Raw genomic sequence first — 227,558 nt, 5'->3', positions numbered from 1 at the left:
TTGAGCTGACCCATGGCATTCCTTTCCCTTCCTTCGAAGTGTCGCCCTGATGTAGACAGCCCGGCGAGCCTCGTCCACCATTGTCCGAACTTCGGGAGGAAATGCGCGGCCGAGGCCGCTGGCCATGTTTCCAAAAGGATTGGGCGGCCGAGGCCGCCGGCTTGGTCAAAAAAGGAATGGGCGGCCGAGGCCGCCCACGGCAAAGTCCGAAAGACCGTAGCTATTTCTTCATCGCATTCATGACCGCGCCGACGATGCCGGTCAGGATCGCGCCACCGCCAACGCCGCCGAGGAGGTTCTTCAGGTCGAGCGCGCTGCCGATGCCGCCCGCCGCCGCTGCCGCGTCAACGCCGCCGCCGCCGAGCAGGCTGCCGAGAATGGCCGCGCCGCCGACGCCGCCGATCGCACCGCTGAGGATTTTGGTAAGTTGGCCCATCGCCGCCTGCTTGAACGCCGCGCCAACCGCCTGGCCACCGACAACGCCGGCAATTACCTGTACAACGATCTGAATAATCGTGTTGCTGTCCATGTAACTAGTCCCTCCATAGCCGCCAGCCTCCTCGGGCCGACGCCATCATGAGACGCCGAATTGTTCGAAAGTCAAATGCGCGCGCGCTTAAATAAAAGGGGCGGCTCGAAAACCGCCCCTATTGCACAAAAAAGCTGTGACTATCTCTATTCTGCAGCGATTGCATGCTTTGGCTGCACCGCGGCGGAATAGTCATTCATCAATGTCTTGGCGATCTCGCCGACCTCGAATCGGTATGGACCGATCTCGGAAACCGGCGTGACCTCGGCGGCGGTGCCGGTGAGGAAGCACTGCTCGAAACCTTCGAGCTCCTCCGGCATGATGGCGCGCTCGATCACCTCGAAACCGCGGTCCTTCGCCAGGCCGATCACCGTGCGGCGGGTTATGCCGTCCAGGAAGCAGTCGGGCGTCGGCGTATGGATCTTGCCGTCCGTGACGAAGAAGATGTTGGCGCCCGTCGCTTCCGCCACCTGGCCGCGCCAATCGAGCATCATGGCGTCGGCGTAGCCCTTGGCCTCGGCGGCGTGCTTGGACAGCGTGCAGATCATGTACAGGCCGGCGGCCTTCGACTTGGACGGCGCGGTGCGCGGATCGGGCCGGCGCCATTCGGCGACATCGAGCCGAATGCCCTTGAGCTTCTGCGCGGGATCGAAATAGCTCGGCCACTGCCAGATGGCGATGGCGCAGTTGATGCGGTTGTTCTGCGCCGAAACGCCCATCTGCTCGCTGCCGCGCCAGGCGATCGGACGCACATAGGCGTCCTGGAAACCCTGCTTCTTCAACAGCGTGCGGCAGGCCTCGTCGATCTCGGCGACCGGATAGGGAATCTTGAAGCCGAGCAGGCGCGCCGATTCATGCAGGCGCTCATTGTGCTCGGTCAGCTTGAAGATCTGGCCGCCATAGGCGCGCTCGCCCTCGAAGACGGCACTGGCATAGTGCAGGCCATGGGTCAGCACATGGATCTTGGCGTCGGCCCATTTGACGAACTCGCCGTTCATCCAGATGAAGCCTTCCAATTGATCGAAGGGAACGGATGCCATGGAAACCTCCCGCGGGCAGGCGCCCGCAAATCGTTGTGTTTATGACCTTTCGAACCGGCCCCGCACAGGATCCGAAACGCTGGCCAATGCTTGAAAGCGTAGGCGGATATTCAATCCGTGGCAAACTCAGGAAGTTCCGGAAAAACGGCTTCCTCTTGCCTTTTTGTTCGCAATCCGCCGAAAAGCTTGTCAAAAATTATCATTGCCCGGAAATTACGTCAATAGTACTGACGTAATTCCCGCCTCGCATGGAGAAACGATGACGAGCCCCGCAGCCGGAAAACCGATCAGGACGGCCATCGCCGATGAGGACGGCATCGACTTCGCCATCATCGAGCTGTTTTTCTTCGCCTATCGCGATTTCACCTCCGACCCGGACCAGATCCTCGCCGATTACGGCTTCGGCCGCGCCCATCATCGTGTGCTGCACTTCGTCAACCGCAGGCCGGGCCTCACCGTCGCCGAGCTGCTCGATGTGCTGAAGATCACCAAGCAGAGCCTGGCGCGGGTTTTGAAGCAGTTGATCGACACCGATCACATCGTCCAGGTGCAGGGTCCGCGCGACCGCCGGCAGCGCGAGCTTTACCCGACCGCCAAGGGTCGCGCCCTGGCCCTGGCACTGGCGCGGCCACAGTCGCGCCGCATCCGTGCGGCATTGGAGGATTCCGGAACCACCGAACGCGCCACGATCGAGCGTTTTCTGGAAGCGATGGTCAATCCGGAACTAAGAGCGCAGATTGACATTGTGCCTGCGCAAACATCGGGGAAGAACCATGGAGACCATTGAGAAGGTCGATCATCCGTCAGCGCCCGACGATGACGCGCCGCATCTTCTGGTCGTCGACGACGACACGCGTATCCGTAACCTGCTCAAGCAGTATCTGTCCGAGAACGGTTTTCGCGTCACCGTGGCCGGCAATTCCGGCGAGGCCAGGCGCAAGCTCGCCGGCCTCGACTTCGACCTTCTGGTGCTCGATGTGATGATGCCGGGCGAGACCGGCGTCGACCTCACCAAGGCGCTGCGGGCCGAGAAGAACGTGCCGATCCTGATGCTGACGGCGCTGTCCGAGACCGACAGCCGCATCACCGGCCTGGAAGCCGGCGCCGATGATTACCTGCCGAAACCGTTCGATCCGCGCGAGCTGATCCTGCGTATCAACAACATTCTGCGCCGTGGCGGCCCGGCGGCGACGCCGAAGGTGGAGCAACTGGTGTTCGGGCCCTACACATTCCAGATCGCCAAGCGTGAATTGAAGCGCGGCGGCGAGGCGCTTAAGCTGACCGACCGCGAGCAGGAGATCCTCGCGATCTTCGCCGCGCGGGCGGGCGAAACCATACCGCGCCATGAGCTGGTGGGCGATGAATCGGATGTCGGCGAGCGCACCATCGACGTGCAGATCAACCGGCTGCGCCGCAAGATAGAGCGCGATCCGTCCAATCCGGTGTGGCTGCAGACGGTGCGCGGTATTGGGTATCGGCTCAGCGTCGAATAGGTTACCGTCGAAGGCCCTTTGCTGAACGGCCATCGACGAGCGGAAGGGCGAATGGCGACCACGCAACTGGACAAGCCAAAAGGAAGCGGTCCCGGCGATCTCGCATTGCGGACGCTGAGGGCGATGCCGCGTGCCTGGAACCGGTTCTGGCGCCTGGTCGCACTCTATATGCCGAAACGGCTTTACGCCCGCTCGCTGATCATCGTGATCGCGCCGATGATCCTGCTGCAGTCGGTGGTCGCCTTCGTCTTCATGGAGCGCCATTGGCAGACTGTCACGCAGCGCCTGTCGCAGGCGACCATCTCGGACATAGCGGCCGTCATCGACATGATGGAGACCTATCCGCACGACGCTGACTACGCCAACATCATCCGCATCGCCCAGGACCGCATGCAGTTGAAGGTGGATCTGCTGCCGCCAGACCCGCTGCCGCCGCCCGGTCCCAAACCGTTCTTCTCGATCCTCGACGAGGCCTTGTCGTCGGAGATCACGAAGCAGATCAACCGTCCGTTCTGGATCGACACCGTCGGCAACTCCAACGTCGTCGAGGTTCGCGTCCAGCTTGAAGGCAAGGTGCTGCGCGTCTTCGTGAGGCGCAGCCAGGCTTATGCCTCGAACACCCATATCTTCCTGATCTGGATGGTCGGGACCTCGCTGGTGCTGTTGATGATCGCCATCCCGTTCCTGCGCAATCAGATCAGGCCGATCCTGACGCTCGCCGAGGCCGCCGAGAGTTTCGGCAAGGGTCGACCGATGCCGCGCGATTTCCGCCCGCGCGGCGCCGAGGAAGTCCGTCGCGCCGGCTTCGCCTTCATCCAGATGCGAGAGCGCATCGAGCGCCAGATCGAGCAGCGCACCGCGATGCTGACCGGCGTCAGCCACGACCTCAGGACCATTCTCACCCGCTTCAAGCTGCAGCTGGCGCTGGCCGGCGGCAAGTCCGAGACCAAGGCCGCGCTGAACCAGGACATCGACGACATGCAGTCGATGCTGGAAGGCTATCTCTCTTTTGCCCGCGGCGAGTCCGCGGAGGATACAGGCCGCTTCGACCTTGAGACCTATTTCCAGAAGCTCGGCGAGGAAGCGCAATTGCGCGGCTGCAAGCTCGCTACGACGCTGGTCGGCGATCCGACCGTGCATGTGCGGCCGAACGCCTTTGCCCGTTTGCTGTCGAACGTCATCGGCAATGCTTTCCGCTATGCCAAGACCGTCGAGGTCCACGCCAATCATGGCCGCGGCTCGCTCACCGTGACCATCGACGACGACGGACCGGGCATCGCGCCCGACAAACGAGAAGAGGTGTTCAAGCCTTTCCTGCGGCTCGACGAGGCGCGCAATCTCGATGCCAGCGGCACCGGCCTTGGCCTGTCGATCGCCCGCGACATCGCCCGCAGTCACGGCGGCGACGTCAGCCTCGAGGACAGCCCGCTCGGCGGCCTGCGCGCCGTGATCAAGGTGCCTGCGTAAGTCCAGCCGAGACAAGCTTCATCCGCCCGTCATGAAATCATGGTCAAGAGCGCGCATGAAGCGCGCGACCTCTGTTGATTCGGCCCTGCCGCATCGCTTCGATCCGGCCCCTGCCCGGGTGCGCTGGAGCGAGGCGCGAGCGGCTGCCTGGTTGCCGTTCCGGCACCGCGCCGGCGCGCTCAGGAATTATTGCGGCAAAGGATCGCCATGCGTATCGGGATCGCCATGCGTATCCTGATGGTCACCGACGCGTGGCGGCCCCAGGTCAACGGCGTGGTGCACACGCTGGAACGCCTCACCGAGGCGCTGAAACCCTTCGACGTCGAGCTCGATTTCCTGACGCCGAACCTGTTTCGCACCTTGCCGATGCCGACCTATCCCGACATTCGCTTGGCGTTGACCACGCCTGGCCGCGTCGCGCGCATGATCGAGGCCGCCAAGGCCGACCACATCCACATTGTCACCGAGGGTCCGCTCGGCATCATGGCGCGCCGCCATTGCCGAAAAGTGGGCCGCCCCTTCACCACCAGCTATCACACGCGCTTTCCCGAATATCTCAGCGCCCGCCTGCCGGTGCCGGAGAGCTGGGCTTACAATTGGCTGCGCGACTTCCACAATTCCGGACAGGGCACGCTCATCGCGACGCAATCGCTGGCGGACGATCTCGCGGCACGCGGCTTCAACAAGCTGAGGCCCTGGACGCGCGGCGTCGACACCGACCATTTCCGGCCCAACAAGCGCAAGGAAACCGGATTCCCCCGCCCGGTATTCTTGTGCGTCGGCCGGGTCGCAATCGAAAAGAACCTGACCGCCTTCCTTGATCTCGACCTGCCCGGCAGCAAGGTTATCGTCGGCGAAGGACCGGAACTGGCAAAGCTCAAGGCGCGCTATCCCAACGCGCATTTTCTCGGCCACCGCCCGAACGACGAGCTGGCCGAGATCTACGCGTCGGCCGATGTCTTCGTTTTTCCGAGCCGCACCGACACCTTCGGCAATGTCATCATCGAGGCGCTGGCCAGCGGAACGCCCGTCGCCGCCTATCCGGTGACCGGACCGATCGATATTGTCGGCGATGGCGTCGGCGGGGCCGTGTCGAACGACCTGGGCGAGGCGGCGATGAAGGCGACTCACGTCGATCGCGCCGAAGCGCGCCAGCGCGCGATGCGCTATAGTTGGCAGGCCTGCGCCGAAATGTTCCTCGACGCCGTCGACGAAGCGCTGGGCATGCCAAGCAAGCGCGCCGATCAGGACAGGGTGGCTCCAGTTCGCTCCAGGCTCGCCCTAGAATAGGCGCCCGCCGTCCGGCACCTTGCGCTCGATGGCACCGAGCACGACCGCGCCCTCTTCGTCGGGAAAGCCCAGCGTCAGCACTTCCGACATGAACGGGCCGATCTGGCGCGGCGGGAAATTGACCACCGCGAAGACCTGGCGGCCGATCAGCGTTTCCGGCGCGTAGTATTTGGTGATCTGCGCCGACGATTTCTTTACCCCGATCGCCGGGCCGAAATCGATCTTCAGCTTGATCGCCGGCTTGCGCGCCTCCGGAAACGGCTCGGCCTCGACGATCGTGCCGGCACGGATGTCGACACGGTCGAAATCGGCAAAGCTGATCTCGGGCTTGCGCTCGCTGCTGGAACTCATTGGCGGAATTGGCTTAGTTCAGGCGTTACCATGGGTCTCGAAGAGCACGCTGGAAAGCGCGTCCTTGGCCGATGTACCCGACCAGACGACGAACTGGAAGGCCTGGAAATAGCATTCGCAGGCCTCGAGCGCCGACGACAGCAGCACCTCGACCTGCTGGCTCGACGGCTCGACCCCGCCGGCAAGCAGCAGCGACTGCCGGAACATGATCGCGCCTTCCTGCTCCCACAGGTCGAAATGCCCGAACAGCATCTGCTCGTTGATCAGCGAAAGCAGCCGCATCACTTCCAGCGCGCGCGTCTCCGGCACCTTGATGTCGAAGGCGCAGGCCAGATGCAGCGCCTCGAAATCCTCCATCCAGGAAAAGGAGACGTGATAGTCTGTCCAGCTGCCGGCCACCGAAATCGAAATCTCGTCGTCGCCGGCGCGCTCGAAGGACCAGTCGTTGTTGTGGGCCACCTGCTCGATGACGTCCACCGGGTGGATTTCGCGGGAGAATTCGAGTTCGAGGAGTTCCATGAATGCTTCCTGTGTTCAGGGGAGCGCCACACGCTCCGCGGGGCACACACGACGAACAATCTTGTCTAGAACTCGGACGGTCAGGACTTTCCGACACAAAGACCCAACCGGACCCCACCGCCCGGCGCATGACCTTGCTTCGAATCATGCAACAAATTCAGTCTATTGATCGGGAGTCGCGTGAACAGCCCAATTTTTCGCACCGCGCCATCCGCATGTGGAAAGGTGGCTGTCACGAAGATTCATGCGATGCCGGTAAACGATTCACGGCAAAGCGATTTTTCGGATCGCGCTATGTGGAAAAGTTTAACGATTATTTTTTTGCGCGGGGCTTTGCAGCACCCGCTGGTGCGGCTTGTCCGGTCAGTTCGGCGAGCCTGGCCTCGAGCGCCTCGACGCGCGTCGCCAGCTGGATGTTGTCTTCCCTCGCCTTGACCGCCATCTCGCGCACGGCCTCGAATTCTTCGCGCTGCACCACATCCATGGAATTCAGCATGCGCTCGGCCTGGGCCCGGAACGCCGTCTCCACTTCGCGCCGCACGCCCTGCGCGGCACCCGCGGCATCGGTCATGATCTTTGCGAATTCATCGAGAATGCGGTTCGGTCCAGTCGCCATGGCATATCCTCGCTTTGTCATTTTGACGTAGTGGCGAGCGGCGCGGAATGCAAGCGAAGCCTTGCCTTGACCGCGCCAAAACCCTGCCGCATGGTCCGCGCCCAATCGTGACAGTCACCGGGGAACCGTTTTGAGCGAATATTTCCTGCTGCCGCTGGCCTCCCTGCCCTTCCCCAATATCGATCCGGTCATTGTCCATATCGGGCCGCTGGCGGTGCATTGGTACGGCGTCGGCTATATCGTCGGCATCCTCTTTGCCTGGTGGTACGCCAAGCGCCTGGTCACCAACCCGCGCCTGTGGCCCAACGGCAATCTGCCGATGAAGCCCGAGGATCTCGACGACTTCATCGTCTGGGCGGCGATCGGCGTCGTGCTCGGCGGGCGCACCGGCTACGTGCTCTTCTACGACCTGCCGCGCTATATCGCGCATCCGCTTGACATCTTCGCGGTCTGGCAGGGCGGCATGTCGTTCCACGGCGGCCTGCTTGGCGTCATCCTCGCCATGACGCTGTTTTCGCTCAAGCGCCGCATCCCCACCTGGACATTGTTCGATGTGGTGTCGGCGGGCGTGCCGGTTGGGCTGGGCCTGGTCCGGGTCGCCAACTTCATCAATTCGGAGCTTTGGGGCCGGCCGTCGAACGTGCCCTGGGCGATCGAATTCCCCAATGGCGGCCCGTTCACCCGCCACCCCAGCCAGCTCTACGAGGCGCTGCTCGAAGGGCTCGTGCTTTTCCTGGTGCTGCGCTTCCTCACCCATTCGCGCCTGAAGCTGAAGACGCCGCACTTCGTCGGCGGCGCCTTCATCTGCGGCTACGGCCTGTCGCGCATCTTTGTCGAGTTCTTCCGCGAGCCCGACCAGCAGCTCGGCTATCTGCTCGGCACCGGCTGGCTGACCATGGGCATGATCCTGTCCACGCCGATGGTGCTGGCCGGCATCTGGGCCATGGTCACCGCAAGACCGGCGGCCGAGCCGCGGGCGGCATGACCCGGCTGAAGGAGCGCATCATAGGCCTGATCGGCGCGGCGGGGCCGATCCCGGTCAGCGAATATATGGCGCTCTGTCTGTTCGATCCCGACGCCGGTTACTACACGACGCGCGAGCCCTTCGGCGTCGCCGGCGACTTCATCACCGCGCCAGAGATCAGCCAGATGTTCGGCGAGCTTGTCGCCGTCTGGCTCTATCAGGCCTGGCAAGGTGCCGGCCGGCCGTTGCCCGCGACCTTCGCCGAGATCGGTCCCGGCCGCGGCACCCTGATGAACGACATGCTGCGCACCTGGTCACGGCTCGACCCGGCGCTCACCGGTAAGGCTTCGTTTGCCCTCATCGAGACCAGCCCGCGCCTGGCTGAGATCCAGAAGCAGACGCTTGCCGGCGAGAGCGCGCCGCTTGCCTGGCACCAGACCATCGACACGCTGCCGCGGCAGCCGCTCTTCATCGTCGGCAACGAGCTGTTCGACGCGGTGCCGATCCGGCAGTTCGTCCATGTCGGCGAAAGCTGGCGAGAGCGCGTGGTCGGCCTCGATGGCGCCGATGAACTGCGTTTCTTCGCCGGCGCGGGGTCTGTCGATCCGGCACTGCTACCGGCCGCCGCGGCCGATGCGCCGCAAGGCGCCGTCGCCGAAATCGCGCCCGCCCGTTCGGCGCTGATGGCGGTGATCGCCGAACGCATCGCCGGCCAGGGCGGCGCCGGCCTGTTCATCGACTACGGCCACCTCCGGCCGGGGATCGGCGACACCTTCCAGGCGCTGCGCCGGCATCGGCGCGAAGACGTGCTGGCCAACCCAGGTGAAGCCGATCTCACCGCCCATGTCGATTTCACGCCCCTTGCCGATATGGCGCGCGCTCACGGTCTCGATGTGCAATTGTCGACCCAGGGCGAATTCCTGCTCGGCATGGGCCTGCTCGAGCGCGCCGGCACGCTCGGCGCCGATGCCGATGCCAAGACACGTCAAGCCATTTCGGACGCGGTCGAACGCCTGGCCGGCCGCGACGCGATGGGCGAGCTGTTCAAGGTGATGAAGATCCTGCCGGCGGCCAAAGCCGCCTGAGATCGACGAGCGGTTTCACCGGCTGGTCCGCTTCGTACTCCGAACTTCGCCTTGACGAGACCGCCCCGCACGGACGACAAACCCAACCATGCTGAATCAGACCAGACCCGATCCAGTGCGCTCGCCGCTCCTTGAAAAGGCGCAAGGCATGCGCCACGGCTATTTCACGCGCATCGGCGGCGTCTCCGACGGCATCTATCGGGGGCTCAACATCGGCACGGGCTCCAGCGACGATCAGACACTGGTCGCCGAGAACCGGCGGCGCGTTGCCGCCTGGATGGGCGTGCCGGCGGATCATCTGTTGACCGCGCACCAGGTCCATTCGCCGGATGTCGTCGTCGCCAGGGAGCCCTTCGCTGGTCCTCGCCCAAAGGCCGACGCCATCGTCACCGACCGTCCGGGCATCGCTATCGGCGCCTCGACCGCCGATTGCGGGCCGGTTCTCTTCGCCGATGCCGAGGCGCGCGTCATCGGTGCCGCCCATGCGGGCTGGAAGGGTGCCTTCACCGGCGTGCTCGAGAATACCGTCGCCGCGATGGAGAGCCTCGGCGCCAGCCGCAAGCGCATCGTCGCCGTGCTCGGTCCTTCCATCGGCCCCGACAATTACGAGGTCGGGCCGGAATTCGTCGCCCGCTTCGTCGAGGCCGACGCCGGCAATCATCGCTATTTCAGGCCATCGAGGACCGCCGGCCACTCGATGTTCGATCTCAACCGATATACGGTCGACCGGCTGCGCAAGGCCGGCGTGACCGCCGAGGGGCTTGGCCGCTGCACCTATGCGGAAGAAGACCTGTTCTATTCCTACCGGCGCACCACACACCGCAAGGAAGCGGATTACGGGCGCCAGGTTTCGGCAATCGTTCTGGAGAAAGAATAATGGCGCTGCATTTCGAACGTTCGGAATTCGACGCGCGGCGCGACCGGCTGCTGATCGAGATGGCTGAGAAGAAGCTCGACGCCGTGCTCCTGTTCGCGCAGGAGAGCATGTATTGGCTGACCGGCTACGACACGTTCGGCTTCTGCTTCTTCCAGTGCCTGGTGGTGAAGGCCGACGGCTCGATGGTGCTGCTCACCCGTTCGGCCGATCTGAGACAGGCGCGCCATACCTCGACCATCGAGAACATCGTGCTGTGGACCGATCGTCAGGGCGCCAATCCGGCGATCGACCTGCGCAACCTGCTCAACGACCTCGATCTGCTCGGCGCCCGCATCGGCGTCGAATACGACACCCATGGCTTGACCGCCTACAATGGCCGCCGCCTGGACGAGCAGTTGCAGACCTTCGGCCAGATCGCCGATGCTTCCGGCATCGTCGGCCGGCTGCGCCTGTTCAAGAGCCCGGCCGAGATCGCCAAGGCGGAAAAGGCCGCCAATCTTTCCGACGACGCGCTGGATGCCGCCCTGCCCCTGATCAAGCAAGGCGGCGACGAAGGGCTGATCCTTGCCGCCATGCAGGGCGCGGTCTTTGCCGGCGGCGGCGACTATCCCGCCAATGAGTATATCATCGGCTCCGGCGCCGATGCCTTGCTCTGCCGCTACAAGGCCGGCCGCCGCAAGCTCACCAAGAACGACCAGCTGACGCTCGAATGGGCCGGCGTCTTCCACCACTACCATGCCCCCATGATGCGTACCGTTTTGACCGGCAAGGTGTCGAAACGTCATCAGGAATTGTTCGACGCTTCCCGCGCCGCCCTGCTCGCGGTCGAAAAGGCGATGACGCCGGGCAACACTTTCGGCGATGTCTTCGACGCGCATGCCCGCACGCTCGAAACGCACAATCTGACCAAGCACCGGCTGAACGCCTGCGGCTATTCGGTCGGCGCCCGCTTCACGCCGTCCTGGATGGACATGCCGATGTTCTACCAGGGCAACACGGAACCGATCGCGCCCAACATGACGCTGTTCGCGCACATGATCATCATGGACTCTGAGACCGAGACCGCGATGACGCTTGGCCGCACCTACCTCACCACGGAATCGGCGCCGAAGCCGCTGTCGCGCCATGATCTCGACTTGATCGTGCAGTGAATCCATAATCGTTCGTTCACGCGGGGGCGTTCGCCAGCAGGGAGTTTTCAGGCAAATGAGACGATCGCAGGTGACGACCGTGTCATTGCTTGCGGCGCTGGCGCTTGGCGCCTGCACCAATGCCAAGGACGTGCTCGAACCTTCGGCGATCACCCCGCCGGCGGGCTCGGCCCAGTCCTCGGCCGCTTCGCAGGGCACATCGACGACGGCCACAACCCCGACCACGACCGCGCCCGCCCCTTCGCCCGCGCCTTCCACCACAGCGTCGCCCGCGACATCCAGGACACCGGCCCAGACCGCGGCTGTCGCCAAGACGCGGCTTCAGGTGGCGCCGATCGTCGGCGCGTCCGTGGAGGCTGCGGCGCCCTTGACGGCGGAACTGCAGGCCCGTGCGCGGCAACGCGGCCTGACGCTTGTCGGCAGCACCGACCAAACGGCCACGCATGTGCTGAAAGGCTATTTTTCGACGATGTCCGAGGGCAAGGACACGACCGTCATCTATGTCTGGGACATCTACGACCCCTCCGGCAATCGCCTGCACCGCATCAATGGCCAGCAGAAGGCGCCCGCGGCCGGCAGCGGCGAGGGCTGGCCCACGGTGGCGCCCGCGACCATGCAGGCCATTGCCGACCAGACGATCGACCAGTTCGCCGCCTGGCTCGGCAGCGGCGGCGCCGGTTGACGGGGCCAGCGCGGGCCGAACTGTTGCCGGCTTGCGATGTTTTCCGTGTTTGTTGCGGCCGCCGGAAGGATTCCGGACGACGAGGCTTGCAATACCGGCCCGGCCCGCTAAAAGCCCGCTTAAAAGGCGCATGAGAGTCTCTCCGGCCTCTCCATCCTTCACCAGGAACGGTGCATGAAGCTTTTCGCGGGCAATTCCAATCGGGTGCTGGCCGAGGCGGTCGCTCGCTATCTCAACGTCCCGCTCGGCAAGGCCAGCGTCAGGCGCTTCGCCGACCAGGAGATCTTCGTCGAGATCCAGGAAAACGTGCGCGGCGAGGATGTCTTCATCCTGCAGTCGACCTCTTATCCGACCAACGACCATCTGATGGAACTGCTCATCATGATGGACGCCTTCATGCGCTCCTCGGCGCGGCGCATCACGGCGGTCATCCCCTATTTCGGCTATGCAAGGCAGGACCGCCGCGCCTCGGGCCGCACGCCGATCTCGGCCAAGCTGGTCGCCAACATGATCACCCGCGCCGGCGCCGACCGCGTGCTGACGCTTGATCTCCATGCCGGCCAGATCCAGGGTTTCTTCGACATCCCGACCGACAATCTGTTCTCGGTGCCGGTGATGGCCCGCGATGTGAAGGCCAAGTACAAGCAGCTCGGCAATGTCGTCGTCGTGTCGCCCGACATTGGCGGCGTGGTGCGGGCGCGTGCGCTGGCCAAGCGCTTCGACGCGCAGCTCGCCATCGTCGACAAGCGCCGCGAGCGTCCCGGTGAATCGGAAGTCATGAACATCATCGGCGCGGTTGCCGGCAAGGACTGCCTCCTGATCGACGACATCGTCGATTCCGGCGGCACGCTTTGCAACGCAGCCGACGCGCTGCTGGCCAATGGCGCGACCTCCGTCACCGCCTACATCACCCATGGCGTGCTCTCCGGCGGCGCCGTTGCCCGTATCGCCGGCTCGAAGCTGCAGGAACTGGTGATCACCGATTCCATTCAGCCGACGCAGGGCGTGCTCGACGCCCCGAACATCCGTGTCATTTCGATCGCCGACCTGCTGGGCGAAGCGATCTCGCGCACCGCGACCGAAGAATCGGTTTCGAGCCTGTTCGATTGATCAGAAACTGGTTTCTGCGGGCGCATAGCGCAGCAGCGTGACCCCTTGCGCAAGGCGCCCCGTGCCGAGCGGCTTCAACGCCAGCGACAGGCCGGACTGGAAATAGGGCTTGCCGCCGCCCAGCACGACCGGATGCATGTAAAGCCGGTATTCGTCGATCAGGCCGGCACGCGCAAGGTGCCCGGCAAGGTCGGCGCCGGAGACCGTGATCTCGCCATCTGTATCCGTCTTGAGGGTCCTTGCCACCGCCTCCGCGTCAGCCTTCACCAGCCGGGCATTCGGCCCGACCTCCTGAAGCGTGGTCGAAAACACGACCTTCGGCGTCTCCCGCCACGCGCGGGCAAAATCCCGCTCGACCTCCCCAGCCGCGATATCGCGTTCCGGGTTGTCCCAGAAGCGCATGGTTTCATACATTCGGCGCCCGCAGAGCGCGATCGACGTCCGCCTCATCTCGTCGTTGAAATACCGATGCAATTCTTCCTCGGGAACCGGCAGGTCGATGTCTCCGCTCGGCCCGGCGATGTAGCCGTCCAGCGATGTCAGCATGGCATAGACGATGCGTTGCCATAGGGGCCTCCGATTTTGCGTTTCTCGGAAAAGAAACATAACTGATTGCAAATTGCAATCAGAATTGGCGCCTATGCCGAGAACCGGCACACCGGCTCAATGCCGCCGGGCGCTGTTTCACGCGGCGATCGGACCGCCTGTGCGGCGCGGGTTCTCACCGGCATCGCGCGCCCTGCGCATATAGCCGCGCGGCGATGTGCCGAGCATGCGCTTGAACATCGTGATGAAGGCCGGCACGCTGTCATAGCCGAGATCGAGCGCCACCCTGGTGATCGGCTCGCCGTCGGCGAGCCTTGGCAACGCCGCGAAAAGGCAGGCCTGCTGGCGCCAGGTCGACAGCGACAGCCCGGTCTGGCGATGGAAGGCGCGGGTGAAAGAGCGCCGGCTCATGCCCGCGGCATCCGCCCATTCGTCGATCGTCGCATGCGGCGAAGGGGCCGCCACGAAACGCCGGCAAAGCGCCGCGAGCTTCGGATCGGACGGGAAAGGCAAGCCGAGCGGCCGTTCCGGCAGGTTCGGGATCTCGTGCAGCAGCAGTCCCATGACGAGCGCCGCCCGCCCTTCGAGTTCGCCGCCCTGCGGCAGCTTCTCCGATTCGACGATCAGGCTGTGCATCAGCTCGGTAATGCCGACGACGCGCAAGCTGTCCGGCAGGCCGGCAATGGCGCCCGGCATCACATAGACCGAGCGCATCGAGACGTCGCCCAGCATCTCGACGGAATGCTCGATGCCGGCTGGTATCCACATCGCATGGTCGGGCGGAACCATCCAGCGCCCATGCCTGGTCGTCACCAAGACCACGCCGACCAGCGCGTGCAGCAGCTGGCTGCGGCTGTGGCGGTGCTGCGGCACGTGATAGCCGTCCGGGTATTCGGTCGGCAGCGCGACCGCCGGCCCGACAGCCTGTTCCAGCCATTGCCAGCGGCTTTCATGCAGCCGGCCGAGCTCGGCGGCGTCGCCCTTGAATATCTCCTTGCCATGCGGCATCGATGTGGCCCACTTGCGAAACTATTGGACCAAACCACGAAAGAAGTCGCTTGGCAACGGGCCTATAAGGCCGGCTGCGGTTCGGCCCGCCCAGAGCATGATCCCGAAAAGTGGGAACCGGTTTTCGGAAAAGACCATGCTCCAACAAGAGACTACGGAGCATTGCCTTGACTGATACGACCGCCCCCTCCGTCGCCGCACCGGCGCCGGCAAGCAACATCTCGGCGCAGGCGACGGCCTTCACCGTCATTCTTGCGGTGAGCTTCTGCCACTGCGTCAACGACATCATGCAGTCGCTGCTTTCGGCGATCTATCCGCTGCTCAAGGACAATTACGGTCTCGATTTCTGGCAGATCGGCCTTTTGACCTTCACCTTCCAGGTGACGGCCTCGCTGCTGCAGCCAGTGATCGGCATGATCACCGACAAGAAGCCGATGCCCTACTCCTTGCCTTGGGGCATGGCCTCGTCGCTGGTCGGCCTGGTGGTGCTCGCCCATGCCGGTCATTACTGGCTGCTCCTGATCGGCGCCTCGCTGATCGGCATCGGCTCGGCGATCTTCCATCCGGAATCCTCGCGTATCGCCCGCTTCGCCTCGGGCGGCCGCTTCGGCCTGGCGCAATCGCTGTTCCAGGTGGGCGGCAATTTCGGCCAGGCCATGGGCCCGCTGCTCGCCGCCTTCATCGTCGTGCCGTTCGGCCAGACCAGCATTTCCTGGTTCGCCGTCGGCTCGCTGATCGGCATCGTCGTGCTGTGGCAGGTCGGCGGCTGGTACAGCCGGCTGCGCGCCTCGCTGGCAACCCGTAAGCAGGCTGCCCATGTCTCGCCCTTCGCGCGCAAGAAGGTCATGTGGGCGTTGGCCGTGCTGACGCTGCTGGTGCTGACCAAGAACGCATATATCGCCTCGCTCTCCAGCTACTACACCTTCTACGCCATGCATAAATTCGGCGTTTCGGTGCAGATGAGCCAGGTGATGCTGTTCCTCTTCCTCGGCGCCTCGGCGCTGGGCATCCTGCTCGGCGGCCCCTTCGGCGACCGCTACGGCCAGAAGGCGATGATCTGGTTCTCGATCGTCGGTGTGCTACCCTTCACGCTGGCGCTGCCCTACGCCAATCTGGAATGGACGATGGTGCTTACCGTGCTGATCGGCCTGATCCTGTCGTCGGCCTTCTCCAACATCGTCGTCTTCGCGCAGGAGCTGGTTCCGGGCCGCGTCGGCATGATTGCCGGCATCTTCTTCGGCTTCGCCTTCGGCATGGGCGGCATCGCCGCCGCCGTGCTCGGCGTCGTTGCCGACATGAAGGGCATCGACTTCGTCTACCAGATCTGCTCGTACCTGCCCTTCCTCGGCCTGCTGACGGTGTTCCTGCCCAACATGAAGGAAGCGCGGAAGGCCTGAGCCGATCGGGTCAGCGGCCAAGCTGCCGTTCAACAAAAGATCGCCGCCGGGTTCGGAGCCTTGAACGTTCTGGAGCCGGCGGCGGCGTCCCATGGCGCGACGCTTGCTTTACCCAACAAGCAGCTTCTTCCCTCGCCGCCCTCGCGACGAGATCAGCTCCTTCCCCTCAAACCCAAGCGTTGCAAAAGGCCGTGAAGAAAGCGGCCCCGGCCATCGGCCGGGTTCGCCACCGGCTGGCGTTGCCGCCTCGGCAGCGCTGCGAACAGCTCGGGAAGCTTTCGGAGCGTCGAACTCCAAAGCAGCGTGTCGAGCTGTGCGATGTCCGCCGAATTCAGCGCTTCCGGTTCGCTTCTGAGCGCCTGCGCAAGCACATCCCGGAAGTCCTGCGGCCTGTCCGCCAGCCGGACATTCGGCCAATGCTTGAATTGCTCGTAGCCGCGCAACGCGAAAGATGTCGCCACGATCGGCTTGCGGTTGTACAGCGCTTCCGCGGTCTTGATATTCGTGCCGCCGCCCTCGACGATCGGAAGCATCACGACGTCGGCAAGCTCGATCAGCGCGCCGAGGGTCGCGCCGTCCTGCATGCCGAGCAGCTCGATCCGGGCATTGTCGGCGCCACGATGCCGCAGGAATCCGGGATCGTTGCGGATCTGGTCGGCAACGCCGCCGACCACCACAATCCGCTCCGAGGCTGAGAGAAAACCAAGGTCCGGATCCGTCATCTGGAGAAAACCGCGGGCGTTGGGTGGATGGCCCGACCCGACGAACAGCGCCGTGCGCAGGCCGGCGAACCGCGATGCCCAACGATCGAGGCCGACGGGCGTTTCCCGCGGCCAAACGCCGTTGGCGCCGACCACCACGCTTGGATTGAGCTTGCGAAAATGGGCTGCATCCTGCTCGCTGACCGCGACCACCAGGTCCGCCTTTGCGGCAAGATCGGACTCGATGTCCGCCGCACGTCGAGCGCTCCAGAGGTCCGTTCCCGCGCCGGCAATCGCGGCCTCTTGCGCCAGCAAGTGCTGTTCGACATTGTGCGAGCTGTAGACGATTGAAAAATTCGCCTCGGGCGAGCACGTTTCAACATACTCACGCAAAGCCGGCCAAAGCCAGCCTTGCTCCACGGCAATGACATCCGGCCTGAAGTCGTCGAGAAATCTTGCGATTTCAAGGCGATGGGAGCTGCTGCGCGCGATGAATTCGGCGGTGGCGACATCGGAACGCCATTTGCGCCTGGCCATCTGCTTGCGAAACCGGCGCGGCATCTCGATGAAAAGATCGCCGGCCCCCATTTCCCGCCTGGCGCCGCGGTTGGGAGTAACGAGGACATGGCGTGTTTCCCATCCACAATCCCGCAGGACCCTGTGGATGGCGTTCGCCCGCAGCTGGCCGCCCTGGACCGGCTGCCGGATCGGATACGTTCCCAGCGAAACATATCTCATCGGATCAGCGTGATGCTGCAATCGCCGGCATTAAGCAGCGATCCTACGACGGCACTCATTTTTTGCCCCCTTCTTCAGAGGCGACAGTACCATTTTTCGGTGCCGAGTCTGGAGATGATATCGGCGGCCGGGCGCTGACTTCTCGCCGATATCGAAAGGACGGCATAGGGACAATATCGAGCGTCCCCGCCCAACCGCGAAACGATGATCCGTCATCTTACAGCACCCGCCCGAGGGCGGGTGCTTTCGCGTTTTGGCGGCCAGCCTCAGGCCTTGAAGAAGGCCAGCAGGTCGGCGTTGATGACATCCGCATGGGTCGTTGCCATGCCGTGCGGAAAGCCCTTGTAAACCTTGAGCTCGCCCTTCTTGAGCAGCTTGATCGAGAGGAGCGCGGAGTCGGCGATCGGGACGATCTGGTCGTCGTCGCCATGCATGACCAGCACCGGCACGTCGATTTTCTTCAGGTCCTCGGTGAAGTCTGTTTCTGAGAAGGCCTTGATGCAGTCGTAATGCGCCTTGGCGCCGCCCATCATGCCCTGGCGCCACCAATTGTCGATGACACCTTCGGAAGCCTGGGCGCCGGGACGGTTGAAGCCGTAGAACGGGCCGGCCGGCACGTCGTGGAAGAACTGTGCCCGGTTGGCCGCCAGCGCCGCGCGGAAACCGTCGAACACCTCGATCGGCAGGCCGCCGGGATTGGCCGGCGTCTTCAACATGATCGGCGGCACCGCGCCGATCAGCACGGCCTTGGCGACGCGGCCTCCGCCGCCATGTTGCGCGACATAGCGCGCGACCTCGCCGCCGCCTGTCGAATGACCGACGTGGATGGCATCCTTGAGGTCGAGATGGTCCGCGAGCGCCGCCACATCCGCGGCATAGGTGTCCATCTCGTTGCCGGTATCGGTCTGGCTGGACCTGCCATGGCCGCGCCGGTCATGCGCGATGACGCGGTAGCCCTGTGCGAGGAAGAACAGCATCTGGGCGTCCCAGTCGTCGCTGCTCAGCGGCCAGCCATGGTGGAAGACGACCGGCTGGCCAGTCCCCCAGTCCTTGTAGAAGATCTGCGTTCCGTCCTTTGTGGTGATCGTGCCGCTGCCCGAACCCGACTTGGTCTGCGAGGTCATCTCAATCTCCTTGTATTAGCGCGATAAACAATATCGCGATAATCATCTCTCGTAATGAAGATCGAGAGCCTTGTCCACGAAAAAGTGTATCGCGATACCATTTCCCGTGGTACATAAAGGATGCTCAGTCGGCAAAGGAATGCGCCGTGCCTCTCCCGTTGGACAATCAGCTCTGCTTCACCCTCTACGCCACCAGCATGGCGATCAACCGCACCTACAAGCCAATGCTGGACGAGATGGGGATCACCTATCCACAATATCTCGTGCTCAATGCGCTGGGAGAGACGGACGGCATGTCGGTGGGCAGCATCGCGCATCGGCTGGCCCTCGAATCGAGCACCATCACGCCGCTGGTGAAACGCATGGAACAGGCAAGCCTTGTCACCCGCCAGCGCAGCCAGACGGACGAGCGCAAGGTGCAGGTCGATCTCACCGCCGCCGGACGTGCTCTGCTCGTCCGGTGCAATTGCCTGAATGAGACCCTGATCAAGCGCTCAGGCATGAAGCTGGCTGAACTCGATGCTCTGAACCGGCAAATCCAGGCCTTGCGCAACGCTTTAAGCGGCGGCCAGATGGTGGACACCGCCGAAGGCTAATTGAGATTCAAAGTCAGGCTGGCATCACCTAAATCTCACCCTAGTGCAGGCCGAACTCGCGTAACAACTCCTCGCGATAGCGCACGAAGCGGCTTTCGCTGCGCTCGCGCGGCCGCGGTAGGTTGACATCGATCAGTCGCGCCGCGCCGCCTTTCTCCCTGGGCAGGATCAGCACCCTGTCGGCAAGATAGATCGCCTCTTCAAGGTCATGGGTCACCATGACCATGGTGACATTCTCCTCGCTCCAGATGCGCGCCAGCTCCTCCTGCATGGAGATCTTGGTCATGGCGTCGAGCGCCCCGAGCGGCTCGTCGAGCAGCAGGATTTCTGGCTGCACCGTCAGTGCCCTGGCTATGCCGACGCGCTGCGCCATGCCGCCGGAGAGCTGCCTGGGATATGCATCGCTGAATTCGGCAAGGCCGACCAGGGCGATATAGAAACGCGCCCGCTTCTCGGCCTCCGCCTTGGCAATGCCGCGCACTTCGAGACCGAAGGCGACATTGCCGAGCACCGTCAGCCAGGGCAGCAGCCGCGGCTCCTGGAAAATTACCGCCCGCTCTTCGCCGACGCCCTCAATCCGCTTGCCGTCGATCGCGACGGCGCCGCCGTCGGCCCGCTCCAGCCCGGCAAGGATGCGCAGCAGCGTCGTCTTGCCGGAACCGCTTGCCCCGACAATGACCAGGCATTCGCCGGAGCGGATATCGAGATTGAGCGAGCGCAGCACGGCAAGCTGCCGCCCGCCGAGTGCGAAGGATTTCGACAGGTCGCGGATCGTGACATCGCCGCCGCGTGCCGTGGCCATGGTTTGCGTCTCCGTGCTCAATTGGTCTTGGTTTCGCCGAGACGGTAGAGAATGTCGGAAGCCTTGAGCTTGCCTTTCGGCAGCCGGCCGTCGCGCTCGAGGATATTCACCCAGAACTCGACGTCGCGGTCGGTCACCGCCGCCTTTTCGCGCAGGCCGAAGCCGGTCCAGTAGCGCGCCAGCTCGCCATTCTCGCCACGTCTGTTGAGAATGTCGGCGAGCAGCTTGCGCGTCTCGTCCGGATTTTGCCGCGACCAGTCCGACGCGCGCGCCGACTGTTCGACGAAGTTGCGGGCCGCATCCGGATTCGCCGTGATGAAATCACGACGCAGCACGACGAAGCCACCGGCGATTTCGCCGAGCACGTCGGTATCGTTGAAGACGCCGCGCACACCGCCATTGCTGACCAGTTGGCCGGCAAACGTCGCTTGCCAATAACCCAGCCCGGCAATATCGACCTGACGCGAGCGCAAGGTCTGTTCGAGCTGCGGCCCGGGCACCACCACCAGCTTGGCCGCGTCCGGCGGCAGGCCAACGCTGTGCAGCGCCTCGCGCACCGTATAGTCGAGATGGGCGCCGAGCGTGTTGACCGCGATCGTCTTGCCGGCAATGTCGGCGATCGATTTGATCGGACTGTCTTCCAGCACGTAGAAGACACTCTTCACGTCCTTGTTGATGCCGTTGCTGGGATAAGCCGCGACGAAGTCGTTGCCGCCGGCGATAGAGTTGATCACCGCCGGCGTGGCTGCCGAGCCCAGGTCGACGCTGCCGGACGCGAGCGCGAACAGCGATTCCGGGCCGCCCGCGGCATAGCCGACATTTTCGAGCTCGATGCCGAGGCCCTTGAAATAGCCGAGCGCGTCGGCCAGCTCATGCGGGGAGATGCTGCCGCGGCTGGTGAGATAGCGGATCTTGATGGATGCGGCTTGCGCCATTGCGATCGACGGCAGGCCGGCGAGAATGCCGGCAGCAAGCGGAGCGCGCAGGAGAAGCGAACGGCGGGTGATGCTCATGATCAAGCCTTTCGAAGGTTTGGCTGCTTAGCCGGCTGAAACATTCCAACGACACAGCCGCCGCTGCAGGACGACCAGCACCTGGTTGGCGATCAGGCCGAGTGCCGCCAGGATGACGATCGCCGCGAACATCAGCGGAATCTGGAAATTGTACTGCGCATTCATCACCTGGAAGCCGATGCCCTTGTTGGCACCGATCATCTCCGAGGCGATCAAAAGCAGCAGCGCGGTCGTGGCGCCGAGCCGCAACCCGACGAAGATCGACGGCACCGCGCCCGGCAGCACCACGCGGCGGAAAATCGTCAGCCGCCGGGCGCCATAGGCGCGCGCCATTTCGAGCAGCTTCGGGTCGACCTCCTTGACGCCGCTGATGGTGTTGAGCAGCAGCGGAAACAGCGTCGCCCAGAAGATGACGAACACTTTCGAAGCTTCACCCAGTCCCAGAAGCAGGATGAACACCGGGTAGAGCGCCAGCGCCGAGGTCTGACGGAACAGCTGCAGGATCGGGTCGAGCGCGGTCTCCACGGCACGCGCCTGGCCCATGACCAGGCCAAGCGGAATGGCGACGACGACGGCCGCCGCGAATGCAAGGCCGGCACGCTGCAGGCTGATGGCTATGTCGCCGAGCAGGCTGCCGCCAATGAGGCCCTTCCAGAGCGCCGCGACGATCGTGTCGACCGGCGGCAGCACGGCCGAATTGACCCAGCCGCTGCTCGCCGCCACCTGCCAGAACACCAGGAAGCCGAGCAGCACGCCATAACGCGACAGGATTCGCGCCGAAGTCCGCGTCAGGAGGCGCAGCGGCTCCATGCCGGTGCCGCTGCCACCCTCATGCCGGCCGATACCGACCGTCTTTTCGATATGCTGCAAAGTCATCGTCTTGCTCTCGCGTCGGGAATCATTCGGCGGCGAGCACGGTCGAGCGCGCGGCCGTCCACGGATTCTGCGGTCGCCTCAGGCCAAGATTTTCGCGCAGCGTCCTGCCCTCATAAGCGGTGCGGAACAGGCCGCGACGCTGCAGCTCCGGGATTACCAGGTCTACGAAGTCGTCGAGCGCGCCGGGCAGCCATGGCGGCAGGATGTTGAAGCCGTCGGCGGCCTCGCTCGTGAACCATTCCTCCAGTTGATCGGCGACCTGGGCGGCACTGCCGATCACCGTGTAATGGCCGCGCGCGGTCGCAACCCACTGATAGAGCTGGCGGATCGTGAAATTATGCTCGTCCGCGATCTGGCGGATCAGCGCCTGGCGGCTCTTCATGCCTTCGGTCTCCCTGCTCGGCGGCAGCGGGCCGTCGAGCGGATAGTCCCTGAGGTCGAGCGTCTGGCCGGCAAGCCCGTTGAGCAGCGCCACGCCGTCCTCCGGCAGGATCAGGTCGTTCAGCTGCTGGTATTTGGCACGGGCCTCTTCCTCGGTGCGGCCGACGAAGGGCGCCACGCCCGGCATGATAAGCACCTGCGCCGGATCGCGCCCGGCCTCTGCGACGCGCGCCTTGATGTCGCGATAGAACTCCTGCGCCGAGGCAAGGTTCTGATGCGCGGTGAATATCACCTCGGCCGATGCCGCCGCGAGTCCGCGACCGTCCTCCGACTGTCCCGCCTGCACGACCACCGGATGACCCTGCACCGGACGCGGCACGTTGAGCGGCCCCTTGACGCTGAAATGCGCGCCCTTGTGGTTCACGTCATGCAGCTTGTCCTTGTCGTAGAAACGGCCCGTCTTCTTGTCGCGGATGAAGGCGTCGTCTTCCCAGCTGTCCCACAGCGCCTTGACCGTTTCGACATGCTCATGCGCCCGCGCATAGCGCTCGGCATGATTGGGCTGGACGTCACGATTGAAGTTGCGCGCCGTGTCGTCGCCGGCCGACGTCACCACGTTCCAGCCGGCGCGCCCGTTCGACAAAAGATCGAGCGAGGCGAATTTGCGCGCGAGCGTGTAGGGTTCTTCATAGGTGGTCGAGGCGGTGGCGATGAAGCCGATATGCGTGGTCAACGGCGCCAGCGCGGCAAACAATGTCACCGGCTCGAAACCGGCGATCTTGGCGTTGCCGCCTTCACGGGCGCCGAGGCCGATGGTGAGATTGTCAGCCAGGAAATAGGCGTCGAACAGACCCCGCTCGGCGGTCAGTGCGAGTTGCTTGTGGAACTGGAAATTGGTCGCGCCATCGGCCGGCGCGTCCGGATGGCGCCAAGCCGCGACGTGCTGGCCGCCGCCGGGCAGAAAGGCGCCGAGCTTGATCTGTCTGGATGTGCTGGAGCTGGTCATGGGCTGATCCTTCGGGTCCAAAACGACTGCCTGAATTCAGGCGGCGAGGCCGACGCTGCGAGTTTCGCCAACGATGCGCAAAACCTCGGCAACGGCCTGGCGGGCGCGGGCTTGGGTGGCTTCCGACACCAGCACGCCGTCGGTGAAATCCTTATCGGAAGCGTAGATCGCGGTCGGGATGGTGAGCGCTTCGAAGAATCCGAACAGCGGCCGCAGCTGATGCTCGACGATCAGCGAATGGCGCTCGCCGCCGCCCGTGGCAACGAGAATGATCGGCTTGCCGCGCAGCGACGACGGATCGAGCAGATCGAACAAGTGCTTGAAAAGTCCGGTATAGCTGCCTTTGAAGGTCGGCGACCCCACCACCAGAACGTCGGCGCCGAGCAACTGCTCGACGATATTGCGCGCCGTTTGATCGAGATCGGAAATGCGCCGTGCCGACGGGAACGATAGACCGAGATCTTCAATGTCATGGACCGCCGAGGCCGCCCCAATGCGGCCAGCCGCTTCGTCCGCGATCTGCGTGACAAATGCCTTGGTCTTTGACGGACGGGTCAGATTGCCGGAAAATCCAACCACCAGCTTCTTTGTCATGTTCGGGCTCTCCTCGCAGGCGCTTCTTCATTAAGACTACAGATTTGGTAGAATTAAATGAGCGAGAAGATTTCAAAACGCGCCGCGCAAACGGATTGAGTTTGCGCGGGAGAAGCGTTGATTGGTTCAGCCCATGCGGGTCAGGCCTCGACCTTGACCGGAGCCAGTGGAGGCGCCTGAAGACCCTGGAACGGGTCGCGCCAGGCATCGATCGCCTCGAGCCGGCCATACCAGCGGCGGATAGACGGGTAGTCGTCGAGCGGCAATCGGGCGGCATCGTTGAAAGGCAGGAACGTCGCCATGCGGAAGTCGGCATAGGAGACGGAATTGCCGACCAGCCAATCGCGTCCGGCAAGCTCTGGCTCAAGGATCGCGGCGGCGGCGTGGAACTGCCTCAATCCCTCCTCGACCAGCGCTTGATCTATCGGACCGAGCCCATAGCGCTGCTTGGTCCACGCTCGAAATGCACCATGTCGCAAGCGAAAGCGAACCGTTCCTTGCCCCAGCTGATCCAGCGGATCATGTCCGGCTCGTCCTGCCCGCCGCGCCAGAAATCCGAATGCGTCTCGCGCGAAAGCCGGCAGGCGATGGCGTCGGCCTCCCACAGGCTCCATCCCGGCCCGACCAGGATCGGCAAGGTCAGATTGGGGTTGAGCGCGCGATAGCGTTCGGCCTGCCCCGGCGCCATGGGCGATGCGAACTCGAACGCGATCTCCGCCTTGAGATGGCGCGCCGTCGCGACCGCGAGGCGAGGATTGGGATTGCGGCTGAACAGAAGCTTCATATTGGTCCCCATGGATTTGGCCACATGCCCGCAGGACGGCTGAGAACTGCGCGTTCCTACATTTGCCGCAAATCGGATTTCCGGTTTATCCTTTCGGCACCGGAAACCGCCCGCAACCCGCCCGGCCAACCGCTTGCACCGTTGCCCGCCTTCCGCTATAGAGCCGCCACCCGCGTAGACACCCTTGGAGGCAACGCGGAGGAAGGCCGGCCAGGCCTGCATGATCCCCTAGACGCTTTTGGATCGCCAAACGCATCGACAGATCGTGCAAGGCCGCGACGGCTTTCGACGTTTACGGACGGGTTTGCCGGCCGCGAACGCTCCACAACACGCGAAAGGAAATGCCATGAGCCACGATGCTTATGAGCTGAAAGCCGAAGCGCGCGAACAGGTCGGTAAGGGGTCCGCCCGTGCAGTTCGTCGCGACGGTAAAGTGCCTGCAGTTATCTATGGCGACAAGCAGCCTCCCCTGGCGATTGCGCTCAACTACAAGGACATCTTCTACAAGATCCATGGCGGCGGGTTTCTGACCACGATCGCCACGATCGATGTCGACGGCAAGAAGATCCAGGTCCTGCCGAAGGATTTCCAGCTCGACCCGGTCAAGGATTTTCCTGTCCATGTCGACTTCCTGCGCATCGGCAAGGACACCGAAGTCAATGTCGACGTGCCTGTCCACTTCATCAATGAAGACAAGTCGCCAGGCATCAAGCGCGGCGGCGTGCTCAACATCGTTCGTCACGAAGTCGAGTTCCACTGCCCGGCCAACGCGATCCCGGAGTTCATCACCGTCGATCTCACCGGCACCGACATCGGCGATTCGATCCATATCTCGGCGGTCAAGCTGCCGGCCGGCGTCAAGCCGGTCATCTCCGATCGCGATTTCACCATCGCGACCGTTGCCGGCTCGTCGGCGATGAAGCCGGAGACGGAAGCGACCACGGAAGCTGTGGAAGAGACGGCGGCCCCGGAGGCCGAAGAGAAGTAATTCTCCGAGCCGGATGATTTCATCCGGCTCTAAACCAAAGAAATAGAGCATGATGTTTTCCGAAAACCGCTTCCCACTTTTCGGCATCGTGCTCTAAGTCTGGAGGCGGCGATGCTTGTCTTTGCAGGCCTCGGCAATCCGGGCGCGAAATACGAAAACAACCGGCACAATGTCGGCTTCATGGCGGCGGACGCGATTACCCGCCGCCATTCCTTTTCGCCCTGGTCGAGAAAATTCCAGGGCCTGGTCTCAGAAGGCACGCTCGGCGGCGAAAAAATCCTGCTGATCAAGCCGCAGACCTTCATGAACCTCTCCGGACAGTCGGTCGGCGAAGCGCTGCGCTTCTACAAGCTCGAGCCATCCGCCCTCACCGTCTTCTACGACGAGATCGACCTTGCCGCCGGCAAGCTCCGGGTCAAGGTGGGCGGCGGCTCCGGCGGCCATAACGGCATCCGCTCGCTCGACCAGCATGTCGGCAACGCCTTTCGCCGGGTGCGCATCGGCGTCGGCCATCCCGGCGTCAAGGAGATGGTGCACGGCCATGTACTTGGCGATTTCGCCAAGGCCGACCGCGAGTGGCTCGATGTCCTGCTGGACGCAATCGCCGACGCTGCCGGCTTGCTCGCCAAGGGCGACGACAGCTCGTTCATGAACCGGGTCACGCTTGCCTTGCGCGACAAGCTTGTGCCGACCGGCGACGACGACCGCCCGCCGCCCAAGGCGCCGAAGCAGCAAAGCCATGTCCGCCAGGCGCGCCCGCAGCAGCCAGCGGCAAAGCTCCCAGAAAGCGGCCCGATGGCTGCCATGCTGAAGAAGCTCTTTGGCAAGGACTAAAGCATGTCTCCCGAAAGTGGGAACCGGTTTCGGGGTAAAGACATGCGCAAAATCAAAAGCCTAAAGCGCAGGGAGCGAATCTAAAAGATCGCGACGCGCTTTAGGCCCTGTCACGATAGAGGCATGGGGCTTGACGTTCGTCACCCCTATCGCCCATAGCCCTCACCAAAATCGAATTTCCGACAGGATTGGACGAACATGGGTTTCAAATGTGGCATCGTTGGCTTGCCCAACGTCGGCAAGTCGACGCTGTTCAACGCGCTGACCAGGACGGCCGCCGCGCAGGCCGCCAACTATCCTTTCTGCACCATCGAGCCGAACACCGGCGAGGTGGCGGTGCCCGACCCGCGCCTGCAGAAGATCGCGGCGATCGGCAAGTCGAAGGAGATCATCCCGACCCGCATCTCCTTCGTCGATATCGCCGGCCTGGTGCGCGGCGCCTCCAAGGGCGAAGGGCTGGGCAACCAGTTCCTAGCCAACATTCGCGAGGTCGACGCCATCGTGCACGTGCTGCGCTGCTTCGAGGATGACGACATCACCCATGTCGAAGGCCGTATCGACCCTGTCGCCGACGCCGAGACGGTCGAGACCGAGCTGATGCTCGCCGACCTCGAAAGCCTCGAGCGCCGCATCGCCCAGATCCGCAAGCGCGCCGCCGGCAAGGACAAGGAGGCCATGGCCGTCCTGCCCATGATGGAGGCCGCGCTCGAGCTTCTGCAAGCCGGCAAACCGACGCGCTTCCTGCTCAACGGCATCGCGGCGGAGGACCTGCGCATCCTGCAGGGGCTGAATCTGCTCACCTCGCATCCCGTTCTCTATGTCTGCAACGTCGCCGAAGCGGACGCCGCCACCGGCAACGAGCACACCAGGGCGGTGGAGAAGATGGCGGCCGCGCAGGGCGCCGGCACGGTTGTGATCTCGGCGGCGATCGAGGCTGAAGTCGCCCAGCTTTCAGACGAGGAGGAAATGGAATTCCTTGCCTCGATCGGCCTCGATGAGCCGGGCCTCAACAAAGTGATCCGCGCCGGCTACGAGCTCCTGCATCTGATCACCTATTTCACCGTCGGGCCGAAGGAGACGCGCGCCTGGACGATCCACAAGGGCGATAAGGCGCCGCAGGCGGCTGGCGTCATCCACACCGATTTCGAGCGCGGCTTCATCCGCGCCCAGACGATCGCCTACAACGACTTCGTCACGCTGGGCGGCGAGGCGGCCGCCAAGGAAGCCGGCAAGGCGCGCGACGAAGGCAAGGAATACGTGGTTCAGGACGGCGACATCATGCTGTTCAAGTTCAACACCTGATCTCCAGGGAGACCCGGCGATGATAAAGACCTTCGTCGTGGACAATGATCGCCTGCGTCTTACCGAGGACCTTGCGGCGGATGGCGACAGGGTCGTCTGGGCCGATCTTTTCAATCCGACCAAGGAGGAAGAGGCGCGCATCGAGAGCTGGCTGGGCATTGCCATCCCGACCCGCGAGGAGATGGAAGAGATCGAGATTTCGAGCCGGCTCTATATCGAGGACGGCGGCTACTTCATGACCGCCGTGCTGCCGGCGCAGACCGAGGCCGACGATCCCTTGATGTCGCCGGTAACCTTCGCGCTCGCCGGCAAGAGGCTGATCACCATCCGCTATCATGAGCCCAAGGCCTTTAAGACTTTCCCGCAGCGCGCCGAAAAGGTGGCGACCGGCTGCACCAGCGGCGACACCATCCTGATCGGCCTCCTCGAGGCGATCGTCGATCGCCTGGCCGACATCCTCGAGCGCGCCGGCCGCGAGGTGGAAACGATCTCGCGCGACATTTTCGAAGCGCGCTCGACCAAGGCCTCGAAGCGCAACCGCGATTTCCAGGAGCTCCTCAAAGGCATCGGCCGCAAGGAGGACATCGCTTCCTCGGTCCGCGACAGCCTGATCTCGTTGCAGCGCCTGGCCGGCTTTCTCGCCCACGTCGCTGACCAGACCAAGATGAGCAAGGATGTGCGCGCCCGCATCAAGACGCTGTCGCGCGACGTGCTCTCGCTCGCCGACCATGCCACCTTCCTGTCGCAGAAGATCTCCTTCCTGCTCGACGCCACGCTCGGCATGATCTCGATCGAGCAGAACGCCATCATCAAGATTTTCTCGGTCGCCGCCGTCATCTTCCTGCCGCCGACGTTGGTCGCCTCGATCTACGGCATGAACTTCGACATCATCCCCGAGCTCAAATGGGAGTTCGGCTACCCCTTCGCCATCGCCCTGATGGTGGTCTCGGCGATCCTGCCCTTCTGGTATTTCCGCCGCCGCGGCTGGCTCTGACGGACTTGGCCGGCGACGGCTGGCTTACCAGAAATCACTTGACCAAATCGACTTGGGCCGGCATCCGGGTTTTCGATCCTTGGGGATCGCGTTCGTCAACCGGATTGCCGATCATGACCGGAAAGACCTGGGCCTATGAGGATTTCGCCGAGGGCGCCTCGCTCGACCTCGGCAGCAAGGACGTAAGCGCCGCCGAGATCATCGAATTCGCCTCGGAGTTCGATCCGCAGCCGATGCATCTCGACGAGGAAGCCGGCAAGGCAAGCATCCTCGGCGGGCTTTCGGCTTCGGGCTGGCATACCTGTGCGATGTTCATGCGCATGCTGTGCGATGCCTTCCTGCTCGATTCGACCTCGCAGGGCTCGCCCGGCATCGAGCATGTGAAATGGAAGAAGCCGGTGCTGGCCGGCGACAGGCTTACCGGCACGCTCACCATACTTTCCAAGCGCCAGTCGAAATCGAGGCCGCAGCTCGGCTTGGTCACCATGCGCAGCGAGCTCGTCAACCAGCGCGGCGAAAGCGTTTTCGAGCTCGAAAACACTGGGATGTTCCTCGCGCGTGATGCCGCAAGGGACCCGTCATGACCCTGGACGAGTATTTCCTGATCGGCGAGACCGTCACGCTCGGCTCGCATAAATTCGAAGCCGACGAGATCAGGGCGTTTGCCAACAAATACGATCCGCAGGTCTTCCACGTCGATGAAGAGGCGGCGAAGAAGAGCGTGCTTGGCGGGCTCTGCGCCTCGGGCTGGCACACTGCCGCCACCTGGATGAAATACAACCTCGAAAAGCGCATGGAGACCGAGGGCGTGCGCTGGACAGGCCCCGGCCCGCAGCCCGAGTTCGGCCCCTCGCCCGGCTTCCGCAATTTGAAATGGCTGAAGCCGGTCTATGCCGGCGAGACCGTGACTTTCACGCGCACCGCGCAGGCGCACCGCCCGCTCGCCGGGCGCCCAGGCTGGAACCTGCTGACGCTGCGTTCGGAAGGCTTCGATTCGACCGGCGACAAGGTGATTGAGTTCGACAGCGCCGTTCTGGTGAAGGTGGGATAGCGCCTCTCCTTCTCCCCTTGTGGGAGAAGGTGGATCGGCGCGCAGCGCCGAGACGGATGAGGGGTGTTCCAGCGAAGTGCGACGTTGGCGTTCCCTGGAACACCCCTCATCCGTCGCCTTCGGCGACACCTTCTCCCACAAGGGGAGAAGGGGAAGATCAATGCCCCTCGAACCCGATCAGCGTCCTCACCGGCACGCCGAGCGCTTCGAGCTTCCGGCGGCCGCCGAGGTCCGGCAGATCGATGACGAAGCAGGCGGCGACGATGTCGGCGCCGATTTGCCTCAGCAGCTTCACCGCGGCTTCCGCCGTGCCGCCGGTGGCGATCAGGTCGTCGACCACGATCACCTTCTCGCCCGGCGAGACGCCGTCCTTGTGCATCTCCATCTCGTCCAGGCCGTATTCGAGGCTGTAGGCGACGCGCACCGTCTCGTAGGGCAGCTTGCCTTTCTTGCGGATCGGCACGAACCCTGCCGAAAGCTGGTGCGCCACAGCGCCGCCGAGGATGAAGCCGCGCGCCTCGATGCCGGCGATCTTGTCGATCTTCAATCCCGCATAGGGATGGACCAGCTCGTCGATGGCGCGGCGGAAGGCGCGCGCGTCGCCAAGCAGCGTGGTGATGTCGCGAAACAGGATGCCGGGCCTGGGATAATCCGGAATGGTGCGGATGGCCGCAAGCAGCGTGTCTTCGAGGGAGGATTTCATCGAGGCTTTCCGCGTGTCCGGCTGTCGGATTTGGCGGCGTCGGCCTTTGCTGCCCGACGCGACCGACAAGGGCTACCGCGATGTCGCGCCAGAGACAAGCACATCCGGCAAAGGATCGGCACCGATCGGCCTCGGCCATAATGAAAAAGGGCGCCCGCGAAGGCGCCCTTCGAAAAGCAGGCGCTACCGAGCGGCTACATGCCGAGATCCGAGCGCAGCTCGGAGCGCGCCACTTCGTACTCGGCCTTGAAATCGGGACGGTTGAGCAGGACCTCGGCGATCACGCTGCCGGAGATCTTGCCCATCTCGATGTCGGACGGATAATGGATGCCGCCGACCACGCGGTTGTGGGCGAATTCGGCCGCGCGCGCCATGATCTCGACGCGCTTTTCGGGGACCATGTCGGCAAGGACGATGCCCATCATGGTGCCGACCGTCGCATGACCAGACGGCCAGGAACCGGAGCTCGACAGCTTCACGACCGGCTTGACCAGATCGCTGAGCTGATGCGGCCGCGGCCGCTTCCAGACATCCTTGGCGGGATCGACGACGGCGCCTTCGGTCGCCACGACGCGATCGAAGAAGGCACTGAACTTCGGCAGCTTCTCCTTGTTGAAATTCGGGCCCATGACGTCAGCGAAGCGCCAGATATTCTCCTCGGCGTCGGCGATGGCGCGCTTTTCCATTTCCGGCGTGCGCGTCACCTGCAGCGTCAGCACCTCGCCGAGCTCGGCTTTGGTTTCCGGCGAGTCATTGGCCGGTGGCGGCGGCAGGATCATCGTCAGGTCAATGTCCTTGCTGGTGACGAAAGGCTGGGCCTCATCGGCATGGGCGACATATCCGGTGACAAGCAGCAGGAAACCCGCCGCGAGCGATGCATATCTTTTCATGGTTGCGATCCTTTGGTGAGTGCGAGGCAGGATCGCCACGAGCGATGACGGTCATGTGACACGCCCCGGTTTGCGCGCGCCGAAATACAAAAGGGCGCCTTGTGGCGCCCTTTCAAAATTCTTGCGATCGACGCCGCCTCAGTGCGCCACGTCGGCCCACACCCTGCGCTTGGTCATGTAGACCAATGCGCCGAAGACCAGCAGGAATATCATGACGCGGAAGCCGGTCTTCTTGCGATCCTCGAGATGCGGCTCGGCCGCGAACATCAGGAAGGCCGAGACGTCGCGGGCATACTGGTCGACGGTCTGCGGCGAGCCGTCGTCATAGGTCACCTGACCGTCCGAGAGCGGCTTCGGCATCTTCAGCGACACGCCGGACAGGAAGTACGGGTTGTAGTGCGTGCCTTCCGGGATCACCATGCCGGCCGGCGGCGTCTGGTCGTAGCCGGTGAGCAGCGAGTGGATGTAGTCCGGGCCGCCCTGCGCATACTGGGTGAAGATGTCGAAGATGAAGCGCGGGAAGCCGCGCTCGACACCGCGCGCCTTGGCAAGCAGCGACATGTCCGGCGGGGCGGCGCCGCCATTGGCGGATGCCGCGGCCTGCTCGTTCGGGAACGGCGCCGGGAAGTGATCCGACGGCTTGCCGGGACGATCGAACATGTCGCCGGCATCGTTCGGGCCGTCATGGATGGTGTATTCGGCGGCCAAAGTCTTGATCTGCGCCTCCGAATAGCCGAGGCCTTCCAGCGTGCGGAAAGCCACCAGGTTCATCGAGTGGCAGGCCGAGCAAACTTCCTTGTAGACCTTCAGGCCGCGCTGCAGCTGCGCCTTGTCATAGGTGCCGAACGGACCGGCGAAGCTCCAGCTCATTTCCTTCGGTTCGTTGATCGGGAAATGCGTCGGAGCGGCCGCGTTGTGTTCCTCTTCGGCGGCGATGGCAGCGGTGCCCGCGACCACCAGGCCAAGCAGCGCCAGCGAGGTGAGAATCTTCTTCATACCCAAAATCCCCTCAGATTCTCAGCCCGTGGTTTCCGGCGCGGCGGCAGCGCGTGCCGGATGTCCGCTGCCGCCCTTTTTCTTTTCAAGCACGGCCTCGGTGATCGAGTTCGGCAGCCTGCGCGGCGTCTCGATCAGGCCGAGCACCGGCATGATGACCAGGAAGAAGGCGAAGTAGAACAGCGTCGCCATCTGCGCCATGAACACATAGCTGCCTTCCGCCGGCTGCGAGCCCAGCCAGCCGAGCAGGATGGCGTCGGCTACGAACAGCCAGAAGAACAGCTTGTACCATGGACGATAGACCGCCGAGCGCACCTTGGAAGTGTCGAGCCACGGCACCAGGAACAGCATGGCGATGGCGCCGAACATGCACAGCACGCCGCCGAGCTTGGAGTTGATCGGGCCGATGTTGAAGGTGATGGCGCGCAGGATCGCGTAGAACGGCAGGAAGTACCATTCCGGAACGATGTGGGCCGGCGTCTTCAGCGGATTGGCGACCGTGTAGTTGTCCGGATGGCCAAGAAAGTTCGGCAGGTAGAAGACGAAATAGGCGAAGACGAACAGGAACACGATCATGCCGAACGCGTCCTTGATGGTGGCGTAGGGCGTGAAGGCCACGGTATCGGTCTTCGACTTGACCTCGATACCGGTCGGGTTCGACTGGCCCACGACATGCAGCGCCCAGATGTGCAGCACGACCACGCCGGCGATCATGAACGGCAACAGGTAATGCAGCGCAAAGAAGCGGTTCAGCGTCGGATTGTCGACGGCGAAGCCGCCGAGCAGCAGTTCCTGGATCCAGTTCCCCACCAGCGGAATGGCGCTGAAGAAGCCGGTGATGACGGTAGCGCCCCAGAAGCTCATCTGGCCCCAAGGCAGCACGTAGCCCATGAAGCCGGTGGCCATCATCAGGAGGTAGATGATGCAGCCGAGGATCCACAAGAGCTCGCGCGGCGCCTTGTAGGAGCCGTAGAACAGGCCGCGGAAGATATGGATGTAGACGGCGACGAAGAAGAATGAGGCGCCATTGGAATGGAGATAGCGCAAGAGCCATCCCGAATTCACGTCGCGCATGATCTTCTCGACCGAATCGAAGGCGAGATTGGTGTCGGAGGTGTAGTGCATCGCCAGCACGATGCCGGTCAGGATCTGCGCGGCCAGCATGATCGACAGGATGCCGCCGAACGTCCACATGTAGTTGAGGTTGCGCGGCACTGGATAGGCGACGAAGCTGTCATGGACCAGCCGCGGCAGCGGCATGCGGGCGTCGAACCAGCGCTCGATACCGGTCTTGGGCGTATAGGTCGAGTGTCCCTCGCTCATCGAAATGTCCCCTGCCTCAACCGATAAGGATCTTGGTATCGGAAATGAACTTGAATACCGGGATCGCCATGTTCTCCGGCGCCGGGCCTTTGCGGATGCGGCCGGCGGTGTCGTATTGCGAACCGTGGCACGGGCAGAACCACCCGCCGAAATCGCCTTCCTGGCCGAGCGGGATGCAGCCGAGATGCGTGCAGACCTGCACCATCACCATCCAGGCTTCCTTGCCGGGCGTGGTGCGGTTGGCGTCGGTCGCCGGCGCGTCGGACGGCAGGTTGGCGTTGCGTGCGATCGGATCCTTGAGATCGGCGAGATTGACGGCCGCGCCGTCCTTCATTTCCTTTTCGGTGCGGTTGCGCACCACCACCGGCTTGCCGCGCCACTTGACGACCAGCGAGCTGCCGGGCTGCAGTGAAGAAACATCGACCTCGACCGAAGCCAGCGCCAGGGTCGAGGCATCGGGGCGCATCTGGTCGATGAACGGCCACGCGACGGCTCCGGCGCCGACAACGGCGGCCATGCCGGTGGCTACGTAGAGAAAATCGCGACGGTTGGGATCGTGGATGTCGGTTGCGCTCACGGGTGCCTGATCCTTTCGCCTCTTCCTAACCGGAGGCCGAGCCTTGTCCCCGCTCAATCGCACCTGCCCGACAGCGCATGGCGAACAGGCTAGCGAATTCCTCCGGCATTTGGAGTTCGGTTTATGCGTGCGGCCCGTTTTTGTCCAGCGGGGTGAGACCACAAGGGCAGATTGTCGCGGGGATGCGCGGCGGCCCAGGCCGACGCGTCCCCGCCAGGCCGCCGGACAGGGTGAAACAGCGGGAAATCCGGGGTCAATCGAGCCGGTGTTCGCCTCGACATCGGCTCCTGGCCCGGTCTATTCTGGCGTCATGGCGCATGTCATTGAACGCGACAGCTGGGCCGACGCCCCCGACTGCTGGAAAGGCGAGCTGCAATGCGGCCAGTTCGGTGCCAATTCCTGCCTGATCTTCAACTATCAGCCGACTGTCGGCGGCGGCCCACGTCTGCACAAGCATCCCTACGCGGAAATCTTCGTCATCCGCTCCGGCACCGGCCTGTTCACGATCGGCGACCAGGAGATCAAGGCCACGGCCGGCCAGATCCTGATCGTGCCGCCCGACACGCCGCACAAATTCACCAATCTCGGGCCTGGCCCGCTCGAAAGCACCGACATACACGAGAACGGCCACTTCATCACCGAATGGTTGGAATGATTCTTCCGATCGTCGGACCGGGCCTGTCCGGAGGCTGATTGCAGCCTAGTTCCATCGATCTGGCATCGATGGAGATGAAGCATGCGACAGCGCACCGTTGAGGTCGAGGGGCTGGCTATCGCGATCCGGGACGCAGGGCCGCCCGATGCGCCGGGCCTTCTGCTGCTGCATGGTTGGCCGCAAAGCTCCCATGCTTTTGAGGCAATCGTCGACGAGCTGGCCGGCGACCAGCGCGTGGTCGCGCCGGACTTGCCGGGCATCGGCGGTTCACACGGCGCGCCCGAGACCGGAGAAAAGGCATATCTGGCCAGATTGATGAAGGGGCTGATCGCCGTTTGCGGCTTGCGGCAGGTCATCGTCGCCGGTCATGACGTCGGCGGCCAGATCGTCTTCGCGCTGTTGCGCGACGAGCCCGAAAATTTGTCCGGCGCGGTGATCATGGACGTCGTCATCCCCGGCGTGGCGCCGTGGCAAAATGTCATCCGCAATCCGCGTATCTGGCATTTCGCCTTTCATGCGATCCCGGCCTTGCCCGAGATACTGGTGAGCGGCCATGAGCGCGCCTATTTCGATTTCTTCTTCGATATTCTTTCGAAGGAAAAATCGGCGGTCCCTGCGGAAGCCAGAGACATCTATGCCAAGGCCTATTCGCGGCCGGAAAGCCTCAAGGCCGGCTTCGACTGGTACCGCGCCTTTGCCGCGGACGCCAAGGTCAATTCCCACCCATCCGCGACGCCGATCGCCAAGCCGGTTCTTTATCTCAGAGGCTCGGCCGAATCCGGCGACATCGCCGACTATCTTGACGGCTTGAAGGCAGCGGGCCTATCCAATGTCGAAGGCCACATCATCCCGGGTAGCGGCCACTTCGTCGCCGACGAGAATCCCGGAGCCCTTGCTGCGCGATTGGCGCGTTTTCGCCAGGAAATCGGCGCCTAGCTGGCGCCGAGCCTGACCAGCACCGCGCGCGGGATGTCGTATTCGCGGATCACGGCGTCATGCTTGCGCAAACCGCAAAGCTCGCGCTGGATGAAATAGGCATGGACGGCCGCTGCCGCCTCCTTAAGCAGCCGGTTGCGATGCTCGCCCTCGCCGCTCTCGCGCAATCTGGCAAGGGTTTCCTCGACACGCCGGCCGGCGCGGCCGAGCGCTGCGGCCTTCTCGGCGAGGATTTCGTGGCCGAGCAGATCGAGCGCGCTTTCCTGCGCGCCTGACCGTCCGAAATTCATAGGCATGCGTACCGACATGATGCCGTTCTACTCCGCTGGCCGCGTCTCTTCCAGCGCGCTTTCCTCGTTGAACAGGAAGCCGCCGGACTGCCGCTTCCAGAGCCGCGCATAGAGCCCGTCGAGCGCCACCAGCTCGTCATGCGTGCCCTGTTCGACGATGCGGCCGCCGTCCAGCACCACGAGCCGGTCGAGCGCTGCGATGGTCGACAGCCGGTGCGCGATGGCGATCACCGTCTTGTTCTCCATCAGTCTGGTCAGGTTCTCCTGGATCGCCGCCTCGATGTCGGAATCGAGCGCCGAGGTCGCCTCGTCGAGGATCAGGATCGGCGCATCCTTGAGGAAGACGCGCGCGATGGCGACGCGCTGCCGCTGGCCGCCGGAGAGCTTCACGCCACGCTCGCCGACATAGGCCTCGTAGCCGGAGCGCTCGCGGTTGTCGCGCAGCCCAAGGATGAAGTCATGCGCCTCGGCTTTCCTGGCCGCGGCGATCACCTGCGCATCGGTCGCGTCCGGCATGCCGAGCTTGATGTTGTCGCGCAGCGAGCGGTGGAAAAGTGCGGTATCCTGGCTGACCACGCCGATATTGCCGCGCAGCGAGTTCTGCGTCACATGCGCGATGTCTTGGCCGTCGATCAGGATCTGGCCGCCCTCGAGGTCATAGAGGCGCAGGATCAGGTTGGCCAAGGTCGTCTTGCCGGCGCCCGACGGGCCGACCAGCCCGACCTTCTCGCCCGGATGCACGACGAGGTCGATGCCGTCGAGCACTCCGGTCCCCTTGCCGTAATGGAAGGTGACGTTCCTGACGTCGATGCGGCCGCCGGCGACGACCAGCTCCTTGGCGTCCGGCGCGTCGGTCAGGCCGAGCGGCTGCGAGATCAGCGCTTTGGAATTCTCCAGCACGCCGAGATTCCTCAGGATGCCGTTGAGCTGCATCATCAGCCTTCCAAGCAGCATGTTGAGCCTGAGCACCAGCGACAGCGTGAAGGCGACGGCGCCGACCGTGATCGAGCCTTCGACCCACAGATAGATGGCGAAAGCGGCGATCGCCGTGATCATGATGCCCGAGAGCATGGTCAGCGCCATGCGCACGCCGGTCAGCCGGCGTGTGAACGGCCGCAGCGCGTCGAGATAGATGCCGAAGCCGCTGCGGATATAGCGATCGTCGCCGTCGGCCGAAAACAGCTTCAACGTCTGCACGTTCGAGTAGGAATCGACGATGCGGCCGGTGATCATCGAACCCGCCTCGGCCGTCGCCTCGGCATGCTTGCGGATAGCCGGCAGATAGAGTTTCGCCAGCCAGCCGAAGGCAGCGATCCAGATCACCACCAGCACCGCCAGCCGCAGATCGAGACCGGCGACCAGCGCGAGCGTCGTCACCGTATAGACGATCATGAACCAGACCACCTCGATGAAGCTCTCCATCAGGTCGCCGGTCGCCTGCCCCGCCTGCCAGACTTTTGTCGCGATGCGGCCGGCGAAATCGTTCTGGAAGAAGGCATAGGACTGGCGCGAGACGTGCCGGTGCGCCTGCCAGCGCACCAGGTTGTAGAATCCGGGCGTGATCGTCTGCTCGTCGACCAGCGCCGACAGGCCGACCACCAGAGTGCGGATGAACAGAACCACGGCGCCCATGAACAGGAGCTCGGGACCGGCGGCCGCCCACAGCGCGTGCCAGCTGCGCTCGCCGGGCAACTGGTCGAGGATATCGACCAGCCTCCCGACGAAATAGAACAAGCCTGCCTCGACCAGCGGCGCGATGCCGCCGATGATGAGCATGGCGAAGAAAGCGAGCTTGGCCTGCCCGACATAGTGCCACAGGAAGCCGCCGACGCTGGCGGGTGGCCGAAGATTCACGGGCTCGCGGAACGGATAGACCCAGCCCTCGAACCAGCGATAGACGCCTTTCATCATTCCGCGGCTTCACCTTTCGCCGCCAGATCGTCGGCGGCCTGCTTTTCCTCGAGCAGGAAACCGCCCGACTGGCGCCGCCAGAGCTGGGCATAGAGCCCACCCTTGGCGATCAAGGTCTCATGCGAGCCGTCCTCCACGATGCGTCCCTTGTCCATCACCACCAGCCTGTCCATCGCCGCGATGGTCGACAGCCGGTGGGCGATGGCGATGACAGTCTTGCCCTGCATGAGCTTGTAGAGGTTCTCCTGAATGGCGGCTTCCACTTCCGAATCGAGCGCGGAGGTGGCCTCGTCGAGAATGAGGATCGGCGCGTCCTTCAGCATAACGCGGGCAATTGCGATGCGTTGCCGCTGGCCGCCGGACAGCTTCACGCCGCGTTCGCCGACAAGCGCCTCATAGCCGCTCTGCCCATACGGATCGGTCAGTGCCGCGATCACATCGTCGACCTGAGCGGCTTTGGCGGCGCTAAACATGGCCTCGTCGCTGGCCGACTGGCGTCCATATTTGAGGTTCTCGCGAACGGATCGATGCAAGAGCGACGTGTCCTGGTTGACGAAGCCGATCGCCGCGCGAACGCTCTCTTGCGAGACGTGGCGGATGTCCTGTCCGTCGATCAGCACCTTGCCGTCCTGGACGTCGAACAGCCGCAGCACGAGATTGACCAGCGTCGACTTGCCGGCCCCGGAGCGACCGATCAGGCCGACCCGCTCGCCCGGCACGATCTTCAGCGACAGATTGTCGATGACGCCGCCTTTGCCGTCCTTGCGCCAGTAGTTGAAATTCACCCGGTCGAACTCGATGCCGCCGGCGGTCACGGCGAGGGCCGGTGCGTCAGGCTGGTCCTGCATGGTGATGGGACGCGCGATCGTCGTCATCGAATTGCTGGCAACGCCGATCTGCCGGAAAACGTTGGCGCCGACATCGAGGATCCTGCCGGAGATATTGGCGATCTGCAGCGCGAACGGTATCGCGGTCGCCACGGCTGCCGTAGTCATGGTCCCCGCGTTCCAGCCGGCCAGCGCCAGCCAGCTTATGGCAATGAGCAGCGCCGCGTTGAGGACGAACAGGGCCGACCACATCAGCGTGAAAACGCGCATCAGCTGGTAAAACGTGTCGGCATGCTCGACCACCGCCTGCGAGACATATTTGTCCTCGTGCTCGCCGGTCGAGAACGTCTTGAGCGTCAGGATGTTGGTGTAGCTGTCGACCATGCGGCCGCTCACCTGCGACCACCGCTCCGACAGTTGGGACGAGCGCTGGGTGATCTTCGGCATCGCAGACCAGAAGATGAGGCAGTAGAATACCAGCCATACCGCCACCACAGCCAGCAGCAGCGTATCGAGCCGCGCCAGCACGACAATGGCGACCGCGACGAAGACAAGCGCGTACCAGACCGCATCGACGGTGAGGTTGACGCTCATCTCCACCGAATCGCCGCTCTGCATGACCTTGGTTCCGATGCGGCCGGCGAAGTCGTTTTGGAAGAAAGACCAGTCCTGGCGCACGACGTGCCAATGGCTCTGCCAGCGGATGAGGTCGATAAGGTTCGGCGCGATGGCGTGGTTGCGGATGAGACCATCGACAACCATCGACAGCGGACGCAGCAGCACGACGATCGCCATCATGACGAGCAACGGCATGTGCGCAGCGAAGAAATCGCCTGGCTTGGTGCTGGAGAGCAGGCCGACGATCAGGCCGACGAAAATCGGCAGCATCGCGTCCACTATCGCCGCGACGGCAACGATGATCATGCGCAGCCGATAGGCGGTACGAAACTGCCTTATGAAATACCAGTAGAACCGCCAAAGTCCCATTGGCGGCTGCCTGTCGTCGGCCAGCGCCACCGGCGAATAACGGCTTTCGAACCAGGTGAAGATGCGGTCGAACATTTTTCTCTCATCGCGCCGGAAATCCGCCGGAACCGATCTGGTCGCCAGCAGGCCTCTGGCCAGGCCGTGGTTACGCCCGGGATCGATTCCGCGCAATCGCCGTAACCTTGATGCCGGAGCGGCTCGACGGCTCACAGAACCGCCGGGCCGCTCCAAGTCTTTGTTTTGCGCAATTCCGGACGGGGTTGCTGCAATCGCGATCGCGTTACTCCGCAGCCATCTCGGATCGAAGCGACTTGGCATCGGGCTCAGCCGGCGCGTCATCGAGCAGGAAACCGCCCGACTGGCGTTGCCAGAGCTGGGCGTAGAGCCCGCCCTTGGCGACGAGCTCCTCATGCGAGCCTTCCTCGATGATGTGCCCCTTGTCCATGACGACGAGCCGGTCCATCGCCGCGATCGTCGACAGGCGGTGCGCGATGGCTATGACGGTCTTGCCCTGCATCAGCTTGTAGAGGTTCTCCTGGATGGCCGCCTCGGCTTCCGAATCGAGCGCCGACGTCGCCTCGTCGAGGATGAGGATCGGCGCGTCCTTCAGCATGACGCGGGCAATCGCGATGCGCTGCCGCTGGCCGCCGGACAGTTTGACGCCGCGGTCGCCGACATGGGCATCGAATCCCTTGCGGCCGTTATGGTCCGAGAGCCCGCCGATGAAATCGAGCGCCTCCGCCCGGCGCGCCGCCTCGATGAGCATTTCGTCGGTCGCGTCCGGCCGGCCATAGAGGATGTTCTCCTTCACCGAGCGGTGCAGCAGCGAAGTGTCCTGCGTGACCATGCCGATCTGCGCGCGCAAAGAATCCTGCGTCACCGCCGCAATCTCCTGGCCGTCGACGAGGATCCTGCCGCTTTCCAGGTCGTAGAAGCGCAACAACAGATTGACCAGTGTCGATTTGCCGGCGCCGGAACGTCCGACAATACCGACCTTCTCGCCGGGTTTCACGGTGAGCGACAGGTTCTCGATGACGCCCTTCTGCTTGCCGTAATGGAAGCGGATGTCCTCGAAGCGGATCTCGCCCCGGGCGACGGTGATGTCCTTGGCGCCCGGCCTGTCTTCGACCAGCCGCGGCAGCGAGATCGACTGGATGCCGTCCTGCACCGTGCCGATATTCTCGAACAGCACGGACATCTCCCACATGATCCATTGCGACATGCCCCACATGCGCAGCACAAGGCCGATGACCACGGCTACTGCGCCGATCGTCACCGCCTGGCCGAGCCACAGCCACAGCGAGATCGCCGTGACAGAGACCAGCAGCAGCGAGTTCAGGATGTAGAGCAGGCCGTAAAGCACCGTCACCAGCCGCATAGAACGGTAGACGGTGTCGAGGAAGCCTGCCATGCCTTCCCTGGCGAAGGTCGCCTCGCGGCGCGCGTGCGAAAACAGCTTCACCGTCTGGATGTTGGCGTAGCTGTCGACGACGCGGCCGGTCATGGTCGAGCGTGCGTCGGCTTGCTCCTCGCCGACTTTGCCCAGCCGCGGAATAAAATGCCACAGCAAGGCGACATAACCGATCAGCCACACACCCAAGGGTGCAGCCAGCCGCAAATCCGCCGAACCGACGATGAACAGCATGCCGAGGAAGTAGACGATCACGTAGTTGAGGACATCTATCAGCTTCATGACGAAGTCGCGCACGGCGAGTGCGGTCTGCATCAGTTTGGTGGCGATCCGGCCGGCGAACTCGTCCTGGTAGAAAGCCATCGACTGTTTCAGCAAATAGCGATGCACCTGCCAGCGGATGCGCATGGGATAATTGCCCATCAGCGTCTGCTGGTTGAGCAACGAACGCAGCCACACCGTACCGGGCAGCGCAAACAGCACGATGAAAGCCATGCCGGCGAGTTTCCAGCTCTCGGTCTGCAGGAACGTTTCCCGGTTCTGCGCCGACAGCCAGTCGACGATGCGGCCCATGAAACCGAACATCCACACTTCTGTGATGGCGATCGCCGCCACCAGCACCGCATCTACGGCGATGTAGGGCCAAACGCCGCGCGTATAATGAACGCAGAAGGCGATCAGCGTCTTCGGCGGCTCGACCGGCTCCGCGGCGGGAAACGGATCGAGCCTGTTTTCAAACCAGCGGAACATTCCAGGCACTCGACTATCTAGGCGCTCACGCGGCGCGGGATTGACGGGCAAGGCTTTGCGGCCGCGCGGTATTGCGGGCCGGCGATACGGAATCATCCGCTTCGCCGGCCCTGTCCCGCGCAATATAGGGTTTCGCCGGCATTTCGCCGACAGGCTCGTTTGACGTCCCTGACGGCCCGGAACTTCCAGACGAAAGGGCGGAACCTGCCCGGCTCCTGTCGCCCGGCCGGATCATATGGATGATCCGGCGCACCAGCGTGGGCCGGCTGTGATCGGGCACCGCGCGCGAGAAATCGACGTCCGGCAGCATGCCGCGATGCGGTCTGCGCCGTTCCTCGGCATGTACCGCCGACGAATAGGTCTCGCCGATCAGCAGGGCCCAGGTAGCCACCTTGCGTTCATGCAGGCTTCTTGACCCCGGTATCTTGTAGGGATCGAACATTGGTCCGTCCTCCATATGCAAATGCGTTAAAAAGGGTGATGCGTCCTCGAGCATCGGCATTCGGCCGAAGGCGCGGATCGAATCGGCCGGGACACGACTAGCGTCGGTCCCGACACGCTCAGCTGGGGCACGGCGCCCCTTTGGCAGTTTGAAAAACATCGCAAGATTCCTTCGAAGGCCGAAAACTGGGTTCGGCGGGAATCGGTGCGATGAGGACTTAAAGTGTCAGAAGAATCGTCGTACCGAAACCGCCGGTGGGCATAGGAGTGCCCCGGAGAGGAGCTGGAAGTGCATGGTCATCATGTGGTCCCCCTCCTTCGGTTCGGGTTGACGATGGTCAGCATATACTCGACTTCGCAGAAAATGGCCACCCGCCAGTCCAGAAATCGCCGAAAGCCGGAGGCGCCTGTGGCCGATCTGCCACTTATTAGCAGGATACGGAAATGAACGATCGTCTCCGCATCGCGCTCTACCAGCCGGACATCGCCGGCAACACCGGGACAATCCTGCGCTTCGCCGCCTGCCTCGATATCGGCGTCGATATCATCGAGCCGGCTGGTTTCCCGCTCTCCGACCGGGCGCTGAAACGGGCCGGCATGGACTACCTCGAAATGGCGGCGCTGTCCCGCCATGCCGACTGGCACGCCTTCGAGGGGTGGCGAAAGACCAACGCGCGCCGCCTCGTGCTGCTCACCACCAAGACCACGGCCGCCTACACCGACTTTGCTTTCGCTGCCGGCGACATCCTTCTGTTCGGCCGCGAATCCGCCGGCGTGCCGGACCAGGTCCACCAGGCGGCGGATGCGCGACTGACCATCCCGATGCGGCCCGGAGCGCGCAGCATCAATGTCGCGCTGTCCGTCGCCATGGTCGCGGGCGAAGCGCTGCGCCAGCTCGGCTAGAACCCCGAACCCTTCTTCGTTGCCGCGCGCAGGCTCCACTCGCGGCGTCATTCTCAACCAGGCGCACATCGCCTTCTCCTGCAATTGTCCCATCGGCGTTTCTTGGCTACAAGCTCAACTTAACTTGAGGTCAAGCGGAAAAATCGAGATGGCTCCGGTAAGGGAATTGACGGTCGGCCAGGTGGCCGTGCGCAGCGGCGTTGCGGTATCGGCGCTGCATTTCTACGAGGCGCGCGGCCTGATCCGCAGCCACCGCACCTCCGGCAACCAGCGGCGCTACAGCCGCGACGTGCTTCGGCGCGTGGCGATCATCCGCGTCGCCCAGGAGGTCGGCATCTCGCTTGCCGACATCGCCCGGGCGTTCCAGTCGCTGCCGGAAGAGCGCACACCGAACCGCGAGGACTGGAACCTGCTTTCGACAGCCTGGCGCGACGAGCTCGACCAGAAGATCGCCCAGCTCAAGAAATTGCGCGACGGCCTGACCGATTGCATCGGCTGCGGCTGCATGTCGATCGACAAATGCCCGCTGAGGAACAAGGAAGATCGGCTGGCCAAGGAGGGGACAGGGGCGAGACGGCTGGCGGTGCGCTGACAGTCTGTCGCCAAGGTGCATTGAGATTCAGGTCAGGCCGAGACGAAAATGGTGGCTTCCGAGAACCGGAGCGGAGCGTACTTAAAGTACGTGAGCACCGGAAGCGCAGGAGCCGCCATTTGCAGGCCGGCCTCACCTGAATATCAATGCACCTTAATCGGCCGCCGGCAGCCGCCGCATGGTGAATTCGATCACGTCGCCCGGGCGTTCGAACCAGCTTTCGATCTCGGTCCAGTAGGCCTGTTTCGGAAAACGCTCGAACCACTCCTTGGCCTTCAGGCGCGCATCCGGGCGCGGCAGCACGAAGGTTTCGCGCAGGAAACCGTCGCGCGGCTGGTTTTCGCGCTCAGCCCGTGAGCGCTCCAGCCTCTTGCGTAAGCCATCCAGCGGCGGTCTTGCCGGGGTGCGCACGAAGGAACTCCCTTGCACCTTGGTCAGACAGGACTTGACCCTTCCTCTCAAGAGATTAGGGATCGCGCCCTGAAAAGACGAGTCATTTGTCAGGCAAGCGCGCCTGCGACTGGAGACCGAATTGGAAAGACCTGACCTTCCCGTGGGCCTGCCGGCCGACATCGAGCAGAAGAAGATGAAGGCACGTCTGTGGTTCGAGGCCTTGCGCGAGCGCATCTGCGCCACTTTCGAGCAAATCGAGCAGGAACTCACCGGCCCGCAAGCGTCATGGTCGCCCGGCCATTTCGAGAAGACCCCCTGGGAGCGCGACGACGGCCGCGGCGGCGGCGGCACCATGTCGATGATGCGCGGCCGCGTCTTCGAGAAGGTCGGCGTCCACACCTCGACCGTCCATGGCGAATTCTCGCCCGAGTTCAGGAAGCAGATTCCCGGCGCCGAGGAAGACCCGCGCTTCTGGGCGAGCGGCATCTCGCTGATAGCACATCCCTGGAACCCCAACGTGCCGGCCGTGCATATGAATACCCGCATGGTCGTCACCACGCGCCAGTGGTTCGGTGGCGGCGCCGATCTGACGCCGGTGCTCGACCGCCGCCGCACCCAGGACGATCCCGACTCGATCGCCTTCCATCGCGCCATGCAGTTCGCCTGCGAGAAGAACGCCGCCGTCGCCGACTATCCCAAATTCAAATCGTGGTGCGACGAGTATTTCTTCCTGCCGCACCGCAACGAGCCGCGCGGCATCGGCGGCATCTTCTTCGACTGGCTGCATTCTGACGAGGACAGGGGCGGCTGGGACGCCGATCTCAATTTCGTCCAGGATGTCGGACGTTCTTTTCTCGTCGTCTATGCCCATCTGGTGCGGGGCAACTTCAACCAGAACTGGACCGATGGCGAGCGCGAGGAACAGCTCATCCGGCGCGGCCGCTACGTCGAATTCAACTTGCTTCACGATCGCGGCACCATCTTTGGCCTCAAGACCGGCGGCAATGTCGCCTCGATCCTGTCCAGCCTGCCGCCCGAGGTAAAATGGCCGTAACGATCCGGTGAGCGCGGCGACGGCCGCATTGCTGTCCAATTCGCCGAATCTTGGCCGGCAATGTGGCAGGGACGATATCTTTTTCGTCTAATATCCTTTTGAAAAAATTGAGCTATTTAAGGTCGCCGGGTCGGGAAGCGCCGGCGGTCGAAACGGAGATCATCTCGTCTCCCTCCGGCCGTGAGCCGGCGCGACTTGACGACCCTGATCACGAGAGGTGCCTCGCCGAATCGGGCACCCGCATTCCAGGAGAGCACGCCATGCGCAAGCTTATCGTGACCGCAGCAACCGCCGCCCTTCTCGCCTCCGGCGGCGCCGCGCTCGCAGCGGTCAAGCACACCACCGGCACCGTCAAGAGCTTTGACGGAACGGCCATGAGCCTTGTTCTGGACGACGGATCCACTTTCAAGCTGTCCAAGGCCTTCAAGGATCCCGGCATCCAGGCCGGCGAGAAGGTTCGCGTCTCCTGGGACATGAGCGGCAAGAACAAGATTGCCGAGGCCGTCAAGATCATGAAGTGACGGCCTGCCCGTCAAAGGCAGATCGAGTTCTCAGGCGGCAAGGAAGGCGGGGCAGCACTGCTCCGCCTTCCTTTTTTGGAGAGAAAAGCAGTCTGCCGCGGGCTGCGATGCAACCGAAACCGGTCGCATGTGTTATGGTTTTCCAGCAGAACGAGGAAAGGAAAGTCCCATGAAGGAATTCCAATGCGGGTCGCTTGTCCCCGGCTGCGACTGGCATACGCGCGCCGAGGAAGAAGCCGAGGTGATGCGCCGTGCCGTCGAGCACATGCGCGAGACGCATGGCGAGACGGTCATCCGCGAGACGATGATCGAGGCGATACGCTCCCGCATCCAGAAGGTTCGCGACGCGGCCTGAGGGACTCCTCACCTTCGAACAGATCGACCCGCAGCGAAATCAGGACGGCTCAGGACCTGAGCATGTTCCATCGCGAGTTGCGAACCAATTTGCCTGAGTCGATCCCGGAAGGTCCGGACCGGCCCGGCATTTCAAACAGATACTTATATTCGAGTCGTCTCATTTAAGTTTGCGGTAACGGAATTCGTGCCACCGTCGGGCAAATGATCCGGCTGCAGGGCTGGCCGAGAAACTCGCCGCCACCCAAGGCGCTGACCGGATCGGTGGGGCGAGGTGTTTCGCGCATGCGCGAACGATCCGGCAAGAGGGGCACATCGTGCGAGGCGGCGCTGCTGCTGTGCGCATGTCTCGGCGCGTCTCCCGCGACCGCCCAGGAAATGATGACCACCTCGCTGATCGGCATGCATCAGGGGTCGCCGCTGAGCGACCGTGCCCGAGGCCTCGGCGGTGGCGGCTATGAGCTGCAGAATGGAAGCTGGGTCTCGTTCAACCAATGGTACCACACGAACTGGGTGGACATGCATGTCGACCTGCTCACCCAGGTTACCGAAAACACCGGCATCCTTTGGGGGTTCGGGACCGGCGAACAAGGCGACAAATACAGCATCGGGCCCAGCCTGAAGCTCGGTTTCCTCACCCAGACGCATCCGAATCCGAACAGCACCCTGTCGCTGTCCGTAACGTCGATCATCGGCGGAAACCTCACCGAGAAACCTTGCCTGGCCGACTACGGGGATCTGGGCTCCTACAGTGTCAATTGCCGGCTCGCGGCCGGTGAGATGGCGCCGCAGGAAACCCTGAAATACCTGGTTAGCGCCAAGCCCGAGAGCATGCATCTGTGGCTGAATTATCGTCTCACTTTCTGATCGCCGGGAGGCGCGAATGAAAAGTCCATCTCGTCCCGAAACGCGCGATCGCCCGTCCTGGTTCTTGTTTGGCTGGAGTTGGAACATGTCTGCTGGTCACCTGAAATTCGGCCTCGTTGCCGCCCTTGCCATCCTTTCGGCGCCCATTGCCTCGGCGCAGGAGGGCCTCGGCGCGGACGAGACGGCGGCGCTCTGCCATGGCGGCGGCTCCATCTGCGTGAGCGCAAAGATACCGGTCGCGCGCACGACGCAAACGGTACAGAACTGGATGAGCCCCGACGTCGGCGCGGCATGGGCAGCCGGCTACAAGGGCAAGGGCGTCACCATCACGATGGTCGACGACTTCAGCAGCACCTCGCGCTTTTCCGGCAATTTCGGGATCGGCGTGCAGACCCAGCGACACGGCGAATGGACGCGCGAGGAAGCAAGCATGATTGCTCCCGCCGCGACCATCCGCTCCAAGGATTTCTCGACCGGCACGGCCGTTTCGCTGGCACGCGGCCTTAATGTGCTGAACCTGAGCTACGGCATGTACACAACCGCGGGCTACAGCGCGAACCAGATCTGGTGGGCTCCGGAGGAGTCCTCGATCATCTCCTACGCCACCAAAGGTTCGGCCATCGTCTCGAAGGCGGCCGGCAACGACGCGGTCGCTGTTGGCGGGGTCACTGGTGGCCAGCAGGACTATCTCGACCTTGCTTTGATCGGCAAACCGACCGCGATCTTCGTCGGCGCGCTGTCGACGAACGGAACCACAGCCAACAAGGCCCAGCTCGCCTGGTATTCCAATTATGCCGGCTCCGACCAGGCTGTGCAGAGCCACTTCCTGGTGGTCGGCGTCGAGGGTGACAAGACCGGGCTCTACGGAACGTCTTTTGCCGCGCCGATCATCTCCGGCTATGCTGCGATCATCGGCAGCAAGTTCACCAAGGCGACGCCCGTCCAGATCACCAACGACCTGCTCAATACGGCCCGCACCGACACGCTGGCCAATTACGACCCGTCCGTCTACGGCAAGGGCGAAGCAAGTCTCTCGCGCGCTCTCGCTCCTGTGGCCATACATTGACAGGCACCGGCCGTTCCGGCTCGTCTAGCTCTCCAGCGCCTGCGCGGCGCGTTCCACCAGCGCGCCGCGTTCCAGGGTGAAGCCGGACTCGACCCATTCCTTCTCGAGGTTCTTCAGCGTGGCGCCGAGCTTCGGTCCCGGCGATGCGCCAAGCGCGGTCAGGTCGGCGCCTTTTATCGGAAACACCGGCTTTTCCCATCTCAGCGTGAAATTGAGCAGGCGTGAAAAGCCGCCGGCTTCCATCATCGCCTGATTGTCCTCGACTGCGCGTGTCCGCGCGGCGGCAAGCGCCAGCCGAATGCGGTCGATATAGCCGTTGCGGTCGCCGTAATAGAGTTTCTTGGCCAGCTCGGTCTCTGTCGCCTTGGCATCCGGCGCGATGGTCAGTGCCCAATGCCGCAGGCGGCCGGCCTCGTCGTTCGACAATCGCAGCCGCTCGCCAAGCGTCTTCATGCGCACGGCATCGGGCGGGACGATCGCCTCCAGCCTCAGCACAGGATCGGCGGCCCAGCCGAGATCTTTTCCAGTTTTGACCAGGCCATGGATGGCGTCGATGCCCCACTTCTCGCTTTCCGGCAGCACGGCGGTGAGCACGCCTGCCTGGCGCATCCATAAGAGCGCGCGCGAGGGATCTGGAGCCGACAGCAGCTTCTTCAGCTCGGACCAGACGCGTTCGGCCGAAAGCCGGGCAAGTCCGTCCTTCAGCCTGGCACAGGCCTTCAGCCCTTCCGCGTCCGGCCGTCCGTCGCCATACCAGGCAAAGAAACGGAAAAAGCGCAGGATGCGCAGATAATCCTCGCGGATGCGCGCCTCCGCGTCGCCGATGAAACGCAGCCGCCTCCCCCCTATATCGGCGACGCCGCCGACGAGATCGACGACCGTGCCGTCCGCTTCGGCGTAGAGCGCGTTGATGGTGAAGTCGCGCCGCTCGGCGTCCGCTTTCCAATCGCGCCCGAAGATCACCTTTGCCCGCCGGCCGTCGGTCTCGACATCGGCCCTGAGCGTCGTCACCTCATAAGGCTTGCCGCCGGCGATCACCGTGATCGTGCCATGCTCGATGCCTGTCGGCACCGTCTTGAAACCGGCCGCCTCCGCGCGCCGGACCGTTTCCTCGGGCACGGTGGTCGCGGCGATGTCGATGTCGGCGACCGGCTGGCCGATCAGCGCATTGCGCACCGCGCCGCCGGCGACACGCGCTTCCTCGCCGCCCTGCTTCAGCGCGGCAAGAAGCTTCTGCAGATGCTTGTCGGCCAGCCAATCGGCCTTGCCCGAGAGTGACGCCTCAGCGGTCAACCATAAAGCCTTTCATAGAGCGTGCGGATGATGCCGGCGGTGACGCCCCAGATACGCTGGCCGCCATAGGGCATCTCGTAGAAGAACCATTCGAGCTCGTTCCACATGCGGCTGTCGCGCGCGTGGTTGGCCGGATCCATCAGGAAACTCAGGGGCACCTCGAAAGCCGCGTCGACCTCATCGGCATTGAGCGTCAGCGAAAAACCCTGGCGCACGATGGCAAGCACCGGCACGATGCGGTAGCCGCTGCCGGCGACGTAGTCGGGCATGCGGCCGATGATCTCGACGAAATCCCGTTCGAGGCCGATCTCCTCGAAGGTCTCGCGCAAAGCGGTTGCCTCGGGGCTTGCATCGGTCGCATCGATCGTGCCGCCTGGAAAGGCCACCTGGCCGGAATGGCTGCGCAGTTTCTCGGCGCGCTTGGTGAGCAGCACCATGGCGCCCTCGGCGCGGTCGACCACGGGAATCAGCACCGCCGCGTCGCGCAGCGGCTTGATGTGTTTGAGCCTGGGATGGCCGGGATTGAAGCGATGATCGCCGAATTCGTCGCCGGGGACGATCGCCGCTTGCGCCGCGACGCGCGCCCGAAAATCCGCGACCGAAAACGCCGCCGGCGTAACCTGGTCCATCACGCGCTCAGCCGCTTCAGTTTCTCGGCCGGCATGATCGGATAGACCTCTCCGCCCGAGCGAATGGCGAACATCGCCTTGCCGCCGATGTCGATCTCCTCGCCATGCTCGACCAACTCATACATCACCGGACGCGCCAACAGCGCTTCCAGTCGTCCGCGCACAAGCACATAGGGTTTCAGTCCGCCGGTTTCGTCCTCGTCGACGAAGCGCAGCGCATGGCCGGGGCCGGCGGCGACGACATCGCCGACATTCGTGCGGAAGGTGACGACCTGGTCGTTCCCGCTCCCGGACACGTTCATTTCGACGGCGATGAAGGGCGCGTCGACGACGCGGATCCCAACCCGCTCGACCGGCGTCACCAGATAGGTCTTGCCGTCGGCATCCTTGCGCAACACGCTGGAAAAGAGCTGCACCAGCGGCATGCGGCCGATCGGCGTGCCGAGATAGAACCAGGTCCCGTCGGCCTTGATCTCCATGTCGAGGTCGCCGCAGAACTCCGGATTCCAGCGCTCGACCGGCGCCGGCCCCTTGCCGGCCCGGGCCGCGCGGGAGATCAGCGCCTCAAGGCCGCGCGCCTCTGTGGCGCCGATCAGGCTCTGTTTGCTCAAGCTGTGCTCGCCAGCGCTCTGTTCGTCGGGCGTTTGTTCACGATGTTCGCTGCGTTCGGCCATGGTCACGAAATAGTCACTGTTGTCCCGATTGTCAGCCTTGTCCGCCCGAGTCTGTGATTTAAGTTCAATTACAGGCGCCAGGTGAGGCCGAATCGCGGCATTCTGCGGCATCGAGAGTGCAGGCCGGCATTTCCAACCACAAGGATCGAACGGCATGAGCGTGATGATCAAGGAAAGCCCGATCGGCGAAAAAGCGATGATCGAGGAAGCCGAAAAGGCGCTGGCCGATATCTCCAGGATCCGCGACGCGGTCGGCAGGGTGATCTTCGGCCAGGAGGCGGTCGTCGAGCGCTCGCTGGTGGCTCTGCTGGCCGGCGGTCATGCGCTGCTGGTCGGCGTGCCGGGCCTCGCCAAGACCAAGCTGGTCGAGACACTAGGCATCGTGCTCGGCCTCGATTCGCGCCGCGTCCAGTTCACGCCCGACCTGATGCCGTCGGACATTCTCGGCTCCGAGGTGATGGAGCAGGACGAGTTCGGCAAGCGCTCCTTCCGCTTCATTTCCGGGCCGATCTTCACGCAATTGCTGATGGCCGACGAGATCAACCGCGCTTCGCCGCGCACACAATCGGCGCTGCTGCAGGCCATGCAGGAATATCACGTCACCATCGCCGGCGCCCGCCACGACCTGCCCGCGCCCTTCCACGTGCTGGCGACGCAGAACCCGCTGGAACAGGAAGGCACCTACCCGCTGCCGGAGGCTCAGCTCGACCGCTTTCTGATGCAGGTCGACATCTTCTATCCCGAGATCGAGGCGGAACGCCGTATCCTGCTCGAAACCACCGGCGTCGACGAAGCCAAGGCCGACAATGTGCTGCAGCCGGCACGGCTGAGGGAAATCCAGACGCTGATCCGACGCATGCCGGTGCCGGAAAGCGTCGTCGAGGCGATCCTCAAGCTGGTGCGTTCGGCCCGGCCAGGCCAGGGCAATGCCGAGACGGACAAGCACGTCGCCTGGGGGCCAGGTCCCCGCGCCAGCCAGGCGCTCACCCTGTGCGCCCGCGCCCGCGCCCTATATGATGGCAGGTTGGCGCCCTCGGTCGACGACGTTCGCGCCTTGGCCGAACCGGTGCTGCAGCATCGCATGGCGCTGACTTTCGCCGCCCGCGCCGAAGGCACTTCCGTGCGCGACGTGGTGGCGAAGCTGGCAAAAGGCATCTGATGGGTCGAATAGGCGAGGTCCAGGCACCGGTTGCGACGCGCGACGCGCTCGCCCGTGGCCGGTTGCGGGCTTCATTGGTGCCGGACCTGCTGGTCGAGGCGCGCCGTATCGTCAACACGGTGATCGCCGGCTGGCATGGCCGCCGCAAGCGCGGCATCGGCGAGAACTTCTGGCAGTTCCGGCCCTATGTGGAAGGCGATTCCTCGCGCATCGACTGGCGCCGCTCCGCGAGAGACGACCATACTTATGTGCGCGACCGCGAATGGGAAGCCGCGCACACCGTCTGGCTCTGGGCCGACCCCTCGCCTTCCATGCTCTACAAATCCGCCGCGGCAAGCGTCTCCAAGCAATCGCGCGCGCTGGTGCTGGCGCTCGCCTTGGCCGAGCTCTTGTCGCGCAGCGGCGAGCGCATCGCCTGGCCGGGCCTGACGGATCCGTTCACCGCCCGCAACGGCGCCGAGCGGATCGCCGCCCAGCTCAGCCACGCCGCCGCGCTTCCGGCCAAGCCCGATCTGTCGGCCATCCGCCGTTTCTGCGACATCGTGCTGGTCAGCGATTTCCTCGATCCGGTCGAGGAAACCATGGCCTGGCTCGACGTGCTCGCCCGCCACGGCGTGCGCGCGCATCTGATCGAGGTGGCCGATCCGGCCGAGGAAACCTTCCCCTATGCCGGCCGCACCGAGTTCACCGATCCCGAGACCGGCGACAAGCTGACCGCCGGCCGCGCCGAGATGCTGGCCGAGGAATATCGCCTGCTTTACCGGGCCCGCCGCGACGAACTGGCCGCCTGGTGCAAGCGTCTCGGCTGGAGCTACACCGTCAACCACACCGACCGCCTCGCCTCCGAGGCGCTGGTGCGCGTCCACCTGGCGATGACCGCCGACGGCACCAATTTCGGAAGGGCGGTCGCATGAGCTGGCTGCCGCTTTCGTTCGGGGCGCCCATGGTGCTGTGGGGCCTTCTGGCCCTGCCGGTGATCTGGTGGCTGCTGCGGCTCACCCCGCCCAGGCCGCAAACGGAAGTTTTTCCGCCGCTGAGAATCCTCGCACGGGTCCTGAGGCGCGAAGAAACCCCGCAGCAAAGCCCGTGGTGGCTGACGCTGCTTCGGTTGCTGATGGCGGCGCTCATCGTGATGGCGCTGGCCGAGCCGGTCTTCAACCCGCGCGAAAAACTGCCGGCGGAGGGCGCCGCCCTGGCGCTTGTCGTCGACAATGGCTGGGCGAGCGCCGCCGACTGGAACAAGCGAGTCGCCACCGCCGAGCGGCTGATCGCCGACGCCGGCTCGAACGGCGTGCCGGTCGTCATCGCCTTCACCGCCGAGAAGCCCAATGCCGAGATCGGCCCTTTCGACGCTTCGGCCGCGCTCGATCACCTGCGCGCCGCCAAGCCGCGGCCGATTCCTACCGACAGGCCCGCCGTCTACGCCCGCGTCGCCGCCGCGTTGGAGCGCCTGCCGGGTGCCAGCGTCGCGGTGCTCGCCGATGGGCTTGCCGCCAAAGGCGACGAGGCCGCTTTCAAGACGCTGCTCGAAAAGAATGCGACACGGCTGGTCTGGGCCACGTCCGACCGGCCTTCCGTGACCGGCCTGATCGGCGCCGACAACCAGGTCGATGGTTTCGCTTTGAGCGCCATTCGCGCGCCGGGCAATCCGGCGCCGGCGCAGGTCACCGCTGGCGCCTTCGATGACAAGGGCCGCCGCATCGCCGATGCGACGCTGACCTTCGCGCCGGGCGAAGCCACCGCCACGGGGACGATGGCGGTTCCCTTCGAGCTGCGCAACGACTTCGCTTCGATCGCGCTCGACGGCGAGCACCAGGCCGGCGCCGTGCGCGTGCTGGACGAGAGCTCCAAACGCCGCCGTGTCGGCCTTCTGTCGCAGGCCGAGGCCGACCAGGCGCAGCCGCTTCTGTCGCCGCTCTATTACATTCGCCGCGCCCTGCAGCCCTTTGCCGACCTGGTCGAGCCGTCGAGCGCCGATCTCGCCGACGCCATTCCGCAGCTTCTCGACCAGAAGCCGGCGATGATCATCATGGCCGATGTCGGCACCATCCCGGCGCAGGTCAAGCAGCGGCTGGTCGACTGGGTCGACAAGGGCGGCACGCTGGTCCGTTTTGCCGGTCCCCGCCTTGCCGCGGCCGGCAATGACGACGACCTTTTGCCGGTCAGGCTGCGCAGCGGCGAGCGGGCGCTGGGCGGCGCGCTGTCGTGGACGACGCCGCAGGCGGTGACCGAATTCCCGAAGAGCGGTCCCTTCGCCGATCTTTCCCCACCCTCCGAGGTGACGGTGAGCCGGCAGGTCCTGGCCGAGCCGACGCCCGACATCGTCGAGCGTACCTGGGCCACGCTTGCCGACGGCACGCCGCTGGTGACGGGCATGAAGAAGGACAAGGGCACGCTGGTGCTCTTCCATGTCACGCCCGAGGCGACCTGGTCGAACCTGCCGATCTCCGGCAGCTTCGTCGAAATGCTGCGGCGTGTCGTGCAATTGTCGCGCAACCAGGGCGCCGCGATCGCCAATGCCGAAGCCGCCGCCGCGTCGCTCGCGCCCTACCGCATGATCAGCGCCGACGGCATGCTGACGCCGCCCTCGCCGGATGCCCGACCGCTGGTGCCCGGCGCCGGTCCGCTGCCGGTGACGCTGGAGAATCCGCCCGGCCTTTACGGCTCCGAGACGGGCGTCTTCGCACATAATCTGCTCGATGCGTCGAGCACGTTCACGCCGCTGGTCCGTCCGCAGGTTTCGCTGCCGGTGACAGCCATCCCCTATGCCTTCGATGAATCGGAGAACCTGAAGGGGCCGCTGGTCGCCATCGCGCTGCTGTTGATGGTGCTCGACACTTTGGCCGTGTTCTGGATGGGCGGACTGCTGGCGCGCCGGCCGCGCCGCGCAGGTACGGCGGCGACCGCCGCGGCCGTTCTGGTCGTGCTGGGCGGTCTCTTCGGCCATGCCGATCTTGCCCGCGCCGATGATTCCAAGCCCGGCGACACCCAGGCGATCGAGGATATTTCGAAAACCCGCATCGCCTATGTCATCACCGGCGAGCCGGGCGTCGATTCGATCAGCCGCGCCGGCCTCGAGGGCCTCACCCGTTTTCTCATCGAGAAGACCGCGCTCGAGCCCGGCCCGCCGGCCGGCGTCGACATCGCCAAGGACGAGCTGTCCTTCTTCCCGCTGATCTATTGGCCGATCGATGCGACGGCGCCTATGCCCAGCCAGGCGGCGATCGCCCGCATCGACGCCTATATGCAGCAGGGCGGCACGGTTCTGTTCGATACGCGCGACCAGTTTTCGAACGGCATCGGCGCCGGCTCGGCAAGCCCGGCGACCGAGCGGCTGCGCGACATCCTCGGCAATCTCAACGTGCCGCCGCTGGAGCCGGTGCCGTCGGACCACGTGCTGACCAAATCCTTCTTCATCCTTCCGGAGTTCCCCGGCCGCTTCAACGGCAGCCCGCTCTGGGTCGAGGCCTCGCTGGACGCCAGCAACACCGAGAACCGCCCCGTGCGCACCGGCGACGGCGTCTCGCCGATCATGATCACCGCCAATGATTTCGCCGGCGCCTGGGCCATCGACGAGAACGGCGATCCGATGCTGCCGACCGTGCCGCCCGATCCGATGCAGCGCATCTACGCGCTGCGTGCCGGCGTCAACATCATGATGTATATGCTGACCGGCAACTACAAATCCGATCAGGTGCATGTGCCGGTGCTGCTCGAACGGCTGGGGCAGTAGATCATGAACTGGTCCATCTCCTTCGAACCGCTTCTCTCCTGGCCGCTCTTCGGCCTGCTCTTCGTGCCGTTGCTCTTGCTGGCGCTGGTCGGCCTGTGGTTCCGCCAGCGCGGCTCGGCATTGCGCTTCATCGCGCTGCTCGCGCTCGCCGCTTCATTGCTCAATCCCGTTTTCCTCGCCGAGGAACGCGAGGCGCTGAAGAGCGTCGTCGCCCTCGTCGTCGACCGCAGCCAGAGCCAGGACATCGGCGACCGCACCAAGCAGACCGACGAGGCGCTGACCGGCCTGCAGCAGCGTCTTGCCCGCTTCAAGCAGTTCGATGTCCGCGTCGTCGAGGCCGGCAAGTCCGAAACCGCCGACGAGCGCACCGAAACCAGGCTGTTCAGCGCGCTGGAAGGCGTCTTCCGCGACGTGCCGCCGTCGCGGATCGGCGGTGCCGTCATGATCACCGACGGCGAGGTGCATGATGCGCCGGCCGGCGCGCCGGAGTTCAACGCGCCGCTGCATGCGCTGATCACCGGCAACGAGCATGAGAAGGACCGCCGCATCCGCTTCGAGAACGCGCCGCGCTTCGGTCTCGTCGGCAAGCCGCTCGACATGACCTACCGCGTCATCTCGACGGAAGGCGATGGTGCTCCGGTGGACGTGCGCGTCTCGGTCAATGGCGAGCAGGTCTCGGTCGAGCACGCGACCGTCGGCCAGCCGATGAAGCTCTCGGTCACCATACCCAATGCCGGCCGCAACATCGTCCAGCTCGGCATCGATCGGGAACCCGGCGAACTGACCGATGCCAACAACCGGGCGATTGCCCTGGTCGACGGCATCCGCGAGAACCTGCGCGTGCTCCTGGTTTCCGGCGAACCGCATGCCGGCGAGCGCACCTGGCGCAACCTTTTGAAGTCGGACGCGTCGGTCGATCTCGTCCACTTCACCATTCTGCGCCCGCCGGAAAAGCAGGACGGCACGCCGATCAATGAGCTGTCGCTGATCGCTTTCCCGACGCGCGAGCTGTTCGTCGAGAAGATCAAGGATTTCGATCTGATCATCTTCGACCGCTACCAGCACCGCGACGTGCTGCCGATCCTCTATTACGACTACATCTCCGAATATGTCGAAAAGGGCGGCGCGCTGCTGATTGCCGCCGGCCCCGAATATGCCGGCGAAAACTCCATTGCCCGCACGCCGCTCAACGCCGCGCTGCCGGCCATGCCGACCGGCGAAGTGGTGGACAAGGCCTTCTATCCGCGTCTGACCGATCTCGGCCAGCGCCACCCGGTGACGCGCGGGCTCGACGGTTCGGCAAGCGAGCCGCCGCATTGGAGCCGCTGGTTCCGCACCATCGGCGTCAAGAATCCGGAAGGCGAAGTGGTCATGAAGGGCGCCGACGATCGGCCCTTGCTCCTGCTCGACCGCAAGGGTGAAGGTCGTGTCGGCATGCTCCTGTCCGATCAGGGTTGGCTGTGGGCGCGCGGCTTCGAAGGCGGCGGCCCGCATGTCCAGCTCTACCGGCGCATCGCCCATTGGCTGATGAAGGAGCCTGAACTGGAAGAAGAACGGCTAACCGCCGACGGCCGCGGCATGATGCTCGAAATCCGCCGCCAGACGATGAGCGATGATCCCGGTCCCGCCCAGGTCATCACGCCGTCCGGCAAGGCGGTGGCGGTGAAGCTCGAGAAAGCCGAACCCGGCATTTTCACCGGCAGCCTGCAGACCGGCGAGATCGGCCTTTACCAGATCGGCAATGGCGATCTTACCGCGCTTGCCCATGTCGGCCCGATCAACGCGCCGGAATTTTCCGACGTGATCTCGACCGAGGATCGGCTGAAGGCGCCCGCCGAGGCGACCGGCGGCAGCGTGCGGCGGCTGGCTCCGTCGTCGACGCTCGGCAATCTCGCCGGCGGCTTGACACTGCCGTCGATCGTTCCCGTCCGCTCTTCAGCGGCCGCGTCGGGCGATGACTGGATCGGCCTGCGCACCACCGACGACAGCACGCTCAAGGCCGTGTCGCGCGTGCCGCTGTTCGGCGGCTTCCTCGGCCTCGGCCTGCTGCTGCTCGCCATCGGCTCGATGTGGTATCGCGAAGGGCGGTGACGCCACCTTCTTCCTTCTCCCCTTGTGGGAGAAGGTGGATCGGCGCGCAGCGCCGAGACGGATGAGGGGTGTTCCAGCGGAGTGAGGCGTCGGCGTTTCCTGGAGCACCCCTCATCCGGCCGCTTCGCGGCCACCTTCTCCCACAAGGGGAGAAGGGAAAGCGCCTGCCCCTACTCTTCCGGTTCTGTGGTGAACAGCAGCGGATAGCCCTTGGCCTTCCCGGCGTCGGTCGCCCGCGTCGCCTTGGTCTCGGCGATATCGCGCGTAAACACCGCGACGACGCACACGCCGCGCGTATGCGCGGTGATCATGACGCGATGCGCCTGATCCTCACTGAGCTTGAATTCGCCCTTGAGCACCGTCACCACGAACTCGCGCGGCGTGAAATCGTCATTGACGAGGATGACCTTGTAGAGCTTCGGTCGCTCGATTTTCGGCTGCGTCTTAGTGCGGGGTTTGAGGACGGTTTCGGGCATCGGATCCACCAGCGAGAACTGGGCTCTCTCGCTCTCATTCTGTCACGCAGCAAATATACGTCCAATTCCACGCGCGGGTAATGCCGGCTTGGACCATCAGCCCTATGTGGGGAATCACTGCCGGAGGGTCAACGGCCCTGGCGGCGCAACGCGGTGCCCGATCTGCCGGAACCTGCACCGCCATCCATGTCGGAGCCGCGTTCGACGAAGGCGAAGAACATCCAGCCGACAAAGCCGATCACGGTCGCACCGGTCAGCAGGACCAGGACCCAGGACTGCGCCGGCGTGATGTAGTCGAAGCTTGAAGAGATCAGCGGAGCGAACAGCTCGGGCTCGGTCCTGCCGCTGGCCGGATCCGGCACAGGGCTTGCGGTAAAGATGATCAACGATCGTGCCGCCGCGGTGGCGATCAGGCCGCCGAGGGTCAGCGAACGCATCAGGGACGAAAACCGCTTCTTCATGCGGACTGTCCTACAGCACCGGCATTGCGATCGGGTTAAGGATAGGACTTGAGCGCGGTGGAAACCTGCTGGTTTCGGGCTCCCTGCCGCAAGCAAGCCGCCCCTGCCGAAATCGACCGGAGCGGCTTCGTCTAGTGGCGCAGAGCGCTGGATCAGGGCTTCTTGGCAGCCGGCTTCGCAGCAACGGGCTTCGCAGCCGACGCTTTCTTCTTGACCGGGCACTTGTGCGTCTCGGTCACTTTGCAGGCCTTCTTGGCAGCGACCTTCTTCATCGGCTTCGCAGCCGTGCTATCCGCCGGAGCAGCCGTGGTGGTCGCGGTCGAAGCAGCCGGGGCAGCCGTCGTCGTGGCGGCGGCGTTGCCGAGCGCCGGCATCGCGAAGGCGAGAGCAACACCGAGGCCGAGGGCGGAGAGGATGGACTTCTTCATGGCTTCATTTCCTTTTTCTTGCGGGTCTGGGTGGGTGTCACTGAACGGGATCGATCGGTGCCACTCCAAGCAGCTTCAAAGCATTTGCGAGCATCCGGATTCCCTGTGCCTGCTTCTTGTTGGCGCAGAACCGGTTTCCCCTTCTTTGCAGTGCTTTCGCCGCGGTGACCTGCGTTGCCGCGGCATGGGTTTCGAGAGCTTCGTCAACCTGACGGCTCAGATTGGTGCAGCGCTCGGTCCGGGTGAGCGGAGCGACGACCTTTGCGGTGGAGGCGCCGTCCGCGGCTGTGATGAGCGATATGCTGAGCAAAGCACCCATCACGCTGATCCAGAACCTCTGCATTGGTCTTGTCCGTTACTCCGGAAACTTGCGTCGCAGCCGATGACCTGACCGCCACGGCACCGTTTATGCCCTTGAAATTTTTCACCAGTTTTTCTCAACTGTAGAATTTTGTTTCTGGATTGTTTCTGAGGAATCCGCCCCACGCGGCGATCGCGGCCACTGGCCAAGATGTGGCCCGAATTCTATCGTGTGGGTTGTCTCGAACGGATATCCAGCAAGAGCCGGCAAAGAGAATGATAGGTTTCGAGTGAAATCCGATGCGCACATACTGATCGTCGACGACGACAAGGGCATACGCGACCTGCTGCAGGAGTTCTTCCACAAGCGCGGGCTGCACACGACGGTTGCCGGGGACGGCACCGAGATGGAAGCGGTCCTGCGCCGCACGCCGGTGGACCTGATCATTCTCGACGTGATGCTGCCCGGCAAAAGCGGGCTTGAGCTTTGCCGCGAGATCCGTGCCAATTACACCACGCCCATCATCATGCTGACCGCGGTGACGGAAACGACCGATCGCGTGGTGGGCCTGGAAATGGGCGCCGACGACTACGTGCCCAAGCCCTTCGATCCGCGCGAGCTTCTGGCCCGCATCCGCGCCGTGCTGAGGCGCAACGGCAGCGCCGAGCCGCGTCGCCCCACGATCAAGCAGATCTACCGCTTTGCCGGCTGGACCATGGACTGCGCGCGCCGCCGCCTGACGGCGCCCGACGATGTCCGGGTGGAACTGACGATGGCGGAGTTCAACCTGCTGCAGACCTTCGTCAAGAGCGCCCAGCGTGTGCTTACCCGTGAGCAGCTGATCGAGCTGTCCGGCGGCGACACCGGCTACAGCTTCGACCGCAGCGTCGATATCCTGGTGAGCCGCTTGCGCCGCAAGATGGAAGACGATCCGAAAACGCCCCAACTGATCCTGACCGTGCGCAGCGGCGGCTATCAGTTCCTGCCCGAGACGACGGCCGAATGAGACGCTTCCTGCCGCAGACCCTGCCAGTCTGGGTGCTGCTGATCGTCATTGCCGGCCTCATGATCAGCCAGGTGACGACGCTCTACATCGTGGCGCGCGACCGCGCCGCCGCCAACAGCGTCGTCGATCTCTACCGGCTGAACGACCGCGCCTATTCGCTGGTGCAGCTGATGCATGACGCCACGCCCGAAGAGCGCAAGGCGACCGCGTCCGGCCTGTTCAACTCGACCTATGCGCTGACGGTTTCGGACACGCCCGCCGTCACCTCTTCGATCGCCGGCGATGACGAGCTGGCCGAGCTTGAGGACATCCTGGTCGGCCGCCTGTCGAAATTCGGCGTGACCGACGCGCGCGTGCGGCGCGATCCGGCCACCCAGGAAGCCGACGTCCCAGACGGGCAGGCGGTGAACAAGGATGTCGGCCAGGTCGAGCGCGACCTGCTGGTCTTGGCCGCGGATTTCGCGCAAAGCGATAAGCTGACCGCCTCGCTGCGCTTTTCCGATGGGCAGTGGCTGAATTTCACCGAACCGATCACGCCGGCGGGACCGATTCTGAGCCTCGACAGCCTGCCGCTTTACTCACTGATCGCCGGCCTGATCATCATCATGTCGATCTGGTCGCTGCGCCGGCTGACCGCGCCCTACCGGATGATGGAAACGGCGGTGACGCGCATCGGCAATGACCTGAAAAGCCCGCCGATCGCCGAGAGCGGCAGCCGCGAGATCCGCGCCGCCGCAAAGGCGATAAACGCCATGCAGATGCGGCTGCGCGATTATGTCGAGGACCGCGAGCATCTCGCGGCGGCGCTGGCGCATGATCTGCGCACGCCGCTGACCCGGATGCGCCTGCGTCTCGAACTATTGCGCAGGTCGCCCGCGCGCGAGGCGCTGGCGCACGACCTCGCCGACATCGAAAGCATCGCCAGCTCGGTCATCGACTTCGCCAAATTCGAGGTGACGGAGGAAAAGGCCGAGCGGATCGATTTCTGGTCGCTGGTGGAATCGGTCGCGGATTCCTTCGACGGCGCATCCTTCGACGAAGGCGTGGTCCCGTCGCGCGGCCTGATCTGCGTCGCGCGGCCGGTGGCGCTGCGGCGCTGCGTCACCAATCTTATCCAGAACGCGGTGACTTACGGCAAGAAGGCGCATCTCGGCGTGCGCCGATCGGGCAACACGATCACGCTGTCGATCCGCGATGAAGGCCCCGGCATTCCGCAAGCGAAGCTGGACGCGGTGTTCGGCTCCTTCGTGCGGCTGGAGGAATCGCGCAACCGCACCACCGGCGGCCTCGGCCTCGGTCTCACCATCGCCCGCAACATCGCCCGCGGCGCCGGTGGCGAGGTCAATCTTTCCAACTACCCCGGTGGCGGCTTGTTGACGGAGCTGAAGCTGCCGGTGGCAGCTTGAGTCAGGAGTGGGCTATGTCCGCCACCGGCACCACTGGATCAGTCGAACCATCCTTGTGATAGTGCGGCCCGCCTGGTTACGAGGGAAATCCACCCATGTTCTACGCCGTCCTTGCCTACCATGTCGAAGACACCGTGCAGTCCTGGTCGCCAGATGAGGATGCGGCATTGATGAAAGACCTGCTCGAAGTCAACGACAGGCTGACGCGCGAGGGCAAGCTCGGGCCGGCGGCGAGGCTTGACGTCACGGCCAAGGCGGTGACGCTGCGCGGTCCCGGCGAAGGCATGGTCATTGACGGTCCCTTCGCCGAAACCAAGGAGCAGTTGCTCGGCCTCTATGTCCTCGACTGCGCGATCCGGGACGAGGCGATTGCCGCTGCGCGCGACCTCAAGCGCGTCAACCCCACCGCCGTCTACGAGATCCGGCCGATCATGCTCTATCTGCCGGGCGCCACGCTGACGGCAAGCTGAGACAGCTTCCCGAGCGTGCCTCAGACCGGTATCGCGGCCTCGATTTCCCGTCCCAGCTTCAGCATCTCCGCCACCAGCAGGTCGAGATCGTCCCGGCGCGTGCGGTGATTGGCGATTGCCACCCTCAGGCAATGCCGGCCCTGCACCGTGGTGTCGGACAAGGCCGCGATGCCCTCCTCCTGGAGTCTCAGCATGATCTCGGTGTTGAACGCCTTGAGCTTTTCCTCCGACGCGCCATCCAGCCGGTGGCGGAAGCTGACGATGTTGATGGTGGTTGGCGCCATCAGTTCGAGCGCCGGCTCCGCCTCGATCAGACGGGTGAGGTGGCGGGCCTGGGCGATGTTCTGGTCGATCAGGCGGCCGAACTTCTCGACGCCATGCTCCTTCAGCGCCATCCAGATCTTGAGCGCACGGAAGCCGCGCGACGTTTGAAGCCCATAATCGTGCAGCCACTCTCCGGAGGCCAGGCCCCGCGGCGTCGATTCCAGATATTCTGGCGTCACGGCAAACGTGTTGCGGTGCTGGGATGCGTCCCGCACCAGGGCGCAGCCGGCTTCGAACGGCGCGTGCAGCCATTTATGCGGATCGAGTGCGATCGAATCCGCCTGTTCGATGCCGGCGACGAGCGATCGGTTCTCAGGTGCGATCGCGATGAGCGCGCCGATGCAGCCGTCGACATGGAACCAGAGAGCCTCTTCGGCCGCCACGCTCGCCAGCGCCCGCAGGTCGTCGACCGCGCCGGCGTTGACGGTGCCGGCGGTGCCGATCACGCAGGCCGGCCTGAAGCCCGCCTCGCGGTCCTCCGCGATTGCCGCCTTGAGCGCGGCGATATCGATGCGCAAGCCGGCATCGGTCTGGATGCGCCGCAGCGCCTGATTGCCGAGGCCGAGCGCCTCCACAGCCTTGCGATGACAGGAATGGACCTGGTCCGAGGCGTAGTAGCGCAACGGCTTCGGCATGGCGCCGACACCCCGCTCGCGCACGTCGACGCCTGCCTTGACGTTGCGCGCCACGGTCAGTCCGATAATGTTGGCCATCGAGCCGCCGCTGACCAGGGTGCCGCTGGCCGAGGCTGGGAAACCGACCATCTCCTTCATCCAGTTGACGACCTGGCTGTCCATCAGTGCGGCGGCATGGTTGCCGCCGCCGAGATTGGAGCCCTGGATCGCCGCCAGGAAATCGCCGAGCGCGCCGGTGAAGTTGCTGGATCCCATATACCAGGACCAGAAACGCGGATGGATGTTGCCCATCGGGTAAGGCATCACGTTGCGGGCGACGTCGTCATAGACGTCAGCCGCCGGCGCCGGCGAGCGCGGCAAAGGTGCGCCGAAGAATGCCCGCACCTCGGCCGGCATCTCGCGCCAGACCGGCCGGTTGCGGACATCCTCGAGATAGGCGATGGCATCGTCGAGGATTCGGTGCGAGAGCTCTCCCACATCGGCCCAATCCGGCGGATCGAGCGTTTCCTCCGCGTTGGTCGCTTCCGGAAATATATCCATCTCGCCTCTCCCGCCGGCGTGGGTCGACCCGCGCATAAAAGAACGACGCCGCCATGCGGGGGCGGCGTCGCGTTTCTGTTCTCAGCCTTCGAACTGGCAGCTCGGCGTCGAGCGCGACAGCGCCGTCTCCTCGGCGTCCATCTCGGCCTCGATGCCGTCGAAAAGCGGCGTCGACATGTAGCGCTCCCCCGTGTCGGGCAGCATGCACAGGATCACCGAGCCGGCGGGGGCCTTGCCCGCGATCTGCCGCGCCACGGCGAAAGTGGCGCCGCCGGAGATGCCGGTAAAGATGCCCTCCTGCCGCGCCAGCGCCTTCGTCCATTTGATGCCTTCGGGACCGGGGATCGGCACCACCTCGTCATAATAGCGTTGGTCGATCGCCTCCTGCAGCACGTTGGGGATGAAGTCCGGCGTCCAGCCCTGGATCGGATGCGGTTCGAAGGCCGGATGGCTGGCGGACGGCGCACCGCCGGCGCCGCGCTCCTGGGCCTTGCCGCTGCCGATCAGCTGGGCGTTCGCCGGCTCGGCGAGCACGATCTTCACCTCCGGCCGCTCGCGGCGCAGCACGCGGCCGACGCCGGCCACCGTGCCGCCCGTGCCGTAGCCGGTGACGAGCACGTCCAGCCTCGAGTCGGCGAAGTCATTGATGATCTCGCGCGCCGTCGTTGCCTCGTGAATGGCGGCATTGGCCTCGGTCTCAAACTGGCGCGCGAGGAACCAGCCATTGGCTTCGGCGAGCTCGACCGCCTTCTTGTACATGCCGAAACCTTTTTGGGCGCGCGGCGTCAGCACCACCTTGGCGCCCAGCATGCGCATTAGCTTGCGGCGCTCGATCGAGAAGCTGTCGGCCATCGTCACCACCAGCGGATAGCCTTTCTGCGCGCAGACCATGGCGAGGCCGATGCCGGTATTGCCGCTCGTCGCCTCGACCACGGTCTGGCCAGGCTTGAGCTTACCGCTGCGCTCGCCTTCCTCGATGATGTTGAGCGCCAGCCGGTCCTTCACCGAGGCCGCCGGGTTGAAGAACTCCGCCTTCACATAGATCGTCGCGTGACCTGGCCCGAGATTGTTGATGCGGATGACCGGCGTGTCGCCGACGGTATCGAGAATGCTGTCGAACAGCCGGCCGCGACCGGCCGTGGTCCTGATTTTCAACTGATGCAACATGGGCTTTCTCCTCGATCTCCTCACGTGCCGGTTACAAACCGGCGAATTGGGCGGCGCGGTTTCGACACCTTGCCGCGCTAGTTGCGTGTGACTTGCCGGCAATTCGGCAAAGGCCGCGTCCGGCTCGAAAATTCGCTGCCGGATGCGCCCTGTCGTGTTTGGTGATAGAACATGGACCAACTGTTCGACGTGGGAGCGAGCGTGGAAACGGACGTGGAATCCGTTCGGTCGACTCTGAAAGGCATGGCAGCCAGCCTTTCGATCAGGCTGCTCGGCCCGTTTACGATCATGCGCGACGATGTTCCTGTGGCCTTGCCTTCGTCACGCAAGCTGCGCGCCCTGCTTGCCTATCTGGCGCTGGCGCCCCACCCAGTCAGCCGCAGCCGTCTTTGCGAACTTCTCTGGGACGTGCCCAACGATCCGCGCGGCGAGTTGCGCTGGTGCCTGAGCAAGCTGCGTGCCGCGCTCGACGAAGCGGGCTTGCGCCGGGTCGAAACCGACGGCGATATGGTGTCGCTCCGTCTTGACGATGTCCATGTGGACGCGCTGGATGCCGCCTCGGCGGTGGCCGAAGGTGTCCAGACGCTCGATCTCGTGCGGCTGCAGGGGATTTCGCAACATTTCGCCGGCGATTTTCTCGACGGCCTCGAGCTCGATCGCAGCCCGCATTTCGGCAGCTGGCTGACGGCGCAGCGCCGCCGTTTCAGCGCATGCCATGTCGCGGTTCTGGAGCATATCATTGGGCTTCTCCCACGTGGAACCGATGAGGCCGGCGCTTATATCGACAAATGGCTGGAGCTAGCGCCCTTCGACGGCCGCGCGCATGTGGCGCTGCTGGAAAATCTGGCCCGGCGCGGGCAGATCGGCGCCGGCGAAGAGCATCTTGCCACGGCAGCGGAGTTGTTTCGCTCGGAAGAGCTGGATTTCACGCCATTGCGCGAGGCTTGGCAGGAGATAAGAGCCCGGAACGCCGGCGCAACGCCATGCGCCCGATCCGGGCCGGCTTTCCCGGTTTCGGAATCGTCGGTCGCCGCGGACGAATCCGAGCCCGTTGCGACCCGCCGGGCTTCGCTCGCGGTGATGCCGTTTGCCGAGAGCGCCGGCGCCGGCGGCTTCCGTGGCGGGCTTGCCGATGGCCTCACGCATGACATCATCACGCGGCTTGCCAAGCTGCGCGATTTCTTCGTCATCGCCCGCGGCTCTGTCTTCGCGCTCGCCGAGAAGAACATCGCGCCGGAAGACGCCGGGCGCAGGCTGAATGTCGACTATGTCGCGACGGGCTCGGTGCGGGCTCTGCCGGGCAGGTTCATCGTCTCGGTCGAGCTTGTCGAGGTCCGCACGGCAAGGATCGTTTGGGCGGAAACCTTCGAGCATAAACCCGACGACATCTTCATCGTCATCGAGGATATCGGCAACAGCATCGTCTCATCGATCGCCGCCGAGATCGCGACGGTGGAGCGCAACCGCGCATTGCTGAAAGCGCCAAACTCGCTCAATGCCTGGGAGGCTTACCATCGCGGCCTTTGGCACATGTATCGCTTCACCCGCCAAGAAAACGAGCTGGCGCAGCATTTCTTCGGCGAGGCGTTGAAGCTCGATCCTACTTTCGCACGCGCCTATGCCGGCATGTCCTTCACCCACTGGCAGAACGCTTTCCAGCGCTGGGGCGACCGCGGCCGCGAGGCCGCGCTTGCCTTCGAGAGCGCCGGCCAGAGCCTGCTGGTCGACGACCGTAACCCAGCCGCCCACTGGGCGATGGGCCGCGCGTTATGGCTGCGCGGCGAGCAGGACAGCTCGCTGCTGGAGCTGGCGAGCGCCGTCGATCTCAGCCCCAATTTCGCGCTCGGCCATTACGCGCTGTCCTTCGTCCATTCGCAGTCGGGCGACCCGCAATCGGCGATCGGCTCATCCGACCATTCGCGTCATCTCAGCCCCTTCGATCCGCTGCTGTTCGGCATGATGGGCGCGCGCGCCATGGCGCATGCGCGGCTCGGCGAATTCGAAGCGGCGGCCGAATGGGCGCTGAAGGCGGCCGCAAGGCCAAACGCCCATGTCATCATCCTGGCGATCGCCGCCCATTGCCTGGCGCTGGCCGGCCGGCAGGAGGAGGCGCGAACCTTCGCCGCCGCTATCCGCAACGCCTTGCCGAACTATCGCGCCGACGATTTCATCGCGACATTTCGTTTCGATCGCGATGGAGAAGCCCTGTTCCGGAACGGCGCCAAGCTCATCGGGCTGAACTGAACCCGGCCGGCGCGCCTAGAGCAATTCCAGGAAAAGTGTGAGCGGTTTTCCGTCCGGAATTGCGTAAAAAACAAAGAGATAGGGCGTTTCGCCGTTTCCGTGAAACGGTGAAACGCACTAGTGCATGTCGCCCAGAAGTGCGACGCGCTTTAATGCATCAGCGGGCCGCTGGCTTTCCGCCAGGCGTCGATGCCGCCCTGGATATGGCGGGCGCTGGTAATCCCGACATCCTGCGCCGCTTGCACCGCCATCGCCGAGCGCTCGCCGAAGGCGCAGTAGAACAGGATCTGTTTGCTGGTCGATTTCGCCAGCTCGTGCAATATGCCGCCGGCGGCGATGTTTTCCTGCAGCCGCGCATAGGGCAGATGGATCGCGCCGGGGATGACCCCGTGTCGCTCGCGCTCGGTTTGCTCGCGCAGGTCGATCAGCGCCACGTCGGCCCGCCCGACCAGCGCCAGCGCCTGCTCCGCGCTGACCGCCCAGCCGCGGCTGGCGATGTCGTCCTGATGCAGCCCGACCCGCATGTTGGCGGGCACGGCCACATCCATCATTTTCGGGTTGGACAGATTGAGATTGTTCATGATGTTCACATACTCGTCGACCGACTTCACCTGCAGGCGCGGATTGAAGGCCTTTTCCTCGCCGATCGTCGACACGGTCTCGCCCTTATAGTCATGCGCCGGGAAGATCAGCGTCTCGTCGGGCAGCTTGAGCAGGCGGCCGAAGATCGATTCATATTGCTGGCGCGGATCGCCGTTCTGGAAGTCGGTGCGGCCGGTGCCGCGGATGAGCAGCGTGTCGCCAGTGAACACACGATCCGGCAGGATGAAGCTGTAGGAATCATCGGTGTGGCCCGGCGTGTAGATGACGTCGAGCGCCAGGCCTTCGATGCCGAGCTTGTCGCCGTCGGCAAGCCGCATCGACACCACGTCGGCCTTGGTCTGCTCACCCATCACGGTCACGCAATGCGTCTTGTCGCGCAGCGCGCCGAGGCCGGTGATATGGTCGGCATGAAGATGCGTGTCCACCGCCTTGACCAGCCTCAGGTCCAGCTCGTTGACCAGTTGCAGGTAGCGGTCGACCTTCTCCAGCACCGGATCGATGATCAGCGCCTCGCCGCCGCGCCGGCTGGCAAGCAGATAGGAATAGGTGCCCGAAACGGAATCGAAGAGCTGACGGAAGATCATTCGCGCCTCTTTCGCCTGACGCCGATTGTTCGGCTGCCGACCAGTCTAGAACAAGCGCGAGGTGCCCGCCAGCGGCACAACTCGCGCCCGTCAAAAAGGCTGAAGGCCCTACCGCCTCAGCACAGCACTCAGCACGTCCCTGATGCCAATCGAGCCGACGAAGCGCGAGCCTTCATCGAACAGCGCCACCGGCGCCGTCTGCGACCGGTGCATGGCGAGCATCACCGTTTTCAGCGGCGTGCCGGGATTGGCCCAGAACACCTGGGCGCCCTCCTCCGGCTGGCGCTCGACATCGGCGCAGGACACCCACACCGCCGGCTTGCCGTCGCGCTCGGCCGCCGCCACAAGGCCGTGGTCGTCGATCTTGAAGCGTGTCGTCTTGCGCCGGTCGAGCCACACCCAGCCGTTATCGCCCTGCTCCAGGTCGCGACGGTCCCGCATCACGTTCCACGCCGTCAGCACCGACAGCGGATTCACATTGGCGATGAAGTCGCGGACATAGTCGTTGGCAGGGCGCAAGACGATGTCTTCCGGCGCGCCGGTCTGCACGATGTGGCCGCCCTCCATGATCGTGATATGGCTGCCGATCTTCAGCGCCTCCTCGAGGTCGTGGCTGACGAAGATGATGGTCTTCTTCAGCTCGGCCTGGAGCTGCAGCAATTCGTCCTGCAGCTTGGTGCGGATAAGCGGGTCGAGCGCCGAGAACGGCTCGTCCATCAACAGGATCGGCGCCTCGGTGGCGAAAGCCCGGGCGAGACCGACGCGCTGCTGCATGCCGCCCGAAAGCTCATGGGCATATTTCTTCGACCATTGGTCGAGATGGACCAGTTGCAATTGCTTCTGCACGCGCGCCTTGCGTTCCGCCTCCGGCACGCCGGCAAGCTCGAGGCCGAAGCCGACATTTTCCTCGACCGTGCGCCATGGCAGCAGGCCGAACTGCTGGAACACCATGGCCACCTGCTTCTGGCGCAACCGCCGCAAGGTCGCCTCGTCGCAGGTGACGACATCGACCACACGATCGCCGTCCTTGACCAGCACCTGGCCGCGCGACACCACATTGAGCCGGTTGACGGCCCGCAGCAGCGTCGACTTGCCCGATCCCGACAGGCCCATCAGCACCGATATCTCGCCCTCATGGACGGTCAGGCTGGCGCCGGCGCAACCCAGCACATTACCGGTCTTTTCGAGAATCTCGGCGCGCGTTGCGCCCTGGTCGATCATCGCCAGCGAACCTGCCTGATCAGCCCCGAAGACGATGTCTACGTTCTTGAAATCAACCGCGACGGTCATTTCTTGCCTCCAACGCCGATGCGGGTCATGCGGTCGAGCACGATGGCGAGCACGACGATCGCGAGGCCCGCCTCAAGCCCGAGATCGATGCGCCGCGAGCCGAGCGCCCGGTTGATTTCCGTGCCGAGGCCGCCGGCGCCGATCAGGGCGGCGAACACCACCATCGACAGCGACAACATGATCGACTGGGTCAGACCCGCCATGATGGTCGGCAGCGCCGAGGGCAGCTCCACTTTCCACAGAAGCTGGCGCTTGGTGGCGCCGAACGCCTCGCCCGCTTCGATGATTGCCTTGGGCACCGAAACGACGCCGAGATGGGTGAGCCGAACGGCCGTCGGGATGACGAAGATGATGGTGACGATGAGGCCGGGCGCATTGCCGAGCCCGAACAGGGTGAGCACCGGTATCAGGTAGACGAAGGTCGGCAGCGTCTGCATCAGGTCGAGCACCGGCAGCATGACGCGGTAGACCTTCGGCTTGTGCGCCGCCCAGATGCCGAGCGGCACGCCGATCGCCATTGCCATTGCGGCGGCGGCAACGACCAGCACCAGCGTCTGCACCGTCTGTTTCCACAGATTCTGGTTGATGATGAAGATCAGGCCGAGGAAGACGCCGATGGCGAGCGGCCGCGAACGCTGTAAGAGCCAGGCGATGAACGCGATGACCAGGGCCAACAAAACCGGCGGCACCATGAGCAGGAGGCTCACTGCTCCGTCGAGGATGAAATTCAGACCGTTTGAAAATGCGCGGAAGATGGTGTCGAAATTGTCGGTCAGGAAACCGAAGAAAGCCTTGCCCCATGGCCCGATCGGAATTTTGTAGTCGGTCAGGAATTTAGAAATCGGATCCATCTTTCCCCTCTCGGCTTCGCCGCGCTCGCCGCACGGTTATCCTCTCACGTCTCCAGGCATATGAAAAAGGGCAGCCTCTTCGAGGGCTGCCCTTTTTCGGAAATCATGCCGGTCCCAAGCGGATCAGCCCCCGAGCGCGGTCTTGACGGCAGCCGCCGCGTCGCCGCCATCAAAGGTGGTGACGCCGGCGATCCAGGGCGCCACCGCGTCCGGATGCTTCTTCAGCCAATCGGTCGCCACCGTCTGCGGATCGCCACCCTTGAGGATGGCGTCCATCATCTCGCCTTCCATGTCGAGATTGAACTTCAGGTTGGCGATGAACTTGCCGGCGTTCGGGCATTCGGTGGTGTAGCCCTTGCGCACGATGGTATAGACGGTGGCGGCGCCGAAGCCGCTGTCGCCCATGCCGTCGAGATAGGTGATCTTCATGGCGCCCATCACCGGATGCGGCGTCCAGCCGAGGAAGGCGATCCACTCATTGTTCTTCATCGACTGCTCGGCCTGCGTCAGCATGCCGGCCTCCGAGGATTCGACCAGCTCGAAGCCTTCGAGATTGTCCTTCGGGTTCTTGATCATGTCGAGGATGATGCGGTTGCCGTCATTGCCGGCCTCGATGCCGTAAATCTTGCCGTTGAACTTGTCCTTGAACTTGCCGAGATCGGTCAGCGTCTTGACACCGGCATCCGCAACATAGGTCGGCACGACGATGCCATAGCCTGCGCCGGTCAGGTTGGTGCTGATCGTCTCGATCGAGCCTTCCTTGGTGTAGTCCTTGATGTCGTTGGTCATCGACGGCATCCAATTGCCGAGGAAGACGTCCAGGTCCTTGTTCTTCAGCGAGGCCATGGTCACCGGCACCGAAAGCTGGATCGTCTGCGGCTCATAGCCGAGCGCGGTGAGCAGCACCGAGGCGAGGCCCGTGGTGGCCTGGATGTCGGTCCAGCCGACATCCGACAGCCGCACGGCCTTGCAGCTCGCCGGATCGCCGGCATTGGCGGCGGTTGTCGACAGGAACGCCGCAAGGCCGAGGCCTGCGACGAAAGATTTCATACGCGACATGAACTTATCTCCCATTGGATTTTCGAGGCAAAGCGAAGTCACGGTTCTTGCGCCCGCCTTGTTTCGTCAGCCAAACACCATTTTGATGTTGTTTCAAGCGGTTCAACGTCGCGACGAACGGCGCGCGCTGGCCATTAAGCGACATGACAGCTTTTTGAACGACATCGAGTTTTTGGTGGACGGAGCCGGTGCCCTCTCCCCGAGCCGCGGCAAGTCGGCTTAGGGTGTGTCGAGATTCAGGTCGGGCCGGCCTCGCCTGAATCCCGACACACCCAAAAGAGCGACATGGCCAAGCTTTACTTCCACTACGCTACGATGAACGCCGGCAAGACGACGATGCTCTTGCAGGCGTCCTACAATTATCGCGAACGCGGCATGTCGACGATGCTGTTCGTCGCCGGCCACTATCGTAAGGGCGACACCGGGCTGATCTCGTCGCGCATCGGTCTCGAATCCGAGGCAGAGATTTTCCGCGACGGCGACGACCTCTATGCCACGGTCGCCGAGCACCATCGGCATGGCCCTGTGCATTGCATCTTCGTCGACGAGGCGCAGTTCCTCGAGGAAGAGCAGGTCTGGCAGCTCGCCCGCATCGCCGACCGTCTAGGCATTCCGGTCATGTGCTACGGCCTGCGCACCGACTTCCAGGGTAATCTGTTCTCCGGCTCGCGCGCTCTGCTCGCCATCGCCGACGACCTGCGCGAGGTCCGCACCATCTGCCGTTGCGGCCGTAAGGCGACGATGGTGGTGCGCCTGGGGCCTGACGGCAAGGTGGCGAAGCAGGGCGAGCAGGTGGCGATCGGCAAGGACGTCTATGTCTCGCTCTGCCGAAGGCATTGGGAAGAGGAGATGGGCCGGGCCGCGCCCGACGACTTCATCGGCTTTGTCAACCGCTGAGCCGAAAGCCTGCATAGAGCAATTCCAGGAAAACTGCGTAGCGGTTTTCCGTCCGGAATTGTGTAAAAACAAAGACTTAGAGCGGTTCGGCGATTCCGTGAAACGCTGAACCGCTCTAGAGCTGGATGTCGTCCGAAAACCGCTTCAAACCCTGACCGGCGCCGGTGAAACCGGCATCGCCGCCGCAAGATATTTGCCGGCGCTGTTTCATGGCCGTTCGCAAAAACAAGACCTTAGGGCATGTCAGCAAAAGCTGTTCGATGATGGTGCGCGTTACTAGGCGCCATGCGCATGCTTGCCTTGCCTTTCAAGGACCTAACCAATTCTTTTGTTTTGACGCTTCCCTTTGTCTTCCTTCTTTCAATCCCTTGAAGCCCCACATATATTCGCCGCCACGACACGGAAACGGATGCCGAAGCGGGAGGCCCCAATGGCGACATTGCAGAATTTCGATGCCGAAATTGCCAAGACCAAGCAGGTCGTGCAGGACATGCGCAGCAAAATCGAGCAGTCCGGCACCGTGCTCGATACGCTTGCTCAGGCCGACAAGAAGATCGGCGACGCCAATTTCGACATCGAGAACGCCCGCATCGAGGACGTGCTCAAGCAGCAGAAAGTCATGGAAGGCAATATTGCCGACCTGATCATCGGGCTCGAGGACGCAACCAATGTCTTCGGCGCCGAGTTCGAAAGCATGAAGAACTACACCGGCTGGGAAAATTTCGTCGGTGTCTTTTCGGCGCAGCGCAAGCAGCGCATGCGCACCGATCGCGTCCGCAATATGTCGCTTGCCGGCAATCTGCAGGAGCTGCTGGCAAAATCGGACACCATCGTCGGCATCCTGAAGGCGCAGAAGCAGGTCCTCGATCAGCGCTACAAGACCTCCGAAGCCAGCCTTTCGCAGGTTATCGAGCGCCGCAAGGTGACGATGACCAATCTTGAAGCGGTGCAGAAGCGCATCGAGGAATTGAACCCGATGCTGCTCGACATCGAAAACAAGATCGCCGCCTCCACGACCCAGAAGGAGCGCACCGAGCTTGAGGGCGAGCGCTCCAAAATGGCGACCGAATACAATGAAAAGCAGGCCAAGGAGCAGGAGCTGCTGGCCGAAAGCCAGACGCTGGAGCGCTACACCTCGATGTTCCAGACCTTCGTCGATTCACTCAACAACCAGATTGCCGCGCAGTCGACACTGATCAACAAGCTGACCATCGACACCGAGCAGCGCATCGTCCTCTACAAGGCGCTGGAAGATTCGCTCAAGACCGCCGCCCAGCAGGACGTCGCCCACAAGATCAACACGCTGGGCAGCCAGGTCGACAACACGGCCGAGGAGACGATGGCCGGCATCGGCGCCGCCTCGCAGAAGCACATTGGCGACCTGCTCGAGATGCATGAGAAGAACATGGTGGCTTCAGCCGACATCCAGCGCCGCAAGAAGCTTGCCGACGATGCTTTCGCCCGCCGCTTCGACGATGTGATGAAGAAGCACAACGCCGCCAACTATGTGCAGCAATAGGCGGCGCCGCTGATTTCATTTCCACGGCAGCCACATGACACCTGAGAACGACGCCGCGGTACGCTATTTCTCCGCCATCACGGCGGCGCTGAGCGGGCTGGAAGTGTTCATGCGCGACGACCGCTCGCCGCTTTACCGGCACGGCATCATCGCCAGGATCGTCGCGGAGTATATCGCGCGGCTGGACAAGTCCTTTGCCTGCTGGCGCAACCGGCTCGGTTTCATGGACACCTTCCGCATCTCGCGCGCCGAAAGCGGCTACCCCGTCTTCCAGAACCTGCTCGAGCTGGAAAACGACCGCCAGCAGGCCGATGCGCGGCTGGCCAACATCCCGCAGGCCGGCGAACTGCGCGAGGAGATGGCCGACTTCATCCTTCGCCACAAGGAATTCCCGGAGGCGCTGCAGAAGTCGATGGCAGAGCGGCTCTATCTTGAGGACGTCAAGAGCGAGGCGACCTTCGGCCCCTTCACCCTGGCGCAGACGGCAAAGGTCTCGGTCAACCCGAAGACAATGCGGCCATATTATCTCGTCCACTGGGCCGCGTTCGACGGCAGCGCCAACCTGCCGCTGGTCTACATGGTGACGGTGGAGGACTCCTCCGAAAGCATGGTGCGCCAGCTGGTCGACGTGAACGGCAAGCTCAACGGGCGGGTCGATATCCCGCTCCCCGTCGACGGCTTGCTCAACCCGGAACTTGCGCACCGCTTCGACGATTTCACCGAGAAGAACTCGGCCTATACGCTGTCTCCGGCGACGATCGCCGTCAATCTCGACAAGGATTTCGAGCCGCTGCATCCCAAGCAGCTGAGGCGCGTGGTGCTGGGACCCTTCTACTCGGCCGGCATCACCCAGAACAATTCGACGGTGGCCGAGGTGCTGGCCAAGGTGCGCAAGCCGCAGAACGCCTGGCTGCTCACCTGGACCATCCAGGAAGTCTTCTCCAAGAGCGAGAAGCCCGGCCGCAGGGGCCTGTTCTCCAGCGAGAAGACGACGCAGGAATTCTTCATCAACACCGACGATCTCGAAGCGGCGCGCCAGGGCGTGTCGAGCTACGAGAACCACGCGCTGATCCCGCACGAGGCCTATCAGGCGCTCTACGCCGCCGGCGAGGCGCAGAAGATCTTTTCCGGTTACAAGGTCCACATCCTGTCCAACGGACAGGTCATCAGCGACGTCTGACCGTCAATCGCGGAGCATCCTTCATGGACACCGGCCTGACCACGATCTCGGAAGCCGCAATCGAAAAGCACCGCGCGACCGCGCACAGCTTCATCACCCGCATCGTCGTGCTGGAGGACCCTTCGCGCGAATCCGGCACGGCGCTTGCCGGCACCAACCGCCGCTTCGTCTCGACCGTGTCGGTCGGCTCGGTCCGCCGCACGCGCGAGGTCGAGCTCACGAAAACAGTAGCGGCCATTCATCCCGACGACCAGTTGATGAGCATCCCGCAGCACACGTTGCTCTACCGCGCCCGCCGCGGCCTGGCGATCGCGCTCGCCATATCCGACGTCTTCGCCGAAGGCTCCGACCTCGAAAGCCTGCAGGCGAGGAATGCGCGTGCGCCGCTGGAAGGCGATGAGGCAGCCACCTTCAAGAAGCTTCTGTCGGCCTCGGCTTACGTTTCCGCCTTCAGTTTCGCTTCGTATCTCTTCCAGCTGATCGACAGCGATGGCGAGGCGCCGAACGACATCCCCGAGCCCGACTTCCTGTTCGACACACCGCAGGACGCGGTCAAGTCGATCATCGCCGGTCTCGACAAGGCAATCGCCGGCTCGAAGGACGACGCCGACCTGACGACGCGCGCTCGCGCCTTCGCCCGCGTCGCCGTCGACGGGTTGCTTGCGCGCAAAGGTCGCTTCGACGGCATTGGCCCGTTCGAAAATGCGCATATCCGTATCGACGTCGACGATTTCACCCTCGATGGTTTCGACGTCGCGCCCGGCAAGCGCACCAAGCCGCTGGTGATGACCTTCAAGAAACCGGAAGAGGTCATCGGCAACCACATCGCCAAATTCCAGTCGGTCAGGCTGGCCAAGATGCTCATGGCCTACGACTTCGAGCGCGAGCTGAACCCCTTCGTCGAGCTCGGCGGGTTCGTGTTCACCTTCATCGGCGACGGGGCGCCGGGCACCGGCAAGACGACGCTGATCCAGATGATCGCCGGCCTCGTCAATGGCTACTGCCAGGTCGCCGGCTATCCCTTCGCCTATGAGAATTTCGGCGTCGACCAGATCTCGTCCTACCAGGGCAAGTCGGGCCAGAACTGCCGACAGTTCATCAACAACGTGCTCAATCCGCGCGTCATCGGCTTCGGCACCATCGACGACATCGACCAGGTGGCGGCGCGCCGTTCCGACGACCGTGCTTCCGCCGGTCAGCAGGAGATCACCGGCGTCCTGATGGACGCCTTCGCCGGCGCCTCGACGGTGGTGCGCGGCAATTGCTCCTTCGGCATGTTCTCCAACTATCCGGAAAATGTCGACGACGCGCTGCGCCAGCGCGCCGGCGCGCGCTGGCTGGTCGACGGCCCGCAGACGCGCGACGACTATATCGACATCTTCGTGCTGCTTGCCGGCAAGAACCACGAGATCCCGCTTGGCAAGCACGAGCTCTATGCCGCGCAGGAAATCCAGCGCGCCGTGGCCGAGGCCTATGAAGAGCACGAGAAGCCGCAGGAAGACGGGCTGATGAAGGTCTATGAGCGCTACATGAAGGAAAACGGCGCGCCGAAGACGATGGCTGATGTCGGCACCTATCTGCACATGATCAAGGACGCCGAGCCGCGCTTCACCGGCCGCGCCATCAAGAACGTCACCGACGCGATAAAAATGCGCGCCATGGACATCGAGCTGCCGGACGACTGGTTCGAGAAGCCGGAAGCCTTCATGCACAAGAGCTACGATGACAAGAAGGCGATGATCGAGGAACTGCGCGGACCGTTCTCGATGGACATGGTCATGCAGGAGATCAACCGCTACGCCGATTCCGAGTTCCGCTATTCCGATAAATCCGACGACGCCGCCGTGGAGAAGCTCCTGCGCGACGCCAGGCTGCGCGAGCGCGCAGCGCGCGAGATGGAGGAGTTGAAGAAGAAGGGGCTGTGGAATGCGTGAGTTGCGCCGACCTCGCCTTCTCCCCTTGCGGGAGAAGGTGTCGCCGAAGGCGACGGATGAGGGGTGCTCCAGGGAACGCCAGCGTCTCACTCCGCTGGAACACCCCTCATCCGTCTCGGCGCTATCGCGCCGATCCACCTTCTCCCACAAGGGGAGAAGGGAAGAGTGCGCTGCCCCTCATCCGCCCATCGGGCACCTTCTCCCCGTGAACGGGGAGAAGGACAGATGAAAGCCGCCAAGAAACCCGACCTTCTGCGCGACAACGAGCTGATCTACGGCCGCTTGCTAACCATCGACGAGCCGCATCTCATCCAGCGCTACAACAAGGCGCTTGCCGCTTTCGGCCTCGAGCCCACCAAGCTTGCGAGCTTCCAGATCGACCGCACCGGCTTCTCGCCCGAAATCGCCGAGGAATGCGGCGACTACAACTATCTCGATCCCAATGAGGTCAACCGCCGCTTCATCATCCTGACGCCGTCGCAGATCGACCTGCCGGTGGTCCACACCGCCTTCTCCAACACCTCGCAGCTGATGTTCGAGTTCATGTCGAAGAACCAGCGCGCCATCGACGCGCTGACCATCAAGGACGTCATCTACGGCGAGATCGAGGACTCGGTCCCGAAGGTCAACGACATCGAGGACCTGCTGTCGATCAATCAGGTCGAGTTCAAGGTGTTGTCGGCCGAGGATGTGCTCGGCAAGGCGGCCGAGCTCGGCAAGCTCGTCGACCGGCTGAGGCAGGAGCCTGACGCCTGGCGCGACGACGTCATGCTTGAGCGCATGGTCGAGCTTGCCAAGGTCTGCGGCGACATCCGCGAGAACGCGCTGGTGCCGGACCAGGTGATCTTCCGCCACAACGCCTACTGGACCAGCCATTTCGGCGGGCTCTATGTCTTCGTCGACCCCGACATGACGACGGTGATCAGCGATCCGGCCGCTCCCGGGTTCCGCCGCTCGCGCCCCTGGCAGGTGAGCTATCTGTCGATCAATGACGCCGACAAGGTGTTCGGCTTCCTGGCCGCCACCGGCCGCCTCGACCTGCCGCGCGCCTCCTGGATCGAGACTTCCGGTTATCTCGAACACCGCGCCGAAATGGTCGTGCGGGCGCTGATCCGCGATGCCGAGCCCAACCGCAATCTGACCGATGTCGACAAGGTCTGGCTGCAGACCTGGATCCACGGCCACGCCGACCTGATCGCCAGCGACGGCAATTTCCCGTTCCTCAACGCCGCCAAGCGCGAGATCGCTCAGCTCGGCCATCTCAAGATCGAGGATGTGCCGCCGCGCCAGCGTTTCCTGGTCGTGCGCGCCAAGCCCGATCATGCCGATGCCTGGCTGACCAACCAGCTGATCTCGGATTTCGTGCCGCAGGACTTCGTGTCGCGCTACGTCTTCAACAAGCCCGGCTTCTACAAGGATTATGACGGCTTCAGCGACGCCTGGCGAAGCCATGTTGTGGACGTTCTGAAAACCACATATCTGAAGGACAAGGCGGCGTTCCGCGCGCGCCTTTACGGTTTGACTGACTAGAGCATGATTCCGAAAAGTGGGAACCGGTTTTCGGGGGAAATCATGCTCCAACAAAGAGTTAGATCAGGATGACGTTTCAACGAAACGTTATTCTGATCTAGAGCAATTCCAGGAAAAGTGTGGGCGGTTTTCCGCCCGGAATTGCGGCAAAACAAAGGGTTAGGGCAGATCGCCGTTTCCCTTGAAACGGTGAAATGCTCTGAGGGGTACCACAGCCATGCTCGACCCGATCGTGAACTTCTTCACCCGGATTTTTCAATGGATCGGCCGCGGCATCGGCTTCGTCATCGGCCTCATCCTGTGGCCGTTCATGTGGGTTGGCCGCTGGTACGGCCAGCGCGGCTGGATTCTCAAGGCGGTGGTCGGCCTTGCCGTTCTGGTATTGATCGGCCTCTATGCCAATTTCTTCTACGCCACGCAGTGGTGGAACAATTTCGACCCGAACTATCCCGACACCTACACTTTCGAGAAGCGGAACGTGTCGGCGGGCGAACAGGTTTCAGCCGGCAGCGGCACCGATACGGCCAAGACATGCGGCAACTCGGCGATCGCCCAGGTTGCCGCCGATTTGACGGACTTCAACGTCAACCAGAATGCCTGGATCTCCTCGATGATCCTCTACAAGCTCGGCTTGTTCGGCATCGATTGGGATCACACGCCCTGGATGGACAACAAAGCCTCCTTCCAGCGCGGCATCAACCAGGCGGTGCGGCGCACTGCGACCGAGCTTGCAGACAATCTCGGCCGCGTGCGCACGACATCGCAGATCGACGCCGACCTGCAGGATGCGCGCGGCAATCTGCAGTTCGATGAATACACCTGGTATTTCGGCCTCAACCCGTTCGGCCCCAAGACGCCCACGCCGAGCTATTATCGCGACGCGGTGCGCAAGCTGCGAAACTTCAACGCCCGGCTGGCCACTTGCCAGGCGACGTTCGACGCCCGTGCCGACAATCTGAAGCAATATATCGACCGCATTTCCTCGGACATCGGATCGACCTCGGCCATCCTTAAGGAGCGGGCAGAGAACCATAATGATGGCTGGTTCGATACCCGCGCCGACGACCGCTTCTGGTTCGCCTATGGTCAGCTCTATGCCTATTACGGCCTGATGAAGGGCGCCCAGGCCGACTTCGACGACGTGATCAAGGAAAAGCACCTGCAGAGCCTTTGGGACACGATGGATTCGCAATTCGTCTCGGCGCTTCGCATCCAGCCCTTCATCATCGCCAACGGCCGCGAGGACGGCTGGCTCCTGCCGACGCATCTGACGACGATGGGCTTCTACATCCTGCGCGTGCGCTCCAACATGGTCGAGATCAGCAACGTGCTCACGCAATAGCGCCTTTCGAGGCGACACGGCGATGGTGGATTTGCGCCGTCGCCTCTGTCGCTTTTCGCGTATTCAGCGGCTGTTTTGAGACGGCGGAACGGTCTTGGCTCTGGCTTCTATACGCCGCAAGCGACCGGGGCCGAAGACCCGAACAGGGTCGGACCGGGAACAGCAGTTTTTCTTTGCAGGAAACTTAGTTGCATGGAAGTTGACGCCGCGGCCGCGACAGGGTTAGAACTTACCCTTGCGCCCGCGCGGCGTTTCGAACATGCACAAATGATCAAAACCGTCCCTTCCACCGCCCAATCCAGAGGAAAGCCGTCATGGCCGAAGTGAAGTCCGACATCGAGATCGCGCGCGCCGCCAGGAAGAAACCGATCCAGGAGATCGGCGCCAAGATCGGCATCCCGAACGAGCATCTCTTGCCCTATGGCCACGACAAGGCGAAGGTCTCGGCCGAGTTCATCAAGTCGGTGAAAGACAGGAAGGACGGCAAGCTGATCCTCGTCACCGCCATCAACCCGACGCCGGCCGGCGAAGGCAAGACCACCACCACGGTCGGCCTTGGCGATGGCCTCAATCGCATCGGCAAGAAGGCGATCGTCTGCATCCGCGAGGCCTCGCTCGGACCGAATTTCGGCGTCAAGGGCGGCGCTGCCGGCGGCGGCCTCGCCCAGGTGGTGCCGATGGAGGACATGAACCTTCACTTCACCGGCGACTTCCACGCCATCACCACGGCACACAACTTGCTTTCGGCACTGATCGACAACCACATCTACTGGGGCAACGAGCTCGGCATCGATACCCGCCGCGTCGCCTGGCGCCGCGTCATGGACATGAACGACCGGGCGCTGCGCGAGATCATCTGCTCGCTCGGCGGCGTCGCCAACGGTTATCCGCGCGAAGCCGGCTTCGACATCACCGTGGCTTCCGAAGTCATGGCGATCCTGTGCCTCTCCACCGACCTCAAGGACCTCGAGAAGCGCCTCGGCGACATCATCGTCGCCTACCGCCGCGACAAGTCGCCGGTCTATGCCCGCGACCTCAAGGCCGACGGCGCCATGGCGGTGCTGCTCAAGGACGCCATGCAGCCCAATTTGGTGCAGACGCTGGAGAACAACCCGGCCTTCGTGCATGGCGGCCCGTTCGCCAACATCGCGCATGGCTGCAACTCGGTCGTCGCCACCACGACAGCGCTGAAGCTTGCCGACTATGTCGTCACCGAAGCCGGCTTCGGCGCCGACCTCGGCGCGGAAAAGTTCTTCGACATCAAGTGTCGCAAGGCGGGGCTGAAGCCGTCGGCGGCGGTCATCGTCGCCACGGTGCGCGCCATGAAGATGAATGGCGGCGTCAAGAAGGAAGACCTCGGCAAGGAAAACATCGAGGCGGTCAAGAAAGGCTGCCTGAATCTCGGCCGCCATATCGAGAATGTGAAGCAGTTCGGCGTGCCGGCAGTGGTGGCGATCAACCACTTCACCACCGACACCGAAACCGAGATCCAGGCGATGAAGGACTTCGTCAAGGCGCAGGGCGCCGAGGCCATCCTGTGCAAGCACTGGGCGCAGGGCTCGGCAGGCATCGAGGATCTCGCCAGGAAGGTGGTCGAGATCGCAGAATCCGGCGCCTCACAGTTCTCGCCGCTCTACCCGGACGAGATGCCGCTGTTCGAGAAGGTCAACACCATCGTCAAGCGCATCTATCGCGGCGACGAGGCGATCGCCGACAAGTCGATCCGCGACCAGTTGCATGCCTGGGAGCAGGCCGGCTACGGCAACCTGCCGGTCTGCATGGCCAAGACCCAGTACTCGTTCTCGACCGACCCGAACCTGCGCGGTGCGCCGACCGGCCATACCGTGCCGGTGCGCGAGGTCAGGCTCTCGGCCGGCGCCGGCTTCGTCGTCATCATCTGCGGCGAGGTCATGACCATGCCGGGCCTGCCCAAGGCGCCGTCCTCGGAGAAGATCTTCTTGAACGAGACCGGCCAGATCGAGGGCCTGTTCTAGACGCTGCTCGAGCTGAAAGACCAAGGGCGCCGCCTCACCGCGGCGCCTTTTTTCTTCGCCGGCTTTCACGCCACCGTGGGCGAGCCGAACTTCTTGATGCCGGCGACCGACATCGAGACGAATTGGTCGAGGATGGCGAAGAAGATATCGAGGCTGAAGCCGAACAGGAAAGCGAAGGTGAACAGGCTGAAGCCTATGCCGGTCACCTCGCCGCCGAGCTTGGTTCCCGGCGCCATGAACCAGGCGAGGATCATCCCGGCAAGCCCGCCCAGCGCGATGCGATGAATGAGCCGCGACAGCGGCGGATTGGGCAGGAGCGGGTTCAGGATCATGCGCATGTGGAACATGATGCCGCCAAGCGCGCCGTAAAGCGCGGGCAGGATCCACAGCGCATAGGGGCTGAGGACTTCGCTGAGCGTCTTGGCCTGCAGTGTCAGCGTCGAAATCGAATTCGGCGTGATGGTGATGACGCCTTCGCACTGCAGATCGCGTGTCGCCGCGTCGAAATCCGCGCTCACGTCTTCGACCATGGCGGTAGAACTGACGACTTGCATGCCGCCTTGAGTGTTGCCGTTGTTCCTGCAATCGAAATCCGACTGCTTGAGCGGCTGGCTGCTCCCGGCCCCGCTCTGCTGTTGCGCCAGCGCGATTTGCTGGCCGCAGAACTGGTCTATGGCCATCTGCCTGGGGTTCGAGAAATCGAGCGGCGCGCCCGGTTTCCCTGGCGAAGCTGAGAGCTTGCAATAGGCCCATTGCATGCCCCAGAGCGGAAACGGCGCCTCCTGCGTCATGAACCCCTGCGCCCGCACCAGCAACGAGGAAAAACGCTGGTCGAGCGAATGCAGGTTGTCGACGGAATTGTAATAGGCGTCCTTCAGAAGCGTCAGATCGGTCGCCGACGCCTGCTGGGCGGCGGCCGAGCTCAATTGCTTCTTGGTCGCCCAGACCTGCCTGATCGACTGCCCGAACCGAGCGCTGAAATCGTTGTTGTCGATCTCCTGCAGTTCCGCGTTGATCGAGACGCCCCTGTTGTAGACATAGGTCAGCTTGACGATGACGATCATCATCGTCACCGACAGGGCGATGAGGAAATAGGTCGCGAGCGCGGTCCGGCGCGACATGTCGCCCGGCGACCAGCCGGTGCGCAGTGCAGCCAGGGTTGAAAACGGCACGGTGCTGGAGCAGTCGTTGAGCACCGTTTGAAGTTTGACGACCTCAGGCTGGCTTGCGCTCGCGTCACTGAGTTTTTCCGCGTCGCCGATCGCAGCGAAGAGCGCGCTGTCCTTGAACACGCCGTAGCGGCCGTAGCCGGCAACCAGCTTGGCGTCGGCAAGCAACCCGGAGACAAGAGGATCGTGGAATGTCGTCATCGCGCCCCCCGACGACTAGCCCAGATAACCCTGCACGAAGCCATATTGCGACGGGCATCCGCAGGGATAGCCGGCCGGCCCGGGCGGTTGCGCCCAGCACCAGAAGAATTGGGTGAAGCAGATCGTGCCTGGCGCATGCGGCGGCACTTGCGCGAAGGCGGGCCACGGCAGCAGCGCCGCGCCGACAGCGAGGGTCAGGACGACCAAAGTTCGTGCAACGCGCGCCTTCAATCCAGCCCCCCGAGCCATCCGCGCTTATTCACATGCGCGGCGACTTTCTGAAAATACCGGAACGGCGTCCGTGAAATGGCTCACGCTCTTGCTGGATATTTGGCGCGAAGAAAAAGGCGCCGCATCCTGGCGGCGCCCTTGTTTTGAAGGCTTCGGGTTACGCTGCGTTCCGCTGCAGGGCCCGCTGGTTGGACGCATAGATCGTGTCGCGCTCGGGCAGGGCGCCGGTCTTCAGGCAATCGATCCACTCGGCGGTCTTGAGCACCGCAGCGAAGCGCGCCTGCAAGACGACGCTCACCACCCGGTGTATGTCCTCGGCGGACGCGTAGCCGGCGCTGTTGGCATAGGGCACCGAGCCGCTGGCATCCGAAAGGAACTCGACGGCAAAGCCCATATGCACCGCGTGGATGATGGTCGACAGATCGCAGTTGTGGGTCATGTAGCCGACGACCGCGATCGTATCGATGGCGTTGGCGCGCAGCCAGGCTTCGAGATCCGTGCCGGTGAAGGCCGAAGGCAGCGTCTTTTCGACATAGTGGTCGCGGCCGCGCCTGGCGATCTCGGCATGCAACTCGCCGCCATGGCTGCCCTTGGCGAATATCGGCGAGGTCTCGGGCGCCATCTGCTTGACGACGACGATTTTGATGCCAGCCGCCGCGGCGGCATCCATGGCGCGCGCCACATTGGCGACGGTCTCGTTGAAGGGCGGATGCTGGATGGCGAGATTGCCGCCATTGTAGTCGTTCTGGACATCGACGACGACAAGCGCGCGGCGCGGCTGGGTGGCTGGTGCTGACATGGCGGTTTTCCTTTCGACCGGGTTGATGGGCGCTAAGCTAGGCCGACGGTTCGAGTCGAGAAAGTGTCCCGATTGACATCATTCGAAAAAATTGGGACATTCAACTTTCGACGAAACGATGCTTGCCATGAAGAACCCGATCATCGCCGCCGTCGCCTTCGACGGCATCAGTCCTTTCCACCTCTCTGTGCCGTGCCTGGTGTTCGGCACCGATCGAACCAACCTTGGCCTGCCGCGCTTCGACTTCCGCGTCTGTGCGATGGACGAGAGACCCATTCATACCGATGCGGGGCTGAGCATTGTCGTGCCGCATGGGCTTTCCGCGCTCGACGAGGCCGACATCGTCATCATTCCGAGTTGGAAGGATCTCGAGGCTCCGCTGGCCGCGCCGCTCAAGGACGCGCTGCAGCGCGCGCATCGGCGCGGCGCGCTCATCGTCGGCTTGTGCCTCGGCACCTTCGCCATTGCCGGCGCCGGATTGCTGGCCGGACGCAAGGCAACAACCCACTGGGCCTATACCGACCGGCTGCAGGCGCTGTATCCCGACATCGCGATCGATGCGGACGTGCTCTATATCGACGATGGCGACATCGTCACCTCCGCCGGCGTCGCTGCCGGCCTCGACTGCTGCCTGCACATCGTTCGCGCCCGCTATGGCGCGGAGGCCGCCCTTCGGCTTGCCCGCCATGTCGTGCTCTCGCCGCATCGGCAGGGCGGCCAGGCGCAGTTCATCGAGCGCCCGCTTGCGCCGACGCCGAATGCCGACCGGTTCTCGCGCGCTCTCGACCAGGTGCGGGCGACGCTCGGCGAACCCCACAGCCTCGACAGCGTCGCCGATGCGGCCGGCCTCACCCGCCGCACCTTCACGCGCCGCTTCCAGAAGTCGATAGGCACCAGTTTCGGCGATTGGCTTGCCGACCAGCGCGTGGCGCTTGCGCAGAGGCTGCTGGAGCAGACGGACAAATCGATGGACATCGTGGCCTTCGAAGCCGGCTTCGGCAGCGCCACCTCGCTGCGCCAGCATTTTGCCACGCGGCTAAGAACCTCGCCGGTGCGGTACCGGCGTGAATTCTCAAAAACCGCTCAAAACGCCGGTGCGCTCATCGGCGCGTAACGGCCCGTGCCGGGTTGCCGACGACGGTCGCGTTGGCCGGTACGTCGCTGGTCACCACCGCGCCCGCGCCGACGATGGCGCCCTCGCCTATGCTGACGCCGGCGAGGATTACCGCGCTGCCACCGATCCAGGCGTTGTCGCCGATCGTCACGCGCTTGGCGATCTCCAGCCCGGCCAGCCGGCCGGCAGCTTCGCGATGATGCTCGGCGCAGTAGATCTGCACATTGGGCCCCAACATCGTCCCCTTGCCGATGCGCACCGGCGCGGTGTCGAGGACGGTGCAGCCGGCATTGAGGAAGACGCCGTCGCCGAGGAACAGGTTGAAGCCATAGGCGCAGTGGAACGGCGCCTCGATGCGCGCCCCCTCGCCCGCGCCGCCGAGCAGCGCCTGCAGGGCCGGGGCGATATCACCGCGCTGCCGGGGCGGCAGGCTGTTGTGCTCGAACACCGCATCGCGCGCGGCGATGCGCAACGCCTCGAGCTCATCGTCGATGCAGGTGTACCATTCGCCCGCCGCCATCTTTATGCGTTCGCTTGTCGTCATGGGGGCCTTCCAGGTTTTCGTCTGCTGCCAAAGCATAATCGATCGTCTGACAAAAGCCCCGTAGCCAAACGCCTGGCTTGTGCTAGCCTGCCGTTGCGAGGCCATGCGACGGTCTCGGTTTGAGGGGGCCGATCATGCTTTACATTCTCGCCCTGCTGATAGGCGTCATTGCCGGCCTGCGCGCCATGACCGCGCCCGCCGCCGTCGCCTGGGGTTCCTATCTCGGCTGGCTGCCGGTCACGGGCACCTGGGCGAGCTTCATGGGCCACTGGATCGCTGCCGGCATCTTCACCATCCTGGCCATCGTCGAGTTGGTCGCCGACCAGCTGCCGTCGACGCCGAGCCGCAAGGTGCCGCCGCAGTTCGGCACCCGCATCGCCGTCGGCGCCTTCTGTGGCGCAGTCATCGGCGCGACCGCCGGCGCCACCATCGGCGGCCTGCTCGCCGGCGCGATCGGCGCGGTGATCGGCACGCTGGGCGGCGCCGAGGTCCGCGGCCGGCTGTCCGTCGCATTTGGCAAGGATCAGCCCGCCGCCTTCATCGAGGATGCGGTGGCCATCATCGGCGGGCTGCTCATCGTGGCGGCGGTCGCATGAGCGCAAAGAGCTTCGACGCCATCGTCATCGGCGCAGGCCAGGCCGGACCGCCGCTGGTCGGCCGGCTCGAAGCCGCCGGCATGAAGGTCGCGCTGATCGAGCGCAAGTTTATCGGCGGCACCTGCGTCAACACCGGCTGCATGCCGACCAAGGCGATGGTAGCGAGCGCCTATGCCGCGCATCTCGCCCGCCGCGCCGCCGACTATGGCGTCGCGCTGTCGGGCCCGGTCAGCGTGGATTACAAGCGCATCAAGGCGCGCAAGGACAAGGTCACCAACGACGCCCGCGGCAATCTCGAAAAATGGATCGCCGGCCTGAAGGGCTGCACGCTTTATCGCGACCATGCCCGTTTCGTCACCGCCGACACGGTGCGCGTCGGCGATGAGCTGCTCACCGCGCCAAAAATCTTCCTCAACACCGGCGGCCGCGCCTCGGTGCCCGATCTGCCTGGCGTCAACGACGTGCCCTATCTCACCAATTCCTCGATGATGGATCTCGATGTGCTGCCCAGCCACCTGATCGTCATCGGCGGCAGCTATATCTCGCTCGAATTCGCGCAGATGTTCCGCCGCTTCGGCTCCGAGGTCACGGTGATCGAGAAGGCGCCGCGGCTGACCGGCCGCGAGGATGAAGACACCTCCGCCGCCATCCAATCGATACTCGAAAACGAAGGCATCGCCGTCCATGTCGGCGCGGACAACATCGCCTTTGCCAGGCAAGGCAATGGGATCGCCGTCACCTTCTCCGCCGGCAAGCCGCCGGCGGTCGGCTCGCATGTGCTGCTGGCGCTGGGGCGCAAGCCCAACACCGACGATCTCGGCCTCGACAAGGCCGGCGTCGCGGTCGACCAGCGCGGCTATATCGTCGTCGACGACCAGTTGCGCACCAATGTGCCGGGCATCTGGGCGATGGGCGACTGCAACGGCAAGGGCGCCTTCACCCACACCTCCTACAACGACTTCGAGATCGTCGCCGCCAACCTGCTCGACAACGATCCGCGCAAGGTGAGCGACCGCATCGAAGCCTATGCGCTCTATATCGATCCGCCGCTCGGGCGCTGCGGCATGACGGAAGCCGCCGTGAAGAAATCCGGCCGCCGCGCGCTGGTCGGACAGCGGCCGATGACGCGTGTCGGCCGCGCGGTCGAGAAGGGCGAGACGCAAGGCTTCATGAAGATCCTGGCCGATGCCGACACCGGTGAAATCCTCGGCTGCTCCGTGCTCGGCCCGGGCGGCGACGAGGCGATCCACTGCGTGCTCGACCTCATGTACGCCAAGGCGCCGATCTCGACGCTGGCGCGCGCCATGCACATCCACCCCAATGTCTCGGAGCTGCTGCCGACCATCGCCCAGGAGCTGAAGCCGCTGGAGTAGAGCAATTCCGGAAAAAGGCGCAGCGGTTAGGCTCGGCAACTTCGCCGTAGCAAGGCTCGGCGTCTTCGCCGTAGCCACGCTGCCCCGACAACCCGGCGCGGCTGGACCACTCGACAGCCCGATCGCAAAAATGCATGGCTGAAACCTCTTCACGCGGAGTATCCCATGCAGAAGATGATCGAACGCATCGCCGGTGACAGCGAAGGCGTCGCCTACGAATTTCCGGTCTTGCGTTTCGAGGGCAAGGACAAGGCGGCTCCTTCCGCCTATCTGCAGGCGGCGCTGCATGCCGGCGAGCTGCCGGGCGTCGTCGCCATTGACGCGCTGATGCCGATGCTGGCCAAGGCGGAGGCCGAGGGCCGCATCAAGGGTCCGATCACCATCGTACCCTGGGCCAACCCGATCGGCCGCGCGCAATATCATTTCGGCGAGCACCAGGGCCGCTTCAATCTCGGCACCCGCACCAACTTCAATCGCTCCTTTCCGCTGCTTGCCGCGCCCGACGCCAGGCTTCTGCCGGATGTCAGCCTCGGCGGCGCCGATCGCCGGCTGAAGAACCGGCTCGTCCAGCTCTCGCTCGGCAACGATATCGTGCTTGACCTCCACTGCGACGACGAAGGTCTGGCCTATCTCTACATCCACACCAGCCTGTGGCCGCATATGGCCGATTGCGCGGCGGCCATGGGCGCCGAAGCCGTCCTGCTGTGGAGCGAGGACGATACCGGCACCTTCGAAGGCGCCTCGATCATGCCCTACCAGAACGTGCCGGCGAGCGTCGCGCGTTTCGATCGCCGCGCCGTCACCACGGTCGAATATCGCGGCATGCTCGATGTCGACGCCGCCTTCGCCGCGGCCGATGCCGCGGGACTTTACCGACTGCTTGTGACGCGCGGCGTCGTCCAGGACTCATCAGTGCCGAAATTCGAGAAATTTTCCGGACCGGTCGTACCGCTGGAAAACATCGACATGATGCCTTCGCCCAGGGCCGGCGCGATCCTTTACGAGGTCAAACCCGGCGACCGCGTCAAGAAAGGCGAAAGGCTGGCGACGATCGTCCACGCGCCTGGCGAGGCCGGCGGCCGCACGGAAGTGTTCGCCCCTCAGTCGGGCTTCATCCTGACCCGCCGCGCGCGCCGCATCATCCGCGCCGGCGAGGATCTTCTGAAGCTCGCCGGCGACGCCAGGAGCACCGATGCACGCTCCGGCACGCTGGAAGACTGAGGCGTAGCGGCTTTCACCATCCGCCGTGAAATCCAGTTGCATGGACCTCCATTCGCCGCTATGGGAGTCGCCATGAACATGCGTTCGAACAAGACCATTTGGTGGTGGGCTCGCTGACAGCGGCCTGTTCGTGCTTGTGCGCGTGAAAAAGAGGGTGGCCGCAGCGGAATATCCGGGCGGCCATTTGTTTTTTAACGCCATTCCCGGGTCCGTTGCCCAAGACGCTGATGGAGACGGCAATGACGACTAAAGTTCTGGACAACGGGGCCGAGCGCTTCATCACCGCGGGCGGCGTGACGATCACCCGCGAGCGGCACGAGCGGCCCTATGAAGGCGCGATCGATGCCTATGTCGACGGCCTGAATTCGCGCCGCGGCGCGGTGTTTTCCTCCAACTACGAATATCCGGGCCGCTACACGCGCTGGGATACCGCCATCATCGATCCGCCGCTGGTGATTTCCGCGCGGGGACGCACCATGCGCATCGAAGCACTCAACAAACGTGGCGAAGTGTTGCTGCCGGTGATCGGCAAGGCGCTTGGCGAGCTCAGTGAAGTGATGATCGTCGAGACCTCGAAGACGCTCATCCGCCTCGATGTCGCCAAACCAGGCCGCGTCTTCACCGAGGAGGAGCGCAGCCGCGTACCGTCCGTGTTCACGGTGCTGCGCGCCATCACCGCGCTGTTCAAGACCGCCGAGGACGCCAATCTCGGCGTTTACGGCGCCTTCGGCTACGACCTAGCTTTCCAGTTCGATCCTGTCGACTACAAGCTCGAGCGCAAGGAGAGCCAGCGCGACCTGGTGCTGTTCCTGCCCGACGAGATCCTCGTCGTCGACCATTATTCGACCAAGGCCTGGACCGACCGCTACGACTATTCCGGCGACGGTTTTTCGACCGAGGGCTTGGCCCGCGATGCCCATGCCGAGCCGTTCAAGACCGCCGACCGCATCCCGCCGCGCGGCGACCATGAGCCGGGCGAATACGCCAACCTGGTGCGCCGCGCCATGGAGAGCTTCAAGCGCGGCGACCTGTTCGAGGTCGTGCCTGGACAGATGTTCTACGAGCGCTGCGAGACCCAGCCTTCCGACATCTCGCGCAAGCTGAAATCGATCAACCCCTCGCCCTATTCCTTCTTCATCAATCTCGGCGAGAACGAATATCTGATCGGTGCCTCGCCGGAGATGTTCGTGCGCGTCAACGGCCGCCGCGTCGAGACCTGCCCGATCTCCGGCACCATCAAACGCGGCGACGACGCCATTTCCGACAGCGAGCAGATCCTGAAGCTGCTCAACTCGAAGAAGGATGAGTCCGAGCTCACCATGTGCTCGGACGTCGACCGCAACGACAAGTCGCGCGTCTGCGAGCCAGGCTCCGTGCGCGTCATCGGCCGCCGCCAGATCGAGATGTATTCGCGCCTGATCCACACTGTCGACCACATCGAGGGTAGACTGCGCGAAGGCATGGACGCCTTCGACGCGTTTCTCTCGCATGCCTGGGCGGTCACCGTCACCGGCGCGCCGAAACTGTGGGCCATGCGCTTCATCGAGCAGAACGAGAAGAGCCCGCGCGCCTGGTATGGCGGGGCGGTCGGCATGGTCAATTTCAATGGCGACATGAACACCGGGCTGACCTTGCGCACCATCCGCATCAAGGACGGCATCGCCGAGGTCCGCGCCGGCGCCACACTGCTTTTCGACAGCATTCCCGAGGAAGAAGAAGCCGAAACCGAACTGAAGGCATCCGCCATGCTCTCCGCCATCCGCGACGCCAAGACCGGCAACGCCACCGGAACCGAGCGCACCACCGCGCGCGTCGGCGACGGCGTCAACATCCTGCTGGTCGACCATGAGGACAGTTTCGTCCATACCTTGGCCAACTACTTCCGCCAGACCGGCGCCAACGTCTCCACGGTTCGCTCGCCGGTGCCGGAGGAGGTCTTCGAGCGGTTGAAGCCGGACCTCGTCGTGCTGTCGCCCGGCCCTGGCACGCCGAAGGATTTCGACTGCGCCGCCACCATCAGACGAGCGCGCAGCCGCGACCTGCCGATCTTCGGCGTCTGTCTCGGCCTGCAGGCATTGGCCGAGGCCTATGGCGGCGAGCTCAGGCAGTTGCACATCCCCATGCATGGCAAACCGTCGCGCATCCGCGTTTCGAAGCCCGGCATCATCTTCTCAGGCCTGCCCAAGGAAGTGACCGTCGGCCGCTATCACTCGATTTTCGCCGACCCGGTGCGCCTGCCCGACGGTTTCGTGGTGACCGCCGAGACCGAGGACGGCATCATCATGGCTTTCGAGCACCGCAAGGAGCCGATCGCGGCGGTGCAGTTCCATCCGGAATCGATCATGACGCTCGGTCACAATGCCGGCATGCGCATCATCGAAAACATTGTCGCGCATCTGCCGCGCAAGGCCAAGGAAAAGGCCGCGTAGGACCTATGGCTGCGACGCAGGACACGGTGGCGGCCGCGGCGAAAGCCGCGACCCGCGAGAAGATTGCCAGGCTTGCCTTCTCGTCGATCCTGGTCGCCTTCGTGGTGCTCGTCTTGAAGCTTGCCGCCTGGTACATCACCGGTTCCGTGGCGCTCTATTCCGACGCGCTGGAATCGATCGTCAACGTGATCGCATCGGCCGCCGCCTTCTGGGCGATCCAGGTCAGCTACAAGCCCGCCGACCAGGACCATCCCTTCGGCCATCATAAAGCCGAATATTTTTCCGCCGTCCTCGAAGGCGTGCTGATCGTCGTCGCGGCGCTGCTGATCCTCAACGAGGTCTGGCAGTCCTGGCAACATCCGGCCCCGCTGGAACAGCCTTGGGAAGGACTTGCCGTTAACGGCCTCGCGACGGTCATCAATGCGATCTGGGCCTGGACGCTGATCCGCGCCGGCCGGAATGCGAAGTCGCCTGCGCTTGTCGCCGACGGCCAGCACATCATGACCGACGTGGTAACATCCGTCGGCGTGTTCGGCGGTCTTGTCGGTGCCGTGCTCACCGGCTGGCAGGTCCTCGACCCGGCGCTGGCAGTGATCGTCGCGCTCAACATCCTGTGGCAGGGCTGGCATGTCATCGGCTCGTCGATGAGCGGGCTGATGGACCGCGCCGTCGACAACCATGAGCACATGCAGATCCGCAACATCATATCGGCCAATTCGAAGGGCGCGCTCGAGGTGCATGATCTCAAGACGCGCATTGCCGGGCGCGCCACCTTCATCGAGTTCCATCTCGTGGTCGACGCCGACATGACCGTCGGCGCCAGCCATGTCATCTGCGACCGCATCGAGGACGCGCTGAAGGCCGAGATCCCCTCGGTGCGCGTCACCATCCATGTCGAGCCGGACGACGAGGCGAAGCTGCCGAAAGGCACCGCGGCCGTGCCTTTCGCTTAGCAGAGCGCGAAGGTCCGTCGAGATTCAGGTCAGGCCGAGTCGAGAACGATGGCTTCCGAGAACCGGAGCGGAGCGTAGTTGAAAGTACGTGAGCACCGGAAGCGTAGGAAGCCGCCGTTCGCAGGCCGGCCTCACCTGAATATCGGCAGACCTCACGGAGCACATGCCGACTGCGGCATCGGCTGCAGCCGATAGACCTTGTCGTCTGACCTGGTCTTGCCATCCGCCGCCTTCGAACAGAGATCGACAATTGCCACTGCATTGTTGGGATTTGCAACCATCATCGTGCCGTTGACGCCGCGCTTGAGGAAGATCTCCTTCTGCGAGACGTCGCAGGAAAAATCGCTCATCTTGGAACTGGCCGAGCAGCGCCACTGATCGGCCTCGCCCTGGCAGGAATAGGTCTGCGTGACCTTTTTCCCTTTCTGCCTGGTCGTCACCGAAACGGCGACATCCGCCCCATCCGGCCAGTTCGCGGCATCGCCGCCGGCTGAGAAGGAGGCGAGCTCGACGGGTCCGCGAAACACGCGGATCGATTGCGTCAGCTGGTTGGGATGCGACTTCAGATGCGCATCGTCGTAGTCACGCCCGAAGCAGAAGGGCTGATCGGGCTTGAGCCGCACGCGCAGCGGCTCGCCCAGCGCCGGATCGATCGGGTCGATGCGCGCGAACTCCGCCTTGCAGGTCTCGGCCGGCATCGGGTCCAGCTTGAAATTGTCGTCGTCGCTGCCCAGCGCCTGCCTGTTGTACTCGGCCTCGCCGAGCTGCTCTTCCGAATCCGGGTCGAGATAGACGTCTGGCGACAGACCGGACAGAAGAAGCTTCCCCTTGTCGTCGACTTTCAGCGAAGCCAGCGTCCGGTCGCAGTCCATGCCGCAACGGATGCCGCTCGCCTTGTCGCTTGGATCCTCCTTGTTGCACCAGCTGCTTGCCCATTCCGGCTTCTTGGCGCCGCGCACCGTTGTGGTGAGAAAGCCGTTATAGGACGTATCCTGGTTGGCGGCGGGTTCTTCGTTCGTCCGGCTGACCGGGTCATGGCCGTAGAAGAAGAAGATGCGCGCCACCTTCTGGCGCGGATGCGCCTTGAGATGGGCGGCGTCGTAGACACGGCCGAAGCAGGCGTCGGCGCCAGTCGGGCTGAGCTCGGGAAGTTTAAGCGGCTGTTCAGCGCGCACCGCGCCGAACGAAGCGGCAAAGGCGGCGCAAAGCACCACCGCCATGGTCCTCGCCACCATGGTCCTCGATGTCATGTGATCCTCCTCCCACCGACAGGACTTGGATATGCTAGTCTAGGAGTGCCGCCTGGACCATGCAAAATCGCGAGCGCGCGGCGAACGGAGGGATACGATGCTGCGCCGTGACATTTTTCGTGCCAGCCTCGCAGGCGCCGCGGGCCTGTTCGGCCTGAGCCGGGCAAATGCGGCAACGCCTGAGGGGCGGCTGAAAGTCGCCTATCACCTCAGCGACGCCGACAAGGTCAACTTCGTCCTCGGCAACATCAAGAACCACTATGAAGGCACCGGCGGCAATGTCGACATCGTGCTCGTGGTGCACGGTCCGGCTCTGGCCGCCTTCAAAGTCAAGGGCGCTTCCGGCGCTGTTTCCAGCCGCTTTGCCGGCCTTGTCCAGCAGGGACTTGTGCCGCAAGCCTGCGGCAACACCTTGCACGGTATGGATATCACGCTGACCGACCTGCTGGCTGGCTTCGACCTTGCCGACAAGGGCGGCGTCGTGAAGCTCGCCGAACTGCAGCATCAGGGCTATGTCTATCTCAGGCCCTGAATGCGCCCGCACTGAACGCCAACACTTGAAGGCCGGGCCGGCAATGGCCTACGAAGGATGGCAACCCGGAGACCAGCCGACATGACGATACTTGCCATCCCCGATCTTGCCGGCAAGGCGGTGCTGGTCACCGGCGCTTCGACCGGGATCGGCGCAGCACTTGCCCGTGCCTATGCGGCGCAGAAATGCCGCGTCGCGCTGCATTTCAATGCAAGCCGCGCTCCCGCCGAAACCGTGGCCGGATCCATCCGCGACGATGGCGGCGAGGTGTTCCTGGTCCAGGGCGACTTCTCGAAACCTGCCGACGTCGAGCGTGTCGTCGAAGAGAGCGCAAACCATTTCGGCCGGCTCGACGGCCTGGTCAACAATGCCGGCGGCATGCTTGGCCGCGTCGCCTATGCCGACCAGGACGAGGCGCATTACGACGCCGTGATGGACCTCAATGCGCGCTCTGTCCTGACCGCTTCGCGCAAGGCGATCCCCTGGCTGAAGCGCCAGGGTGGCTTCATCATCAACACCACCTCGATCGCCGCCCGTAACGGCGCCGGCGGCGGCGCCGGACTTTACGGATCGTCCAAGGCCTTCGTTTCCAACGTGACGCGCGGCATGGCCAAGGAGCTGATCGGCTTCGGCATCCGCGTCAACGCCGTGGCGCCCGGTACGATCTTGACGCCCTTCCACGAACGCTATTCGAATGCCGAGCAGATCAAGGCCATGGTCGCCACCATTCCGCAAGGGCGCGCCGGAACGCCGGAGGATTGCGTCGGAGCTTACCTGTTCCTGTCGTCCGATCTGTTGAGCGGCTACATCATCGGCCAGGTGATCGAGGTCAATGGTGGCCAGTTGATGCCGTGAGCGGTCGACTGCATACTCGATGCAGCGCACAACCTGGAGGAGATCAAGGGCATGTACGGACTGATCGGCAAGATGCGGGCGGCACGCGGCCAGCGCGATGCGGTCATGGACGTGCTGCGCGAAAGCACCGGCGCTCTCCCGGGCTGCCTGAGCTACATCATCGCCACCGATCCAGCCGACGCCGACGCCATCTGGGTCACCGAAGTGTGGACCGACCAGGCGAGCCATAAGGCATCGCTGCAGCTGCCGGAAGTCCAGGCGGCGATCGCCAGGGCGCGTCCCTTCATCGCCGGCTTCGAATTCCAGATCGAGACCCATCCCGTTGGCGGCTTCGGCCTTCCTGCGCCAGAAAAGGCTGGGTGACATCGCCGCCGCGGCGCAGAACGTCGACATCTCTTTCGTCATGGCCTTGCAGACGGCGCGCTTCCTGGTCGTGCTGCTGATTGTGCCAAGCGTAGCCAGGCTGGTGGCGCGAAACGTCGGGGCTTGATCCGGGGTATCCAATGCCAAGGGAATTCCAGGAAAAGTGCTCGGCGGTTTTCCGTTCGGAATTGCGTAAAATCAGAAAGTTGGAGCAAGTAGCAATCCATCAGGATGCTGAATTGCTCGACGAGCAAGGGAATTGCCAATGAACCGCCGTTTGAACGCCGTCGATCTTTCCGGCCGCGTCGCCGTGGTGACCGGCGGCGCGCAAGGCATCGGCCTTGCGGTCGCCCGGCGCCTGTTGTCGTCGGGCGCCGGCGTTGCCATCTGGGACGTCGACCAGGCCGCAATGACCCGGGCTGTCGCCGAGCTCGCTTCGCTCGGCCGCGTTGAAGCCATTCTCTGCGACCAGTCCCAGATCGAGGCCGTCGATCACGCGGCCGCCGCGACTGAGCGCACGCTTGGCCCCGTCGATCTCCTGGTCAACAATGCCGGCATTGCCGGGCCGGCGGCGACCGTGGCGGACTACGACCCCGCCGCCTGGCGTCAGATCATCGATATCGACCTCAACGGCGTCTTCTACTGCTGCCGGCGCCTGGTGCCCGGCATGGTCGCGCGCAATTACGGCCGCATCGTCAATATCTCCTCGGTGGCCGGCAAGGAAGGCAATCCGAATGCCGCCGCCTATTCGGCCGCCAAGGCCGGCGTGCTGGCGCTGACCAAGTCGCTTGGCAAGGAGCTCGCGGGACACGACATCGCCGTCAACGCGCTGACCCCCTCGCCCGCCCGCACCAGAATTCTCGAGCAGCTCACGGAAGCGCAGGTCGCTTATATGCTCGGCAAAGTGCCGCGCGGCCGCTTCGTCGAGGTGGAAGAGGCCGCCGCGATGATCGTCTTCATGCTGTCGGACGAGAACTCTTTCACCACCGGCGCGACCTTCGATCTCTCCGGCGGCCGCGCGACCTACTGACCATCCCCGCGGAGCTTCGTTTGGATTGCCGGGCCTATCGCCCCGCCGCAAGCCTCTCGGGAAGAAAATCGACGAAGACCCGGACCTTCGGCGAAAGATGGCGATTGGACGGCCACAGCATGCGGAACTGGCCGCGGCCGTCGACATGGTCGTCGAGCACGGCGCGCAGCCTGCCGTCATGCAGCGCCTCCCGCACCAGGAAGTCGGGCATGCAGGCGATGCCGAGACCGGCAATCGTAGCGCCCTTCAATGCCTCCATGTTGTTGCAGGTCAGCATCGAACGGATCTGCGGCTCGGCGCTCCCGGTGATGAACGGCCAGTTGAGCAGCCTGCCGCTGTTGAGAAAGCGGAAGTGTATCCCGAAATGTGCCGCTAGATCCGCCGGCGTGCCGGGCATGCCATGGCGATCGAGATAGGAGGCGGCCGCGCACAATATCATGCGAAAGGGCGCGACCGGCCTCGACACCAATCGCGAATCGGGCAGCTCGCCGCTGCGGATCGCGACGTCGATACCCTCGTCGATGACGTCGACGATGCGATCGTTGAAATCGATGTCGAGCTCGATTTCCGGGTATCGCGCCATGAATTCCGACAGCACCGGCAAAAGCAGATGATAGGTGACGATCGGCGTTGAGATGCGTAGCCGGCCATGCGGCGTCTCGCGTGTACGCGACAGCATCGCCTCCGCGTCTTCTATGTCGTCGAGGATGCGGCGCACCCGCTCGTTGAACAGCTTGCCCTCCTCGGTCAGACCTATGCGCCGCGTACTGCGCTGCAGGAGACGCACACCGAGTTCCTGCTCGAGCCGGGCGACGCTCTTGCCGACGGCGGAGGCGGAAATGCCGAGCGCTTGTCCGGCGGCGACGAAACTGCCGAGCTCGGCGGTGCGGGCGAAAGCCAGAAGGCCGTTGAGACGATCCATGATGAACCTATTCGAGCGTTTTGCTCCGAGATGAACGGAGATTTAATACTATTTTGCCGGAAACGTCGCCGCCCTATCTTGTCGTTGCGATCGGCTGTGCCAGTCAGGACATGCCGGCAAATCCTGCCTCGGATAGGAAAATCCATGACTTTGATGACCAGAACCGGCCCGGCCGGCAGATGGCTCGTGCTGCTGTCGGTTTGCCTTGCCGCCATGACGATGCCGTTGAGTTTCACCGGTCCCGCCGTAGCGTTGTCCCGCATTGCCGCCGAGCTCGGCGGCAGTCCGATCGAGCTCAATTGGGTGACCAATGCCTTCATGCTGACCTCGGCGCCGGCCTGATGGCGGCCGGAGCGCTGGCCGACTCCCATGGCCGCAAGCGGATCTTCCTCGCCGGCCTCGCCGCCTATGTGCTTGCCGCGCTGGGCTGCATGCTGGCGCCAGACATCGTCTGGTTCGACCTGTTCAGGGCCCTCCAAGGCATAGGCGGCGCTGCCGCCTTCGCCGGCGGCGCCTCCGCGCTTGCCCAGGAATTCGACGGGCAATCGCGTTTGCGCGCCTTCAGCTTCCTCGGCACCAGCTTCGGCATCGGCCTTGCCTTCGGCCCTGTTGCCTCCGGCCTGCTCATCGACGCGTTCGGCTGGCGCGCGATCTTTCTTCTGGTGGCGGTGCTTGGCGTTGCCGCCGCCGCGCTCGGCCTGCGCACCGTCGCCGAATCGCGCGACCCGGACGCAACCGGGCTCGACTGGGCGGGAGCCGCCACCTTCACCATCGCGCTTGCCGCGCTGACCTGCGGCGTGCTGCAGGCGCCGCAGAGCGGTTGGGCTGATCCCTTCGTTATCGCCCTTCTCGGCGTGGCAGCCATCGGCTTTGCGGCCTTCGTCATTGTCGAGCGGCGGGTGCGCCGGCCGATGCTGGACCTGACGCTGTTCCGCTTTCCGCGTTTCGTCGGCGTGCAGTTCCTGGCCGCCGCCCCTGCCTATGCCTTCGTCGTCCTGCTCGTGCTCCTACCGATCCGCTTCGTCGGCATCGAGGGGATGAGCGAGATCAAGGCGGGGCAATTGATGATCTGCCTGTCCGGGCCGCTGCTGATCTTGCCGCTGCTGGCCGGCCAGGCGGCACGCCGGATCGCCCCGGCCACCATCTGCGGTGTGGGCCTCCTCGTCGCCGCGGCCGGCCTGGTCTGGCTCAGTTGCGTGCCCGTGGCGGACAACGCGCTGCTGCTCCCGCTGGTCTTGATCGGCATCGGCATCGCCTTGCCCTGGGGACTGATGGACGGACTTGCCGTCAGCTTCGTGCCAAAGGAACGCGCCGGCATGGCGGCCGGCATATTCAACACCACCCGCGTCGCCAGCGAGGGCGTGGCCCTGGCTATCGTCATGGCGGCCTTGTCCGGTTTCACGGCCACGCAGCTTGGCGCTCAAGGATTGGCCTCGCCTGCCGAAGCGGCCGCGGCGGCACCGCTACTGGCAACCGGCAATATCAGCGAAACGGTACAACATCTGCACTTGGCCGACGCCAGTGCCCTGGTCCAAGCCTATGAGACGGCTTTCGACCGGCTGCTCATCGTGTTGGCGACGATCACCGTGCTCACCGCCATCGTCGTCTTCCTCGGCCTGCGTCGCGGATCGGCGTCGGAACAAGACGTCGCGCCTGTCCCGGCCTGCCAGGAAGGCTGACGCCATGTGACGCCGTCAAGTCCGGCGAGGTATCAAAAAAATACTTGACTCTCTTACTCATATTTGAGAGCGCGGAAGCGCAACCAAAACATGAGAATTGGAGACAAGTTAATGCCGAAGCGGTCGAGGACGTGGCGCCGGGGATTATCATTGCTGGCAGGCAGCGCCATCCTCGGCCATGCCTGGCCGACAATTGCCCAGGAAGGCGGCGACGCCACCGTTCTCGACAGGATCGAGGTGACCGCCGAGAGCAACGAGATCCTGAAGCAGGACGGCTACGTCGCGAAGAAGGACCGCATCGGCACCAAGACCGACACGCCTATCGCCAGGATCCCGCAGGCGGTCTCGGTCGTCACGCAGAAGCAGATCGAGGACCAGAAGCCGCGTACACTGAACGACGCGCTGGGCTACACGGCCAGCGCCAATCCAAACAGCTTCGGTTTCGACACGCGCTACGACGCCTTCTTCCTGCGAGGCTTCCAGGCCTTCTACAACGGCATGTTCCGCGACGGGCTGCGCCAGTACAATGGCCCTTCCGCCTGGTTCAAGACAGAACCTTACGGCATCGAGGGCGTCACCATCCTGAAGGGACCGGCCTCCTCGCTTTACGGCGTCAGCGGTCCGGGCGGCATCGTCAATGTCGTCACCAAGCGCCCCAAGGACGAGCCGTTCCATGAGATCGAGTTGCTGGCCGGCGAGCACAACCGCTTCCAGGCGGCGCTCGATACTTCCGGGCCGGTCAATGACGACGGCAGCATCCTCTATCGCTTCACCAGTCTCGGCCGTCTGAGCGAGACCGGCCTGCCCGACTATCCCGACGACAAACTCTATTTGGGGCCGGCTGTCACTTTCAAGCCGGACGAGGACACCAAGCTCACCATCCTCGGCGAATATTCGAAGTCCGTCACCGGCGGCACCGCGGCCTTCTACAACTCCGCCTATGGCGTGCTGTCGAACGTCTATGAAGGCGATACGTCCTGGAATGATTTCACCCAAGATCAGGGGCGCATCGGCTACGAGTTCGAGCACCGCTTCACCGACTGGCTGACCGTGCGCCAGAACCTGCGCTACAACGCCGTTGACTCGAACATCGAATATAGCGGCCATTACTCGATCGGCGCCGATCAGCCGCTTGAGCGCTACTGGGGCCACTACACCGAGACGATGAAGAACTTCGTCGTCGACAACATGGCGCAGCTCGAATTCGACACGGGTCCGGTGCGGCACACCGTGATTGCCGGCATCGACTATGCCTGGTCGGACTATGACGCCGGCAGCGGGCTCTCCTATGTCTCGGTCGAGGATATCAAGGCTGCCCCCGTCCCCCATTCCGGCGGGCAGGAGATGAACCAACTCGGCGTCTACCTGCACGACCAGATGGAGTGGAACGATTTCACCCTGTTCACCAGCGGCCGCTACGACTGGGTCGACACCACCTCCACCGCGGCGGATTTCAGTCAGTCGAAGCAGACCGACAGCGCCTTCTCCGGCCGCGTCGGCCTGTCCTACCGGACCGAATGGGGCATCATCCCCTACGTCAACTATCCGACCTCGTTCTCTCCCAACATCGGCTTCGTCTATGACGACGTCTCGAGTTCCGTCAGCCGCGTCGCCCGCCCGACCATCGCCACGCAGAAGGAGATCGGCGTCAAATACGAGATCCCCGATCACAACGCGACCGTCAGCGCCGCGCTGTTCGACATCGACCAGAGGGACGGCGTCGTCTTCGACGCGTCCACCGGCATCAACAAGCAGCGCCAGCTCGACCTCAACTCGCGCGGCGTCGAGCTGGAAGCCAATGCCTCGCTCGATAACGGCTTCAGCGTCATCGCCTCCTACACCTATCTGCGGGTGAAGATCGAACGCGGCGCCGAAGGCACCGACGGCAAGGAACTGTCGGCGACGCCGAACCACATCCTGTCGCTCTGGGGCCATTACCAGTTCGAGAACGGCACGCTTGAAGGGCTTGGACTCGGCGCTGGCGTGCGTTTCGCCGGCGCGAGCTACGGCGACGACACCAATACTTTCAAGAACGACGCGCGCGCCTTCGTCGATGCCTCGCTGTCCTATGATTTCGGCTATCGCAACCCGAGGCTCGAAGGCGTGAAGCTGCAGATCAACGCCAAGAACCTGTTCGACAACCAGCAGGCAATTTGCTCGGCCGGCTATTGCTACCGCGACGAGGGCCGCTCGCTGTTCGGCAGCCTGCGCTATCGCTTCTGATGTCGGTCTCCGTCTCGAACCGGGCCGCCTCGTCGCCGGCGGCCATCGTCGCTGCGATCGGCGGCCTCTATGTGGCGCAGAGCGTGATCGGCGGCATCACCTGGACGGGTCTCCCGGCCGTGATGCGCGACCAGGGCCTGCCGCTCGACCGCATCGGCCTGCTCACCCTGATCGCCATGCCATGGGCGCTGAAGTTCCTGTGGTCGCCGGCGGTGGAGCGCTACCGGCTTCCGCCAGCGGGCAGGAACCGCACCGGCGCGATCGTCCTCATCGGCGGCCTCATCTCCATCGCCGGACTGCTGGCCATCGCCCAGCTCGGTCCCGCCACCTTCTGGCCGGTCGTCGCCTGCCTGACGGTGGTCGCCTTTGCCGCCTCGACGGTCGACATCGCCTGCGATGGCTTTGCGGTGCAGAACCTTGCCGGCAAAAATCTCGGCTGGGGCAATGCCGCCCAGGTCGGCGGCGCCTATCTCGGCTCGGCGATCGGCGCCGGTCTCTTGCTCTATCTGGTCGAAATCCACGGCTGGCGCGTGGCGGTGTCGGCGATGGCCTCGCTGCTGGTGCTGCTCGGACTGCCTTTCCTGCTCGGCATCGCCGGCCGATCGCGCGAGGAAGTACGCGAACACGTGCCCGCGCTCGGCACGGCGCTGCGGCGCCCGCAGATACGCCGCGGTCTGGCGGCGTCGGCGATCTACGTTCTGGCGCAGAAGGCGGCGCTGACCATGCTCGGCCCGTTTCTGGTCGATGCCGGACTCAGCCTTTCCACGATCGGCCTGGTCAACGGTGTCGGCAGCATGGTTCTCGGCGGCGCGGCCGCCCTTGCCGGCGGCGCTCTTGTCCGATGGCTGGGCACGCGCAGCGTGCTTGTGCTCGCGCTTATGCTGCAGGCCGGATCGCTGTTCATCCTCGCGGCCTTCGCGCTTTCCGGCGTTTTCCCGGCAGGCCCGCTGGCGGCCGTCGCGACGCTGAGTTCCTCGGGCATCATGGCGCTCGGCTTCGTGGCGCTCTATGCGCAGTTCATGCGCTGGTCGGATCCGAAGCAGGCAGGGGTCGATTTCACGCTTTTCCAGTGCATGGATGCCTTGGTCAGCATGGCGGGCGGCATCCTGGCCGGCTATGCGGCGCAGCATCTGGGCTATGGCGCACTGTTCGGCGGCGCGGGCGTCGTCGCGCTGCTGGCGGTGCCGGCCATCGCCATGGTCAGCGATCGCAACTGAAAGATTGAACTATTCCTCGCCGGCACCGTCTCCGCCCGACGCGCCGCGGCGCCAATAGGCGGTGACAAGATGCCGGTTGCGCGACAGGGCCCATTCCTTGCGCACGGTCCGGCGGATGTCGCGGAAGTCGGCGAACTCGCATCCGGCCCAGACAAAGAGATCGTCGGCCCCGCGGCCGCGCTCGCGCAGCGCTTCCGGCAGCAGGCCGGCCCGGCCTGCTTCGCGGCCATGCCGATAAAGCCAATGGACAGCGATGTTCTCGCCCGCCGCCAGCATCACCCGGTCTTGCGGACCGTCAACCTCGATGAAGGCCTCGGCACGGACGGACGGCGCAAGCTCTTCCAGCATCCGGCCGATCGCCGGAAGCGCGGTATCGTCGCCCAGAAGAAGCAGGTTTGATGCCTCGGGCACATCGCCGCCGCCGGGGCCGATCATGCCGATGATGTCCCCGGCTCTCGCATTCTGCGCGAAACTCGCAGCCGGCGTCTCGGCGCCGGGATGCAGCACGAAATCGATGTCGAGCCAACCCTCGGCCACGTCCAGCGCGCGGATCGTGTAGACGCGGATGGTGAGCGCATCCTCGCCCGACGGCCAGACGATCAGGCCGTCCGCGCCCATGGTCGGCCAAACCGCCTGCCGTCCGGCCGGCGGCAGCAGAAGCCGAACATGAAATCCGCCATGGGCGAAGCGTCCGAGGTCGCGGCCGCAGAAGCGCACGCGTTGCATATGCGGCGACAACCGCCTCGAGGACAGGACCGATATCTCGCGGAAGAATATCGGCGTGCCGGCATCCTTGCCGTCTCCTTGCCAGCGCAGGCCTTCGGTGGTGCTGAGATGCGCGGCGATGTGGCCGGCGAAGATCATCTTCATGTAGGAGAGGCAGGTCTCGTCCTCCGCCGCGACACGGACCAGCACGCCGCGGTCGTCGAATGAGGCATTCAACGTGCCGTAATGCATACGGAATTCCCATTGGCCGGCAACGCCGGTGTCGCTTTCATAATCGCCGTGCTCGGCGCGCAGCCTGTCCATCACCGCGCGGATGTTGTCGTTTTGGATACGGGTTTGCGCGCTCAAGAGCTTCATCGCCGGGCCTTCCGATATCGACGAGATCGGCCGAAGCCCGATATCGCCAAGCGCCGGCATGCCACAGCGCCGGCGGCATTGCCACAAAAACATGATTACAATGGTCATATTTTTGGACGATGCCGCACGAAGGTCGCGACGCATCCGTTCTTCAGCTGATGACCAGGCTCGCGATCCGGTCGCCGTTGAGCGTGAAGGCCATGTCGCCCTCGCCGTTGAAGCCGTTGCCGGTCACGGCGACGCGGGCATGGTAGACGCCGTCGCGCTCCGCGATGCGAACGATGCGAAAGTTGGACTGCACGCCGATATTGTCCGACTGGTTCCACCGCGCGACGCTATCGCGGCCACGGAAATCGCGACCCCAGTCGCTGAGGAAAGCATCGTCTGTGAATGTGGCCAGAAAGGCTTCGGTATCGGCTGCGTTGGTTGCTTCGACAAAGCGACGGATCGGATCGGGTGTGGTCATTGGTCTGTACATTTTGAGGTGTGTTGAGATTCAGGTCAGGCCGAGACGAAAATGGTGGCTTCCGAGAACCGGAGCGGAGCGTACTTCATGTACGTGAGCACCGGAAGCGCAGGAAACCGCCATTTGCAGGCCGGCCTCACCTGAATATCAACGCACCTCAGTCCAACCTGTGCATGAGGTCGTCATCCAGCCAACGGCCGAAGAAATAGACGAGCTGCTTATGCCACCACGGCCAGTCATGGCTGACGTCGCCACCCCAATAGTCGACCCAGGCCGGGATCGATTTGTCGCGCAGCACCTGTTCCAGCTCGCGCGTTTCGACCAGCATGCGCTCTTCCCAGGCGCCTTGGCCGCAGCAGAAGATCAGCCTGAGCGCCCTGAGCCGCCCGAGCAGCTTCTGGTCGACGATGCCGGGCAGATAGTCGAGCGGCGAATTGAAATAGATGTTGCCTTCAAGCACCCGGCCGAAGAAATCGCGGGCCGAATAGACGCCGGACAGCGAGATCACCCCGCTCGCCAGCTCCGGGAAGCGGAACACGAAATTGGATGAGTGATAGCCGCCCATCGAGCAGCCGCAAAACAGCGGCTTCAAAACGCGGCCACCGTTGGACTTGGCGGCAACCGCCTGCAATTCCGGCAGCGCTTCTTCGCGCACATAGCGGAAATAGGCTTCGTGGCGGGCGATGCGTTGCGCCGGGTCGGCACGCTTGTCGAAGAAGGATTCCGAATCTACGCCGTCGAGCGTGAAGAGCTGGATGCGGCCGGTGTCGATGAAGTCGGCAAGCGCGCCGACCCCGCCCGAATCCTCGAGCTGGTAGAACCGCCCTTGCGAGGTCGGGAACACCACCACCGGCCGCCCGGCATGGCCGTAGCGCTTGTATTCCATGTCGCGGCCGAGATTGCGGGCATGACCCTTGTGATAGGAGACGTCCATCGGCTCAGGCCTTTTCCGCGTGGATGTAGTCGACCGCCTGGCGCAGCGCCTTCGGATCCTTCGAACGCATCTGGTAGGCGTAATTGCCCATGGCGCGGCTGAAGACCTCTTCGATGGCCTGATGATGGACGATCTTGTCGCCGTGGGCGGCTAGCACGTCCGCATGGCTGTGCAAATAGTCGATGTGGCGTTTGCGGCTGGCATAGGCGGTGAAATACTTGCCCTTGTAAGGGCCGCCGGCGGCATCCTTGACCACCATGTCGGCCCAGGCGGCATAGACGTCGATGTCGAATGTGTAGTTGATGGCGTCCGTCATCCAGGCGCCGGGCGGCCGCATGTTGACCTCGAGCGCGATGACGCGCTTGTCGCTGGTTTCGAACAGCTCGATATGGAAGAAGCGCTCACGTACGTCGAACGCCTTGAGGATCTTGCGGCCCGCCTCCTCGACTTCCGGGCTGATCTCGGGAAAGCAGGTGTAGCTCATATGGCGATCCTTGTTGACCGCCTCCATGATGCTCTGGTCGTAACGGTGGCTGGCCGCCAGCACCACCTCGCCGTCGCGGTTGACTAGCCCGTCGAAGGTCACGACCAGCCCCTCGATGAACTGCTCCATGACGAAGGTGACACCCTCCGGCTTGTCCTTGAAGAACTGGTCGAGCTCCTTGGCGTTGGAGATCTTGAAAGTGTTGGAAGCCCCGGAGCCCGAATCCGGCTTGACCACCACCGGAAAGCCGACGCGGCGGATGAAGGTCATGGCGCCGGCACGGTCGGAGCATTTGCGCTGCGGGATGGTCTCGACGCCGCTCTTGCGGAAGAAGGCGCGCATGCGGCTCTTCCGCTTCAAGTTCTTCACGAAATCGAGCTTGGTGCCGTAGATATTGAAATCGGTGCGGATGTTGGCTTCGAGTTCGAGCCAATGCTCGTTGAGCGACTCGAAGCGATCGATGCGGCCCCATTTGTGGATGAAGTGCCCCATCGCCCGCAAAACGGCGTCGTAATCTTCCATGTCGGCGATGCGGTAATATTCCGAAAGCGCCGCCTTGAGCTTGGCGTTCAAGGTTTCGTAAGGCGCATCGCCGATGCCGAGCACGGTGGCGCCCGCCTTTTTCAGCCGGTCGCAAAAATCGGTGCCGTTGGCCGGGAAATGCGGCGAGAAGAACACGAAATTCATGGACGAACCCCTCCCCGGAGCTTCGCTCGGTGCCAAGCCTTCGAAACCAAGTCTGGCGCATTTGCGAGGCGCGGGGAAGACTGTCCGCACCGGCGGCGATATTAGGCAAGGGCGTTCATTCACGCGTCCCGCTTGCCTCCGACGGGCCGCTCCTGTAAGAGAGCCGGCATGACCACGCGCGTCCGCTCCGTCGCCTCCTCTCGCACCGGCTTTGCCGGCGAGACCGCGCGCGCGCTCGCCTCGACCCTGCTTCTTCTCGGCCTTATCGGCGATCGCCGGGTTCGCTGAAGGAGCGCCCGGCGGTCGAAACCGCCGCTCAAGGCGCATGCTCCTTGGCCAGACTTTGGCAAAGTCACATCAAGCGAACGAATTTTTGGTAGAGGCGACGCTCGCCACCCATCCGCCTGAAGCGGGCATGCGGGCTGCCGGGAGAAACGACGATGAACGCACGAGAAGAAATCCGCGCCGGCGAGGCTGAAGCCGGGAAGCGCGCGGCCGGCCACATGCCGGATGCGGCACGCAAATACCAATCCTACCCGACGGTCGGCCTGACCGACCGCACCTGGCCGAACAAGACCATCGACAAGGCGCCGATCTGGTGCTCGGTCGACCTGCGCGACGGCAACCAGGCGCTGATCGACCCGATGGGTCATGAGCGCAAGGCGCGCATGTTCGCGCTGCTCCTCGACATGGGCTTCAAGGAGATCGAGATCGGCTTCCCCTCGGCCTCGCAGACCGATTTCGACTTTGCCCGCTGGTGCATCGAGGAAGGCGGCGTCCCCGCCGACGTCTCACTCCAGGTGCTGGTGCAGTGCCGGCCCGAGCTGATCACGCGGACCTTCGAGGCGCTGAAGGGCGCGCACCGCCCGATCGTGCATTTCTACAATTCGACCAGCGAGCTGCAGCGCCGCGTCGTGTTCGAGAAGGATGTCGCCGGCATCAAGCGCATCGCCACCGACGCCGCCAAGATGATCACCGACATGGCCGCCAAGGCCGGCGGCGGCTACCGCTTCGAGTATTCACCGGAGAGCTTCACCGGCACCGAGCTCGAAGTCGCGCTGGAGATCTGCAACGCCGTCACCGAGATCGTGATGCCGACAGCCGACAACAAGCTGATCATCAACCTGCCGTCGACGGTCGAGATGTCGACGCCCAACGTCTATGCCGACCGCATCGAATGGATGTGCCGCAACCTCGACGCCAGAGAGAACCTGATCGTCTCGCTGCATCCGCACAACGACCGCGGCACCGGCATCGCCACCACCGAGCTCGGCCTGATGGCTGGCGCCGACCGCGTCGAAGGCACGCTGTTCGGCAATGGCGAACGCACCGGCAATGTCGATATCGTCACGCTGGCGCTCAACATGTTCACCCAGGGCGTCGATCCGGAGCTCGACTGCTCCGACATCAACCGGATGAAGGACGTCTACGAATATTCGAACCAGCTGAAGATCCCGGAACGTCACCCTTATGTCGGCGAGCTGGTCTACACGGCTTTCTCCGGCTCGCACCAGGACGCCATCAACAAGGGCATGAAAGCTCTGAAGAAGGCCAACACCCCAATCTGGGAAGTGCCCTATCTGCCGATTGATCCGGCCGATGTCGGCCGCACCTACGAGGCGATCATCCGCATCAACTCGCAGTCCGGCAAAGGCGGCATCGCATACGTGCTGCAGGCAGATTACGGCCTCAACCTGCCGCGCAATCTGCAGATTGAATTCAGCCAGGCGATCCAGGCGATCACCGATGCGGAAGGCAAGGAAGTGCCGGCCAGGCGCATCCACGAACGCTTCCTCGAAACCTATGTCGACCAACCCGGCGCGCGGCTGAAGTTCCTCGACCATCGCACTTACCCCGATACCGAGGTGAAGGGCCGGCGCATGGTCGAAGCGGATATTCTCGACAACGGCAAGGAAGTGACCATCACCGGCTCGGGCACCGGCCCGATCGACGGCTTTGTCGATGCGCTCTCGCGCCACGTCGGCGTCGACATGTCGGTGCTCGACTATTCCGAGCATTCCCTGCAGCGCGGCTCCAACGCTTCGGCGATCTCCTATGTCGAGATGGAGTATCCGGGCGGCAAGCTGTTCGGCGCCGGCATCAACACCAACATCGTCGCCGCCTCGCTGGAGGCTGTCGTTTCGGCCGCCAACCGGATCATCGGCGGCTAGAGCAAATTCCAGGAAAAGTGTGAGGCGGTTAGGCTCGGCGGTTTCGCCGTAGCCTTCCGTCCGGAATTGCGGTCAAACAAAAAATTGAGCGGTTCACCGTTCCGTGAAACGGTGAACCGCTCTAGCCGGATGATCTGATTCAGCGATGGAGCTGGCGCATTCCAGCTTGCGCCACGCTGCAGAAGCGGATGCGAATCTGCCATTCGTTAACCGCCGGAGGAATTTCCGGTGGCTTACGCGATCACATAATAGAAGCATCCTTGTGCGCCGGCGCGAGCGCTATATTATCGCTCCCTAACCTGTGCCGACTTCGAAAGGTTCGACACTTGGAGCATGCCCCGCCTGCCGCCCCCGCAGTGCGCGAGACATTGGAGCGACTGCTTGCCAGCGAAACGTTCGGACGATCCGAGCGTGCCCGCAGGCTATTACGCTATCTGGTTGAACGCGAGCAGGCCGGCGAGGCGGACAGGCTGAAAGGCGTTTCCATCGCCATGGACGTCTTCGGCAAGGACGGCGATTTCGACGCCTCCACCGATGCCGTGGTCAGGGTCCAGGCCGGTCGTCTGCGCGAGCTCCTGGACCAGTATTTCGCCAATGAAGGTGTCGCCGAGCCGGTGCGCATCGCAATCCCGCGCGGCGGTTATGTCCCGTCCTACGAGCCGAATGCGATCCGCCTGCCCGGCGACGCCAGGTCCGCCTCCAAAACCGTCGCGCAGCGGTCCGACGCTTTGGCCGAAGCCGCTCAGGCCGCACCCGAACATCTCGACGCCTCTGCCGCGGGCGAACCTGCAGCGCTGATGGCGCCGGCAGCACCCGCCCAGTCGCTCACGCGGCAATTGCGGTTCTTCTGGGCTGCCATGGCTCTGGTCATTGTCATGCTCGGCGTGCTCATCGTGCGTCAAGGCAATGCCTTCCTCAACGGCGGCGACACTGCCGCGACAGCCGAAACGGCGCGCCTGGCCGGCACCGCCCAGTCCCGATTCGACTCCCTGCCGCTGATCTACATCGCCGTCAAAGCAGATGGAGCGGAGGCGGCTCGCGTCGCGTCGTCGCTGCGCGCCGGGCTCGCGGGTTTCGACACCATCGATTTCATCGGGCGCGATGCGGATTCGACGCGTGATCGGTCCGCCGATCCGATCAGTTTCGTTTTCGAAATCGTTCCCGGGCCTGCTGCCGGCGACGTCACGGTGGAGTTGCAGAGCGTCGCGACCGGGCGGGTTCTCCTGTCGCGCAACCTTACATCGGCCGAGAGCGCCCCTGGCGCGGTTGAAGGCAACGTCGCCAGCCTTCTCACCTCGACCGTTCCCGCTTCCGGCGCTATCTACAGCTACATCGATCAGAGCGACATCCGGACCAGCCAGATCGGGTGCCTGGTGCTCGACGACCGCTATTATCTCGACATGAGCGCCCAGACGCACGAAATTGCGTATCGCTGCCTGGAGAAGCTGGTCAGCGAAGGCACCAAATCGTCGCTTGTCTACGCGGAGCTGGCCGCGCTTCATGTGGAAGCCGTCACCGCGCACTATGCCTATCCACCGGAAGCGACGCTCGAAAAGGCCATGTCGCTTGCCCACCGCGCCGTCCAGATGGGGCCGATGAGCCCGCATGCGCATCGCGCCTTTGGCTACCTCAACTCGCGTCTCGGCAACACGGACGAAGCGATCCGATTAATGCGAAAGGCTTACGAACTCAACCCGTACGACCTCGGCATGGCCGCCGCCTATGGCTACGGCCTGATCTTCGCCGGCAAATATGATGAGGGAACGCCGATCCTGGACCACGCGGTCGAAGCCTTCAGCGGCCATCCAACCTGGTGGGATTATGGCCTTTTCGTCGGAGCCTTCATGCAGGGCGATATGAAAAAGGCCGCGCTCGCCAGCGAGTCGCTGCGCACGACGGCATCAAAGTCGCATTACCTGGCCGCGCGCCTGATCGGCGCCAGGATTTCGGGACGCGTCAAGCTGGCGGGTGAGCTTGCCAACGAGCTCACCGCCGAATTCCCGAAGTTCGCCGCCGACCCGCGCGCGACATTCGTCGATCGCAAATACCCCCCGGATCTCACGGATCGGCTGGTTCAATCCTTGCGAGCCGCCGGGATCGGCAACCCGAGCTAATCCAACTCTCCATACTCATTTGGGCCACACGAATGCCGGAGCACCAAAGTATGACGCATCGAGCGCCTGACGGGGCGCTGCGGTCGCGAAAATTTTACTGGCCATCAATCCGGTTCGGGAGCAATTCAGCCACAATTTGAAGCTCCTGCCTTGTTCACCGCCCCATTTTTTCATGCGTCCATTCCCTTATGCGGTCGAAAGCGGCGCCCGTCCGAGGACGATCGTGCTTCTGCACGGCTTCGGAGCCTGTGGTGAGATCTGGCGTGACGTCGCGGCCTCACTGGCGGCGCGGGCGAGAGTGTTGGCCTATGATCTACCGGGCCATGGACAGTCCCTGGAAAGCGAAGGCCTGGGCGGCGCCAAGCCAGCCGCGCGAGCCATCCTCGCCGATCTGGCCGCCCGCCGGTTGGGTAAGGTCCATCTCGTCGGTCACTCAATGGGCGGCGCGGTCGCCACATCGATGGCGCTTGCCGACCCCGACAGGGTGGCCTCGCTTACGCTGTTGGCGCCCGGCGGTTTTGGCCCGGAAATCAACGCAGCCTTGCTGCACCGCTACGCCGCCGCGGCCGGCAGGAACCAGGTCCGCGCCAGCCTTGCCGCCATGTCGGGTCCGCGCAGCGTGCCGCCTGATCACGTGGTGGATGCACTCTGCCGGATGCGCACCCGACCGGGCCAGTTGCAGACCCTGATCGATATGGCGGCCGCGATGACGAGGGATGACCGGCAAGGGATCATCCCCCGCGCGCAGTTGGATACGCTTGACATGCCGGTCATGGTCGTTTGGGGAGCGGAGGATCCGCTGCTGCGGATTGAGCAGGCCGAGGCGCTGCCGTCGCATTTCCATCTGCATCATGTCCTTGACGCAGGTCACATGCTGGTCGAGGAAGCTCCTGACCTGATCGCCGAAATCGTGCGTCGCAACGTGCGGCGGCGCGGCAGACGGTTGCATCCACCGCTGGACGCTTCGGCGAGTTGATCTCTCCCGGACCGATCTCGAAACGTCCCTTACCCGCTTTCGCCGGACCGCGGCAGTCGCGTGGTTCGTCGTCGGCAGTGCATTTTGCCGGCGACTGTGGTAACTCGCTGTTAACCAACAGTGAGGCAGCCGCCATGACGGATGCAGGCGACAAAATCACCCCGATCGAACCGTCGCGAAAGCTCGCCGATGCCGTACGCGACGTCAAGAACGCCTTTGCCGACCGCGATGACGTGGTCGTCGACATGCGCGAGGCGCACCGCATGCGACTCGATCTTCTGGCGAGCGAGCTTGCCCCGGTCTTTGCCGATGTCCCGGCCGACATGGACAGCTTCGACTTCGCCGTCTCGTCCGGCCTGCAGCCGCGGCTATGGATCGATGCGGTGAGCCATGTCGCCATGGGACGCGACCGCCGCACCTATCGCTTCCTCAGGGATACGCGCGTCGGCCGCGTGGTGCTGGCCGAATCGACCGAGATGAAAGCCGTTGCCGATGCGGTGATGCGCTACGTGGCCGAGCGTGTCGTCGAGCGGCAGCGCATGATGGAAGGGAGCGTGGAGAGCGCCGTTCGCGGCCTGCATCGCCCCGTGGTCCAGGAAGCGGAGCCGCCCATCCGATCCGAAAGCGGCCGCAATGGCTGGACGACCTTCTTCGCCGGCCTCGGCCTGATCGCCGCAGGCGCCCTTGTCGGCCTGGCGGTTTCGCTGGCGTTGTTTTGGGACCGCATCATGCAGATGAAGATCAGCTTCTGACGAGCTGGCGCGCCGTGCCGGCGGGCACATCGAGGTCGATGGCCTGCAGGTCGGCAGGCGGCAGGGCTGGTCCCGTCAGGCCGCGCCGGATCAGGCGAAGACGCCAGTCGCCCTTTTCACCGTCGATTTCGAAGATGTTGTATTGCGCCGGCGGGTGTTTGCCGCCGGGCGCCTGGCCCGCGGCGGCAACCCCGACCACGGGCACCTTGGCGCCCCGTGCGCCGATGGTGAACAGTGACGGCAGATGCGAATGCCCGTGCAGGACGAGTTCAGCGCCATGACGGCGAATGACCTTGTGAAAGCGAGTGATGCCGAACAGCCGCTTATGCTGCGGGACGGCACCGCGCACCGGAGGGTGGTGGATCATGATGGCGCGGAACAGCCCTTGCTCCGCGGCATCGTCGAGGATCTTGGCGAGCCGCTCGGCCTGCCCTTCCATGAAGAAGCCGTTGGCCATGAAGGGCGCGGTGGCGCGCGCCGTGGTGACCCCGATCAGCGCTACATTGCCGCGCACACGCAGATACGGAAAGGAATTGCGGTCGACCGGGCTATTGACGCCGTCGCCCGTCATCCAGGGAGCCCACGACCGGCAGACCTTGTCGAAGGCGCCCGGCACATAGGCGTCGTGATTGCCGGGGACCACGGAAACGTCATTTGGCGATCCAAGCGTCTCCAGCCAGTGCTTGGCCATCTCGATCTCGCCATCGAGCGCCAGGTTGACGAGGTCGCCCGTGACGGCCAGGTGATCGGGCGCGCCGGCCTTGATGTCGGCGACGATGGTGTCGATCACCGAGTCATGCATATGGCGGCGGCGATTGCGCTGCCAGTTGACGTAGCCCAGCACGCGCTTGGAGGCGAGGTCGCGATAGGTTACATCGGGCAGCGGTCCCAGATGAGCATCGGAAATATGCGCGAGCCTGAACATGGCCCCTTCTTAAGCGACGCCGACGAGGCTTTCCACTCACCGTTTGCTGTTCGCCCAAGCAAGTTCCGCAAAAGTGTCCCACGGTTTTGGGCCCAGAACCTGCGAAAAACAAGGAAAGCCAGGCAGATGTTCGTGGGGCAACCCATCTGCTTCGGGATCGTTGAATGAACCGCCCGGCCGATCCTGACGCGGCATTCCGCCAGACCGGCTGGCCGGGGTTGCGGGCAAGGCTGTTCCATTTCTACTTCCTGCTGCGCCGCCCGATGACGCTTGGCGTGCGCGGGCTGGTCTATGACCGTGCCTCCAACTCAGTCTTCCTGATCCGCCACACCTATGTTCCCGGTTGGCAATTGCCGGGCGGCGGGGTCGAGGTGGGCGAGACCCTTGAGGAAGCGCTGGCGCGCGAACTGGCCGAGGAAGGCAACATCGCTCTGACTGCGCCGCCGGTGCTGAAGTCGATGCATTTCAACCATCGCCCCAGCAAGCGCGACCATGTCGGCCTTTATCTGATCGAAGCCTTCTACCAGACGGCGCCGAAACTGCCTGACCACGAGATCGCCGAAGCGGGTTTCTTTCCGCTCGACCGCCTGCCGGAGGGCACGACGCCGGCGACGCTGCAGCGGATAGCGGAGATTTTTGGCGGCGAGCGTAACTCGGCTTACTGGTAATCAAGCCGCCTTCCTGAACCTGTTCCGGTCATGCGGCGCGGCATAATCAAGCTCCGGCCCTGCCGGAATGATCCCCGTCGGGTTGATCGATCTGTGGCTGCCGTAATAATGCGCCTTGATGTGATGCAGGCTGACCGTGCCCGCGACGCCGGGCACCTGATAGAGATCGCGCAAATAGTTCGACAGGTTCGGATAGTCGGCGATGCGGCGCAGGTTGCATTTGAAGTGGCCGACATAGACCGGATCGAAACGAACCAGCGTCGTGAACAGCCGCCAGTCGGCCTCGGTGATGCGTTCGCCGGTCAGAAAGCGCTGCTGCGAAAGCCGCTCTTCGATCGTATCAAGCGCTAAGAACAATTCGCCGAACGCTTCCTCATAGGCTTTCTGCGTGGTGGCGAAGCCGGCGCGATAGACGCCGTTGTTGATTGCCGGATAGACCAGCGCATTGATCCTGTCGATCTCCGCGCGTAGCGCCGCCGGATAGAAGTCGAGACCGGCGTCGCCCCATTCGTCGAAGGCGGAATTGAGCATGCGGATGATCTCGGAGGACTCATTGTTGACGATGGTCTCTTGCCTTTTGTCCCACAGCACCGGCACCGTCACGCGGCCTGAATATGCCGGATCGGCCTTGGCATAGACCTGGTGCAGAAAATCGAGGCCGTAGAGCGTGTCGCCCGTGGCGCCGTCCTCAGCTTTGAAGGTCCATCCGTTCTCCCCCATGAAATGGTGCACCACGGAGACGGAGATGATGCCCTCCAGCTTCTTCAGGACGCGAAAGATCAGTGTGCGATGCGCCCATGGGCAGGCGAGCGACACATAGAGGTGATAACGGCCAGGTTCCGCCTTGAAGCCGCGCGTGCGCCCTTGCGCGCCGTCGCGCGTGATCCAGTCGCGCCATTGCGATTCCGTTCGCACGAACCGGCCGCCGCTGTCGGTGTTGGGCGTGCGATCCTGCCATCTGCCTTCAATCAGCAATCCCATGCGAAAAATCTCCCTGCGGCTCGATATTATCTAGGTTGATGACCGCGCTGGCGAAGCCCTCAGCGGATGAACAGTTCGTCAAACGACGAACCAGTTCGTCAAATGACCAACCGCTCCGGGGACGGATAAGTTCGTCATGGACGCAAAGAAAGCCTGAAAGCACCGATTGCAGCGGCCCAAAATTGATGCTAGCGGAGGCGCCCATGTTCGACTTTGCCTCGATCCGGTTCGACCGACGACGAAAGGGCGCCCGCGCTTAAGAAGCGTTGACTGGCGAACGCTGCCGCTTTGCAGCAGACCTTCCTCGATACCGGAACGCAAAGACCATGAGCCTTGCCGACGTGAAATACCTGCCGGAGACTCCGGCGCATGACCCTGAAATCGAAGCCATCAACGACGAGGCCTTCGGTCCGGGTCGTTTCGTGCTTGCCGCCTACAAGATCCGCGAGTCGGGAGGACATGACCGCTCGATGTCCTTCGTCGCCGTCAAGGACGGCACGGTCATCGCTTCGGTGCGCATGACGCGCGTGGCAGCGGGCGCCGGACGCGCTATGATGCTCGGCCCGCTTGCGGTGCGCCCCGCCTACAAGAATCTCGGCATCGGCCGCAAGCTGGTCGCGATCGCGCTGGAGGCGGCCAGGAAGGCCGGTGCGCCTGCCGTCATTCTGGTTGGTGACGAACCATATTATGGACCGCTTGGCTTCAAGCGCTTCCCGCGCGGACAGATCACCATGCCGCGCCCGGTCGATCTCGACCGGCTGCTGTATCACGAGATCAAGCCGGGGGCGGTCGCCCGCTTTGCCGGCGATGTCTGTCACGCCAACATGACGAGGGTTGCGGAACTTGTCCCGGCCCTGGCGCGGTCGGCCGCTACCGGGCAGGCATCTGTCGACCCGCCTGTTGCTGTTGCGCCTCCTTTGCGCGCTTCGTAGCATAATCCGGTCCCTGGGAGGCCTGCATGAACCCGAACGGCCAGATCGCGATCGTCACCGGCGGCGGGTCGGGCCTTGGCGAGGCGACGGCGCGCGCCTTGGCGGCCAAGGGCGCCCGCGTCGCCATCCTCGACGTGGGCATCGAGCGCGCGGCGAAAGTTGCAGCCGAGATCGGCGGCGTTGCCGTCCAATGCGATGTCGGCAGCGGCGACCGCGCTACGGCCGCGATCGCCGAAGTGGCTGAAAAGCTTGGGCAGCCGCGCATCCTGATCAATTGCGCCGGCATTGCCATCGGCATGAAGACGATCGGCAAGGACGGACCGCATCCGCTCGACCAGTATCGCAAGGTGATCGAGATCAACCTGATCGGCACCTTCAACATGATCCGCCTCGTTGCCGACCGGGCGGCGAAACTCGAACCGCTTGCCGGCGGCGAGCGCGGCGTCATCGTCAACACCGCATCCGTCGCCGCCTATGACGGCCAGATCGGGCAGGCCGCCTATGCGGCTTCCAAGGGCGGCGTCGTCGGCATGACGCTGCCTGTGGCCCGCGATCTGGCGCGATCCGGCATTCGCGTCTGCACCATCGCGCCCGGCATCTTCAAGACGCCGATGATGGCCGGCATGCCGCAGGAAGTGCAGGATTCGCTCGGCGCTTCCGTGCCCTTCCCGCCGCGGCTCGGCGAGCCGTCCGAATATGCGTCGCTTGCGCTCCACGTCGTCGAGAACCAGATGCTGAACGGCGAGACCATCCGCCTCGACGGCGCTATCCGCATGGCGCCGAAATAAGCGGGGATGTCTGGCTCGCCGACAGGCGCCGGTGCTTCCACCGGAAAGACCGGGCCGCTCGCCGGCCTGAAAGTGATCGAGATGGCCGGGCTTGGCCCGGTGCCGCTTGCCGCCCTGATGCTGTCCGAAATGGGCGCCGAGGTGCTGCGCATCGAACGCGCCGATGCCGGCCAGCCGCTTCTGAGCCTGCCCGAACAATACGATCTCGACCGCCACGGCCGTTCCATCCTCAAGCTCGACCTGAAGAGCCCGGCGGGCGCCGACCTGCTGCTGCGCCTTGCGGCAGGGGCCGACTTGCTTGTCGAAGGCTTCCGCCCCGGCGTGATGGAGCGGCTCGGCCTCGGGCCGGATGCCGTTCTGCAGCGCAATCCGGCGCTGATCTATGGCCGCTTGACCGGATTCGGACAGGACGGGCCGCTGTCCGGGCGAGCCGGGCACGACATCACCTATCTCGCCTATGCGGGCCTCTTGCATGCGATTGGCAGGCAGGACGCGCCGCCGGTGCCACCGCTCAACCTCGTCGCGGATCAAGGCGGCGGCGCCATGATGCTGATCGCCAGCGTGCTCGCCGCTCTCTTCCGGCATTCGCGCAGCGGAACGGGCCAGGTGGTCGATGCCTCGATCATCGAGGGAGCCTCGATGCTCGCCGCACCCATCCACGCCTACATGGCGGCGGGTCTCTGGAGCGACAGGCGCGGCGACAACCTGCTCGATTCCGGCGCGCCTTTCTACGATACATATGAGACGGCTGACGCAAGGCACATTGCCGTCGGCTGCCTCGAGCCGCGCTTCTTCGCCGAATTCGCCAGGCTGCTGCCGCTCGACGGGCATTTTGTCGGCAGCCAGTTCGACAAGTCGTCGTGGCCCGCGATGCGCGCCGCCATTGCCGGCCGGATCAAGGAGAAGACGCGCGACGAATGGGCCACGCTTTTCGCCGTGACCGACGCTTGCGTGGCGCCCGTGCTGTCCCTGGTCGAAGCCAGGAACCATCCGCACAGCCGCGCCAGGAAAAGCTTTGTGAAGTCCGGCGAGCTCGACCGCCCGGCGCCGGCGCCGCGTTTCTCGCAAAACCCGCAGACGCTTGCCGCGGCGCCGGACGTCGCCGATCGCGAGCCTGCGGACATATTGAGCCGTTTTGGGTTGAACGAAGACGAAATCGCAGCCCTTGCAAAGGCGGGTGTACTCGGCCGATAACCGGAGAGCAGAAATCAACTTATCTCGGGTGAACCTGTGACCGAACCGAAAAAGGACGTCATTCGCGAGACCGACGCCGAGGCGATCAGGCTCGCGAAAACCCTGATCCGCGCAGCACGTTTCGGCGCGCTCGCGGCGATCGAGCTCGGCACCGGCGCGCCGCTGGCAAGCAGGGTTGGCGTCGCCACCGACATCGACGGCGCGCCGCTGATCCTGATCTCGATGCTGTCCGCCCACACCGGTGCGTTGCTCGCGGATCCGCGCTGTTCGCTGTTGCTTGGCGAACCCGGCAAGGGCGATCCGCTGGCGCATCCGCGCATCAGCCTGGCATGCCGGGCCCTGCGGCTGGAGCGGGGATCTGCCGATCAGATCCGAGCCGAACGCCGCTATCTCAACCGCAATCCGAAGGCGAAGCTCTATGCCGGGCTCGGCGACTTCTCGTTCTTCCGGCTCGAGCCCGAGCGCGCCAGCCTGAATGGCGGCTTCGGCAAGGCCTTTCTTCTCGACCGTGATGATTTCATCACCGATCCCGCCCTTATCGAGGAGTTCGCCGGCAGCGAGCAGGCCGCACTCGATCACATGAATACCGACCATCGCGACGCGCTTGCCCTTTACGCCCGTCATTTCGGCCGCGCCGAAGACGGCGGCTGGATCGTCACCGGTTTCGACCCCGATGGCATGGATCTCGCCGTCGCCGATGCGACCTGCAGGGTTTTCTTTCCCCGGCCTTTGCAAAGCGCGCGCGAATTGCGTTCGGTGCTCGTCGAGATGGCCAGGGCGGGACGCGCGGCCGAGCAAGAGCGATAGTTGATCGCGCGCCGGCAAAAGCAACGCTTGAGATTTAGATGAAATGATCTACCTTTGTAGTGGCGCTGATTCAGCAGCGCCTAGCGACATCTGAACATCGTGGAATCAGGCGCCATTGCCCCCTGGCGTCTGGATGAGCCAGGACCCTTGGGGGATCTATGATCTCAAATAAGCTAATCGCCAATGCGGAATCGGCGGCCGCCTTTCTCACGCTCATGGGCAACGAAAAGCGCTTGCTGATCATGGCTCACCTGATCGACGATGAAATGTCGGTCGGCGCCATCGCCGAGAAGGTGCAACTCAGCCAGTCCGCGCTGTCGCAGCATCTCGCCAAGCTGAGGGCGCTCGATCTCGTCGAGACCCGGCGCGACCGCCAGATGATTTACTATTCCTGCAAATCCGAGGCGGTGCGCGAATTGCTGCGCATGCTGGAAGGCATTTTCGGCGACGGCGACCTTTCACAGATGGCCTATCGGTTGCGCCGCGCCGGGGCTTGACCCGCGCCATCCAAAGCCCCTTACCTCGCTGGCAATTTTTGCCGACGAGATTTGCATGAACCTCATCTCCATCGACGATCCTCGGGACCCACGCGTCGCCGCCTATCTCGACATCCGCGAGCGCGACCTCGTCGGCCGGCATGGCCGCTTCGTCGCCGAAGGCAAGGTCGTGCTGGACCTTCTTCTGTCGAGCGGACGCTTCGCCGCCGAGTCTGCCCTCATCCTCGAAAACAGGCTGGCTGGCGTGCAGGAGATCTTGCGCAAGGCGCCCGCGGGTTTTCCGGTCCATGTCGCCGCCGGCGAGGTCATGGACCGGATCGCCGGCTTCCACATGCACCGCGGCATCCTGGCGATCGGCTTGCGCGGCGATCCGACGCCCGCCGAGATTCTGGTGGAAACCTTGCCCCGGCGTGCCTTGGCCGTCGTCCTGGTCGGCATATCCAATCACGATAATATGGGCGCGATCTTCCGCAATGCGGCGGCCTTCGGCGCGGACGCGGTGCTGCTCGACCAGACGTGCTGCGATCCGCTCTACCGCAAGGCAATCCGTGTTTCCGTCGGTGCGGCGCTGAAGGTTCCCTTCGCGTCATTCGGCGACACCGGAACGTTCACCGCGACCCTCGATCGGCTTGGCTTCGCCCAGTTCGCACTATCGCCACGCGGAAACGTCGACATCCGCGCCGCGGAGCGATCGGCGCGCCTGGCGCTTTACCTCGGCACCGAAGGCGAAGGCCTGCCGCGGGATCTGCTTGCCCGGTTGCATACGGTGAAGATCGCCATGGCGGAAGGTTTCGACAGCCTGAACGTCGCCGCCGCGTCGGCCATCGCCCTGCATCACTTTTCAAACCGCTAGCGGTCCCGACCTGAGAGCCCGAACAGCTGCAACGCTTTGAGGTGTATTGAGATTCAGGTCAGGCCGAGTCGAAAATGGTGGCTTCCGAGAACCGGAGCGGAGCGTACTTAAAGTACGTGAGCACCGGAAGCGCAGGAAGCCGGCATTTGCAGGCCGGCCTCACCTGAATACCAACACACCTCAGTTGGACGGGCCGGCCTTCTGCAACGCCCTGACACGATCGGCAAGGCTGACGCCGCGCCCGTTCTGCTGCCCCTCGCCCGCCAGCGCCTTGGCGATAGGCGAATCCGGCCCGTCGAGCTTCATCGTCAGATTGACCACCTCGGCTGCCAGCTCGTTCATTTGTTCGCGGAGGCCGGCGCCGGAGCGTGCGTCGCCCGCTGATTCGGGCATTGCCGTCCCCGTGGCGGCGGCAAGATCGGTCTTCAGCCGCTTGTTCTCGCGCGCCAGCGCCGTCAGCCTCGCCTCCAGCCGTTCCCGATCGCCCTCGAGCCTGGCGATTGCCTTATCGACATCGTCGCCTTTCGTGTCCGTTCCGGCAGCCAGCCGCGCAACGCCGTTTGCAGCGCTCTCCTTCGAACGTTCGCGCATTCGGGCGAGATCCTTCTCGCGGCGGTCGAGCTTTTCCTCGCGGTCGGCAAGCGTCGCGAGCAGCCGCTCGACCTTCTTGTCGAGCTCGGCCGTTTTCTTCTTCTCCGCCTTCAGCGCTTCGCGCGCGGCCTTGCTCTCGGACGCGACCTCCTGATTGCGTCGGTCCGCCTCCCTGCGCTGGCCTTTGAGCAACGCGATGTCACTGGCCAGCTTTTCCAGCTCCGATTCGCGGGCAACCAGCTCGATCTGCCGATTCGAGGACGAGAAGCTGGCGTCGTCATACATCTGCTCGAGCTTCTGCAACTCCAGCGCGCGCTTCTCCAGCGCCCGCTCCGTCTGCGCGTGCTTCTCCGCCAGGCGGTGCAACTCTTCCTCGCGCTGCCTGAGCTCCGCATTCTTGGCCTGCAGGTCGGAAAGCGCCTGATTCTTGTCCTTTCTTTCAACCGCGAGCCCCTTCAAAGCCTCGTTCGCGCGGCCGATCTCCACCAGCTGCTCAGCGACCTTTTCCTGAAGGTTCTTGACGGTTATCTCCAGCCGGCGCGTCGTCATGGCATATTCCGCCCGCACCCGGTCCTTGTCCGCCTGAATTTCGGCCGGCGTCAGCGGCAGCGAAGCCTCAAGGCGCCTGCGCGTCAGGACAACGGCCCGCCGCCAGACCGCCGGCGCGACCAGCGACGCCAGAAAAACGGCGCAAAGGAAACCGAGTACGAAGAACAGAACCGACTGGACCAAGGCGTGCTATCCACTTTACGGCGCGGCTATCGCTGGATTGTGCCAGCTTGGCATGGCGGAAATTCAACGCGGCGGCAAGAGCTTGCCGCGGCGCGATCAGCACTGTCCGAGCGATCGTAGCGAGCGCAATCCGATCAGAACGGGTTCCAGGTCGGCCTTTCGGTAAGCTTCAGATAGCCGAGATTGACTCCAAGACGCGCGCCGACGCCGGTGCGGATCGGCACGAGCAGCACCCGGTTGCTCTGCAGAACGTTGAAGCCGACGCCGGCGATGACATAGGCTGAGCCGGCAACGCCGCCGAAGCGGTTATAAAGGCTGCTGATGTCGTCGAGGTTATAGACCAGCATCATCACCCGGGACCCCTCGCCACCGAAATCCCAGCCGAGCGAAGGGCCTTGCCAGAACACCTTATGGTCGCCGGCGTTCTTGGTGTAGAGCGTCCCCTCGCCATAGGTCAGGCCGCCGATCAGGGCGCCGGATCCTTCCTCGCCGAGCAGGTAGCCATTGGGCAGACCGTAGGAGGCGAAGATCTTCTCGACGACGGTGGCCAGACCGCCGGATGTCTCGCCGAAAAATTTATGACCGGAATCGACGATTTCCTGAGCGGTGTACTGCTGAGCCCGCGACGCCGAGGTCGAAAGGACCAAAGCCGCCAGGAGTGTGATGGTCATGGTGAGGACGCGGACGAACGTCCGGTCGTAGTATCGGGAAAACATGCTTCCAATCTCCGTCAGGGAGCACTTTCGCCGACGCCTCGCACCCCTGCGGCTCTTGCCGGCCGTTCGGGGTGGCTATCACGGGCAAATTATGCCGTAATCCTTTTTCAACCATTAAGCTCCCACACGAAGATGGCGGTTCGAAGGCTGCGCTTTTGCCGCTGCGGCGGGTTTCCCCCGCGAAACACACCATTTTCGCCGTCGATGATTTTGGATTTGTTGATGCGCGCTCGGGCCCTGTGTATTCAGAAAGCCTTGGAAAAGAGCGTGATTCGTGTGGGCAGGCGCGAAACCGTCGCTCGGCCATGAACAAATGACTTAAGCAGGGATTTCGCCGATGGCCGAGCTTTTCACCCTTTCCGCGCCAGATCTCGCCGCGCTGCTTTGCAGCCGTGTCTGCCACGACATCATTTCGCCGGTCGGCGCAATCAACAACGGCCTCGAGCTGCTCGACGAAGGCGGCGCCGACGAAGACGCCATGAAGCTCATTCGCCAGAGCGCCAAGAACGCCTCGGCGCGATTGCAGTTTGCCCGCATCGCCTTCGGCGCCGCGGGTTCCGCCGGCATGATGATCGACACGGGCGATGCCGAGGCCGTGGCCATCGCCTTCTTGAAGAACGAAAAGCCGGAACTGCTGTGGAACGGCCCCCGTGCGCTGCTTCCTAAGAACAAGGTCAAGCTGCTGCTCAACCTCATTCTCGTCGCCAACGCGGCCATACCGCGCGGCGGCAAGCTGGTGGTCACGCTGGAAAGTCTCGAAACCGAGCCGCGTTTTTCGCTGTCGGCCAGTGGGCCGATGCTGCGCGTGCCGCCGAAATTCCTCGAACTGCATTCCGGCCACAAGCCGGAGGAGCCGATCGACGCCCATTCGGTCCAGCCCTATTATACGCTGCTTCTGGCGCGCGAGGCCAATATGACGATCTCGATCCACGCGACCGCCGAGGAGATCGTGCTGACGGCTGCCTAAGAAAAACCGAAGTATCTTTTATTGCTGATATTTTTGCTGGCGGCGCAGATTGAGCAATGCCAGCCGCGATCCATGTAATCGCGCTGCGGGGTCAAGGCCGCGCGACACCGTGTTTGGAAAAACTTTACCTAACGGCTTTTCGGCTTCTTTACCAGATTGGCCTATGGTGGTTTGCGGCCACCCCGAGATTGCGGTTCGGCAGATGGCAAAGAGGACCCGGACATGAAGCGCTGCCTGTTCGTCGATGATTCGAGCGTCATCAGGAAGGTCGCAAAACGCATTCTTGGCGGCTCGGATATGATTGTCGTCGAGGCCTCGACCGGAGTCGAGGCCACCGACATTTGCGCCGGCGACATGCCCGATGTCATCGTCATCGACGGTGGTCTTGCCGACGTCCCGGCCGTGGACCTTATTCGCCGCATCCGTGCTATCGAAGCGCCCATCAAGCCGCAGATTCTGGTCTCGCTGGTCGAGGTCGACGTCGCGGCGATCATGCGCGCCAAGCGCGCCGGCGCCCAAGGCTATCTGCTGAAGCCCTTCAACCGTGCGCAACTGCTCGAAAGCTTTCGCGTCCTGAAGATAGCCGCCTGATTCGCCGGAACCGTTTTCAAGCAAAAACCCGGCCTGAGCCGGGTTTTTCGTTCGAATCGCTGGGATGGCTTATGCGCTGACGCGAATATCTTCCGGCTCGCGCAGCACATAGCCGCGGCCCCACACCGTTTCGATGTAGTTCTGACCGCCGGACGCCGCGTCGAGTTTCTTGCGCAGCTTGCAAATGAAGACGTCGATGATCTTCAGCTCCGGCTCGTCCATACCGCCATAGAGATGGTTGAGGAACATTTCCTTGGTGAGCGTCGTGCCCTTGCGCAGCGAGAGCAGCTCCAGCATCTGATATTCCTTGCCGGTCAGGTGCACGCGCTGACCGCCGACCTCGACCGTCTTGGCGTCGAGATTGACCACAAGGTCGCCGGTGGTGATGACCGACTGGGCATGCCCTTTGGAGCGGCGCACGATCGCGTGGATGCGCGCCACCAGCTCGTCCTTATGGAAGGGCTTGGTCATATAGTCGTCGGCGCCGAAGCCCAGGCCGCGCACCTTGTCCTCGATGCCGGCCATGCCGGAGAGGATCAGGATCGGCGTCTTGACCTTGGAAAGGCGCAACGTGCGCAGGACTTCATAGCCCGACATATCGGGGAGATTGAGGTCCAGAAGGATGATGTCGTAATCGTAGAGCTTGCCGAGATCGACACCTTCTTCGCCGAGATCGGTCGTATAGACGTTGAAGCTCTCCGATTTCAGCATCAGTTCGATGCTCTGTGCGGTTGCACTGTCATCTTCAATCAGCAGAACACGCATTTCATTCCCCTTTTCTGCTGCCGGACCGTGTCACGACCCGTCCGGGACCCGGAGCAGTGATTGCCTGAACAGAAGGTGCCACCGACTGGTTAACAAATCCTAATTTCGTGCCATCCACGATACCAGATTTTTTAACCCCTTTCTACACCCACTTGAATCTAATAACGAATCACAGACCAAAACCGCTGATGCACCACATTAAAAAGTCAGTCTAAGTGACTCCAGGGACTCGCTGGCCCGGGCTTCCCGCCGCCGCCGGAATTTTTACCCGGCCTTAAGTCCTCGCCCGTATGATTAACAATGCCCGTAAACGAATGGTTACCGCCGGCGAAAATCTTTAGGGCTTTGTTTCCTATAGCCCAGGGAAAGCCGGGGGAAACGGGCGGCGCTTAGGTCTTTCCGGGCGGACTGGACGGTATTGCAGGTGTGCGTTTGCGGAGTATCGAGTCATGAAGTCACGTGAAAACCTCGTTCGACTGAAGCAGTTTCAGGTGAATGAGAAGCGGCGGCAGCTCTTGCAGCTGGACATGATGATCGCCGAGTTCGAGCGCATGGCCGTCGAGCTGGAGGCGCAGATCATCGCCGAAGAGAAAAAGGCCGGCATCACCGACATCAACCATTTCGCCTATCCGACCTTCGCCAAGGCGGCTCGCCTGCGCCGCGACAACCTCAGGAATTCACAAAGCGACCTCGCCCAGCAGCGAAGCACTGCCGAATCATTACTCGGCGAAGCTGAAGCGGAGCTGTCCAAGGCGGAGATGCTGGAATCGCGCGACACCAAGATCCGCGAGGCCGAAACGGGCGGCCGCAGCGCCATGATCGGCTGATCGTCGGGCATAGTCGAGTCATGCCGGAGACCTGCCGGCATCCTCAGAGCTGGCAATCGCCAAAAATCGGCCTCGCCGTCTTCACGGCATAGCGGCCTTCTCGCCGTGATCGGCCGATGCCCGGGTTCGGGCATCCTTGATTTCGGATGCATGCTCTTCCGCCCAGGAGCGTATCTGGCTGAGCAATCCCGCAAGGTTCCGCCCAAGCTCCGTCAGTTCGTACTCCACGCGCGGCGGGATCACCGCGAACACCTCGCGCCGCACGAGGCCGTCGCGCTCCAGCACGCGCAGCGTCTGCGTCAGCATTTTGGGCGTGATGCCCTCCAGCTTGCGCGCCAGCTCGCCATTGCGCAGCCGGCCGCTCCGCAGCGCGCAGACGGTGAGATAAACCCATTTGCTCGCGAGCATCTCGAGCACGGTATGCGATGGGCAGGAGCGCCGGAACGCGTCGTAGCCGAAGGGAGATCTGTCTTCGCTATCCATGAGGTGCCTATATATACAAAAGGTACATACTCGACAATCGAATACTACTATCCAAATGATAGCGGGCACATTCACTCGAACAGGAGGCGTTCATGCGTGCCGTTATCCAGACTTCCGTCGGCGGACCCGAGGTCCTTTTCGTAGCCGAGCAGCCCGACCCCAAGCCCGGCCCCGGTGAAGTGCTCGTCCGCGTCAAGGCCGCGGGCGTCAACCCGGTCGATGGCGCCGTGCGCGGCGGTTTCATTCCGCTGCTCGGCGAACCGCCTTTCATCCTTGGCTGGGACATTTCCGGGACCGTCGCGGCGCTCGGAGACGGCGTGACCGCCTTTAAACTCGGCGACGAGGTGTTCGGCATGCCGCGCTTTCCCAAGCAGGCCGGCGCCTATGCCGAGCTCGCCGCGGCGCCGGCGGACGAGATCGTCGCGAAACCTGCCGCCATCGACCATGCCCATGCCGCGGCCTTGCCGCTGGCCGGTCTGACGGCCTGGCAAGGCCTCGTCCGCCATGGCGGCCTGCAAGCGGGCCAACGGGTGCTGGTTCACGCCGGCGCCGGCGGCGTCGGCCATCTGGCGGTGCAGATCGCCAAGGCGCGCGGCGCCTGGGTGGCATCGACCGCCAGTCCGGACAAAACCGACTATGTCCGCTCGATCGGCGCCGACGAGGTGATCGACTACACCAGGGACGATTTCACCGGGAAGGTCGGCAATGTCGATCTGGTGCTGGACCCGATCGGCGGCGACCACGCCGACAAGTCGCTGGAAGTGCTGCGTGACGGCGGCGTTCTGGTGTCGCTGCTCGACGTTCACGACGCCACCAGGGCGAAGGCCAAGGAGCGGAACATCCGCGTTGAACGCATGTCTGTGGTGCCTGATCGCGAGGGGCTCGCCGAACTCGCCAGGCTGGTCGGGGCCAAAAAGCTGATGCCGCATGTGGCGAAAGCTTTCCCGCTCGACCAGGCGGCGGCCGCCCATGCCTTCCTCGCGACCCGCCCCATCGGAAAGGTCGTGCTGACAGTTTGAATGGAAGGCCGCCGCAAAAGCGAAGGGCGCGGAGTCCCGCGCCCTTGCACGTTTTCGGCCGGCAGCTTAATGCCGGTATTGCTGGATTCGCGTGGTGCGCAGCCCGGCAAGGCCGTATTCGTCGATCGATGCCTGCCAGGAGAGAAATTCTTCGGTGGTGAGCTTGTAGCGCTGGCAGGCTTCCTCAAGGCTGAGCAGGCCGCCGCGTACAGCGGCGACCACTTCCGCCTTGCGCCGGATAACCCAGCGCCGCGTGTTCGTCGGCGGCAGATCGGCGATCGTAAGAGGGCTGCCGTCGGGCCCAATAACATACTTGACTCTAGGTCTAACCAGATCGGTCATCGTACTCTCTACTAAAAACTCAAAGACCCAATCCCCGCCACAGTACCGTCACAGCTTTAAAAATTGCCTAAGCGAACCCTAATGACTAAGTAAGGATCGTGAACGCCCGGTTAGGATTTCGTTTAGAATTTGAAACACCGGCCTCCGGGCCTTGATTTTTGCCGGTGAACTCGTCTTGGCCGCAAGCTGGCGCATGCGTGGCGCTTGACCTATATTCCGGCCATTGGCATTGAGCGCCGCACAGTGAAAGCATCATGAACAGCCTCGATCTCCCTCGCCGCCCCGAAGAAACCCGCGTCGTCGTCGCGATGTCGGGTGGTGTCGATTCCTCGGTGGTTGCCGGCATCCTCAAGCGCGAAGGCTATGATGTCGTCGGTGTGACGCTGCAGCTTTACGACCACGGCGCGGCCACCCATCGTGCCGGCTCCTGCTGTGCCGGACAGGATATTGATGACGCGCGTCGCGTCTCGGAGACGCTCGGCATCCCGCATTACGTGCTCGACTACGAGGAACGTTTCCGCAAAGCGGTCATCGATCCCTTTGCCGAAAGCTATGTCGCCGGCGAGACCCCCATCCCTTGCGTGTCCTGCAACCAGACTGTGAAGTTTGCCGATCTTTTGGCGACCGCTCAGGATCTCGGCGCCGACGCCTTGGCCACCGGCCATTACATTCGTTCGCGCTCCAATGGAGCGCATCGTGCGCTTTACCGGCCGGTCGACGCCGATCGCGACCAGAGCTATTTCCTGTTTGCCACCACGCAGGCGCAGATCGATTATCTGCGCTTTCCGCTCGGCGGCCTGTCGAAGCCGCAGGTCCGCGCCATTGCCGAGGAAATGGGCCTGACCGTCGCCGCCAAGCAGGACAGCCAGGACATCTGCTTCGTGCCGCAGGGCAAGTATTCCGACATCATCGCCAGGCTGAGGCCGGCCGCCGCCAATCCCGGCGACATCGTCCATATCGACGGCCGCGTGCTCGGCCGCCATGAAGGCATCCTGCGCTACACGATCGGCCAGCGCCGCGGCATCGGCATCGCCTCTGGCGAGCCGCTCTATGTTGTCCATCTTGACGCCGACCGCGCGCGCGTCATCGTCGGCCCGCGCGAAGCGCTGGAGACGCACAAGATCTATCTGCGCAACATGAACTGGCTGGGCGACGGACTGTTGTCGGATGTTCCGGCCGGCGGGATCGAGCTCTTCGCCAAGGTCCGCTCGACCAGGCCGCCGCGTCCGGCCGTGCTGCATCACCGCGACGGCGTGACCTCTGTCGAGCTGGCCGACGGCGAGTCGGGCATCGCGCCGGGGCAGGCCTGCGTGCTCTATTCCGACGACGGCAATGAGGCGCGGGTGTTCGGCGGCGGCTTCATCGAGCGCTCCGAGCGCGGCGCCGAGGCCGAGGCCATGCTGTCCCGGCTGGCGGCCAGGCCGGCGCAGATTCCCGCTGAGTAAATTCTCGATCTGATTGCTTTATGCAGACGAGCCGGTGTGGATCACTGTGCCGGCGGTCAGGATGCGCAGCACCCTTATCGCTTCCTCGCCGTCGGTGCGCGGTTCGGCGCGCGTCTCGATGCATTGCATGAAATGGGCAAGCTCGCGAGTCAGCGGCATGCCCTCGCCGACGGCCACATAGGCAGGTTCGTTGGCGGTGAAGGCCCACTGGCCGCTGTCCTGCCATACTGCGTGGCGGTAGACGGCAAGCTTGCGCTCCCAGGGCTCCACGTCGTCGAACACCGCCATCGCCTTGGTGCCGACGACCGTCAGCCGCCGCTCGCGATAGGGATTGAGTCGCGAGGCGAAGAGATGGCTGCGCAATCCGTTCGGGAAGCGCATATGCAGATGCGCAAAGTCGCTGAGATTGTCGAGGAGTGCTGCCCCCTCGCCCCTCACTTCGATCGGCTCGGTGCCGGTGATGGCGAGGATCATCGACAAATCGTGCGGCGCAAGGTCCCAGAGAGCGTCGTTCTCGGTATGAAACTTGCCGAGGCCGAGCCGGTGCGAATGGATGTAGCGCACCTCGCCGAGCTCGCCATTGTCGATCAGCGCCTTGAGCGTCTCGAAAGCGGGATGAAAGCGCAACACATGGCCGACCATGAAGATGCGGCCATTGTCCTTTGCCGCCTTCACCGCGCGCTCGGCGTCGGCGACCGTCAGCGCGATCGGCTTTTCCACCAGCACGTCCTTGCCGCTTTCGACAGCCCGCACTGCGGTGTCGGCATGGAATTGCGGCGGCAGCGCCATGACGATAGCGTCGATGTCGTTGCGCTCAAACAGCCTGTCCGGCTCGATTGCCAGGCAATCTTGCTCGCTGGCGAAACCTTCGGCGCGGGCGCGGTTGGCGTCGGAAACGGCATGGAGCGCGCCAAGCGCCTTGAGGGTGCGGATATGGTTGCTGCCCCAGTATCCGCAACCGAGGACGGCGATGCGCGGCTTCATTCGCTCAACTCTAGAATTTCTTGGCCGAGACATAACGACGTGCCCCGCCGAACTCAACCCCGGGGCAGGCCCTGAGTGTCTGTCCGGCAAAGCTTTTCTGGGATCAGATTATGCGGGCCGGATTATGCCCGCATGTCGGCCGCTTCGAAGCTTGACAGGCCCACCCTCCCAACCTTATATCCGCGCGACCTTGGCGAACGCCTTGAAACAACCCGTCCGTCCAGGACGGTTTTTCGGGCCATTTGCCACCCTGGCGGGGTAGCTCAGTTGGTTAGAGCACGGGAATCATAATCCTGGGGTCGGGGGTTCAAGTCCCTCTCCCGCTACCATTGCTCCCCCTGTACGGCCGAAATGCTTAGAGGAATGCTGATCGCGGTGGCGACCCTCGCAGCCGATCCGGCCGACAGGAGTGGCGAGGTCGCCATCTGCATTCGCGAGGACCGTAAGCATCGCGGCGGCGGCTGGGAATTTCTCGGCTATATCGCGCACTATGCCGACGACCATGGCATCGAGACGCTCGAGTCGATCGAAAGCCGCGAGAACCGTCTGCGATCGAGCTTGAGCGCGAGATGGGCTTCACTGTCGCGATGGTTCCCGACGATCCGACGCTTGTCCTGGTCCAGCGGAAGCTCGGCGCCACGTTGGCGAATTAAGATCATTTCCAGCCGTGTAGAGCTCGCTACCAAGGTCGTGGAGATCGGCAGCGGGCGCAAATGGCTGCCCGAGGGATCGGCCATCCACCTCAATCGACAGCTCAGGCATGCGAGGGCGTTCCGCCAAGCGGGAGACTGTTCCGCTCAGACGGTTTCGACGCCGAGCAGTTCTGTCGCCACCGCGCGTTCTTCGTCGGCCGGAATGACAAGCACATCGACACGGGAACTCGCGGCACTCACAAGGTCTTCGCCGCTGCTATTCAAACCGTCATCCATAGCGGCGCCCAGCCATGCGGCAGCCTCGCATATCCGCCGCCGGATCGCCGGCGCATGCTCGCCTATGCCGGCGGTAAACACCAGCGTGTCTAGCCCGCCCAGCGCAGCAGCCAGTGAGCCGATTTCGCGCCCGACCCGATAAACGAACAGATCGACAGCCCGCATTGCCGCCGGATCCTTCGACGCCAGCAGCGTCTGCATGTTCCCGGAGATGCCGGACACGCCGAGCAGACCGGATTTCTCGTAAAGCAAGGTGGACAGTTCGTCGGAGGACAGTTTCCTGTCTTGCAGAAGGTGCAGGAGGACGCCCGGATCGATCGCGCCGCAACGCGTGCTCATGACCAGGCCGTCGAGCGTCGAGAAACCCATAGTGGTTGCCTGGCTTACCCCTGCCTTCATCGCGCAAAGGCTTGCGCCGCTGCCAAGATGGGCGACGACGGCGCGGCCACCCGCGCCGGCGCCGTAACGCCTGCGGAGCTCGTTGGCGATATGGCTGTAGGAGAGCCCGTGGAACCCATAGGACACGACGTCCTGCTCCGACATCTCGTGCGGCAGGCCATAAAGTCTTGCGATCTGAGGCTGCGTTGCGTGAAAGGCGGTATCGAAGCAGCCGACCTGCATGGCGCCGGGCAGAAGACGGTGGGCCAGATCGACGAGCTCCAGGTTGATCGCCTGATGAATTGGAGCGAGCGGCTCGAGCTTGCGCAAGGCATCGAGCGTGGCCTGGTCAAGCAGCGTTGCGCGGGCAAACTCCCGACCGCCATGGACGATGCGATGCCCGACCCTGCTCACGCGGCGCAACAGGCCGCGGTCCGTCAGATAGGACGCAACGGCTTCGAATGCCTTGCCGACGGAGATCGCTCGTTCGCCGAGGCTCCTGTCGAACGGCGGCGTCGTTGCAGTCGGCGCGACATGGAGTCTGGGCCGCTCGCCGATCGACGAGACGCTGCCCCGCATCAGCAGGTGAAGCTCGCGGCGTCCTTGAAACGCGGCGAACTTCAGGCTCGATGAGCCGCCATTGAGGACAAGGATGACATCAGTCATGTCCGACCGTTCCAGCCACTTTTGCGGGTCGGATCCTGTCGGCCTGGCGCTTCGGCATCGGCTACTGCTCCCATTTCCAGCCGAGGATCTCCGGCATGTCCTGCCCGTGCTCGCGGATATAGGCCCGGTGCTCGATCAGCTTGCCTTCCATGGCCTGCCTCAGCTGGATATGCGCACCGGCCGGCTCGGGAATGCGGTCGAGCACGCCGAGCACCAGATGATAGCGGTCGAGCCCATTAAGCACGGTCATGTCGAAGGGCGTCGTCGTCGTCCCCTCCTCATTATAGCCACGCACGTGGATGTTGTCGTGATTGGTCCGCCGGTAGGTCAGGCGATGGATGGTCCAGGGATAGCCGTGATAGGCGAAGATGACGGGCTTGTCCCTGGTGAACAAAGCATCGAATTCGCGATCCGACAGCCCGTGCGGATGGTGTTCCCTTGGCTGCAGGGTCATCAGGTCGACGATGTTGACCACACGCACCTTGAGGCCGGGAATGTGGCGCCTCAGGATTTGAACGGCGGCCAGCGTCTCGAGCGTCGGCACGTCTCCGGCGCAGGCCATCACCACATCCGGCTCGGCCCCGCCGTCGGTCGACGCCCAACCCCATATGCCGATGCCGGCGTTGCAATGGACTTTCGCCTCGTCGATGGACAGCCACTGCCAGGAATTGGCTTTGCCGGCGACGATGATGTTGATGCGGTTCCATGTCCGCAGCACATGATCGGTCACGCAGAGCAGGCTGTTGGCATCCGCCGGCAGATAGACGCGCACGACATCCGCCTTCTTGTTCAACGCCACGTCGATGAAGCCCGGATCCTGGTGGCTGAAGCCGTTGTGCTCCTGCTGCCAGACATGGCTGGACAACAGATAGTTCAGCGAGGCGATCGGCCGCCGCCAGGCAAGCTTGCGGCAGGCATCGAGCCATTTCGCATGCTGGTTGAACATGGAATCGACGATATGCATGAAAGCCTCATAACAGGAGAAGAAGCCGTGGCGCCCAGTGAGCAGGTAACCCTCCAGCCAGCCCTGGCAGGTATGCTCGGATAGAATTTCCAGAACCCTGCCTTCTCGACCGAGATGCACGTCCTCGGGCAGGATCTCTTCCATCCAGACACGCTCCGTCACCTCGAAGACATCCTGCAGCCGGTTCGATGCCGTTTCATCGGGCCCGACGATGCGGAAGTTCCTGGTGCCTTGATTCAATGCCATGACGTCACGCAGGAAACGGCCCATCACACGGGTCGACTCCGCCTTGACGCCGCCGGGCCGCTCGACCGGGACGGCGTGCTCTTGCAAGGCGGGCAGTTCCAGAGACCGGCGCAGCAGGCCGCCATTGGCATGCGGGTTGGCGCTCATGCGCCTTTCACCTTTTGGCGCAGTAGCACGGACCGCAGCCACCGGCGCGCCGGCGGCATCGAAAAGCTCTTCGGGCCGGTAGCTTCTCATCCATTCCTCGAGCATCCTCAGATGCGCGGGGTTATCGGCGAGGCCGGAAAGCGGGACTTGGTGGGCGCGCCAGAATCCTTCGGTCTTCAGCCCGTCGACCTCCTTGGGACCGGTCCAGCCCTTCGGGCTTCGCAGCACGATCATCGGCCAGTTCGGCCGCGGCCGCGCGGTCTTCGCGCCGTTGCGAGCCGTGTCCTGAATCGCCTTGATGCGGTCGAGCGCATCGTCGAGCACGAGCGCCATTCGCTCATGCATGCATGCCGGATCGTCGCCCTCGACGAACAACGGCTCGTAACCATAGCCGACGAACAAGGCACGCAGCTCTTCTTCGGGAATGCGGGCGAGAATGGTGGGATTGGCGATCTTGTAGCCGTTGAGATGGAGGATCGGCAGCACCGCGCCGTCAAGCGCCGGGTTGAGGAACTTGTTGGAATGCCAGGAGGTGGCGAGTGGTCCGGTTTCCGCCTCGCCGTCGCCAACCACGCAGGCGACGACAAGGTCCGGGTTGTCGAAAGCCGCGCCATAGGCATGCGAGAGCGCGTAGCCAAGCTCGCCGCCTTCATGGATCGAGCCGGGCACGTCGGGCGCGGCATGGCTTGGGATGCCGCCCGGAAAGGAGAATTGCCGGAAAAGCTTCTTCATTCCAGCCTCGCCCGGCGCGACGTCCGGATTGATCTCGCTGTAGGTGCCTTCGAGGTAGCTATTGGCAACCATCGCGGGTCCGCCATGACCCGGACCGCAGACATAGATGACATTGGCGTCGCGTTTCCGGATCACCCGGTTCAAATGCGCATAGATGAAACTGAGGCCCGGCGACGTGCCCCAATGGCCGAGCAGCCGCGGCTTGACGTGCTCCAGCCGAAGCGGCTCGCGAAGCAGCGGATTGTCGAGCAGATAGATCTGCCCGATGGTCAGATAGTTGGCGGCACGCCAGTAGGCATCGATGTCGTGCAGTTCCTGTGCGGACAAGCGATTGATGCTGGGACGCTCGGTCATTTTCCGACTCCTTCGCTGGTGCCAGACCCACCCGGCTGAAGCTGAACGCTTAAAGGCCGCCGCCGGTTCACCACTGGTCGGTGTCAACAACGGGCGATTTCGATTTATCCGGGCAAGACCGGTCGAGCTTTGATCCATCGCAAATGTACCGCTGTGGGCGGCTCATTTTTCGGCGCATTGATCGAGCTCAAATTCTTCCTGTCATAATGGTCATATGTCTTGCAATCAGGCACTTAAGGTGAATTCCGCTCGATGAAAAATGCCGTCGCGAGACTTGTCGACACGTGCAACGCCGAAAGAAGCAAGGGATCGGACTTCCCACGATCTGGAGGAATGTGCTGAAGGCGCGCCCTTGCATGCGCGGACAACCCGTTCAGGACAGCGTGGAGAGCGGCCCTATTTTGCGGGTCCCTCTGATTACCGGCCAGTTCCTCGTGTTCCTGGGTTCGCATGTCATCCTGTTATGACCTGAGTACCAGAGCGTCCCTGTATTTTGACTTTCGCGCTCGCGCTCACCCCTTGCGTTCCTGCAGGATGTTGCCGCCGTCCACGACGAGAACGGCGCCGTTGACATAACTGGCTCCGTCGGACGCCAGGAACAGCACGGCCGCTGCGACTTCCTCGGGGCTGCCGGCGCGACCAAGCGGCGTGTTGCGGGCAGCGGTCAGTTCCTCAGGCGTCGAGGCGCCCGTCGCGATCCATCCCGGCGCCACGGCATTGACCGTGACGCCGCTGCGGCCGACCTCCAGGGCAAGCGCATGCGTCAGCCCGATCATGCCGGCCTTGGCCGCGGAGTAGGCGGCCTCGCCTTCATTGGATACGTAAGGCCCGGTCACCGATGCCATGTTGACGACGCGTCCATGGCCGCGCTGCACCATGCCGGCCAGAAAGCCGCGCGTGCTCAAGAAAGCAGTTTTCAGGCTGACATCGATGCCCCGATCCCAATCGCTTTCTGTGAGATCGAGAAACCGCCGCTGCAATGCCGGCTGGGCAACGGTGCCCATCCCGGCATTGTTGACGAGGACGTCGATCTCGCCGGTCTCGGAGCGTAAACGATCCACATCGCCCGAGAGCGTCAGGTCGGCCGCGAAAGCGCGGACATCGAGCCCCTCGCCCCGCAGTTCCGCCGCTCGTTGCTCGACGCGTGCGGATGAAGCGGTGATGGTGACCGAAACACCGGCCTCGGCCAACGCACGCGCGATCGCCACGCCGATGCCGTCGGCGGCGCCCGCGCCGGTCACCAGTGCCTTGCGGGATTTGCGGAACACGACCATTTGCCCTCCAGGATGCAGGCGCCGACATGCCGGCGCGGCCAATCACGGCCGCGACGACCCGAACCGGCTCAATAGCCGGCGCTGACGCCGAAATCGATCGAAAGCGCGGCTCCGGTGATCGGCGCCGCGCCCGGCTGGCACAGATAGTGGATGAAGGAAGCAATCTCCTCCACCTGGATGAACCTTGCTTTGTCCCCTTGCGGATAGTGCCCCAGGAGCCGGCGCTTGTAGCCGTCGGGGTCGTCCGCACCATAGGTCTTGGCCTGATATTCGATCATCGGCGTTGCCGTGTCGCCAGGACAGACGGCGTTGACCCTGATGCCTTGCGGGGCGAGTTCCAGCGCGAGAGCCTTGGTCAAGAGCACCAGTCCGCCCTTCGAGGCGCAATAGACGGAAGCCCCGTTGTTGCCGACGATGCCGGCGTCGGACGCAATGTTGACGATCACGCCCTGCGCCGCCGACAGATGCGCTATGGCTGCCGAGATCAGGAAGAAGGCTCCCTTGAGATTGACGTCCAGCACCAGGTCCCACTGATCTTCCTTGACCTCGCGTGCCGGTCCCTCGAGCCAGACCCCGGCGGCGTTGACGAGAATGTCGATCGCACCGCCCCACTCCCTGGCCTTGCCCACCACGTCGCGGCAGGCAGCGACGGAGCGGATATCGAGCGGCAAGCCGATCGCGCCCGCCCCGGCCGCGGCAATCTTGGCCACGGCGCCGTCGAGCTTGGGGCCGGGAAGATCCGCGAGCACGATCCGCTCGCCGTCGGCGGCGAAACGCAGTCCGGTCGCCAGACCCATTCCGCCAGCGCCGCCGGCGATCAGAACAGTCCTTCCAGCCATTCGATAGTCTCCAAAACGCAGCTCGGCAAAGGCAACCACGTCATGAAGCCATGTCGCATGGACCAGCCAGGCAAAACAATGATCTCAGCACCGCGATCATCCCAGCTCGAGCGTCGTGACGCCGAAAACCGTCGACTGGTCGTTGCCAGGCTTGCCGCCCTTGTACATGCGTGTCGTCGTGAAGCCCGGAACCATGCCGGCGGCCTGCAGCATGGCGGTGAATTGAACCTGGCCGGCCGGCACGTCGATATGCATTGCCTCACCGGCAGTTGCGTCCGACAGGTCCGCCAGCATCGCCAGGGCCAGGTCCGTCCGGTCTGCGAACAGCGGCCCGACCTTGAAACCCTGCCTGCAACGGCGCGCCACGCCGTAGCCGGTAATGCCGTTCGATCCGGCTGAGAGCAGCGCAATCCGCGGCGGCCGCAGCCACTCGCCAAGGAAGATTTCGCGCAGTGCTGGAAAGCACTTGCGATCGTAGGCGAAAATCTCAGCCGTGTCGCCGGCCGTCACGGGTCTTGTCTTGCCGCCCTCGGGCAAGCCGGATGGACCGCCGCTGTGGCGGACGGTCTCATAGGCAGGCACGAAGCCCATGCGCTGGTAGTTGGCCCGCTGCTCGGCCACCCCGTCGAGACCGATGATACGGTTGCCCAGACGCGCCATGCCGGCGTCCCAGACCGCCTTGCCGTGACCTTCGCCACGCCGGTCGGGCCGGCAGATGTAGAGGCCGATAAAGCCAAAGCCCGAGCCGTATGCGACGGCCGAAATGCCGGCCACCATCTCGCCGCCGACAAAGGCGCCGATGAACCCTTGCGGATCGACCGCCCGAAACGCCGCGGCATCGCCGGTGCCCGGATTCCAGCCCTCCTCCGCTGCCCAGCCAACAAGCGTTTCCACCTCGCTGGCGGTCAGCGTCCTGATTGTTCTCGGCATCGTTTCACTCAGGGTCGGCCATCACCGACCAGGATAGGCCGCCCTCCTCAGGCTGCAAAGTGCTGCGCGGATTCCTCGTCAACCATACGTTATCGACCGGCGCCGACCGGCGCGGCCGACGCCAAGGCGCATGTATTGGAGACCGTCGCGCTGGCCCGACAGAACGCGGCATCCTCGAAGCGCGGATCCTGCAGGATTGTCTGCGAATCGGCACCAGGGACGGAGCCCGGCCCCGGGAAGCACTCCCCGCAGCCCCGATGGCGCGGAACCTATGCTCGCCTGGCGGGACTCGTCAATTCAACGCAGGAGCTGCGGGCCCGACGGCTTTCCCGAACCGATGCAAAGAGTTAGCAGCGAATTCACCGCCTGATCGTTCGTTGTTCCAATGGGCAACTGGACACGACCGGCGAAGACTGGGAATCTTCATTTGTCGTTGCTTGGAATCGCATGGAGTGCCGTAGGAAATGCCGCTGAGTGCCGCAGAGATCGCCCGTCATCCGGCAGCGCTTCACGGTGTCCAGGAGCAGTCCAAGGCGCTCATCCATATTTATCAAACGAGCCCGCGGCTGGCTGCCGTGTTTGCCACCCAGCAGCGCTGGCTGCTCGCTCATGTCGGCTTGGCTCTGCATTTCCGGCGCGATCCCAACGACCGCCGCACCGACATGACGATGGCGCGTTTCATCGAGGTCGTGCGCCGCAATTCCGTGGCCAGCCGCAACACCGCCGAGGCTTTCGTCAAGGAGATGCTGCACTACAACATCGCGGAATATATTTCGGCCAGCGGTGATGGCCGCGCCCATCCGTTGCGGGTCACGGCGGGCACCATAGAGACCTTCACCGGCTGGATTTACGCGCATCTGCGAACGCTCGACCGCATAGATGGCGCGAACCGGCTGGAAAACTTCCTCGAGCGACCCGAGATGCTGCCCATCCTGCAGCCTCTGATCGCCGATGGATTGCTGGCCAGCGGCGCAGTGCGGGAGCCTGGGCAGACCTTTTCATTGTTCATCTGGCTAAACAACGGCGGCATCGTCATGGACTGGCTGATGTCCGGTATCGATCCTGAGGATGTCCATCTCGACAGGATACCGACCGGCGTCATCTCGGTCAGGGAATTCGCCCACTGGCTGAAGCTCTCACGCACCCATCTGGCGCGCAAACTGTATGATGCCGAGGCGCTCGGCAGCATCGGCTGGATCGGCCAGCGCGGCCATTCCGTGATGTGGGTTTCGAGGGCTTTCTTCGACGAATACATGGCCGTCCAGGCAGCCAAGCTCGCCGTAGTCGACGAGGCGATCGAAGCCTGTCTCTCAGCTCTGAAGAATCGCTGACCGTCAAGACTCCGCCCGGCGCCGCGCGAGACCGGTGCCCGCGATGGCGGGCGCCGCGCAGGCGGTCAAGCTCGCCATCATCGACGCGGCTTTCGCCACAAGCATGACGCAGGCGACGGGCTGATCGTTTCTATCCGGCCTTCAGGATAGCGGAAAAACGCGGATCGAAGGTTCGGCTGATCGGCTCTGCCGCGGCGCCGACCGCGATCGCCCAGGGATCGGTGGTACCCAGTTGCAGCCGTGGCAGGCGCCGGACCGGGCGATCCGCGATCGACGGCAGCAGCGGATGCATGGCCCGAAGCAGGAGCCGGGCGAGCGCCTCCGGCGCGCTGGAGGTGAGGATGACGGTTTGCGGATCGAAGATCGTTTCGATCAGATGCACGCTCCAGCGCAGGTCGGACGCCGCTCTTTCGACCCAGCGCATGACCCGCGGATCCTGCGCAAGCGCCAGTGCGCCAAGCGTCTGGTAAAGCCCCCTCTCGGTGGGGTCGAGGCCGAGATGCTGATAGAGCGAGGCCAGCGATGCACGGTGTTCGAGCGGCGTGGAACCGGGGCCGGCCGGCGAAAGCAGCGCCATGCCGACCTCGCCCGCATTGCCGTTGCCGCCGCTGTAGAGCTCGCCATTGAGGATCAGCCCGGCGGCGATGCCGTAACCGACATAAAGGCAGACGGCGTGATCGACGCCATGCGCCGCGCCGACGATCCGCTCCGCCGTCGCGCAGGCTGCCGCATCGTTCTGCAGGCCGACATTGAGTCCGGTACCGGCCGCAAGCGCCTCCACCAGCGGAAATTGCTGCCAGGCGGGCATCATCCATTTGTTGTCGGGGTTCTTCAGCCCGAAGGGTCCCGGCATGGCGACGCCCAGTCCGACCAGTCGCCGCTCGGACTGGGCAAACAAGGAAGCCAGCTCGCCCCTGACACGGTCGACCAGGCCGAGGATTATTTCCACGCCCTCTGAGGGCACGTCGAACGGCAGCCCCGCCTCGGCGCGTGCGATCACCTTGCCGACGAGGTCGACCACCACCACGCGTGTCAAATGCCGGTCGATCTGCAGCCCGATGGCGAAGGCCCCTTCGGGAACCAGCCGGTAGGGCGTGAAAGGTTGCCCCCTGCCCTTGCGCACCGCATCCAGCGCCACGACCAGGCCATCGCGCTCGAGATCCTCGATGATGTTGGAGACCGCCTGCTTGGTCAGCTGCGTCGCCCGTGCCAGGTCGGCGCGTGAAAGCGCGCCGTTGAGCCGCAGCGCCTCGATCATGACGCGGCGGTTATGGGCGCTCGTTCCCTCCTGGTTGGTGCCGCTTTTGGCGCGGATCGGGCTGATGTCGTGCACCGTCGTTTCCCCTCTTGACTCCATTAAAGGATTGATCGACTAATTAAGTCAAGCGAATTGACTTAATAGGTGAGACCCGCGCGGTTCTAAAAAAGACGGCAAAAGCTTTCGAGCTCCGCCGCGCGCCGTTGGGGATGGATCCGGTCAGACGCGATGCGAATTCGAGAAAGCGGCACAGCCTTGGCCGCCCACTCGCAGCCGTCGAAAATGGGAGAAAGACAAATGCTGAAATCGATCGGTAAGACACTTCTGGGCGCGGTGTTCGTTGGCGGGCTGCTCGTCCCCCACGCCTTTGCTGAAACCACCTTGAACGCGCTCTTCATGGCGCAGGCCGCCTATAGCGAGGCCGACGTGCGCTCGATGACGGAGGCCTTCACCAAGGCCAATCCGGACATCAAGGTCAATCTCGAATTCGTTCCCTATGAAGGCCTGCACGACAAGACCGTGCTCGCCCAAGGATCCGGCGGCGGCTATGACGTGGTGCTGTTCGACGTCATCTGGCCGGCCGAATATGCGACCAATAAGGTGCTGGTCGATGTCTCGTCGAAGATCACCGATGACATGAAGAAGGGCGTTCTGCCCGGGGCCTGGACCACCGTCCAGTATGACGGCAAGTACTATGGCATGCCGTGGATTCTCGACACCAAATACCTGTTCTACAACAAGGAAATCCTGGAAAAGGCAGGTATCAAGGCGCCGCCGAAGACCTGGGAAGAACTCGGCCAGCAGGCCAAGGCCATCCAGGACAAGGGCTTGCTGAAGACGCCGATCGCCTGGAGCTGGTCGCAGGCCGAAGCCGCCATCTGCGACTACACCACGCTGGTCAGCGCCTATGGCGGCGACTTCCTCAAGGACGGCAAGCCCGACTTCCAGAACGGCGGCGGTCTCTCGGCGCTGAAATACATGGTCGACAGCTACAAGTCGGGCCTGACCAATCCGAACTCCAAGGAATTCCTGGAAGAGGATGTGCGCAAGGTGTTCGAGAACGGCGACGCCGCTTTCGCGCTGAACTGGACCTACATGTACAACATGGCCAACGATCCGAAGGACTCCAAGGTCGCGGGCAAGGTCGGCGTCGTGCCGGCGCCGGGCGTTGCCGGCACCAGCGAGGTCTCGGCCGTCAACGGCTCGATGGGGCTTGGCGTCACGGCGGTGTCGAAGCACCCGGACGAAGCCTGGAAATATATCGAGTTCATGACCTCGCAGGCGACCCAGAACCAGTATGCCAAGCTGTCGCTGCCGATCTGGGCCTCGTCCTATGACGATCCGGCCGTCACCAAGGGCCAGGAAGAACTGATCGCCGCCGCCAAGCTCGGTCTTGCCGCGATGTATCCGCGCCCGACCACGCCGAAATACCAGCAGCTGTCGACGGCGCTGCAGCAGGCGATCCAGGAATCGCTGCTCGGCCAGGCGACACCGGAAGACGCGCTCAAGACCGCTGCCGAAAACAGCGGCCTCTGATCTGGCGTTCCTCCACGCGGGCGGCCTCATCCACGAGCGCCGCCCGTGCTGTTTCTAGAGCAATTCCAGGAAAAGTGTGAAGCGGTTTTCCGTCCGGAATTGCGTCAAAACAAAGAGATTGAGCGGTTCGCCGTTTCCGTGAAACGGTGAACCGCTCTGACCGGATGACAGGAGAGAGGCGCTCTGATGTCGGGCACCTGGATGACGACGCGCGCGTGGCTGTTGATGCTGCCGCTTCTGATGATCATGGTGGCCGTCATCGGCTGGCCGTTGGTCGATACTGTCAGGCTTTCCTTCACCGACGCCCAGTTGGTCGGCACGGCGGGCAACTACGTCGGCTTCGACAACTATACCAAGATGCTGACCAGCTCGAACTTCACCCGCACGCTCTCGACCACCACCTGGTTCGCGGTTATCTCGGTCGCCGCCGAGATGGTGATCGGCGTGCTTGCGGCCCTTCTGCTCAATCAGGAATTCCGCGGCCGCGCCGTGCTGCGCGGGCTGATGATCCTGCCTTGGGCGCTGCCCACCGTCGTCAACGCGACGCTCTGGCGGCTGATCTACAATCCCGAATATGGCGCGCTGAACGCGGCGCTGACGCAGCTCCATATCATAGACGATTACCGCTCCTGGCTAGGCGAGCCGGGAACGGCCCTGGCGGCGCTGATCGTCGCCGACTGTTGGAAGAATTTCCCGCTGGTCGCGCTGATTGCGCTCGCCGCCCTGCAAGCCGTGCCGCGCGACATCACCGCCGCGGCACTCGTCGACGGCGCCGGCCCGCTCAACCGCTTCCGATTCGTCATCCTGCCCTATCTTGCAGGCCCGCTGATGGTGGCGCTGGTGCTGCGCACCATTGAGGCCTTCAAGGTCTTCGACATCATCTGGGTCATGACGCGCGGCGGCCCGGCCAACAGCACGCGCTCGCTGTCGATCCTGGTCTACCAGGAAGCCTTCTCCTTCCAGCGCGCCGGCTCCGGCGCCTCGCTGGCGCTGATCGTCACCCTGCTCGTCACCGTGCTCGCCGTCGCCTATGCGACGCTGGTCAAGCAGACCGCGGGGAGCGCGGCCTGATGGAACGCAAGAGCCCGGTCTTCACCGCTTTCATCTACGCTTGCGCCATTCTGCTCGCCGTCGTGATCCTGGCGCCGCTCGCCTGGCTCTTCGTCATGAGCATATCGCCGGCCGCCGACCTCGCCGCCAAGCCGCTGCGCTGGTGGCCGCAGGCGGCCGACTTCTCTCGTTACACGCAGCTTCTATCGAGGGTCGAGAACAGTGCCGGCGCCGCCTTCACCGCATCGCTGCGCAACAGCCTGGAGGTCGCCGGCATGGCGACGCTCGCCGCTGTTGTCCTTGCCGTGCCGGCCGGCTGGGCCGTTTCGCGAACGCCTTCGGTCGGCTGGTCGCTGTCGATGGTGATCGCCACCTACATGCTGCCGCCGGTGGCCCTCTCCGTGCCGCTTTACATGGGCCTGTCCCATCTCGGCCTGCTCAACAACGTCTTCGGCTTGGCACTGATCTATCTGACGATCCTCGCGCCCTTCACCACCTGGCTGATGAAATCGGGGTTCGATTCCATCCCGCACGAGATCGAGGCCGCGGCGATGATCGACGGGGCGGGACTGTTCCAGACCTGGCGCATCATCACCTTGCCGCTGGCGGCGCCCGTGGTGGCGACATCGGCGCTGTTTGCCGTGCTGCTTGCCTGGGACGAGTTCTTCTACGCCCTGCTCTTCACCTCGGACCAGCGGGCAAAAACGCTGACGGTCGCCATCGCCGATCTGGCCGGCGGCCGCGTCTCCGACTACGGACTGATCGCCACGGCCGGCGTGCTTGCGGCCTTGCCGCCGGTGCTGATCGGCCTCGTCATGCAACGCGCGCTGATCTCGGGCCTGACCAGCGGCGGTGTGAAAGGATAATCATGACCGCAGACAAACAACGGCCGACAGGCCTCCTTGCCATCGACCGCGAGATGGCGCGCCAGCATGAGGATGCGCTTGCCTCGTTCGCCAGCAATCAAGAAGTAGCCGCCGAGATCGCTGCCTCGATCAACAAGAACGGCAGGCTCCTCCTGCTCGGCATGGGCGCCTCGCATGCCGTCGCCCGCGCAGTCGAGCCGCTCTATCGCGCGCACGGCATCGACGCCATCGCGCTGCCGCTGTCGGAGCAGCTCGGCCAGCCGCTTCCGCTGGCCGGCAAGACGGTGATCGTCACCTCTCAATCCGGCGAAAGCGCCGAGGTGCTGCGCTGGTTTGCCGAGACCGGCGATCGCACGGAGACCTTCGGCCTGACGCTCGAGGCCGGCTCATTCCTTGGCCGCACAGTGCCTTGCCTCGTCGGCGCCGGCGGTAGCGAGCTCGCCTTTGCCGCGACCCGCAGCCTGACCGTGACCTTCGCCCTGCATCTCGCCATCCTGACTGCGCTAGGCGACGATCCCGCCGGCGCGCTCGCCGGGCTCAAGGCGCCCCAGACGGTCGAGATCGATGCCGCGCTCGCGGCGCTCAGGATGGTCACGACCATCGTCACTTCCGGCCGCAAGCTTCAAGGCGTGGCTGAAGCCCTTGCGCTCGGCTTCACCGAATTGTCGCGCCTGCCTTGTTTCTCGCTCGAAGGCGGTCAGTTGCGCCACGGGCCGATGGAGATGCTGGGCCCAAGCATTGGCGTCGTGCTCTTCCGCGGCAACGACCCGACCGCCGACCTCGTCACCGCCATGGCCACTTCAGTGGTCGAGACCGGGGCCCCGCTGATCGTGTTCGACGCTTCGGGCAAACCGCCGGTCGCAGGCGCCGTCACATTGAGGTTCAAGCCCGCGTCCGGACTGGCGGCGATCTTTGCCATGCTGCCGGTGGCGCAAAGCCTGATGATCGCCTTCGCCGATTCCCGCGTCGAGAATGCCGGAACGCCGGTGCGCACCACCAAGATCACCAGGAGCGAGTGATGCGGCCGCTCGCGGTGATCGGCAACGTCAACGTCGACCTGATCGTCGGGCCGGTCGCGCCCTGGCCGAAGGCGGGCACGGAGACCGTCGTCGACCACGACGACCTGCGTGTCGGCGGCCAGGCCGGTAATACGGCGCTTGCCTGGCAGGCGCTGGGCATCGATTTCGAGATTGCCGCCAATCTTGGCGACGACCAGTTCGGGCGCTGGCTGCGCGAGGCATTCGGGGGCCGCGCCGCGAGATGGCCGGTCCACACGGAGGGCACGACGCTGTCGGTCGGTATGACCCATCCGGACGGCGAACGCACCTTCTTCACCACCCGCGGTCACCTGCCGCGCTTCAACCTCGACGACGTGCTTTCGGTTCTTGACGGCAAGCGGCTTTCGGGCGGTTACGCGCTGCTTTGCGGCTCCTTCCTGACCGACGACCTGACGCGCCAGTACGAGGCTTTTTTCGACTGGGCGGAGGCACACCGCATCGCCGTCGCGCTTGACACCGGCTGGCCGATGGACGGCTGGACGGCGCAAAATTGTGCCGCGGCGCGCGCCTGGCTGTCGCGTTGCGAGCTTGCGCTCTTCAACGAGGTCGAGACGACGACGCTGGCGGGGTTGAAGAATCCCACGGACGCGGCACGCAAGATCCGCGACGGCATGAAAAAAGCCGCGACCGTGGTCGTCAAGCGCGGACCCGAGGGCGCGATCGCTATCGGCCCGGACGGCCAGATCATCGATGCGACCGCGCCACGCGTCAACGTCGTCGACACGATCGGCGCCGGCGATGTCTTCAACGGCGCCTTTCTGGCGGCGCTTGCTCGGGAGCACGCTCTGGCACGTTGCCTTGCAGCGGCTGTTCAGGTGGCATCGCGGGCCATTTCCACCCTGCCCCGCGATTATGGCGGGCCGATTTTCTTCGAGGAAGCCATCCATGAGCGCGCTTGAAATCCGCGATATCCGCAAGAATTACGGCAGCGTCGAAACGCTGAAAGGCATCGACATCGCGCTCGAGAACGGCGAGTTCCTGGTGCTGCTGGGCTCCTCCGGCTGCGGCAAATCGACCTTGCTCAACATCATCGCTGGTCTTGCCGAGGCGACCAGCGGCGACGTGTTGATCGGCGGCCGGTCCGTGCTTGGCGTGCATCCGAAGAACCGCGACATCGCCATGGTCTTCCAGTCCTACGCGCTCTATCCGAACCTGACGGTGAGCCGCAACATCGGCTTCGGGCTGGAGATGCGCAAGGTTCCCGTCGCCGAGCGCGACAAGGCGGTGCGCGAGGCGGCGAAGCTTTTGCAAATCGAGAACCTGCTCGACCGCAAGCCCGGGCAGCTCTCCGGCGGCCAGCGCCAGCGCGTCGCCATCGGCCGGGCGTTGGTGCGCAAGCCGCAGGTCTTCCTGTTCGACGAACCGCTCTCCAACCTCGACGCCAAGCTGCGGCTCGAGATGCGCACCGAACTGAAGCGCCTGCATGAGATGCTGCGCACCACGGTCGTCTACGTCACCCACGACCAGATCGAGGCGATGACGCTGGCGACCCGCATCGCCGTCATGCGCGACGGTCGTGTCGAGCAGCTCGGCACGCCGGAAGAGATCTACAACCATCCGGCGACGCTCTATGTGGCAGGCTTCGTCGGCGCGCCTGCGATGAACATGCTGGAAGCTTTTGTCGAGGACGGCAAGCTCGCCATTGCCGGCACGGATGCGCGGCTGGCGCTGCCGGCGCACTACGCCAACGCAGGCCGCGACGGTGCTCAGGTCATTGTCGGGGTGAGGCCGGAAGCGCTCCGGCTGGGGCCGGGCAGCGGCGCCGATCTGTCACTGCCGGTCGAGATCGACGTCGTCGAACTGACCGGTCCCGAACAGGTCACCACGGCCCGGATCGGCGCGCAGAACTTGACGGCGACCTTGCCGCCGCGCGCCCGCGTCGCCAAGGGTCAGCCATGCGCGTTCGTCTTCGATGCGGACGCGCTCCGCCTCTTCGATCCGGCTACCGGCAAGGCTTTCTGAGCAATCGATCGCCTTCCGCCCGCATGGCCCGATCGATAGTCGAGCCGGGTCAGCTCGCGGGTGAGGGCTGACCCGTCGCTTCGTCCCTCAATCGATGTCGAACGACACGCCTTGCGCGAGCGGCAGCGCCTTGGAATAGTTCACCGTGTTGGTGGCGCGGCGCATATAAGCCTTCCAGGCGTCCGAGCCGCTCTCGCGGCCGCCGCCGGTCTCCTTCTCGCCGCCGAACGCGCCGCCGATCTCGGCGCCCGAGGTGCCGATATTGACGTTGGCGATGCCGCAATCCGAACCGTCGACGCCAAGGAAACGCTCCGATTCCTGCAGGTCGCGCGTGAAGATCGACGATGACAGGCCGGCGCCCACCGCATTGTGCTGTTCCAGCGCCTCGTCGAAATCGGAGTATTTCATCACGTAGAGGATCGGCGCGAAGGTCTCTTCCGTGACCGGCGAGACCTGGGCAGGCATTTCGACCAGTGCCGGATGCACGTAATAGGCGTCCGGATGGCCGTTCTCGACGCGCGCGCCGCCGGTCACCTTGCCGCCATGCGCTTCAGCCTCCTTCAATGCCTTCTGCATGTTGTCGAAGGCCGCCTTGTCGATCAGCGGACCGACCAGCGCCTTGCCCTCCAGCGGATTGCCGACCGAGACGGTCTCGTAGGCCTTCTTCAGCCGCGGCAAGAGCGCATCATAGACGCTGTCATGCACGAACAGGCGCCTCAGCGTGGTACAACGCTGGCCGGCCGTGCCCATGGCGCCGAAGGCAATCGCCCGCAGCGCCATGTCGAGATCGGCGGTGGGCGTGACGATGCCGGCATTGTTGCCGCCGAGCTCAAGCACGGCGCGCGCAAAACGCCTGGCGAGCCTGGGGCCGACCTCGCGGCCCATGCGGGTCGAGCCGGTGGCCGAGACCAGCGGCACCTTCGGATGATCCACCAGCACCTCGCCGGCGGCACGGTCACCGATCAACACCTGCAGCAGCCCTGCCGGCGCATCAGTGCCGAAACGCTTGGCGGCGCGCTTGAAGATCGCCTCGCAGGCAAGCGCCGTCAGCGGCGTCTTTTCCGACGGTTTCCACACCACCGCGTCGCCGCAGACGAAGGCCAGCGCCGAGTTCCAAGACCAAACGGCAACCGGGAAATTGAAGGCCGAGATCACCCCGACGACGCCGAGCGGATGCCAGGTCTCCATCATGCGGTGTCCGGGGCGCTCGGTGGCGATGGTGAGGCCATAGAGTTGCCGGGAAAGGCCGACGGCGAAATCGCAGATGTCGATCATCTCCTGGACTTCGCCCAGCCCCTCGGACGGGATCTTGCCGACCTCGATCGACACCAGCCGGCCAAGCTCGTCCTTATGCGCGCGCAGCTCCTCGCCGAGCAGGCGCACCAGCTCGCCGCGCTTTGGCCCCGGCACCAGCCGCCAGGCCTGGAAAGCCTTGTGCGCGGCATCGATGGCCTTGCCGGCGTCGGCGGCCGAGATCGACTTCAGCGCCGCGATCTGTTCGCCCGTCACCGGGCTGCGCACGATCAGGTCGCCCCCGGAAAGCGCATCCCCGGCGACGCCCAGTTTCTCAAGAAGTGAAGCAGTTTCCTTCGCTAACGTCATTTTTGTCCCTTTCATATCCCGCCGCTCATGGGACGGGCGTGGAAGCCATGCGCCATGTCCGTGCCGTCGGGCACAGCCGGGCGCTTTCATGGCGTGGCATTACGCGTTTCGGGGGAAAACCGCTACCCCGGCATGGTCCAAGGCCGGATTGCGAAATTGGGCCAGACGGCGAAGCCGGATCAGCGCGCTTTTTGGAAGGAAGACTTCTCAGTGCTTTCCTTGATCAGCCGGTCGATATGCATGCGGATATGCGCCGCCTCGGCCGCGGTGTTGGCCAGGGCGATGGCGCGGTCGAAGGCGATGCGCGCCTCGTCGTTGCGCCCAAGCTGCATCAGCAGCCCGCCCCTCAGCCCGAAGAAGTGGAAATAGCCCGACAGCCGCTCTTCCAGCGGCTCGATCATGGCAAGTGCGGCTTCCGGGCCGCGCACCTTGCTGACCGCGACGGCGCGGTTGAGCGTTACCACCGGCGACGGCTGCATCTGCTCCAGCAGACCATAGAGCAGGTCGATCTCGGTCCAGTCGGTATCCTCGGCCGTCGCCGCCCGCGCATGCAGCGCCGCGATCGCCGCCTGCACCTGATAAGGGCCGGGCTTGCGGTGGCGCAGCGCCTTGTCGACCAGCGCCAAGCCCTCGTCGATCATCTTGCGGCTCCAGAGCGAGCGGTCCTGGTCCTCGAGCAGCACGATCTCGCCGCCTTCGTCGAAACGCGCCGGTGCCCGCGCATGCTGGAGAAGCAGCAGCGCCGTCAGCCCCATGATTTCAGGTTCCTGCTGGAACAGCCTGAGCAGCAGCCGGGCGAGCCGGATCGCCTCCTCGCACAGCGGCGCGCGAGCGGGCGCCTCGCCGCCATTGCTCGAATAGCCCTCGTTGAAGATCAGATAGACCATTGCGGAGACTGCGGCGAGCCGCTCCGAGCGCTCAACCGCGCCCGGCGTCTCGAACGGCACGCCGGCATCGGCAATGCGCGCCTTGGCGCGGGTGATGCGCTGTTCCATGGCGCTCTCGCTGACGAGAAAGGCGCGCGCGATCTGCTTGACGGTGAGGCCGGACACGATGCGCAGCGCCACCGCGATCTGCTGCGTTGCCGGCAGATCCGGATGGCAGCAGATGAACAGAAGCCGCAGGATGTCGTCGCGGTAATGCGCGCCGTCCAGCCGCTCGGCCATGTCGCTCTCGGCGTCCTCCAAATCGGATACCTGGTCTTCCTCCGGCATCGGCGCCTGCTTGGCGCGCTTGCGCACCGCGTCGATGCCGCTGTTGCGGCCGACGAAGATCAGCCAGGCGGCCGGATCGCGGGGCGGCCCGTTCTTCGGCCAGTTCTTGAGCGCCCTCAGGCACGCGTCCTGGAAAGCCTCTTCCGCGGCGTCGAGGTCACGGAAGTAGCGCAGCAGCGCGCCCATCGCCTGCGGACGGGCGTTGCTGATTGCGGTGCTTATCCAGGCGATCTCTGTCATACCGCGACCTTTGTCGGATTGAAGACCGAAACCGGCCGGATCTCGTAGGAGCCGCCGCTCGGATTGACCTCGGAGAGCTCGCGCGCGAATTCGACCGCTTCGTCGAGATCGTTGCATTCGAGCGTGTAGAAGCCGAGGAATTGTTCCTTGGTCTCGGCGAACGGACCGTCGAGCACGATCGACTCCCCTTTGACCTTTCGCAGTGTCGTGGCCGCCGTCGTCGGCAACAGGCGCGCCACCGGCCCCAGCCGGCCCGCCTTGGCGTATTTGTCCTGCACGTTGAGGAGCTTTGCCATGACCTCGTCGTCCTGTTCCTTGCTCCAGGAGCAGACGACGTCTTCGGAGGCGTAGCAGAGGATGGCGTAAAGCATGGCAGGTCCTTTCCGTATCAAGGACGCGACACTAGGACCCTTCCCGACACCAGGTCGATAAAAAAATTTATCGAGGGATCACTGACTTGACGATCTCCGCAACCGCCTGTCAGGCGCCGCGCGCCTGCAGCCATCTGAGCACCAGCGTTTCTTCCTCGTCGAGACCGGATATGACGCGCTTGCGCTTATTGGCTTCGGCCATTTCGTCGAGCAGGCGCCCGTTGCTCCACGCCTCGAACACCAGCGGGTGGATGTAGCATTTGCGACAGACGGCACGGGTGTTGCCCAAGCGCTCGGCGACCTTGTCGACGATGCTGTTCGTCACCCGGTTTTGCTGCGTTTTGCGTTCCGGCAGTTCGGTCTGCGCAAACAGCGAAGCGGCGTGGATGGTGCCGCCCCAGGTGCGGAAATGCCTCGAGCTGAATTCGGCGCCGGAAGCTTCGCGAATATAGCGGTTGACGTCCTCCGAACGCACCGGCCGCCGGTCACCATCCTCATCGAGATATTGGAACAGCTTCTGTCCGGGCAGGTCCTGGGCGCCGCGCACGATCTTGGCGATGCGGCGATCGGCCAGCTTCAGCTTCCATTCCTTGCCCGACTTGCCCTTGAAGGCGAAGCGCAGACTGGAGCCCGTGATCTCGACATGGCGGTCGCGCAGCGTGGTCAGTCCGAAACTCTTGTTGTCGCGCGCATAGGCTGCGTTGCCGATCCGGATCATGGTGTTGTCGAGCAACCAGACCACCGAGGCGACGACGCGCTCCATCGGCAGTCCGTGGCGGCGCAGATCGGCATCGATCTGCCGCCTGAGGGCAGGCAGGCTTTGCGCGAAGGCGACGAGGCTGGAATATTTGACGCCGTCGCGTTCCTCGGTCCATTGCGGGTGATAGCGGTACTGCTTGCGGCCCCGCTGATCCCGGCCTGTCGCCTGGATATGGCCGTCCGGATCGGGTGATATCCATACATCCGTCCAGGCCGGCGGAATGACGATCGCCTTGATGCGGGCAAGTGTCTCCGCGCTGACCTTGCGCCCGTTCGGACCGACATAGGAAAATCCCTTGCCTTTTCTCAATCGTCGGACGCCGGGATCGGTGTCACTGACATAGCTGAGAGACGCGCGCTCGGCCGAATCCTGCGCACCGTCTTTCCGGCTTCGGTCCTCGCCTGCCGGCCGGTCGACGCAGGATCGCGATTGTTGCAGCATGATGGCTCCACGGAAGTTCCCGTAGATAAGCCGCGTAACCGGCGGCTGGTTCCGAAACAGCTTTCAGTCCCGCCGCTTGGCGGAGAGATCCGCCATCCAGAGCCCGCCGTCGTCGGCATGAGCGGGAATGTACTCTCGCCCGGCCGGCACGGCCTCGAGAACCAATCCCGACTCGTCCGCCAGATAGTCGTAGCCGATCTGCTGCAGCCGGCGATCCGGGTCGAGGCGATTGTAGAGGTCGCGACGCGCTGCGCGCCGCTTTGGCTCGATCATCTTCAAATGATAAAGATTGAGACCGCTATCCTCGAGCCTGAAGCCGATATCGTCGGGAAACCAGGCGCCGTGCAGATCTTTCGATCGATAACGGTCAGGGGGATAGGCGGCAAAAAGCCTGTGCTGCATCTTCTGGCCCCAGCGACCGTCGATCCTGTAGCTGGCCGGCGTATACAGTTCCCGACAGCGGAACCCCCAGGCGATGCGCCTGGACCCGCTGGTCAGGCGGCCGATCCGGCCGGCAACGGCTTGTTCCAGCCTTTCATCAGGATCCATGGCCAGAACCCAATCGGCGCCGGCCTCATGGGCCGCGGCGATAAGCGCACGCCGCCTCTGCGGCTCGCTGCTGAAAAGCCCCTCCGAGGCGCGGTCGTCATAGGCGATCCAGCCGTCGACGACAGGCTCGAGGTTGGCGATAAGGTCGGGCACGAGATGCTGATCGTAGCGGTAGCTGAAAACGGCGACGATTTTGCGCTGTGACCAAAACCATCGGCCGCGCCGCCGACGCGGCGGCTTCATCTCGATGGTGATCATCGCCGGTCCTCCGTCGTGTCGCCATGCCGGGCGCCGGCGGACGCCCCCAGCGATTTGGCGAACAATGCCAGCCACACGATCGGCAGCGACAGCCTTGCGAAGGTCCTGTCCTTGCCTGACAACCCCTCCTTGATCAGCTTGCCTACATTGCGCCGGTCGCGGAACACCTTTCGGAACGGACGCATCGGTTTTCCGGTGTCGAGGGACCGGAGATAGGCGCCATAGCGGCGCCCGCGGCGATACTGGTCGGCAAGCAAGCCGGACAAGCTCATCTCGTTGCGGTGAACGGTCAGGACCCTCGGTTCCCAGACCGGCCGCAGAGCCTCCGGCAGTCTGGCCATGAATTCGGTGTCTTCTCCGGACTTCAGCCCCTCGTCGAACGCTCCATATCGCTCGAACAGCTTCCGGTCGAACGAAACGCCGTAGCACTGCGCCTTCCCGGCCGGGAGACCGGGCAGGCGTCGCATATAGGTGACGAGATGCGCCGCGCAGGCGACTAGATTGCGCGGATGGCTGTTGAGGACGGCGCTCGCCACAGCCGCGGCACCCTCCCGGTGACGCTGCAGCCGGATTTCGGCCCATTGCGGACAGGCCAGGCAATCATCCGCGAGAAAGGCGATGAACGGAGCCTGCGTTGCAGCGATGCCGCGATTTCGCGCGGCCCCGGCAAACAACCGCTCCTCGACATCGATGACAGTTACGCCGATGCCGCAATCGGCAAGCAGCGCCATGGCGTCGCCGCCGCCGGAATTCACCACCACGATCTCGAGCGGAACATTCTGGTCGAGCACCGACCTTACCGCAGCCGCCAGTGAGGCGGGTGCCCGCAAACCAATCACCACGACCGCGAGATCCGGCCTTGCGGCCATCAGGCGCGTTGCAATTGGGCGGCCGGCGCCCAGAACCGGCGCCGCAACGCGATCTTCAGCCGATAGCGCATGCACCGCCAGACAGCCGCGCCCGTCCGTGGCGCAGCTTCGGCCACGCTGAGGAATCTTCCCGCCATGTCGAAATCACCGCGCGCATAATGAACGCGCGCGATCTTCAAGGCGACGAGGCCTTCCCTGGTCTTGAGCGACCGCTCCGCGATGCCGCAGGACCGGAGCCGGCGCAGCGCCAGGCGCCATTCGAGAAAGCAAGCGGCGGGCCTGATCGTGAAACGATCGTCGGAACGCTCCGCCGAGACGAAATAGATGAAGATCGGTCGCGTCAGGACCGCAAGCGAGGCTTTGGCCATCAGGCGCGCCCAAAACAGCGTGTCCTCGTCATAGGCGAGCCCGGTGGGGAACCTCGTGTCGCCGACAATCCGCCGCGACACCAGCGCGCTGCCGACTGCGATCGACCGTATCTGCCCTTCGAGATAGGCGCAGGCATTGGCCGGTCCGCTTGCCATGTAGCCGCCCGGCAGCTTGGTCGACCGCTCCTCGCCGCTGACCTGTCGGCGGTAGGCGCCGACCACCATGTCTGCTCCTCGATCCCCTACGGCCTTGGCCAGCAGTGCGCGCAGGCCGCCTTCCAGATGAATATCGTCGGCATCGATCAGATAGATCCATGGAAAGCGGGCCTGCTCCAGAGCCAGATTCCTAGAGCCGCCGGCGTCACGGCAGCTCGATTTGACGACGCGCAGCGGCAACCCGCACCGTAACGACAAATCCGAGGCGACGGCCGCGGTGGCGTCGGACGACGAATCGTCAACCAGCAGCACCTCGCCGATAACTTCTTTTTCCGAAACCAGTGAAGCGAGCGTCCGGGCAATCGTCCGAGCCGCATCATGTGCTGGTATGATGACGCTTACCGCTTCCAAATCTGTCTCCGCGCGCCATACCCACGCAGGCGCGCGCCCCCATCAATCCCGTGCCCAGGATACCGACGGCAGGCGCATTTGAGAAGCGCCCGCGGGCAATCGGGTTGTCGTTACACCTTTTCGACGACGACCGGAATGACGTCGACCGCTTGCTCGCCGACCTGGCCGCCGGTGGTCTTCAACACGCCGACGATCGGCGCAACGTCGGAATAGTCGCGGCCGTAGCCGACCGTGATATGGTCGTTGCTCGCCCGCATGCCGTTGGTCGGGTCGAACTCCTGCCACCCGGCATCGCGTCCGCACCAGGCCTTGACCCAGGCATGCATGGCATCGGCGCCCTCGAGCCGAGGCTTGCCCTTGGGTGGGATCGTGCGCAAAAAACCGCTGACATAACCGGCGGGAATGCCAAGCCCGCGCAGGCCGGCAATCATGATATGCGAGAAATCCTGGCAGACGCCGCGTTTCAGCGCGAAGGCGTCGCTTGCCCGCGTCTGCACCGTGGTTGCCTTGCCGTCATAGGTGAAATCGCGATGGATGCGGTTGCAGAGATCGGCCGCTGTTGCCACCGCCGAGCCGGCCAGGCTTTCCCGCGCATAGGCCGTGATCGCCGCATCGATGCCGGCATGGTCGCTGGCGGCGAGGAAATGATGCGGCGCGGACGGCAATAGCGAGCGTACCAGATCGAGCTCCGACCTCAGCCCGCTTATATCGGGCGAGACATCGAGACCTGGCTCGGGCCGCGAGACAGACACGCGCGCGCTCATGCGGATGTCGAGCGTCTCATGCGCGTCGCGAAAAGCGATCGAGGTGACGTTGTTCCCGAAGAAATCGGAAAAATCGGCACGCTCGGCCGGCGACGGCTGGAACGACAGCGAGGCGGCGATCACGCGCTGCACTCCGGCGATCGTCTGCGGCATGACGCGCACCTGGTGCCGTCCGCCACCGGCGGCAGCGGCGTAGTCGTAATGCAAATGGAGTTTGATGTCGTAGAGCATTAGGGCAATTCCAGCAAAAAAGCGCAGCCGTTGGGCTCGGCGGCTTCGCCGTAGCCTTGCGTCCGGAATTGCGCAAAAACAGAGAGATAGAGCATTGAAGGCGATCCTTTTCGCTGGAAACGCTCTAACCGAAATAGGCCTTGGAGAGGCTGTTGTAGAGATCGCCTATCTGGCCGGCGAGGTCGTCGAGCGCCTTGGCGCTCATGTCCGACGGCTCCATGACGGCTATTGCCGTGTTGAGCCGCAGTATCTCCTTGGCGGCGGGTGACATGTGCCCCTCGCCGCCGATCGAAGGCAGCATGCCGATCTCGGCCTTCAGCCGCTCGAGCTGGAACAGGATCGAGCGAGGATTGAGCGGGTCGAGCGCAAGCAGGTCGATCACCGTGCGCCGCCCGGCCTGCACCGGATATTGCCGGCGATGGGTCATGACGCTGTCGCCGATCTCCAGCATCATGTCCAGCGCCCCTTCCGGCGCCTCATTCCTTGTCAGCTGGCTGAGCGTGCGGGCGATCTGGATGCCGCGTTCCAGCCTGCGGCCGATCTCCAGGAAGCGCCAGCCGGTGAAGCGGTACATGTTCTCGTGCAGCAGGCCGGAAAAGCCGGCAAGCTTGCGCAGCATCACCGTCATCGCCCGCGTCGCGTCGTCTCCGGGCGCGACCGTCTCCGCGAATTTGTGGATGGTCTTGGACAGATCCTTCAGCGCCAGCCAGCCATCGGGAGAGAAGCGGTCGCGAATCTGGCCGGCGCTGTAGACCGCGCTGTCCAAAGTGCCGATCAACCCCGGTGGTATCGCCGTTTCGACGTCGATGCCGAACGGTTGCAGATAGTCCCTGATATCGGCGAGCAGCGGCATATCCGGATCGGACGTCTCGGCAAGCCGCACGTGATAGGCGCGCAGCACGCGCACCGTGTCTTCGGAGCGCTCGATATAGCGTCCGAGCCAGGTCAGGTTCTCGGCCGCGCGGCTGGGCAGGCTGCCCGGCATGGTGCGGGTGAAGCCGTCATGCTCCTGCGGCAACAATGTCTCGCGCTCGACCGGCCTGTCGCTGACCACCCAGACATCCGCCGCCTGGCCGCCGCGCTGCATGGCAATCGCCGTCGGGTCGAGCGAAAATCCGACACGGGCGAAGCCGCCGGGCATCACCGTCCAGCCTTCCGGCGTGCGCGCCAGATAGACGCGCAGGCTGGCAGGCCGCGGCTCCAGCAAGCCGTCGACGAACACCGGCGTGGTCGACAGCGTCACGGCTTCCTGGCCGACGAAGCCGGCGCCGTCCGCCTCGATGCGCGCGATGAGCTCGGCCCGCTCGCCGGCCGAAAGGGACGATCCGAGCCGGGTCGCGCCATCGTCCTCGAAGGCAAGCCGGGTCGAGAGCGCCGGGCCGACCACCATGCGGTCGATATTGGCCAGCACATGCGCGCGCTCCGCCTCTTGCCCGCACCACCAGGTGGCGATGCTCGGCAGCTTGAGATTGTCACCTTGCAGTTCTCGCGCGATCCTGGGCAGGAACGACAGCAATGCCCGCGTCTCCATCAGGCCCGAACCCAGCGCATTGACGGCCGATACGGAGCCGCGCCGGATTGCCTCGACCAATCCCGGTGTGCCGATCTGCGAGTCCGGCCTGAGCTCCAGCGGATCGGCGAAAGCGGCATCGAGCCTCCGCCACAGGACGCCGATCGGCATCAGGCCGGAAACGGTTCGCACCATCAGCCTGCCGCCGGAAACGGTCAGGTCCTCGCCCTCGAGCAGCATGATGCCCAGATAGCGGGCGATATAGGCGTGCTCGTAATAGGTTTCGTTGAGCGGTCCCGGCGTCAGGATGGCGACGCGGCCGCCCGACTCCCTTGCCATAGCGTTCAGCGCGTCGCGGAAGCGGCGGAAAAAGCCGGCAAGCCGATGCACATGCATCTCGCCATAGATATCCGACAGCGCACGCGTTGTGGCGACGCGGTTCTCCAGCGCGAAGCCTGCGCCCGACGGCGCCTGGGTGCGATCGCCCAGCATCCACCAGCGGCCGTCCGGGCCACGGCCGAGCTCGAAGGCGACCATATGCAGAAAATGCCCGTTGGCCGGCCGGACGCCGGCTATCGGGCGCAGATATTCCGGGCTGGCTGCAATCAGGCCGGCCGGCAGAATGCCTTTCTCGACCAACCGGTTCGGCCCGTAAATGTCGGACAGGATCGCCTCGAACAGGTCGGCGCGCTGGACGAGGCCGGCGCTGATCTCGGCCCATTCCTTCTCGTCGATCAGCAGCGGGACATGCGCGAGCGGCCACTCCCGCTCATTGGCGCCAGCCTGCTCATAGACACGGTAATAGACGCCGGCATCGCGCAGATACTGGTCGGCGCGGGCAAACCGCTGCCCGAGCCGATCCGCCCCGAGATCGTCGAGCGCGTCGATGAAGGAGCGCCAGGCCGGGCGCGGGCTGCCGGCCGCGTCGACCATCTCGTCGACGACGCCTTCGATCGGTCGGTAGCGTTCCAGCAGGCTCGGCGCCCGCGGCCTACCGCCCGCCCGTCTCTGATTCCCCTTGGCCATTGTCGATCAGAATCTCGCCGGCTGCCTGAGGTCAAGGGTCATGGGGAACTCTTCAGCAGCTTCTTCGTCACGCAGCACATAGCCGCCCGGCGTGTGGCCGCGCGGTTCGAACCGGGCAAGCCGTCGCGCCTCGGCCTCGTTGCCGTTGACTGGGAAGGTGTCGTAGTTGCGGCCGCCCGGATGCGCGACATGGTAGACGCAGCCGCCGACCGAGCGGCCCGACCAGCGGTCATAGATGTCGAAGACCAGCGGCGTGTTGACCGGCAGCGCCGGATGCAGGCCCGACGCCGGCTGCCAGGCCTTGAAGCGAACGCCGGCCACCGCGATCTCGCGATTGTCGGTGACCTTCATCGGCACGAGGCGGCCGTTGCAGAAGATGGCGTGACGCTCCGGATTGAGGCCTTCGGTTCGCACCTGCAGCCGCTCGACCGAGGAATCGACGAAGCGGACCGTGCCGCCGATAGCGCCCTGCTCGCCCATCACATGCCACGGCTCCAGCGCCTGCCTCAACTCCAGCTTGACGCCGGCATGTTGGACCTCGCCGCAGAACGGGAAACGGAATTCGAGCTGGGCGGCGAACCATTCGGGGCGGAAGTCGAAGCCGTTGAGCTTCATATCCTCCAGCACGTCGAGGAAATCCGCCCAGACGTAGTGCGGCAGCATGAAACGGTCGTGCAGCGAGGTGCCCCAGCGCACGAAGCGGCCGTCGAGCGGGTTCTTCCAGGCGCGGGCGACGATCGCGCGGACCAGCAATTGCTGCGCGAGGCTCATGCGCGCATTGGGCGGCATCTCGAAGCCGCGGAACTCGACCAGCCCGAGCCGGCCGGTCGGGCCATCCGGCGAGAACAGTTTGTCGATGCAGATTTCCGAACGGTGCGTGTTGCCGGTCACGTCGGTCAAGAGATTGCGGAACAGCCGGTCGACTAGCCACGGCAAGGGCGCCTCGCCCTTGTCAGGATGCGGCACCTGCGCCAGCGCGATCTCGAGCTCATAGAGCGAATCGTGCCGCGCCTCGTCGATGCGCGGCGCCTGGCTGGTCGGGCCGATGAACAGGCCCGAAAACAGGTAGGACAGGGACGGATGCCGCTGCCATTGCAGCACCAGGCTCTTCAGAAGGTCCGGCCGGCGCAGGAACGGGCTGTCATTGGGCGTCGCGCCGCCGACCACGACATGATTGCCGCCGCCGGTGCCGGTGTGGCGACCATCGATCATGAATTTGTCGGTACCGAGCCGCGACTGCCGCGCTTCCTCGTAGATAGCCGTGGTGGTGGCAACGCATGCCTGCCAGTTGGCGGCCGGATGGATGTTGACCTCGATCACGCCGGGATCGGGCGCGACGCGGATGACGTTGAGGCGCGGGTCGTGCGGCGGAGCATAGCCCTCGATATGCACCGGCAACCCGATGGCCTTGGCAGCATTTTCCGCCGCCGCCACCAGTTCGAGATAATCCTCCAGCGCCTCGACCGGCGGCATGAACACGCAGAGCCTGCCGTCGCGCGGCTCGACGGTGAGTGCGGTCCGCACCGCGCCGCCGATCTCGGTCAGTCGCTGCTCGACCCGCTCCTGCTGGGCCGTGGCGGCAGTGAAGGAGGCCTCAGCCTGCTGACGCGCCGTTTCGTCCGCGCCGCCGGCCGGAGCTTCCGGCAGGATTTCGGCGCGCGCCGGCAGCGGGCCACGCGGCACTGAGGGGTCGACGGGCACGATGTAAGGGAATTGCGCCGGCGGAACATAGGGCAACGTACCGAGCGGCAAGCGGTAGCCGACTGGAGAGTCGCCCGGCACCAGAAACAGGCGCCCGCGCCTGGTCTTCCATTTTTCCGAGCGCCAGCGCTGTCCAGCGGCCTGGCTGTTCCAGCGCTGCACCGGCAGCACATAGCCTGACGGCTTGGTCAGGCCGCGCTCGAACACGCGCGCCATGCGGCTGCGCTCTTCCGGGTCCTCCAGCTTCGAATTGGACGGATCGACATTGTCCGGCAGCTTGCCTTCCTTGAGCAGCCACTCGCCCGGATCCTCATAGGCCTCGCCGACCATCGCCTTGTCGATGCCGAGCTCGCCGGCGATCGCCGTGAGCAGGCTTTCGGCCTGTTCGGGTCCGATGGCGGCGCTGCTCGTCTCGCGCGCGATCAGCGACGGATCGCGCCAGATCGGCTCGCCATCGGTGCGCCAGTAGAGCGAAAAGGTCCAGCGTGGCAGGCTCTCGCCCGGATACCACTTGCCCTGGCCGTAATGCAGGAAGCCGCCCGGCGCAAAGCGCTCGCGCAGCCGGCGGATGAGCTGGTCCGCCTTGTCGCGTTTGGTCGGACCGACGGCCGCCGTGTTCCATTCCGCGGATTCGAAATCGTCGATCGACACGAACGTCGGCTCGCCGCCCATGGTGAGCCGCACGTCGCCGTCTTTCAGCACCGCGTCGACCTTTTCGCCCAGTCGATCGAGCGCCTCCCAACTTTCGTCCGAAAATGGCTTGGTGATGCGCGGATGCTCGGCGATGCGGTCGACCCGCATGTCGAAGTTGAAATCGACATTGGCGAAGCTCGCCATGCCTGAGATCGGCGCGGCATTGCGGAAATGCGGCGTCGCGGCAAGCGGCACATGGCTTTCGCCGGTGAGCAGGCCGGAGGTCGGGTCGAAGCCGATCCAGCCGGCGCCCGGAATATAGACCTCGCACCAGGCATGCAGGTCGGTGAAGTCGACAGCGGTTCCCGGCGGTCCGTCGAGCGAGACGAGATCCGGCTTCAACTGGATCAGATAGCCGGAGACGAAGCGCGCGGCGACGCCCAGATTGCGCAGGATCTGCACCAACAGCCAGCTCGAATCCCGGCACGAGCCCTTGCCGGCGGCCAATGTCTCCTCGGGCGAATAAACACCCGTCTCCATGCGCACGATATAGGCGATCTCGCGCTGCAGCCTTGCATTGAGGTCGACGAGGAAATTGACGGTGTTTGTCGGGCTGCGGCCGATCGTCCGAAGGAATGCCGTCAACAGCGGCCCGGCGGGCTCCGGCGCCCGGTAGATGGCGAGGTCTTCCCTGATCTCCTCCGGGTAGTCGAACGGGAAAGTCTCGGCGCTCTCCTCGACGAAGAAGTCGAACGGGTTATAGACCGTCATGTCGGCGACGAGGTCGACCTCGATCTTTAATTCCGTCACCGGCTCCGGGAAGACGAAGCGGGCGAGGAAGTTGCCGTAGGGATCCTGCTGCAGGTTGACGAAGTGGTTTGCCGGCTCGACCTTCAGCGAATGGCTGAGCACCTTGGTGCGAGAATGCGGCGCCGGCTGCAGCCTGATCACCTGGGGACCGAGCACCACCGGCCGGTCATATTTGTAATGGGTCAGGTGATGAACGGCTGCCTGAATTGCCATGGTGCCCCGGAGTTCGGCGTTTCAATTCGCCGAACCCTGACATAGATGCTGGCCATTCTCCAAGCAGAGATGTTGCGCTGCACCTAATTTAAGCAGCCTTGCCGGCTTAGAAAAACGCCTGGATCCCCGTCTGCGCCCGCCCGAGGATCAGCGCATGCACGTCATGCGTGCCCTCATAGGTGTTGACCGTCTCCAGGTTCTGCGCGTGGCGCATCACGTGATAGCCGATCTGGATGCCGTTGCCGCCATGCATGTCGCGGGCCTGGCGGGCGATGTCGAGCGCTTTGCCGCAATTGTTGCGCTTGACGATCGAGATCATCTCCGGCGCCATCTTGCCTTCGTCCATCAGCCGGCCGACGCGCAGCGAGCCCTGCAGTCCAAGCGCGATCTCGGTCTGCATGTCCGCGAGCTTCTTCTGGAACAGCTGCGTGCCGGCGAGCGGCTTGCCGAACTGTTTTCTGTCCAGGCCATACTGCCGCGCGCGATGCCAGCAATCCTCGGCCGCGCCCATCGCGCCCCAGGAAATGCCGTAGCGAGCCCGGTTGAGGCAGCCGAACGGACCGCCGAGGCCCTTGGCATTGGGCAGCAACGCGTCTTCACCGACTTCCACGCCTTCCAGCACCACCTCGCCGGTAATCGACGCCCGCAACGACAACTTGCCGCCGATCTTCGGGGCTGACAGTCCCTTCATGCCCTTTTCCAGCACAAAGCCGCGGATCTCATCCTTGCCGCTATCGCCCTTCAGCTTCGCCCAGACGACGAACACATCCGCGATCGGCGCATTCGAGATCCACATCTTGGAGCCGGAGAGTCTGTAGCCGTTCGCGGTCTTCTCGGCGCGCGTCTTCATCCCGCCCGGATCGGAGCCGGCATCCGGCTCGGTGAGTCCGAAACAGCCGATCCATTCGCCCGATGCCAGCTTCGGCAGGTATTTCTTGCGCTGCGCTTCCGAGCCATAGGCATGGATCGGATACATGACCAGCGAGGACTGCACGCTCATCATCGAGCGATAGCCGCTATCGATACGTTCAACTTCCCGCGCCACCAGCCCGTAGGTCACATATCCGGCGCCAAGCCCGCCATATTCTTCCGGAATGGTGATGCCGAGCAGGCCCGCTTCGCCCATCTCGCGGAAGATCGACGGGTCGGTCTTCTCGTCGGCATAGGCTTCCTCGATGCGCGGCGCCAGCTTGTCGGCGGCGAAGGCGGCAGCGCCGTCGCGCACCATGCGCTCGTCCTCGGAAAGCTGGTCCTCGATCAGGAAAGGATCGTTCCACACGAAGGCGTTCTTCTCGGCGGCCATGGCCTCGATCTCCCGACATATTGTTGAGGTGGCCGGCTTATCGGACTCCGCGTGCAAAAAATCAAACGAAATTGCATCACGGATCGATGAGCGTTAGTAATGGATCATGAATGTCCAGCGCCGCCTTCTACCCAACACCGCCGCCCTCGCCGCCTTCGAAGCGGTTGCGCGTCTCGGCTCCTTCACCGCCGCCGCGCGTGAGCTCGACCTGACGCAAGGGGCTGTCAGCAGGCAGATCAGCCTCTTAGAAGAGCAATTCGGTCGCCGGCTGTTCGAACGCGACAGCCGCAACGTCCGGCTGTCGCCGCCCGGCGAGATCTATGCCGAAGCGGTGCGCTCGGCGCTTGGCCAATTGCGTGATGCGGCGCTTGGATTGATGAGCAATCGGCATAGTGGCGTTCTCAACCTGGCCATCCTGCCGACCTTCGGCACACGCTGGCTGATGCCGCTGATCCCGGATTTCGTCGCCCGCCATCCCGATATCACCATCAACTTCGCCACCCGCATCGGACGCTTCAACTTCGCCCGCGAGCGGCTGGATGCCGCGATCCATCACGGCATGCCCGACTGGCCGGACGCCGATTGCACGCTCTTGATGCGCGAGACCGTGATGCCGGTGGCTTCGCCCAAATTCCTCGCCACCCGCGCCATCGTGACGCCGTCCGATATCAGCCGCCTGCCGCTGCTGCACATGGCGACCCGCCCCGGCGCCTGGAGCGAATGGTTCGAGCATCAGGGGCTTGAGGCCCCGACCGGGCCCGGCATGCAGTTCGAGCAGTTCGGCACGGTCGCGCAGGCTTGCATGGCCGGCCTCGGCGTGGCGCTGCTGCCGGAAATCCTGATTGCCGGCGAATTGCAGCGCGGCCAGCTGGTGCCGGCGCCGGGCACGCCGATGCAAAGCCACAGCGCCTATTACCTCGTCGTGCCGCACGACAAGCGCGGCCACCCGCCGGTCGCCAGCTTTCGCGACTGGCTGCTGGGCCAGATCGGCAAGGAGCCAGCAGTGCTCGCGTGGTAGCTATTTGCGCTTCATCGCCTCGGCGAGCGCCGCACCGAGCGCGCCCTGCGACGGCCGCTCCGGCTGGCGCTGCGGCGCTGGCGAGCGCGGCGCCGGCTTGCTGCCGCCGTGATCGCGCTGGCCGCCACGGGGCGCCCCGCCCTCGCCGCCATCCTTGCGCATCGACAGGCCGATGCGCTTGCGCTTGATGTCGACATCGACGACCCGCACCTTCACGACATCGCCGGCCTTCACCACTTCATGCGCGTCCTTGATGAAGCGGTCGGCCAGCTGCGAGACATGCACCAGCCCATCCTGGTGCACGCCAATATCGACGAAAGCGCCGAAGGCGGCGACATTGGTAACTGTGCCTTCGAGCAGCATGCCCGGCTTCAAATCCTTGATGTCGTCGACACCCTCGGCAAAGGTCGCCGTCTTGAAGCCGGGGCGCGGGTCGCGTCCGGGTTTTTCCAGCTCGGCGATGATGTCGCGCACAGTCGGCAGGCCGAAACGCTCGTCGACGAAGACGCGCGGGTCGAGCGCCTTCAGCGCGGCGCTGTCCCCCATCAGCGCGCGCACGTCGCGGCCGCAAGCGGCGACGATCTTCTTGGCCACACCATAGGCTTCCGGATGCACCGATGACGCGTCGAGCGGCTCTGTCCCGTTCGGTATGCGCAGAAAACCGGCGCTTTGCTCGAACGCGCGCGGCCCGAGCCGCGCCACCTTGAGCAGGTCCTTGCGGGTGGCAAACGGCCCGGCCGCGTCGCGATGCGCAACGATCGCCTCGGCGAGCGACGGCCCAAGACCCGACACGCGCGCCAAAAGCGGCGCCGAGGCCGTGTTGAGGTCGACACCGACAGCGTTCACCGCATCCTCGACCACCGCCTCCAGCGAACGGCCGAGCCGGTATTGGTCGACATCATGCTGGTACTGCCCGACGCCGATCGATTTCGGCTCGATCTTGACCAGCTCGGCCAACGGATCCTGCAGGCGCCTCGCGATCGACACCGCGCCGCGCAGCGAGACATCGAGGCCCGGGAATTCCGCCGCTGCCGTCGCCGAGGCCGAATAGACTGAGGCACCAGCCTCGCTGACGATCACCTTGAGAGGCTTCGGCCCGGCACCTGCCGGCAGGTCCGAAAGCATGTCGGCAACCAGCTTCTCGGTCTCGCGGCTGCCGGTACCGTTGCCGATCGAGATCAGCTCGACCTTGTGCTGGCGGATGAGGGCGGCGAGCTCGGCCTGCGTGCCGCGCACATCGTTCCTTGGCGGGAACGGATAGACGGTGGTGGTCGCCACCAGCTTGCCGGTGCCGTCGACCACCGCCACCTTGACGCCGGTGCGGATGCCTGGATCGAGCCCCATGGTCGGCCGCGAGCCGGCGGGCGCGGCCAGCAGCAGGTCCTTCAGGTTGCGGGCAAAGACATGGATCGCTTCTTCCTCGGCCCGCTCGCGCAGGTCGCGCATCAGGTCGAGCGTCAGATGCAGCGACAGTTTTATCCGCCAGGTCCAACCGGCTACCTCCATCAGCCATTTATCGCCGGGCAGCGTCGCGCCGATCGCATAGGCGTTGGCGATCATGCGCTCGACCGGCTTCACCGGCGATTGATCGTCGGCATCGACCTCGATGTCGAGCGACAGCACCTCTTCATTGCGGCCGCGCAGCATGGCCAGGGCACGGTGGCTGGGCACGCCTGCCCAGCGCTCGACATGGTCGAAATAGTCGGAGAATTTCGCGCCGGCCTCCTGCTTGCCGTCAACGACCCGAGCGCGCAGGAAGGCGCGTTCCTTCATATAGGCGCGCAGCTTGCCGACCAGATCCGCATTTTCGGCGAACTGCTCCGACAGGATGTCGCGTGCGCCTTCGAGCGCGGCCTTGGTGTCGGCCACCTCGTCCGTGACATAGGCGAGCGCAAGCTCGGCCGGAATTTTCGAGCGATCGGCGAGGATCGCCTCTGCGAGCGGCCCAAGCCCACGCTCCTTGGCGATTTCGGCCTTGGTGCGCCGCTTCGGCTTGTAGGGCAGATAGATGTCCTCGAGCTCCGCCTTTGTGGCGGCCGCCCCGATCTTGGCTTCCAGCTCCTCGGTAAGCTTGCCCTGCTCGCGGATGGAGCTGACGATGGTCTCGCGCCGCGCATCGAGCTCACGCAGATAGGCGAGCCGCTCGGAAAGGTCGCGCAATTGGGTGTCGTCGAGCCCGCCGGTGACTTCCTTGCGGTAACGCGCGACGAAGGGGACTGTCGCGCCTTCGTCGAGCAGCCCGATTGCCGCCGCTGCCTGTTCCGGCCGCGCGCCGATCTCGGCCGCGATGATTGCTGCGATGCGCTTGATGTCCGATGCCATGCTGGTCCCTGCGGAAAAGAGCGGCGACCATAGGACGGGAGAACCGCTGCGCCAACCGCAAGGGTTTCGTCACGCGCCGAAGGTCCACAGAAAACAGCTGTTGGAACCAGCCTCTGACCGGCTCAAACCATGCCGCTCAACGCTTCGAAGAACGCCACGATGTCCCCATCCAGCTTGTCGTCCACCGGTTCCGGCTGCGACGACATCTTGGCGATGACCACGTCCGTCTTCGGATTGACGTAAAGCCACTGGCCGTGAATGCCGATGCCGCAGAAGGCGCCGCTGTCGTGGCCGGTCTGATACCATTTGTTGCGGTAGCGTCCCTTCGGGAACAGGAACGCCATCGTGCCGCGTTGCCAGGCTTCATGGCTGCCGCCGGCCACCGTGTCGCGCACCCAGGCTTCCGGCACGATGCGGCGGCCATTGGCGATGCCGCCCTGCCGCATCATCTCGCCGATGCGGACAAGGTCGCGCGGCGTCATCGACATGCCACCGGCGGTGCGCGCCGTGCCTTCCATGTCGACGGTCACCGACATTTCGCTTCCAGCACCGAGCGGCTGCCACAGTTTCTCGCTGAGCAGGTCGCTGACACGCCTGCCGGAGGCCCGTTCGATCAGGATGCCGAGCACGTCTGAATTGGGCGAACGGTAGCGATAGGTCTGGCCATGCGGCTCGGCAAGCCGCTGGATGGTCATAAGGAACGCGGCGAGGCTTTCGGACCCGCCGCCGGGGTTCCACAGTGTCGAGCGGCGGTAGCGGGCGAAGGCGCTTTCCGGATCGAGATAGGCTTCCTCGAAATCGAGGCTGACCGTCATGTCGAGCACGTTGCGCACGCTCGCGTCGCCATAGGCTGAGCCCTTGGCTTCAGGGATGTAGTGCGTTACCGGCGCGTTGGGATCGAACAACCCCTCGCCTTCCAGTATGCCTGCGAGGATCGCCGTCACCGACTTGCTGATCGAAAAGATGATGTGGCGCGCTCCGAACGGCATGTGCGGCGCCGACCAGTCGCCGAAAGGCTTGCCGGCCTTCAGGATCGTCAGCCCGTCCGTGTTGGAACGCTTCAGGAAGCTCTCGACGGTCTCGCTGCCGCCGGCAAGCGATATCTTTTCCTCAAGCAATGCGCCGAGCGATTTCGCTTGGCTCTCGCCGGCGGGCGCCGCCGCGATATGCGCGCTCGGCACCAGCTCGCCGACATTCTGGAACGACCATCGGTTGAACGGCGAAAGCCGCCAGTTGTCGAGCCGCACATCCTTGCGGGCAAAGCCGTATCTGGCCTCGAACGCGGTCTTGCCGCTCATGATGCTCTCCCGGATCTTGTTTTGCGGTTTCAGGTCAGCGCGGCGGCGATGGCATGCACCGCCTTCTGCGTCGCCACCGAATAGGCGGAATTGACGAAATCCGGATAGCTCGAAAGCTTCACAACGACCAACCTGTGTTCCCAGCTCATGTGGATCAATTGGCCGAACACGCCGCGGCACATCAGCGAGCGTGAGCGCGAATCCTCGATCCAGAATTGGTTGCGGTAGCTGCCGTCGGGAAGGCTCGGGCTGAAATTCGGCCCGTGCTTGCCGCTGCGTGTCGCCTCGATCCAGTCGGCCGGGATCACGCCGCCGCCATTGTCGAGGATCAATTGCCCGAAGCGGCCATAGTCGCGCAGCGTCGCATTGAAGCCGCCATCGGCCAGCGCATAGCCGGCGCTATCGACGGTGAAGCAGGCGCTCTCGTCGGCGCCGAGCTTCTGCCAGAGCTCTTCCGAGACCAGCTGCGCCAGGCGCTTGCCGCTCACCCGTTCCATGATGAAGGCGAGCACGTCGGTCTCGATCGAGCGGTATTCGAACGCTTCGCCATGCGGGCGCACCTTGTCCTTCAGCCGCAGGATCAGCTCGAACAGGTGCGACGGCCACTCGAAGTCCGGGTCGCTGCCCGGCGGGATCGGCTTCCAGCCGGTCGCGACATCGACCTGGCCGATCTCGGAATAGCGGTCGGTATATTCCTCGGAAAAGCGCACGCCCGTCGTCATGTCGAGCACATGCTGCACCGTGGCGCCGGCCCAGCCGGTCTCGACAAGTTCCGGCAGATAGTCGGTGACCAGCTTGCCCGGATCGATCAGGCCGTGCCCGACCAGGATGCCGCACACCGCTCCGGTGACCGACTTCGCCATCGATTGCGACAGATGCAGCGTGCGCTCGTCCATGCCGTTGAAATAACGCTCATAGGCGATCCTGCCGTCCTTCAGCACCAGGAAGCCGTCGGCATAGGTTTCGTCGAGCAGGCTTGCGAGTGTCGTCGGCGCTCCGTTGCTGTCGACCACCGGCAGATCGTCGAGGTCCACCTCCGCGCGCTCGAGGCGATGGCGATGGCCGCTGCCGCGCCACACCTCGACGGTCGGCAGAAATTCGCGGATGTGCTGGAAGGCCCAGCGGTTCCAGGGCGGCCGGTCCCAGTCGAGCTTCGGCGGCACCAGCCTGGGTGGCGAGCCCTGCATAATCGGCGGCCGCGGATCGGAGTTGCGATAGGACGACAAGATTTCCTCCTCGATGCATGTCGCCCAAATGCGTAAGCGGTTTTTCGCAGAACGATATGCACAGAACCAGTCACAAGAAAGGGAGGCCGGAGCCTCCCCTCCTTCCATGCGCCGCGCTGTTTTATTTGCGCAGGTTGGTCCAGATCTTGTTGTAGATCTCCACCACGTCCGGCGGGCATGGCGGTACGAATTCCGGCGTCGGCGAGCCGGCCGGAGGGCTGATTTCCGGCGAGTTGGCAAACTCCGGCGGCAGGAATTTATGGCTGCCGGCGATGCCGTTGTCGTAACCGGCAAACTCGGAGATCAGCGCCGCGTTCTCAGGCGCCATGACGAAGTCCTGGAACAGCTTCGCGTTTTCGAGGTTCTTGGCGCCCTTCAGCACCGCGACATTGTCCATCCAACCTTCGATGCCTTCCTTCGGATAGGCATATTTGATCGCCGGAATCTTCTGCCGCGAACGGTAGCTGGCGCCGTTCCACTGCTCCGAGACGATGACGTCGCCGGAGGTGATCTTGGTGATGGTGTCGTAACTGAAGGTTTTCCACGACGGCTTGGCGGCCGTTAGGATGTCGTTGATTTTCTTCAAATTGGCCTTGTCGGCGCCGCACCGCGGCACGCCGGCATAGCGCTCGGCCGCATGCATGACGGTGTTGACGTCGTCCAGCATATTGATTTGGCCCTTCAGTTCATCGGGGGGATTGAACAGGATGGCCAGCGTGTTGATGTCGCCCTTGAACTTGTCCGTATTGACGGAGAACGCGGTCGTGCCGAATTGCCACGGCACGGTATAATGGCGGCCGTCGTCCCAATAAATGTTGAGGAAGCGCGGATCGATGTTCTTGCCGTTCGGCATCGCGTTGGGCTCGGTTTTTTCGAGCAGGCCTTCTTCGATCATGATCTTCACAGTGTAGTCGGACGGCACGACGATGTCGTAGCCGGAATTGCCGGCGCGCACCTTGGACAGCATGGTTTCGTTGGAATCGTAGTCGTCCAGCGTCACCTTGACGTTGTACTGCTTCTCGAATTTTTCGATCAGCTTGGGGTTGGTGTAGTCGCCCCAATTGTAGATGTGCAGTTCGCCGTCGGCGAGCGCCGGCACTGCCCATAGCAGAACGGCCGCGGACACGGCCGCCATCATCTTTCCAGACATTTTATGTTCTCCTTGCCTTCCCATTGTTGTGTTGGAGCTCGCGGATCATTTTGCTCGCCGCCGCGCGATCAGGAACGAGACCGAAACGAACAGGATCGACACCAGGAGCAAGATGGTCGAGATGGCGTTGATCTCCGGCGTCATCGGCCGCCGGATCTGGTTCCAGATGTAGAGGGGCAGCGTCGTCTGGCCGGGGCCGGCGACGAGTTGCGTGATGGTGAAATCGTCGAAGGAGACGATGAAGGCCAGCGCCGCGCCCGACATGATGCCGGGAACCAAAAGCGGCAGCGTGATGCGCTTGAAGGCGTTCCACGGCGTCGCATAGAGATCTGCTGCCGCGTATTCCAGCGTCAGGTCCATGTCCTCGAGCCGCGCCCTGATCGGCATATAGGCGAAGGGGATACAGAACACGGTGTGGGCGAGGATCAAATTGCCGATGCCGAAATTCAGCCCGAGCGTGCCGGCGATCAGCGCGAAGAACGAGAGCGTCGCCACCGCCGTGATGATCTCCGGCACCATCAACGGCAGGTTGATGACCATGAAAGCCGCGGCGAGCCCGCGCCATGGCTTCACCCGCGTCATGCCGATCGCGGCCAGCGTCGCGCAGATGGTTGAGACGATCGTCGCGGTCACCGAGATGATCAGCGTGTTCTTCGCCGCGCTATGGAATTCCTCGTTGAGCAGCGCGCTGCCGTACCAGTTGAGCGTGACGCCTTCCCAATGCGTGACCAGCGATCCGCTGTTCAGCGAGAAGATCATCAGGATCAGCACCGGTATATAAAGCACCAGCAAGCAGATGATAGCGATCGAGCGGAAGCCCGGCTGGTCCTTGATGTCCATGACGCGAGGCTCAGCCATGCTGCACCTTGCCCGACGTATTGCGGACATAGAAGTACAGCGCCACCAGCACTGCCGCCATCAGAATCAGCGCCTGCGCGCAGCCGAGCGGCCAGTTGCGGCCCGAACCGAATTGCTGCGCGATGAGATCGCCGATCATCAGGTGCACGCCGCCGCCCAGGATCAGCGGCGTCACATAAGCGCCGAGCGCCGGAATAAAGACGAGCAGGCAGCCGGCGATGATGCCGGGCTTGGACAGGGGGATGATCACCCGCCACAGCACCTGCCGGCGCGTCGCGTAAAGATCGTAGGCTGCCTCGACCAGGCGGAAGTCGAGTTTCTCCAGGCTCGAATAGAGCGGCAGCACCATGAACGGCAGGAAGGCGTAGAGCAGGCCGAGCTGGATGGCGAAATTGGTGTAGAGCATCGTGATCGGCCTATCGATCACGCCGAGCGCCAGAAGCGCATTGTTGATCAGCCCCTCGTCGCGGATGATGAACATGATCGCCAGCGTGCGGACCAGGAGGTTCGACCAGAACGGGATGGTAATCAGAAGCACCCACCAGTTGCGCTGCGCCGGCGGCCGCGTCGCCATGAAATAGGCGGTCGGAAAGCCGAGCAGCAGGCAGATGGTCGTCGTCACCACCGCGAACAGGAAGGAGCGCAGATAGATGATCAGGAAGTCCGGCGTGAACTGCAGCGTGTCGTCGAAAATGTCGCGCTGGAACAGGAAGTTCAGATAGGCGTCGGTCGAGAACTGCCACTGCACGCCGCCATAAGGCGCAGCGACCAGGAATGAATAGACGCAGATGATGACCAGCGGCAGCACGCCGAAAATGCCGATGATGATCAGCGCCGGCAGTGACAAGAGCCGGTTGCGCCGCGCGCTGGTTTTCACCGCCTGGGCTTCAAACAACGCGGCCTTGGAGAGCGGGGCTGAGGAGAGAGCAGCTGTCGTCATCAGTCTTTCAGGACGCGGGCGGCGTCCTCCTCGAACTGGATGCCGACCTTGGCGCCGGTCTCGTAGGTCACCGCGCTCGAACGGCTGTTCTGGTGGCGCACGATGAAATTCTCGCCGTCCCCGTCGAGTTTTACGTGGAAATGGGTGTCGGTGCCGAAATAGACGATGTTGGAGAGCGTGCCGGTAATCGTGCCCTTGGTCGGATCGGGTACCAGATCGGCATGCTCGGGACGCACCACCAGCGTCACCTCGCCGGTCGGATTGAAGCCTTCTGGATAGCCGGCACTAATCGTGGCGCTGCTGGCGAATTTGACCGTCGCCACGCCGCCCTGCTTCGACACCACAGTGCCGGGCAGGAAGTTCGTCTCGCCGATGAAGTCGGCGACGAAGCGTTCGGCAGGCCGGTCATAGATGTCGCGCGGCGTGCCGACCTGCAGGATCTTGCCGGCCGACATCACCGCGATGCGGTCGGACATGGTCAGCGCTTCCTCCTGGTCATGGGTGACGAAGATGAAGGTGATGCCGGTCTCGTTCTGCAGCCGCTTCAGCTCGATCTGCATTTCCTTGCGCAGCTTGTAGTCCAGCGCCGAGAGCGGCTCGTCGAGCAAGAGCACTTTCGGCTGCGGCGCCAGCGCCCGGGCCAGCGCCACGCGCTGCTGCTGGCCGCCTGAAATCTGGCTGGTGCGGCGGGCCTTCAGCGCCTCCATCTTGACCAGCTTCAGCATCTGGGCGACGCGCGCCTCGATCTCGGCTTTCGGCTTGCCCAGCATCTCCAGTCCGAAGCCGATATTCTGCGCCACCGTCATATGCGGGAAGAGCGCATAACTTTGGAAGACGGTGTTGACCGGGCGTTTGTAGGGCGGCAGCGGCGCGATGTCCTGGCCGTGCAGCAGAATTTCGCCGGCGGTTGGGAAATCGAAGCCGGCAATCAATCTCAGCAGCGTCGTCTTTCCGCATCCGGAGGGGCCGAGCAGTGTGAAAAACTCGTTCTCGCGGATCGACACCGATACCGTGTCGAGGGCGGCTACCTGGTTTTCGCCGGTTCCGAAAACCTTGCGAACACCGCGAACTTCGATCGCGTTCTTACCCGGTTGTTCCGGCACGATTACCCCATTGAGAGCGCCTGCTCTTGTCGGCAGGTGTGTTCCTGTTTTGATTGTCACCACAAGCCGGTCGGCTTGGCAACTGCGCAGCAGTGACTCGATCCCGAGTCCCCATTCAATTAAGCAATTCCTATGCCATCGTTAGGCTTGGTAGGTGATCCTCCCTCCACAGATGGTGGTCACCGGATGCACGGTGTGCAGCGCCTCCGGCGCGGTCGCCTCGATATCGGCCGACAAAACGACGATATCGGCGAGATATCCGGTTTTGAGGCGGCCCTTGCGATGTTCATTGAACTCCGCATAAGCGCCCTCGAGCGTGTAGCCCTCTATTGCCTCCTGCAACGAGAAGCTCTGGTCCGGCATGCCTTCTGCCCAAGGCTTGCGCATCACTGCCGCCTGGATCGACAGGATCGGATCGACCGGCGAGACCGGCCAGTCGGAAGCGAACACCACGCGCGCGCCTGCGTTTTTCAGCGTGCGCCAGGCATAGCTCAACGGCCACTTGTCGCGGCCGATGCGCGAGATCGTCGGCTCGAGCGGGAAGTTCAGTGCGCCGGGCGGATGCGCCGGCTGCATCGACGCCAACACGCCGAGCTCGGCGAAGCGCGGCACGTCGGCGGCCGTGATCACCTCGATATGCTCGACGCGATGCCGGCTGTCGCGCCGACCGTTCTTCTTCAGCGCCGCCTGATAGCCGTCGAGCACCGCCCGCACGGCGCCGTCGCCGATCGAGTGCACGGCAATCTGCAGGCCGCGCCTGTCGGCCTCGACCGCCACCTCGGCGAAATGCTCAGGCGAAAACAGCGGCTCGCCGCGCCATCCGGGGCGGTCGGCATAGTCGTCGACCATCACCGCCGTCCAGGAATCCAGCACGCCGTCATAGAAGACCTTGACCATGCCGGACGTCAGCCATTCTGAATTATAGGTCGCGGCCATTCGCGAGGCCTTTTCCAGCATCTCCAGCTTCATGAAGTTCTTGAAGTGGAACGGGATCTTGGTGCGGCAGAGCAGCCGCCCTTCCTTTTCCAGCCCGGCCAGCAGCTCCAGCTGATAGAGATTGCCGTCCATGTTCTGGATGGAGGTGATGCCATGCTTGGCGCACCACTCGAGGCCGCGATGCATCAGGTCCCGATCGGCAGCCAGTTCCTTCGCCGAAGGATAAGGATCGGGCTCCGCGCCTTCCAGGCCAAGCCGCGTCCGGTTGGCCCCGTAATGGTCGAGGACCGGTCCGAAGGCCTCGCCTTCGCGCAGCTCGCCGGCGGCGAGCCCGTCGGCCTCCATGACGATCTCGTTGCCTTGTCCGACCTCCCTGCCATTGAGCAGCCCGGCCTCTTCCAGGGCCTTGGTGTTCGCCCACATCGTATGGTGGTCCGAAGCCGACATGGCGAAGGGACGGTCGGGAATGATGCGGTCGAGATCGTGGCGCGTCACCGGCTCCGGCAGGATGGCATAGTCGACGCCGGCGCCGATCAGAAGCCTGGCGTCCGGGCGCTTCACCGCGAAGTCCTGGATCGCGTCGCGCAGCGCCTCGAAGCCGTGCACACCCGCCAGATGCAGATTGTCGAGCTCGGCCGCGCCGCCGAACAGATGCATATGCGCCTCGATGAAGCCCGGCAGAACGGAGCCGCCCTGTGCATCGACGACCTTTGTCGTCGGACCTTTGAGCTCCTCGATGGAAGGGCGGCTGCCAATGGCGATGATGGCGCCGTCTTTGACGGCAACGGCCTCGGCAGCGGGATTGTCATTGTCCATGGTCAGCACGCGGCCGTTGACGACCACAAGATCCGCACCACCATCCGCAACCGACATCGCGACTCCACATTTTGCTGAGGGACCGGCAACGCCAGATCCAACGAGCCGCCGCTCCACATGGACAGCGCCGTGGGACAAATCGATGCCGATGCGCCGTCTTCGAAATTCCCCTTGTTATCGTGGAAGACAGCGTGGATAAAGAATGCGACTGATTATTCGCGTTTGTCAACATGCCGGATTTAGAATGTACTGTGGACTGCACCGCACGCCGATGGCGAGGCCGAGCGGGGAACGGGGGCGACAAGCAGTGAAGCGCAGTCTCGACCGCAAGACCAGGATAGCGCTCGAACCGCGCAAGCAGCCGCGGCAACAACGGTCAAGCAAGGTGGTCGACAGGATTCTCGATGCGGCCCTGATCCTGACGCGAGAGCAAGGAACCAGAACGCCGACGACGCTCGCCATCGCGCAGCGCGCGGGCCTGTCGGTCGGTTCCGTCTATCAGTACTTTCCCAACAAGGAAGCCATTCTTCTGGACTTGGCCCGGCGCTGGCTGTCGTCTTTTCCCGAGGTGATCCGGAAACGCATCAACGTCCCTCGGCCGACCAACCGTGACGAGTTTCGGCGCGAGGTGCGCAAGCTCTTCGCCGACACATCGAGGCTCTATCTCGAAAACGCCACGCTGATGCCGGTGATCGAGGCCATATCCGGCAACGCCGACCTGAGGCCTATCCAGGACGAATACGACAAAGAGATCATCGCCCTTTACGCCGCGTGGCTGCGGCATGTGAATCCGGCGCTTGAAGACAAGATCGCAAGTCGGCTCGGCGTGCTGATGATGGAAGTCGGCCATGTCTGCCGGCTTGTCGGGCTGAAGAGGGACCGCAGGACATACGACCTCATCGAGGACGATGTGGAAACCATGTGGCTCGCCCTGGTCAGCCCCCATCTCAATCTCGAGTGATTTCGTACTTCCAATCGATTTCGCACTTCCAGGGGAGTTTCCATGAAAACTGTCTATTCGCCACTTCATGCCGGCCATTCAGGCCAGATGGAACTGGTCACGTCGGCCATCGTGCCGGGTTTCGAGAAGCCGTCGCGGGCCGAATTCATCAAGGCGCGAGTTGAGAGCGAGAAGCTCGGGCCGATCATCGGACCGACCGAGCACGACCTCGCCGCCGCGAAACGTGTGCATGAAGCCGCCTACATCGATTTCCTGCCGACGGTGTGGCCGCAATGGGTCGCCGCCGGCTTCACGGGATCGGCGATGGGGTTCACCTGGCCGACGCGCGGCCTGCGCGGCGATGTGCCGCCGAAGCGCGTCGATGCCTTGCTCGGCTATTATTCCTTCGACGCCGGGGCCACCTTCGTCGAAGGCACCTGGGCGGCGATCAAGTCGTCCTATGATGTGGCGCTGACCGCCGCCGCTTTGGTCAAGGACAGCGAGCGCAGCGCCTTCGCGCTTTGCCGCCCGCCCGGCCATCATGCCGGCGCTGCCTTCATGGGCGGCTACTGTTTCATCAACAACGCCGCCGTCGTCGCGCAGTGGTTCCGCGACCAAGGCGCCAAGCGCGTTTCAATCCTCGATGTCGATTACCATCACGGCAACGGCACGCAGGAAATCTTCTATCGCCGCGGCGACGTCCAGGTGCTCAACCTGCATGGCGATCCGATGGTCGAGTATCCCTTCTTCCTCGGCCATGCCGACGAGCGCGGCGAAGGCGACGGCGAAGGTTTCAACGTCAATTACCCGATGCCTTTCGGCACCGATTGGGACGGCTGGAGCGCGTCGCTGGAGGACGCCTGCGCCAGGCTCGCGGCCTACGCCCCTGATGTCGTCATCGTCTCGCTCGGCGTCGATACTTTCGAGAAGGACCCGATCAGCCAGTTCAAGCTGAAGAGCGAGGATTATCCCAAGATCGGTCGCCGTATCGCCAAGCTCGGCCTGCCGACGTTGTTCGTCATGGAAGGCGGCTACGCCGTGGAAGAGATCGGCATCAACGCCGTCGGCGTGCTGACCGGCTTCGAGGATCGCTAAGCCCCTGTTCAAGGCCATGCGCTCCCGGATGCAACCGGGGGCGTATTTTTTTACGACCTCGCCTCGAAATCATCGACTCAATTCAGCTTTGAACTACCGCCAAATAACGCGAAGACCGGCTGCTGAGTCGCAATGCGAGTCCATCGGATTCGATTTTGTCAAATCGCGTTTGATGTCAGATTCATCTGCGGGTAGATTAGACCCGAATCAGCCGGTCCACGGGGGCGCGGCGACCACCCAAAGTCTCGAGTCCGGCGCCAGGCCGGCACCAGACGCGGACGGTTTCGCGTTCCCTAGAAGGATTCGGCGCGGTTGGGCGCCGTTCGCGCCCGTGAGTGTGTCTTCGTAAACGTGACGCGTTTCGGGTCCGGCCGTTGGCTTCGCCAGCACCGGGCACAAGGATCGATTCCGGCAAGAATCCAAGAATTAAAATGAGCAGTCCCGCCGCGCTTCTCCAACCCGACGCTTCAGGCTCGCGCCTGACGTCGCGCGGCGATCTCACCAGCTTCTTCATGCAGCTCGCCGCCGATATCGGCGCCGACAGCTACATGCTGGTCGCCATCGTGCATGACCAGGACCGTAACGATGCGCGCATCGTCTCCTCCAACTGGATCTTCGACGCCATCGAGCTGATCGGCAAAAGGCTGATCGCCAATTTGGCGCTGGGCCCCTTGACCGTGGCGCCGGGCGTACGCCCGAAGCCGTTGGTGGCGGCGCACGCGCCCGACGCCGGCGCGTTGCTGACCGGCGAGGAAGCCCGCCTGCTCGACGTGCTCGGCCACGCCGAAATCTATTCGCTGCGGCTCAATGTCGGCCGGCAGCGCCTGTTCGTGCTGTTCTCGGCCGCCGAGGCAGGCAGGATCGACCTGGCCGCGCTGATGAAGGCGCAGCTCAAATGCTGCTATGCGCTTTCCAGCATCCCGCAGCTGATCGCGGCGGCATCCATGCAGGATCCGCTGTCGGACCGCGAACGCGAATGCCTGTTCTGGGTCTCGGAAGGCAAGACCACCGATGAGGTGGCCGTCATCCTCGGCGTCTCGTCGAACACCGTCAACAGCTACATCACGCACGCCATCCAGAAGTTCGCGGCCAGCAACCGCGCGATGGCGATCGCGACCGCGATCAGGAGCGGCATCATTTGAAGCACGCACAGGTCAAAGAGGCGGCCGCCGCCCTTTTCAACGATCAGCGCAATCCGTTCGGCGCCTTCTCGCTCGGCTCGGAGACCCATCAAGCGGTCACCATTCCGGATGCCGTGCGTCGCTGCCGCTGGATTGCTGTCGATATCAACGCCTCGGCCTTCGGTCTCTATTTCGTCAGCCCCTCGCCCGAGCGCGCGCGTCTCGTGGCGTGTTTCGATTCCGACTATCCCGGCACCGCTGTCGCGACCAAATTCATCTCCGGCGCCAATGGCGAGGACATGGTGCGCCATAGCCGGCTCTCGACGGCGCCGCGCTGGTGGGCCGACGACGGCAGCGCCGGATCGCGGCAGGTCTTCCACTCGCTCGCCTGGGCCGAGCCGACCACGCCGCTGGCGCCCGGCACCAACGGCATCGCCTTTCCGGTGCATGCCGATCGCGGCCAATGCGGGCTGGTCGTCTTTCTCGGCTCGGAGATCGCGCTGTCCGACGAAACGCTGTGCGAGATCCACGCCCGCTCCTTCGCGCTTTTCGCGGCGGTTGCCCGCATCCGCCCCGGCGACACCGGCAGGGCGCGTTCGATCTCCAAGCGCGAGCTGGAATGCCTGAAGCTGACCGCCAACGGCAACACCAGCGAGGAGATCGCCAAGCTCCTCAAGCTCTCGGTGCATACCGCCAACCAGTACCTCACCCAGTCGACGCAGAAGCTCAACGCGGTCAACCGCAACCAGGCGGTCGCCAAGGCGTTGCGGCTCGGCTTGATCGAGTGACGTCACGCCTGCGGCGCTGAACGTGCCGCGGCTAAAGCATGTCTCCCGAAAGTGGGAACCGGTTTCGGGGCAAAGACATGCGCAAAATCAAAAGCCTAAAGCGCAGAGAGCGAATCCAAAAGATTGCGACGCGCTTTAGGTTGGCTCGCCTGCTATCAATCTCAGGGGAATGCCAGCGGCTCGGTCCTGCGGATGCGAGCCTCTTCGATCGCGTCCTCGAGCAAGGCCGTGTTGTGCTCGGGCGTCTCGCCAGGCTTCTCGAACGACACGTAGTTGACCGTCACGGCTGCCTCGTGCTCGATCAGCGTAAGCTGGAAATAGACTGTCACGCCGCGCGGCCGAAGCTCGAGGTCGAGCACGATGCGCGGGCTGCCGCTCCAGTCGACATGCGCCTCGCCGCCATGGCCGAGCCGCAGCATGCCCGGCCGGAAGTAGAGCTCGGCCGCCGAATCCACCAGGTCCGAGAGGCAGGCGAAATGCTCAAGCCGGATGAAGGCGATATAGTCGGCAACGTCGATGAGCCTCAATTCGCCCACCACGGGCTCGATGGCGCTGGCGACGATCAGCTCGCGGGAATTGGCGTGTGGTTGCCGGTCCATGGGTTAGCGGCGTCCGTTCATTGGGTTGCTTTTCGCGCTGCCTTCTTCGAGTAGACGATCCGCACCAACTCGGCGACCGCCTGGTAGAATTGCGACGGGATCACGCTATCAACCGAAACTTGCTTGTACATGGAGCGCGCTAGCGCCACGTCCTCGAAGATCGGGATGTTGTTCTCCCTGGCGATCTCACGGATCTTGAGCGCCACCAGGTCCTGTCCCTTGGCCAGCACGATTGGCGCGGAATCCTCCTCGCGCACATATTTCAGCGCGATCGAATAGTGCGTCGGATTGGCGATCACCAGCGTGGCGCGCGGCACGGCCGTCATCATGCGTTTGCGCGCCCGGTCGCGCGCCAGCGAGCGCAGCCGCGACTTGACGATCGGATCGCCTTCCGACTGCTTCAGCTCGTCCTTGACTTCCTGCTTGGTCATGCGCAGGTCGCGCCGCCAGTGGAAACGCGACCAGACGATGTCGACCACCGCGATCAGCCCCATGACGAAGACGATCGCCACCAATATGTCGACGAAGATGCCGCGTATGACCAGGCCGAACGAGGCCGGATTGGTGATCATGCCGGCGAGCAGCTTGCGATGGTCTTCCGAGAGCGTGAAGCTCAGCACCGCGATGGCAAAGCCGAGCTTGGCCAGCGACTTCAGGAACTCGACCCAGCCCTGCACGCCGAACATCCGGCTCCAGCCCTTGGCGATCGAGATGCGCGACAGCTGCGGCCTGATCCGCTCGCCGACGATTTGCGGCATGTTCTGGAACACCGAGGCGCCGATGCCGGCAACCGTCAAGAGCACCAGCAGGCTGACGACGGCGCCGCCGATCTCGACCAAGACCTGCTTGTAGAGCGAGATGACGTCGGTCTCGGTGTCCATCGGCCAGGCTTCCGGCTTTTCCAGGAACGTCGACAGGAACATGCCGAGATCCACGATCGCGTCCTTGGCGTAGAAGACGGCGAAAACCAGTATGGCGAGGAAGGAGGCAAAGATCGCGGTCTCACGCGAATGGGGCAGCTTGCCCTGTTCGATCGTGTCGCGAATCTTCTTTTCTGTGGCTTCCTCGGTTTTGGAATCCTTGTCGACCGCTTCAGCCATGGCGCTCTGACCGGGCTATGATCGTCAGGCGGCTTCGGCGGTGGCGGTCTGCATCGAGGGCAGCTCGAAAGCCCCTTCGCGCGACAGCCGGATGGCGGCGACCGATATGCTCTTGCGCGCCGCCATGATGTCGGCAAGCGCGATGCCTTCCGATCCCTGTCCGAGCTCGGATTCGATCATGCGGCGGGAGCGTGCGCCGATCGCCGAGAGCACCGATTCGGCGAGTTCCGGCGGCGCGCCGCGCAGCGCCAGCGTGACCAGTTCTGTCGATAGCCCGTCGAACAGCAGAACCCGGGCTTTTTGCGGCAGCAGCGGCAGATCGTCGAAGGCGAACAGCCGCGACCTGACGCCGGCGAGATCTGGCGTGCCGGCTTCCTCCAGGTCCTGCATAAGGTCGTCCAGTTCCGGCTTCGCCATTTCATTGAGCATGCTGGCGACGCGCTCCTGGCCGGCAGTGGTGTCCCGGCTGGCTTTCTGCGACAGCACGCTCACGCGCAGCTGGTTCTCGACGATCCGCGATGCCGCGTCCGGGATGTTGGCCATTGTCACCATGCGCTTGATGATCTGGCTGCGCATCGGTTTTTCCATGGTGAGCAGCACGTTAGCGGCTGTCTGCGGCGCAAGCTTCGACAGCACCATGGCCGATGTCTGCGGATGCTCGCCCGCAAGGAAGCTGCCAAGGCGCGCCGGCTCGAGCTTTTCTAGGTCCGGCCATATCGGCGCAGGTCCTTCCGGGACAGGCTCGAATTTCTTGTCGCCCATGATGGCGCTCATTTCCTCGGGCGACAGCGATTCGTTGAGGATCGTGTCCATCCGGTCGGCTGAATCGAGCAGGCCGGCGCCCTCGGTGAACTCGGCTTCGAACTCGGCGACGATCCGTTCCAGATCAGCCTGCGGAATGGTGCGTAGGAGACGCGCGCCCTCGATCAGCGCCTTCAGCTCGTCCTGTTTGAAGAATTTGAGCAGGCGGCTGGCCGCGGGCTTGCCCATGGCCACCAATATGGCCGCCGCCTTTTGCGGACGTGTGAGCGCCAATGCCGTCGTCATACGTGTTGTCCTCGCTGCCGATTGGTCCGCCCGCTGGCCATTCTCAGGCGCTCTTCGTCGCGGCGATGATTTCGGTGAGCCGGATGCCGAAACGCGTCGGATCGCTTTCCAGCACCGTGATCTCGCCGCGCGCTATTCTGCGGCCGTTGACCACGACGTCGACCGGCTCGCCGATGCGGCGGTTGAGCGCGACGGTGGAACCCTTTTGCAGCGCCATCAGCTCCGACACGGGCATCTCCGTGCTGCCGAGGATGATCTGCACGTCGACCGGAATGGTCATGATGATCGAGGAATTGGCACCCGAATACAGCGCCCCATCCGGGCGCTTTTCCTCTTCCCGCAGCACGCCGCGCAGTTCCTCGATGGCGCGGTCGAGCTGTTCGTCGGGCTGATCGGGTTCGGCTTCCACCTTGGTTTTTGCCATCTGTCGTCTCCATGAATCCCGTGCCTGGCGTCAGCCCGGCATCAGTCCGTCGATGAAATCCTGCCCGGCGTCATGCGGATGGCTGATGCGGACGGTGTAGTTCTGCCCCAGCTTGCCGAACTCGCAGACAAACAGGGTCTTGTCGCGGGCGCCGAGCCTGGCGTTGACCTGCGCGTTCTCCTCCAATTCGATCACCTGGCCGGGCTCGAACGCGGCGAGGTCGCCGAGCGTCAGCCGGGCGAGCGGCATCGTCGCTTCGAGCCGGACGGTCGAGCGCATCACCTCTTCGGAGAAGCGGGCCCGCCAGTCGAATTCACTGGCTTCGCCTTCTTCGGTTCTGGCGGTGGCTCCGCGCGTAGACAGAAGGACGCGCTGCGGAATCATCACCGTGATGGTGCCGGTATCGGTCGGCGTGGAGACACCGAACACGATGCGGACCGCGGCGCCGTCGCGCAGCACGCGCCGCCTCGCTTCGCCGCCCGACGTCGCCTTTGGCACCGGCAGGCGCAGCTCGAGCGAGCGCTTGCCCGATCCGTTGAGCGCCGCCGCGACCTCCTGGAACACCATGGTCGCGACATCGGCCTCGATCTGCGACAGGTCGCGCTCGATCGGCGCCACCGGCTGGTCGGGATCGCCGCCGAACAGCGCGCTCACCATGACGGCCACCGCATGCGCATCCATCACCAGCGTCATAGCGTCGGCCGAGGCCGGCGAGGACACGATGGTCAGCGCGAAGGCATCGCCGGCGCGCGACCGCGCCTCTGGAACGCGGCCGACCTCTACCACTTGCAGATCGACGGTCACCGCCGCGCCGAGTTCTGCGACAAGCGCCTTCTGCAGCAACGGCAGCGCCCGCTCGGCCATGCCGCGGCCGACGCCGATCACCTGCGCCGCCTCGCCGCTGTCGCCGACGAGCCGCTCGATGATCAAGGCCCGCGTTTCTGACGGACTGGCCGGACTGGTCATGACGGCAGGCGGCCCTGTCTGCGATGGAGCATGCTCAGGCCGCCTTCTTCTCGGCGGTGCCGGCGTTCATGGTGCTCTGCTCCACCGCATCGATCGTCGGACGTTCGTAAGAGGATATGGTCTTGCGGCCGAATTCGATCGCCACCTGCGGCAGGGCGCCGTTCATATACGCAAGCAGTGTCTGTTTGACGATGATGTAGAGGCGGTTCTTCTTTTCGCGCACCGTCTTGATCTTGGTGGCAACCGGACCGACCACGGCATAGGACAGGAAGATGCCGAGGAAGGTTCCGACGAGTGCCGCGCCGATCAGGCCGCCGAGGATTTCCGGCGACTGGTCCAGCGCACCCATCGCCTTTACCACGCCGAGCACGGCCGCGACGATGCCCAGCGCCGGCAGGCCGTCGCCGACCGCGACCATCGCGTGATAGGCCTTCAGCTTGTCGGTACGGATCGTCTGGATCTCCTCGTCCATCAGCGCCTCGATCTCATGCGAGCGGGCGTTGCCGATGATGATGATGCGGCAGTAGTCGCAGATGAAATGGGTCAGGTCGTGGTTCTTCAGCACGGTCGGAAAGGCCTGGAAGATGGCCGACTCCTCCGGATTGTCGATATGCGCCTCGACCTCGCTGCGCGACTTCGAGCGCAGTTCGCGCATCAGGCTGTGCAGGACGCCCAGCGTCTCGAGGTAGTCGCGCTCCTTCGGCACCGCCTGCTTGAAGGCTTCGAGAATGCCCTTGCCGGTATCCTTGACCGTCTTCATCGGATTGGCGACGAGGAAGGTGCCGAGCGCGGCGCCGCAGATCACCACCGCTTCCCACGGCTGCAGCAGCACATGCAGATGGCCGCCCATGGCCATAAAGCCGCCGAGAACGCAGCCGAGCGTCACCACAAGTCCGATCAGAATGCCCACGACAGGTCCTTCCGCATGTCACATCGTGGATCAGGGATAGTCCCCGTGCCTTGTGTGAGGCTTGAATCGAGGCAGCGAACGCGATTCAGCTTCGCGCAAGGAAGTGACGCTATCGTGCGGGGATAGCTTCGGCCGGAGGCATGCCCTTTGCTTAGCACCTACATCAGCTACCAGTTGATCGCCAAAGACATCCCTAAGTCTATCGCCCGCATCGAGCAGCAGCCGACGGTCGATCGCGATACCCAATACTATCTGGCCAACATCACCAAGGTGAAATCGATCGACGATTTCGTCAACAACGACCGCCTGTTCAAATACGCCATGAAGGCTTACGGGCTGGAGAACATGGACTATGCCAAGGCCTTTATGGTCAAGGCGCTGAAGGAAGGCGTCTCCAATCCCGACAGCTTCGCCAACAAGCTGACAGACAAGCGCTACGCGCAGTTTGTCGCCGCATTCAACTTCGCGGCGGATGGCGCCGATGCGACGGTGTACAATCCGGCGCAGCAGCTGGTCACGAAGAACTACGCAATGCAGGCTGAGATCGCCGGTCTCGACCCGGATTCGGACTATGTGAAGGGCGAGACGACATATTATCTCGCCAACATCACCAAGGTGAAATCGGTCGACGACCTGATGTCGAACGACCGGCTCTACACCTACGCGCTGGCCGCATTCGGTCTCGACTCCGCCACCGAAGACAAGGACCTGATCAGGCAGGTCCTTGAGGGCGGTGTGCGCGATCCGGACAGCGTTGCCAACAAGCAGACCAACAAGGCCTATGCCGGGCTGGCCTCGGCCCTCAACTTCGAGCAGTACGGCGCAAATGCCACCACCTATGTTCCAGCGCAGCAGCCGACCGTCGACAAATACCTGCGCCAGACCTTGGAAGAGGACGCCGGCCAGACCAACGAGGGCGTGCGGCTGGCGCTCTATTTCCAACGCAAGGCGCCGGACATCACCAGCTGGTACGACGTGCTGGCCGACACCGCTTTGGCCAGCGTGGCGCGTACCGCGCTCGGCCTGCCCGATTCCTTCGCTACCGCCGACATCGACAAGCAGGCGCAGCTGTTCGAGCAGAAGCTCGACATCAAAGACTTCACCGACCCCGAGAAGCTCAGCAAATTCCTGACCCGCTTCACCAGCATGTACGAGATCAACCACCCCACCTCGACAGCGGTGACGTCGGTCAGCGTGCTCTTCGCGCAGCCGACCAGTGTCGGCATATCCACCGACCTGATGATGGCCATGCAGCAGTTGAAGTTCTGAGAAGATCATGCAGGATAGCCTTTACGTCGCCCTTTCCTCGCAGATCGCGCTCGAGCGCCGTCTCGACACCATCGCCGACAACGTCGCCAACGCCTCGACAATCGGCTTTCGCGCCACCGGCGTGAAGTTCGAGGACGTGGTTTCGGGCACCGGGCCGAAGTCCGTTTCCTTCGCCTCCTCCGGCAAGACCTATCTTTCCGGCGCGCATGGCGCGCTGACCGAAACCGGCAACCCGTTCGACTTCGCCGTCCAGGGCGACGCCTGGTTCGCCATCGAGACGCCCGCCGGCACGGTGATGACGCGCGACGGCCGCTTCTCCATGAACGAGAACGGCGAATTGATGTCGATCGAAGGCTACCCCGTCCTGGACGGCGGCGGCGCCCCGATCCAGCTCGATCCGCGCAACGGCCCGCCCAAGGCGGGCGCCGACGGCTCGCTCAGGCAGAACGATCAGCTGGTCGGCGCGATCGGCCTCTATAATTTCGACCCCGGCGAGAATTTCGTCCGCTACGGCAATTCGGGTGTCGTTCCGGCGCGCACGCCCGAACCCGTCACCGACCGTTCGGACGTCGGTGTCGCCCAAGGATTTCTGGAAGAGTCGAACGTCAACCCGGTGCTGGAAATGACTCGGCTGATCCAGGTGCAGCGCGCTTTCGAGAACACGGCGGCGCTGATGCGGCAGGCCGATTCCTCCACCGACGACGCGATCAAGACGCTCGGCTCGAAGTGACGGCATGACGACCGGCTCGTCCCTGTTGCGCGCTTCCGACAGCCCGGCGGATACTGGACGGCCCGACAGGTTGGCCGCGCTCGAACGCATCTGGCAGCGGTTCGACGATCCGCAGGCACTGCTTTCACGCGGCGGCCGCGTCGTCGAGATCTCGCCGACGCATTACAAGGTCCGCGGCCTGTCCGGGATTGCCAGGCTCGGCGACATCGTCGAGCAGCGCGGCAAGGCCGGCGCACGCCGCGGCGAGATCGTCAAGATCGGCAGCGACGAGGTGGTGGTCGCGCCTTTCGAACGCAGCGCCGACGCCGGCATCGGCGATGCCGTCTTTCGCCGCGGCCCGCTCGCCGTCGCGCCGCATGTTTCCTGGCGCGGGCGCGCCATCGATGCCTTGACCCGCGTCATTGACGGCGGACCGCCGCTGATCAGGCCGAATGCCGCCGAGGTCGCGCATCGCGCGACGCCCGGCGCCCTGGCGCGTCAGCGCGTCGGCACCGGCTTCCTCACCGGCGTCAGGGTCATAGACATCTTCACGCCGCTCTGCTTCGGCCAGCGGCTCGGCATCTTCGCCGGCTCCGGCGTCGGCAAGTCGACGCTGCTTGCGATGCTGGCCGGCGCCGAGGCCTTCGATACGGTGGTCGTGGCGCTGATCGGCGAGCGCGGCCGGGAGGTGCGCGAATTCCTCGAGGATACGATCGGCGCCCAGAGCATGGCCAAGACCGTCGCCGTCGTCGCCACCAGCGACGAAAGCGCCATGATGCGCCGGCGCGCGCCCGATACAGCCATGTGCGTGGCAGAGCATTTCCGCGACCAGGGCCATCGCGTGCTGCTGGTGCTGGATTCCATCACCCGCTTCGCCCATGCGCTGCGTGAGGTGGCGACGGGAACCGGCGAGCCGCCGGTCGCGCGCGGCTATCCGGCCTCGGTCTTCACCGACCTGCCGAAGCTGCTCGAACGAGCCGGGCCGGGGGCCGAAGGCAAGGGTTCGATCACCGCCATCATCTCCGTGCTGGTCGACGGCGACGACCACAACGATCCGGTCGCCGATTCGGTGCGCGGCATCCTCGACGGCCACGTCGTGCTCGACCGCGCGCTTGCCGAGCAGGGTCGTTATCCGCCGGTCAATCCGCTGTCGTCGATCTCGCGCCTCGCCGACAAGGCCTGGAGCACGGAGCAGCGCATGCTCGTGACAAGGCTGAAATCGATGATCGCGCGCTTCGAGGACACGCGCGACATCCGTCTGCTGGGCGCTTACCAGAGCGGCGCCGATGCCGAGCTCGACATCGCGGTGCGCCAGGTGCCGCTGATCTATGAGGCGCTCACGCAATCGCCGAGAGACCGCGCATCGGCCGATCCGTTCGCCGACCTCGCCCGCCACCTCAAGGGGAAGCTGAATGGCGATCAAGGAGACTGAGCTCCAATACACCGAGCGCATGTTGCGCGACATGCTTGCCGAGGCCGAGGCGGCGGAGAAAGCCGCTGCCGATGAAGCAAGAATTGCCAGGAACAAAGCCGCGCGCGCCAGGACGGAGAAGGCGACGGCTCTTCTAAACAGAGCCAACAGGCCGCATCCGCCGAGAGCGACCGCCGACATGGCGCAGGCCAGCCGCGATTCGTTGCTCGATGGCCTTTTTCCCCGCACCGAGTGGCCGGAACCGCCGAAAGCCCAGTTCCCGCGCCTCGCCGACAAGAGCGCGGACCGCCGCAGCGATTTCGTCATCGCCGCGCTCGGCATCACGCTCGGCCTGATCTGCGCCCTGTTTCCCTGGTACATCTTCTTCAACCAGGAGCAGTTCGGCGTTCAGGCCATCAAGTTCGGCGGCAGCGGCAGCAATTCCGGACGCGAGGGCGGCGGCGTTGTGGCCGAACGCAGCGAGCCGCTGACGGTCAAGGACATTCCCAATGCCGATATCGACCTGTTTGCCACCGGAACGGTGCAGGACGACCCCGCGCCGGCGCCCGGCGATCAGCCCTTCCCGGCCGCCGCTTCGGAATTCAAGATGGTGCATGTCGCCAACGGCCGCGCCATGATCGAGGACGATACCGGTCTGTGGATCGTGCAGCGCGGCTCCGTCCTGCCAGATTCCAGCCGCGTCGCCTCGATCGAGCAGCGCGGCGGCAAATGGGTGATCGTCACCAGCGCCGATAAGGTGATCCAGCTCTCGAAGTAGCCGCTAGAGCATGATGCCGAAAAGTGTGAAGCGGTTTTCGGACGACGTCGTGCTCTATTCCTTGATTTAGAAGCGGATTCAGATTTCAGGTCCATAGAACAGAAATCATACGGCTCCAGGGCGCAAGCCCACCCCGCGCAAGGTCCACGCAAGACTGGCCGCCTAGTCTTGCGCGTACTTGCCCGGGAGATTCCCATGGAACCCGTAAATCTTTTCGATCTCGCCACGCGGCAGTCGCAATGGCTGGCCGTGCGCCAGTCGGCGATTGCCTCCAACATCGCCAATGCCAACACGCCCGGCTACACCGCCAATGACGTCGAGCCCTTCGAAAAGGTCCTCGACCGGACCGCGGTGACGCTTGCCGCCACGCAGACTGGCCACCTTGGCGCCAAAGCGGCCAATGCCGGCTTCAACGTCAAGCCGGAGGACCCTGACGGCGCGATCATGCCGTCGAAGAACACCGTGGTTCTCGAACAGGAGTTGATGAAAGCCGGCGAGGTTCGCCGCTCCTTCGAGCTCAACACGGCGATCGTCAAGGCCTTCCACTCGATGATGACGATGGTGGTGAAGAGCTGATCATGGATGCGCTGACTGCAGCCCTCAAAGTCGCGGCATCCGGCCTTGGCGCCCAGTCCGAGCGGCTGCGCGTGGTCTCGGAGAACCTTGCCAACGCCCAGTCGACCGGCAGCACGCCCGGCGCCGATCCCTATCGCCGCAAGACCATCACCTTCCAGTCCGAGGTCGACCGCGCAACCGGCGGCTCGCTGGTGGAAGTCAACGCGATCTCCCGCGATCCTTCGGACTTCCCGATCGAATTCCAGCCCGGCAACGAAGCCGCCGACGCCAAAGGGTACGTCAAGATGCCCAACGTCAACACATTGGTCGAAATGGCCGACATGAGCGAGGCGAACCGCTCCTATGAAGCCAACCTGCAGGTCATCAAGCAGGCTCGCGATCTGATTTCCATGACCATCGACCTGATGAGGAACCAGTAATGATCGGCGGTATCGGGGCAATACAATTCAAGACGGCGGTTGACGGGGCGGAGCAGGCGTCACCGAACCTGCTGCAGGGCGGTGTCGGAACGCAGACCGGCGAAAGCGTCGGCAGCAGCTTCGCCGAGGTGCTCAGCCAAGCGGCGACGAAGACCGTCAACACCCTGCAGGGCGCCGAGCAGATGTCGATACAGGCCCTGAAGGGCGACGCCGATACGCGCCAGGTAGTCGATGCGGTGCTGAGCGCCCAGCAGGCGCTGCAGACCACCATCGCGATCCGCGACAAGGTCGTCTCGGCCTATCTCGAAATCAGCCGCATGAGTATCTAGCGTCATGAAAGCCCTTGCCATCGCCGCCACCGGCATGAACGCCCAGCAGACCAACCTGGAAGTCATCGCCAACAACATCGCCAACATCAACACCACCGGCTACAAGCGGGCGCGGGCCGAATTCTCCGACCTGCTCTACCAGGTCGACCGCACCCAAGGGGTGCCCAACCGTTCCAACACCTCGCTGGTGCCGGAAGGCGTCTCGATCGGTCTTGGCGTCAAGACGACGGCGGTGCGCAACGTCCACACGCAAGGCGAGCTGACCAGCACCGGCAACAGCTTCGACCTGGCGTTGACCGGCAGGGGCTGGTTCCAGATCGAGGGCGCCGATGGAGCCACGCTCTACAGCCGCGCCGGCGCCTTCAACACCAACGCCACCGGGCAGCTCGTGACGGTCGACGGCGCCAATGTCATTCCGGCCATCTCTGTGCCGACCGACGCGGTCGAGGTGATCGTCAACAAGACAGGCCAGGTCTTCGCCCGCATCCAGGGCCAGACCGACCTCCAGCTGCTCGGCCAGCTTCAGATCGCCAACTTCGCCAACGAGGCGGGCCTGGCGCCGCTCGGCGACAACCTCTTCCAGGAAACGGCCGCCTCAGGCCCGGCCAATGTGGGCGTCCCCGGCGATCCGGGCTTCGCCACGATCCAGCAGGGCTATCTCGAATCCTCCAACGTCGATCCGGTGAAGGAAATCACCGAGCTGATTTCGGCGCAGCGCGCCTACGAAATGAATTCCAAGGTCATCCAGGCCGCCGACGACATGGCCTCGGTGGTCTCCAAGAACATCAGGTAACGGATGATGGCCGGGCCGATCTCCTCCGCACTCCGTCGCGCCGTGCTGGCCACCGCCCTGGTGGCCGCCGGCACGCCGGCTTTGGCGCAGGACCCGACCGGCCAGTCGGCAAACCAGATCGCCGCCGGCCAGGCCGTCGGCGAGGCCGTGCTGATCCCCAACCGGGTCATCTATCCCGGCGAGACCATCGAGCCCGCCTCGCTCAAGCAGGTGATGCTCATCCCCGGCAAGCACAAGCCGGACGGCATGGCGACGCGCTCGGAGGAGCTTCAGGGCAAGGTTGCCAAGCGCACGCTGCTGCCCGGCCGCTACATCCCGGTGACTGCCATCCGCGACGCCTGGCTGGTCGAGCAGGGCGCTTCCGTCCAGGTCTATTTCACCGCCGGCTCGCTCACCATTTCGGCCGCCGGCGTCACGCTGCAGCCAGGTGCTGCCGGTGACCAGATCAAGATCCGCAACACCGACAGCGGCAAGATCATCTCCGGCACGGTGATGGCCGACGGCACCATCAAGGTCGGCGCTTCGTGATGCGCGCCTTTGTTCTTCTGCTGAGCGCCGCCATCGGCCTGCAGCCGGCATTGGCGGATGGGCTGACGCCCAAGGCCAAGCGGGAGCTCGCGCAGAAAAACGGCGGTGTCTACGACGATCCGGAATACGATCCGGCCACCACCCAGCGCATGTTCCGGGTCTCGACCGGGCCAAGCACGCTGCCGCCCGGTCAGGTCGCGGCGCGCATCAAGGACATCGCCCAGCTGCAGAGCGCGCGCGACAACCAGCTCGTCGGCTATGGCCTGGTCATCGGCCTCGCCGGAACCGGCGACAGCCTGCGCAACTCGCCGTTCACCGAACAGTCGATCCGGGCCATGCTGGAGAATCTCGGCATTGCCACCGAAGACGGCCGCGCGCGCTCCAAGAACGTGGCCGCGGTCATCGTCACCGCCAACATGCCGCCCTTCGTCCAGTCGGGCAGCCGCATCGACATCGACGTCTCCTCGATGGGCGACGCCACCTCGCTCGCCGGCGGCACGCTGGTGATGACGCCGCTGAAGGCGGCCGACGGCGAGATCTATGCCGTCGGGCAGGGCTCGGTGATCGTCGGCGGTTTCACCGCCCAGGGCCAGGCCGAGCAGTTGACGCAAGGCGTGCCGACCGCCGGCCGCGTGCCGAACGGCGCCATCGTCGAGCGCTCGGTGCCGGCCGAGTTCGATGACCAGGGCGTGTTGACGCTGCAATTGCGCAATCCCGATTTCTCGACCGCCATCCGCATCGCCGACGCCATCAACGACTACACCTCGCAGCGCTTCGGCATGCGGGTCGCCGCCGAACGCGATGCCCGCACGGTGCAGATCAGGCGGCCGAGGAATGTCTCGGCCGCGCGTTTTTATGCCGAGATCGAAAATCTAGTCGTCGAATCCGACGCGCCTGCCCGCGTCGTCATCGACGAGCGCACCGGCACCATCGTCATCGGCAGCAATGTCAGGATCTCGCGTGTGGCGATCAGCCACGGCACCCTCACCGTGCGCATCACAGAAGCGCCGAAGGTGGTTCAGCCGGAACCCTTCTCCAGGGGTCACACCGCTGTCGAGCCCTTCACCGCCATCGAGGCGAGCCGGCCCGACGCGCGCGTTGCCGTGCTCGACGGTCCCGACCTCGAAACGCTGGTCTCGGGCCTCAATCGCCTCGGCGTGAAGCCCGACGGCATCATCGCCATCCTGCAAGGCATCAAATCGGCCGGCGCCTTGCAGGCCGATCTGGTTCTCCAATAGGCATGCCGATGATCGCGCTTTCCTCCCCAACACCCCGCCGTCACCTGAGCTTCCGGGCCATCGCAGCAATGGTTGCTCTGCTTGGCGGCACCGCTGCCCATGCGGACGAGGTACGACAGGTGTTGCCGGGCGGTCAGGCGCCCGTTCAGCCGGCACAGCTCACACATGAAAACGCGCCGCTTCAGCCGGCTGCGCTCGCAGGCGGCAAGGCGCCGGACGAAAGCGAGATCCAGCGCTTCTGCTCCAACATCGCGGATGCCGCGCGCGACCGCCGCTACGCTCTCCAGGCCGAGGAATTGAAGCAGCTGCAGGCCGGCATCGACGAGCGTATGAAAGCACTGGAGGCGAAGCGGGCAGAATACGAGGAATGGCTGAAGCGCCGCGAGGTGTTCCTGGCGCGTGCCGAGGACGGCGTCGTCAAGATCTATGCCGGCATGAAGCCCGATGCCGCCGCCGAACGTCTGGCGATGGTCAACGCCGAGCTCGCGGCGGCCATCCTGATGAAGCTCGATTCGCGCAAGGCCGGCGTCATCCTGAACGAAATGGACCAGAAGGCGGCGGCGACGCTCACCGGCATCATGGCCAGCGCGGCGCGAAGGGTTGATCCGTCATGAAGTTGAAATTGCTGGCCCTGATCGCCCTCGCCACCCTGGCCGGCTGCGGTACCGATCTCAGGGAGGTCGGCAGGGAGCCCGCTTTGTCGCCGGTCGGCTCCGGCATCGGCGAAGGCGGTTCCAGCCCTTACAACTACCCCGAGCCGCCTGCCTCCCGGCCGAAGAAATTCTCGCTGTGGGACGATCGCCAGAGCCGGCTCTTTACCGATCCGCGCGCGCTGCGCGCCGGCGACATCCTGACCGTCAACATCAGGCTCAACGACAAGGCCAATTTCAAGAACCAGAACGACCGCAGCCGCACCGCCGCGCGGAAGCTTGGCTATGACATCAATCTAGGATGGGAAAAGGCAAGCACCAGCGGCAAGGGCGACGCCGGCCTGAGCTCCAGCACCGAGACCAATGCCGATGGGGAGATCAAACGTTCGGAAAACCTCGAGCTCAATGTCGCCGCCGTCGTCACAGACGTGCTGCCCAACGGCAATCTGATGATCAGGGGCTCGCAGGAGGTCCGCGTCAATTACGAGCTTCGGGTGCTGACCATCGCCGGCATGGTCCGTCCGTCCGACATCGGCGCGGAAAACACCATCCCCTACGAGCGCATCGCCGAGGCGCGCATTTCCTATGGCGGCCGTGGCCGTGTGAGCGAGGTCCAGCAGCCGGCCTATGGCCAGCAGATCCTCGACCAAGTGCTTCCCTTCTAGGACCGGGAGAGCGCTGCCGTGGCAAATGTCGAGCAAGTCCAGCCGAAAAAGGGACCTTCCCTGGCGATCCAACTCGCCATGCTGTTGGCCATGACCGTCGCGGCCGTCGGCATGGGTTGGCTTTCCGGCGGCTATCTCCAGCAAGGCGAGACCCCGGCACCGGTGCCGGCGGCGCCGGAGAACGCCGGCGCCGCGGAAAAACCCGCCGAAGGCGGCAAGGCGGGCGCCGGGCCAGCGCTGGTGCAGCTGGCGCCGATCACCACCAATCTCGCCTCGCCGTCGGAAGTCTGGATCCGGCTGGAGGCGTCGCTGCTCTACGATGCCCCGCAGCCGCAGGAAGTGACCGAGCAGATTCACCAGGACCTGCTTGCCTATGTGCGCACCCTCAAGCTGCATCAGATCGAAGGCGCCAGCGGATACCAGCATCTCAAGGCCGATCTCGAGGAGCGCGCGGCGCTGCGCAGCGGCGGCCACGTCAAACAGGTTCTCGTCAGGACGATGCTGCTCGAATGAGAAAGTTCCTCATAGCCACGGCGCTCATCGTCGTCACCACCTCCGTCGCGGCGGCCCAGCAGCTCGATCTTGGCGGCATCGGCAAGGCCGACGGCACGACCGTCGGCTACCTGATCCAGATGTTCGGCCTGCTCACAGTGCTTTCGGTGGCCCCGGGCCTTTTGATCATGGTGACGAGCTTCACCCGCTTCGTCATCGCCTTCTCGATCCTGCGCGCCGGCATCGGCCTGCAATCGACGCCGGCCAACCTGATCCTGATCTCGCTGTCGCTGTTCATGACCTTCTATGTCATGGCGCCGACTTTCGACCAGGCCTGGAACACTGGCGTGAAGCCGCTGATGGACAACCAGATCACGCAGGGCGAGGCGTTCGAGAAAATCTCCGGCCCGTTCCGCGACTTCATGTTGCACAATGTGCGCGACAAGGATTTCGACCTCTTCGCCGACCTCGCCCGCGAGCGCGGCCAGACCGTCTCGCGCGAGACTGTCGACCTGCGCATCCTGGTGCCGGCCTTCATGATCTCGGAGATCCGCCGCGGCTTCGAGATCGGCTTCCTCATCGTCCTGCCCTTCCTCGTCATCGACCTGATCGTCGCCACCGTCACCATGGCCATGGGCATGATGATGCTGCCGCCGACGGTGGTATCGCTGCCGTTCAAGATCCTGTTTTTCGTGCTGATCGACGGCTGGAACCTTCTGGTCGGCAGCCTGGTGCGATCCTTCACCTGATCGATCCCGCCGGACCGCGCGCAAGCGTGCCGCGTCACGTCTCGACGGCTTGAGCAAAGTGCGCGCAAGCCTTCCAACATTATTTTCGATTAACCGTCCGATTTAGGTCTTTGGTAGGGACTTCCCGCCATAGTCGCTCGCAGATGGCGGGTGACCCGACTGAGCGGTCATTGGCATGATGCCGCACCGTCATACCGGACATGCCGGTATGTAAAAAAAATCCGTGTAAAAAATAGGTACGAGTAACCATGGCCAGTATCATGACCAATGCCTCGGCGCTGACCGCGCTGCAGAGCTTGAACGCCACCCAGAAGAACCTCGACACCACCCAGGCCCGCATCTCGACGGGTTATCGCGTCTCGCAGGCTTCCGACAACGCCGCTTACTGGTCGATCGCCACCACGATGCGCTCCGACAACCAGGCCATGTCCACCGTCTCGGACGCGCTCGGCCTCGGCGCCTCGAAGGTCGATACCGCCTACACCGGCATGGACAGTGCGATCTCGACCATCAACCAGATCCAGCAGAAGCTGACCGCTTCCTACGGCCAGACCGATGCTTCCAAGGAAAAGACCCAGGTCGAAATCGCCGCTCTTCAGAACCAATTGAAGGCCTATGCCGACGGCGCCACCTTCTCCGGCACGAACATGCTGTCGGTCAACAGCGGCGCCACCGCCACGAGCGCAGCCGACGTCAAGATCGTTTCGGCCTTCAACCGCGATGCCACCGGCGCAGTTTCGATCTCGACGATCGACGTCAAGGTCGACAGCATCAAGCTGTATGAAGCCGGCACCGCGGCTGGCGTGTCGAAAGGTATCCTCGACGCCGACCGCGTCGGTGCGACTGGCGCTGTCACCACCACTGCGCAAAACCCGACCCTGGGTGCGGCAGCTGCGGCGGGCGACACCTATTCGGTCGCCACGATGAAGATCTTCTCCGGCACCACCGCTGCAAGCGATACCCAGATCGCGGATATGATGAAAGTCGTCGACGCCGCGCTGAAGGACATGACGACCGCCGCGACCAAGCTCGGCGCCGCTAAGAGCTCGATCAACCTGCAGAAGACCTTCACCTCGAGCCTGATGGACTCCATCGATCGCGGCGTCGGCCAGCTCGTCGATGCCGACATGAACAAGGAATCGACCCGCCTCCAGGCGCTGCAGGTTCAGCAGCAGCTCGGTGTCCAGGCGCTGTCGATCGCCAACGGCTCGTCGCAGTCGATCCTGTCGCTCTTCCGCGGCTGATCGCTTCATACTGACCGGACCAAAGCATCGGGCCGCGCCAAAAGCGCGGCCCGATTTGCGTTTGCTCAAGGCTCGCGCAACCCTCGTTCCCTAACCTCTCGGAAGCCTACTTTTAACAGGCCATTAACCATATCGCGCTAGGTATGGTTAACCAATCACTTAGGTTGTCGAATCGGCCCGACCGGCACGATTCGCAACCCATGGACAGGTCGAGACCCGGCCTGCGTGGCATGCCGGCTTTTGAGAAGGAGCGAGTTTCTTGGCGAGCATCATGACGAACGCTGCGGCGTTGACTGCACTTCAAAGCCTCAACGCCACCAACAAATCGCTCGAGCAGACGCAGGCCCGGATCTCGACCGGCTACCGGGTCTCCGAGGCCTCCGACAACGCCGCCTACTGGTCGATCGCCACCACCATGCGCTCCGACAATTCGGCGCTGTCGACTGTGCAGGATGCTCTCGGTCTCGGCGCCTCGAAGGTCGACACCGCCTATACCGGCATGAACAACGTCCTTTCGACGATCGGCCAGATCAAGACCAAGCTTTTGTCGGCTGTCGGCCAATCGGGTGCAAACAAGGCCAAGACGCAGACCGAAATCACCACGCTGCAGGCGCAGATGAAATCCTTCGCCGATGCCGCCACCTTCTCCGGCTCGAATTATCTTTCGGTCACGTCAACCCAAGTCGCGGCCGCCAATGACGGCGTCCAGCCCGACGCCCAGATCGTCTCCTCGTTCAACCGCTCCTCGTCCGGCGCCATCTCGCTCGGAACCATCGACATCAATGTCGAGAGCACCAAGCTGTTCGATTCCGGCCTCGCAACGGCCGTCAAGAACCAGGGCATTCTCGATCGCAAGACTTCGATCTACTCCACCGCCGCCGACCAGTCGGCATATGACGCCGCCTATGCGGCCTCGATCGCCGGCGGCGCCACCGACATTGCCGCCAACACCGCGGGCCAGGCCGCTGTGTCGGGCTCGCCCGTCAAGATCGACAACGTCTCCGCCTTCAATCTCGACATCACGGCAACGGGCGTGACCGACGACATCATCACGCAGATGGTCACCAAGATCGACAACGTCATGAGTCAGCTTACCGACGCCGCCACCGTGCTCGGCGCCGCCAAGAGCTCGATCGACCTGCAGAAGACCTTCACCCAGAGCCTGATGGACTCCATCGACCGCGGCGTCGGTCAGCTCGTCGATGCCGACATGAACAAGGAATCGACCCGCCTTCAGGCGCTGCAGGTGCAGCAGCAGCTCGGCATCCAGTCGCTGTCGATCGCCAACAGCTCCTCTCAGTCGATCCTGGCGCTGTTCAAGAACGGCTAATCGGCAGAAATATTCCGACCGGCGAAAGGCCGCGCCTCGGGCGCGGCCTTTTTCGTTTTTCGATAAGAGCCGGGTCGACGCTTTGCTAGACCTTCGGCGGCACGCCTATCATCCTCGCACAAGCTTCGCGGTCTAGTCTTCCGGCGGACAGTCATGCTGGGAGCGGTTGAATCGTGCCGGAACAGATCCAGAGCGTCATCGCGAATTTGAAGAGCTTCGGCGTTAGGCGTCTGGCGCTCATGGGCGGCATCGCGGCCCTGGTCATGGCCGTCATCGGCATCGCGTCGGTCTATCTCAACCGCCCGGCCTATGAGACGCTCTATGTCGGCCTCGAGCGTTCCGACGTCAATCAGATCGGACTGGTGCTGGCCGACGCCGGCATCGGCTTCGATGTGGGCTCTGACGGCACATCCGTGATGGTGCCGGCCGGCACCACCGCGCAGGCGCGCATGCTGCTTGCCGAGAAAGGCCTGCCGACCAGCGCCAACGCCGGCTATGAGCTGTTCGACAATGTCGGCTCGCTCGGCCTCACCTCCTTCATGCAGCAGATCACCCGCGTGCGCGCCCTGGAAGGCGAGATCGCGCGCACCATCCAGTCGATCTCCGGCGTCAAGGCGGCTCGAGTCCACATCGTCATGTCCGAGCGTGCCAATTTCCGTCGCGACGAGCAGCAGCCCTCCGCCTCGGTGGTCATCCGCTATGCGGGCAGCGATGCCGAGAAGAGCGCCATGTCGATCCGCCACCTCGTCGCCGCGGCCGTTCCCGGCCTCTCGGCCGACAAGGTCACCGTGCTCGATTCCAACGGCAATCTTTTGGCCGCCGGCGACGACCCGTCCAACACGAGCGCCGCGCGCACGCTGGGCGTCGAGCAGACGGTCGAGGCGCAGATCGGCGACAACATCCGCCGCGCGCTCACCCCTTATCTCGGCCCGGACAATTTCCGCGCCAGCGTCAAGGCCGACATCAACACCGACACGCGCCAGACCGAGGAGACGATCTTCGATCCGAACTCGCGCGTCGAGCGTTCGGTGCAGTCAGTGAAGACCAACGAGGCCAGCAACCAGAAGCAGGCTTCGACCCCGACCAGCGTCGAGCAGAACCTGCCCGAGACGCAGACCACCACCACCGAAGGCCCGCAATCCACCTCGCAGAACGACCGCAAGGAAGAGATCACGAACTACGAGATCAATTCCAAGAAGATCGCCACCGTCTCCAACGGTTACACGGTCAACAAGATGTCGATCGCGGTCGTGGTCAACCAGGATCGCCTGAAGACCATCCTCGGCAAGGACGCCACGCCGGAGCAGATCGCCAAGCGAGTCGCCGATATCCAGAAGATGGTCGCCTCGGCGACCGGCTTCGACGACAAGCGCGGCGACATCATCGACGTCTCGGCGGTCGAATTCATCAACGGCCTCGACGGCGAGCCGATAGATCAGCCTGGCATTCTCGCCTCGATCGGCACCTATACCGGCACGCTGATCAATGCCGGCGCCTTCATCGTCGTCGTCTTCCTGGTGGCGTTCTTCGGCCTCAAGCCGATGGCCGCCGCGCTGACGGCGTCGGCGAGGCCCGCGGCCATTGCCGGCCCGAGCTTCGACGACGTGCAGCGTTCCTTGCCGACGCCCGATGCGCCGGTCGCCGCGATCACCGCCGAGGCCCCGGCCGGCGCCCTGCCCGGCGCGCGCGCCGGTGCAACCCCGCTCGATGACCTGCGCCAGAAAATCCGGCCGGCGCCGCAGGACCGGCTTGCCCGCATGGTCGACCTCAACGAGGAGCGCACCGCGCAGATTCTGCGCAAATGGGCAGCCGTCCCGGAAGCCGTAGGTTAGGCCATGGCCTCCGCAGCCCTCTTCGATCTCCTGCCCGATTTTGGTTCGCGCACGCCGCGTGCCAATCAGGCGCCGACCGCGCGCGACGCCGAGCATCTGCCGGCCGCGCCGGAGCCGCAGGCCGATATCGGCGCGCTGATCGCCGAGGCCGTGGCCGACGCGGAGGCAGCGCTCGAGGCGCGCCTCGCGCTGGCCCATCAGGCAGCGCTCGACGCCGAGCGCCAGGCCAGCAACCAGGCCGCGCAAACTTTCCTTGAGAGCTTCGGCGGCGATCTCGGCGCCGCCCTCGCCACGCGCATCGAGGCCATGGAGCAGCGCGTTGCCGAGCTTGCCGGCGCAACCGTCGCCCGTATCGTCGGCGGCCTTCTCAGCGACGACCTGCAGGAGCGTTCGCTCGCTGCCCTTTCCCGCGCCATCAGTGCGGCGGTCGCCGACAGCGAGGCCGTGCGCATCGCCGTCCGCGGCCCGTTGTCGCTGTTCGAGCCGCTGCAGGCGGCGCTCGGATCCCGCGCCGCCAATCTCGACTTCAGCGAGGCGCCGGGCTTCGACCTGACCGTCACCATCGACGAAACCGTGTTCGAGACGCGTATCGCCGAGTGGTCGGCGTCCTTGTCGGAGGTCCTGTCATGAGCGCCGTCGACCATGCCGACCCCCGGCACGAGATCATCATCGTCAAGCGCAATCACGACGGTCATGACGACGGCCACCATGGTGGCGTATGGAAGATCGCCTTCGCCGACTTCATGACGGCGATGATGTGCTTCTTCCTCGTCATGTGGCTGATCAACGCCGCCAACGAGCAGACCAAGGCGGCCGTCGCCAGCTATTTCAATCCGGTCGAGCTGATCGATCGCAACTCCAGCCGCAAGGGCCTGGAAGATTTGGGCGACGGCCCGAGCAAGGTCGGATTGACCGCGGACAACCCGCAGCAGGGCGCGACCAAGGCGGGCGATGACGGCAAGGGCGGCGCCGGTTCCTCCGAGCGCCGGCAGACGAAGGCCGGAGCGCAGGATGCCCAGCTCTCCGATGAAAAGCTGTTTGCCGATCCCTACGCGGTGCTGGCGGAAATAGCCGCCGACACAGGCGTGATGCAGAACGTCAGCGCCAAGGGCGAAGGCGGCGCCCAGGCGGCCGGTCCGGCAACCGGCGCATCCGGCGGCGAGTCCTACCGCGATCCGTTCGCGCCGGATTTCTGGTCGCAGCAAGTGGCGGCGCCTGGCGCCGAGGCCACCGCCGAACGCGCCAGGATCGAAGGCGATCCGGTCAAGCCCGGCGAGAAGGTCGCCGCCGTCGCGGTGCCGAAGGTGAAGGTCGTTCCGGCCGCTCCTGCCCTGACGGCCGCGCCGCTGGAGCCGCTGGCAACCCCGCAAAAGACCGACGCTAAGAGCGGGCCAAAGGCCGCGCAAGGCGACGCCGAGAAGGCGTCGGGCGAAGCAGACAAGACCGAGAAAGCCCAAGGCGGGAAAGCTGAAGTCGACAAGCGCGAGGCTGCAGCGGTCGACACCAAAGCCGAACCTGCGAAGGCGGAAAAGACTGAATCCGAGCAAGCCGCCGACAAAGGCGAAAAGGCGCCGAGCAAAGCCGCTCTTCAGGAAGCGGCGGATATCAAGAAGGAGCTCGCCAAGGCATTCCTACCGGGTGAAAAGCTCGCCGACGGCGTCTCGGTCGAGGCCACCGACAAGGGTGTCGTCATTTCGATCACCGACCAGCTCGATTTCGGCATGTTCGAGATCGGCTCGGCCATGCCGCGCCGCGAGCTGGTGCTGGCGATGGAAAAGATCGGCCACATCATCAACCAGAAGAAGGGCACCATCACCATCAGCGGCCACACCGACGCGCGGCCGTTTCGCAGCGACACTTACGACAACTGGCGGCTGTCCACCGCGCGCGCCCATTCGGCCTACTATATGCTGGTGCGCGGGGGCGTCGACGAAAGCCGCATCACCGAGGTCGCGGGCTTCGCCGACCGGAAGCCAAAGATCGCCTCCGATCCGATGGCTGCCGCGAACCGACGCATCGAAATCCTGATGGCGGCCGGCGGATGAGGGCCAGGACCGTCATCGGCCGTTCGATGAAGCGCTTCACTGTTTCAGCGAAACGGCGAACCGCTCCATCTCTTTGCCTTGGCGCAATTCCGAATGGAAAACCGCCTCACGCTTTTCCCGGAATGGCGCTGGCGCTGGCGCTGTTCGTTGCCGGGCCGTCATCGGCGGCATTGGCGCAGGACGCCCTGCAACCCTATCAGCTGGTGCGTTCGCTGCAGCTGATCCAGGATCGTATTGCCGGCGGCGATCATGCCGCGTTGCCGATGCAGGCAAAACTCCTCGAAATGATCGACGCCCGGGTGCGCAATGCCGATGCCGAGGATTTCAAGGAGCCGAAGAACTTCCGCGCTCTGCTCGTCTACGGCATGAGCGGCGGCAACCCGGTGACGGTCGCGGCGGCGGCTTCGCGTGCAATAACCGACCCGCAAAGCCTGGCCATCGCCAAAGGCGTCGTCGCCTATCTGAGCGGCCGGCCGGCCGAGGCGATCGAAATGCTGAAGCCGATCGATCCGATGGGCGTGCCCGCCGACCTCGGCGCCTTCCTGGCGCTGGTCAAGGGCTCGCTGCTTGCGACCGATGATCCTGCGGCAGCGCTGAACCTGCTCGACGAGGCGCGCCTGCTCAGCCCCGGCACGTTGGTCGAGGAGGCAGCGCTTCGACGCTCCGTGGGCATCGCGGCCGCACAGGGCGACGCCGCCCGTTTCGCGCTGGCTTCGACCCAGTATGTCGCCTCCTATCTCTATTCGCCTTACGCCAGCCAGTTCGCCGATGCCTTTGTTTCCGGCGTCATTACGCTGCACATGGCGATCAGCCAGGACAAGATCGCCGACATCACCTCGATGATGGATCCCGAGCGCGAGAAAGTTATCTACCTGCGCATCGCACGCCGTGCCGCGATCGACGGGATGACCGAGCTCTCGGCTTTCGCCTCAGCGAAGGCCGAGCGGGGCCGCAACGGCAACGGCAGCCAGGATGACCCGCGCACCCAGCTCTATTCGAGCCTTTCCACCATGACATCGGCCAATGTCGATGAAGTGCGCGCCAAGCTCGGCAAGATCGATCGCGGCAAGCTTTCGCAAAGCGACCGCGACCTGCTCGACGCCGCGCAGGCCGTGGCGGGCGAAGTGATGGCGCCGGTGAAAGCGCCCGCAAATGCCGAAACCGCACCGACGATCGTTGCAAGAGGCGACAGAGGGAAATCCGCGACCGAGGCCTCAGCCGACCCGGCCGATGCGGACTTGCCTCCCGTGGAAGGAGCGATGCCCGAACAGGTAGCGGTCGCGGCACGCGATCCGGCGGTCGCGGTGAGCGATCCGCCGGTCGCGCCGAGCGACCAGGCGAAAGACGCGGCGCCCGCCGCTTCGCCGCCCCCTGTCCAGCAGCCCGCGCGAGCATCGGCTGAAACCCTGGCGGCCGCTCCGGCTCCGACCGGCGCCGCGCCGGTGGTTAAGGCATCCGCGCCGGCGAAGCCCGATATGCAAGACCCGATCGATGCGGCGGTCACCAGCACGCGGCGTCAGCTCGACCAGATCGACCAACTCCTCGGAGCAGCCCCAAAATGACCAGCGTCAACCAGACCTTGCCGGGCTTTGCTTCGACACAGGCCCAGTCCCGGCAGCACACTGCCGGCGACAAGGATGGGGATCAGAATTTCGGCAAGATTGTGCATGGGACCGAGAGCCCACAGGACAAGCACACGGCCGGACCGGTAATACCCAACGCGCATCCGGCAAGGCGCTTGCCGGCCAATGCCGGCAGGCATGAGCCGGACCAGGACCCGCAGGGGAAAACCGGTTCGCAGAAGGCGACGGGAAAGTCCGCGAAGACCGACGGGCAATCCTTATCCGCGAAGCAGACCGCAGATAAGGATACCGCGGCGCAATCCGACGATCCCGCGCCGCTGCAGGACCGCTTGCCGTTGCTGATGGCGCTGGGCGACATGAAGCATTTCGCGCAATCGTCGGGCGCGGGCGGCGCTGATGGTGAAGAAGCCGCCGGCGACCACGGATCGCTGGAACTGCGGCTGCGCGCCGGCAAGCGCACGGCGATTGACAGTTCCGCCGAGCCGCTGTCGCGATCCACCCGTTCGACGGCAGCGGACGATTCCGGCCCCGATTTTGGGCTAAAGCCGATGAAGGCGCAAATGGCTCTCGATATGCCGGGCCGGCGTGATGCCGATGCCTTGCCGGCGCAAGGGGATGATCCGGCGGCCGGTAGCCCGTTGCCGCCGCAAGGCTGGCGGCCGGCTTCCGCATCCAAGGCTTCGCTGCAATCGCAGTCGGCCGCGCAGCAGACTCCGGGCAAGCCGTCTTCTTCCGCCGGACGCATGGAAGTCGTCAGCCAGCAGAGCTTCCCGGCGCCGGCGCAAAATCCGATCGGCCAGACGGCATCGGCGCTGGTTGAAGGGCTTGCCTCCGACAATGGCGTCCAGCAAGCCTTTGCAAGCGCCTCGACGGGCTCCCAGACGACCAATTCTGTTGCCGTTCCGACACACGTGCTGAAGATCGAGCTGCACCCTTCGGAGCTCGGATCGGTTGTCGCCAGCCTGCGGCTCTCGGGGGAGCGACTTTCGATTGAGATGAAGCCCGAGACACACGAGGCATACCGCCGTCTCACCGCCGACAGCGACGCCGTCGTCAAGTCGATGCGCAGCCTCGGCTTCGACGTCGACAAGGTCACCATACTGCAACCCTCGATAGCAGCGCATGCGGCCAGCCGCGCCGACGCAACCAGCGCCATGCCGATGTCGACAGGCCGTGACCAGCCTTCGTTCCAGCCTGGGAACTCGGGCAGCAACGGCGCGGGCGGCGGCCGGCAACCGGGAAGGAACAATGGCGCACAGGAATTCGGTCGACCCGCTTCGCCTCTTCGCGAGCGTGCTGACGACGATATGTATATCTAGTTTCGCTGCCGGCGCGGCCAGCGCCGCTGCCAATCCCTGCGAGCCGGAGATCCTGCGCGCCGCCGATCGCTACGGGGTGCCCGCCGGAATCCTGTACGCCGTCGGCCTGACCGAGACCGGAAAGAAGGGCAGCCTTCAGCCTAATGCCTTGAATATAGAAGGAAAAGCTGTGTTTCCTCGCAGTCGCGGCGAAGCGCTCGCCGCATTCGAGAACGCGCGTCGCGAGGGCAAGACGCTGATCGATCTCGGCTGCATGCAGATCAACCATCGCTATCACGGCGCGCAGTTCCGCAGCGTCGAGGACATGCTCGACCCGCATCGCAATGTCGACTACGCGGCGCGCTTCCTGGTCAGCCTGCATGCCCGGCACATGACCTGGTCAATGGCCGTCGCCCGCTATCATGCCGGCCCCGACAACGACCCCGCGCAGAAGGTCTATGTCTGCCGCGTCATCGCCAACATGGTCGCCACCGGCTTCGGCAAATGGACTCCGAATGCCAGCACCTTCTGCAATCAGTAGTTGTTGTACGTGAGAAGCCGGTCGACCTTCGCCAGCCTATCCGCCGACCCCGATACTCGTCGGCCAACAGTTGGCGCGAATACACCAGCGCAACCGCTTTTATTACGGCTCCCAAAAAAACTCCCAAGAAAATAGCTACAAGAAATGATGGTTTTTCAGGATTCATCGAGCCGGGTACGCCTTTCCCCACGGGGCAAGTGAAATGATTCGGAGGGCGGGCCGATGATCGTGATCGTTGACGAGCGAGAGCTCGTGACAGAGGGCTACTCTTCACTTTTCGATCGCGAGGGGGTGGCCACTGCCGGCTTCGCGCCAGGCGAATTCGGCGAGTGGGTGAGTTCCGCTGCCGACACCGATCTCAGATCCGTCAGGGCCTTTCTCATCGGCGACTGCCGCGAAGGCGCGATATCGCCGCGCCAGATCCGCGACCGCACCGGCGCGCCGGTGATCGCACTGAGCGAACATCACTCGCTCGAGCACACGCTGCGGCTGTTCGAAAGCGGCGTCGACGATGTCGTGCGCAAGCCGGTGCATATCCGAGAGATTCTCGCCCGCATCACCGCCATCCGCCGCCGCGGCTCCGAAGAGGCCGCCTATACCGAGGTCGGGTCGATGCGGATCTTCATGGACGGCCGCGATCCGGAGATCAACGGCGAGCCGCTGCCGTTGCCGCGGCGCGAGCGGCGCATCCTGGAATATCTGGCCGGCAACCGCGGCCGGCGCGTGACCAAGACCCAGGTCTTCAACGCCATCTACGGCATCTTTGACGAGGAGGTCGAGGAGAACGTGGTTGAGAGTCACATCTCGAAGCTGCGCAAGAAGCTGCGCGAGAAGCTTGGTCACGATCCGATCGATTCCAAGAGGTTCCTCGGCTATCGGCTGGTGTTTTGATGGCCGCCCTCGAGCGTGATCCCGAACCGAAGATCAGCGAAAGCAAAAAGTGGGAACCGGTTTTCGGACAAGGATCATGCTCCAACAAAGAGTCAGTGCGTGACGGCGATTCAACGAAGCGCCATCACGCTCTAGGCCCATCCCGCGCCAGCCTCGCGCAAGACACGAGGCATAGTTTTACGGCCTGCTACCCAGGCACTGCGGAGATCCATCGATGAGCCTCTACGGAATGATGCGGACCGGCGTTTCCGGCATGAACGCGCAGGCCAACCGCCTCTCCGCGGTGGCCGACAACATCGCCAACTCCGACACCACCGGCTACAAGCGCTCTTCGGCCGAGTTCTCGTCACTGATCATGCCCGGCACCGGCGGCGCCTATAATTCCGGTGGCGTGACCACCACGATCCGCTCGGCCGTCAGCACGCAAGGCGTCATGACCTACACCACCTCGGTGTCCGATCTTGCCGTCAACGGCGACGGCTTCTTCGTCGTCCAGGATGCCGGCGGCACGCCCTACCTCACTCGCGCCGGTTCCTTCGTTCCGGATGCGCAGGGCCGGCTGGTCAATGCCGCGGGCTACCAGCTCATGGCCTACGACTACGCCAATGGCGATCCGGCAGCGACCGCCAACGGCTTCGAGGGCCTCGTGCCGGTGCAGATCTCCGATCAGCAAATGACGGCGACGCCGAGCACCGAGGGCCTGTTTTCCGGCAACCTGCCCGCGGGCGCGACGCCGCCCTCCGGTCCGCTGCCGTCCAGTAACAGCGCGACCGCCGAATACACGTCGAAAACCTCGCTGGTCGCCTATGACAATCTCGGCAACAAGAAGCTGCTCGACGTCTATTTCACCAAGACCGGCACCGGAACATGGGAAGTCTCGGTCTTCGATCAGTCGAAGGCGACCCCCGGCACCTCCTTCCCCTATACCGGCGGTGCGCTAGGATCGGCCAACCTCACCTTCGACACCACCACCGGCAAGCTCACCGGCGCGACCACAGGCGCCTCCTTCACCGTTCCGGGCGGCCAGACCCTCAACCTCGATCTCTCCAAGCTGACCCAGCTCGGCACCGGCTTCACCGTCGCCGACGCCAAGGTCAACGGCAACGCCCCGAGCTCCATCCAGAAGGTCCAGATCGGCCAGGACGGCGTCATCTACGCTCAGTTCGCGGACGGCTCGACCAAGGCGCTTTACAAGATCCCGCTTGCCGACGTTCAGAGCCCCGACAACCTCACCGCAATGCCCGGCAACATCTATGTGCAGAGCACCGACTCCGGCGCCGTCCACATCGGCTTTGCCAATGAGGGCAAGCTCGGCTCCATCGTCTCCGGGGCGCTCGAAAACTCCAACGTCGATATCGCCGAGGAACTGACCAACATGATTGCGGCGCAGCGCAGCTACACCGCCAATTCCAAGGTCTTCCAGACCGGCTCGGACCTGATGGACGTCCTCGTCAACTTGAAGAGATAAACGACGGGCGCCGCCCGTGAAAGATCAGCATGTCGCTTTCCTCCGCACTAAGCATTGCCCAATCGGCGCTCCTGGCCACGTCCAAGCAGACCAGCGTCGTATCGCGCAATGTGGCCGACGCGTCGAACCCTGACTATACCCGCCGCATCACCGTGGTGACCAGCACGGCGCCGGGTGCCCGGGCGGTGGAAATCCAGCGCGCCGCGAACGAGCTCCTGTTCCGCCAGAACCTTTCGGCGCTGTCGGCATGGAGCGGCCAGAGCGCGCTTTACAACGGCATGGATCAACTCGAACTGTCGGTCAACGGGGTCGACAACGCGTCGTCTCCCTCGACGGCCATCGCCAAGCTGCAACAATCTCTGCAGCTTTACGCCACGACGCCATCGAACCAGAACCTCGGCACCAGCGTCATCGATGCCGCCAAGCAGGTGGTGAATTCTCTCAACAGCGGCACCAAGGCGATCCAGGACTTCCGCACCCAGGCCGACAGCCAGATCGCCACCGCCGTCGACGACCTCAACTCCCTGCTCGGCCAGTTCCAGGACGCCAACAAGGCCGTCATCTCCGGCACGCGATCTGGCACCGACGTGTCCGACGCGCTCGATCAGCGCGACGCCCTCCTGAAGAAGATATCGGAATATGTCCCGGTATCGACCTTCACGCGCGGCGACAACGACATGGTCGTCACCACCAAGGACGGCACGACGCTGTTCGAGACCGTGCCGCGCTCGGTGACCTTCGCGCCATCGGCCGGCTATTCGGCCGGCACGCCCGGCAACACGGTCTACATCGACAATGTGCCGGTCTCGGCCGGCACTGGCGACAACGCGACCGCCGACGGCAAGCTTGCGGGCCTGCTGAAGCTGCGCGACGGCGTCGCCTCGACCATGCAGAGCCAGCTCGACGAGATCGCGCGCGGCCTTATCACCGCATTTGCCGAAACCGCGCCATCGCAGCCCAATGCGGCCGGCCTGTTCACATGGTCCGGCGCGCCGGCAATCCCGGCCGCCGGCACCCTGGTCGACGGCCTCGCCGGATCGATCGGCGTCAACGCCGCCTTCGATCCGAGCGCTGGCGGCAATCCCGCGCTGTTGCGCGACGGCGGCGCCAACGGCGCGGCCTATGTCGTCAACACCGGCAACGCATCCTATTCGGACCTTCTGATCAGCTATGGCAACAAGCTCGATCAGCCGATGGCCTTCGATGCCTCGGCCGGCATCGCCGTCAGCTCCGGCGTCTCCGATTACGCGGCCAATGCCATCGGATGGTTCGAAGGCGTGCGCCAGCAGGCCTCGACCAACGCCGACAGCAAGCAGGCGCTGGCAGCGCGAACGGCCGAGGCGCTGTCCAACGATACCGGGGTCAATGTCGACCAGGAGATGTCCCTGCTTCTCGACCTCGAGCACACCTATCAGGCCTCGGCGCATATGATGAAGACCGTGAGCGACATGCTGGACGCCCTGATGAGCGCGGTAGGATAATTCATGAAAGCGACAGCCGTTTCCTCAGCCGCCATCTCCAACGCCCTGCGTTACCAGCAAGCGAAAATGCAGGCCGACCTTGTGAAGGCGACGACGGAATCCACGACCGGCAAGGTCGCGGATGTCGGTCTGGCGCTTGGCGGGCGCACGACCCAGGCCGTCACCTTCCAGCGCGACCTCGACCGGCTGAACGGCATCGTCGATTCCAACGCGCTCGTCACCGCGCGACTGACATCGACCCAGGATTCGCTCGGCCAGATCGCCGGTGCCGCGCAGAGCTTCCTGTCGGCACTGACCAGCGGCGTGTCGGGCGACTCCTCGACCAGCATCCTGCAGACCGCCGGCGCCTCGGCGCTGCAGCAGATGACGGGTATTTTGAACACCAGCGTCAACGGCGAATATCTGTTTGCCGGCACCAACACCGACGTCAAGCCGATCGACGATTTCAACGCCACGGGCTCGCCGGCCAAAGCCGCCTTCGATGCGGCCTTCTCGAGCTATTTCGGCTTTGCCCAAACCGACCCGGCGGCGGCCAACATCACCGCTGCCCAGATGGACGACTTCATCACCACCAAAGTCGAGCCGCAATTCCTGGGCGCCGGCTGGCAGGCCAACTGGTCGAGCGCCACCGATGAGCAGATCACCAGCCGCATCTCGCTCAACGAAACCACGCAGACCTCGGTCAGCGCCAACGAGCAGGGTATCCGCAAGCTCGCCATGGCGTCCGCCATGGTCAGCAGCCTGCTTACCGGCAGCATCAGCGAGGCCGCCCAGAACGCGGTCGTCAGCCGCGCGCAGGCGCTGGTCGGCGAAGCCATCGGCGGCATTACCCAGGTGCGGGCCGAAACGGGCCTTGCCCAGCAGCGCGTATCCGACGCCAGCGACCGCATGAAAACCCAGGTCGACCTGTTCGAGAAGCATATCGTCGATCTCGAAGGCGTCGATCCCGCGGAAGCCGCTACCCGGGTCGCCGACCTGACACAGCATATCGAGACCTCCTTCGCCTTGACCGCGCGTCTGCAGCAGCTCAGCCTGCTGAACTATCTGACTTGAACACGTAAACCGGAACGCCAGAGCGCCGACGATGTATCAATTCTCCTACGCCGACATCCAGACCGACTCCGTCGCCGATGCCAAGGACCGGGAGCGGCAGCTGCTCACCCGGTCGATCGACATGCTGGCGGCGGCAGCAGCCGTTGGCACCGAGTCGATGGAAGCCGTCGAGGCGCTGCATTTCACCAACCGCATCTGGACCACCTTCGTCGAGGATCTCGGCTCCAGCGACAACGCCCTGCCCAAGGAACTGCGCGCCAACCTGATCTCGATCGGCTTATGGCTGCTGCGCGAGACGGAAGACATCCGCCAGGGCCGCACCAACAATTTCGAAGGACTGATCGAGGTCTCCCAGATCATCCGAGACGGCATCCAATGACCAACACGCTGAAGATCTCACTAAAGCCCAACGAGAAGATCTATATCAACGGCGCGGTCATCCGCGTCGACCGCAAGGTTACCATCGAGCTGATGAACGACGTGCAGTTCCTGCTCGAAAGCCACGTCCTCCAGGCCGATCAGGCCTCTACGCCGCTCAGGCAGCTTTATTTCATCGTGCAGATCATGCTGATCAACCCGCTCGGCGCCCCCGAGGCGCGCGAGATGTTCCGCCGCTCGCTGCCGATGCTGATCGCAAGCTTCGACAACCAGGACATCTGCAAGAGCCTGAAGCAGATCGACCGGATGGTCGGCGAGGGTGATATCTACGAGGCGCTGAAAGCGATCCGCGCGCTCTATCCGCTCGAGCGCAGGGTGCTCGAAGACGATGACGACATTCCCCAAACGCCGCGCGCGCTGGCTGTAGGAGCATAAGATGGCCGTCGACATGACGACAACGATCCCGGTTGGCGCCAACCAGGCCAGCCAGAAGACTTCCAAGACGGCGGTTGACTACCAGTCGTTCCTGAAGCTCCTGATCGCCGAGATGAAGAACCAGGATCCGACCAAACCGATGGATTCCACGCAATATGTCGCGCAGCTCGCCACCTTCTCCCAAGTCGAGCAGTCGGTGCAGAGCAACACCAAGCTCGACCAGATCATGCAGTCCTCGGCATTGTCGCAGGCCGACGCGCTGATCGGCCGCTCGATCACCTCGGCTGACGGCCAAACAACCGGAACGGTGGCTTCGGTGACGCTCTCCAGCAGCGGCCTGATCGCCGTGCTGCAGGACGGCACCCAGGTTCCCGTCGGCGCGGGCGTGTCGATCAAGCCGGCCGCATAAGCAGGTCTCCCGAAAGTGGTTCCGGTTTCGGGGCAAAGACATGCTTAAAATCAAAAACCTAGAGCAGGTCGCGTGAAACCTTTTTCACGCGACCTGCTTTAGCCGGTTCGCATAAGAGTCAGCCATGAACGAGGCCGATGCCCTCGATATCGTCCAGTACGCCGTGTGGACGGTTCTTACCGCTTCCGCTCCCGTGGTGCTGGTGGCGATGGTGGTCGGCATCGGCATCGCGCTCATCCAGGCGCTGACCCAGATCCAGGAAATCACCCTGACCTTCGTGCCGAAGATCGTCGCCATCATGCTCGTGGTGGCGCTGACCGGCCCCTTCATCGGCGGCCAGATCTCGGCCTTCACCAACGTCATCTTCGAACGCATCGAGCACGGCTTCTGACGCAAGGCAGCGAGCGTCGGGTGGCCTCCGCCCCGACCCGGATGATCTTGCGGCGGCATCTGTAGCAGCTAGATTGTGAAGCGCGCCGGCATCGGCCGGTGCCCTTGTCCTAAGCCACTTTCAGGAAGCGATGCATCAGGCAAGAACGGCCGGCGGGCCATGTGCGCAATAGCCGGCGTCTGGCGAAAGCGCGATCCGATCGGCAGCGGCGATCGTCGCGACGTCGCGCGCATGATGCAGGCACTGGCGCATCGCGGTCCCGACGATCACGGCAACTGGAACGACGCCCGCTTGGCGCTCGGCCATCGCCGGCTGACCATCATCGACCCATCGCCCGCCGCGCGCGAGCCGATGTTGACCGCATCCGGCGACGGTGTGCTGTGCTACAATGGCGAGGTCTATAATTTTCGCTCGTTGCGCAAGTCGCTGGAGGCGGAAGGCCTGACATTCCGCACGGTGTCCGACACCGAGGTGGTGCTTCAGGCCCTGCATCACTGGGGCCCGCAAAAGGCGGTGCCGTTGTTCGACGGCATGTTCTCCTTCGCCTATTTCGATGCCCGCGTCGGCGCCTTGTGGCTTGCCAGGGACAGGCTGGGCATCAAACCGATGTCGGTCGCCGAGACCGGCGACCGCCTGCTGTTCGCCTCAGAGGACAAGGCGATCCTCGCCTGCCACGACTTTACCCGCCGGATCGACACGCGCGAGCTGACGCTGCGGCTGGCTTGGCAGAGCCGCGATTCGAGCTACAGCGTCTTCGACGGCATCGAGCGCCTGCCGCCGGCCGGCCTCTGGAAGATCACGGCGCAGGGCATCGAGAAGCGCCGCTTCTGGCATGTCCTCGACGTCCTCGAGACCGCGCGCATCGCCGGCGACAAGACATCCGACGCCGAACACATGGCGACGCTCCGGACACTGCTCGAGGAAAGTGTCGAGCTGCATTGCATCGCCGATACCAGCCTTGCCACCGCCTGCAGCGGCGGCATCGATTCCGGCCTGATCACCGCGCTTGCCAAACGCTTCAGGCCTGAGATGCATGGTTACGTTGTCGACCCGAAGCTCGGCCGCAGCGAGGCCGAGGATGCCGAGCGGACCGGTCGGCATGTCGGCGTCAGCCTGCGCCGGGTGCCTTTGGACAAGGACCGGTTCCTCGAACTCTGGCCGCGCGCGGTCTGGCACCTCGAAACCGACGGCTGGCATGCCAGCCACGCGGCGCTGCTGGCGCTTGCCGAGCAGTGCCGCGCCGACGGCGTCAAGGTGCTGCTGACCGGCGAGGGTTCCGACGAGCTTTTCGGCGGCTACAAATGGCAGGCATCGACGGTCAGGCTCTGGCGCCAGTCCTGGCTGCAGCGCCTGTTCCGGTCGAAGGCCGGGCGTGACCGCAAATTCGCTGAATTGCGCCGCGCCCCGTTCCGCAACTCGATCGGTCGCGGCTCGCCGACGGACCGCGCCATGGCGCTCAGAGCCCTGTCCCCCGAGCTGAACTTCCTGCAGACCAAGCTGTTCGACAGGTTGGACGGTGTCGCGCCGCCCGGCGATCGCGCTTTCCTGGCAAGCTGTTTTTACGACCTCTATTCGCACCTGCAGGACCTGCTGCACCGGCACGACCGGTTGAGCATGGCGGCGTCCGTCGAGCTCAGGGTGCCGTTCCTCGAGAACCGGCTGATCGACTTCGCCCTTCATCTGCCGCGACGGCAGAAATATCGCGACGGGACCGGCAAGTGGCTGCTCAAGCAGGTCGCCGAACGCCATCTGCCGCGCGAGAACATTCGCGCCGCAAAGAACGGCTTCGAGATGGATGCCGCTTTTTCGGCTGGCACGCAGGGCCTGCTGCGCGGTGGCCTGCTGCGCGACGCGATGAAATGGTCTGCTTCCGAATTGGACGACCTGATCGACATGGCAAGCAGCCAGGAAACGTCGCGCCTGCGTCTCGTCGGCATGGAAATGCTGCTCAGGCTTTACATGAATGGCGAGACAACAGGCGCGTTGACCGAGGCCCTGCATGCCGAGGGGAGAGGCGCGAAATAACCCAAAGTTGGTCCAGACAGGCCAGATGCTTGGCTTAAAGCTTCGCCGACGCATTTTCGCCTTTGCCATCCTGTTGTTGGGTCGCACTCTTTGGCGAGTCGCCCGCCTGCGCGGGCGCGGCGAGCCTCTATAGCGGACGAAGGCGCAACCATGATCGACGACGAGCCGGAAAGCGAACGCGTCTCCGCGCTGGCGCCGTTCCGGCACGGCATCTTCCGCGCCGTCTGGTCGGCCAGCCTGGTGTCGAATTTCGGCGGCCTGATCCAGGGCGTGGGCGCCGCCTGGATGATGACCACGATCGCCACCTCGCCCTACCAGGTGGCGCTGGTCCAGGCCTCGACCACCTTGCCGATCATGCTGTTCGCGCTCGTTGCCGGCGCCATCGCCGACAGCTTCAACCGCCGCAAGGTGATGCTGGTGGCGCAGACCTTCATGCTGGTCGTCTCGGCGCTGCTGACCTTGTTCACCTGGCAAGGCTGGATGACGCCCTGGACGCTGCTTGCCTTCACCTTCCTGATCGACAGCGGCACGGCGCTGAACAGCCCGTCATGGCAGGCCTCGGTCGGCGACATGGTGCCGCGCGCCAAGGTGCCGGCGGCAGTCGCGCTCAATTCGCTGGGCTTCAACATCACCCGCAGTGTCGGCCCGGCCATCGGCGGCGTCATCGTCGCCGCCGCGGGTGCGGCGGCCGCCTTCGCCGCCAACGCCGTGAGCTATATCGGCCTGATCGTCGTGCTCGCCCGCTGGAAGCCGGCGCTGCCCGAGCAAACCCTGCCGCGCGAGTCGCTTGGCGCGGCGATGGGCGCCGGCCTGCGCTATGTCGCCATGTCGCCCAACATCGCCAAGGTGCTGGTCCGAGGTTCGGCCTTCGGCTTCAGCGCCGGCGCGGTGCTGGCGCTTCTTCCCCTGGTGGCGCGCGATGTCGTCAAGGGCGATGCGCTGACCTACGGTATCATGCTCGGCGCCTTCGGCATCGGCGCGGTCGGCGGCGCGCTGATCAGCGTGCGGCTCAGGCAGCTGCTGTCCAGCGAAACGATGGTGCGCATGGCCTTTAGCGGCTTCGCGCTATGCGCCCTCAACGCCGCAGTCAGCCACAATGCCTGGCAGACATCGGCGGGCCTGCTCATCGGCGGCGCCTGCTGGGTGATCGCTCTCTCGCATTTCAATGTCACGGTGCAGATGTCGACGCCGCGCTGGGTGGTCGGCCGCGTGCTGTCGATCTACCAGACGGCGACCTTCGGCGGCATCGCGCTGGGCAGCTGGATCTGGGGTGTCGTCGCCGACGCGCATGGCGCGGAGACCGCGCTGACCGCGGCGGCGGTCGCGATGCTCGCCGGCGGCGCCATCGGCTTCGTCCTGCCGCTGCCGCGGCAGACGGTGCTCAACCTCGATCCGCTCAACCGCTTCAAGGAACCGATGCTGGCGCTCGACCTCAAGCCGCGCAGCGGCCCGATCGCCATCATGATCGAGTACATCATCCGCGAGGAAGACGTGCCGGAATTCCTGGCGACCATGGCCGAGCGCGGCCGCATCCGCCGCCGTGACGGCGCCCGCAACTGGACCTTGGCCCGCGACCTCGAAAATCCGTCGGTGTGGATCGAGCACTACCACACGCCGACCTGGGTCGAGTATATCCGCCACAACCGGCGCGCCACCCATGCCGACGCCGTGGTCGGCGAACGCATCCGCGCGCTGCACAGCGGCGACAACCCGCCGCGCGTGCGCCGCATGATCGAGCGTCCGACCACCGCGGGCACGACGCTTGTCTCGCCGAAGGGGCCGATCGATCACTGATCGCACGTCGTCCGAAGCCTGCTTCGGGCAAACGACATGCGCCGAAGGATCAAGGATCAGCCGGCGCTCTGGATCATGTAGAGCTTGCGCGTGGTCTCGTGGATGCGCCACTCGCCCTTCCATCCCTGCGGCAGGACGAGGAGGTCTCCCGGCCCCAGCTCACGCATCTGGCCATCGGCGCGGCTCACCGCGACGCGGCCGGAGATGATGTGGCAGATCTCCGACGAGTTCGTGCGGTCGGCGGTGAAGCGGCCAGGAGTGCATTCCCAGATGCCGATATCGACGCTCCCGTCCGGCGACTGGAAGAAGGATCGCGCGGCCTCCAGCTGACCCCCTTCGATCGAGGTCGGTTTCGGTGAAAAGGCGCCGATGTCGGCCTTGGCGAGGTCGTGGAAAGTCGAAAGATCGATCAAGCGGGTCTCCATGATCAATGACCGGTGAGGCTGTCCGCCAAGGCGGCAAGCTTCGAGGTATGCGCAAGCCCGGCGGCCTCGCGGTTATCAGCGATGCGGTAGAGCTGGTACATCGAATGGACACCCAGCCAGCGGAACGGCTCCGGCTCCCAGGGCCGTACCTTGCGGTTGACCCAGGGCAGCCGCGTCAGCTCGGTATCCTGGGCGAGCACGAGGTCGGTCAGCGTGCGCCCCGACAGGTTGGAGCTCGACACGCCGAGCCCGACATAGCCGCCGGCCCAGCCGATCCGCGTCGCGGGATCAAGGCCGACTGTGGTGCACCAGTCGCGCGGCACGCCGAGCACGCCGCACCAGGCGTGGTCGATGCGGCACCCAGCCGTCTGCGGCAGGAGCGTCGTCAGGATCGTGTGCAGCTGTTCGATCGTCGCCTGCTGCGTCTGGCCGTTGACGTCGGTGCGCGACCCGTAGCGGTAAGGCACGCCGCGGCCGCCCATGGTGATGCGCCCCTCGCGCGTGCGCTGAGCATAGCAGTAGGCATGCGCGGCATTGCCGAGCAGCTCGTGCCCCTCCCAGCCGATCTTGCGCCAGAGCTCTTCCGGCAGCGGTTCTGTGACGATCTGCGCGCTGTTGAGCGCGAGCCAAGTCCGCTCCTCGCCAGGGATGCCGGCCGTGAACCCTTCGGTGGCGCGGATGATGGTTTCCGCCCGCACCGTGCCGCGATCCGTAGTCACGACGCCCTTCGCAATGGCGGTAACCGGCGTCTTCTCGTAGATCGAAACGCCTAGACGCTCGACCGCCGCCGCGAGCCCACGCACGAGCTTGGCCGGCTGCACCCGCGCCTGGCCGTGAATGACGAAGCCGCCGAGCACATTCCGGATGTTGATGCGCGCCCGCGTCGCCTCGGCGTCGAGCAGCTCGATGCGTTCGGGATCGGCATCCCAGGAGCGGATCGTCTCGCATTCCTCGCGCACGCGCTCCAGCTGCGCCGGATTGGTGGCGACCGTCAGATTGTCGACGCGGCGGATATCGGCATCGATGCCTTCCTCCGTCGCGACCCGGATCACCTCGTCGACGCAGCCGGCCATCGCCTTCTGCATGGTGGTGACGCCTTGCCGTGTCGAGGTCTTCAGATACTTCTCGCGCGACCAGCCGAAGCCGCCCGACAGCCAGCCGCCATTGCGTCCCGAGGCGCCGAAGCCGGCAAACTCGCGTTCGATGAGCACGATGCGCAGCGATGGCTTCGCCTTCTTCAGATAGTAGGCGGTCCACAGCCCCGTATAGCCGGCGCCGACGATCGCCACATCCGCCTCGATGTCGCCGGGCAAAGGCGCGCGTGGCGCGGGGATGTGACCCAGATCCGCATACCAGAACGAAATGTCGCCGTTGCGCTTGACTTGCATGGGATGGTTTCCGCCAAAGCAATTCGAGGAAAAGTGTGAAACGGTTTCCGTCCGGAATTGCGTTTAAACAAAGATGATCAGGTAAGCGTGGTGTCGGCCGTGCTATCGTCGGGCAGGAGTTTCGCATCCGCGCCGTCGAAGCACAGCTCGACCTTCTCGCCGAGCCCGAAACTTTCGCCGGCGAGCGGCGAACGCACGATCGCGGTCGAGCCGTCGCCAAGCTTCACCTCATATTTCGACCCCGAACCGAGGTAGATCGCCTCGGCGATCGTTCCCGACAGCCGGTTCGTGCCGGCGGCATCCTGGCCCGGCCGGCGGATGGCAAGCTTTTCCGGCCGCAGCAGCATCACCGGACGGGCTTCGCCCGCGAGGCGACGCTGCGCGCTGACCGTCTCGCCGGCGATGGTCAGCGCCGTGCTTGTGCCGTCGCTCTTAACCCCACCGCGCAGCACGGTGGAATCGCCGATGAAGCGACCAACGAACAAAGTCGCCGGCTCGTCATAGAGCTGGCGGCCAGTGCCGACCTGCTCGATCCGCCCGCGGTTGAACACGGCGATCCGGTCCGACAGCACCAGCGCCTCCTCCTGGTCGTGCGTGACATAGACGAAGGTGGTGCCGAGCTCGCGATGGATGCGCTTGATCTCGAGCTGCAGCCATTCGCGCAGTTTCTTGTCGAGCGCGCCGAGCGGCTCGTCCATCAGAAGCAGCGGCGGATCGAAGACGATGGCGCGGGCCAGCGCCACGCGCTGCTGCTGCCCGCCCGACAGCTCACTCGGATAGCGATGCGCGAAGTCGCCCATCTTGACCATGTCGAGCGCTCTTGCGACGCGCTTCTTGCGCTCGTCCTGCTTGATGCCGCGCAATGTCAGCGGGTAGGCGACGTTGCGGCCGACGGTCATATGCGGGAACAGCGCATAGTGCTGGAAGACGACGCCGATATTGCGCTTGTGCGCGGGCACGCCGACGACGCTCTTTCCCCCGACCAAAAGCTTGCCGCTGGTCACGTCGGTAAAGCCGGCAATCACGTTGAGCGTCGTCGTCTTGCCCGAGCCGCTCGGTCCGAGCAGCGTCATGAACTCGCCGGGCTCGATCCTGAGCGAGACGCCGTCCAGCGCCTTGAAGGAGCCATAGGCCTTGCTGATCGTATCGAGGTCGATCGCGGCGCCGCGATTTTCCGCTCTCGGGTTCATAGGCGTCCCTTCCGCTCGCGGCCAAGGAGGAGCATGCCGCCGCCGATCAGGATCGTGGTGGCGAACAAAAGGATGGTGCCGACGGCCGCGACCGTCGGATCGGCGTCGCGCGTGATCGAGGAAAATATCTGCACCGGCAATGTCTTGAGATAGGGATTGGTGATGAACAGCGACACCACGATCTCGTCGAAGGAAGTGGCGAAGGCGAACAGCAGGCCCGACAGGATGCCGGGCAGGATCAGCGGCAGCGTCACCGTGCGGAACGTGGTCAGCGCGCCGGCGCCGAGGCTTGCCGCCGCCGTTTCCAGCCGCCGGTCGAACACTTCGAGATTGGCCGAGACCGCGATCAGCACGAAGGGCAGCGCAAGGATGGTATGCGCCAGCACGAAGCCCGTCAGCGTGCCGACGAGCTGCGCGTCGAGATAGACGGCATAGATGCCGATGGCCAGAACGACGCCCGGCACGACCATCGGCGTCAGCATCAGCATGCGCAAGAGATTGGCCGGCCGCGGCTTCATCCGGTCGAGGCCGAAGGCGGCCAGCGTGCCGAGCACCGTCGCCAGCACCGCCACCAGCGAAGCGACCTTGAGCGAGTTGAGGAAGCTGGTCGACCATTCCGGATTGGTGGCGAAGTTCTGGTACCACTGCCAGGAAAAGCCCTGCGGCGGAAAGGCAAGCGACTTGTTCTCGTTGAACGACATCGGCACGACGACCAGCGTCGGCGCCACCAGCCAGATCGCCACGAGCAGGCAGACGAGACCGAGGATGAGGCGGGTGAGCGGCTTCATCTCCATCAGCGTCGCCCCGCTTCCCGGTGCCTGGACCGCATCACCGGGGCCGCCAGCGCCAGCAAGACGAAGGTCGCGACCAGGAGCACCACGCCCATGGCGCCGCCGCGTCCCCATTGCAGAAGGCTCAGCACCTGTGTCTGCACCAGGGTCGACAGCATGGTGGAGCGCGGTCCGCCGAGCAGCGCCGGCGTGATATAGAAACCCAGCGCCAGGATGAAGACGATGATGGCGCCGGCATAGACGCCCGGCAGCGACAGCGGCAGGTAGACCGTGAAGAAGGCGCGCGACGGCCGCGCGCCCAGGCTTCCCGCCGCTTGCACCAGCCTGAGGTCGATGCCCTTCATCACCGAATAGAGCGGCAGGATCATGAAGGGCAGCAGCACCTGCGCCATGCCGATCACCACGCCGGTCTGGGTGCGGATCAGCCGGACCCCGTCGAAGCCGGCTGATCTCAGCAGCGAATTGATGACGCCGGAATCCTGCAGCAGGATCACCCAGGAGAGCGTGCGCACCACGCCGCTCACCCAGAACGGGATCAAGACGCAAAGCACCAAGACGAGCCGCACGCGCGGCCCGACCGCGGTCATCAGATAGGCGTAAGGATAAGCGCAGGCCACACAGACCACGGTCACCCAGGCCGAAATGGTAAAGGTGCGCTGGAGCACCGTCAGGTTGACGGGCGCGCCGAAGAACCAGGCGTAGTTCTGCATGCCCCATTGCGGCTCAGACAGGCTGCGTAGCACGATGGTCAGCAGCGGGTAGCCGATCACGGCCACCAACAGGAACAGCGCCGGCAGCGTGAGCGCGTAAGGCCGCCACGCCCAGCCCGCCCGTTGCGGGGCGGAGGGGGTCGTCGGTTCGAGCGCGCTCACGGAGTTCGCCTCTCTCAGCCGGTCAGTTGCCGGCCATCAGCGCGGACCACTTCTCCTGCGCCACGGCGAAGTTCGGCACCCAGAACTTGAAGTTCTGCTTGTAGCCCTGCTTCTGGCGCTCCGGCGTGTTGGTGAGGAAGGCGGCGACGGAAGCGTCGACCTTGGGCCGCGCCTCGCTGTTGATCGGCGTGTAGGAGGTCTTCTCGGTCAGGATCTCCTGGGCATTCTTGCCGAGATAGGCGTTGAGCAGCGCGTAAGCGGCATCCGTGTCCTTGACGCCGACCGGGATCGTCATCTGGTCCATCACCACCAGCCAATCCTGCCATGCGGGTGCGTATTTGGCGCCGTTCTTGACCGCGGTCATGGCGCGGCCGGTCCACATCATCAGCATGTCGGCCTCGCCGGATTCGGCGAGCTGCTGCGATTCAGCGCCCGTCTTCCAGAAGATAGTGTCGGGGCCGAGCTTGCGGACCACGTCGATGGCCTTGTCGATATCGGCCACCGTCATTGCTTTCGGATCGCCGCCGGCAACCTTGAAGGCCTGTTCGAGCAGGCCGCCGGTCGGGCTGCCGGAGCCGTCGATGCCGCGCACGCCCGGGAACTTTTCGGTGTCGAAGAAGTCGGCCCAGCTCTTGGGCGGATTATCCTTGTACTTCTCCTTGTTGTACATCAGCACGACACCGTAATTCATCGCCGGCACCGAGCATTCGCCGACCTGGCCTTCCGGGATTTTCGAGACGTCGAGCTTGGTCAGGTCGAGCTTCTGGAACAGCTTGCCGCAATAGACGTAAGGCGGCAGGTCGTCGGTATCGACGACGTCCCAGGTGACATTGCCGGATTCGACCTGCGCCTGCAGCTTGGCGATCTCGGTCGGACCGTCATTGAGCAGCTTGACGCCGGACTTGTCGACGAACTCCTTCAGCGCCGCCGTCTGGCCGTCCTGATAGATGCCGCCATAGGAGACGAAGGTCAGGGTCTTGCCTTTGAGCGAGCCTTCCTTCACCTCGCCTGCCACGGGCTTGTCCTGCGCGAAGGCCGCGCCGGTCAGAACGCCGAGCGCCAGGACGGCGCCGATGCCATATCTCGATTTCAACATAACGATGACTCTCCCATTCATGCCCGCATTTTGGTCGGTTACCTGGCGGCGGGCGGTTTCCAGGTCGTGTATTGGTCGAGCTCGGCGCGCGCCGAGGTCGGCGGCGCGATGATCCACATCACTTCGGCCCGGCCGCTGCCGATGTTCTCCGTGCGATGCGGAGTGGCCGTTGTGTATTCGACGCTGTCGCCCTCTTCGAGGACATGACGCGCCTCGCCGAGCGAGACCTCGACAATGCCGCGCAGCACGATCAGCATCTCATGTGCGTCGCCATGCGTGTATTGGTCGGGGCCGGTCGAGCCGCCGATCTCGAACTCGCCGACATAGACTTCCATGTCGCTGAGCGGCGGCCGCGACAAGAGCATCTTGCGGCAGCCGTCGCTGGGCGGCAGGCTTGGGCGCTCGCTGCGCCTGAGCACGCCGTGGTGATTTTGAGCCGCGCTTTCCGCAAACAGCAGCGCGACGCTGACTCCCAGCGCGGAAGCGATCTGATTGAGCGATGCCGTGCTGGCCCCGGTCAGGCCGCGCTCGAGCTGGCTGATGAAGCTGGCGCTGGTTCCGGTCGCCTCGGCGAGGTCGCGCAAGGAAAGGCGGCGAGCAAGGCGAAGGCTCTTGAGCCGCATGCCCAGAGCCTGATGGGCAAGCGTTGCGGCCGCACCGGCGGCGTTTGCCGCCTGCGCCCGACCGTTGCCAGATGCCTTGGGCATTCATGTTCCTCCACTGAACAACTTGTACAGTGCCACTGTACAGATGGCAAGAGGCATGGTTGCGCGGTCGGGCCGCATCCTCGCGGCTGCCGAGCCAGGGCTTCAGTTGAAAGAGAGGGCTAGCCCTCACCCGACAGATCCCGCCGCGCCTTGTCGAGCTCTTCGGCATAACGGCGCATCAGATGGCTCTCGGTGAGCAGGCCAAGCACGATGCGCTCGTCGAAATCCTCGACCACCGCCAGTTCCTCGGCCCCGGTGCGCTGGAAGGTCTCGGCGGCGGTCTGGACATTCATCGACGGCACCAGCACCGCGTCCTTGAACTGGGCGAGCGCGCTCACCGGCATTTCGCCATCGGCGCGGTCGCTGTGCAGTTCCGGCACCAGCAGCATGCCGACATATTGGTCGGCCTGCTCGACGGCGATGACCCGCTGCGCCGAGCCGAGCGGGATCTCCTTGCGGAATTCGGAGAGCGTGGTCGAGGCAGGGATGGTGCGGACGTCCTTGCGCATCATCGTGCCGACGGTGAGACTGCGCATCCAGCCGACGTCATGGGCGCTGCGGATCGTTTCGCCGCGCAGGTGGAAACGCCAGGTCGAGAAGGAGTAGCCGAAGGTCTCGCGCACCAGGATCGCCGACATGATCGACGCGGCCAGCACCACGCCGGTGAGCGTCAGGTCGCGGGTGGATTCCAGCGCCAGGAACGTCATGGTCAGCGGACCGCCGACGACGCCCACCGCAAGCGAGGTCATGCCGACGACGGCGGCGACCGCCGGGTCGATGCCAGCCGACGGCGCGGTCAGCGCCATGACGCCGGCAAAGACCTTGCCGAGCAAGGCCCCCAGAAACAGCGAGGCGAAGAACAGGCCGCCGCGGAAGCCCGAGCCGAGCGAGATGGCGGAGGCCGCCAGCTTCATCACGAAGACGCTCGCCACCACGGGAAGGGCATAATTCATGGCGAACTCGCGGTGCAGCGCGCCATGGCCGCTGGAGAGCACCTGCGGCGTGACCAGCCCGAGCAAGCCGACGAAGATGCCGCCGATGAACGGCCTGACCGACACGTCGATCGACAACCGCACAAAGAGCCGCTCGACGATGCTCACCAGATGCATGATCGCGATCGAGGCAGCCCCGCCGAGCAGCCCCAGCAGCAGGAATGGCACGTATTCGCCGGCGGTCAGATTCGGCAGACCTGAGAGTTCCAGCGGGAACGGCACGCCGCCGAACATTTCCGCCGTCAGCGAAGCGGCGATCGCCGCCGCCATCACCGGCGCCACATTGGCGACGGAGTAGATGCCGATGACCAGCTCGAAACCGTAGAAGGCGCCGGTCAGCGGCGCGTCGAAAGCGGCGGCGATCGCGCCGGCCGCGCCGCAGCCGACCAGCATGCGGACATCGTTGCGGCGCAGCCGGAAAGCGCGGGCAAGTCGGGAAGCTACTCCGGAGCCGATCTGCGTGTAACCGGCTTCCAGCCCGACCGAGGCGCCGAAGCCGCTTGAGATCATCGTCTGCGCCACGATGATGAAAGTATCGGTGAGCGACATGCGCCCGCCATAGAGGGCGTTGGCTTCGATCGGGTCGACAGGTGTGCGGAACTTGCGCTTTCTGAGCCAGATGACGGAAAGGCCGAGCAGCAGGCCGCCGATCGCCGGGAACATCGCCTGCACCGGATCGGCGAGCGAGAACATCGCCGAAAGCCTGCCGCCCGGCTGCACGTCGAACAGCAGGTAATGCATGCCTTGCACCAACGCGCTCATGCCGGTGACCAGCGCGCCCGCGATGACGCCGATCATGCCGGCCATCAGCACGATCACGATGCCGCGCGCCTCGAGCACGGGGATCGAGCTGATCAGCACCGCGCGAAGCCGGCGGGCGTAAACTTGTGGGTCGTTTCTGGCAGGCAACGAAGCGGCTCGCCGGTATGCGAAAGATAAGAACTGCCGTGCCTGATACGCGCGGCGGCTTTGCGTGGCAACCGCAATGCCGACCGCATGTGGCGCCATTTTGGCGTTGCGCCGCATTAGCCTTAAGCAAGACTTGCCGCGTGACCAGGAGATAGACTTAGTCGGGCACCGGTATGGTGAGAGGGCCGGAATCGTCTTGTACGACGAAGATCGCCAGCAGCTCCGCCCTCCGGCCTCTCCGCCGAGGAGGAACGCGCTGTGCGGCGCTGGCTGGTCGCCGTCGCGACCGCGGATGCGGCACAGCCGTAAATGCCTCACACGATCAGGTCGGCGCGCCGCCGTCCGTCTCGAAAAGCGTGAGCTTGCGCTCGGCGATGCCGAGCTCAGCCCAGCTCGCGCGCCATTCGGCGATATGCGCCGATTTGAAATGCGCTTCGAGCGCGGCGCGGTCGCTCCAGGCCTCCGAGACATGGATGAGCCCGGCATCCAGCACGTCCTGCGCGTAGGAATAGCCGAGGCAGCCGGGCTCGGCACGGCTCGCCGAGATCATTCGCTGCATCGCCGGCTTTGCCTGTCCGAGCCTGTCGGACGGCAGGCGGATCGTGCCGATGATCAGGAGCATGCGATTTCCTTCCGATAGGTGGCTAAGGCGCCGTAGCCGCTCTCCCACCTTCGCGCAAGCTTGGAGGGCTACGGTCGAGGGCCTGCCCTGTGCGTGGCTGCCCTGGATTTGAGGACGACATGGCGATCAGCGAAACACTTCCGTCCGGCCTGGCGGTCAAGAACGGCCGCGACATCTTCTTCGCGCTCGGCATCGTCTTCATCCTGGCGGTGCTGTTCCTGCCGATTCCGGCCTTCCTGATCGATATCGGCCTCGCCTTCTCGATCGCGCTTTCGGTGCTGATCCTGATGGTGGCGCTGTGGATCCAGCGGCCGCTCGACTTCTCGTCCTTCCCGACCGTGCTGCTCATCGCCACCATGCTCAGGCTATCGCTCAACATTGCTACCACGCGCATGATCCTGTCGCACGGCAACGAGGGCACGCATGCCGCCGGCTATGTCATCTCGGGCTTCTCGAAGCTGGTGATGTCGAGCGACTTCGTCATCGGCCTCATCGTCTTCATGATCCTGATCGTGGTGAACTTCATCGTCATCACCAAGGGCGCGACCCGTATCGCCGAGGTCGGCGCGCGCTTCACGCTCGACGCCATTCCCGGCAAGCAGATGTCGATCGACGCCGACCTTTCCGCCGGCATGATCGACGAGAAGACCGCGCAGCTGCGCCGCCGCGAGCTGGAGGAGGAGAGCTCCTTCTTCGGCTCGATGGACGGCGCCTCGAAATTCGTGCGCGGCGACGCCATCGCCGGCCTGATCATCACCGCCATCAATATCGTCGGCGGCATCGCCATCGGCTATCTGCGCCACGGCATGGGCCTTGGCCAGGCGGCCGACGTCTTCATCAAGCTGTCGGTCGGCGACGGCCTCGTCACCCAGATCCCGGCGCTTATCGTCTCGCTCGCCGCGGGCATGCTCGTCTCCAAGGGCGGCACGCGCGGCTCGACCAACCAGGCGGTGTTCGGCCAGCTCGGCGCGCATCCGCGCGCGCTCTACGTCGCGGCCTCGCTGCTGGTCATCCTCGGCCTGATGCCCGGCCTGCCCCTGTTCCCCTTCTTCGCGCTTGCCGGCGGCATGGCCGGCCTCGGCTACATCATCCCGCTGCGCCTGAGCCGCGAGCGTGCCGCCGCCGAAGCCCTGAAGACGCAGGAAAAGGCGAACAAGGTCGAGGAGGAGAAGAACTCGGTCAAGGCCTCGCTGGTCACCGCCGAGATCGAGCTTCTAATCGGCAAGCAGCTTTCGACCAGGCTGATGGTGGCGCACCAGGAACTGGTGTTCCGCATGTCGAAAATGCGCAAGAAATTCGCCCAGCAATATGGCTTCGTGGTGCCGGAGGTTCGCGTCGCCGACGACTTCGCCATCCCGCCGAAGAGCTATCAGATCAAGGTGCACGGCACAGTGGTCGCCGAATACCAGATGCGGGTCGGCGAGATCATGGTGCTGCTCGGCACGCGCGGCGTGCCGGAAATCCCCGGCGAGGAAATCCGCGAGCCGGCCTTCGGCATGCGCGCCTATTCCGTGCTCGAAACCTTCGCCGAGGATCTGAGACGCGAGAACTTCACCTTCGCCGACAACATGTCGGTGCTGCTCACGCATCTCTCCGAGGTGATACGCAACAACCTGCCGCAGCTTCTGTCCTACAAGGACATGAAGGCGCTCCTGGAGCGGCTCGACCCGGAATACCGCAAGCTCGCCGACGAGATATGCACCTCGCACATCTCCTATCCGGGCCTGCAGGCCGTGCTGAAGCTGCTGCTCGCCGAGCGCGTCTCGATCCGCAACCTGCATTTGATCATCGAGGCGATCGCCGAGATCGCGCCGCATGTGCGCCGCACCGAGCAGATCGTCGAGCACGTGCGCATCCGCATGGCGCAGCAGATCTGCGGCGACCTCTCCGAAGGCGGCACGCTCAAGGTGCTGCGCCTGGGCAACCGCTGGGATCTCGCCTTCCATCAGAGCCTCAAGCGCGACGCCAAGGGCGAGGTGCGCGAGTTCGACATCGATCCGCGTCAGCTCGAGGAATTCGGCCAGGACGCCACCAAGGCAATCCGCAAGCATCTCGAGGCCGGCGAGCGTTTTGTGCTCGTCACCGCGCCCGACGCCCGTCCCTATGTACGCATGATCATCGAGCGGCTGTTCACGACGCTTCCCGTTCTCAGCCATGTCGAGATCGCCAAGGGCGTCGAGATCAAGGTGCTCGGAACGATCTCGTGAACGCGCTCTCGCAAGGCGTCGTCATCGCCGCCTTCCTCGCCTTCTGCCGTATCGGCGCCTGCTTCATGCTGATGCCCGGGCTGTCCAGCGCCCGCGTGCCGCTGCAGATCCGGCTGTTCGTTTCGCTCGCCGCCACCGGCGGCCTGCTCGCTTTCCTGTGGGACCGCATCTACCCGTTCGTCGATCCGCGCCCGCAGGTCCTGGCGCCGATGATCGTCTCGGAGCTCCTGGTCGGTGGCCTGATCGGCGCCATGACCAGGCTCTATATGGAGGCGCTGCGCTTCATGGGTTCGGCCATCGCCATGCTGATCGGCTATGGCGGCTCGGGCGGACCGGCGATCGAGGAGCCGGAACCGCAGGCGGCGCTTGCCGCCATCATCTCGTTCTCGGCGCTGCTTCTGCTCTTCGTCTTCGACTTCGACCACGAGATCGTCAAGGCGCTCGTCGCCTCCTACCAGGTCGCTCCGGTCAACGTGTTCTTCAACCCGCAGGCCGCCCTGGTCGACGTCACCGACACGGTGTCCGACGCCTTCTTTCTGGTCATCCGCCTCGGCAGTCCCTTCGTCGCCTATGCCATATTGGTCAATCTGACGATCGGCTTCGTCAACAAGCTGACGCCGCAGATCCCGGTTTATTTCATTTCGCTGCCCTTCGTCATCGCCGGCGGAATGATCATCTTCTATTTCGCCGTCGGCACCTTGCTGTCGCTGTTCGTCGACGGCTTCGTCGACCTCACCCTGGCGAGATAGGCTCCATGACCGTGCGAAAGGACCGCCTGAAGAAGCTGGTCAAGGTGCAGGAGCAGTTGAAGGCGCTGCACGAGACCCGCCACGCCGGCTTCCTCGCCGCCGCCGTCAAGGCTGAAGCAGAGGCCAAGGAGCTGATCGAGCGCTTCGACACCGACAGCTCGCTGGCCGGCCTCTTTCCCGCGCTCTACCACCGGCGCATCACCGACGCGCTGGGCCGACAGCAACAGAACCTCGACAATGCCCGCCAGGAAGCGGCGCTGATCGCCACTGCGACGGCGCGCACCAACATGGTCGAGCGCGCCTACAAGGAGGTGCGCCGCCGCGACGAGCGCGAGCGATCCGACCGCGAGCGCCTCGATCTGATCATGCAGAAGCGGGCCGAGGAGTAGCTCAGTAATAACCCGAAGATGACTCACAGACGACACCACGACCGCTTTGCGTCTCGTCACCGACAATTGGCCTCTAGGTTTGGACACCCAAAAAGCAGACGGCCCGTCGACTGATTTTCTTGGGTCTTGGAACCGTGACATATTTGTACACGTAAATTCCGATATGCCGTAGGCGTGGCGACGGCTCAAAAGCTGGTAGTCCGCGAGCACCGGCATTGCCCGAACCGCCCCGCCGGAAAATTTACGTTTGACCCTGCTCAAGTAACTTGGAGATTTAGTACACCACACGCTGCGAGGCGTACTCGTCAATCAGAGTGGATTTTGCTCTGGCGCGAAAAGCATCTCGAGATGGATGATCGCGACGGGATCAAGCTGCAACGTTGACCGATCGTGCCTTGAACAAAGCACCTGCACAGTTGTCGGCGGCAATGTAACGGGCTGAACCGCCAGGGGCTTCGGAACGAAGCCAGCTATCGCCGTTCGAATCTCTCCGTAATGAGGACGAGCGCCCTCGTTGATAGTATAGGCCAGCATCGCCGCCACGGTCTGTTGCGTGTAGACTGAATCCGCGGAGAAAAAGCACCCGATTCCCTCATCAGCCAGATATCTGCCGGCGATATCTGTATTCGCCAGCAGTGGCTTGGCTTCAATCGCAAGCTCGGGAGGAGAGTCGCCCACCTGCGCGTAAATAAAGAAATCAACTTTGCGCGAATAGCGGCCGGTGCGCGCGCTGCTTTCCACTAGATGCTCGGTTTCGAATGCCGCTTCCTGAAGTCGCAGAAAATGGCCGCTGGGAAGTGCCGCTCGCAGCCGGCGGGCAATGTGACCAAGTTCTGCCGTGATCGCATCTTCTAACGGCACGCGCACGACAACTGTAGCGCGTTTGCGCGTCCTAGGTTTCGAAAGCGCTCCCCGCTTTTGACCGAAAGCCTCCCACGACTCGGTCTGTCGAAGTTCTGCGGCCGCGTGTTCGAGGATCGCAACCGCTTCTCCGACAAACCGGGCCCACAGTTCCGCCTTAACCTCTGAAAAGCCATAGGTGATGAGCAGGTCGCTCAGGCTAGCCGGTAATGGCGCGGTTGTGACCGTCACGCGCGCCCTGCCATGAATGCGCTCATGATCTGCTGACTGTCCGTGAAGGCGCTTTCAACAGTCCAGCGGAAGAATTCGAGCGGCTTAACCACTGTTACACTAGCGGTCTCTTCTGAGTAGGAGACAGCGAGGCTGTCGACGAAGCTGTTCGCCGACGATCTGCAATAATGATCCAGGGCAGCCTGACAGAAAAAGTTAAGGCCATCGTCCGAGCGTTGCGGATTGTTGGGCGGACGAAAGCGCACTGCCACCGCAGCCACGCCCAGACCCTCATGTGCCAAGGCTTCGACATCAAACGCGGCCTCTCTGCCAATCAAACCGTCGAGCGTGCGATGAACAACTTCGACGTAGGCTTCGACAGAGCGGCGGCTGGGAACGCAAAGCGCTTCCCTTGGAACTTCGCCATCTCGGAATCCAATGCGGAAAACGAGAAACTCGTCGATCGCCTCTCGAAGATCGCCATCGAGGCCCAAGACTTCGAGCAAATAGGTCGTGAGTTCGCCTTGTTCTACCGCTAGGATGCCGTCGATCCGCGGATCATCGAGATCGACAATCGGTATATTGAGCGCCTTTAGATCTTCCGGCTCGATATTGCGCCGATCCATAAGCCAACGGCGACCCGTAGTGGCGACAACGTAGAGGCCGATATCGGATCTCAGGAAACGCCCGACCGCGCGTAACAGGTCAAGCTCCCGCGACGTAACAAGCTCAGAAGGCTTATTAAAAAACATGGCGGTAGTGCTGGAGGTATAACCCACTGGCTTCGTCACCACGCGGATATTTTTCAAGTTGCGCGGGATGAGCAACACATTGCCGCCGAAACGAGTTCTATAAGACGGGCGAACCCGTGCAAGCTGGTCGGGTGGCAACAGACCTTCAGGCTCTGTGTCTTCATCGCCGAACAAGCTCGAAGAGCCCTCTTGGTAATCCTCAGCAGGCGCATCCATGAGAAACTGGCGATCGACTCCAGTCTCTTCAGGATTGCCGCCGCGGCTGATTCTTGCGCCGATTGCGGCGCACAAGGATTGCAGGCTCGCAATCCGTCCTGTCAGCGCGCTATCGCCTAG

218 protein-coding genes, 1 tRNA gene and 3 pseudogenes (2 of these 222 running past the window's edge) are annotated in these 227,558 nt (G+C 64.1%); 121 read left to right on the top strand and 101 right to left on the bottom strand.

Going from position 1 to position 227,558, the window contains the following annotated elements; genetic code table 11:
• The 3 genes from LB526_RS06355 to LB526_RS06345 form a co-directional block, all read right to left on the bottom strand.
• A protein-coding gene (locus LB526_RS06355; protein WP_140838645.1) for an MBL fold metallo-hydrolase crosses the window boundary here: on the bottom strand, positions 1–14 show its 5' portion. The gene continues 628 nt to the left of window position 1, outside the view; 14 of the gene's 642 nt are visible here — the first part of the coding sequence; its start codon is at positions 12–14; its stop codon lies off the left edge, out of view.
• Positions 15–220: 206 nt separating this feature from the next.
• On the bottom strand, positions 221–529 hold the full coding sequence (locus LB526_RS06350; protein WP_224626831.1) for a hypothetical protein: 309 nt from the start codon (positions 527–529) through the stop codon (positions 221–223).
• Between the two features lie 146 nt (positions 530–675).
• Positions 676–1,569 carry a branched-chain amino acid aminotransferase gene (locus tag LB526_RS06345; protein WP_224531198.1) on the bottom strand — a complete coding sequence of 298 codons (894 nt, stop codon included), beginning with the start codon at positions 1,567–1,569 and terminating at the stop codon, positions 676–678.
• Positions 1,570–1,828: 259 nt separating this feature from the next.
• Between LB526_RS06345 and LB526_RS06340 the strand changes: the two genes are divergently transcribed.
• From LB526_RS06340 to LB526_RS06325, 4 genes are all read left to right on the top strand, one after another.
• A complete protein-coding gene (locus tag LB526_RS06340; protein ID WP_140647554.1) occupies positions 1,829–2,356 on the top strand; it encodes a MarR family winged helix-turn-helix transcriptional regulator in 528 nt (175 codons plus the stop codon).
• On the top strand, positions 2,343–3,062 hold the full coding sequence (locus tag LB526_RS06335; RefSeq protein WP_095766537.1) for a response regulator: 720 nt from the start codon (positions 2,343–2,345) through the stop codon (positions 3,060–3,062). The genes LB526_RS06340 and LB526_RS06335 overlap by 14 nt, the downstream gene beginning before the upstream one ends.
• Before the next feature lie 51 nt (positions 3,063–3,113).
• Positions 3,114–4,529, top strand: a complete 1,416-nt coding sequence (locus LB526_RS06330) for an ATP-binding protein (RefSeq protein ID WP_224531195.1) — start codon at positions 3,114–3,116, stop codon at positions 4,527–4,529.
• Positions 4,530–4,754: 225 nt separating this feature from the next.
• Entirely contained in the window at positions 4,755–5,819 is a 1,065-nt protein-coding gene (locus LB526_RS06325) for a glycosyltransferase family 4 protein (protein ID WP_224531367.1), read from the top strand.
• Here LB526_RS06325 and LB526_RS06320 read toward each other — a convergent pair.
• From LB526_RS06320 to LB526_RS06310, 3 genes are all read right to left on the bottom strand, one after another.
• Positions 5,811–6,170, bottom strand: coding sequence for a tRNA-binding protein (locus LB526_RS06320; RefSeq protein WP_127251739.1), 360 nt, complete (start codon positions 6,168–6,170; stop codon positions 5,811–5,813). The two genes, LB526_RS06325 and LB526_RS06320, sit on opposite strands and share 9 nt — an antisense overlap.
• 18 nt (positions 6,171–6,188) lie before the next feature.
• On the bottom strand, positions 6,189–6,689 hold the full coding sequence (locus tag LB526_RS06315; protein WP_040989643.1) for a YbjN domain-containing protein: 501 nt from the start codon (positions 6,687–6,689) through the stop codon (positions 6,189–6,191).
• 313 nt (positions 6,690–7,002) lie between these two features.
• A complete protein-coding gene (locus LB526_RS06310) occupies positions 7,003–7,305 on the bottom strand; it encodes an accessory factor UbiK family protein (RefSeq protein WP_040990372.1) in 303 nt (100 codons plus the stop codon).
• A 130-nt stretch (positions 7,306–7,435) separates the two neighbouring features.
• Here LB526_RS06310 and lgt point away from each other — a divergent pair, with 130 nt between their 5' ends.
• The 6 genes from lgt to LB526_RS06280 all read left to right on the top strand — a co-directional run bounded on the left by lgt (position 7,436) and on the right by LB526_RS06280 (position 13,174).
• Positions 7,436–8,290: a prolipoprotein diacylglyceryl transferase gene (lgt, locus tag LB526_RS06305; RefSeq protein WP_224543165.1), complete on the top strand. Its 855-nt coding sequence runs from the start codon at positions 7,436–7,438 to the stop codon at positions 8,288–8,290.
• The gene (locus tag LB526_RS06300; RefSeq protein ID WP_224543166.1) at positions 8,287–9,354 is read left to right on the top strand and encodes a class I SAM-dependent methyltransferase; all 1,068 of its coding nucleotides are present in this window, start codon (positions 8,287–8,289) and stop codon (positions 9,352–9,354) included. The genes lgt and LB526_RS06300 overlap by 4 nt, the downstream gene beginning before the upstream one ends.
• A gap of 88 nt (positions 9,355–9,442) precedes the next feature.
• The gene (gene pgeF / locus LB526_RS06295; protein ID WP_224543167.1) at positions 9,443–10,231 is read left to right on the top strand and encodes a peptidoglycan editing factor PgeF; all 789 of its coding nucleotides are present in this window, start codon (positions 9,443–9,445) and stop codon (positions 10,229–10,231) included.
• The gene (locus tag LB526_RS06290; protein WP_095766531.1) at positions 10,231–11,382 is read left to right on the top strand and encodes a M24 family metallopeptidase; all 1,152 of its coding nucleotides are present in this window, start codon (positions 10,231–10,233) and stop codon (positions 11,380–11,382) included. The genes pgeF and LB526_RS06290 overlap by 1 nt, the downstream gene beginning before the upstream one ends.
• A 55-nt stretch (positions 11,383–11,437) precedes the next feature.
• Positions 11,438–12,064 carry a hypothetical protein gene (locus LB526_RS06285; protein WP_095766530.1) on the top strand — a complete coding sequence of 209 codons (627 nt, stop codon included), beginning with the start codon at positions 11,438–11,440 and terminating at the stop codon, positions 12,062–12,064.
• A gap of 174 nt (positions 12,065–12,238) precedes the next feature.
• Positions 12,239–13,174, top strand: a complete 936-nt coding sequence (locus tag LB526_RS06280; RefSeq protein WP_095766529.1) for a ribose-phosphate pyrophosphokinase — start codon at positions 12,239–12,241, stop codon at positions 13,172–13,174.
• Here LB526_RS06280 and LB526_RS06275 read toward each other — a convergent pair whose 3' ends face one another.
• Both LB526_RS06275 and LB526_RS06270 read right to left on the bottom strand, forming a co-directional pair.
• The gene (locus LB526_RS06275; protein WP_263483115.1) at positions 13,175–13,720 is read right to left on the bottom strand and encodes a dihydrofolate reductase family protein; all 546 of its coding nucleotides are present in this window, start codon (positions 13,718–13,720) and stop codon (positions 13,175–13,177) included. It lies immediately after the preceding gene.
• Positions 13,721–13,858: 138 nt separating this feature from the next.
• A complete protein-coding gene (locus tag LB526_RS06270; protein ID WP_140838663.1) occupies positions 13,859–14,728 on the bottom strand; it encodes an AraC family transcriptional regulator in 870 nt (289 codons plus the stop codon).
• Positions 14,729–14,895: 167 nt separating this feature from the next.
• Here LB526_RS06270 and LB526_RS06265 point away from each other — a divergent pair, with 167 nt between their 5' ends.
• Positions 14,896–16,125: an MFS transporter gene (locus LB526_RS06265; protein ID WP_224543170.1), complete on the top strand. Its 1,230-nt coding sequence runs from the start codon at positions 14,896–14,898 to the stop codon at positions 16,123–16,125.
• Positions 16,126–16,277: 152 nt separating this feature from the next.
• Here the strand turns inward: LB526_RS06265 and LB526_RS06260 are convergent, their stop codons facing one another.
• Together LB526_RS06260 and LB526_RS06255 are read right to left on the bottom strand one after the other, a co-directional pair.
• Positions 16,278–17,564: a glycosyltransferase gene (locus LB526_RS06260; protein WP_224543172.1), complete on the bottom strand. Its 1,287-nt coding sequence runs from the start codon at positions 17,562–17,564 to the stop codon at positions 16,278–16,280.
• A gap of 266 nt (positions 17,565–17,830) precedes the next feature.
• Positions 17,831–18,688, bottom strand: coding sequence for an alpha/beta fold hydrolase (locus LB526_RS06255; protein WP_224626829.1), 858 nt, complete (start codon positions 18,686–18,688; stop codon positions 17,831–17,833).
• A gap of 146 nt (positions 18,689–18,834) precedes the next feature.
• Here LB526_RS06255 and LB526_RS06250 point away from each other — a divergent pair, with 146 nt between their 5' ends.
• Positions 18,835–19,284: a MarR family winged helix-turn-helix transcriptional regulator gene (locus tag LB526_RS06250; protein ID WP_224626827.1), complete on the top strand. Its 450-nt coding sequence runs from the start codon at positions 18,835–18,837 to the stop codon at positions 19,282–19,284.
• Between the two features lie 40 nt (positions 19,285–19,324).
• On the opposite strand, the gene LB526_RS06245 is transcribed toward LB526_RS06250, so the two are convergent.
• From LB526_RS06245 to LB526_RS06220, 6 genes and pseudogenes are all read right to left on the bottom strand, one after another.
• Positions 19,325–20,086 (bottom strand): ABC transporter ATP-binding protein, encoded by a 762-nt coding sequence (locus tag LB526_RS06245; RefSeq protein ID WP_224626824.1) that lies wholly within the window; start codon positions 20,084–20,086, stop codon positions 19,325–19,327.
• A gap of 17 nt (positions 20,087–20,103) precedes the next feature.
• On the bottom strand, positions 20,104–21,099 hold the full coding sequence (locus LB526_RS06240) for an ABC transporter substrate-binding protein (RefSeq protein ID WP_224531144.1): 996 nt from the start codon (positions 21,097–21,099) through the stop codon (positions 20,104–20,106).
• A gap of 27 nt (positions 21,100–21,126) precedes the next feature.
• The gene (locus tag LB526_RS06235; RefSeq protein WP_224531141.1) at positions 21,127–21,975 is read right to left on the bottom strand and encodes an ABC transporter permease; all 849 of its coding nucleotides are present in this window, start codon (positions 21,973–21,975) and stop codon (positions 21,127–21,129) included.
• Positions 21,976–21,997: 22 nt separating this feature from the next.
• The gene (locus LB526_RS06230) at positions 21,998–23,362 is read right to left on the bottom strand and encodes an LLM class flavin-dependent oxidoreductase (RefSeq protein WP_224531138.1); all 1,365 of its coding nucleotides are present in this window, start codon (positions 23,360–23,362) and stop codon (positions 21,998–22,000) included.
• A 36-nt stretch (positions 23,363–23,398) separates the two neighbouring features.
• Positions 23,399–23,956, bottom strand: a complete 558-nt coding sequence (gene msuE, locus LB526_RS06225) for an FMN reductase (protein WP_224531135.1) — start codon at positions 23,954–23,956, stop codon at positions 23,399–23,401.
• A 140-nt stretch (positions 23,957–24,096) separates the two neighbouring features.
• Positions 24,097–24,740, bottom strand: a pseudogene (locus LB526_RS06220) (glutathione S-transferase family protein).
• 346 nt (positions 24,741–25,086) lie between these two features.
• Here LB526_RS06220 and LB526_RS06215 point away from each other — a divergent pair.
• The 6 genes from LB526_RS06215 (at position 25,087) to LB526_RS06190 (ending at position 29,909) form a co-directional block, all read left to right on the top strand.
• Entirely contained in the window at positions 25,087–25,728 is a 642-nt protein-coding gene (locus LB526_RS06215) for a 50S ribosomal protein L25/general stress protein Ctc (protein ID WP_095766518.1), read from the top strand.
• 111 nt (positions 25,729–25,839) lie between these two features.
• Positions 25,840–26,562 (top strand): aminoacyl-tRNA hydrolase, encoded by a 723-nt coding sequence (pth, locus tag LB526_RS06210; protein ID WP_224626822.1) that lies wholly within the window; start codon positions 25,840–25,842, stop codon positions 26,560–26,562.
• 198 nt (positions 26,563–26,760) lie between these two features.
• Positions 26,761–27,864 (top strand): redox-regulated ATPase YchF, encoded by a 1,104-nt coding sequence (gene ychF, locus LB526_RS06205; protein ID WP_224626820.1) that lies wholly within the window; start codon positions 26,761–26,763, stop codon positions 27,862–27,864.
• Between the two features lie 19 nt (positions 27,865–27,883).
• On the top strand, positions 27,884–28,858 hold the full coding sequence (gene corA, locus LB526_RS06200; RefSeq protein ID WP_140543249.1) for a magnesium/cobalt transporter CorA: 975 nt from the start codon (positions 27,884–27,886) through the stop codon (positions 28,856–28,858).
• A 113-nt stretch (positions 28,859–28,971) separates the two neighbouring features.
• Positions 28,972–29,442, top strand: a complete 471-nt coding sequence (locus LB526_RS06195; protein WP_224531110.1) for a MaoC family dehydratase — start codon at positions 28,972–28,974, stop codon at positions 29,440–29,442.
• Positions 29,439–29,909: a MaoC family dehydratase gene (locus tag LB526_RS06190; RefSeq protein ID WP_224531108.1), complete on the top strand. Its 471-nt coding sequence runs from the start codon at positions 29,439–29,441 to the stop codon at positions 29,907–29,909. Before LB526_RS06195 ends, LB526_RS06190 begins: the two co-directional genes overlap by 4 nt.
• A 157-nt stretch (positions 29,910–30,066) precedes the next feature.
• On the opposite strand, the gene LB526_RS06185 is transcribed toward LB526_RS06190, so the two are convergent.
• From LB526_RS06185 to petA, 5 genes are all read right to left on the bottom strand, one after another.
• The gene (locus LB526_RS06185) at positions 30,067–30,612 is read right to left on the bottom strand and encodes an adenine phosphoribosyltransferase (protein ID WP_041012774.1); all 546 of its coding nucleotides are present in this window, start codon (positions 30,610–30,612) and stop codon (positions 30,067–30,069) included.
• A gap of 194 nt (positions 30,613–30,806) precedes the next feature.
• The gene (locus LB526_RS06180; RefSeq protein ID WP_224626818.1) at positions 30,807–31,502 is read right to left on the bottom strand and encodes an acid phosphatase; all 696 of its coding nucleotides are present in this window, start codon (positions 31,500–31,502) and stop codon (positions 30,807–30,809) included.
• A gap of 138 nt (positions 31,503–31,640) precedes the next feature.
• Positions 31,641–32,498, bottom strand: coding sequence for a cytochrome c1 (locus tag LB526_RS06175; protein WP_224524619.1), 858 nt, complete (start codon positions 32,496–32,498; stop codon positions 31,641–31,643).
• 21 nt (positions 32,499–32,519) lie between these two features.
• Positions 32,520–33,821, bottom strand: coding sequence for a cytochrome b (locus tag LB526_RS06170; RefSeq protein WP_140543252.1), 1,302 nt, complete (start codon positions 33,819–33,821; stop codon positions 32,520–32,522).
• Between the two features lie 16 nt (positions 33,822–33,837).
• The gene (gene petA, locus LB526_RS06165; protein ID WP_095766509.1) at positions 33,838–34,398 is read right to left on the bottom strand and encodes a ubiquinol-cytochrome c reductase iron-sulfur subunit; all 561 of its coding nucleotides are present in this window, start codon (positions 34,396–34,398) and stop codon (positions 33,838–33,840) included.
• Between the two features lie 310 nt (positions 34,399–34,708).
• Between petA and LB526_RS06160 the strand changes: the two genes are divergently transcribed.
• Positions 34,709–35,053 (top strand): cupin domain-containing protein, encoded by a 345-nt coding sequence (locus LB526_RS06160; RefSeq protein ID WP_224543187.1) that lies wholly within the window; start codon positions 34,709–34,711, stop codon positions 35,051–35,053.
• Between the two features lie 81 nt (positions 35,054–35,134).
• Positions 35,135–35,989: an alpha/beta fold hydrolase gene (locus LB526_RS06155; RefSeq protein WP_224626816.1), complete on the top strand. Its 855-nt coding sequence runs from the start codon at positions 35,135–35,137 to the stop codon at positions 35,987–35,989.
• Here LB526_RS06155 and LB526_RS06150 read toward each other — a convergent pair.
• The 5 genes from LB526_RS06150 to LB526_RS06130 all read right to left on the bottom strand — a co-directional run bounded on the left by LB526_RS06150 (position 35,986) and on the right by LB526_RS06130 (position 42,607).
• Positions 35,986–36,297, bottom strand: a complete 312-nt coding sequence (locus LB526_RS06150; protein WP_140838699.1) for a DUF6665 family protein — start codon at positions 36,295–36,297, stop codon at positions 35,986–35,988. The two genes, LB526_RS06155 and LB526_RS06150, sit on opposite strands and share 4 nt — an antisense overlap.
• A gap of 9 nt (positions 36,298–36,306) precedes the next feature.
• Complete coding sequence (locus LB526_RS06145) at positions 36,307–38,190, bottom strand: ABC transporter ATP-binding protein (protein WP_224626815.1); 1,884 nt, start codon at positions 38,188–38,190, stop codon at positions 36,307–36,309.
• Positions 38,187–40,079 carry an ABC transporter ATP-binding protein gene (locus tag LB526_RS06140; protein ID WP_224626813.1) on the bottom strand — a complete coding sequence of 631 codons (1,893 nt, stop codon included), beginning with the start codon at positions 40,077–40,079 and terminating at the stop codon, positions 38,187–38,189. The genes LB526_RS06145 and LB526_RS06140 overlap by 4 nt, the downstream gene beginning before the upstream one ends.
• Before the next feature lie 205 nt (positions 40,080–40,284).
• The gene (locus LB526_RS06135) at positions 40,285–42,165 is read right to left on the bottom strand and encodes an ABC transporter ATP-binding protein (protein WP_224626811.1); all 1,881 of its coding nucleotides are present in this window, start codon (positions 42,163–42,165) and stop codon (positions 40,285–40,287) included.
• 25 nt (positions 42,166–42,190) lie between these two features.
• The gene (locus tag LB526_RS06130; RefSeq protein WP_224626809.1) at positions 42,191–42,607 is read right to left on the bottom strand and encodes a hypothetical protein; all 417 of its coding nucleotides are present in this window, start codon (positions 42,605–42,607) and stop codon (positions 42,191–42,193) included.
• Between the two features lie 443 nt (positions 42,608–43,050).
• On the opposite strand from LB526_RS06130, the gene LB526_RS06125 reads away from it, so the two are divergent.
• Positions 43,051–43,509: a tRNA (cytidine(34)-2'-O)-methyltransferase gene (locus tag LB526_RS06125; RefSeq protein WP_224524600.1), complete on the top strand. Its 459-nt coding sequence runs from the start codon at positions 43,051–43,053 to the stop codon at positions 43,507–43,509.
• Between the two features lie 148 nt (positions 43,510–43,657).
• Positions 43,658–44,101 carry a redox-sensitive transcriptional activator SoxR gene (soxR, locus tag LB526_RS06120; RefSeq protein WP_140838707.1) on the top strand — a complete coding sequence of 148 codons (444 nt, stop codon included), beginning with the start codon at positions 43,658–43,660 and terminating at the stop codon, positions 44,099–44,101.
• Between the two features lie 153 nt (positions 44,102–44,254).
• Here the strand turns inward: soxR and LB526_RS06115 are convergent, their stop codons facing one another.
• On the bottom strand, positions 44,255–44,512 hold the full coding sequence (locus tag LB526_RS06115) for a hypothetical protein (protein ID WP_095766723.1): 258 nt from the start codon (positions 44,510–44,512) through the stop codon (positions 44,255–44,257).
• Between the two features lie 121 nt (positions 44,513–44,633).
• Between LB526_RS06115 and hemF the strand changes: the two genes are divergently transcribed.
• The 5 genes from hemF (at position 44,634) to LB526_RS06090 (ending at position 48,356) form a co-directional block, all read left to right on the top strand.
• Entirely contained in the window at positions 44,634–45,548 is a 915-nt protein-coding gene (hemF, locus tag LB526_RS06110) for an oxygen-dependent coproporphyrinogen oxidase (RefSeq protein ID WP_224626807.1), read from the top strand.
• Positions 45,549–45,808: 260 nt separating this feature from the next.
• Positions 45,809–46,069 (top strand): DUF1344 domain-containing protein, encoded by a 261-nt coding sequence (locus tag LB526_RS06105; RefSeq protein WP_224626806.1) that lies wholly within the window; start codon positions 45,809–45,811, stop codon positions 46,067–46,069.
• Between the two features lie 169 nt (positions 46,070–46,238).
• Positions 46,239–46,424 (top strand): DUF1059 domain-containing protein, encoded by a 186-nt coding sequence (locus LB526_RS06100; RefSeq protein WP_095766497.1) that lies wholly within the window; start codon positions 46,239–46,241, stop codon positions 46,422–46,424.
• A gap of 203 nt (positions 46,425–46,627) precedes the next feature.
• Positions 46,628–47,290, top strand: coding sequence for a hypothetical protein (locus tag LB526_RS06095; RefSeq protein ID WP_224524597.1), 663 nt, complete (start codon positions 46,628–46,630; stop codon positions 47,288–47,290).
• Positions 47,291–47,375: 85 nt separating this feature from the next.
• Positions 47,376–48,356: a S8 family serine peptidase gene (locus LB526_RS06090; RefSeq protein WP_095766496.1), complete on the top strand. Its 981-nt coding sequence runs from the start codon at positions 47,376–47,378 to the stop codon at positions 48,354–48,356.
• Between the two features lie 24 nt (positions 48,357–48,380).
• Here LB526_RS06090 and LB526_RS06085 read toward each other — a convergent pair whose 3' ends face one another.
• From LB526_RS06085 to LB526_RS06075, 3 genes are read right to left on the bottom strand one after another with little or no spacing between them, the layout of a single operon-like run.
• Positions 48,381–49,649: a CCA tRNA nucleotidyltransferase gene (locus LB526_RS06085; protein ID WP_224626804.1), complete on the bottom strand. Its 1,269-nt coding sequence runs from the start codon at positions 49,647–49,649 to the stop codon at positions 48,381–48,383.
• Positions 49,646–50,278 (bottom strand): CoA pyrophosphatase, encoded by a 633-nt coding sequence (locus LB526_RS06080; RefSeq protein WP_140838715.1) that lies wholly within the window; start codon positions 50,276–50,278, stop codon positions 49,646–49,648. Before LB526_RS06080 ends, LB526_RS06085 begins: the two co-directional genes overlap by 4 nt.
• Entirely contained in the window at positions 50,278–50,952 is a 675-nt protein-coding gene (locus tag LB526_RS06075) for a DUF1285 domain-containing protein (RefSeq protein WP_411908999.1), read from the bottom strand. Before LB526_RS06075 ends, LB526_RS06080 begins: the two co-directional genes overlap by 1 nt.
• Before the next feature lie 154 nt (positions 50,953–51,106).
• On the opposite strand from LB526_RS06075, the gene LB526_RS06070 reads away from it, so the two are divergent.
• The 4 genes from LB526_RS06070 to LB526_RS06055 are packed head-to-tail and all read left to right on the top strand — an operon-like array spanning position 51,107 to position 57,935.
• Positions 51,107–52,111, top strand: coding sequence for an AAA family ATPase (locus tag LB526_RS06070; RefSeq protein ID WP_224626802.1), 1,005 nt, complete (start codon positions 51,107–51,109; stop codon positions 52,109–52,111).
• Positions 52,111–53,025 (top strand): DUF58 domain-containing protein, encoded by a 915-nt coding sequence (locus tag LB526_RS06065; RefSeq protein ID WP_095766492.1) that lies wholly within the window; start codon positions 52,111–52,113, stop codon positions 53,023–53,025. Before LB526_RS06070 ends, LB526_RS06065 begins: the two co-directional genes overlap by 1 nt.
• Positions 53,022–55,844 (top strand): DUF4159 domain-containing protein, encoded by a 2,823-nt coding sequence (locus tag LB526_RS06060; RefSeq protein ID WP_224524589.1) that lies wholly within the window; start codon positions 53,022–53,024, stop codon positions 55,842–55,844. Before LB526_RS06065 ends, LB526_RS06060 begins: the two co-directional genes overlap by 4 nt.
• Positions 55,845–55,847: 3 nt before the next feature.
• Complete coding sequence (locus LB526_RS06055) at positions 55,848–57,935, top strand: hypothetical protein (protein WP_224626800.1); 2,088 nt, start codon at positions 55,848–55,850, stop codon at positions 57,933–57,935.
• Between the two features lie 170 nt (positions 57,936–58,105).
• On the opposite strand, the gene clpS is transcribed toward LB526_RS06055, so the two are convergent.
• The 4 genes from clpS to LB526_RS06035 all read right to left on the bottom strand — a co-directional run bounded on the left by clpS (position 58,106) and on the right by LB526_RS06035 (position 59,643).
• A complete protein-coding gene (gene clpS / locus LB526_RS06050) occupies positions 58,106–58,411 on the bottom strand; it encodes an ATP-dependent Clp protease adapter ClpS (protein ID WP_224524583.1) in 306 nt (101 codons plus the stop codon).
• Between the two features lie 128 nt (positions 58,412–58,539).
• The gene (locus LB526_RS06045) at positions 58,540–58,872 is read right to left on the bottom strand and encodes a hypothetical protein (RefSeq protein ID WP_224524580.1); all 333 of its coding nucleotides are present in this window, start codon (positions 58,870–58,872) and stop codon (positions 58,540–58,542) included.
• 152 nt (positions 58,873–59,024) lie between these two features.
• The gene (locus LB526_RS06040) at positions 59,025–59,300 is read right to left on the bottom strand and encodes a hypothetical protein (RefSeq protein ID WP_140838736.1); all 276 of its coding nucleotides are present in this window, start codon (positions 59,298–59,300) and stop codon (positions 59,025–59,027) included.
• Positions 59,301–59,337: 37 nt separating this feature from the next.
• Entirely contained in the window at positions 59,338–59,643 is a 306-nt protein-coding gene (locus LB526_RS06035; RefSeq protein WP_095766486.1) for a hypothetical protein, read from the bottom strand.
• Between the two features lie 247 nt (positions 59,644–59,890).
• Here LB526_RS06035 and LB526_RS06030 point away from each other — a divergent pair, with 247 nt between their 5' ends.
• From LB526_RS06030 to LB526_RS06020, 3 genes are all read left to right on the top strand, one after another.
• Positions 59,891–60,607 carry a response regulator gene (locus LB526_RS06030; RefSeq protein ID WP_224626798.1) on the top strand — a complete coding sequence of 239 codons (717 nt, stop codon included), beginning with the start codon at positions 59,891–59,893 and terminating at the stop codon, positions 60,605–60,607.
• The gene (locus LB526_RS06025; RefSeq protein WP_224524573.1) at positions 60,604–62,013 is read left to right on the top strand and encodes an ATP-binding protein; all 1,410 of its coding nucleotides are present in this window, start codon (positions 60,604–60,606) and stop codon (positions 62,011–62,013) included. Before LB526_RS06030 ends, LB526_RS06025 begins: the two co-directional genes overlap by 4 nt.
• 95 nt (positions 62,014–62,108) lie before the next feature.
• The gene (locus tag LB526_RS06020; protein ID WP_224626796.1) at positions 62,109–62,483 is read left to right on the top strand and encodes a YciI family protein; all 375 of its coding nucleotides are present in this window, start codon (positions 62,109–62,111) and stop codon (positions 62,481–62,483) included.
• Between the two features lie 20 nt (positions 62,484–62,503).
• Here LB526_RS06020 and LB526_RS06015 read toward each other — a convergent pair whose 3' ends face one another.
• Positions 62,504–63,982: a pyridoxal phosphate-dependent decarboxylase family protein gene (locus tag LB526_RS06015; protein ID WP_224524567.1), complete on the bottom strand. Its 1,479-nt coding sequence runs from the start codon at positions 63,980–63,982 to the stop codon at positions 62,504–62,506.
• Between the two features lie 81 nt (positions 63,983–64,063).
• Positions 64,064–65,149 (bottom strand): PLP-dependent cysteine synthase family protein, encoded by a 1,086-nt coding sequence (locus LB526_RS06010; RefSeq protein WP_224524564.1) that lies wholly within the window; start codon positions 65,147–65,149, stop codon positions 64,064–64,066.
• Between the two features lie 243 nt (positions 65,150–65,392).
• On the opposite strand from LB526_RS06010, the gene LB526_RS06005 reads away from it, so the two are divergent.
• Complete coding sequence (locus LB526_RS06005) at positions 65,393–67,393, top strand: transcriptional regulator (protein ID WP_224524647.1); 2,001 nt, start codon at positions 65,393–65,395, stop codon at positions 67,391–67,393.
• A 149-nt stretch (positions 67,394–67,542) separates the two neighbouring features.
• Here LB526_RS06005 and LB526_RS06000 read toward each other — a convergent pair whose 3' ends face one another.
• From LB526_RS06000 to LB526_RS05985, 4 genes are all read right to left on the bottom strand, one after another.
• A complete protein-coding gene (locus LB526_RS06000) occupies positions 67,543–68,580 on the bottom strand; it encodes an MBL fold metallo-hydrolase (protein ID WP_224626794.1) in 1,038 nt (345 codons plus the stop codon).
• Between the two features lie 108 nt (positions 68,581–68,688).
• Complete coding sequence (gene choV / locus LB526_RS05995; RefSeq protein WP_224626792.1) at positions 68,689–69,870, bottom strand: choline ABC transporter ATP-binding protein; 1,182 nt, start codon at positions 69,868–69,870, stop codon at positions 68,689–68,691.
• Positions 69,867–70,721 carry a choline ABC transporter permease subunit gene (gene choW / locus LB526_RS05990; RefSeq protein WP_095766478.1) on the bottom strand — a complete coding sequence of 285 codons (855 nt, stop codon included), beginning with the start codon at positions 70,719–70,721 and terminating at the stop codon, positions 69,867–69,869. Before choW ends, choV begins: the two co-directional genes overlap by 4 nt.
• 123 nt (positions 70,722–70,844) lie before the next feature.
• Positions 70,845–71,780 (bottom strand): choline ABC transporter substrate-binding protein, encoded by a 936-nt coding sequence (locus LB526_RS05985; RefSeq protein ID WP_095766477.1) that lies wholly within the window; start codon positions 71,778–71,780, stop codon positions 70,845–70,847.
• On the opposite strand from LB526_RS05985, the gene LB526_RS05980 reads away from it, so the two are divergent.
• From LB526_RS05980 to LB526_RS05945, 8 genes are all read left to right on the top strand, one after another.
• Positions 71,779–72,003: a hypothetical protein gene (locus LB526_RS05980; protein WP_140546564.1), complete on the top strand. Its 225-nt coding sequence runs from the start codon at positions 71,779–71,781 to the stop codon at positions 72,001–72,003. The two genes, LB526_RS05985 and LB526_RS05980, sit on opposite strands and share 2 nt — an antisense overlap.
• A gap of 62 nt (positions 72,004–72,065) precedes the next feature.
• A complete protein-coding gene (locus LB526_RS05975; RefSeq protein WP_095766475.1) occupies positions 72,066–72,677 on the top strand; it encodes a thymidine kinase in 612 nt (203 codons plus the stop codon).
• A gap of 430 nt (positions 72,678–73,107) precedes the next feature.
• Complete coding sequence (locus tag LB526_RS05970) at positions 73,108–74,196, top strand: hypothetical protein (RefSeq protein WP_095766474.1); 1,089 nt, start codon at positions 73,108–73,110, stop codon at positions 74,194–74,196.
• A gap of 34 nt (positions 74,197–74,230) precedes the next feature.
• Positions 74,231–75,376: a hypothetical protein gene (locus LB526_RS05965; RefSeq protein ID WP_224626790.1), complete on the top strand. Its 1,146-nt coding sequence runs from the start codon at positions 74,231–74,233 to the stop codon at positions 75,374–75,376.
• Positions 75,377–75,399: 23 nt separating this feature from the next.
• Positions 75,400–77,310: an AAA family ATPase gene (locus LB526_RS05960; protein WP_224626788.1), complete on the top strand. Its 1,911-nt coding sequence runs from the start codon at positions 75,400–75,402 to the stop codon at positions 77,308–77,310.
• A gap of 225 nt (positions 77,311–77,535) precedes the next feature.
• Positions 77,536–78,840, top strand: a complete 1,305-nt coding sequence (locus tag LB526_RS05955) for a DUF6638 family protein (protein ID WP_224626786.1) — start codon at positions 77,536–77,538, stop codon at positions 78,838–78,840.
• Positions 78,841–79,057: 217 nt separating this feature from the next.
• On the top strand, positions 79,058–80,182 hold the full coding sequence (locus tag LB526_RS05950; protein ID WP_224543216.1) for a DUF2333 family protein: 1,125 nt from the start codon (positions 79,058–79,060) through the stop codon (positions 80,180–80,182).
• Between the two features lie 314 nt (positions 80,183–80,496).
• Positions 80,497–82,176 (top strand): formate--tetrahydrofolate ligase, encoded by a 1,680-nt coding sequence (locus tag LB526_RS05945; RefSeq protein ID WP_095766469.1) that lies wholly within the window; start codon positions 80,497–80,499, stop codon positions 82,174–82,176.
• Positions 82,177–82,241: 65 nt separating this feature from the next.
• Here the strand turns inward: LB526_RS05945 and LB526_RS05940 are convergent, their stop codons facing one another.
• The 3 genes from LB526_RS05940 to LB526_RS05930 form a co-directional block, all read right to left on the bottom strand.
• On the bottom strand, positions 82,242–83,546 hold the full coding sequence (locus tag LB526_RS05940) for a hypothetical protein (RefSeq protein ID WP_224626784.1): 1,305 nt from the start codon (positions 83,544–83,546) through the stop codon (positions 82,242–82,244).
• Between the two features lie 15 nt (positions 83,547–83,561).
• Positions 83,562–83,777, bottom strand: coding sequence for a hypothetical protein (locus tag LB526_RS05935; protein ID WP_140838766.1), 216 nt, complete (start codon positions 83,775–83,777; stop codon positions 83,562–83,564).
• A 157-nt stretch (positions 83,778–83,934) separates the two neighbouring features.
• Entirely contained in the window at positions 83,935–84,576 is a 642-nt protein-coding gene (locus tag LB526_RS05930) for a cysteine hydrolase family protein (RefSeq protein ID WP_224626783.1), read from the bottom strand.
• Positions 84,577–84,703: 127 nt separating this feature from the next.
• On the opposite strand from LB526_RS05930, the gene LB526_RS05925 reads away from it, so the two are divergent.
• Complete coding sequence (locus tag LB526_RS05925; protein WP_224626781.1) at positions 84,704–85,690, top strand: helix-turn-helix domain-containing protein; 987 nt, start codon at positions 84,704–84,706, stop codon at positions 85,688–85,690.
• On the opposite strand, the gene LB526_RS05920 is transcribed toward LB526_RS05925, so the two are convergent.
• The gene (locus LB526_RS05920) at positions 85,677–86,234 is read right to left on the bottom strand and encodes a sugar O-acetyltransferase (protein WP_224626779.1); all 558 of its coding nucleotides are present in this window, start codon (positions 86,232–86,234) and stop codon (positions 85,677–85,679) included. The two genes, LB526_RS05925 and LB526_RS05920, sit on opposite strands and share 14 nt — an antisense overlap.
• 134 nt (positions 86,235–86,368) lie before the next feature.
• Between LB526_RS05920 and LB526_RS05915 the strand changes: the two genes are divergently transcribed.
• From LB526_RS05915 to LB526_RS05895, 5 genes are all read left to right on the top strand, one after another.
• Positions 86,369–86,830 (top strand): DUF4126 domain-containing protein, encoded by a 462-nt coding sequence (locus tag LB526_RS05915; protein WP_224626777.1) that lies wholly within the window; start codon positions 86,369–86,371, stop codon positions 86,828–86,830.
• Positions 86,827–88,203: an FAD-containing oxidoreductase gene (locus LB526_RS05910; RefSeq protein WP_224626775.1), complete on the top strand. Its 1,377-nt coding sequence runs from the start codon at positions 86,827–86,829 to the stop codon at positions 88,201–88,203. The genes LB526_RS05915 and LB526_RS05910 overlap by 4 nt, the downstream gene beginning before the upstream one ends.
• A 165-nt stretch (positions 88,204–88,368) precedes the next feature.
• Complete coding sequence (locus tag LB526_RS05905) at positions 88,369–89,424, top strand: succinylglutamate desuccinylase/aspartoacylase family protein (RefSeq protein ID WP_224626773.1); 1,056 nt, start codon at positions 88,369–88,371, stop codon at positions 89,422–89,424.
• Between the two features lie 239 nt (positions 89,425–89,663).
• Complete coding sequence (locus LB526_RS05900; protein ID WP_224626772.1) at positions 89,664–91,853, top strand: anthranilate synthase; 2,190 nt, start codon at positions 89,664–89,666, stop codon at positions 91,851–91,853.
• A gap of 5 nt (positions 91,854–91,858) precedes the next feature.
• Positions 91,859–92,806 (top strand): cation diffusion facilitator family transporter, encoded by a 948-nt coding sequence (locus LB526_RS05895; protein WP_140838782.1) that lies wholly within the window; start codon positions 91,859–91,861, stop codon positions 92,804–92,806.
• Positions 92,807–92,958: 152 nt separating this feature from the next.
• On the opposite strand, the gene LB526_RS05890 is transcribed toward LB526_RS05895, so the two are convergent.
• Complete coding sequence (locus LB526_RS05890) at positions 92,959–94,056, bottom strand: hypothetical protein (protein ID WP_224626769.1); 1,098 nt, start codon at positions 94,054–94,056, stop codon at positions 92,959–92,961.
• A gap of 97 nt (positions 94,057–94,153) precedes the next feature.
• Between LB526_RS05890 and LB526_RS05885 the strand changes: the two genes are divergently transcribed.
• The 5 genes and pseudogenes from LB526_RS05885 (at position 94,154) to LB526_RS05865 (ending at position 96,836) form a co-directional block, all read left to right on the top strand.
• Entirely contained in the window at positions 94,154–94,588 is a 435-nt protein-coding gene (locus tag LB526_RS05885; RefSeq protein WP_224626768.1) for a DsrE family protein, read from the top strand.
• Between the two features lie 81 nt (positions 94,589–94,669).
• The gene (locus tag LB526_RS05880) at positions 94,670–95,443 is read left to right on the top strand and encodes an SDR family NAD(P)-dependent oxidoreductase (protein WP_224524510.1); all 774 of its coding nucleotides are present in this window, start codon (positions 94,670–94,672) and stop codon (positions 95,441–95,443) included.
• A gap of 51 nt (positions 95,444–95,494) precedes the next feature.
• The gene (locus LB526_RS05875; protein WP_095766458.1) at positions 95,495–95,806 is read left to right on the top strand and encodes a putative quinol monooxygenase; all 312 of its coding nucleotides are present in this window, start codon (positions 95,495–95,497) and stop codon (positions 95,804–95,806) included.
• Between the two features lies 1 nt (position 95,807).
• Positions 95,808–95,933, top strand: a pseudogene (locus tag LB526_RS05870) (AbrB family transcriptional regulator); the annotation flags it as partial.
• 150 nt (positions 95,934–96,083) lie between these two features.
• Complete coding sequence (locus tag LB526_RS05865) at positions 96,084–96,836, top strand: SDR family NAD(P)-dependent oxidoreductase (RefSeq protein ID WP_224626941.1); 753 nt, start codon at positions 96,084–96,086, stop codon at positions 96,834–96,836.
• A 34-nt stretch (positions 96,837–96,870) separates the two neighbouring features.
• Here LB526_RS05865 and LB526_RS05860 read toward each other — a convergent pair whose 3' ends face one another.
• Positions 96,871–97,758 (bottom strand): LysR family transcriptional regulator, encoded by an 888-nt coding sequence (locus LB526_RS05860; protein ID WP_095766457.1) that lies wholly within the window; start codon positions 97,756–97,758, stop codon positions 96,871–96,873.
• Positions 97,759–97,902: 144 nt separating this feature from the next.
• Between LB526_RS05860 and LB526_RS05855 the strand changes: the two are divergent.
• The 3 genes and pseudogenes from LB526_RS05855 to LB526_RS05845 all read left to right on the top strand — a co-directional run bounded on the left by LB526_RS05855 (position 97,903) and on the right by LB526_RS05845 (position 102,877).
• Positions 97,903–99,437 (top strand): annotated as a pseudogene (locus LB526_RS05855) (MFS transporter).
• A 150-nt stretch (positions 99,438–99,587) separates the two neighbouring features.
• Positions 99,588–101,660 carry a TonB-dependent siderophore receptor gene (locus LB526_RS05850; protein WP_263483114.1) on the top strand — a complete coding sequence of 691 codons (2,073 nt, stop codon included), beginning with the start codon at positions 99,588–99,590 and terminating at the stop codon, positions 101,658–101,660.
• Positions 101,660–102,877 carry an MFS transporter gene (locus tag LB526_RS05845; RefSeq protein ID WP_224626766.1) on the top strand — a complete coding sequence of 406 codons (1,218 nt, stop codon included), beginning with the start codon at positions 101,660–101,662 and terminating at the stop codon, positions 102,875–102,877. The genes LB526_RS05850 and LB526_RS05845 overlap by 1 nt, the downstream gene beginning before the upstream one ends.
• A 9-nt stretch (positions 102,878–102,886) precedes the next feature.
• On the opposite strand, the gene LB526_RS05840 is transcribed toward LB526_RS05845, so the two are convergent.
• From LB526_RS05840 to LB526_RS05825, 4 genes are all read right to left on the bottom strand, one after another.
• Positions 102,887–104,020, bottom strand: coding sequence for a siderophore-interacting protein (locus tag LB526_RS05840; RefSeq protein WP_224626765.1), 1,134 nt, complete (start codon positions 104,018–104,020; stop codon positions 102,887–102,889).
• Between the two features lie 91 nt (positions 104,021–104,111).
• On the bottom strand, positions 104,112–104,426 hold the full coding sequence (locus LB526_RS05835; protein ID WP_224626764.1) for a nuclear transport factor 2 family protein: 315 nt from the start codon (positions 104,424–104,426) through the stop codon (positions 104,112–104,114).
• A 157-nt stretch (positions 104,427–104,583) separates the two neighbouring features.
• A complete protein-coding gene (locus LB526_RS05830) occupies positions 104,584–105,360 on the bottom strand; it encodes an esterase family protein (protein WP_224626763.1) in 777 nt (258 codons plus the stop codon).
• A gap of 4 nt (positions 105,361–105,364) precedes the next feature.
• Entirely contained in the window at positions 105,365–106,531 is a 1,167-nt protein-coding gene (locus tag LB526_RS05825) for an ATP-grasp domain-containing protein (protein WP_224626762.1), read from the bottom strand.
• Positions 106,532–106,971: 440 nt separating this feature from the next.
• Between LB526_RS05825 and leuA the strand changes: the two genes are divergently transcribed.
• From leuA to LB526_RS05805, 4 genes are all read left to right on the top strand, one after another.
• Positions 106,972–108,702, top strand: a complete 1,731-nt coding sequence (gene leuA, locus LB526_RS05820; protein WP_224626760.1) for a 2-isopropylmalate synthase — start codon at positions 106,972–106,974, stop codon at positions 108,700–108,702.
• Positions 108,703–109,028: 326 nt separating this feature from the next.
• Positions 109,029–110,816 carry a tetratricopeptide repeat protein gene (locus LB526_RS05815; RefSeq protein WP_224626758.1) on the top strand — a complete coding sequence of 596 codons (1,788 nt, stop codon included), beginning with the start codon at positions 109,029–109,031 and terminating at the stop codon, positions 110,814–110,816.
• Between the two features lie 172 nt (positions 110,817–110,988).
• Positions 110,989–111,792, top strand: coding sequence for an alpha/beta fold hydrolase (locus LB526_RS05810; protein WP_224626939.1), 804 nt, complete (start codon positions 110,989–110,991; stop codon positions 111,790–111,792).
• Between the two features lie 134 nt (positions 111,793–111,926).
• Positions 111,927–112,544, top strand: coding sequence for a hypothetical protein (locus LB526_RS05805; RefSeq protein ID WP_095766446.1), 618 nt, complete (start codon positions 111,927–111,929; stop codon positions 112,542–112,544).
• On the opposite strand, the gene LB526_RS05800 is transcribed toward LB526_RS05805, so the two are convergent.
• Complete coding sequence (locus LB526_RS05800; protein ID WP_224603604.1) at positions 112,534–113,469, bottom strand: metallophosphoesterase family protein; 936 nt, start codon at positions 113,467–113,469, stop codon at positions 112,534–112,536. The genes LB526_RS05805 and LB526_RS05800 overlap by 11 nt on opposite strands.
• A gap of 164 nt (positions 113,470–113,633) precedes the next feature.
• On the opposite strand from LB526_RS05800, the gene LB526_RS05795 reads away from it, so the two are divergent.
• Positions 113,634–114,137, top strand: coding sequence for an NUDIX domain-containing protein (locus LB526_RS05795; protein WP_095766444.1), 504 nt, complete (start codon positions 113,634–113,636; stop codon positions 114,135–114,137).
• Here LB526_RS05795 and LB526_RS05790 read toward each other — a convergent pair whose 3' ends face one another.
• Positions 114,138–115,118, bottom strand: a complete 981-nt coding sequence (locus LB526_RS05790; protein ID WP_224626755.1) for a glutathione S-transferase family protein — start codon at positions 115,116–115,118, stop codon at positions 114,138–114,140. It lies immediately after the preceding gene.
• 326 nt (positions 115,119–115,444) lie between these two features.
• Here LB526_RS05790 and LB526_RS05785 point away from each other — a divergent pair, with 326 nt between their 5' ends.
• The 6 genes from LB526_RS05785 (at position 115,445) to LB526_RS05760 (ending at position 120,189) form a co-directional block, all read left to right on the top strand.
• Positions 115,445–116,050, top strand: coding sequence for a GNAT family N-acetyltransferase (locus tag LB526_RS05785; protein ID WP_224626753.1), 606 nt, complete (start codon positions 115,445–115,447; stop codon positions 116,048–116,050).
• A 26-nt stretch (positions 116,051–116,076) separates the two neighbouring features.
• Positions 116,077–116,838 carry a 3-hydroxyacyl-CoA dehydrogenase gene (locus tag LB526_RS05780; protein ID WP_224603597.1) on the top strand — a complete coding sequence of 254 codons (762 nt, stop codon included), beginning with the start codon at positions 116,077–116,079 and terminating at the stop codon, positions 116,836–116,838.
• A gap of 6 nt (positions 116,839–116,844) precedes the next feature.
• Positions 116,845–118,032, top strand: a complete 1,188-nt coding sequence (locus LB526_RS05775; protein ID WP_224626750.1) for a CaiB/BaiF CoA transferase family protein — start codon at positions 116,845–116,847, stop codon at positions 118,030–118,032.
• A gap of 36 nt (positions 118,033–118,068) precedes the next feature.
• Positions 118,069–118,839, top strand: a complete 771-nt coding sequence (locus LB526_RS05770; RefSeq protein WP_224626746.1) for a HugZ family protein — start codon at positions 118,069–118,071, stop codon at positions 118,837–118,839.
• 158 nt (positions 118,840–118,997) lie between these two features.
• Entirely contained in the window at positions 118,998–119,336 is a 339-nt protein-coding gene (locus tag LB526_RS05765) for an ArsR/SmtB family transcription factor (RefSeq protein WP_095766438.1), read from the top strand.
• Positions 119,337–119,391: 55 nt separating this feature from the next.
• Positions 119,392–120,189 (top strand): TrmH family RNA methyltransferase, encoded by a 798-nt coding sequence (locus tag LB526_RS05760; protein WP_140838820.1) that lies wholly within the window; start codon positions 119,392–119,394, stop codon positions 120,187–120,189.
• 180 nt (positions 120,190–120,369) lie between these two features.
• On the opposite strand, the gene LB526_RS05755 is transcribed toward LB526_RS05760, so the two are convergent.
• Together LB526_RS05755 and LB526_RS05750 are read right to left on the bottom strand one after the other, a co-directional pair.
• A complete protein-coding gene (locus tag LB526_RS05755) occupies positions 120,370–121,512 on the bottom strand; it encodes a hypothetical protein (protein WP_140838822.1) in 1,143 nt (380 codons plus the stop codon).
• A gap of 134 nt (positions 121,513–121,646) precedes the next feature.
• Entirely contained in the window at positions 121,647–122,183 is a 537-nt protein-coding gene (locus tag LB526_RS05750) for a DUF1134 domain-containing protein (RefSeq protein ID WP_224514585.1), read from the bottom strand.
• Positions 122,184–122,565: 382 nt separating this feature from the next.
• Between LB526_RS05750 and chpT the strand changes: the two genes are divergently transcribed.
• Together chpT and LB526_RS05740 are read left to right on the top strand one after the other, a co-directional pair.
• Positions 122,566–123,195 (top strand): histidine phosphotransferase ChpT, encoded by a 630-nt coding sequence (gene chpT, locus LB526_RS05745; protein WP_095766435.1) that lies wholly within the window; start codon positions 122,566–122,568, stop codon positions 123,193–123,195.
• 222 nt (positions 123,196–123,417) lie between these two features.
• Positions 123,418–123,786 carry a response regulator gene (locus LB526_RS05740; RefSeq protein ID WP_095766434.1) on the top strand — a complete coding sequence of 123 codons (369 nt, stop codon included), beginning with the start codon at positions 123,418–123,420 and terminating at the stop codon, positions 123,784–123,786.
• A 69-nt stretch (positions 123,787–123,855) separates the two neighbouring features.
• Here LB526_RS05740 and ctrA read toward each other — a convergent pair whose 3' ends face one another.
• On the bottom strand, positions 123,856–124,551 hold the full coding sequence (ctrA, locus tag LB526_RS05735; protein WP_006203583.1) for a response regulator transcription factor CtrA: 696 nt from the start codon (positions 124,549–124,551) through the stop codon (positions 123,856–123,858).
• Positions 124,552–125,000: 449 nt separating this feature from the next.
• On the opposite strand from ctrA, the gene LB526_RS05730 reads away from it, so the two are divergent.
• Entirely contained in the window at positions 125,001–125,378 is a 378-nt protein-coding gene (locus LB526_RS05730) for a flagellar export protein FliJ (RefSeq protein ID WP_040989842.1), read from the top strand.
• 81 nt (positions 125,379–125,459) lie between these two features.
• Here the strand turns inward: LB526_RS05730 and LB526_RS05725 are convergent, their stop codons facing one another.
• Entirely contained in the window at positions 125,460–125,861 is a 402-nt protein-coding gene (locus LB526_RS05725; RefSeq protein ID WP_140838824.1) for a winged helix-turn-helix transcriptional regulator, read from the bottom strand.
• A gap of 92 nt (positions 125,862–125,953) precedes the next feature.
• Here LB526_RS05725 and LB526_RS05720 point away from each other — a divergent pair, with 92 nt between their 5' ends.
• Positions 125,954–126,880 (top strand): NADP-dependent oxidoreductase, encoded by a 927-nt coding sequence (locus LB526_RS05720; RefSeq protein ID WP_140838826.1) that lies wholly within the window; start codon positions 125,954–125,956, stop codon positions 126,878–126,880.
• A 66-nt stretch (positions 126,881–126,946) separates the two neighbouring features.
• Here LB526_RS05720 and LB526_RS05715 read toward each other — a convergent pair whose 3' ends face one another.
• Positions 126,947–127,222 carry a DUF1153 domain-containing protein gene (locus tag LB526_RS05715; RefSeq protein WP_006203587.1) on the bottom strand — a complete coding sequence of 92 codons (276 nt, stop codon included), beginning with the start codon at positions 127,220–127,222 and terminating at the stop codon, positions 126,947–126,949.
• Between the two features lie 254 nt (positions 127,223–127,476).
• On the opposite strand from LB526_RS05715, the gene mnmA reads away from it, so the two are divergent.
• Positions 127,477–128,667 (top strand): tRNA 2-thiouridine(34) synthase MnmA, encoded by a 1,191-nt coding sequence (gene mnmA / locus LB526_RS05710; protein ID WP_224626743.1) that lies wholly within the window; start codon positions 127,477–127,479, stop codon positions 128,665–128,667.
• Between the two features lie 18 nt (positions 128,668–128,685).
• On the opposite strand, the gene LB526_RS05705 is transcribed toward mnmA, so the two are convergent.
• The gene (locus LB526_RS05705) at positions 128,686–129,651 is read right to left on the bottom strand and encodes a Gfo/Idh/MocA family protein (protein WP_224524457.1); all 966 of its coding nucleotides are present in this window, start codon (positions 129,649–129,651) and stop codon (positions 128,686–128,688) included.
• 252 nt (positions 129,652–129,903) lie between these two features.
• Here LB526_RS05705 and LB526_RS05700 point away from each other — a divergent pair.
• Positions 129,904–129,980 (top strand) — tRNA-Met (locus LB526_RS05700).
• A 159-nt stretch (positions 129,981–130,139) separates the two neighbouring features.
• Here LB526_RS05700 and LB526_RS05695 read toward each other — a convergent pair.
• The 6 genes from LB526_RS05695 to LB526_RS05670 form a co-directional block, all read right to left on the bottom strand.
• On the bottom strand, positions 130,140–130,388 hold the full coding sequence (locus LB526_RS05695) for a hypothetical protein (protein ID WP_224524455.1): 249 nt from the start codon (positions 130,386–130,388) through the stop codon (positions 130,140–130,142).
• 60 nt (positions 130,389–130,448) lie between these two features.
• Entirely contained in the window at positions 130,449–131,624 is a 1,176-nt protein-coding gene (locus LB526_RS05690) for an acetate/propionate family kinase (protein ID WP_224626740.1), read from the bottom strand.
• A gap of 61 nt (positions 131,625–131,685) precedes the next feature.
• Positions 131,686–134,067 (bottom strand): phosphoketolase, encoded by a 2,382-nt coding sequence (locus tag LB526_RS05685; RefSeq protein ID WP_224626736.1) that lies wholly within the window; start codon positions 134,065–134,067, stop codon positions 131,686–131,688.
• 512 nt (positions 134,068–134,579) lie between these two features.
• Positions 134,580–135,341 (bottom strand): SDR family NAD(P)-dependent oxidoreductase, encoded by a 762-nt coding sequence (locus LB526_RS05680; protein ID WP_224626733.1) that lies wholly within the window; start codon positions 135,339–135,341, stop codon positions 134,580–134,582.
• A 68-nt stretch (positions 135,342–135,409) separates the two neighbouring features.
• A complete protein-coding gene (locus LB526_RS05675; RefSeq protein WP_224626730.1) occupies positions 135,410–136,180 on the bottom strand; it encodes an SDR family NAD(P)-dependent oxidoreductase in 771 nt (256 codons plus the stop codon).
• A gap of 96 nt (positions 136,181–136,276) precedes the next feature.
• Entirely contained in the window at positions 136,277–137,110 is an 834-nt protein-coding gene (locus LB526_RS05670; protein ID WP_224626728.1) for a GNAT family N-acetyltransferase, read from the bottom strand.
• A gap of 464 nt (positions 137,111–137,574) precedes the next feature.
• Between LB526_RS05670 and LB526_RS05665 the strand changes: the two genes are divergently transcribed.
• Positions 137,575–138,441, top strand: a complete 867-nt coding sequence (locus LB526_RS05665; RefSeq protein ID WP_224626726.1) for a hypothetical protein — start codon at positions 137,575–137,577, stop codon at positions 138,439–138,441.
• A gap of 130 nt (positions 138,442–138,571) precedes the next feature.
• Here the strand turns inward: LB526_RS05665 and LB526_RS05660 are convergent, their stop codons facing one another.
• Positions 138,572–139,774, bottom strand: a complete 1,203-nt coding sequence (locus tag LB526_RS05660; protein WP_224626722.1) for an ROK family transcriptional regulator — start codon at positions 139,772–139,774, stop codon at positions 138,572–138,574.
• Between the two features lie 222 nt (positions 139,775–139,996).
• Between LB526_RS05660 and LB526_RS05655 the strand changes: the two genes are divergently transcribed.
• From LB526_RS05655 to LB526_RS05630, 6 genes are all read left to right on the top strand, one after another.
• Positions 139,997–141,235 (top strand): extracellular solute-binding protein, encoded by a 1,239-nt coding sequence (locus LB526_RS05655; protein ID WP_224524431.1) that lies wholly within the window; start codon positions 139,997–139,999, stop codon positions 141,233–141,235.
• Positions 141,236–141,421: 186 nt separating this feature from the next.
• Positions 141,422–142,306, top strand: coding sequence for a carbohydrate ABC transporter permease (locus LB526_RS05650; RefSeq protein WP_224626720.1), 885 nt, complete (start codon positions 141,422–141,424; stop codon positions 142,304–142,306).
• Positions 142,306–143,151 carry a carbohydrate ABC transporter permease gene (locus tag LB526_RS05645; protein WP_224626717.1) on the top strand — a complete coding sequence of 282 codons (846 nt, stop codon included), beginning with the start codon at positions 142,306–142,308 and terminating at the stop codon, positions 143,149–143,151. The genes LB526_RS05650 and LB526_RS05645 overlap by 1 nt, the downstream gene beginning before the upstream one ends.
• Positions 143,148–144,170 carry an SIS domain-containing protein gene (locus tag LB526_RS05640; RefSeq protein ID WP_224626937.1) on the top strand — a complete coding sequence of 341 codons (1,023 nt, stop codon included), beginning with the start codon at positions 143,148–143,150 and terminating at the stop codon, positions 144,168–144,170. Before LB526_RS05645 ends, LB526_RS05640 begins: the two co-directional genes overlap by 4 nt.
• Positions 144,170–145,108 (top strand): PfkB family carbohydrate kinase, encoded by a 939-nt coding sequence (locus LB526_RS05635; RefSeq protein ID WP_224543299.1) that lies wholly within the window; start codon positions 144,170–144,172, stop codon positions 145,106–145,108. Before LB526_RS05640 ends, LB526_RS05635 begins: the two co-directional genes overlap by 1 nt.
• Complete coding sequence (locus LB526_RS05630) at positions 145,095–146,171, top strand: ABC transporter ATP-binding protein (RefSeq protein WP_224626714.1); 1,077 nt, start codon at positions 145,095–145,097, stop codon at positions 146,169–146,171. The genes LB526_RS05635 and LB526_RS05630 overlap by 14 nt, the downstream gene beginning before the upstream one ends.
• An 87-nt stretch (positions 146,172–146,258) precedes the next feature.
• Here LB526_RS05630 and LB526_RS05625 read toward each other — a convergent pair whose 3' ends face one another.
• The 11 genes from LB526_RS05625 to LB526_RS05575 form a co-directional block, all read right to left on the bottom strand.
• Positions 146,259–147,773 carry an aldehyde dehydrogenase family protein gene (locus tag LB526_RS05625; protein WP_224626711.1) on the bottom strand — a complete coding sequence of 505 codons (1,515 nt, stop codon included), beginning with the start codon at positions 147,771–147,773 and terminating at the stop codon, positions 146,259–146,261.
• 179 nt (positions 147,774–147,952) lie between these two features.
• A complete protein-coding gene (locus tag LB526_RS05620; protein WP_224626709.1) occupies positions 147,953–149,227 on the bottom strand; it encodes an RNA polymerase sigma factor in 1,275 nt (424 codons plus the stop codon).
• The gene (locus tag LB526_RS05615) at positions 149,224–149,598 is read right to left on the bottom strand and encodes a YciI family protein (protein ID WP_095766415.1); all 375 of its coding nucleotides are present in this window, start codon (positions 149,596–149,598) and stop codon (positions 149,224–149,226) included. Before LB526_RS05615 ends, LB526_RS05620 begins: the two co-directional genes overlap by 4 nt.
• Before the next feature lie 109 nt (positions 149,599–149,707).
• Entirely contained in the window at positions 149,708–150,799 is a 1,092-nt protein-coding gene (locus tag LB526_RS05610; RefSeq protein WP_224626707.1) for a DNA topoisomerase IB, read from the bottom strand.
• Positions 150,800–150,862: 63 nt separating this feature from the next.
• On the bottom strand, positions 150,863–151,606 hold the full coding sequence (locus LB526_RS05605) for a hypothetical protein (RefSeq protein WP_224626705.1): 744 nt from the start codon (positions 151,604–151,606) through the stop codon (positions 150,863–150,865).
• Entirely contained in the window at positions 151,603–152,475 is an 873-nt protein-coding gene (locus LB526_RS05600) for a glycosyltransferase family 2 protein (protein ID WP_095766412.1), read from the bottom strand. Before LB526_RS05600 ends, LB526_RS05605 begins: the two co-directional genes overlap by 4 nt.
• Positions 152,475–153,410 (bottom strand): glycosyltransferase family 2 protein, encoded by a 936-nt coding sequence (locus tag LB526_RS05595; RefSeq protein ID WP_224626702.1) that lies wholly within the window; start codon positions 153,408–153,410, stop codon positions 152,475–152,477. The genes LB526_RS05600 and LB526_RS05595 overlap by 1 nt, the downstream gene beginning before the upstream one ends.
• Before the next feature lie 110 nt (positions 153,411–153,520).
• Positions 153,521–154,405: a transglutaminase N-terminal domain-containing protein gene (locus tag LB526_RS05590; protein ID WP_140842016.1), complete on the bottom strand. Its 885-nt coding sequence runs from the start codon at positions 154,403–154,405 to the stop codon at positions 153,521–153,523.
• 124 nt (positions 154,406–154,529) lie between these two features.
• The gene (locus LB526_RS05585; RefSeq protein WP_224626699.1) at positions 154,530–156,941 is read right to left on the bottom strand and encodes a circularly permuted type 2 ATP-grasp protein; all 2,412 of its coding nucleotides are present in this window, start codon (positions 156,939–156,941) and stop codon (positions 154,530–154,532) included.
• Positions 156,942–156,947: 6 nt separating this feature from the next.
• On the bottom strand, positions 156,948–160,298 hold the full coding sequence (locus tag LB526_RS05580) for a DUF2126 domain-containing protein (protein ID WP_224524403.1): 3,351 nt from the start codon (positions 160,296–160,298) through the stop codon (positions 156,948–156,950).
• A 106-nt stretch (positions 160,299–160,404) separates the two neighbouring features.
• Complete coding sequence (locus LB526_RS05575; RefSeq protein WP_224524402.1) at positions 160,405–161,601, bottom strand: acyl-CoA dehydrogenase; 1,197 nt, start codon at positions 161,599–161,601, stop codon at positions 160,405–160,407.
• Positions 161,602–161,707: 106 nt separating this feature from the next.
• Between LB526_RS05575 and LB526_RS05570 the strand changes: the two genes are divergently transcribed.
• Positions 161,708–162,619, top strand: a complete 912-nt coding sequence (locus LB526_RS05570) for a LysR family transcriptional regulator (protein WP_224524400.1) — start codon at positions 161,708–161,710, stop codon at positions 162,617–162,619.
• Here the strand turns inward: LB526_RS05570 and LB526_RS05565 are convergent, their stop codons facing one another.
• From LB526_RS05565 to LB526_RS05530, 8 genes are all read right to left on the bottom strand, one after another.
• Entirely contained in the window at positions 162,620–164,941 is a 2,322-nt protein-coding gene (locus LB526_RS05565) for a Tex family protein (protein WP_224543313.1), read from the bottom strand. It lies immediately after the preceding gene.
• Positions 164,942–165,063: 122 nt separating this feature from the next.
• A complete protein-coding gene (locus LB526_RS05560; RefSeq protein WP_224524387.1) occupies positions 165,064–166,239 on the bottom strand; it encodes a serine hydrolase domain-containing protein in 1,176 nt (391 codons plus the stop codon).
• Between the two features lie 29 nt (positions 166,240–166,268).
• Entirely contained in the window at positions 166,269–167,465 is a 1,197-nt protein-coding gene (locus LB526_RS05555; protein WP_224524385.1) for a serine hydrolase domain-containing protein, read from the bottom strand.
• Between the two features lie 121 nt (positions 167,466–167,586).
• Complete coding sequence (locus tag LB526_RS05550; RefSeq protein ID WP_224524381.1) at positions 167,587–168,615, bottom strand: extracellular solute-binding protein; 1,029 nt, start codon at positions 168,613–168,615, stop codon at positions 167,587–167,589.
• Positions 168,616–168,660: 45 nt separating this feature from the next.
• Complete coding sequence (locus LB526_RS05545; RefSeq protein ID WP_224524379.1) at positions 168,661–169,473, bottom strand: ABC transporter permease; 813 nt, start codon at positions 169,471–169,473, stop codon at positions 168,661–168,663.
• A complete protein-coding gene (locus LB526_RS05540) occupies positions 169,466–170,413 on the bottom strand; it encodes an ABC transporter permease (protein ID WP_224626696.1) in 948 nt (315 codons plus the stop codon). The genes LB526_RS05545 and LB526_RS05540 overlap by 8 nt, the downstream gene beginning before the upstream one ends.
• Complete coding sequence (locus LB526_RS05535) at positions 170,413–171,516, bottom strand: ABC transporter ATP-binding protein (RefSeq protein WP_095766400.1); 1,104 nt, start codon at positions 171,514–171,516, stop codon at positions 170,413–170,415. The genes LB526_RS05540 and LB526_RS05535 overlap by 1 nt, the downstream gene beginning before the upstream one ends.
• A 141-nt stretch (positions 171,517–171,657) precedes the next feature.
• A complete protein-coding gene (locus LB526_RS05530; RefSeq protein ID WP_224626693.1) occupies positions 171,658–173,325 on the bottom strand; it encodes an amidohydrolase in 1,668 nt (555 codons plus the stop codon).
• 250 nt (positions 173,326–173,575) lie between these two features.
• On the opposite strand from LB526_RS05530, the gene LB526_RS05525 reads away from it, so the two are divergent.
• From LB526_RS05525 to LB526_RS05510, 4 genes are all read left to right on the top strand, one after another.
• Entirely contained in the window at positions 173,576–174,229 is a 654-nt protein-coding gene (locus tag LB526_RS05525; protein WP_224626691.1) for a TetR/AcrR family transcriptional regulator, read from the top strand.
• 42 nt (positions 174,230–174,271) lie between these two features.
• A complete protein-coding gene (locus LB526_RS05520; protein ID WP_224626688.1) occupies positions 174,272–175,303 on the top strand; it encodes a histone deacetylase family protein in 1,032 nt (343 codons plus the stop codon).
• A 431-nt stretch (positions 175,304–175,734) separates the two neighbouring features.
• A complete protein-coding gene (locus tag LB526_RS05515; protein ID WP_095766396.1) occupies positions 175,735–176,445 on the top strand; it encodes a helix-turn-helix transcriptional regulator in 711 nt (236 codons plus the stop codon).
• On the top strand, positions 176,442–177,212 hold the full coding sequence (locus LB526_RS05510) for a helix-turn-helix transcriptional regulator (protein WP_140541759.1): 771 nt from the start codon (positions 176,442–176,444) through the stop codon (positions 177,210–177,212). Before LB526_RS05515 ends, LB526_RS05510 begins: the two co-directional genes overlap by 4 nt.
• Before the next feature lie 161 nt (positions 177,213–177,373).
• Here LB526_RS05510 and LB526_RS05505 read toward each other — a convergent pair whose 3' ends face one another.
• The 6 genes from LB526_RS05505 to motA are packed head-to-tail and all read right to left on the bottom strand — an operon-like array spanning position 177,374 to position 182,258.
• Positions 177,374–177,811 carry a hypothetical protein gene (locus LB526_RS05505; protein ID WP_095766394.1) on the bottom strand — a complete coding sequence of 146 codons (438 nt, stop codon included), beginning with the start codon at positions 177,809–177,811 and terminating at the stop codon, positions 177,374–177,376.
• 17 nt (positions 177,812–177,828) lie between these two features.
• The gene (gene flhB / locus LB526_RS05500; RefSeq protein WP_224626684.1) at positions 177,829–178,911 is read right to left on the bottom strand and encodes a flagellar biosynthesis protein FlhB; all 1,083 of its coding nucleotides are present in this window, start codon (positions 178,909–178,911) and stop codon (positions 177,829–177,831) included.
• Between the two features lie 24 nt (positions 178,912–178,935).
• Positions 178,936–179,958, bottom strand: coding sequence for a flagellar motor switch protein FliG (locus LB526_RS05495; RefSeq protein ID WP_224626682.1), 1,023 nt, complete (start codon positions 179,956–179,958; stop codon positions 178,936–178,938).
• Between the two features lie 43 nt (positions 179,959–180,001).
• The gene (gene fliN / locus LB526_RS05490; RefSeq protein WP_140541755.1) at positions 180,002–180,382 is read right to left on the bottom strand and encodes a flagellar motor switch protein FliN; all 381 of its coding nucleotides are present in this window, start codon (positions 180,380–180,382) and stop codon (positions 180,002–180,004) included.
• A gap of 30 nt (positions 180,383–180,412) precedes the next feature.
• On the bottom strand, positions 180,413–181,348 hold the full coding sequence (locus LB526_RS05485) for a FliM/FliN family flagellar motor switch protein (protein WP_224626680.1): 936 nt from the start codon (positions 181,346–181,348) through the stop codon (positions 180,413–180,415).
• Between the two features lie 34 nt (positions 181,349–181,382).
• Positions 181,383–182,258: a flagellar motor stator protein MotA gene (gene motA, locus LB526_RS05480; protein WP_095766389.1), complete on the bottom strand. Its 876-nt coding sequence runs from the start codon at positions 182,256–182,258 to the stop codon at positions 181,383–181,385.
• A gap of 147 nt (positions 182,259–182,405) precedes the next feature.
• Between motA and LB526_RS05475 the strand changes: the two genes are divergently transcribed.
• From LB526_RS05475 to LB526_RS05320, 32 genes are all read left to right on the top strand, one after another.
• On the top strand, positions 182,406–183,527 hold the full coding sequence (locus LB526_RS05475; RefSeq protein ID WP_224524368.1) for a DUF1217 domain-containing protein: 1,122 nt from the start codon (positions 182,406–182,408) through the stop codon (positions 183,525–183,527).
• Positions 183,528–183,534: 7 nt separating this feature from the next.
• Positions 183,535–184,257 carry a flagellar basal-body rod protein FlgF gene (gene flgF / locus LB526_RS05470; protein ID WP_224524366.1) on the top strand — a complete coding sequence of 241 codons (723 nt, stop codon included), beginning with the start codon at positions 183,535–183,537 and terminating at the stop codon, positions 184,255–184,257.
• A gap of 4 nt (positions 184,258–184,261) precedes the next feature.
• Positions 184,262–185,668 (top strand): flagellar protein export ATPase FliI, encoded by a 1,407-nt coding sequence (gene fliI, locus LB526_RS05465; protein WP_224524362.1) that lies wholly within the window; start codon positions 184,262–184,264, stop codon positions 185,666–185,668.
• On the top strand, positions 185,649–186,425 hold the full coding sequence (locus LB526_RS05460; RefSeq protein WP_224524359.1) for a hypothetical protein: 777 nt from the start codon (positions 185,649–185,651) through the stop codon (positions 186,423–186,425). Before fliI ends, LB526_RS05460 begins: the two co-directional genes overlap by 20 nt.
• A gap of 195 nt (positions 186,426–186,620) precedes the next feature.
• Positions 186,621–187,001 carry a flagellar basal body rod protein FlgB gene (gene flgB, locus LB526_RS05455; protein WP_140842048.1) on the top strand — a complete coding sequence of 127 codons (381 nt, stop codon included), beginning with the start codon at positions 186,621–186,623 and terminating at the stop codon, positions 186,999–187,001.
• Positions 187,002–187,003: 2 nt separating this feature from the next.
• A complete protein-coding gene (gene flgC, locus LB526_RS05450) occupies positions 187,004–187,420 on the top strand; it encodes a flagellar basal body rod protein FlgC (protein ID WP_095766383.1) in 417 nt (138 codons plus the stop codon).
• Positions 187,420–187,749, top strand: a complete 330-nt coding sequence (locus tag LB526_RS05445) for a flagellar hook-basal body complex protein FliE (protein ID WP_095766382.1) — start codon at positions 187,420–187,422, stop codon at positions 187,747–187,749. The genes flgC and LB526_RS05445 overlap by 1 nt, the downstream gene beginning before the upstream one ends.
• A gap of 4 nt (positions 187,750–187,753) precedes the next feature.
• Positions 187,754–188,542 (top strand): flagellar basal-body rod protein FlgG, encoded by a 789-nt coding sequence (gene flgG, locus LB526_RS05440; protein WP_095766381.1) that lies wholly within the window; start codon positions 187,754–187,756, stop codon positions 188,540–188,542.
• Between the two features lie 3 nt (positions 188,543–188,545).
• Positions 188,546–189,070, top strand: a complete 525-nt coding sequence (flgA, locus tag LB526_RS05435; RefSeq protein WP_411908995.1) for a flagellar basal body P-ring formation chaperone FlgA — start codon at positions 188,546–188,548, stop codon at positions 189,068–189,070.
• 149 nt (positions 189,071–189,219) lie between these two features.
• Positions 189,220–190,308 (top strand): flagellar basal body P-ring protein FlgI, encoded by a 1,089-nt coding sequence (locus tag LB526_RS05430; protein ID WP_224524643.1) that lies wholly within the window; start codon positions 189,220–189,222, stop codon positions 190,306–190,308.
• Between the two features lie 2 nt (positions 190,309–190,310).
• Positions 190,311–190,922 carry a MotE family protein gene (locus LB526_RS05425; RefSeq protein ID WP_411908996.1) on the top strand — a complete coding sequence of 204 codons (612 nt, stop codon included), beginning with the start codon at positions 190,311–190,313 and terminating at the stop codon, positions 190,920–190,922.
• Positions 190,919–191,623: a flagellar basal body L-ring protein FlgH gene (gene flgH, locus LB526_RS05420; protein WP_224626678.1), complete on the top strand. Its 705-nt coding sequence runs from the start codon at positions 190,919–190,921 to the stop codon at positions 191,621–191,623. The genes LB526_RS05425 and flgH overlap by 4 nt, the downstream gene beginning before the upstream one ends.
• Positions 191,624–191,641: 18 nt before the next feature.
• Complete coding sequence (gene fliL / locus LB526_RS05415; RefSeq protein WP_224524351.1) at positions 191,642–192,136, top strand: flagellar basal body-associated protein FliL; 495 nt, start codon at positions 191,642–191,644, stop codon at positions 192,134–192,136.
• Complete coding sequence (gene fliP, locus LB526_RS05410) at positions 192,133–192,864, top strand: flagellar type III secretion system pore protein FliP (protein WP_095766375.1); 732 nt, start codon at positions 192,133–192,135, stop codon at positions 192,862–192,864. Before fliL ends, fliP begins: the two co-directional genes overlap by 4 nt.
• Positions 192,865–193,112: 248 nt before the next feature.
• Positions 193,113–194,108 carry a flagellin gene (locus tag LB526_RS05405; protein WP_224524348.1) on the top strand — a complete coding sequence of 332 codons (996 nt, stop codon included), beginning with the start codon at positions 193,113–193,115 and terminating at the stop codon, positions 194,106–194,108.
• A gap of 259 nt (positions 194,109–194,367) precedes the next feature.
• A complete protein-coding gene (locus tag LB526_RS05400; protein ID WP_224524346.1) occupies positions 194,368–195,438 on the top strand; it encodes a flagellin in 1,071 nt (356 codons plus the stop codon).
• A 173-nt stretch (positions 195,439–195,611) separates the two neighbouring features.
• Positions 195,612–197,270 (top strand): flagellar basal-body MS-ring/collar protein FliF, encoded by a 1,659-nt coding sequence (fliF, locus tag LB526_RS05395; protein ID WP_224524342.1) that lies wholly within the window; start codon positions 195,612–195,614, stop codon positions 197,268–197,270.
• 3 nt (positions 197,271–197,273) lie between these two features.
• Positions 197,274–197,900: a hypothetical protein gene (locus LB526_RS05390; RefSeq protein ID WP_224524338.1), complete on the top strand. Its 627-nt coding sequence runs from the start codon at positions 197,274–197,276 to the stop codon at positions 197,898–197,900.
• Positions 197,897–199,315, top strand: a complete 1,419-nt coding sequence (locus LB526_RS05385) for a MotB family protein (protein WP_224524335.1) — start codon at positions 197,897–197,899, stop codon at positions 199,313–199,315. The genes LB526_RS05390 and LB526_RS05385 overlap by 4 nt, the downstream gene beginning before the upstream one ends.
• A 122-nt stretch (positions 199,316–199,437) precedes the next feature.
• Positions 199,438–200,877, top strand: coding sequence for a chemotaxis protein MotC (locus LB526_RS05380; RefSeq protein WP_224626676.1), 1,440 nt, complete (start codon positions 199,438–199,440; stop codon positions 200,875–200,877).
• Positions 200,874–202,217: a flagellar hook-length control protein FliK gene (locus LB526_RS05375; RefSeq protein WP_224524332.1), complete on the top strand. Its 1,344-nt coding sequence runs from the start codon at positions 200,874–200,876 to the stop codon at positions 202,215–202,217. Before LB526_RS05380 ends, LB526_RS05375 begins: the two co-directional genes overlap by 4 nt.
• Positions 202,147–202,737 carry a transglycosylase SLT domain-containing protein gene (locus LB526_RS05370; RefSeq protein ID WP_224524331.1) on the top strand — a complete coding sequence of 197 codons (591 nt, stop codon included), beginning with the start codon at positions 202,147–202,149 and terminating at the stop codon, positions 202,735–202,737. Before LB526_RS05375 ends, LB526_RS05370 begins: the two co-directional genes overlap by 71 nt.
• Before the next feature lie 222 nt (positions 202,738–202,959).
• The gene (locus LB526_RS05365) at positions 202,960–203,628 is read left to right on the top strand and encodes a response regulator transcription factor (protein ID WP_095766367.1); all 669 of its coding nucleotides are present in this window, start codon (positions 202,960–202,962) and stop codon (positions 203,626–203,628) included.
• Between the two features lie 214 nt (positions 203,629–203,842).
• On the top strand, positions 203,843–205,096 hold the full coding sequence (locus tag LB526_RS05360; RefSeq protein ID WP_224524330.1) for a flagellar hook protein FlgE: 1,254 nt from the start codon (positions 203,843–203,845) through the stop codon (positions 205,094–205,096).
• Positions 205,097–205,125: 29 nt separating this feature from the next.
• Positions 205,126–206,577 carry a flagellar hook-associated protein FlgK gene (flgK, locus tag LB526_RS05355; RefSeq protein WP_224524329.1) on the top strand — a complete coding sequence of 484 codons (1,452 nt, stop codon included), beginning with the start codon at positions 205,126–205,128 and terminating at the stop codon, positions 206,575–206,577.
• 3 nt (positions 206,578–206,580) lie between these two features.
• Positions 206,581–207,630 (top strand): flagellar hook-associated family protein, encoded by a 1,050-nt coding sequence (locus LB526_RS05350; protein ID WP_224524328.1) that lies wholly within the window; start codon positions 206,581–206,583, stop codon positions 207,628–207,630.
• A 31-nt stretch (positions 207,631–207,661) separates the two neighbouring features.
• A complete protein-coding gene (flaF, locus tag LB526_RS05345) occupies positions 207,662–208,009 on the top strand; it encodes a flagellar biosynthesis regulator FlaF (RefSeq protein ID WP_040989989.1) in 348 nt (115 codons plus the stop codon).
• Positions 208,006–208,443, top strand: coding sequence for a flagellar biosynthesis repressor FlbT (flbT, locus tag LB526_RS05340; RefSeq protein WP_224626674.1), 438 nt, complete (start codon positions 208,006–208,008; stop codon positions 208,441–208,443). The genes flaF and flbT overlap by 4 nt, the downstream gene beginning before the upstream one ends.
• Before the next feature lies 1 nt (position 208,444).
• Positions 208,445–208,852, top strand: coding sequence for a flagellar hook assembly protein FlgD (gene flgD / locus LB526_RS05335; protein WP_224626672.1), 408 nt, complete (start codon positions 208,445–208,447; stop codon positions 208,850–208,852).
• Between the two features lie 124 nt (positions 208,853–208,976).
• Positions 208,977–209,243 (top strand): flagellar biosynthesis protein FliQ, encoded by a 267-nt coding sequence (fliQ, locus tag LB526_RS05330; protein ID WP_095766361.1) that lies wholly within the window; start codon positions 208,977–208,979, stop codon positions 209,241–209,243.
• A 159-nt stretch (positions 209,244–209,402) separates the two neighbouring features.
• A complete protein-coding gene (asnB, locus tag LB526_RS05325; RefSeq protein WP_224626670.1) occupies positions 209,403–211,268 on the top strand; it encodes an asparagine synthase (glutamine-hydrolyzing) in 1,866 nt (621 codons plus the stop codon).
• A 150-nt stretch (positions 211,269–211,418) separates the two neighbouring features.
• On the top strand, positions 211,419–213,062 hold the full coding sequence (locus LB526_RS05320) for an MFS transporter (protein WP_224626668.1): 1,644 nt from the start codon (positions 211,419–211,421) through the stop codon (positions 213,060–213,062).
• A 56-nt stretch (positions 213,063–213,118) separates the two neighbouring features.
• Here the strand turns inward: LB526_RS05320 and LB526_RS05315 are convergent, their stop codons facing one another.
• From LB526_RS05315 to LB526_RS05275, 9 genes are all read right to left on the bottom strand, one after another.
• Complete coding sequence (locus tag LB526_RS05315) at positions 213,119–213,487, bottom strand: cupin domain-containing protein (RefSeq protein ID WP_224543343.1); 369 nt, start codon at positions 213,485–213,487, stop codon at positions 213,119–213,121.
• 2 nt (positions 213,488–213,489) lie between these two features.
• Positions 213,490–214,875 (bottom strand): NAD(P)/FAD-dependent oxidoreductase, encoded by a 1,386-nt coding sequence (locus tag LB526_RS05310; protein ID WP_224543345.1) that lies wholly within the window; start codon positions 214,873–214,875, stop codon positions 213,490–213,492.
• 77 nt (positions 214,876–214,952) lie between these two features.
• Positions 214,953–216,065 (bottom strand): ABC transporter ATP-binding protein, encoded by a 1,113-nt coding sequence (locus LB526_RS05305; protein WP_224543347.1) that lies wholly within the window; start codon positions 216,063–216,065, stop codon positions 214,953–214,955.
• Positions 216,062–216,859, bottom strand: coding sequence for an ABC transporter permease (locus tag LB526_RS05300; RefSeq protein WP_224543349.1), 798 nt, complete (start codon positions 216,857–216,859; stop codon positions 216,062–216,064). Before LB526_RS05300 ends, LB526_RS05305 begins: the two co-directional genes overlap by 4 nt.
• Complete coding sequence (locus LB526_RS05295; RefSeq protein WP_224626664.1) at positions 216,859–217,728, bottom strand: ABC transporter permease; 870 nt, start codon at positions 217,726–217,728, stop codon at positions 216,859–216,861. Before LB526_RS05295 ends, LB526_RS05300 begins: the two co-directional genes overlap by 1 nt.
• A gap of 22 nt (positions 217,729–217,750) precedes the next feature.
• The gene (locus LB526_RS05290) at positions 217,751–218,824 is read right to left on the bottom strand and encodes an extracellular solute-binding protein (RefSeq protein ID WP_224543353.1); all 1,074 of its coding nucleotides are present in this window, start codon (positions 218,822–218,824) and stop codon (positions 217,751–217,753) included.
• A 38-nt stretch (positions 218,825–218,862) separates the two neighbouring features.
• Positions 218,863–219,531 (bottom strand): helix-turn-helix domain-containing protein, encoded by a 669-nt coding sequence (locus tag LB526_RS05285; protein ID WP_224543354.1) that lies wholly within the window; start codon positions 219,529–219,531, stop codon positions 218,863–218,865.
• Between the two features lie 119 nt (positions 219,532–219,650).
• On the bottom strand, positions 219,651–221,432 hold the full coding sequence (locus LB526_RS05280) for a chloride channel protein (RefSeq protein ID WP_224626660.1): 1,782 nt from the start codon (positions 221,430–221,432) through the stop codon (positions 219,651–219,653).
• Between the two features lie 322 nt (positions 221,433–221,754).
• Entirely contained in the window at positions 221,755–222,054 is a 300-nt protein-coding gene (locus LB526_RS05275) for a putative quinol monooxygenase (protein WP_224626657.1), read from the bottom strand.
• Positions 222,055–222,173: 119 nt separating this feature from the next.
• Here LB526_RS05275 and flhA point away from each other — a divergent pair, with 119 nt between their 5' ends.
• The 3 genes from flhA to LB526_RS05260 are packed head-to-tail and all read left to right on the top strand — an operon-like array spanning position 222,174 to position 225,399.
• Positions 222,174–224,261 carry a flagellar biosynthesis protein FlhA gene (gene flhA, locus LB526_RS05270; RefSeq protein WP_095766356.1) on the top strand — a complete coding sequence of 696 codons (2,088 nt, stop codon included), beginning with the start codon at positions 222,174–222,176 and terminating at the stop codon, positions 224,259–224,261.
• Positions 224,258–225,010: a flagellar biosynthetic protein FliR gene (gene fliR / locus LB526_RS05265; protein ID WP_095766355.1), complete on the top strand. Its 753-nt coding sequence runs from the start codon at positions 224,258–224,260 to the stop codon at positions 225,008–225,010. The genes flhA and fliR overlap by 4 nt, the downstream gene beginning before the upstream one ends.
• Positions 225,011–225,015: 5 nt before the next feature.
• A complete protein-coding gene (locus tag LB526_RS05260; protein WP_224626654.1) occupies positions 225,016–225,399 on the top strand; it encodes a hypothetical protein in 384 nt (127 codons plus the stop codon).
• A gap of 309 nt (positions 225,400–225,708) precedes the next feature.
• Here LB526_RS05260 and LB526_RS05255 read toward each other — a convergent pair whose 3' ends face one another.
• A complete protein-coding gene (locus LB526_RS05255; protein ID WP_224626650.1) occupies positions 225,709–226,491 on the bottom strand; it encodes a hypothetical protein in 783 nt (260 codons plus the stop codon).
• A protein-coding gene (locus LB526_RS05250; RefSeq protein ID WP_224626648.1) for a class I SAM-dependent DNA methyltransferase crosses the window boundary here: on the bottom strand, positions 226,488–227,558 show its 3' portion. It continues 1,980 nt past the right edge of the window; the window shows 1,071 of its 3,051 coding nt (coding positions 1,981–3,051); its start codon lies off the right edge, out of view — the gene reads right to left on this strand; the stop codon is at positions 226,488–226,490. The genes LB526_RS05255 and LB526_RS05250 overlap by 4 nt, the downstream gene beginning before the upstream one ends.

Origin of the sequence: Mesorhizobium sp. CA6, assembly GCF_020165035.1 — a bacterium.
GTDB lineage: Bacteria > Pseudomonadota > Alphaproteobacteria > Rhizobiales > Rhizobiaceae > Mesorhizobium.
This window is presented reverse-complemented; position numbering and strand designations above follow the sequence as displayed.

Bases quoted from the DNA above. Each gene is read 5' to 3' on its own strand.
- LB526_RS05540 (WP_224626696.1), bottom strand. From the start codon at position 170,413: ATGACGACAGCTGCTCTCTCCTCAGCCCCGCTCTCCAAGGCCGCGTTG.
- ctrA (WP_006203583.1), bottom strand. From the start codon at position 124,551: ATGCGTGTTCTGCTGATTGAAGATGACAGTGCAACCGCACAGAGCATC.
- LB526_RS05425 (WP_411908996.1), top strand. From the start codon at position 190,311: ATGCCGATGATCGCGCTTTCCTCCCCAACACCCCGCCGTCACCTGAGC.
- LB526_RS06055 (WP_224626800.1), top strand. From the start codon at position 55,848: ATGAACTGGTCCATCTCCTTCGAACCGCTTCTCTCCTGGCCGCTCTTC.
- LB526_RS05260 (WP_224626654.1), top strand. From the start codon at position 225,016: ATGACCGTGCGAAAGGACCGCCTGAAGAAGCTGGTCAAGGTGCAGGAG.
- LB526_RS05580 (WP_224524403.1), bottom strand. From the start codon at position 160,298: ATGGCAATTCAGGCAGCCGTTCATCACCTGACCCATTACAAATATGAC.
- flhB (WP_224626684.1), bottom strand. From the start codon at position 178,911: ATGGCTGAAGCGGTCGACAAGGATTCCAAAACCGAGGAAGCCACAGAA.
- LB526_RS05545 (WP_224524379.1), bottom strand. From the start codon at position 169,473: ATGGCTGAGCCTCGCGTCATGGACATCAAGGACCAGCCGGGCTTCCGC.
- LB526_RS06275 (WP_263483115.1), bottom strand. From the start codon at position 13,720: ATGCTGACATCGCTGGACGGCTACATCGCCGGGCCGAGCGGAGACATC.
- LB526_RS05360 (WP_224524330.1), top strand. From the start codon at position 203,843: ATGAGCCTCTACGGAATGATGCGGACCGGCGTTTCCGGCATGAACGCG.
- LB526_RS05920 (WP_224626779.1), bottom strand. From the start codon at position 86,234: ATGACGACAAGCGAACGCATAAAGATGGCGGCGGGCGAATGGTACACC.
- LB526_RS06215 (WP_095766518.1), top strand. From the start codon at position 25,087: ATGAGCCACGATGCTTATGAGCTGAAAGCCGAAGCGCGCGAACAGGTC.
- LB526_RS06310 (WP_040990372.1), bottom strand. From the start codon at position 7,305: ATGGCGACTGGACCGAACCGCATTCTCGATGAATTCGCAAAGATCATG.
- LB526_RS05605 (WP_224626705.1), bottom strand. From the start codon at position 151,606: ATGATCACCATCGAGATGAAGCCGCCGCGTCGGCGGCGCGGCCGATGG.
- LB526_RS05765 (WP_095766438.1), top strand. From the start codon at position 118,998: ATGATCTCAAATAAGCTAATCGCCAATGCGGAATCGGCGGCCGCCTTT.
- flgD (WP_224626672.1), top strand. From the start codon at position 208,445: ATGGCCGTCGACATGACGACAACGATCCCGGTTGGCGCCAACCAGGCC.
- LB526_RS05805 (WP_095766446.1), top strand. From the start codon at position 111,927: ATGACGGATGCAGGCGACAAAATCACCCCGATCGAACCGTCGCGAAAG.
- LB526_RS05800 (WP_224603604.1), bottom strand. From the start codon at position 113,469: ATGTTCAGGCTCGCGCATATTTCCGATGCTCATCTGGGACCGCTGCCC.
- flgC (WP_095766383.1), top strand. From the start codon at position 187,004: ATGGATGCGCTGACTGCAGCCCTCAAAGTCGCGGCATCCGGCCTTGGC.
- LB526_RS05685 (WP_224626736.1), bottom strand. From the start codon at position 134,067: ATGACCGAGCGTCCCAGCATCAATCGCTTGTCCGCACAGGAACTGCAC.
- LB526_RS06025 (WP_224524573.1), top strand. From the start codon at position 60,604: ATGAGACGCTTCCTGCCGCAGACCCTGCCAGTCTGGGTGCTGCTGATC.
- LB526_RS06300 (WP_224543166.1), top strand. From the start codon at position 8,287: ATGACCCGGCTGAAGGAGCGCATCATAGGCCTGATCGGCGCGGCGGGG.
- pgeF (WP_224543167.1), top strand. From the start codon at position 9,443: ATGCTGAATCAGACCAGACCCGATCCAGTGCGCTCGCCGCTCCTTGAA.
- LB526_RS05665 (WP_224626726.1), top strand. From the start codon at position 137,575: ATGCCGCTGAGTGCCGCAGAGATCGCCCGTCATCCGGCAGCGCTTCAC.
- LB526_RS05835 (WP_224626764.1), bottom strand. From the start codon at position 104,426: ATGACCACACCCGATCCGATCCGTCGCTTTGTCGAAGCAACCAACGCA.
- LB526_RS05975 (WP_095766475.1), top strand. From the start codon at position 72,066: ATGGCCAAGCTTTACTTCCACTACGCTACGATGAACGCCGGCAAGACG.
- LB526_RS06135 (WP_224626811.1), bottom strand. From the start codon at position 42,165: ATGTTCCGCTGGTTTGAAAACAGGCTCGATCCGTTTCCCGCCGCGGAG.
- LB526_RS05460 (WP_224524359.1), top strand. From the start codon at position 185,649: ATGGCGATCAAGGAGACTGAGCTCCAATACACCGAGCGCATGTTGCGC.
- LB526_RS06235 (WP_224531141.1), bottom strand. From the start codon at position 21,975: ATGACTTTGCAGCATATCGAAAAGACGGTCGGTATCGGCCGGCATGAG.
- LB526_RS05635 (WP_224543299.1), top strand. From the start codon at position 144,170: ATGCGGCCGCTCGCGGTGATCGGCAACGTCAACGTCGACCTGATCGTC.
- flaF (WP_040989989.1), top strand. From the start codon at position 207,662: ATGTATCAATTCTCCTACGCCGACATCCAGACCGACTCCGTCGCCGAT.
- LB526_RS05945 (WP_095766469.1), top strand. From the start codon at position 80,497: ATGGCCGAAGTGAAGTCCGACATCGAGATCGCGCGCGCCGCCAGGAAG.
- LB526_RS05915 (WP_224626777.1), top strand. From the start codon at position 86,369: ATGCTTTACATTCTCGCCCTGCTGATAGGCGTCATTGCCGGCCTGCGC.
- LB526_RS06270 (WP_140838663.1), bottom strand. From the start codon at position 14,728: ATGCCGCATGGCAAGGAGATATTCAAGGGCGACGCCGCCGAGCTCGGC.
- LB526_RS05785 (WP_224626753.1), top strand. From the start codon at position 115,445: ATGAGCCTTGCCGACGTGAAATACCTGCCGGAGACTCCGGCGCATGAC.
- LB526_RS05875 (WP_095766458.1), top strand. From the start codon at position 95,495: ATGTACGGACTGATCGGCAAGATGCGGGCGGCACGCGGCCAGCGCGAT.
- LB526_RS05955 (WP_224626786.1), top strand. From the start codon at position 77,536: ATGAAAGCCGCCAAGAAACCCGACCTTCTGCGCGACAACGAGCTGATC.
- LB526_RS06175 (WP_224524619.1), bottom strand. From the start codon at position 32,498: ATGAAGAAGATTCTCACCTCGCTGGCGCTGCTTGGCCTGGTGGTCGCG.
- LB526_RS05750 (WP_224514585.1), bottom strand. From the start codon at position 122,183: ATGACCATCACACTCCTGGCGGCTTTGGTCCTTTCGACCTCGGCGTCG.
- LB526_RS05620 (WP_224626709.1), bottom strand. From the start codon at position 149,227: ATGACAGAGATCGCCTGGATAAGCACCGCAATCAGCAACGCCCGTCCG.
- LB526_RS06075 (WP_411908999.1), bottom strand. From the start codon at position 50,952: ATGGCCGAACGCAGCGAACATCGTGAACAAACGCCCGACGAACAGAGC.
- LB526_RS06105 (WP_224626806.1), top strand. From the start codon at position 45,809: ATGCGCAAGCTTATCGTGACCGCAGCAACCGCCGCCCTTCTCGCCTCC.
- LB526_RS06090 (WP_095766496.1), top strand. From the start codon at position 47,376: ATGTCTGCTGGTCACCTGAAATTCGGCCTCGTTGCCGCCCTTGCCATC.
- pth (WP_224626822.1), top strand. From the start codon at position 25,840: ATGCTTGTCTTTGCAGGCCTCGGCAATCCGGGCGCGAAATACGAAAAC.
- LB526_RS05890 (WP_224626769.1), bottom strand. From the start codon at position 94,056: ATGACATCGAGGACCATGGTGGCGAGGACCATGGCGGTGGTGCTTTGC.
- LB526_RS05690 (WP_224626740.1), bottom strand. From the start codon at position 131,624: ATGACTGATGTCATCCTTGTCCTCAATGGCGGCTCATCGAGCCTGAAG.
- LB526_RS06100 (WP_095766497.1), top strand. From the start codon at position 46,239: ATGAAGGAATTCCAATGCGGGTCGCTTGTCCCCGGCTGCGACTGGCAT.
- LB526_RS05650 (WP_224626720.1), top strand. From the start codon at position 141,422: ATGTCGGGCACCTGGATGACGACGCGCGCGTGGCTGTTGATGCTGCCG.
- LB526_RS06060 (WP_224524589.1), top strand. From the start codon at position 53,022: ATGAGCTGGCTGCCGCTTTCGTTCGGGGCGCCCATGGTGCTGTGGGGC.
- LB526_RS06195 (WP_224531110.1), top strand. From the start codon at position 28,972: ATGACCGGAAAGACCTGGGCCTATGAGGATTTCGCCGAGGGCGCCTCG.
- LB526_RS06080 (WP_140838715.1), bottom strand. From the start codon at position 50,278: ATGGACCAGGTTACGCCGGCGGCGTTTTCGGTCGCGGATTTTCGGGCG.
- LB526_RS05790 (WP_224626755.1), bottom strand. From the start codon at position 115,118: ATGGGATTGCTGATTGAAGGCAGATGGCAGGATCGCACGCCCAACACC.
- LB526_RS06070 (WP_224626802.1), top strand. From the start codon at position 51,107: ATGAGCGTGATGATCAAGGAAAGCCCGATCGGCGAAAAAGCGATGATC.
- asnB (WP_224626670.1), top strand. From the start codon at position 209,403: ATGTGCGCAATAGCCGGCGTCTGGCGAAAGCGCGATCCGATCGGCAGC.
- LB526_RS05775 (WP_224626750.1), top strand. From the start codon at position 116,845: ATGTCTGGCTCGCCGACAGGCGCCGGTGCTTCCACCGGAAAGACCGGG.
- LB526_RS06065 (WP_095766492.1), top strand. From the start codon at position 52,111: ATGGGTCGAATAGGCGAGGTCCAGGCACCGGTTGCGACGCGCGACGCG.
- LB526_RS06045 (WP_224524580.1), bottom strand. From the start codon at position 58,872: ATGAAGAAGCGGTTTTCGTCCCTGATGCGTTCGCTGACCCTCGGCGGC.
- LB526_RS05600 (WP_095766412.1), bottom strand. From the start codon at position 152,475: ATGGCCGCAAGGCCGGATCTCGCGGTCGTGGTGATTGGTTTGCGGGCA.
- LB526_RS06140 (WP_224626813.1), bottom strand. From the start codon at position 40,079: ATGTTCGACCGCATCTTCACCTGGTTCGAAAGCCGTTATTCGCCGGTG.
- flgB (WP_140842048.1), top strand. From the start codon at position 186,621: ATGGAACCCGTAAATCTTTTCGATCTCGCCACGCGGCAGTCGCAATGG.
- LB526_RS05310 (WP_224543345.1), bottom strand. From the start codon at position 214,875: ATGCAAGTCAAGCGCAACGGCGACATTTCGTTCTGGTATGCGGATCTG.
- LB526_RS06245 (WP_224626824.1), bottom strand. From the start codon at position 20,086: ATGGCCACGGCACGCGGCGGCGATGTCACGATCCGCGACCTGTCGAAA.
- LB526_RS05520 (WP_224626688.1), top strand. From the start codon at position 174,272: ATGAAAACTGTCTATTCGCCACTTCATGCCGGCCATTCAGGCCAGATG.
- LB526_RS05950 (WP_224543216.1), top strand. From the start codon at position 79,058: ATGCTCGACCCGATCGTGAACTTCTTCACCCGGATTTTTCAATGGATC.
- LB526_RS05705 (WP_224524457.1), bottom strand. From the start codon at position 129,651: ATGAAGCCGCGCATCGCCGTCCTCGGTTGCGGATACTGGGGCAGCAAC.
- LB526_RS05730 (WP_040989842.1), top strand. From the start codon at position 125,001: ATGAAGTCACGTGAAAACCTCGTTCGACTGAAGCAGTTTCAGGTGAAT.
- mnmA (WP_224626743.1), top strand. From the start codon at position 127,477: ATGAACAGCCTCGATCTCCCTCGCCGCCCCGAAGAAACCCGCGTCGTC.
- LB526_RS06000 (WP_224626794.1), bottom strand. From the start codon at position 68,580: ATGATCTTCCGTCAGCTCTTCGATTCCGTTTCGGGCACCTATTCCTAT.
- chpT (WP_095766435.1), top strand. From the start codon at position 122,566: ATGGCCGAGCTTTTCACCCTTTCCGCGCCAGATCTCGCCGCGCTGCTT.
- LB526_RS05365 (WP_095766367.1), top strand. From the start codon at position 202,960: ATGATCGTGATCGTTGACGAGCGAGAGCTCGTGACAGAGGGCTACTCT.
- LB526_RS06280 (WP_095766529.1), top strand. From the start codon at position 12,239: ATGAAGCTTTTCGCGGGCAATTCCAATCGGGTGCTGGCCGAGGCGGTC.
- LB526_RS05725 (WP_140838824.1), bottom strand. From the start codon at position 125,861: ATGGATAGCGAAGACAGATCTCCCTTCGGCTACGACGCGTTCCGGCGC.
- LB526_RS06145 (WP_224626815.1), bottom strand. From the start codon at position 38,190: ATGATGAAAGGCGTCTATCGCTGGTTCGAGGGCTGGGTCTATCCGTTC.
- LB526_RS05645 (WP_224626717.1), top strand. From the start codon at position 142,306: ATGGAACGCAAGAGCCCGGTCTTCACCGCTTTCATCTACGCTTGCGCC.
- LB526_RS05300 (WP_224543349.1), bottom strand. From the start codon at position 216,859: ATGGAGATGAAGCCGCTCACCCGCCTCATCCTCGGTCTCGTCTGCCTG.
- LB526_RS06180 (WP_224626818.1), bottom strand. From the start codon at position 31,502: ATGAAAAGATATGCATCGCTCGCGGCGGGTTTCCTGCTGCTTGTCACC.
- LB526_RS05285 (WP_224543354.1), bottom strand. From the start codon at position 219,531: ATGCCCAAGGCATCTGGCAACGGTCGGGCGCAGGCGGCAAACGCCGCC.
- LB526_RS05885 (WP_224626768.1), top strand. From the start codon at position 94,154: ATGCTGCGCCGTGACATTTTTCGTGCCAGCCTCGCAGGCGCCGCGGGC.
- LB526_RS06255 (WP_224626829.1), bottom strand. From the start codon at position 18,688: ATGACCTCGCAGACCAAGTCGGGTTCGGGCAGCGGCACGATCACCACA.
- LB526_RS06260 (WP_224543172.1), bottom strand. From the start codon at position 17,564: ATGAGATATGTTTCGCTGGGAACGTATCCGATCCGGCAGCCGGTCCAG.
- LB526_RS06185 (WP_041012774.1), bottom strand. From the start codon at position 30,612: ATGAAATCCTCCCTCGAAGACACGCTGCTTGCGGCCATCCGCACCATT.
- choW (WP_095766478.1), bottom strand. From the start codon at position 70,721: ATGGATCCGATTTCTAAATTCCTGACCGACTACAAAATTCCGATCGGG.
- LB526_RS05485 (WP_224626680.1), bottom strand. From the start codon at position 181,348: ATGACCAGTCCGGCCAGTCCGTCAGAAACGCGGGCCTTGATCATCGAG.
- LB526_RS05380 (WP_224626676.1), top strand. From the start codon at position 199,438: ATGGCGCTGGCGCTGGCGCTGTTCGTTGCCGGGCCGTCATCGGCGGCA.
- LB526_RS05630 (WP_224626714.1), top strand. From the start codon at position 145,095: ATGAGCGCGCTTGAAATCCGCGATATCCGCAAGAATTACGGCAGCGTC.
- LB526_RS06035 (WP_095766486.1), bottom strand. From the start codon at position 59,643: ATGCAGAGGTTCTGGATCAGCGTGATGGGTGCTTTGCTCAGCATATCG.
- LB526_RS06020 (WP_224626796.1), top strand. From the start codon at position 62,109: ATGTTCTACGCCGTCCTTGCCTACCATGTCGAAGACACCGTGCAGTCC.
- LB526_RS06345 (WP_224531198.1), bottom strand. From the start codon at position 1,569: ATGGCATCCGTTCCCTTCGATCAATTGGAAGGCTTCATCTGGATGAAC.
- LB526_RS05370 (WP_224524331.1), top strand. From the start codon at position 202,147: ATGGCGCACAGGAATTCGGTCGACCCGCTTCGCCTCTTCGCGAGCGTG.
- fliN (WP_140541755.1), bottom strand. From the start codon at position 180,382: ATGGCAAAAACCAAGGTGGAAGCCGAACCCGATCAGCCCGACGAACAG.
- flgF (WP_224524366.1), top strand. From the start codon at position 183,535: ATGCAGGATAGCCTTTACGTCGCCCTTTCCTCGCAGATCGCGCTCGAG.
- LB526_RS06095 (WP_224524597.1), top strand. From the start codon at position 46,628: ATGATCCGGCTGCAGGGCTGGCCGAGAAACTCGCCGCCACCCAAGGCG.
- LB526_RS05625 (WP_224626711.1), bottom strand. From the start codon at position 147,773: ATGACGTTAGCGAAGGAAACTGCTTCACTTCTTGAGAAACTGGGCGTC.
- LB526_RS05900 (WP_224626772.1), top strand. From the start codon at position 89,664: ATGACGACTAAAGTTCTGGACAACGGGGCCGAGCGCTTCATCACCGCG.
- LB526_RS06325 (WP_224531367.1), top strand. From the start codon at position 4,755: ATGCGTATCCTGATGGTCACCGACGCGTGGCGGCCCCAGGTCAACGGC.
- LB526_RS05695 (WP_224524455.1), bottom strand. From the start codon at position 130,388: ATGGCCGATCCCTCGGGCAGCCATTTGCGCCCGCTGCCGATCTCCACG.
- LB526_RS05515 (WP_095766396.1), top strand. From the start codon at position 175,735: ATGAGCAGTCCCGCCGCGCTTCTCCAACCCGACGCTTCAGGCTCGCGC.
- LB526_RS06315 (WP_040989643.1), bottom strand. From the start codon at position 6,689: ATGGAACTCCTCGAACTCGAATTCTCCCGCGAAATCCACCCGGTGGAC.
- LB526_RS06015 (WP_224524567.1), bottom strand. From the start codon at position 63,982: ATGGATATATTTCCGGAAGCGACCAACGCGGAGGAAACGCTCGATCCG.
- LB526_RS05825 (WP_224626762.1), bottom strand. From the start codon at position 106,531: ATGAATTTCGTGTTCTTCTCGCCGCATTTCCCGGCCAACGGCACCGAT.
- flgH (WP_224626678.1), top strand. From the start codon at position 190,919: ATGAAGTTGAAATTGCTGGCCCTGATCGCCCTCGCCACCCTGGCCGGC.
- flgA (WP_411908995.1), top strand. From the start codon at position 188,546: ATGATGGCCGGGCCGATCTCCTCCGCACTCCGTCGCGCCGTGCTGGCC.
- LB526_RS05655 (WP_224524431.1), top strand. From the start codon at position 139,997: ATGCTGAAATCGATCGGTAAGACACTTCTGGGCGCGGTGTTCGTTGGC.
- LB526_RS06005 (WP_224524647.1), top strand. From the start codon at position 65,393: ATGGCAGCCAGCCTTTCGATCAGGCTGCTCGGCCCGTTTACGATCATG.
- LB526_RS05290 (WP_224543353.1), bottom strand. From the start codon at position 218,824: ATGTTGAAATCGAGATATGGCATCGGCGCCGTCCTGGCGCTCGGCGTT.
- ychF (WP_224626820.1), top strand. From the start codon at position 26,761: ATGGGTTTCAAATGTGGCATCGTTGGCTTGCCCAACGTCGGCAAGTCG.
- LB526_RS05895 (WP_140838782.1), top strand. From the start codon at position 91,859: ATGGCTGCGACGCAGGACACGGTGGCGGCCGCGGCGAAAGCCGCGACC.
- LB526_RS05680 (WP_224626733.1), bottom strand. From the start codon at position 135,341: ATGGTCGTGTTCCGCAAATCCCGCAAGGCACTGGTGACCGGCGCGGGC.
- LB526_RS06125 (WP_224524600.1), top strand. From the start codon at position 43,051: ATGAACGATCGTCTCCGCATCGCGCTCTACCAGCCGGACATCGCCGGC.
- LB526_RS06340 (WP_140647554.1), top strand. From the start codon at position 1,829: ATGACGAGCCCCGCAGCCGGAAAACCGATCAGGACGGCCATCGCCGAT.
- LB526_RS06290 (WP_095766531.1), top strand. From the start codon at position 10,231: ATGGCGCTGCATTTCGAACGTTCGGAATTCGACGCGCGGCGCGACCGG.
- flgK (WP_224524329.1), top strand. From the start codon at position 205,126: ATGTCGCTTTCCTCCGCACTAAGCATTGCCCAATCGGCGCTCCTGGCC.
- LB526_RS05905 (WP_224626773.1), top strand. From the start codon at position 88,369: ATGCAGAAGATGATCGAACGCATCGCCGGTGACAGCGAAGGCGTCGCC.
- LB526_RS05740 (WP_095766434.1), top strand. From the start codon at position 123,418: ATGAAGCGCTGCCTGTTCGTCGATGATTCGAGCGTCATCAGGAAGGTC.
- LB526_RS05925 (WP_224626781.1), top strand. From the start codon at position 84,704: ATGAAGAACCCGATCATCGCCGCCGTCGCCTTCGACGGCATCAGTCCT.
- LB526_RS05670 (WP_224626728.1), bottom strand. From the start codon at position 137,110: ATGCCGAGAACAATCAGGACGCTGACCGCCAGCGAGGTGGAAACGCTT.
- LB526_RS05565 (WP_224543313.1), bottom strand. From the start codon at position 164,941: ATGGCATCGGACATCAAGCGCATCGCAGCAATCATCGCGGCCGAGATC.
- clpS (WP_224524583.1), bottom strand. From the start codon at position 58,411: ATGCCCGAAACCGTCCTCAAACCCCGCACTAAGACGCAGCCGAAAATC.
- LB526_RS05795 (WP_095766444.1), top strand. From the start codon at position 113,634: ATGAACCGCCCGGCCGATCCTGACGCGGCATTCCGCCAGACCGGCTGG.
- LB526_RS05275 (WP_224626657.1), bottom strand. From the start codon at position 222,054: ATGCTCCTGATCATCGGCACGATCCGCCTGCCGTCCGACAGGCTCGGA.
- LB526_RS05940 (WP_224626784.1), bottom strand. From the start codon at position 83,546: ATGACGACATTCCACGATCCTCTTGTCTCCGGGTTGCTTGCCGACGCC.
- fliI (WP_224524362.1), top strand. From the start codon at position 184,262: ATGACGACCGGCTCGTCCCTGTTGCGCGCTTCCGACAGCCCGGCGGAT.
- LB526_RS05810 (WP_224626939.1), top strand. From the start codon at position 110,989: ATGCGTCCATTCCCTTATGCGGTCGAAAGCGGCGCCCGTCCGAGGACG.
- soxR (WP_140838707.1), top strand. From the start codon at position 43,658: ATGGCTCCGGTAAGGGAATTGACGGTCGGCCAGGTGGCCGTGCGCAGC.
- LB526_RS05375 (WP_224524332.1), top strand. From the start codon at position 200,874: ATGACCAGCGTCAACCAGACCTTGCCGGGCTTTGCTTCGACACAGGCC.
- msuE (WP_224531135.1), bottom strand. From the start codon at position 23,956: ATGACAAAGAAGCTGGTGGTTGGATTTTCCGGCAATCTGACCCGTCCG.
- LB526_RS05390 (WP_224524338.1), top strand. From the start codon at position 197,274: ATGGCCTCCGCAGCCCTCTTCGATCTCCTGCCCGATTTTGGTTCGCGC.
- LB526_RS06240 (WP_224531144.1), bottom strand. From the start codon at position 21,099: ATGAGCATCACCCGCCGTTCGCTTCTCCTGCGCGCTCCGCTTGCTGCC.
- LB526_RS05585 (WP_224626699.1), bottom strand. From the start codon at position 156,941: ATGGCCAAGGGGAATCAGAGACGGGCGGGCGGTAGGCCGCGGGCGCCG.
- LB526_RS05570 (WP_224524400.1), top strand. From the start codon at position 161,708: ATGAATGTCCAGCGCCGCCTTCTACCCAACACCGCCGCCCTCGCCGCC.
- LB526_RS05980 (WP_140546564.1), top strand. From the start codon at position 71,779: ATGAACTTATCTCCCATTGGATTTTCGAGGCAAAGCGAAGTCACGGTT.
- fliQ (WP_095766361.1), top strand. From the start codon at position 208,977: ATGAACGAGGCCGATGCCCTCGATATCGTCCAGTACGCCGTGTGGACG.
- LB526_RS06330 (WP_224531195.1), top strand. From the start codon at position 3,114: ATGGCGACCACGCAACTGGACAAGCCAAAAGGAAGCGGTCCCGGCGAT.
- LB526_RS06040 (WP_140838736.1), bottom strand. From the start codon at position 59,300: ATGAAGAAGTCCATCCTCTCCGCCCTCGGCCTCGGTGTTGCTCTCGCC.
- LB526_RS06190 (WP_224531108.1), top strand. From the start codon at position 29,439: ATGACCCTGGACGAGTATTTCCTGATCGGCGAGACCGTCACGCTCGGC.
- LB526_RS06335 (WP_095766537.1), top strand. From the start codon at position 2,343: ATGGAGACCATTGAGAAGGTCGATCATCCGTCAGCGCCCGACGATGAC.
- LB526_RS05910 (WP_224626775.1), top strand. From the start codon at position 86,827: ATGAGCGCAAAGAGCTTCGACGCCATCGTCATCGGCGCAGGCCAGGCC.
- LB526_RS05430 (WP_224524643.1), top strand. From the start codon at position 189,220: ATGTTCCGGGTCTCGACCGGGCCAAGCACGCTGCCGCCCGGTCAGGTC.
- LB526_RS05530 (WP_224626693.1), bottom strand. From the start codon at position 173,325: ATGTCGGTTGCGGATGGTGGTGCGGATCTTGTGGTCGTCAACGGCCGC.
- LB526_RS05575 (WP_224524402.1), bottom strand. From the start codon at position 161,601: ATGGCCGCCGAGAAGAACGCCTTCGTGTGGAACGATCCTTTCCTGATC.
- LB526_RS06230 (WP_224531138.1), bottom strand. From the start codon at position 23,362: ATGACCAGCTCCAGCACATCCAGACAGATCAAGCTCGGCGCCTTTCTG.
- LB526_RS05720 (WP_140838826.1), top strand. From the start codon at position 125,954: ATGCGTGCCGTTATCCAGACTTCCGTCGGCGGACCCGAGGTCCTTTTC.
- flbT (WP_224626674.1), top strand. From the start codon at position 208,006: ATGACCAACACGCTGAAGATCTCACTAAAGCCCAACGAGAAGATCTAT.
- flhA (WP_095766356.1), top strand. From the start codon at position 222,174: ATGGCGATCAGCGAAACACTTCCGTCCGGCCTGGCGGTCAAGAACGGC.
- LB526_RS05385 (WP_224524335.1), top strand. From the start codon at position 197,897: ATGAGCGCCGTCGACCATGCCGACCCCCGGCACGAGATCATCATCGTC.
- LB526_RS05405 (WP_224524348.1), top strand. From the start codon at position 193,113: ATGGCCAGTATCATGACCAATGCCTCGGCGCTGACCGCGCTGCAGAGC.
- LB526_RS06010 (WP_224524564.1), bottom strand. From the start codon at position 65,149: ATGTTGCATCAGTTGAAAATCAGGACCACGGCCGGTCGCGGCCGGCTG.
- LB526_RS05985 (WP_095766477.1), bottom strand. From the start codon at position 71,780: ATGTCGCGTATGAAATCTTTCGTCGCAGGCCTCGGCCTTGCGGCGTTC.
- LB526_RS05615 (WP_095766415.1), bottom strand. From the start codon at position 149,598: ATGCTTTACGCCATCCTCTGCTACGCCTCCGAAGACGTCGTCTGCTCC.
- LB526_RS05505 (WP_095766394.1), bottom strand. From the start codon at position 177,811: ATGGACCGGCAACCACACGCCAATTCCCGCGAGCTGATCGTCGCCAGC.
- LB526_RS05760 (WP_140838820.1), top strand. From the start codon at position 119,392: ATGAACCTCATCTCCATCGACGATCCTCGGGACCCACGCGTCGCCGCC.
- LB526_RS05560 (WP_224524387.1), bottom strand. From the start codon at position 166,239: ATGAGCGGCAAGACCGCGTTCGAGGCCAGATACGGCTTTGCCCGCAAG.
- fliP (WP_095766375.1), top strand. From the start codon at position 192,133: ATGAGAAAGTTCCTCATAGCCACGGCGCTCATCGTCGTCACCACCTCC.
- choV (WP_224626792.1), bottom strand. From the start codon at position 69,870: ATGACCGTCGCGGTTGATTTCAAGAACGTAGACATCGTCTTCGGGGCT.
- LB526_RS05845 (WP_224626766.1), top strand. From the start codon at position 101,660: ATGTCGGTCTCCGTCTCGAACCGGGCCGCCTCGTCGCCGGCGGCCATC.
- LB526_RS05780 (WP_224603597.1), top strand. From the start codon at position 116,077: ATGAACCCGAACGGCCAGATCGCGATCGTCACCGGCGGCGGGTCGGGC.
- LB526_RS05610 (WP_224626707.1), bottom strand. From the start codon at position 150,799: ATGCTGCAACAATCGCGATCCTGCGTCGACCGGCCGGCAGGCGAGGAC.
- LB526_RS06160 (WP_224543187.1), top strand. From the start codon at position 34,709: ATGGCGCATGTCATTGAACGCGACAGCTGGGCCGACGCCCCCGACTGC.
- LB526_RS05715 (WP_006203587.1), bottom strand. From the start codon at position 127,222: ATGACCGATCTGGTTAGACCTAGAGTCAAGTATGTTATTGGGCCCGAC.
- LB526_RS05315 (WP_224543343.1), bottom strand. From the start codon at position 213,487: ATGGAGACCCGCTTGATCGATCTTTCGACTTTCCACGACCTCGCCAAG.
- LB526_RS05305 (WP_224543347.1), bottom strand. From the start codon at position 216,065: ATGAACCCGAGAGCGGAAAATCGCGGCGCCGCGATCGACCTCGATACG.
- LB526_RS05675 (WP_224626730.1), bottom strand. From the start codon at position 136,180: ATGGCTGGAAGGACTGTTCTGATCGCCGGCGGCGCTGGCGGAATGGGT.
- LB526_RS05445 (WP_095766382.1), top strand. From the start codon at position 187,420: ATGATCGGCGGTATCGGGGCAATACAATTCAAGACGGCGGTTGACGGG.
- LB526_RS05320 (WP_224626668.1), top strand. From the start codon at position 211,419: ATGATCGACGACGAGCCGGAAAGCGAACGCGTCTCCGCGCTGGCGCCG.
- flgG (WP_095766381.1), top strand. From the start codon at position 187,754: ATGAAAGCCCTTGCCATCGCCGCCACCGGCATGAACGCCCAGCAGACC.
- LB526_RS05965 (WP_224626790.1), top strand. From the start codon at position 74,231: ATGACACCTGAGAACGACGCCGCGGTACGCTATTTCTCCGCCATCACG.
- LB526_RS06350 (WP_224626831.1), bottom strand. From the start codon at position 529: ATGGACAGCAACACGATTATTCAGATCGTTGTACAGGTAATTGCCGGC.
- corA (WP_140543249.1), top strand. From the start codon at position 27,884: ATGATAAAGACCTTCGTCGTGGACAATGATCGCCTGCGTCTTACCGAG.
- LB526_RS05880 (WP_224524510.1), top strand. From the start codon at position 94,670: ATGACGATACTTGCCATCCCCGATCTTGCCGGCAAGGCGGTGCTGGTC.
- LB526_RS05495 (WP_224626682.1), bottom strand. From the start codon at position 179,958: ATGACGACGGCATTGGCGCTCACACGTCCGCAAAAGGCGGCGGCCATA.
- LB526_RS06130 (WP_224626809.1), bottom strand. From the start codon at position 42,607: ATGTTCGATCCCTACAAGATACCGGGGTCAAGAAGCCTGCATGAACGC.
- LB526_RS06155 (WP_224626816.1), top strand. From the start codon at position 35,135: ATGCGACAGCGCACCGTTGAGGTCGAGGGGCTGGCTATCGCGATCCGG.
- LB526_RS06170 (WP_140543252.1), bottom strand. From the start codon at position 33,821: ATGAGCGAGGGACACTCGACCTATACGCCCAAGACCGGTATCGAGCGC.
- LB526_RS05350 (WP_224524328.1), top strand. From the start codon at position 206,581: ATGAAAGCGACAGCCGTTTCCTCAGCCGCCATCTCCAACGCCCTGCGT.
- LB526_RS05860 (WP_095766457.1), bottom strand. From the start codon at position 97,758: ATGGATCGTCTCAACGGCCTTCTGGCTTTCGCCCGCACCGCCGAGCTC.
- LB526_RS05830 (WP_224626763.1), bottom strand. From the start codon at position 105,360: ATGGACGTCTCCTATCACAAGGGTCATGCCCGCAATCTCGGCCGCGAC.
- leuA (WP_224626760.1), top strand. From the start codon at position 106,972: ATGAACGCACGAGAAGAAATCCGCGCCGGCGAGGCTGAAGCCGGGAAG.
- LB526_RS06150 (WP_140838699.1), bottom strand. From the start codon at position 36,297: ATGTCGGTACGCATGCCTATGAATTTCGGACGGTCAGGCGCGCAGGAA.
- LB526_RS05970 (WP_095766474.1), top strand. From the start codon at position 73,108: ATGGCGACATTGCAGAATTTCGATGCCGAAATTGCCAAGACCAAGCAG.
- LB526_RS05960 (WP_224626788.1), top strand. From the start codon at position 75,400: ATGGACACCGGCCTGACCACGATCTCGGAAGCCGCAATCGAAAAGCAC.
- LB526_RS05590 (WP_140842016.1), bottom strand. From the start codon at position 154,405: ATGCTCTACGACATCAAACTCCATTTGCATTACGACTACGCCGCTGCC.
- LB526_RS05930 (WP_224626783.1), bottom strand. From the start codon at position 84,576: ATGTCAGCACCAGCCACCCAGCCGCGCCGCGCGCTTGTCGTCGTCGAT.
- LB526_RS05840 (WP_224626765.1), bottom strand. From the start codon at position 104,020: ATGCCGGCGCTTGGCGATATCGGGCTTCGGCCGATCTCGTCGATATCG.
- LB526_RS06285 (WP_095766530.1), top strand. From the start codon at position 11,438: ATGAGACGATCGCAGGTGACGACCGTGTCATTGCTTGCGGCGCTGGCG.
- LB526_RS05550 (WP_224524381.1), bottom strand. From the start codon at position 168,615: ATGTCTGGAAAGATGATGGCGGCCGTGTCCGCGGCCGTTCTGCTATGG.
- LB526_RS06320 (WP_127251739.1), bottom strand. From the start codon at position 6,170: ATGAGTTCCAGCAGCGAGCGCAAGCCCGAGATCAGCTTTGCCGATTTC.